The organism is Pseudomonas sp. SP16.1 (assembly GCF_052682975.1).
The window spans coordinates 1,616,074-1,838,979 of record NZ_JBQYFZ010000001.1; the positions used below are offsets into that span (position 1 = coordinate 1,616,074).

The 222,906-nt window shown below is 64.9% G+C and carries 208 protein-coding genes, 10 tRNA genes and 5 pseudogenes (1 of these 223 only partly in view); 132 read left to right on the forward strand and 91 right to left on the reverse strand.

The annotated features are described in order from the left end of the window. The first annotated feature begins 126 nt into the window (after positions 1 to 126). The 8 genes from ppsA to ACUTAF_RS07850 all read left to right on the forward strand — a co-directional run bounded on the left by ppsA (position 127) and on the right by ACUTAF_RS07850 (position 8,298). Positions 127 to 2,499 carry a phosphoenolpyruvate synthase gene (gene ppsA / locus ACUTAF_RS07815; RefSeq protein WP_445579441.1) on the forward strand — a complete coding sequence of 791 codons (2,373 nt, stop codon included), beginning with the start codon at positions 127 to 129 and terminating at the stop codon, positions 2,497 to 2,499. Between the two features lie 206 nt (positions 2,500 to 2,705). Next, the gene (locus ACUTAF_RS07820) at positions 2,706 to 3,695 is read left to right on the forward strand and encodes an alpha/beta fold hydrolase (RefSeq protein ID WP_445579442.1); all 990 of its coding nucleotides are present in this window, start codon (positions 2,706 to 2,708) and stop codon (positions 3,693 to 3,695) included. Between the two features lie 233 nt (positions 3,696 to 3,928). Next, the gene (rraA, locus tag ACUTAF_RS07825) at positions 3,929 to 4,417 is read left to right on the forward strand and encodes a ribonuclease E activity regulator RraA (protein WP_445579443.1); all 489 of its coding nucleotides are present in this window, start codon (positions 3,929 to 3,931) and stop codon (positions 4,415 to 4,417) included. A gap of 5 nt (positions 4,418 to 4,422) precedes the next feature. Continuing rightward, positions 4,423 to 5,409, forward strand: coding sequence for a zinc transporter ZntB (locus ACUTAF_RS07830; protein ID WP_445579444.1), 987 nt, complete (start codon positions 4,423 to 4,425; stop codon positions 5,407 to 5,409). Between the two features lie 55 nt (positions 5,410 to 5,464). Then, complete coding sequence (locus ACUTAF_RS07835; RefSeq protein WP_445579445.1) at positions 5,465 to 5,710, forward strand: CrfX protein; 246 nt, start codon at positions 5,465 to 5,467, stop codon at positions 5,708 to 5,710. 1 nt (position 5,711) lies between these two features. Then, positions 5,712 to 6,536 carry a mechanosensitive ion channel family protein gene (locus ACUTAF_RS07840; RefSeq protein ID WP_445579446.1) on the forward strand — a complete coding sequence of 275 codons (825 nt, stop codon included), beginning with the start codon at positions 5,712 to 5,714 and terminating at the stop codon, positions 6,534 to 6,536. 82 nt (positions 6,537 to 6,618) lie between these two features. Continuing rightward, positions 6,619 to 7,209 (forward strand): RNA polymerase sigma factor SigX, encoded by a 591-nt coding sequence (sigX, locus tag ACUTAF_RS07845; RefSeq protein ID WP_445579447.1) that lies wholly within the window; start codon positions 6,619 to 6,621, stop codon positions 7,207 to 7,209. Positions 7,210 to 7,317: 108 nt separating this feature from the next. Beyond that, positions 7,318 to 8,298, forward strand: coding sequence for an OmpA family protein (locus tag ACUTAF_RS07850; protein WP_445579448.1), 981 nt, complete (start codon positions 7,318 to 7,320; stop codon positions 8,296 to 8,298). A 116-nt stretch (positions 8,299 to 8,414) separates the two neighbouring features. On the opposite strand, the gene cobA is transcribed toward ACUTAF_RS07850, so the two are convergent. The 7 genes from cobA to ACUTAF_RS07885 all read right to left on the reverse strand — a co-directional run bounded on the left by cobA (position 8,415) and on the right by ACUTAF_RS07885 (position 18,800). Next, positions 8,415 to 9,158, reverse strand: coding sequence for a uroporphyrinogen-III C-methyltransferase (gene cobA / locus ACUTAF_RS07855; protein ID WP_445579449.1), 744 nt, complete (start codon positions 9,156 to 9,158; stop codon positions 8,415 to 8,417). Positions 9,159 to 9,169: 11 nt separating this feature from the next. After that, positions 9,170 to 11,887, reverse strand: coding sequence for a nitrate reductase (locus ACUTAF_RS07860; protein ID WP_445579450.1), 2,718 nt, complete (start codon positions 11,885 to 11,887; stop codon positions 9,170 to 9,172). A gap of 98 nt (positions 11,888 to 11,985) precedes the next feature. Then, entirely contained in the window at positions 11,986 to 12,312 is a 327-nt protein-coding gene (nirD, locus tag ACUTAF_RS07865; protein ID WP_445579451.1) for a nitrite reductase small subunit NirD, read from the reverse strand. Then, positions 12,309 to 14,765, reverse strand: coding sequence for a nitrite reductase large subunit NirB (nirB, locus tag ACUTAF_RS07870; protein ID WP_445579452.1), 2,457 nt, complete (start codon positions 14,763 to 14,765; stop codon positions 12,309 to 12,311). Before nirB ends, nirD begins: the two co-directional genes overlap by 4 nt. Positions 14,766 to 15,044: 279 nt before the next feature. Then, positions 15,045 to 16,712 carry a protein kinase domain-containing protein gene (locus ACUTAF_RS07875; protein WP_445579453.1) on the reverse strand — a complete coding sequence of 556 codons (1,668 nt, stop codon included), beginning with the start codon at positions 16,710 to 16,712 and terminating at the stop codon, positions 15,045 to 15,047. 289 nt (positions 16,713 to 17,001) lie between these two features. Further along, positions 17,002 to 18,213 carry a nitrate/nitrite transporter gene (locus ACUTAF_RS07880; RefSeq protein ID WP_445579454.1) on the reverse strand — a complete coding sequence of 404 codons (1,212 nt, stop codon included), beginning with the start codon at positions 18,211 to 18,213 and terminating at the stop codon, positions 17,002 to 17,004. 431 nt (positions 18,214 to 18,644) lie between these two features. After that, positions 18,645 to 18,800: a hypothetical protein gene (locus ACUTAF_RS07885; protein ID WP_445579455.1), complete on the reverse strand. Its 156-nt coding sequence runs from the start codon at positions 18,798 to 18,800 to the stop codon at positions 18,645 to 18,647. A gap of 206 nt (positions 18,801 to 19,006) precedes the next feature. Between ACUTAF_RS07885 and ACUTAF_RS07890 the strand changes: the two genes are divergently transcribed. Then, the gene (locus tag ACUTAF_RS07890; RefSeq protein WP_445579456.1) at positions 19,007 to 19,561 is read left to right on the forward strand and encodes a magnesium transporter; all 555 of its coding nucleotides are present in this window, start codon (positions 19,007 to 19,009) and stop codon (positions 19,559 to 19,561) included. Positions 19,562 to 19,574: 13 nt separating this feature from the next. Here the strand turns inward: ACUTAF_RS07890 and ACUTAF_RS07895 are convergent, their stop codons facing one another. The 7 genes from ACUTAF_RS07895 to ACUTAF_RS07925 form a co-directional block, all read right to left on the reverse strand. Next, positions 19,575 to 20,018 carry a thioesterase family protein gene (locus ACUTAF_RS07895; protein ID WP_445579457.1) on the reverse strand — a complete coding sequence of 148 codons (444 nt, stop codon included), beginning with the start codon at positions 20,016 to 20,018 and terminating at the stop codon, positions 19,575 to 19,577. Between the two features lie 97 nt (positions 20,019 to 20,115). Next, a complete protein-coding gene (locus ACUTAF_RS07900; protein WP_445579458.1) occupies positions 20,116 to 21,960 on the reverse strand; it encodes a sulfatase-like hydrolase/transferase in 1,845 nt (614 codons plus the stop codon). A gap of 75 nt (positions 21,961 to 22,035) precedes the next feature. Further along, positions 22,036 to 22,725: a polysaccharide lyase family 7 protein gene (locus tag ACUTAF_RS07905; protein WP_445579459.1), complete on the reverse strand. Its 690-nt coding sequence runs from the start codon at positions 22,723 to 22,725 to the stop codon at positions 22,036 to 22,038. A gap of 105 nt (positions 22,726 to 22,830) precedes the next feature. Then, positions 22,831 to 23,625 (reverse strand): ABC transporter ATP-binding protein, encoded by a 795-nt coding sequence (locus tag ACUTAF_RS07910; protein WP_445579460.1) that lies wholly within the window; start codon positions 23,623 to 23,625, stop codon positions 22,831 to 22,833. Positions 23,626 to 23,639: 14 nt separating this feature from the next. Then, complete coding sequence (locus ACUTAF_RS07915) at positions 23,640 to 24,632, reverse strand: ABC transporter permease (RefSeq protein WP_445579461.1); 993 nt, start codon at positions 24,630 to 24,632, stop codon at positions 23,640 to 23,642. Between the two features lie 56 nt (positions 24,633 to 24,688). Then, on the reverse strand, positions 24,689 to 25,996 hold the full coding sequence (locus ACUTAF_RS07920) for a CmpA/NrtA family ABC transporter substrate-binding protein (RefSeq protein ID WP_445582419.1): 1,308 nt from the start codon (positions 25,994 to 25,996) through the stop codon (positions 24,689 to 24,691). 425 nt (positions 25,997 to 26,421) lie between these two features. Next, positions 26,422 to 26,739, reverse strand: coding sequence for a transcriptional regulator (locus ACUTAF_RS07925; RefSeq protein WP_445579462.1), 318 nt, complete (start codon positions 26,737 to 26,739; stop codon positions 26,422 to 26,424). Positions 26,740 to 26,887: 148 nt separating this feature from the next. Between ACUTAF_RS07925 and ACUTAF_RS07930 the strand changes: the two genes are divergently transcribed. Next, complete coding sequence (locus ACUTAF_RS07930) at positions 26,888 to 27,280, forward strand: hypothetical protein (protein ID WP_445579463.1); 393 nt, start codon at positions 26,888 to 26,890, stop codon at positions 27,278 to 27,280. 34 nt (positions 27,281 to 27,314) lie between these two features. On the opposite strand, the gene alaC is transcribed toward ACUTAF_RS07930, so the two are convergent. The 8 genes from alaC to ACUTAF_RS07970 all read right to left on the reverse strand — a co-directional run bounded on the left by alaC (position 27,315) and on the right by ACUTAF_RS07970 (position 35,947). Beyond that, on the reverse strand, positions 27,315 to 28,544 hold the full coding sequence (gene alaC / locus ACUTAF_RS07935; RefSeq protein WP_445579464.1) for an alanine transaminase: 1,230 nt from the start codon (positions 28,542 to 28,544) through the stop codon (positions 27,315 to 27,317). Between the two features lie 151 nt (positions 28,545 to 28,695). Further along, the gene (locus tag ACUTAF_RS07940) at positions 28,696 to 29,787 is read right to left on the reverse strand and encodes a polysaccharide lyase family 7 protein (RefSeq protein WP_445579465.1); all 1,092 of its coding nucleotides are present in this window, start codon (positions 29,785 to 29,787) and stop codon (positions 28,696 to 28,698) included. Between the two features lie 176 nt (positions 29,788 to 29,963). After that, positions 29,964 to 31,325, reverse strand: coding sequence for a pyridoxal phosphate-dependent decarboxylase family protein (locus ACUTAF_RS07945; protein ID WP_445579466.1), 1,362 nt, complete (start codon positions 31,323 to 31,325; stop codon positions 29,964 to 29,966). A gap of 302 nt (positions 31,326 to 31,627) precedes the next feature. Next, on the reverse strand, positions 31,628 to 32,785 hold the full coding sequence (locus ACUTAF_RS07950; protein ID WP_445579467.1) for a tyrosine-type recombinase/integrase: 1,158 nt from the start codon (positions 32,783 to 32,785) through the stop codon (positions 31,628 to 31,630). Positions 32,786 to 33,121: 336 nt separating this feature from the next. Continuing rightward, positions 33,122 to 34,096: a hypothetical protein gene (locus ACUTAF_RS07955; RefSeq protein WP_445579468.1), complete on the reverse strand. Its 975-nt coding sequence runs from the start codon at positions 34,094 to 34,096 to the stop codon at positions 33,122 to 33,124. A 215-nt stretch (positions 34,097 to 34,311) separates the two neighbouring features. Then, entirely contained in the window at positions 34,312 to 35,238 is a 927-nt protein-coding gene (locus tag ACUTAF_RS07960) for a hypothetical protein (protein ID WP_445579469.1), read from the reverse strand. Positions 35,239 to 35,359: 121 nt separating this feature from the next. Then, on the reverse strand, positions 35,360 to 35,743 hold the full coding sequence (locus ACUTAF_RS07965) for a DUF7768 domain-containing protein (RefSeq protein WP_445579470.1): 384 nt from the start codon (positions 35,741 to 35,743) through the stop codon (positions 35,360 to 35,362). A 3-nt stretch (positions 35,744 to 35,746) separates the two neighbouring features. Continuing rightward, complete coding sequence (locus ACUTAF_RS07970) at positions 35,747 to 35,947, reverse strand: hypothetical protein (protein ID WP_445579471.1); 201 nt, start codon at positions 35,945 to 35,947, stop codon at positions 35,747 to 35,749. 170 nt (positions 35,948 to 36,117) lie between these two features. On the opposite strand from ACUTAF_RS07970, the gene ACUTAF_RS07975 reads away from it, so the two are divergent. Next, positions 36,118 to 36,330: a hypothetical protein gene (locus ACUTAF_RS07975; protein WP_445579472.1), complete on the forward strand. Its 213-nt coding sequence runs from the start codon at positions 36,118 to 36,120 to the stop codon at positions 36,328 to 36,330. 92 nt (positions 36,331 to 36,422) lie between these two features. After that, positions 36,423 to 36,674 (forward strand): hypothetical protein, encoded by a 252-nt coding sequence (locus ACUTAF_RS07980; protein WP_445579473.1) that lies wholly within the window; start codon positions 36,423 to 36,425, stop codon positions 36,672 to 36,674. A gap of 2 nt (positions 36,675 to 36,676) precedes the next feature. Here ACUTAF_RS07980 and ACUTAF_RS07985 read toward each other — a convergent pair whose 3' ends face one another. From ACUTAF_RS07985 to ACUTAF_RS08030, 10 genes are all read right to left on the reverse strand, one after another. After that, positions 36,677 to 38,359 (reverse strand): DNA cytosine methyltransferase, encoded by a 1,683-nt coding sequence (locus tag ACUTAF_RS07985; protein WP_445582420.1) that lies wholly within the window; start codon positions 38,357 to 38,359, stop codon positions 36,677 to 36,679. Further along, positions 38,359 to 39,618: a DNA-methyltransferase gene (locus tag ACUTAF_RS07990; RefSeq protein WP_445579474.1), complete on the reverse strand. Its 1,260-nt coding sequence runs from the start codon at positions 39,616 to 39,618 to the stop codon at positions 38,359 to 38,361. Before ACUTAF_RS07990 ends, ACUTAF_RS07985 begins: the two co-directional genes overlap by 1 nt. A gap of 61 nt (positions 39,619 to 39,679) precedes the next feature. Beyond that, positions 39,680 to 39,994: a hypothetical protein gene (locus ACUTAF_RS07995; protein ID WP_445579475.1), complete on the reverse strand. Its 315-nt coding sequence runs from the start codon at positions 39,992 to 39,994 to the stop codon at positions 39,680 to 39,682. Further along, complete coding sequence (locus ACUTAF_RS08000) at positions 39,975 to 40,433, reverse strand: hypothetical protein (RefSeq protein WP_445579476.1); 459 nt, start codon at positions 40,431 to 40,433, stop codon at positions 39,975 to 39,977. Before ACUTAF_RS08000 ends, ACUTAF_RS07995 begins: the two co-directional genes overlap by 20 nt. A 10-nt stretch (positions 40,434 to 40,443) precedes the next feature. Further along, a complete protein-coding gene (locus ACUTAF_RS08005) occupies positions 40,444 to 40,707 on the reverse strand; it encodes a hypothetical protein (protein WP_445579477.1) in 264 nt (87 codons plus the stop codon). Positions 40,708 to 40,982: 275 nt separating this feature from the next. Next, entirely contained in the window at positions 40,983 to 41,342 is a 360-nt protein-coding gene (locus ACUTAF_RS08010; RefSeq protein WP_445579478.1) for a hypothetical protein, read from the reverse strand. 26 nt (positions 41,343 to 41,368) lie between these two features. Then, positions 41,369 to 41,533, reverse strand: coding sequence for a hypothetical protein (locus tag ACUTAF_RS08015; RefSeq protein ID WP_445579479.1), 165 nt, complete (start codon positions 41,531 to 41,533; stop codon positions 41,369 to 41,371). A 1-nt stretch (position 41,534) separates the two neighbouring features. Then, on the reverse strand, positions 41,535 to 42,419 hold the full coding sequence (locus ACUTAF_RS08020; RefSeq protein WP_445579480.1) for a TAXI family TRAP transporter solute-binding subunit: 885 nt from the start codon (positions 42,417 to 42,419) through the stop codon (positions 41,535 to 41,537). A 29-nt stretch (positions 42,420 to 42,448) separates the two neighbouring features. Further along, complete coding sequence (locus ACUTAF_RS08025) at positions 42,449 to 42,802, reverse strand: Acb2/Tad1 domain-containing protein (protein WP_445579481.1); 354 nt, start codon at positions 42,800 to 42,802, stop codon at positions 42,449 to 42,451. A gap of 63 nt (positions 42,803 to 42,865) precedes the next feature. Beyond that, a complete protein-coding gene (locus tag ACUTAF_RS08030) occupies positions 42,866 to 43,099 on the reverse strand; it encodes a hypothetical protein (protein ID WP_445579482.1) in 234 nt (77 codons plus the stop codon). 685 nt (positions 43,100 to 43,784) lie between these two features. On the opposite strand from ACUTAF_RS08030, the gene ACUTAF_RS08035 reads away from it, so the two are divergent. Then, positions 43,785 to 44,099, forward strand: coding sequence for a DUF1654 domain-containing protein (locus ACUTAF_RS08035; protein WP_445579483.1), 315 nt, complete (start codon positions 43,785 to 43,787; stop codon positions 44,097 to 44,099). Positions 44,100 to 44,143: 44 nt separating this feature from the next. Then, positions 44,144 to 44,386 carry a hypothetical protein gene (locus ACUTAF_RS08040; protein WP_445579484.1) on the forward strand — a complete coding sequence of 81 codons (243 nt, stop codon included), beginning with the start codon at positions 44,144 to 44,146 and terminating at the stop codon, positions 44,384 to 44,386. 48 nt (positions 44,387 to 44,434) lie between these two features. On the opposite strand, the gene ACUTAF_RS08045 is transcribed toward ACUTAF_RS08040, so the two are convergent. From ACUTAF_RS08045 to ACUTAF_RS08065, 5 genes and pseudogenes are all read right to left on the reverse strand, one after another. Beyond that, the gene (locus ACUTAF_RS08045; protein WP_445579485.1) at positions 44,435 to 44,860 is read right to left on the reverse strand and encodes a DUF6941 family protein; all 426 of its coding nucleotides are present in this window, start codon (positions 44,858 to 44,860) and stop codon (positions 44,435 to 44,437) included. Beyond that, the gene (locus ACUTAF_RS08050) at positions 44,857 to 45,294 is read right to left on the reverse strand and encodes a helix-turn-helix domain-containing protein (RefSeq protein WP_445579486.1); all 438 of its coding nucleotides are present in this window, start codon (positions 45,292 to 45,294) and stop codon (positions 44,857 to 44,859) included. The genes ACUTAF_RS08045 and ACUTAF_RS08050 overlap by 4 nt, the downstream gene beginning before the upstream one ends. Beyond that, entirely contained in the window at positions 45,275 to 45,697 is a 423-nt protein-coding gene (locus tag ACUTAF_RS08055) for a type II toxin-antitoxin system RelE family toxin (protein WP_445579487.1), read from the reverse strand. Before ACUTAF_RS08055 ends, ACUTAF_RS08050 begins: the two co-directional genes overlap by 20 nt. Positions 45,698 to 45,882: 185 nt before the next feature. Then, positions 45,883 to 46,443, reverse strand: coding sequence for a S24 family peptidase (locus tag ACUTAF_RS08060; protein ID WP_445582421.1), 561 nt, complete (start codon positions 46,441 to 46,443; stop codon positions 45,883 to 45,885). Between the two features lie 153 nt (positions 46,444 to 46,596). Then, positions 46,597 to 46,806, reverse strand: a pseudogene (locus ACUTAF_RS08065) (helix-turn-helix domain-containing protein); the annotation flags it as partial. 108 nt (positions 46,807 to 46,914) lie between these two features. On the opposite strand from ACUTAF_RS08065, the gene ACUTAF_RS08070 reads away from it, so the two are divergent. The 39 genes and pseudogenes from ACUTAF_RS08070 to ACUTAF_RS08260 all read left to right on the forward strand — a co-directional run. Continuing rightward, positions 46,915 to 47,121, forward strand: a complete 207-nt coding sequence (locus ACUTAF_RS08070; protein WP_445579488.1) for a Cro/CI family transcriptional regulator — start codon at positions 46,915 to 46,917, stop codon at positions 47,119 to 47,121. 395 nt (positions 47,122 to 47,516) lie between these two features. Next, the gene (locus ACUTAF_RS08075) at positions 47,517 to 48,134 is read left to right on the forward strand and encodes a hypothetical protein (RefSeq protein ID WP_445579489.1); all 618 of its coding nucleotides are present in this window, start codon (positions 47,517 to 47,519) and stop codon (positions 48,132 to 48,134) included. 73 nt (positions 48,135 to 48,207) lie between these two features. Next, positions 48,208 to 48,957: a phage antirepressor KilAC domain-containing protein gene (locus tag ACUTAF_RS08080; protein ID WP_445579490.1), complete on the forward strand. Its 750-nt coding sequence runs from the start codon at positions 48,208 to 48,210 to the stop codon at positions 48,955 to 48,957. Further along, a complete protein-coding gene (locus tag ACUTAF_RS08085; RefSeq protein WP_445579491.1) occupies positions 48,947 to 49,711 on the forward strand; it encodes a DnaT-like ssDNA-binding domain-containing protein in 765 nt (254 codons plus the stop codon). Before ACUTAF_RS08080 ends, ACUTAF_RS08085 begins: the two co-directional genes overlap by 11 nt. Continuing rightward, a complete protein-coding gene (locus ACUTAF_RS08090; protein WP_445579492.1) occupies positions 49,708 to 50,379 on the forward strand; it encodes a replication protein P in 672 nt (223 codons plus the stop codon). The genes ACUTAF_RS08085 and ACUTAF_RS08090 overlap by 4 nt, the downstream gene beginning before the upstream one ends. After that, positions 50,372 to 50,605 carry a hypothetical protein gene (locus tag ACUTAF_RS08095; protein ID WP_445579493.1) on the forward strand — a complete coding sequence of 78 codons (234 nt, stop codon included), beginning with the start codon at positions 50,372 to 50,374 and terminating at the stop codon, positions 50,603 to 50,605. Before ACUTAF_RS08090 ends, ACUTAF_RS08095 begins: the two co-directional genes overlap by 8 nt. Beyond that, entirely contained in the window at positions 50,598 to 51,041 is a 444-nt protein-coding gene (locus tag ACUTAF_RS08100) for a dATP/dGTP diphosphohydrolase domain-containing protein (protein WP_445579494.1), read from the forward strand. Before ACUTAF_RS08095 ends, ACUTAF_RS08100 begins: the two co-directional genes overlap by 8 nt. Further along, entirely contained in the window at positions 51,038 to 51,283 is a 246-nt protein-coding gene (locus ACUTAF_RS08105) for a hypothetical protein (RefSeq protein ID WP_445579495.1), read from the forward strand. The genes ACUTAF_RS08100 and ACUTAF_RS08105 overlap by 4 nt, the downstream gene beginning before the upstream one ends. Further along, positions 51,283 to 52,317 carry a tyrosine-type recombinase/integrase gene (locus ACUTAF_RS08110; protein WP_445579496.1) on the forward strand — a complete coding sequence of 345 codons (1,035 nt, stop codon included), beginning with the start codon at positions 51,283 to 51,285 and terminating at the stop codon, positions 52,315 to 52,317. The genes ACUTAF_RS08105 and ACUTAF_RS08110 overlap by 1 nt, the downstream gene beginning before the upstream one ends. A 3-nt stretch (positions 52,318 to 52,320) precedes the next feature. Further along, the gene (locus ACUTAF_RS08115) at positions 52,321 to 52,668 is read left to right on the forward strand and encodes a DUF1064 domain-containing protein (protein WP_445579497.1); all 348 of its coding nucleotides are present in this window, start codon (positions 52,321 to 52,323) and stop codon (positions 52,666 to 52,668) included. After that, complete coding sequence (locus ACUTAF_RS08120) at positions 52,668 to 52,976, forward strand: hypothetical protein (RefSeq protein ID WP_445579498.1); 309 nt, start codon at positions 52,668 to 52,670, stop codon at positions 52,974 to 52,976. Before ACUTAF_RS08115 ends, ACUTAF_RS08120 begins: the two co-directional genes overlap by 1 nt. A gap of 13 nt (positions 52,977 to 52,989) precedes the next feature. Next, positions 52,990 to 53,544: a hypothetical protein gene (locus tag ACUTAF_RS08125; protein ID WP_445579499.1), complete on the forward strand. Its 555-nt coding sequence runs from the start codon at positions 52,990 to 52,992 to the stop codon at positions 53,542 to 53,544. A gap of 113 nt (positions 53,545 to 53,657) precedes the next feature. Beyond that, complete coding sequence (locus ACUTAF_RS08130; RefSeq protein WP_445579500.1) at positions 53,658 to 53,828, forward strand: hypothetical protein; 171 nt, start codon at positions 53,658 to 53,660, stop codon at positions 53,826 to 53,828. A gap of 85 nt (positions 53,829 to 53,913) precedes the next feature. Then, positions 53,914 to 54,219: a peptidase M48, Ste24p gene (locus ACUTAF_RS08135; protein ID WP_445579501.1), complete on the forward strand. Its 306-nt coding sequence runs from the start codon at positions 53,914 to 53,916 to the stop codon at positions 54,217 to 54,219. Position 54,220: 1 nt separating this feature from the next. Then, positions 54,221 to 54,517, forward strand: a complete 297-nt coding sequence (locus ACUTAF_RS08140; protein WP_445579502.1) for a hypothetical protein — start codon at positions 54,221 to 54,223, stop codon at positions 54,515 to 54,517. After that, positions 54,514 to 55,305: a hypothetical protein gene (locus tag ACUTAF_RS08145; protein ID WP_445579503.1), complete on the forward strand. Its 792-nt coding sequence runs from the start codon at positions 54,514 to 54,516 to the stop codon at positions 55,303 to 55,305. Before ACUTAF_RS08140 ends, ACUTAF_RS08145 begins: the two co-directional genes overlap by 4 nt. A gap of 115 nt (positions 55,306 to 55,420) precedes the next feature. Continuing rightward, the gene (locus tag ACUTAF_RS08150; RefSeq protein WP_445579504.1) at positions 55,421 to 55,966 is read left to right on the forward strand and encodes a terminase small subunit; all 546 of its coding nucleotides are present in this window, start codon (positions 55,421 to 55,423) and stop codon (positions 55,964 to 55,966) included. Then, positions 55,938 to 57,884, forward strand: coding sequence for a phage terminase large subunit family protein (locus ACUTAF_RS08155; protein ID WP_445579505.1), 1,947 nt, complete (start codon positions 55,938 to 55,940; stop codon positions 57,882 to 57,884). The genes ACUTAF_RS08150 and ACUTAF_RS08155 overlap by 29 nt, the downstream gene beginning before the upstream one ends. Positions 57,885 to 57,886: 2 nt before the next feature. Beyond that, the gene (locus ACUTAF_RS08160) at positions 57,887 to 58,090 is read left to right on the forward strand and encodes a phage head-tail joining protein (protein WP_445579506.1); all 204 of its coding nucleotides are present in this window, start codon (positions 57,887 to 57,889) and stop codon (positions 58,088 to 58,090) included. 1 nt (position 58,091) lies between these two features. Continuing rightward, positions 58,092 to 59,636 carry a phage portal protein gene (locus tag ACUTAF_RS08165; protein ID WP_445579507.1) on the forward strand — a complete coding sequence of 515 codons (1,545 nt, stop codon included), beginning with the start codon at positions 58,092 to 58,094 and terminating at the stop codon, positions 59,634 to 59,636. Next, positions 59,611 to 61,602: a prohead protease/major capsid protein fusion protein gene (locus ACUTAF_RS08170; RefSeq protein ID WP_445579508.1), complete on the forward strand. Its 1,992-nt coding sequence runs from the start codon at positions 59,611 to 59,613 to the stop codon at positions 61,600 to 61,602. Before ACUTAF_RS08165 ends, ACUTAF_RS08170 begins: the two co-directional genes overlap by 26 nt. A gap of 74 nt (positions 61,603 to 61,676) precedes the next feature. Further along, the gene (locus tag ACUTAF_RS08175) at positions 61,677 to 62,030 is read left to right on the forward strand and encodes a DUF2190 family protein (protein ID WP_445579509.1); all 354 of its coding nucleotides are present in this window, start codon (positions 61,677 to 61,679) and stop codon (positions 62,028 to 62,030) included. Positions 62,031 to 62,033: 3 nt separating this feature from the next. Continuing rightward, positions 62,034 to 62,351: a head-tail joining protein gene (locus tag ACUTAF_RS08180; RefSeq protein WP_445579510.1), complete on the forward strand. Its 318-nt coding sequence runs from the start codon at positions 62,034 to 62,036 to the stop codon at positions 62,349 to 62,351. Next, positions 62,348 to 62,812: a hypothetical protein gene (locus ACUTAF_RS08185; RefSeq protein WP_445579511.1), complete on the forward strand. Its 465-nt coding sequence runs from the start codon at positions 62,348 to 62,350 to the stop codon at positions 62,810 to 62,812. The genes ACUTAF_RS08180 and ACUTAF_RS08185 overlap by 4 nt, the downstream gene beginning before the upstream one ends. A 15-nt stretch (positions 62,813 to 62,827) precedes the next feature. Then, positions 62,828 to 63,013, forward strand: coding sequence for a DUF7210 family protein (locus tag ACUTAF_RS08190; RefSeq protein ID WP_445579512.1), 186 nt, complete (start codon positions 62,828 to 62,830; stop codon positions 63,011 to 63,013). Further along, the gene (locus ACUTAF_RS08195) at positions 63,006 to 63,746 is read left to right on the forward strand and encodes a phage tail tube protein (protein WP_445579513.1); all 741 of its coding nucleotides are present in this window, start codon (positions 63,006 to 63,008) and stop codon (positions 63,744 to 63,746) included. Before ACUTAF_RS08190 ends, ACUTAF_RS08195 begins: the two co-directional genes overlap by 8 nt. 78 nt (positions 63,747 to 63,824) lie before the next feature. Then, entirely contained in the window at positions 63,825 to 63,962 is a 138-nt protein-coding gene (locus ACUTAF_RS08200) for a hypothetical protein (RefSeq protein WP_445579514.1), read from the forward strand. A 252-nt stretch (positions 63,963 to 64,214) separates the two neighbouring features. Continuing rightward, complete coding sequence (locus tag ACUTAF_RS08205; RefSeq protein ID WP_445579515.1) at positions 64,215 to 65,096, forward strand: BRO-N domain-containing protein; 882 nt, start codon at positions 64,215 to 64,217, stop codon at positions 65,094 to 65,096. Positions 65,097 to 65,225: 129 nt separating this feature from the next. After that, complete coding sequence (locus ACUTAF_RS08210; protein ID WP_445579516.1) at positions 65,226 to 65,519, forward strand: hypothetical protein; 294 nt, start codon at positions 65,226 to 65,228, stop codon at positions 65,517 to 65,519. A 60-nt stretch (positions 65,520 to 65,579) separates the two neighbouring features. Next, positions 65,580 to 65,891, forward strand: a complete 312-nt coding sequence (locus ACUTAF_RS08215; protein WP_445579517.1) for a hypothetical protein — start codon at positions 65,580 to 65,582, stop codon at positions 65,889 to 65,891. Between the two features lie 101 nt (positions 65,892 to 65,992). Then, positions 65,993 to 68,482 carry a tape measure protein gene (locus tag ACUTAF_RS08220; RefSeq protein ID WP_445579518.1) on the forward strand — a complete coding sequence of 830 codons (2,490 nt, stop codon included), beginning with the start codon at positions 65,993 to 65,995 and terminating at the stop codon, positions 68,480 to 68,482. Between the two features lie 38 nt (positions 68,483 to 68,520). Next, positions 68,521 to 69,030 carry a hypothetical protein gene (locus tag ACUTAF_RS08225; protein WP_445579519.1) on the forward strand — a complete coding sequence of 170 codons (510 nt, stop codon included), beginning with the start codon at positions 68,521 to 68,523 and terminating at the stop codon, positions 69,028 to 69,030. Between the two features lie 3 nt (positions 69,031 to 69,033). Continuing rightward, the gene (locus ACUTAF_RS08230; protein ID WP_445579520.1) at positions 69,034 to 70,770 is read left to right on the forward strand and encodes a hypothetical protein; all 1,737 of its coding nucleotides are present in this window, start codon (positions 69,034 to 69,036) and stop codon (positions 70,768 to 70,770) included. 1 nt (position 70,771) lies between these two features. Beyond that, the gene (locus ACUTAF_RS08235) at positions 70,772 to 71,209 is read left to right on the forward strand and encodes a hypothetical protein (RefSeq protein WP_445579521.1); all 438 of its coding nucleotides are present in this window, start codon (positions 70,772 to 70,774) and stop codon (positions 71,207 to 71,209) included. Beyond that, positions 71,206 to 72,735, forward strand: a complete 1,530-nt coding sequence (locus ACUTAF_RS08240; protein WP_445579522.1) for a hypothetical protein — start codon at positions 71,206 to 71,208, stop codon at positions 72,733 to 72,735. The genes ACUTAF_RS08235 and ACUTAF_RS08240 overlap by 4 nt, the downstream gene beginning before the upstream one ends. An 8-nt stretch (positions 72,736 to 72,743) precedes the next feature. Then, positions 72,744 to 75,626, forward strand: a complete 2,883-nt coding sequence (locus ACUTAF_RS08245) for a hypothetical protein (protein ID WP_445579523.1) — start codon at positions 72,744 to 72,746, stop codon at positions 75,624 to 75,626. Between the two features lie 60 nt (positions 75,627 to 75,686). After that, the gene (locus ACUTAF_RS08250) at positions 75,687 to 76,226 is read left to right on the forward strand and encodes a hypothetical protein (RefSeq protein WP_445579524.1); all 540 of its coding nucleotides are present in this window, start codon (positions 75,687 to 75,689) and stop codon (positions 76,224 to 76,226) included. Continuing rightward, entirely contained in the window at positions 76,223 to 76,693 is a 471-nt protein-coding gene (locus ACUTAF_RS08255; RefSeq protein ID WP_445579525.1) for a hypothetical protein, read from the forward strand. Before ACUTAF_RS08250 ends, ACUTAF_RS08255 begins: the two co-directional genes overlap by 4 nt. Continuing rightward, positions 76,617 to 76,805: pseudogene (locus ACUTAF_RS08260) on the forward strand (hypothetical protein); the annotation flags it as partial. The gene ACUTAF_RS08255 and the pseudogene ACUTAF_RS08260, both read left to right, overlap by 77 nt. On the opposite strand, the gene ACUTAF_RS08265 reads toward ACUTAF_RS08260, so the two are convergent. From ACUTAF_RS08265 to acnB, 5 genes are all read right to left on the reverse strand, one after another. Further along, positions 76,802 to 77,488 carry an SOS response-associated peptidase gene (locus tag ACUTAF_RS08265; RefSeq protein WP_445579526.1) on the reverse strand — a complete coding sequence of 229 codons (687 nt, stop codon included), beginning with the start codon at positions 77,486 to 77,488 and terminating at the stop codon, positions 76,802 to 76,804. The pseudogene ACUTAF_RS08260 and the gene ACUTAF_RS08265 overlap by 4 nt on opposite strands. 190 nt (positions 77,489 to 77,678) lie before the next feature. Next, entirely contained in the window at positions 77,679 to 78,257 is a 579-nt protein-coding gene (locus ACUTAF_RS08270; protein ID WP_445579527.1) for an ANTAR domain-containing response regulator, read from the reverse strand. Between the two features lie 19 nt (positions 78,258 to 78,276). Next, a complete protein-coding gene (locus ACUTAF_RS08275) occupies positions 78,277 to 79,485 on the reverse strand; it encodes a CmpA/NrtA family ABC transporter substrate-binding protein (protein WP_445579528.1) in 1,209 nt (402 codons plus the stop codon). A 215-nt stretch (positions 79,486 to 79,700) separates the two neighbouring features. Beyond that, positions 79,701 to 79,910, reverse strand: coding sequence for a YgdI/YgdR family lipoprotein (locus ACUTAF_RS08280; protein WP_277221059.1), 210 nt, complete (start codon positions 79,908 to 79,910; stop codon positions 79,701 to 79,703). Positions 79,911 to 80,058: 148 nt separating this feature from the next. Further along, positions 80,059 to 82,668 (reverse strand): bifunctional aconitate hydratase 2/2-methylisocitrate dehydratase, encoded by a 2,610-nt coding sequence (acnB, locus tag ACUTAF_RS08285; RefSeq protein ID WP_445579529.1) that lies wholly within the window; start codon positions 82,666 to 82,668, stop codon positions 80,059 to 80,061. Between the two features lie 404 nt (positions 82,669 to 83,072). Between acnB and ACUTAF_RS08290 the strand changes: the two genes are divergently transcribed. Next, positions 83,073 to 83,549, forward strand: coding sequence for a DUF1289 domain-containing protein (locus ACUTAF_RS08290; RefSeq protein ID WP_445579530.1), 477 nt, complete (start codon positions 83,073 to 83,075; stop codon positions 83,547 to 83,549). Between the two features lie 128 nt (positions 83,550 to 83,677). Here the strand turns inward: ACUTAF_RS08290 and ACUTAF_RS08295 are convergent, their stop codons facing one another. Continuing rightward, on the reverse strand, positions 83,678 to 84,541 hold the full coding sequence (locus tag ACUTAF_RS08295) for a universal stress protein (RefSeq protein ID WP_445579531.1): 864 nt from the start codon (positions 84,539 to 84,541) through the stop codon (positions 83,678 to 83,680). 157 nt (positions 84,542 to 84,698) lie between these two features. On the opposite strand from ACUTAF_RS08295, the gene ACUTAF_RS08300 reads away from it, so the two are divergent. Next, positions 84,699 to 85,352, forward strand: a complete 654-nt coding sequence (locus ACUTAF_RS08300) for a MiaE family protein (protein WP_445579532.1) — start codon at positions 84,699 to 84,701, stop codon at positions 85,350 to 85,352. A 30-nt stretch (positions 85,353 to 85,382) separates the two neighbouring features. Here ACUTAF_RS08300 and ACUTAF_RS08305 read toward each other — a convergent pair whose 3' ends face one another. Further along, the gene (locus tag ACUTAF_RS08305; protein ID WP_445579533.1) at positions 85,383 to 86,576 is read right to left on the reverse strand and encodes an MFS transporter; all 1,194 of its coding nucleotides are present in this window, start codon (positions 86,574 to 86,576) and stop codon (positions 85,383 to 85,385) included. Positions 86,577 to 86,715: 139 nt separating this feature from the next. On the opposite strand from ACUTAF_RS08305, the gene ACUTAF_RS08310 reads away from it, so the two are divergent. Beyond that, positions 86,716 to 87,573: a LysR family transcriptional regulator gene (locus ACUTAF_RS08310; protein ID WP_445579534.1), complete on the forward strand. Its 858-nt coding sequence runs from the start codon at positions 86,716 to 86,718 to the stop codon at positions 87,571 to 87,573. Positions 87,574 to 87,613: 40 nt separating this feature from the next. Here the strand turns inward: ACUTAF_RS08310 and lpxH are convergent, their stop codons facing one another. Together lpxH and ACUTAF_RS08320 are read right to left on the reverse strand one after the other, a co-directional pair. Next, positions 87,614 to 88,336, reverse strand: a complete 723-nt coding sequence (gene lpxH, locus ACUTAF_RS08315; RefSeq protein WP_445579535.1) for a UDP-2,3-diacylglucosamine diphosphatase — start codon at positions 88,334 to 88,336, stop codon at positions 87,614 to 87,616. 4 nt (positions 88,337 to 88,340) lie between these two features. After that, entirely contained in the window at positions 88,341 to 88,838 is a 498-nt protein-coding gene (locus ACUTAF_RS08320) for a peptidylprolyl isomerase (protein ID WP_445579536.1), read from the reverse strand. A 160-nt stretch (positions 88,839 to 88,998) separates the two neighbouring features. Here ACUTAF_RS08320 and ACUTAF_RS08325 point away from each other — a divergent pair, with 160 nt between their 5' ends. Both ACUTAF_RS08325 and cysS read left to right on the forward strand, forming a co-directional pair. Then, positions 88,999 to 90,666: a glutamine--tRNA ligase/YqeY domain fusion protein gene (locus ACUTAF_RS08325; protein ID WP_445579537.1), complete on the forward strand. Its 1,668-nt coding sequence runs from the start codon at positions 88,999 to 89,001 to the stop codon at positions 90,664 to 90,666. Continuing rightward, positions 90,667 to 92,052: a cysteine--tRNA ligase gene (gene cysS / locus ACUTAF_RS08330; RefSeq protein WP_445579538.1), complete on the forward strand. Its 1,386-nt coding sequence runs from the start codon at positions 90,667 to 90,669 to the stop codon at positions 92,050 to 92,052. 96 nt (positions 92,053 to 92,148) lie between these two features. Here the strand turns inward: cysS and ampC are convergent, their stop codons facing one another. Together ampC and ACUTAF_RS08340 are read right to left on the reverse strand one after the other, a co-directional pair. Then, positions 92,149 to 93,285 (reverse strand): class C beta-lactamase, encoded by a 1,137-nt coding sequence (gene ampC, locus ACUTAF_RS08335; protein ID WP_445579539.1) that lies wholly within the window; start codon positions 93,283 to 93,285, stop codon positions 92,149 to 92,151. Between the two features lie 12 nt (positions 93,286 to 93,297). Next, positions 93,298 to 93,735, reverse strand: a complete 438-nt coding sequence (locus ACUTAF_RS08340) for an Lrp/AsnC family transcriptional regulator (RefSeq protein ID WP_445579540.1) — start codon at positions 93,733 to 93,735, stop codon at positions 93,298 to 93,300. 135 nt (positions 93,736 to 93,870) lie between these two features. Between ACUTAF_RS08340 and ACUTAF_RS08345 the strand changes: the two genes are divergently transcribed. Both ACUTAF_RS08345 and ACUTAF_RS08350 read left to right on the forward strand, forming a co-directional pair. Then, positions 93,871 to 94,761 carry a DMT family transporter gene (locus ACUTAF_RS08345; RefSeq protein WP_445579541.1) on the forward strand — a complete coding sequence of 297 codons (891 nt, stop codon included), beginning with the start codon at positions 93,871 to 93,873 and terminating at the stop codon, positions 94,759 to 94,761. Positions 94,762 to 95,284: 523 nt separating this feature from the next. Beyond that, positions 95,285 to 97,177, forward strand: a complete 1,893-nt coding sequence (locus ACUTAF_RS08350) for a putative bifunctional diguanylate cyclase/phosphodiesterase (RefSeq protein WP_445579542.1) — start codon at positions 95,285 to 95,287, stop codon at positions 97,175 to 97,177. Here the strand turns inward: ACUTAF_RS08350 and ACUTAF_RS08355 are convergent. Further along, positions 97,174 to 99,015, reverse strand: coding sequence for a sigma-54-dependent Fis family transcriptional regulator (locus tag ACUTAF_RS08355; protein ID WP_445579543.1), 1,842 nt, complete (start codon positions 99,013 to 99,015; stop codon positions 97,174 to 97,176). The genes ACUTAF_RS08350 and ACUTAF_RS08355 overlap by 4 nt on opposite strands. 289 nt (positions 99,016 to 99,304) lie before the next feature. On the opposite strand from ACUTAF_RS08355, the gene ACUTAF_RS08360 reads away from it, so the two are divergent. From ACUTAF_RS08360 to ACUTAF_RS08385, 6 genes are read left to right on the forward strand one after another with little or no spacing between them, the layout of a single operon-like run. After that, on the forward strand, positions 99,305 to 100,399 hold the full coding sequence (locus tag ACUTAF_RS08360; RefSeq protein ID WP_445579544.1) for an ABC transporter ATP-binding protein: 1,095 nt from the start codon (positions 99,305 to 99,307) through the stop codon (positions 100,397 to 100,399). Further along, positions 100,399 to 101,496, forward strand: coding sequence for an ABC transporter ATP-binding protein (locus ACUTAF_RS08365; RefSeq protein WP_445579545.1), 1,098 nt, complete (start codon positions 100,399 to 100,401; stop codon positions 101,494 to 101,496). Before ACUTAF_RS08360 ends, ACUTAF_RS08365 begins: the two co-directional genes overlap by 1 nt. Further along, on the forward strand, positions 101,493 to 102,356 hold the full coding sequence (locus tag ACUTAF_RS08370; protein WP_445579546.1) for a carbohydrate ABC transporter permease: 864 nt from the start codon (positions 101,493 to 101,495) through the stop codon (positions 102,354 to 102,356). Before ACUTAF_RS08365 ends, ACUTAF_RS08370 begins: the two co-directional genes overlap by 4 nt. An 8-nt stretch (positions 102,357 to 102,364) precedes the next feature. Then, entirely contained in the window at positions 102,365 to 103,165 is an 801-nt protein-coding gene (locus ACUTAF_RS08375) for a carbohydrate ABC transporter permease (RefSeq protein ID WP_445579547.1), read from the forward strand. A gap of 11 nt (positions 103,166 to 103,176) precedes the next feature. Continuing rightward, on the forward strand, positions 103,177 to 103,449 hold the full coding sequence (locus tag ACUTAF_RS08380) for a DUF2160 domain-containing protein (protein ID WP_445579548.1): 273 nt from the start codon (positions 103,177 to 103,179) through the stop codon (positions 103,447 to 103,449). 51 nt (positions 103,450 to 103,500) lie between these two features. Beyond that, the gene (locus tag ACUTAF_RS08385) at positions 103,501 to 105,243 is read left to right on the forward strand and encodes an ABC transporter substrate-binding protein (RefSeq protein WP_445579549.1); all 1,743 of its coding nucleotides are present in this window, start codon (positions 103,501 to 103,503) and stop codon (positions 105,241 to 105,243) included. Positions 105,244 to 105,303: 60 nt separating this feature from the next. Here the strand turns inward: ACUTAF_RS08385 and folD are convergent, their stop codons facing one another. Further along, positions 105,304 to 106,158 carry a bifunctional methylenetetrahydrofolate dehydrogenase/methenyltetrahydrofolate cyclohydrolase FolD gene (folD, locus tag ACUTAF_RS08390; protein ID WP_445579550.1) on the reverse strand — a complete coding sequence of 285 codons (855 nt, stop codon included), beginning with the start codon at positions 106,156 to 106,158 and terminating at the stop codon, positions 105,304 to 105,306. A 268-nt stretch (positions 106,159 to 106,426) separates the two neighbouring features. On the opposite strand from folD, the gene ACUTAF_RS08395 reads away from it, so the two are divergent. The 9 genes from ACUTAF_RS08395 (at position 106,427) to ACUTAF_RS08435 (ending at position 115,309) form a co-directional block, all read left to right on the forward strand. Beyond that, a tRNA-Arg gene (locus tag ACUTAF_RS08395) sits at positions 106,427 to 106,503 on the forward strand. Positions 106,504 to 106,537: 34 nt separating this feature from the next. Continuing rightward, a tRNA-His gene (locus tag ACUTAF_RS08400) sits at positions 106,538 to 106,613 on the forward strand. A 56-nt stretch (positions 106,614 to 106,669) separates the two neighbouring features. Continuing rightward, positions 106,670 to 106,754 (forward strand) — tRNA-Leu (locus ACUTAF_RS08405). 128 nt (positions 106,755 to 106,882) lie between these two features. Then, positions 106,883 to 108,193 (forward strand): trigger factor, encoded by a 1,311-nt coding sequence (gene tig, locus ACUTAF_RS08410; protein WP_445579551.1) that lies wholly within the window; start codon positions 106,883 to 106,885, stop codon positions 108,191 to 108,193. 94 nt (positions 108,194 to 108,287) lie between these two features. Next, a complete protein-coding gene (clpP, locus tag ACUTAF_RS08415; protein WP_445579552.1) occupies positions 108,288 to 108,929 on the forward strand; it encodes an ATP-dependent Clp endopeptidase proteolytic subunit ClpP in 642 nt (213 codons plus the stop codon). Positions 108,930 to 109,036: 107 nt separating this feature from the next. Further along, positions 109,037 to 110,317: an ATP-dependent Clp protease ATP-binding subunit ClpX gene (clpX, locus tag ACUTAF_RS08420; protein WP_445579553.1), complete on the forward strand. Its 1,281-nt coding sequence runs from the start codon at positions 109,037 to 109,039 to the stop codon at positions 110,315 to 110,317. A 150-nt stretch (positions 110,318 to 110,467) separates the two neighbouring features. Then, positions 110,468 to 112,864, forward strand: coding sequence for an endopeptidase La (gene lon / locus ACUTAF_RS08425; RefSeq protein WP_445579554.1), 2,397 nt, complete (start codon positions 110,468 to 110,470; stop codon positions 112,862 to 112,864). A 134-nt stretch (positions 112,865 to 112,998) separates the two neighbouring features. Continuing rightward, positions 112,999 to 113,271 (forward strand): nucleoid-associated protein HU-beta, encoded by a 273-nt coding sequence (gene hupB / locus ACUTAF_RS08430; RefSeq protein ID WP_003239952.1) that lies wholly within the window; start codon positions 112,999 to 113,001, stop codon positions 113,269 to 113,271. 190 nt (positions 113,272 to 113,461) lie between these two features. Continuing rightward, complete coding sequence (locus ACUTAF_RS08435) at positions 113,462 to 115,309, forward strand: SurA N-terminal domain-containing protein (protein ID WP_445579555.1); 1,848 nt, start codon at positions 113,462 to 113,464, stop codon at positions 115,307 to 115,309. A gap of 104 nt (positions 115,310 to 115,413) precedes the next feature. Here the strand turns inward: ACUTAF_RS08435 and fabI are convergent, their stop codons facing one another. The 6 genes from fabI to ACUTAF_RS08465 are packed head-to-tail and all read right to left on the reverse strand — an operon-like array spanning position 115,414 to position 123,634. Continuing rightward, entirely contained in the window at positions 115,414 to 116,208 is a 795-nt protein-coding gene (gene fabI, locus ACUTAF_RS08440) for an enoyl-ACP reductase FabI (protein ID WP_024308006.1), read from the reverse strand. A gap of 28 nt (positions 116,209 to 116,236) precedes the next feature. Continuing rightward, positions 116,237 to 117,850: an ABC transporter ATP-binding protein gene (locus ACUTAF_RS08445; protein ID WP_445579556.1), complete on the reverse strand. Its 1,614-nt coding sequence runs from the start codon at positions 117,848 to 117,850 to the stop codon at positions 116,237 to 116,239. Position 117,851: 1 nt separating this feature from the next. Continuing rightward, complete coding sequence (locus tag ACUTAF_RS08450) at positions 117,852 to 118,871, reverse strand: ABC transporter permease (RefSeq protein WP_445579557.1); 1,020 nt, start codon at positions 118,869 to 118,871, stop codon at positions 117,852 to 117,854. Positions 118,872 to 118,873: 2 nt separating this feature from the next. Beyond that, positions 118,874 to 119,959, reverse strand: coding sequence for a microcin C ABC transporter permease YejB (locus ACUTAF_RS08455; RefSeq protein WP_445579558.1), 1,086 nt, complete (start codon positions 119,957 to 119,959; stop codon positions 118,874 to 118,876). 1 nt (position 119,960) lies between these two features. After that, the gene (locus ACUTAF_RS08460; protein WP_445579559.1) at positions 119,961 to 121,808 is read right to left on the reverse strand and encodes an extracellular solute-binding protein; all 1,848 of its coding nucleotides are present in this window, start codon (positions 121,806 to 121,808) and stop codon (positions 119,961 to 119,963) included. Next, the gene (locus ACUTAF_RS08465; protein ID WP_445579560.1) at positions 121,805 to 123,634 is read right to left on the reverse strand and encodes an extracellular solute-binding protein; all 1,830 of its coding nucleotides are present in this window, start codon (positions 123,632 to 123,634) and stop codon (positions 121,805 to 121,807) included. Before ACUTAF_RS08465 ends, ACUTAF_RS08460 begins: the two co-directional genes overlap by 4 nt. Positions 123,635 to 123,802: 168 nt before the next feature. Here ACUTAF_RS08465 and ACUTAF_RS08470 point away from each other — a divergent pair, with 168 nt between their 5' ends. After that, the gene (locus ACUTAF_RS08470) at positions 123,803 to 125,224 is read left to right on the forward strand and encodes an HDOD domain-containing protein (protein WP_445579561.1); all 1,422 of its coding nucleotides are present in this window, start codon (positions 123,803 to 123,805) and stop codon (positions 125,222 to 125,224) included. On the opposite strand, the gene ACUTAF_RS08475 is transcribed toward ACUTAF_RS08470, so the two are convergent. Continuing rightward, positions 125,225 to 126,793, reverse strand: a complete 1,569-nt coding sequence (locus tag ACUTAF_RS08475) for a lytic transglycosylase domain-containing protein (protein WP_445579562.1) — start codon at positions 126,791 to 126,793, stop codon at positions 125,225 to 125,227. A 173-nt stretch (positions 126,794 to 126,966) separates the two neighbouring features. Then, positions 126,967 to 127,740: a hydroxyacylglutathione hydrolase gene (gene gloB / locus ACUTAF_RS08480; RefSeq protein WP_445579563.1), complete on the reverse strand. Its 774-nt coding sequence runs from the start codon at positions 127,738 to 127,740 to the stop codon at positions 126,967 to 126,969. Between the two features lie 111 nt (positions 127,741 to 127,851). Between gloB and ACUTAF_RS08485 the strand changes: the two genes are divergently transcribed. The 7 genes from ACUTAF_RS08485 to nudC all read left to right on the forward strand — a co-directional run bounded on the left by ACUTAF_RS08485 (position 127,852) and on the right by nudC (position 135,826). After that, the gene (locus ACUTAF_RS08485; RefSeq protein ID WP_445579564.1) at positions 127,852 to 128,610 is read left to right on the forward strand and encodes a class I SAM-dependent methyltransferase; all 759 of its coding nucleotides are present in this window, start codon (positions 127,852 to 127,854) and stop codon (positions 128,608 to 128,610) included. A gap of 5 nt (positions 128,611 to 128,615) precedes the next feature. Further along, positions 128,616 to 129,068: a ribonuclease HI gene (rnhA, locus tag ACUTAF_RS08490; RefSeq protein WP_445579565.1), complete on the forward strand. Its 453-nt coding sequence runs from the start codon at positions 128,616 to 128,618 to the stop codon at positions 129,066 to 129,068. A gap of 73 nt (positions 129,069 to 129,141) precedes the next feature. Then, positions 129,142 to 129,900 carry a DNA polymerase III subunit epsilon gene (gene dnaQ, locus ACUTAF_RS08495; RefSeq protein ID WP_445579566.1) on the forward strand — a complete coding sequence of 253 codons (759 nt, stop codon included), beginning with the start codon at positions 129,142 to 129,144 and terminating at the stop codon, positions 129,898 to 129,900. A 122-nt stretch (positions 129,901 to 130,022) separates the two neighbouring features. Beyond that, the gene (locus ACUTAF_RS08500; RefSeq protein ID WP_445579567.1) at positions 130,023 to 132,266 is read left to right on the forward strand and encodes an Orn/Lys/Arg family decarboxylase; all 2,244 of its coding nucleotides are present in this window, start codon (positions 130,023 to 130,025) and stop codon (positions 132,264 to 132,266) included. 197 nt (positions 132,267 to 132,463) lie between these two features. Next, positions 132,464 to 133,276, forward strand: coding sequence for a crotonase/enoyl-CoA hydratase family protein (locus ACUTAF_RS08505; RefSeq protein WP_445579568.1), 813 nt, complete (start codon positions 132,464 to 132,466; stop codon positions 133,274 to 133,276). A gap of 46 nt (positions 133,277 to 133,322) precedes the next feature. Continuing rightward, positions 133,323 to 135,002, forward strand: coding sequence for a ferrous iron transporter B (locus ACUTAF_RS08510; protein ID WP_445579569.1), 1,680 nt, complete (start codon positions 133,323 to 133,325; stop codon positions 135,000 to 135,002). After that, the gene (nudC, locus tag ACUTAF_RS08515; protein ID WP_445579570.1) at positions 135,002 to 135,826 is read left to right on the forward strand and encodes an NAD(+) diphosphatase; all 825 of its coding nucleotides are present in this window, start codon (positions 135,002 to 135,004) and stop codon (positions 135,824 to 135,826) included. The genes ACUTAF_RS08510 and nudC overlap by 1 nt, the downstream gene beginning before the upstream one ends. Before the next feature lie 77 nt (positions 135,827 to 135,903). On the opposite strand, the gene ACUTAF_RS08520 is transcribed toward nudC, so the two are convergent. Then, on the reverse strand, positions 135,904 to 136,689 hold the full coding sequence (locus tag ACUTAF_RS08520) for a TSUP family transporter (protein WP_445579571.1): 786 nt from the start codon (positions 136,687 to 136,689) through the stop codon (positions 135,904 to 135,906). A 103-nt stretch (positions 136,690 to 136,792) separates the two neighbouring features. Here ACUTAF_RS08520 and ACUTAF_RS08525 point away from each other — a divergent pair, with 103 nt between their 5' ends. Further along, entirely contained in the window at positions 136,793 to 137,443 is a 651-nt protein-coding gene (locus ACUTAF_RS08525; RefSeq protein ID WP_445579572.1) for a hypothetical protein, read from the forward strand. A gap of 14 nt (positions 137,444 to 137,457) precedes the next feature. Here ACUTAF_RS08525 and ACUTAF_RS08530 read toward each other — a convergent pair whose 3' ends face one another. The 7 genes from ACUTAF_RS08530 to ACUTAF_RS08560 all read right to left on the reverse strand — a co-directional run bounded on the left by ACUTAF_RS08530 (position 137,458) and on the right by ACUTAF_RS08560 (position 141,715). Further along, on the reverse strand, positions 137,458 to 138,456 hold the full coding sequence (locus tag ACUTAF_RS08530; RefSeq protein ID WP_445579573.1) for a glutathione S-transferase family protein: 999 nt from the start codon (positions 138,454 to 138,456) through the stop codon (positions 137,458 to 137,460). A 73-nt stretch (positions 138,457 to 138,529) separates the two neighbouring features. Further along, positions 138,530 to 139,525, reverse strand: a complete 996-nt coding sequence (locus tag ACUTAF_RS08535) for a glycosyl transferase family protein (RefSeq protein WP_445579574.1) — start codon at positions 139,523 to 139,525, stop codon at positions 138,530 to 138,532. Next, the gene (locus ACUTAF_RS08540) at positions 139,522 to 139,857 is read right to left on the reverse strand and encodes a TusE/DsrC/DsvC family sulfur relay protein (protein WP_445579575.1); all 336 of its coding nucleotides are present in this window, start codon (positions 139,855 to 139,857) and stop codon (positions 139,522 to 139,524) included. Before ACUTAF_RS08540 ends, ACUTAF_RS08535 begins: the two co-directional genes overlap by 4 nt. Further along, the gene (tusB, locus tag ACUTAF_RS08545; RefSeq protein WP_445579576.1) at positions 139,854 to 140,153 is read right to left on the reverse strand and encodes a sulfurtransferase complex subunit TusB; all 300 of its coding nucleotides are present in this window, start codon (positions 140,151 to 140,153) and stop codon (positions 139,854 to 139,856) included. Before tusB ends, ACUTAF_RS08540 begins: the two co-directional genes overlap by 4 nt. After that, complete coding sequence (gene tusC, locus ACUTAF_RS08550; protein WP_445579577.1) at positions 140,153 to 140,512, reverse strand: sulfurtransferase complex subunit TusC; 360 nt, start codon at positions 140,510 to 140,512, stop codon at positions 140,153 to 140,155. Before tusC ends, tusB begins: the two co-directional genes overlap by 1 nt. Further along, positions 140,509 to 140,904, reverse strand: coding sequence for a sulfurtransferase complex subunit TusD (gene tusD, locus ACUTAF_RS08555; protein WP_445579578.1), 396 nt, complete (start codon positions 140,902 to 140,904; stop codon positions 140,509 to 140,511). Before tusD ends, tusC begins: the two co-directional genes overlap by 4 nt. A 142-nt stretch (positions 140,905 to 141,046) precedes the next feature. Beyond that, positions 141,047 to 141,715 carry a Bax inhibitor-1/YccA family protein gene (locus ACUTAF_RS08560; protein ID WP_445579579.1) on the reverse strand — a complete coding sequence of 223 codons (669 nt, stop codon included), beginning with the start codon at positions 141,713 to 141,715 and terminating at the stop codon, positions 141,047 to 141,049. A gap of 130 nt (positions 141,716 to 141,845) precedes the next feature. Between ACUTAF_RS08560 and ACUTAF_RS08565 the strand changes: the two genes are divergently transcribed. From ACUTAF_RS08565 to ACUTAF_RS08605, 9 genes are all read left to right on the forward strand, one after another. Next, positions 141,846 to 141,933, forward strand: a tRNA-Ser gene (locus ACUTAF_RS08565). A gap of 159 nt (positions 141,934 to 142,092) precedes the next feature. Next, positions 142,093 to 142,737 (forward strand): response regulator transcription factor GacA, encoded by a 645-nt coding sequence (gacA, locus tag ACUTAF_RS08570; RefSeq protein WP_445579580.1) that lies wholly within the window; start codon positions 142,093 to 142,095, stop codon positions 142,735 to 142,737. Positions 142,738 to 142,739: 2 nt separating this feature from the next. Beyond that, positions 142,740 to 144,563, forward strand: coding sequence for an excinuclease ABC subunit UvrC (gene uvrC, locus ACUTAF_RS08575; RefSeq protein WP_445579581.1), 1,824 nt, complete (start codon positions 142,740 to 142,742; stop codon positions 144,561 to 144,563). A gap of 33 nt (positions 144,564 to 144,596) precedes the next feature. Beyond that, entirely contained in the window at positions 144,597 to 145,157 is a 561-nt protein-coding gene (pgsA, locus tag ACUTAF_RS08580; RefSeq protein ID WP_445579582.1) for a CDP-diacylglycerol--glycerol-3-phosphate 3-phosphatidyltransferase, read from the forward strand. Between the two features lie 67 nt (positions 145,158 to 145,224). Next, a tRNA-Gly gene (locus ACUTAF_RS08585) sits at positions 145,225 to 145,300 on the forward strand. Between the two features lie 43 nt (positions 145,301 to 145,343). Next, positions 145,344 to 145,419: transfer RNA gene (locus tag ACUTAF_RS08590), tRNA-Glu, on the forward strand. A 26-nt stretch (positions 145,420 to 145,445) separates the two neighbouring features. Continuing rightward, positions 145,446 to 145,521, forward strand: a tRNA-Gly gene (locus ACUTAF_RS08595). A 38-nt stretch (positions 145,522 to 145,559) separates the two neighbouring features. Next, positions 145,560 to 145,633 (forward strand) — tRNA-Cys (locus ACUTAF_RS08600). 121 nt (positions 145,634 to 145,754) lie between these two features. Continuing rightward, positions 145,755 to 145,841 (forward strand) — tRNA-Leu (locus tag ACUTAF_RS08605). A 52-nt stretch (positions 145,842 to 145,893) separates the two neighbouring features. On the opposite strand, the pseudogene ACUTAF_RS08610 reads toward ACUTAF_RS08605, so the two are convergent. The 4 genes and pseudogenes from ACUTAF_RS08610 to ehuR form a co-directional block, all read right to left on the reverse strand. Next, positions 145,894 to 146,079, reverse strand: a pseudogene (locus tag ACUTAF_RS08610) (integrase); the annotation flags it as partial. 12 nt (positions 146,080 to 146,091) lie between these two features. Next, positions 146,092 to 147,369 carry a TRAP transporter large permease gene (locus tag ACUTAF_RS08615; RefSeq protein ID WP_445582422.1) on the reverse strand — a complete coding sequence of 426 codons (1,278 nt, stop codon included), beginning with the start codon at positions 147,367 to 147,369 and terminating at the stop codon, positions 146,092 to 146,094. A gap of 17 nt (positions 147,370 to 147,386) precedes the next feature. Further along, positions 147,387 to 147,923, reverse strand: coding sequence for a TRAP transporter small permease (locus ACUTAF_RS08620; RefSeq protein WP_445579583.1), 537 nt, complete (start codon positions 147,921 to 147,923; stop codon positions 147,387 to 147,389). Between the two features lie 147 nt (positions 147,924 to 148,070). Continuing rightward, positions 148,071 to 149,471, reverse strand: coding sequence for a MocR-like ectoine utilization transcription factor EhuR (gene ehuR / locus ACUTAF_RS08625; protein WP_445579584.1), 1,401 nt, complete (start codon positions 149,469 to 149,471; stop codon positions 148,071 to 148,073). A gap of 177 nt (positions 149,472 to 149,648) precedes the next feature. On the opposite strand from ehuR, the gene doeA reads away from it, so the two are divergent. The 10 genes from doeA to ACUTAF_RS08675 all read left to right on the forward strand — a co-directional run bounded on the left by doeA (position 149,649) and on the right by ACUTAF_RS08675 (position 160,609). Next, positions 149,649 to 150,836, forward strand: a complete 1,188-nt coding sequence (doeA, locus tag ACUTAF_RS08630; protein WP_445579585.1) for an ectoine hydrolase DoeA — start codon at positions 149,649 to 149,651, stop codon at positions 150,834 to 150,836. A 16-nt stretch (positions 150,837 to 150,852) separates the two neighbouring features. Beyond that, positions 150,853 to 151,911: a N(2)-acetyl-L-2,4-diaminobutanoate deacetylase DoeB gene (doeB, locus tag ACUTAF_RS08635; RefSeq protein WP_397484984.1), complete on the forward strand. Its 1,059-nt coding sequence runs from the start codon at positions 150,853 to 150,855 to the stop codon at positions 151,909 to 151,911. Positions 151,912 to 151,967: 56 nt separating this feature from the next. Beyond that, on the forward strand, positions 151,968 to 153,002 hold the full coding sequence (locus ACUTAF_RS08640) for a TRAP transporter substrate-binding protein (RefSeq protein WP_445579586.1): 1,035 nt from the start codon (positions 151,968 to 151,970) through the stop codon (positions 153,000 to 153,002). A 194-nt stretch (positions 153,003 to 153,196) separates the two neighbouring features. Next, positions 153,197 to 153,673: an Lrp/AsnC family transcriptional regulator gene (locus ACUTAF_RS08645; RefSeq protein WP_397484982.1), complete on the forward strand. Its 477-nt coding sequence runs from the start codon at positions 153,197 to 153,199 to the stop codon at positions 153,671 to 153,673. 233 nt (positions 153,674 to 153,906) lie between these two features. After that, positions 153,907 to 155,379, forward strand: a complete 1,473-nt coding sequence (locus ACUTAF_RS08650) for an NAD-dependent succinate-semialdehyde dehydrogenase (protein WP_445579587.1) — start codon at positions 153,907 to 153,909, stop codon at positions 155,377 to 155,379. A gap of 112 nt (positions 155,380 to 155,491) precedes the next feature. Then, positions 155,492 to 156,898, forward strand: a complete 1,407-nt coding sequence (locus ACUTAF_RS08655) for an aspartate aminotransferase family protein (protein ID WP_445579588.1) — start codon at positions 155,492 to 155,494, stop codon at positions 156,896 to 156,898. Between the two features lie 76 nt (positions 156,899 to 156,974). Continuing rightward, complete coding sequence (gene eutB, locus ACUTAF_RS08660) at positions 156,975 to 157,970, forward strand: hydroxyectoine utilization dehydratase EutB (protein ID WP_445579589.1); 996 nt, start codon at positions 156,975 to 156,977, stop codon at positions 157,968 to 157,970. Further along, positions 157,957 to 158,901, forward strand: a complete 945-nt coding sequence (locus ACUTAF_RS08665) for a cyclodeaminase (RefSeq protein ID WP_397498784.1) — start codon at positions 157,957 to 157,959, stop codon at positions 158,899 to 158,901. The genes eutB and ACUTAF_RS08665 overlap by 14 nt, the downstream gene beginning before the upstream one ends. A gap of 1 nt (position 158,902) precedes the next feature. Then, positions 158,903 to 159,691, forward strand: a complete 789-nt coding sequence (locus ACUTAF_RS08670; protein WP_397484978.1) for a maleate cis-trans isomerase family protein — start codon at positions 158,903 to 158,905, stop codon at positions 159,689 to 159,691. Positions 159,692 to 159,739: 48 nt separating this feature from the next. Continuing rightward, positions 159,740 to 160,609, forward strand: coding sequence for a DMT family transporter (locus ACUTAF_RS08675; protein WP_445579590.1), 870 nt, complete (start codon positions 159,740 to 159,742; stop codon positions 160,607 to 160,609). Between the two features lie 44 nt (positions 160,610 to 160,653). Here the strand turns inward: ACUTAF_RS08675 and ACUTAF_RS08680 are convergent. The 4 genes and pseudogenes from ACUTAF_RS08680 to ACUTAF_RS08695 form a co-directional block, all read right to left on the reverse strand. After that, positions 160,654 to 160,944: pseudogene (locus ACUTAF_RS08680) on the reverse strand (DDE-type integrase/transposase/recombinase); the annotation flags it as partial. A gap of 582 nt (positions 160,945 to 161,526) precedes the next feature. Beyond that, entirely contained in the window at positions 161,527 to 162,081 is a 555-nt protein-coding gene (gene nudE, locus ACUTAF_RS08685) for an ADP compounds hydrolase NudE (RefSeq protein ID WP_445579591.1), read from the reverse strand. Between the two features lie 161 nt (positions 162,082 to 162,242). Further along, positions 162,243 to 163,373, reverse strand: a complete 1,131-nt coding sequence (locus ACUTAF_RS08690) for a helix-turn-helix transcriptional regulator (protein WP_445579592.1) — start codon at positions 163,371 to 163,373, stop codon at positions 162,243 to 162,245. Positions 163,374 to 163,469: 96 nt separating this feature from the next. Next, positions 163,470 to 164,519, reverse strand: coding sequence for a Rieske 2Fe-2S domain-containing protein (locus ACUTAF_RS08695; protein WP_445579593.1), 1,050 nt, complete (start codon positions 164,517 to 164,519; stop codon positions 163,470 to 163,472). 141 nt (positions 164,520 to 164,660) lie between these two features. Here ACUTAF_RS08695 and ACUTAF_RS08700 point away from each other — a divergent pair, with 141 nt between their 5' ends. From ACUTAF_RS08700 to ACUTAF_RS08715, 4 genes are read left to right on the forward strand one after another with little or no spacing between them, the layout of a single operon-like run. Beyond that, positions 164,661 to 165,497 (forward strand): SDR family NAD(P)-dependent oxidoreductase, encoded by an 837-nt coding sequence (locus ACUTAF_RS08700; protein WP_445579594.1) that lies wholly within the window; start codon positions 164,661 to 164,663, stop codon positions 165,495 to 165,497. Further along, positions 165,487 to 166,413 carry an alpha/beta hydrolase gene (locus ACUTAF_RS08705; RefSeq protein ID WP_445579595.1) on the forward strand — a complete coding sequence of 309 codons (927 nt, stop codon included), beginning with the start codon at positions 165,487 to 165,489 and terminating at the stop codon, positions 166,411 to 166,413. Before ACUTAF_RS08700 ends, ACUTAF_RS08705 begins: the two co-directional genes overlap by 11 nt. Positions 166,414 to 166,422: 9 nt before the next feature. Beyond that, positions 166,423 to 167,556, forward strand: a complete 1,134-nt coding sequence (ribB, locus tag ACUTAF_RS08710; protein WP_445579596.1) for a 3,4-dihydroxy-2-butanone-4-phosphate synthase — start codon at positions 166,423 to 166,425, stop codon at positions 167,554 to 167,556. After that, positions 167,553 to 168,776, forward strand: coding sequence for an NADH:flavin oxidoreductase (locus ACUTAF_RS08715; protein WP_445579597.1), 1,224 nt, complete (start codon positions 167,553 to 167,555; stop codon positions 168,774 to 168,776). Before ribB ends, ACUTAF_RS08715 begins: the two co-directional genes overlap by 4 nt. A 173-nt stretch (positions 168,777 to 168,949) precedes the next feature. Here the strand turns inward: ACUTAF_RS08715 and surE are convergent, their stop codons facing one another. The 3 genes from surE to ACUTAF_RS08730 form a co-directional block, all read right to left on the reverse strand. Continuing rightward, positions 168,950 to 169,939: a 5'/3'-nucleotidase SurE gene (gene surE / locus ACUTAF_RS08720; RefSeq protein WP_445579598.1), complete on the reverse strand. Its 990-nt coding sequence runs from the start codon at positions 169,937 to 169,939 to the stop codon at positions 168,950 to 168,952. Between the two features lie 183 nt (positions 169,940 to 170,122). Further along, positions 170,123 to 171,505, reverse strand: coding sequence for a DUF1329 domain-containing protein (locus tag ACUTAF_RS08725; RefSeq protein WP_445579599.1), 1,383 nt, complete (start codon positions 171,503 to 171,505; stop codon positions 170,123 to 170,125). 23 nt (positions 171,506 to 171,528) lie between these two features. Then, complete coding sequence (locus ACUTAF_RS08730; protein WP_445579600.1) at positions 171,529 to 173,112, reverse strand: DUF1302 domain-containing protein; 1,584 nt, start codon at positions 173,110 to 173,112, stop codon at positions 171,529 to 171,531. Between the two features lie 261 nt (positions 173,113 to 173,373). On the opposite strand from ACUTAF_RS08730, the gene ACUTAF_RS08735 reads away from it, so the two are divergent. Continuing rightward, positions 173,374 to 175,116: an FAD-dependent oxidoreductase gene (locus ACUTAF_RS08735; protein ID WP_445579601.1), complete on the forward strand. Its 1,743-nt coding sequence runs from the start codon at positions 173,374 to 173,376 to the stop codon at positions 175,114 to 175,116. Positions 175,117 to 175,136: 20 nt separating this feature from the next. Continuing rightward, positions 175,137 to 176,009 carry an SDR family NAD(P)-dependent oxidoreductase gene (locus ACUTAF_RS08740; RefSeq protein ID WP_445579602.1) on the forward strand — a complete coding sequence of 291 codons (873 nt, stop codon included), beginning with the start codon at positions 175,137 to 175,139 and terminating at the stop codon, positions 176,007 to 176,009. A 661-nt stretch (positions 176,010 to 176,670) separates the two neighbouring features. Here the strand turns inward: ACUTAF_RS08740 and ACUTAF_RS08745 are convergent. Next, positions 176,671 to 177,810: an LLM class flavin-dependent oxidoreductase gene (locus tag ACUTAF_RS08745; RefSeq protein ID WP_445579603.1), complete on the reverse strand. Its 1,140-nt coding sequence runs from the start codon at positions 177,808 to 177,810 to the stop codon at positions 176,671 to 176,673. A 289-nt stretch (positions 177,811 to 178,099) separates the two neighbouring features. Next, a complete protein-coding gene (locus ACUTAF_RS08750) occupies positions 178,100 to 179,284 on the reverse strand; it encodes an acyl-CoA dehydrogenase family protein (protein WP_445579604.1) in 1,185 nt (394 codons plus the stop codon). Between the two features lie 215 nt (positions 179,285 to 179,499). Between ACUTAF_RS08750 and ACUTAF_RS08755 the strand changes: the two genes are divergently transcribed. The 4 genes from ACUTAF_RS08755 to ACUTAF_RS08770 are packed head-to-tail and all read left to right on the forward strand — an operon-like array spanning position 179,500 to position 183,521. After that, a complete protein-coding gene (locus ACUTAF_RS08755) occupies positions 179,500 to 180,003 on the forward strand; it encodes a flavin reductase family protein (RefSeq protein WP_445579605.1) in 504 nt (167 codons plus the stop codon). Between the two features lie 9 nt (positions 180,004 to 180,012). Then, a complete protein-coding gene (locus ACUTAF_RS08760; RefSeq protein ID WP_445579606.1) occupies positions 180,013 to 181,686 on the forward strand; it encodes an FAD-binding protein in 1,674 nt (557 codons plus the stop codon). Further along, positions 181,686 to 182,444, forward strand: a complete 759-nt coding sequence (locus ACUTAF_RS08765) for a glucose 1-dehydrogenase (protein ID WP_445579607.1) — start codon at positions 181,686 to 181,688, stop codon at positions 182,442 to 182,444. Before ACUTAF_RS08760 ends, ACUTAF_RS08765 begins: the two co-directional genes overlap by 1 nt. Before the next feature lie 12 nt (positions 182,445 to 182,456). After that, entirely contained in the window at positions 182,457 to 183,521 is a 1,065-nt protein-coding gene (locus tag ACUTAF_RS08770) for a 2Fe-2S iron-sulfur cluster-binding protein (RefSeq protein WP_445579608.1), read from the forward strand. Between the two features lie 417 nt (positions 183,522 to 183,938). Here the strand turns inward: ACUTAF_RS08770 and ACUTAF_RS08775 are convergent, their stop codons facing one another. After that, positions 183,939 to 184,862, reverse strand: coding sequence for a LysR family transcriptional regulator (locus tag ACUTAF_RS08775; protein ID WP_445579609.1), 924 nt, complete (start codon positions 184,860 to 184,862; stop codon positions 183,939 to 183,941). 212 nt (positions 184,863 to 185,074) lie between these two features. Here ACUTAF_RS08775 and ACUTAF_RS08780 point away from each other — a divergent pair, with 212 nt between their 5' ends. From ACUTAF_RS08780 to ACUTAF_RS08805, 6 genes and pseudogenes are all read left to right on the forward strand, one after another. Further along, positions 185,075 to 186,151, forward strand: a complete 1,077-nt coding sequence (locus ACUTAF_RS08780; RefSeq protein ID WP_445579610.1) for a 4-oxalomesaconate tautomerase — start codon at positions 185,075 to 185,077, stop codon at positions 186,149 to 186,151. Between the two features lie 39 nt (positions 186,152 to 186,190). Then, a pseudogene (locus tag ACUTAF_RS08785) lies at positions 186,191 to 187,441 on the forward strand (OprD family porin). Positions 187,442 to 187,482: 41 nt separating this feature from the next. Next, on the forward strand, positions 187,483 to 188,463 hold the full coding sequence (locus ACUTAF_RS08790; protein WP_445579611.1) for a tripartite tricarboxylate transporter substrate binding protein: 981 nt from the start codon (positions 187,483 to 187,485) through the stop codon (positions 188,461 to 188,463). Between the two features lie 52 nt (positions 188,464 to 188,515). Beyond that, positions 188,516 to 188,968, forward strand: coding sequence for a tripartite tricarboxylate transporter TctB family protein (locus ACUTAF_RS08795; RefSeq protein WP_445579612.1), 453 nt, complete (start codon positions 188,516 to 188,518; stop codon positions 188,966 to 188,968). Positions 188,969 to 188,972: 4 nt separating this feature from the next. Further along, positions 188,973 to 190,487 carry a tripartite tricarboxylate transporter permease gene (locus ACUTAF_RS08800; RefSeq protein ID WP_445579613.1) on the forward strand — a complete coding sequence of 505 codons (1,515 nt, stop codon included), beginning with the start codon at positions 188,973 to 188,975 and terminating at the stop codon, positions 190,485 to 190,487. Positions 190,488 to 190,509: 22 nt separating this feature from the next. Beyond that, positions 190,510 to 191,454, forward strand: coding sequence for a D-2-hydroxyacid dehydrogenase family protein (locus tag ACUTAF_RS08805; RefSeq protein WP_445579614.1), 945 nt, complete (start codon positions 190,510 to 190,512; stop codon positions 191,452 to 191,454). Positions 191,455 to 191,590: 136 nt separating this feature from the next. Here the strand turns inward: ACUTAF_RS08805 and ACUTAF_RS08810 are convergent, their stop codons facing one another. Continuing rightward, a complete protein-coding gene (locus ACUTAF_RS08810; protein ID WP_445579615.1) occupies positions 191,591 to 193,024 on the reverse strand; it encodes a M48 family metalloprotease in 1,434 nt (477 codons plus the stop codon). Positions 193,025 to 193,131: 107 nt separating this feature from the next. Between ACUTAF_RS08810 and ACUTAF_RS08815 the strand changes: the two genes are divergently transcribed. Both ACUTAF_RS08815 and ACUTAF_RS08820 read left to right on the forward strand, forming a co-directional pair. Continuing rightward, positions 193,132 to 193,371, forward strand: coding sequence for a sulfurtransferase TusA family protein (locus ACUTAF_RS08815; protein ID WP_445579616.1), 240 nt, complete (start codon positions 193,132 to 193,134; stop codon positions 193,369 to 193,371). Between the two features lie 113 nt (positions 193,372 to 193,484). Then, positions 193,485 to 194,555, forward strand: a complete 1,071-nt coding sequence (locus ACUTAF_RS08820; protein ID WP_445579617.1) for an AI-2E family transporter — start codon at positions 193,485 to 193,487, stop codon at positions 194,553 to 194,555. A 52-nt stretch (positions 194,556 to 194,607) separates the two neighbouring features. Here the strand turns inward: ACUTAF_RS08820 and ACUTAF_RS08825 are convergent, their stop codons facing one another. Together ACUTAF_RS08825 and ACUTAF_RS08830 are read right to left on the reverse strand one after the other, a co-directional pair. After that, positions 194,608 to 195,081 carry a peroxiredoxin gene (locus ACUTAF_RS08825; RefSeq protein ID WP_445579618.1) on the reverse strand — a complete coding sequence of 158 codons (474 nt, stop codon included), beginning with the start codon at positions 195,079 to 195,081 and terminating at the stop codon, positions 194,608 to 194,610. A 22-nt stretch (positions 195,082 to 195,103) separates the two neighbouring features. Further along, entirely contained in the window at positions 195,104 to 195,661 is a 558-nt protein-coding gene (locus ACUTAF_RS08830; RefSeq protein WP_445579619.1) for a glycine cleavage system transcriptional repressor, read from the reverse strand. A gap of 205 nt (positions 195,662 to 195,866) precedes the next feature. On the opposite strand from ACUTAF_RS08830, the gene dapA reads away from it, so the two are divergent. The 4 genes from dapA to ACUTAF_RS08850 all read left to right on the forward strand — a co-directional run bounded on the left by dapA (position 195,867) and on the right by ACUTAF_RS08850 (position 199,055). Then, positions 195,867 to 196,745, forward strand: a complete 879-nt coding sequence (gene dapA / locus ACUTAF_RS08835; RefSeq protein ID WP_445579620.1) for a 4-hydroxy-tetrahydrodipicolinate synthase — start codon at positions 195,867 to 195,869, stop codon at positions 196,743 to 196,745. A gap of 16 nt (positions 196,746 to 196,761) precedes the next feature. Beyond that, positions 196,762 to 197,880 (forward strand): outer membrane protein assembly factor BamC, encoded by a 1,119-nt coding sequence (bamC, locus tag ACUTAF_RS08840; RefSeq protein ID WP_445579621.1) that lies wholly within the window; start codon positions 196,762 to 196,764, stop codon positions 197,878 to 197,880. Between the two features lie 87 nt (positions 197,881 to 197,967). Next, positions 197,968 to 198,837, forward strand: a complete 870-nt coding sequence (locus tag ACUTAF_RS08845) for a phosphoribosylaminoimidazolesuccinocarboxamide synthase (protein ID WP_445579622.1) — start codon at positions 197,968 to 197,970, stop codon at positions 198,835 to 198,837. Positions 198,838 to 198,965: 128 nt separating this feature from the next. Then, positions 198,966 to 199,055: transfer RNA gene (locus ACUTAF_RS08850), tRNA-Ser, on the forward strand. Between the two features lie 661 nt (positions 199,056 to 199,716). Here the strand turns inward: ACUTAF_RS08850 and ACUTAF_RS08855 are convergent. Continuing rightward, positions 199,717 to 201,054 (reverse strand): NCS2 family permease, encoded by a 1,338-nt coding sequence (locus tag ACUTAF_RS08855; RefSeq protein ID WP_445579623.1) that lies wholly within the window; start codon positions 201,052 to 201,054, stop codon positions 199,717 to 199,719. Between the two features lie 595 nt (positions 201,055 to 201,649). Between ACUTAF_RS08855 and ACUTAF_RS08860 the strand changes: the two genes are divergently transcribed. Next, on the forward strand, positions 201,650 to 202,417 hold the full coding sequence (locus ACUTAF_RS08860) for a GntR family transcriptional regulator (protein WP_445579624.1): 768 nt from the start codon (positions 201,650 to 201,652) through the stop codon (positions 202,415 to 202,417). Positions 202,418 to 202,615: 198 nt separating this feature from the next. Here the strand turns inward: ACUTAF_RS08860 and guaD are convergent, their stop codons facing one another. From guaD to ACUTAF_RS08890, 6 genes are all read right to left on the reverse strand, one after another. Then, positions 202,616 to 203,917, reverse strand: a complete 1,302-nt coding sequence (gene guaD / locus ACUTAF_RS08865; RefSeq protein ID WP_445579625.1) for a guanine deaminase — start codon at positions 203,915 to 203,917, stop codon at positions 202,616 to 202,618. Between the two features lie 131 nt (positions 203,918 to 204,048). Next, positions 204,049 to 204,879, reverse strand: coding sequence for a xanthine dehydrogenase accessory protein XdhC (gene xdhC, locus ACUTAF_RS08870; RefSeq protein WP_445579626.1), 831 nt, complete (start codon positions 204,877 to 204,879; stop codon positions 204,049 to 204,051). A gap of 247 nt (positions 204,880 to 205,126) precedes the next feature. After that, positions 205,127 to 207,523 carry a xanthine dehydrogenase molybdopterin binding subunit gene (gene xdhB / locus ACUTAF_RS08875; protein WP_445579627.1) on the reverse strand — a complete coding sequence of 799 codons (2,397 nt, stop codon included), beginning with the start codon at positions 207,521 to 207,523 and terminating at the stop codon, positions 205,127 to 205,129. Between the two features lie 27 nt (positions 207,524 to 207,550). Next, a complete protein-coding gene (gene xdhA, locus ACUTAF_RS08880; protein WP_445579628.1) occupies positions 207,551 to 208,990 on the reverse strand; it encodes a xanthine dehydrogenase small subunit in 1,440 nt (479 codons plus the stop codon). A 295-nt stretch (positions 208,991 to 209,285) separates the two neighbouring features. Continuing rightward, positions 209,286 to 210,425 carry an alkane 1-monooxygenase gene (locus tag ACUTAF_RS08885; protein ID WP_445579629.1) on the reverse strand — a complete coding sequence of 380 codons (1,140 nt, stop codon included), beginning with the start codon at positions 210,423 to 210,425 and terminating at the stop codon, positions 209,286 to 209,288. 215 nt (positions 210,426 to 210,640) lie between these two features. Then, positions 210,641 to 212,581 (reverse strand): S8 family peptidase, encoded by a 1,941-nt coding sequence (locus ACUTAF_RS08890; protein ID WP_445579630.1) that lies wholly within the window; start codon positions 212,579 to 212,581, stop codon positions 210,641 to 210,643. A gap of 519 nt (positions 212,582 to 213,100) precedes the next feature. Here ACUTAF_RS08890 and ACUTAF_RS08895 point away from each other — a divergent pair. From ACUTAF_RS08895 to ligA, 4 genes are all read left to right on the forward strand, one after another. Then, entirely contained in the window at positions 213,101 to 213,760 is a 660-nt protein-coding gene (locus ACUTAF_RS08895; RefSeq protein ID WP_445579631.1) for a GntR family transcriptional regulator, read from the forward strand. Positions 213,761 to 213,766: 6 nt separating this feature from the next. Further along, the gene (gene smc, locus ACUTAF_RS08900; protein WP_445579632.1) at positions 213,767 to 217,255 is read left to right on the forward strand and encodes a chromosome segregation protein SMC; all 3,489 of its coding nucleotides are present in this window, start codon (positions 213,767 to 213,769) and stop codon (positions 217,253 to 217,255) included. Positions 217,256 to 217,453: 198 nt separating this feature from the next. After that, positions 217,454 to 218,275, forward strand: a complete 822-nt coding sequence (gene zipA, locus ACUTAF_RS08905; RefSeq protein WP_445579633.1) for a cell division protein ZipA — start codon at positions 217,454 to 217,456, stop codon at positions 218,273 to 218,275. Positions 218,276 to 218,371: 96 nt separating this feature from the next. Next, the gene (gene ligA / locus ACUTAF_RS08910; RefSeq protein WP_445579634.1) at positions 218,372 to 220,735 is read left to right on the forward strand and encodes an NAD-dependent DNA ligase LigA; all 2,364 of its coding nucleotides are present in this window, start codon (positions 218,372 to 218,374) and stop codon (positions 220,733 to 220,735) included. A gap of 163 nt (positions 220,736 to 220,898) precedes the next feature. Here ligA and ACUTAF_RS08915 read toward each other — a convergent pair whose 3' ends face one another. Then, the gene (locus ACUTAF_RS08915; RefSeq protein ID WP_445579635.1) at positions 220,899 to 221,744 is read right to left on the reverse strand and encodes a response regulator transcription factor; all 846 of its coding nucleotides are present in this window, start codon (positions 221,742 to 221,744) and stop codon (positions 220,899 to 220,901) included. Positions 221,745 to 222,179: 435 nt separating this feature from the next. Between ACUTAF_RS08915 and ACUTAF_RS08920 the strand changes: the two genes are divergently transcribed. Then, on the forward strand, positions 222,180 to 222,398 hold the full coding sequence (locus tag ACUTAF_RS08920) for a Flp family type IVb pilin (RefSeq protein WP_445579636.1): 219 nt from the start codon (positions 222,180 to 222,182) through the stop codon (positions 222,396 to 222,398). 51 nt (positions 222,399 to 222,449) lie between these two features. After that, positions 222,450 to 222,906: the 5' portion of a prepilin peptidase gene (locus tag ACUTAF_RS08925; protein ID WP_445579637.1), read on the forward strand. The gene runs 59 nt beyond the window's last position; the window shows 457 of its 516 coding nt (coding positions 1-457); the start codon lies at positions 222,450 to 222,452; its stop codon lies beyond the right edge, outside the window.

The following is a 222,906-nucleotide window of genomic DNA, read 5'->3' on the forward strand; positions in this document are numbered from 1 at the left end:
TTCGCCGGCCCCATGGGGTTCGGCATTGTTACTTATTCAAGGGCAAGGCCACAATCGCACGACTCGGGTCGTACGACATTGCGCAGCCCACTGAGCTTTTCCAACACCGTTAGTGGAGAGATCACCTTGGTAGAGTACGTAGTTTCCCTCGATAAGCTCGGCGTCCATGATGTAGAGCATGTGGGGGGCAAAAACGCATCCCTCGGCGAGATGATCAGCAACCTGGCTGGTGCCGGCGTCTCGGTTCCCGGCGGTTTCGCCACTACGGCTCAGGCCTACCGCGATTTCCTCGAGCAGAGCGGCCTGAACGCGCAGATCCATGCTGCCCTGGATGCCCTGGACGTCGACGATGTCAACGCCCTGGCCAAGACCGGCGCGCAGATTCGCCAGTGGGTGATGGAGGCCGAGTTCCCGGCCCAGCTGGACCAGCAGATCCGCGACGCCTTCGCCGCCATGAGCGCCGGCAACGACAACATGGCCGTGGCCGTGCGTTCCTCCGCCACCGCCGAAGACCTGCCGGACGCCTCCTTTGCCGGCCAGCAGGAGACCTTCCTCAACATCCGCGGCGTGGACAACGTGATCCGCGCCACCAAGGAGGTGTTCGCCTCCCTGTTCAACGACCGTGCCATCGCCTACCGCGTGCACCAGGGCTTCGACCACAAGCTGGTCGCGCTGTCCGCCGGCGTGCAGCGCATGGTGCGTTCGGAAACCGGCACGGCCGGCGTGATGTTCACCCTGGACACCGAATCCGGCTTCCGCGACGTGGTCTTCATCACCGGTGCCTACGGCCTCGGCGAAACCGTGGTGCAGGGCGCGGTGAACCCCGACGAGTTCTACGTGCACAAGCCGACCCTGGAAGCCGGCCGCCCGGCGATCCTGCGTCGCAACCTGGGCAGCAAGGCGATCAAGATGGTCTACGGTGACGAGGCCAAGGCCGGTCGCTCGGTCAAGACCGTGGAAGTCGAGCGCGCCGAACGCGCGCGTTTCTGCATCAGCGACGCCGAAGTCAGCGAGCTGGCCAAGCAGGCGCTGATCATCGAGAAGCACTACGGCCGGCCGATGGACATCGAGTGGGCGAAGGACGGCGACGACGGCAAGCTGTACATCGTCCAGGCCCGTCCGGAAACCGTGAAGAGCCGTTCCAGCGCCACCGTGATGGAGCGCTACCTGCTGAAAGAGAAGGGCACCGTTCTGGTCGAAGGCCGCGCCATCGGCCAGCGCATCGGCGCCGGCAAGGTCCGCGTGATCCACGACGTATCCGAGATGGACAAGGTGCAGCCGGGCGACGTGCTGGTCTCCGACATGACCGACCCGGACTGGGAGCCGGTGATGAAGCGCGCCAGCGCCATCGTCACCAACCGCGGCGGGCGTACCTGCCATGCGGCGATCATCGCCCGTGAGCTGGGTATTCCGGCAGTGGTCGGCTGCGGCAACGCCACCAGCGTGCTGAAGGACGGCCAGGGCGTTACCGTCTCCTGCGCCGAGGGCGATACCGGTTTCATCTTCGAAGGCGAACTGGGCTTCGATATCCGCAAGAACTCGGTCGACGCCATGCCCGAGCTGCCGTTCAAGATCATGATGAACGTCGGCAACCCGGACCGCGCCTTCGACTTCGCTCAGCTGCCCAACGAGGGCGTGGGCCTGGCCCGCCTGGAATTCATCATCAACCGCATGATCGGCGTACACCCCAAGGCGCTGCTGAACTTCGCCGGCCTGCCGCCGGACATCAAGGACAGCGTCGAGAAGCGCATCGCCGGCTACGGCGATCCGGTCGACTTCTACGTCGAGAAGCTGGTCGAGGGCATCAGCACCCTGGCCGCGGCGTTCTGGCCGAAGAAGGTCATCGTGCGCCTGTCGGACTTCAAGTCCAACGAATACGCCAACCTGATCGGCGGCAAGCTCTACGAGCCGGAAGAAGAGAACCCGATGCTCGGTTTCCGCGGCGCCTCGCGCTACATCAGCGAAAGCTTCCGCGACTGCTTCGAGCTGGAGTGCCGCGCGCTGAAGAAGGTTCGCGGCGAAATGGGCCTGACCAACGTCGAGATCATGGTGCCCTTCGTGCGTACCCTCGGCGAGGCTTCGCAGGTGGTCGAGCTGCTCGCCAGCAACGGCCTGGCCCGCGGTCAGAACGGTCTGAAGGTCATTATGATGTGCGAGCTGCCGTCCAACGCCATCCTGGCCGAGGAATTCCTCGAGTTCTTCGACGGCTTCTCCATCGGCTCCAACGACCTGACCCAGCTGACCCTGGGCCTGGACCGCGACTCCGGCATCGTCGCCCACCTGTTCGATGAGCGTAATCCGGCGGTGAAGAAGCTGCTGGCCAATGCCATTGCCGCCTGCAACAAGGCCGGCAAATACATCGGCATCTGCGGCCAGGGCCCGTCCGATCACCCGGATCTGGCCAAGTGGCTGATGGAGCAGGGCATCGAGAGCGTGTCGCTGAACCCCGACTCGGTACTCGACACCTGGTTCTTCCTCGCCGAGGCCCAGCCCGCCTGAGGTTCTGCCTGACAGCGAAGAAGGGCGGGTCGAACCCGCCCTTTTTTGTGTTCAGTGTATCCACGCGCTTCACCCCTTCGGGGCTTGCGCGCAAAAACGCTCTGGCGTTTTTGTGACGCCGCCATCTCTGGCTGCCGTCGCGCGGGCCGTGGTGGAGCTGTCTTTTCCGGCGCGATTTCGTTTAGACGCTTGCGGTCATCCGATTCATGCAAAGCAGCAGTGAGCTTTTTCCCGTCGCCCTGGTCAGCGCCGAGTTGCGCGGCGATCTCAGCGAGGACGTCTATCTTCTCAAGCCCAACAACAGCCCGGACCCCAGCGTGGAGCTGGCCCTGACCCGTCTGGGTCTGGTCGGCGCCGAGGGAGCGCGCGGCGAGCCGGTGGTGCTGCTGCACGGCAGCTTCTCCAATCGCCGCTTCTGGTACTCGCCTAAGGGCGTCGGCCTGGGCGCCTACCTGGCGCGCGCCGGCTTCGATGTGTGGATCGCCGAAATGCGCGGTCATGGCCTGTCGCCGCGCAATCAGGGCTATCGGCATAACAGCGTGGCACAGTACGTGCGCCACGACTTGCCGGCGATCGCCGCCTTCGTTGCCGAGCAAAATGGCCAGGCTGCGCACTGGATCGGCCATTCGCTGGGCGGTACCACCCTGGCCGCGGCCCTGGGCGGCGGTTACCTGGGCGAGGATCGGGTGCGTTCGGTGGCGCTGTTCGGCAGCCAAGTCAGTCGCATCTACTGGCCGCTCAAGCTGCCGCCGCTGGAGTGGGGCGGGCGCCTGCTGCTCAAGGGGTTGCCGTACATTTCCGGGCGGCGGATGAAGCAGGGGCCGGAAGACGAGCCCATCGGCATCGCCCTGGAAAGCCTGCGCTGGCACGGTCTGTTCGGGCGTTTCGGTGATCACGAACGGGACTGGTGGGCCGGGCTGGCCGATGTCCGTACGCCGCTGCTGGCGGTGGCGGCGGCGGGTGATCGCCAGGATCCGCCCTGGGCCTGCCGCAAGCTGCTGCAGCAGTGCGCGGCGGCTCCCCAGAAATTTCTCCTGTTGAGCTGCGAAGGCGGTTTCTCCAGCGACTATGGACATACCGAGATGCTGGTCAGCAAGGAGGCGCAGCGCGAAGTCTGGCCGTTGGCCGAACATTGGTTGCGGCACCGCGAACTGCCGCAGGGTTTGGCCGGGCAGCCGTCTGCCGCGGGGATTTAAGGCCGACGCAGGCGTTCCTTCGTCGTGCGCATGCCGTTAAGATGTGACGCCATATAGGCTCGCGGTCATTTCCGGAGCCGCCGGCAGGAAGCCGTTCATCGAGTCGTGGCGCTTGCCCGGCTTGGTGACGCGCGGTTGTGCCTGAATGCCTTCTGCGCCGGATTGTCCATGCTGTTGCGGCCAGCGACCAAGGCCACGGCCTCCATCCGTTCATCCTTGTAAGGAGTTTTGCCATGCACTACATCACCCCCGATCTGTGCGACGCCTACCCGGAGCTGGTGCAGGTGGTCGAGCCGATGTTCGCCAACTACGGCGGGCGCGACTCCTTTGGCGGCCAGATCGTCACCGTCAAGTGTTTTGAGGACAACTCGCTGGTGAAGGAGCAGGTCGATCTGCCGGGCCAGGGCAAGGTCCTGGTGGTGGACGGCGGCGGTTCGCTGCGCCGCGCCCTGCTCGGCGACATGCTCGCCGAGAAGGCGGCCAGGAACGGCTGGGAAGGCATAGTGGTGTACGGCTGCATTCGTGACGTCGACGTGATTGCCCAGACCGATCTGGGCGTGCAGGCCTTGGCCAGCCACCCGATGAAGACCGACAAGCGCGGCATCGGCGACCTCAACGTTCCGGTGACCTTCGGCGGCGTGACCTTCAAGCCGGGTGAGTACCTGTATGCCGACAACAACGGCATCGTCGTCTCGCCGCAAGCCCTGAACATGCCGGAATAAGGCTCGTGCAGGATCAGGAAGCGGCCCTGCTGCACGCCTTCGTCCTCGACGGACAGGGCGGAGCGCGCAGCATCGAACGCGACGAGCTGGACGGGCTGCAGCTGGCCGAGCGGGAAAGCCTGTGGCTGCACTGGGATCGCAGCCAGCCGCAGGCGCAGCGCTGGTTGCGCGAGCAGAGCGGATTGGACGAGTTCAGCTGCGACCTGCTGCTCGAGGAAAATACCCGGCCGCGTCTGTTGCCCTTGCCGGACGACGAGCTGCTGCTGTTCCTGCGCGGCATCAACCGCAACCCGGGCGCCGAGCCGGAAGACATGGTCTCGGTGCGCATCTTCGCCGATGCGCGCCGGGTGATCTCGCTGCGCCTGCGTCCGTTGCGCGCCACCGAGGCGCTGATCGACGATCTGCAGGCGGGCAGGGGGCCGAGAACCCCGTCCGAACTGCTGCTGGAACTGGCGCGCTACCTGACCGAGCGCGTCGACGACCTGATCGCCGAGCTGAGCGAAGTGCTCGACGACGAGGAAGAGCGCCTCGATGGCGACGAGCGCTACCGCCCGGATCACGGCCTGATGCTGCAGTTACGCCGGCGCGCGGCCAGCCTGCGCCGCTTCCTGGCACCGCAGCGTGATCTCTACGCCCAATTGGCGCGCAACCGCCAGCCCTGGTTCGTCGAGGACGATGATGACTACTGGAACGAGCTGAACAACCGCCTGACCCGCTACCTGGAAGAACTGGAGCTGATCCGCGAGCGCGTCAGCCTGGTGCTGGAAGCGGAGAGCCGACGCCTGAACGAGCGGATGAACCGCATCATGTACCGTTTCAGCATCATCACCGGGCTGTTCCTCCCGCTGACCTTCGGTACCGGTCTGCTGGGTATCAACGTCGGCGGTATCCCCGGCGCCGAAAGTCCGCTCGGTTTCCTGGTCGCCTGCGGCGTGATGGCGGTTCTGGCTCTGGGCCAGCTATGGCTGTTCCGCCGTTGGCGCTGGCTGTGATGTGTGACTCATCGGCCTGCCATCTCGTCTAGCCGTGACATCCCGTGAGGTGCGCATGCACGATCCATTCGAAGAATCCCTACGCGATCTGCTCAGGTCTTCGCCGTCCAGCCATGACGACGACGCCTGCCTGCATCGGGTTCTCAAGACCGCCAACCGCCAGGTCGGCGCCGGTGACCTGTTCAGCCTGATGGGGCACTGGCTCGAGACCCTGATGATCGCCCTGAACAACGGCTCGGCGCATGTCGCACCGGTGTCGCGTCGTACCCAATCCTCCGCTTCCGCTGATAAGGCCGATTGAAATGGAACTCGACCCCTGGACCCAAAGCCTGATCGCCGCGATGACCGCACTCTGGACCAAGGTCGCCGGCTTCATCCCCAACCTGTTCGTCGCCCTGGTATTGGTGCTGCTCGGCTTCGTCGTTGCCAAGCTGCTCGACACCCTGCTGTCCAAGTTGCTCGGCAAGGTCGGCCTGGACCGCCTGATGATGGGGACCGGGTTGACCAAACTGTTGGCGCGTGCCGGCATCCAGGCCTCGGTCTCGACCCTGATCGGCAAGATCGTCTACTGGTTCGTGCTGCTGATCTTCCTCGTCTCGGCCGCCGAGTCGCTCGGCCTGCAGCGCGTTTCCGCCACCCTCGACGTACTGGCGCTGTACCTGCCCAAGGTGTTCGGCGCGGCGCTGGTGCTGCTCGCCGGGGTGCTGCTGGCGCAACTGGTCAGCAGCCTGGTGCGTGGCGCCGCCGAGGGCGTCGGCCTGGATTATGCTCACGGCCTGGGGCGCGTGGCTCAGGGTCTGGTGATCATCATCAGCATCTCCGTGGCCATCGGCCAGCTGGAGGTGAAGACCGATCTGCTCAATAACGTCATCGCCATCGTGCTGATCTCGGTCGGCCTGGCGGTGGCGCTGGCCCTGGGCCTGGGCAGTCGGGAAATCGCCAGCCAGATCCTGGCCGGTATCTACGTGCGCGAGTTGTACCAGGTCGGGCAGCAGGTGCAAATCGGCGAGGTCGAAGGGCAGATCGAGGAGATTGGTACGGTCAAGACCATCCTGTTGACCGACTCCGGTGAGCTGGTCTCGCTGGCCAATCGGGTGATGCTCGAACAACGCGTGAACAGTCGCTGACGCCAATCTGTTATTTTATGCAGCTGCCCGGCAGGTGTGACCTGCCGGGCACTTTTCGTCCCGACTGTCGGCCCGACTCGTTTTGAACAAAGTCCAGACCCTGCCCACGCGCTACGACCCCCGCGAGCTCACCGATGAAGAGCTGGTGGCGCGTGCGCACGACGAATTGTTCCATATCACTCGTGCATACGAAGAACTGATGCGACGCTACCAGCGCACACTGTTCAATGTCTGCGCGCGTTACTTGGGGAACGAAAGGGACGCCGACGATGTCTGTCAGGAAGTCATGCTCAAGGTCCTGTATGGCCTGAAGAACTTCGAAGGCAAGTCGAAGTTCAAGACCTGGCTCTACAGCATCACTTATAACGAGTGCATTACCCAGTACCGCAAAGAGCGCAGAAAGCGTCGCCTGATCGATGCGCTGAGTCTGGATCCGCTGGAGGAGGCGTCCGAGGAAAAGACGCCGAAAGTTGAAGAACGAGGCGGACTGGATCGCTGGCTGGTGCACGTCAATCCGATCGATCGGGAAATTCTGGTGCTACGTTTTGTCGCAGAGCTGGAGTTCCAGGAGATCGCCGACATCATGCATATGGGCTTGAGCGCCACGAAAATGCGCTACAAGCGGGCATTGGATCGATTGCGCGACAAATTTTCGGAGTCGTCCGAAACTTAGTTCAGCTAATCGACCACTAAGGGGAGGGCGAACCCTGCTAAAATCATCGCCAAGTTGCCGACTGAGAATTCAGGCAACTTACTAACCACCAAGATGGGGATTTAACGGATGAAACTGAAAAACACCTTGGGCGTAGTCATTGGCTCTCTCGTTGCCGCAACTTCCTTCGGCGCGCTGGCACAAGGCCAAGGCGCTGTCGAGGTGGAGGGCTTCGTCAATCGCTACTTCGCCGACACCCAGCGTGACTTCGCTCACGACGAAGGCAACCTGTTCGGCGGCAGCATTGGCTACTACCTGACCGACGACGTCGAACTGGCCCTGTCCTACGGCGAGTACCACGACCTGCGTGGCGAAGGCGCTGTCGGCAGCAAGAACATCAAAGGCAACCTGACCGACCTGAAGGCTCTCTACCACTTCGGGCAGCCGGGTGCGGGCCTGCGTCCCTACGTATCTGCCGGCTTCGGCCATCAGAGCATCGGCGACGCCAACAGCAGCGGCCGTAACCACTCCACCCTGGCCATCGCCGGTGCCGGTGCCAAGTACTACTTCACCGAGATGTTCTACGCCCGTGCCGGTGTCGACGCGCTGTACAACATCGACCAGGGCGACACCGAGTGGCAAGCGGGCGTCGGCGTTGGTCTGAACTTCGGCGGCGGCAGCAAGCCGGCCCCGGCTCCGGCCCCCGTAGCCGCTCCTGAGCCGATGCCCGAGCCCGCTCCGGAGCCGGTAATGGAAGCCGTGCGCGTCGAGCTGGACGTCAAGTTCGACTTCGACAAGGATCGCGTGAAGGAAGAAAGCTACGGCGACATCAAGAACCTGGCCGACTTCATGAACCAGTACCCGCAGACCACCACCACCGTTGAAGGTCACACCGACTCCGTCGGCGCCGACACCTACAACCAGGGTCTGTCCGAGCGTCGTGCCAACGCCGTTCGCGACGTGCTGGTCAACCAGTACGGTGTCGACGGCAGCCGCGTGAACACCGCCGGTTACGGCGAGTCGCGCCCGGTGGCAGACAACGCCACCGACGCTGGCCGCGCCATCAACCGTCGCGTTGAAGCGGAAGTAGAAACCCAGGTCGCCCAGTAATAGCCGACCTGCTGCTGTAGAAAGAACCCGGCCTCGGCCGGGTTCTTCTTTTCTGGAATAAAAAAGCCCGCCGAGGGGGCGGCGGGCAAACAACGACTTCGCAGGAGGCGAAGCAGTCAGGCATGCAGGAGCTGGGGCATGCCGAGCTGGGCGCTGGTGCGGGCGACTTCGCCGATCACCAGGATGGCCGGGCTCTTCAGGGCGAAGGCCGCGGCGTCGTCCTGCATCGCGGCCAGATGGCTGCGGTATTCGCGCTGTTCGGGCAGCGAGGCGTTCTCGATCATCGCCACCGGCATATCGCCGCTCATGCCGCCGGCGAGCAGGCCGTCACGGATATCCGCCAGCTTGGCCACGCCCATATAGACCACCAGGGTGGTGCCGCCCTGGGCCAGGGCGGCCCAGTTCAGGCTGCTGTCGTCCTGGGTATGGGCGGTGACCAGGGTCACGCCGCGCGCCACGCCGCGTAGGGTCAGGGGAATGCCGCAGTTGGTGGCGCCGGCCAGCCCGGCGGTGATGCCGTTGACCAGCTCCACCTCGATGCCGTGCGCGCCAAGCCAGTCGGCCTCCTCGCTGCCGCGGCCGAAGATGCACGGATCGCCACCTTTCAGGCGCACCACGCACTTGCCCTGGCGCGCATAGCGCAGCATCAGGCGATGGATAAAGGCCTGCGGGGTGGAGCGGCAGCCGCCGCGCTTGCCCACCGGCACGATGCGCGCGTCCGGGCAGTGCTCGAGCACGGCCGGGTTGACCAGATCGTCGATCATTACCACGTCGGCCCGATTCAGGGCCTTCACCGCCTTGAGGGTCAGCAGCTCGGGGTCGCCGGGGCCAGCACCTACCAGCCAGACTTTTGCGCTCATATCGGGTACCTCTAGGCGTTGACGGCAACCGGCTGGCTAGCCAGCAGGCGCTTGATTTCGGGGACGCAGGAGCCGCAGCTGGTGCCGCATTTGAGTTCCTGTTTGAGGCCGTCCAGGTCCAGGCCGCGGTTGATTCCGGCGCACACCGCGCTTTCGCTGACGTTCAGGCAGTTGCACAGGGTCTTGCCGCGCACCGAGGCGCTGGCGTTACCCGGCGGCGCGGAGACCGGGGCGAGCAGCCAGCGGCGCAGGTCGGCGTCGGCCTGGCCGTCCAGCCACAGGCTCCTGAGCCATTCGCTGGCGGCGGTTTCGCCGGCCAGGCGGATGCTGACGATGCGGCCGTCCTCGATGCGCACGCGCTTGCCCACCGCGCGGCGCGGGTCGTCGTAGGCCAGCACCGGGCCCTGGTTCAGGCGCAGCAGGCGGTCGATCTGCGCCAGCAGCTCGGGTTGCGGCGCCACCGCGCTGGCGGCGCGGATCAGCAGGGCGGGGCGCTCGCGGCCGGTGGGGGTGAGGCTGGCGTAGGCGAACTCCTCGAACAGCGGGCGCAGGGCCTCGAAGCGGCTCTGCACCTCGCCCTCGACCAGGGCGAACAGCTGCCAGGGCAGCTCGACCTTGTCCACCTCGACGCCGGCATGCTTGAGCTCTGGCTGCTTGGACAGCGGATCGAAGGCCGGCTGGGTCAGCACGTTGGTGCCCAGGCCTTTGAGGAAGCGGTCGCCCCAGTGCATCGGCAGCCAGGCCTGGCCGGGACGCACCGATTCGTCGGCCTGCACCGGCAGGATCAGGCTGCCGCGGCGGCTGCGCAGCTTGACCAGGTCGCCGTCCTGCAGGCGACGGCGACGCAACTCGTCCGGGTGCAGGCCGAGCACGGCGGCCTCGACATGGCCGAACAGGCGCGCGGCGGTGCCGGTGCGGCTCATGCCATGCCACTGGTCGCGCAGGCGGCCGGTGTTGAGGGTCAGGGAGAAACGCGCCTCGCGTTTTTCCTTCGGCGCGCGGTACGGGTCGGCATGGAACTGCGCGCGCCCGCTGGCGGTGGGGAATTGGCCGTCGGCATAGAGCCGTGCGGCGCCCTGGCGTGCGCCGGGGGGGAACGGCCATTGCTGGGGACCTTGGTCATCGAGCAGCGCGTAGCTCAGCCCCGAGAGGTCGAGATCGCGCTGGGCGGTCAGGTGCTTGTATTCCTCGAACAGCGCTTCTGCGCTGGTGAAGTCGAACAGGCTGGGCAGGCCGGGGCGGAGCAGAGTTTCCAGGCGACGGGCGAAGTCGCAGGTGATCGACCAATCGGGCCGCGCCTCTGCGGGCGCTGGCACGGCGCGGCGTACATGGCTGACGCGGCGCTCGGAGTTGGTCACCGTGCCTTCCTTCTCGCCCCAGCTGGCGGCGGGCAGCAGCAGGTCGGCGTAGCGGCAGGTCTCGGTGGTGAAGAAGGCTTCCTGGACCACGACGAAGGGGCAGGCGGCCAGGGCCTCGTGCACCTTGTTCTGGTTCGGCAGCGACTGCGCCGGGTTGGTGCAGGCGATCCACAGCGCCTTGATGCGGCCCTCGTGCACCGCATCGAACAGCTCGATGGCGGACAACCCGGGCGTCTCCGGCAGGGCGTCGACGCCCCAGTAGGCGGCGACTTCGGCGCGGTGCTTGGGGTTGCCGGCGTCGCGGTGGCCCGGCAGCAGGTTGCTCAGGCTGCCAGTCTCGCGGCCGCCCATGGCGTTGGGCTGGCCGGTCAACGAGAAGGGCCCGGCGCCGGGTTTGCCGATCTGCCCGGTGGCCAGGTGCAGGTTGATCAGCGCGCTGTTCTTCGCGCTGCCGGCGCTGGACTGATTGAGCCCCATGCACCACAGCGAGAGGAAGGACGGCGCGCGACCGATCAGCTCAGCGCAGCGCTGCAGGGCGTCCAGGCTGATGCCGCAGATATCGGCGGTGGCGGCCGGGCTGTAGTCGCGCACCAGGTTCTTCAGCGCCTCGAAGCCTTCGGTATGGGCGTCGATATAGCCGCGGTCGACCCAGCCCTCCCACAGCAGGATATGCAGGATGCCGTGGAACAGCGCGACGTCGGTGCCGGGCAGGATCGCCAGGTGCAGGTCGGCCAGCTCGCAGGTGTCGGTGCGCCGCGGATCGACGACGATGATCTGCATCTCGGGCCGGCGGGCCTTGGCTTCCTCCAGACGGCGGAACAGCACCGGGTGGGCGTAGGCCATGTTGGAGCCGGCGATCAGCAGGCAGTCGCTCTGCTCGATGTCCTCGTAGCTGCAGGGCGGGGCGTCGGCGCCGAGGCTGCGCTTGTAGCCGACCACGGCCGAGCTCATGCATAGCCGCGAGTTGGAATCGATATTGTGAGTGCCGACCAGGGCGCGGGCCAGCTTGTTGAAGGCGTAGTAATCCTCGGTCAGCAGCTGGCCAGAGATATAGAAGGCCACGCTGTCCGGGCCGTGTTCGCGGATGGTCTCGGCGAACACCGCCGCGGCGTGGTCCAGGGCGCTGTCCCAGTCCGTACGCGAGCGGGCCAGACCCTTGCCCAGGCGCAGCTCGGGGTAGAGGGCGCGGGCGTCGAGATCGCCGGTCAGGTGCAGGGTCGAACCCTTGCTGCACAGCTTGCCGAAGTTGGCCGGGTGGCTGGGGTCGCCGGCGACGCCGAGGATCTGCTCGCCGTCGTGCTCGATCAGCACGCCGCAGCCCACGCCGCAGTAGCAGCAGGTGGAGGCGGTGACTTGAGTGGGGCTGGCCATGTCGGGCTCCTACAGGCGTAGGGTGGACAACGCGATGCTTGTCCACCAATGCGCGGGTTTACCGGTGGAAAACGCTTCGCGGTTTTCCACCCTACGGCTTACGCACATTTCTCGGCGGTGTTCAGGGCCAGCAGCACGCGGCCGCTTTCCACCTTGGCATGGTGCCGATGGGCGCAGCCCACGTCCGGCGCCACGGCCTCGCCGCTTTCCAGTTCGATCTGCCAGTTGTGCAGCGGGCAGGCCACGCGCTTGCCGTAGATCAGCCCCTGGGACAGCGGGCCGCCCTTGTGCGGGCAGCGGTCGTCGAGGGCGAAGACCTCGTCGGCCGCGGTACGGAAGATGGCGATATCGCCCTTGGGACCGCTGACGATGCGCGAGCCGAGCACGTTGATTTCGTCCAGGGCGCAGATATCCAGCCAGTTCATACGGTGGCCTCCTCGATTTGCACGACCTTGATGGTGTCGAACTCTTTCTTCAGTTGCGGCGTCTCGATGCGCTCCTTCCACGGGTCCTGCTCGAACGACAGGGCGTAGTGCAGGCGCGCGGCCAGGGCCTTGCGATTGGCTTCGTCCTCCAGCACCGCCTTCTTGATGTGCTCCATGCCGACGCGCTGCATGTAGTGCACGGTGCGCTCGAGGTAGAAGGCCTCCTCGCGGTACAGCTGGAGGAAGGCGGCGTTGTACTCGCGCACCTCCTCGGCGGTCTTGACCTTGACGAAGAACTCGGCCACCTCGGTCTTGATCCCGCCGTTGCCGCCGATGTACATCTCGAAGCCCGAATCCACGCCGATGATGCCGACGTCCTTGATGCCGGCTTCGGCGCAGTTGCGCGGGCAGCCGGAGACCGCCAGCTTGACCTTGTGCGGCGACCACATGTTGAACAGGTCGTGCTCCAGGTCGATGCCGAGCTGGGTGGAGTTCTGCGTGCCGAAGCGGCAGAACTCGCTGCCGACGCAGGTCTTCACGGTGCGGATGGACTTGCCGTAGGCGTGGCCGGAGGGCATGTCCAGGTCCTTCCACACGCCCGGCAGGTCGTCCTTCTTGATCCCCAGCAGGTCGATGCGCTGGCCGCCGGTGACCTTGACCATGGGCACGTTGTACTTGTCGGCGACGTCGGCGATGCGGCGCAGCTCGGACGGGTTGGTCACGCCGCCCCACATACGCGGCACCACCGAGTAGGTGCCGTCCTTCTGGATATTGGCGTGGGCGCGTTCGTTGATCAGGCGCGACTGTGGGTCGTCCTTGGCTTCGCCCGGCCAGGTGGAGATCAGGTAGTAGTTCAGCGCCGGGCGGCAGGTGGCGCAGCCGTTGGGCGTGCTCCAGTTGAGAAACTCCATGGTCCGCGCCATGGACGTCAGGTGCTGCTCGCGGATCGCCTTGCGGATCTGCCCGTGGTTGAGCTCGGAGCAGCCGCAGATGGCCTTCTCGCTCTTGGGCTTGACGTCGGCGGCGCCGCCGACGGTGCTGATCAGGATCTGCTCGACCAGGCCGGCGCAGGAGCCGCAGGAGCTGGCGGCCTTGGTGTGCTTCTTGACCTCGTCGACCGAGAACAGGCCGTTCTCCTGGATCGCCTTGACGATGGTGCCCTTGCACACGCCATTGCAGCCGCAGATTTCCATGCTGTCGGGCATGTTGGCAGTCTTGTCGGCGCCCTGGTGACCGACATCGCCGATGGCGCCTTCGCCGAACATCAGGTGGTCGCGGATCTCGCTGACGTTGTGGCTCTCGCGGATCTGGCGGAAGTACCAGCCGCCGTCGGCGGTGTCGCCGTAGAGGCAGGCGCCGACCAGCACGTCGTCCTTGATCACCAGCTTCTTGTACACGCCGCCGATGGGGTCGGAGAGGGTGATGGTCTCGGTACCCTCGGCGCCCATGAATTCGCCGGCGGAGAACAGGTCGATACCGGTGACCTTGAGCTTGGTCGAGGTCACCGAGCCCTGGTAGCGGGAGAAACCGAGCTGGGCCAGGTGATTGGCGCAGACCTTGGCCTGCTCGAACAGCGGCGCCACCAGGCCGTAGGCGATGCCGCGGTGGTTGGCGCATTCGCCGATGGCGTAGACGCGCGGATCGAAGGTCTGCATGGTGTCGTTGACCAGGATGCCGCGGTTGCAGGCGATGCCGGACTGCTCGGCCAGGTCGCTATTGGGGCGGATACCGGCGGCCATCACCACCAGGTCGGCGGGGATCACCTCGCCGTCCTTGAACTTCACCGCACAGACGCGGCCTTCGCCGTTGTCGAGCAATTCGGCGGTGTGCTTGGGCAGGAGGAACTTCAGGCCGCGGTCTTCCAGGGATTTCTGCAGCAGCTCGCCGGCGGTGCGATCGAGCTGGCGCTCCAGCAGCCAGTCGCCGATATGCACCACGGTGACGTCCATGCCGCGCAGCTTGAGGCCGTTGGCCGCCTCCAGGCCGAGCAGGCCGCCGCCGATGACCACTGCGTGCTTATGGGTCTTGGCGGTGTCCATCATCATCTGGGTGTCGGCGATATCGCGGTAGCCGATCACGCCCTGCAGGTCCTTGCCCGGAATCGGCAGGATGAAGGGGTTGGAGCCGGTGGCGATCAGCAGGCGGTCGTACTCGGCCTCGCTGCCGTCGTCGGCGATGACCAGGCGCTTCTTGCGGTCGATCTTGACCACCTTGCGCCCGAGCAGCAGCTTGATGTCGTTCTCCGCGTACCAGTTCAGATCGTTGAGCACGATCTCCTCGAAGGTCTGCTCGCCGGCCAGCACCGGCGAGAGCAGGATGCGGTTGTAGTTGGGGTGCGGCTCGGCGCCGAACACGGTGATGTCGTAGAGGTCGGGGGCGAGCTTGAGCAGCTCCTCAAGGGTGCGCACACCCGCCATGCCGTTGCCGATCATCACCAGCTTGAGTTTTTGCATGCCGGCCATCTCCTGAAAAAATCGCGGTAGATAAAAAACAAAAAAGGCGTCCCGCTAGTCACCTAGCGAGGACGCCTTTGTCCAGGTCCCGTTCTATCGGGAAGTGCAGCCTTCTTCGTTGAAGGTCGCGCTTTATTTAACTTGTGCCAGGACTAATGCAGCGCCTGTGCCAACTTTCCAAAATCACGGTTTTTCAGGCTTTTCAGGCACTTGTCGGCCTCTCTCGGGTGGGGCTGTGCACCTTTGCGAGGCGTTTTGCGCCGCATTGGTGCGCGCGGGCTACTTGAGCAGCAGCAATGCCAGCAGCAGGTTGAGCAGCAGCGATACCAGCGCCACGGTGCGCCAGACCACCAGCGGCTCGCGCTCCAGCAGCGGCCGTGGGCGGCTGCCGATGGACTGGCGCTCGCCGGTCTCCAGGGCCAGCAGCCATTCTTCGGCGGTCTCGAAGCGCTGCGCCGGGGCAGCGGCCACGGCGCGGTTCAGTACCTCGTCGAGCCAGGCCGGCAGGTCCGGGCGATAGCGGCTGGCCGGCACCGGTTGGCCGAAGCGCGGGTGCTGGAAGGCTTCCACTTCGCCGTGGGGGTAGTGGCCGGTGAGCAGGTGGTAGAGGGTTACGCCGGCGGCGTAGAGGTCCTGCTGCGCGCTGGGCGGGCTGCCGGCGAAGGCTTCCGGGGCGATGTAGCTGGGCGTGCCGGGCAGGCTGTGGGCCTCGTCGCGGGTCAGGCCCGGGCAGTAGGCCAGGCCGAAGTCGAGCACGCGCAACTCGCCATCGTCGCCGAGCAAGAGGTTCTCCGGCTTGATGTCGCGGTGGATGATGTTGCGCCGGTGCAGCAGGCCGAGGGCCTTGATCAGGCGCGGCGCCAGGTCCTGCCAGTCCGCCAGGCGCAGCGGGCCGTGCTGTTGCAGGCGCGCGGCCAGGGTCTGGCCGGCGTACTCGCGCTGCACGTAATACAGGTGCTGGCGCTGCGGCAGGGCATGCAGCTCTGGGAAGTGGCGGCCGGCGACGCGGCGCAGGAACCATTCCTCCTGCAGCAGCGCGGGGCCTGCCTGCTCCTCGCCGGCCCGGCTGGCCGGCAGGGTCTTGAGCAGCCAGGGCTGGCAGTCAGCGTCGCGTACCCGGTAGATCAGCGACTGGCGCGATTCGCCGAGCAGCCGCTCGACCTGCCAGCCCTCGAATTCCTGGCCGTCGCGCAGCCGCGGCGGCAGTGGCCAGTGGTCGAGCTGGGCGAGGGTGTCGGCCAGCGCTGCCTCGGGCAGCTGGTCGATGCGCACCAGCAGGGCGCTGGCGTTGTCCTGGCTGCCGGCGCGGTGGGCCTCGCCGACCAGCGCCTGGCAGATCGCCCCGGCGTCGCCGCCTTGTTGCAGTAGCTCGTCGATGCGCTTGTCGCTGAGGCTGGCCCAGACTCCATCGCTGATCAGCAGGAAGACGTCACCCGCCTGCAGTTCGCCGTCGCGGTAGTCCACCACCAGGTGTTGGTCCAGGCCCATGGCGCGCTTGAGCACGTGCTGCATCCCGGGCTGTTCCCAGACGTGGTCCTCGGTCAGGCGCGCGAGTTGGCCACCGCGCCACAGGTAGGCGCGGCTGTCGCCGATATGCGCCAGGGTATAGCGACGGCCACGCAGGACCAGGGCGGTGAGGGTGGTGAGCAGCGGCTGGCCGCCACCGTTGGCCTGCAGCCAGCGGTTGTGGGCGATCAGCAGGCGGTCCAGGCTGTGCTGCACTGGCCAGGTCTCGGGCGTGGAGTAGTAGTCCAGGGCCAGTGCCTGCAGGGTCGCGCGCGCCGCCAGGCCGCCGTCGGCGCACTGGCTGACGCCATCGGCCAGACCCAGCAGGTAACCCTTGCTGGCGGCCAGTGCCGGCGCCGGGGTGACCACGCGCAGGGCGTCCTGGTTCTCGCTGCGCGGGCCAGTGGCGCTGGTTTCGCCGATGCTCAGTTGCAGGGGCATGATGCGGTTTCCGCAGATCGTTGATTGGACAAGCGCTGAGGCAAAGACGGGGCCGGAGCCTCGTGGTACGAGTTCGTCGCTGCCGACTTCACCCGCTTTTCCTGACCAGTGCAACGCCGCGTGGCCGGTCGGTCCCGCCTTTGCCTCAGCGCTTCGGGTTGGATCGCACTACACCGATCCACCGTGGCTTTCATGGTGGATGAAATAAGCGTCATCCACCCTACGACGCTGGTGTGCGTGGCGCACCCTACGATGGGCGGATCGCCGGGGGGGCGATCCGCCCATTCGCTCACACCCGAGCGGCGGTGACCGCGGCGCTGCCCCAGGTGGTGCGCCAGCGCTGCTTGACCCCGTGCAGGCCGACCCAGGCCAGCAGGCCGAGGCTGGCGAACAGCCACAGACCGAGCTGATAGTCGCCGGTGTGCTGCTTGATCGCGCCGAGGCCGGCGGCGAGGAAGAAGCCGCCGACGCCGCCGGCCATGCCGATCAGTCCGGTCATCACGCCGATTTCCTTGCGAAAGCGCTGCGGTACCAGCTGGAACACCGCGCCATTGCCGGCGCCGAGGCCGAGCATGGCGGCGACGAACAGGGCCAGTGCGGCGGTCGAGCTGGGCAGGTTGAAGCCCACCGCGGCGATGCACAGCGAGGCGATGGTGTACATCATCAGCAGCGAGCGAATGCCGCCGATGCGGTCGGCCAGGGCGCCGCCGAGCGGGCGCAGCAGGCTGCCGGCGAAGACGCAGGCTGCGGTGTAGTAGCCGGCGGTGACCGGGTTCAGCCCGTACTGGTCGCTGAAGTAGCCGGGCAGGGCGCTGGCCAGGCCGATGAAGCCGCCGAAGGTGACGCTGTAGAAGAACATGAACCACCAGCTGTCGCGGTCGCCGAGGGCCTTGAGGTAGTCGCCGAGCGCCTTGGCCTTGGGCCGTTCCGGGGCGTTCTTGGCCACCAGGGCGAAGATCACCAGGGTCGCCAGCAGCGGGATCAGCGCCCAGCCGAACACGTTCTGCCAGCCGGACAGCGCGGCCAGGCCGGGGGCGAACAGTGCAGCCAGCACGGTGCCGGAGTTACCGGCGCCGGCGATGCCCATGGCCTTGCCCTGGTGCTGCGGCGGGTACCACTGCGAGGCCAGCGGCAGGGCCACGGCGAAGGCGGCGCCGGCGAAGCCGAGGAACAGGCCGAGCAGCAGCGCCTGCTCGTAGCTGCCGATGCCGATCTGCCAGGCGCAGAACAGCGCGACTATCACCACCACCTGGCCGAGCAGGCCGGCGGTCTTCGGCGACAGGCGGTCGGCGAGAAAACCCATCAGCAGGCGCAGCACGGCGCCAGCGAGAATCGGCGTGGCGACCATCAGGCCGCGTTGCTGGGCGTTGAGCTCGAGGTCGGTGGCGATCTGCACCGCCAGCGGGCCGAGCAGGTACCAGACCATGAAGCTCAGGTCGAAATAGAGGAAGGCGGCGAACAGGGTGGGCGCGTGGCCGGCTTTCCAGAAACTTGTATTCATCGATCACCTCATCAGCGAGAAGGGGCCCGGCCCGACGCGGCAGACCGTGGTCGTGGACACGGCGGCCGCGCCTGCCGGGGAGGCCGCGCACTTGTGGCGCGCGGCCCTGCGGCCGAGGCCACAGCAGGGTTGAACGATTGCAGTGCAGGTTCGGATCGCGACGCCTGCGCCGGCCCCGGACACTGGGGCGAACACGAAAAAAAACGCCGCTTCACCACGGACCGTTAAGGCCAGGTGAGGCGACGTCTTTGTCGTGCAGGAGGTGACCACCGTTGGCTACCTTGTGCAGGGTCTAAGCAAAAGCCGCGCCAATTGCCTAAGGGCCTGGCGATGCGGGTTCTCGGGCGTTTGGCTGGCGGCTGGTTGCCGCAAAAGGAGGCGCAGGTGCATCGGCATGCACCTGGACGGGGCGTTGCTGGTTGCCGAGCGGCTCAGTTGCGGGTGGCGGCGACCAGACTGCGCGGTTCGTCTGCAGCAAGCGCGGCGCCGCTGGCGGCGTGCGTCGGCAGCGGCAGGGTCAGCAGGGCCAGCGCCAGGAGGTTGCTCAGCAGGCCGGCCTGGCGCGCGCGGCGATAGCTCGTAGACATGGCGAATCCCCCTTCTTGCTGTTCTGCCCTAGGCGTAGCAGACGAATGACCAGGTGTCACGACGCCGGCTGCAAGAATCACGCAATCGCCCGCTTTTCGCTGCTCCTGGCCACGGAAGGGGTGGGGCTATACTGCAGGTGTGGTCAAAAAATAGACAGCCTGGCCGGGGGAGCGGCAATGTGGCGAAGCGAGATGGGAGGTGGGTCATGAATCGGCACTACTACATCAGCGACAACCTGGACGAGCTCGAGCGTGTCGAGCAGGAACTGGAAGCCCAGGGCATCAGCACCGAACAGATACACGTGCTCAGCGAACGGGACGCCGAGGTGGAGCAGCACCAGCTGCACGACGTGCCTTCGTTCATGAAGCAGGACGTGGTGCATTCCGGCGGGATCGGCGCACTGGTCGGGCTGGCGCTGGCCGCGGTATTGCTGCTCGGCGCCTACTGGCTGGGCTGGACGGCGAGCGTGGTGGGCTGGATGCCGTTCATCTTCCTCGCCGTGGTGCTGTTCGGCTTTTGTGTCTGGGAGGGCGGGTTCTTCGGCATTCAGACGCCCAATGCGCATTTCCGCCGCTTTCGGCAGAGCCTGCAGGACGGCAAGCACGTGTTCTTCGTCGACGTCGCCGCCGAGCAGGAGCCGCTGCTGGCCGGCGTGCTGCGCCAGCATCCCGGCCTCAGCGCTGCCGGTACCGGCGAGGCTACGCCTTACTGGCTGATGCTCTGCCAGCAGAAATGGCGGCAGTTCAGGCGCGCCCTCTGAGACCGGCCCAGGGTCAGTCGAGGCGATTGACCCTGGGAAACTTGGCGGTGAAAGCCGCCGGCATCGGCACGACCTTCGAGTGCCGGTAGTCGAAGAACACGAAGCCCGACTTGGCCATGGCCACCAGCGTGCCGTCGGCCGGCCGGGTGATGCGGAAGGTGATGTCGCCGCCGTACCTGTTGAAGTCCATCACTCCCACTTCGAACAGCAGCTGGTCGCGGGCATGGGCTTCGGCGCGGTAGGTGGTGGCCAGGTCGGTGACGATGATGCCGGTGCCGCTGCCGTCGGTCTCGCGGATGCCGAACTCGAAGAGAAAGCGCGCCCGCGTCTCGGAGATCATCGAGATCATCGAGTCGTTGCCCAGGTGGTTGGCGCCGTTGATGTCGGTGACCCGCACGGTGAGCTGGGTGCTGTAGCAGTACTGGTCTTCGGGGAATTCTAGGTTCAGGCGGGCCATGGCGCGTCTCGTCGCAGGTGGGGCGGCGATTGTACGCCGCCAACCGTCGACAGGCAGAACCAACGTATGAACAGGTGCCCGCGTCGCCGATCACCGATCAATGGCCGAGAAAGCGGCGAATGCCCTGCAGTTCGCTGCGGATCTGCGGCAAGGCGCGCTGCAGCACGGCACCGGCGTCGGGCAGACGGCGATCATCGGCGCGGCTGGCCTGCAGGGCGGTGAAGCTGCCGCTGGTGAACGGCAGCACCACCTTGTGCTTCTCGCCGAGGAAGGCCAGGCGGTCCCAGTCGCCGGCCACCAGCAGGCGCGGCGCACTGGGGCTGAACAGGCTCTGGCCGATGCTGTAGTCGTGCGCGGGGTTGCGCACGCCGAGCAGCGGCAGCAGGGTTGGCAGCAGATCGACATGGCTGGTGCGCAGGCTGGTCTGCCGCGCGTCGCGTCCCGGCACCCAGAGCACCAGGGGCACGCGCAGCTGGGCGTCGACGAAGGTGGAGTTGTGGCCCCAGCGGCCATTGTCCATGAACTCCTCGCCATGGTCGCCAGTGAGCACGATCAGCGTGTCGTCCAGCATTCCACGCCGTTCCAGGTGCTCGATGACCCTGGCGATCTGTCCGTCGAGATGGTGCACGGCGTTCAGGTAGCGCTTGTAGATGCCGTCGATATCGCGCTCTAGGTTCATGCTGGCGTAGCTGAAGTCCGCCAGGTAGTCGGGTTCTATCACCGATTCGGCCGGGAAGTCGTAGTTGGCGTGGGGCGACTCGAAGAACATGAAGGTCATGAACGGCCGGGCCGGGTTGCGTTGGTCGATGAACTGCAGCAGGTCGTCGACGTTCTTGCGGTCGCGCTGCCAGGTGGGGCCCTGGTCGTAGGCCTGCATCTGCGCCGGCGGGACCTTGACGAACAGGGTCTTGTCGAACTCCGGGTAGCTGAACTTGGCACTGGTGAACAGGCGCATCTGGTAGTCCTGCCGCTGCAGCACGTCGATCAGCGGGCTGCCGATGCGCGCATCCAGCACCGGGAACCAGAGGTTGGCCGGCAGGCCGTAGAACTGGCTGAACATGCCAATGCGGGTGCCGTTGCCGCCGGAGAAATGGCTGTCGAAGCGTTGCGCGCGCCCGGCGAAGGCGCTGGTCTGTGGCATCACCCGCGGGTTGAGGCTGTCGGCGCGCCAGGATTCGGCCACCAGCCACACTAGGTTCAACGGCTTGTCCGGCTTCTCCAGGCGCAGCGGCGCCTTAGGGTAGTTGAGCTGCCCCTGGAGGGCGACGTTTTCCAGTTCCAGGCGCTGCGGACGCTGCAGGCCGAGCCGCTGCTCGAGGAAGCGGCGCATGGTCAGCGGCTGGTAGAACGGCACGCGCTGGGCGATTTCCAGTACCGGGCTGTAGCCATAGAAGTGGCTGACGCCATAACTGACGCGTTCGCCCAGGGTCGCCAGCAGAAACAGCGGCAGTACCCACAGCCAGCGGGGAGTGGGGAGTCGCCCTGGCCACCTGCTCAGCACGCCGGCCAGCAGGCGCAGCAGCGCCTGGCCGAGGACTATCGCGGCGGCGACGAGGGCGAAGCCGTTCTGGCTGGACTCGGACGAACCCAGCGCGGCGATGCCGCCAGGCGTGGTAAGGATATTCCAGACGAAGCCGTTGAGATGAAAGCCGTACAGCTCCCACAACAGCCCGTCGGCGTAGATCAGCAGCTGCAGCAGACCGGCCAGCAGCACCGACAGCGTCAGGCCGACGCCGCGCGGCAGACGGCTGGCCAGCCGGCACAGCAACCACAGCGGGGCGATGAACAGCAGGGCGTAGCTGCCCAGCAACACGCCCTGATACAGGGCCAGGGCGACGCTGGTCGGCGGCTCGAACGAGCGGGCCAGATGCCAGGCGACGGCGCCCCAGGTGAGCAGCCAGTACAGCGAGTCGGCGCGGCGGATCGATGAAGTGCTGGGCACGCGCGGCTTCCTTCTGTGGTCGGAGGGCCGTACAGGCTAGCGGCGCGGCCTTAAGCGAGCCTTAAACGGGTATCGTCAGCGATGGGCGCTGTTCAGATGGAAGAAGGTCACCCGGCCGCCTTCGTCGCTGGGGCCCTCGTTGTCCTGGATATAGGCGCCGGCCTTGAAGTACAGCTTCTGAGCGGCCCAGGCGGAGTCGAGTTGGCGATACAGCGAACCCTTGTCGCCATCCTTGCTGATCACCACGACGCCCAGCTTGCCCGTCGGGGTGAGACGCAGGTCGTAGCCGAAACGCTCGCCCAACTGCACGTTCTCCGCCAGCAGGATGTTCTGCACCTGATCGTCGCCGGGTTTCTCGCGTAGCAGCAGCTCCAGGCGGCCGATGCCGTTGCGGTAGTGGTACTGCAGCTTGAGCAGCGGGTCGTTCTGGCTGCCCGGCGCGTCGGTGCTGTGGATCTGGCCGATCACCACCTTGTTCCTGCTCGGCACGCGCTCGACTTGCAGTACCGCGCTGAGGTAGCTGTCGCTGCTGGCGTGCAGCCAGTTGCTAAGGCTGCCGTCGTTCTGCGTCTCGCGCAGTTCGCTGCGCGGATAACTGGCGTCTTCGGTGGGTGAGCCGGTGACCGGGACCCAGAAGGTCACGCTGCCGTCGCCGTTGCGGCGGAAGTAACCGCTCTGGTAACCGTTGTTGAGCCGGGCGGTGCTGATGGTGGTGGGGCTTGGGTCGGTGGGGATGGACAGGTTCCAGGTGGTGAGATCGAGCACGAAAGGTCCTTGCGTTGGGTGGAGGCCCCTGTTCGTGTATACGAAGCGGCGTTTGGTTCCCCACCGCGGCGGCAAGGCGAACCCTTGCCGCCACGGCGGGGCAGGTCAGGCCGCCGGGCGCTGCTGGCGCTGGTAGAGGAACTCCAGCACCGCGGCGCGATACTCGTGGTAGCGGCTGTCGTGAGCCAGGGCCATGCGCTCGCGCGGACGCGCCAGCTTGACCTCGAGGATATCGCCGACGGTGGCCGCCGGGCCGTTGCTCATCATCACGATGCGGTCGGACAGCAGCACCGCCTCATCGACGTCGTGGGTGATCATGATCACCGTGTTGCCCAGTTCGGCGTGGATCTCCATCAGCGAGTCCTGCAGGTGGGCGCGGGTCAGGGCGTCGAGGGCGCCGAATGGCTCGTCCATCAGCAGTACCTTGGGCTGCATGGCCAGGGCGCGGGCGATGCCGATGCGCTGTTTCATGCCGCCGGAAATCTCGCTGGGACGCTTGTCGCGGGCATGGGTCATGTGCACCAGGGCCAGGTTGTGCTCGATCCACTCGCGCATCTCGGCCCGCGATTTCTGCCCCTTGAATACCTGGCGCACGGCCAGTTCGACGTTCTCGTAGCAACTCAGCCAGGGCAGCAGGCTGTGGTTCTGGAATACCACGGCGCGCTCGGGACCGGGCTCGTCCACTTCGCGGCCGTCGAGGATGACGCCGCCATTGGTGGCCTGGTACAGCCCGGCGACTATATTGAGCACGGTGGACTTGCCGCAGCCGGAGTGGCCGATCAGGGAGACGAACTCGCCCTTGGCAATCTTCAGGTTGACGTTCTGCAGGGCGCAGAACAGCCCCTTGTCGGTGGGGAAGTCGATGCCCACGCCGGTCAGTTCGAGGTGTGTATGGCTCATGGCGGTTCTCCGGATTAGCGCAGTACGGCGTTCTTGTCCCAGCTGAACAGGCGCTGGAGCAGGAGCATCAGACGGTCGAGGGCGAAGCCGATCAGGCCGATGACGATCACCGCCACCATGATCCGGCCGAGGGAGTTGGAGCTGCCGTTCTGGAACTCGTCCCAGATGAATTTGCCCAGGCCCGGGTTCTGCGCCAGCATCTCGGCGGCGATCAGCACCATCCAGCCGGTGCCCAGTGACAGACGCAGGCCGGTGAAGATCATCGGCAGGGCGGCCGGCAGGACGATGCGCCGCACATGGGTCAAAGGCGACAGGCGCAGCACCTTGCTGACGTTGTTCAGGTCCTGGTCGATGCCGGCGACGCCGACCGTGGTGTTGATCACCGTCGGCCACAGGCAGCACAGCGCCACGGTAAAGGCCGAGGTGAGGAAGGACTTGGCGAACAGCGGGTCTTCGCTGACGTACAGGGCGCTGACCAGCATGGTCACCAGAGGCAGCCAGGCCAGCGGTGAGACCGGCTTGAATACCTGGATCAGCGGGTTGATCGCGGTGTAGATGGTCTTGCTCAGGCCGCAGACGATACCCAGCGGGATGGCGATCAACGAGGCGATGGCGAAGCCGGCCATCACCGTGTACAGGCTGGTGAAGATCTGCTGCACGAAGGTCGGCTTGCCGGTGTAGGGGCGGGTTTTGACTTCGGCATCCGGGTTTTTCGCCAGCAGCTCGGCGTTGCGCTTTTCCTGGCGCTCATAGAAGGCGTTGGCCTTGTCCCGTTCGCGCAGGTGGGCGCCGACCAGGCCCTGGAACTGTTCGGAAACCTGCAGCGGGCCGGGGAACTGGCCGAGGCTGGTCTGGATATTGTTGGCCAGGCCCTGCCAGCACAGGAGAAACAGCAGGATGCCCAGCAACGGCAGAATAATGGGCGGTGCCCAGCGCTTGATCAGCGCCGCGGCGCGGGCCGCCTTGAGGGTTTCTTGGATCGGGGTGGCGACGTTCGGGTTGCTCATCGTCCTGTCCTCTTGCAATCGGGGGAGGGAGCCGGCCAGCCGGCTCCCGGGATGGATCAGAGCGTGGTGTCGCCTTTCAGGCCGATCTGGAACTGCTGCAGATAGGCGTTGGGCTGACGGCCGTCATAGACCACCCCGTCGATGGTGTCGGCCAGCGGTGCGCGGAAGCCGTCGGTGTCGGCAGGCGGGAAATCACCGGCCTCGGCCTTGCCTTCGGCCACCAGCTCGGCGGCGGCTTCGCGGTAGATTTCCGGCAGGTACACGCGCTTCGCCATGTCGAAGTACCAGCTGTCCGGCTTGGCCTCGGCGATCTGGCCCCAGCGGCGCATCTGGGTCAGGTACCAGACCGCGTCGGAGTAGTAGGGGTAGGTGGCGTGGTAGCGGAAGAACACGTTGAAGTCCGGCACCTCGCGCTTGTCACCCTTCTCGAACTCGAAGGTGCCGGTCATGGAGTTGGCGATCACCTTGGCATCGGCGCCGACATATTCCGGGCGGGAAAGGATTTCCACCGCTTCCGCGCGGTTGGCGTTGTCGCCTTCATCCAGCCACTTGCCGGCACGGATCAGCGCCTTGACCACGCGCTTGTGGGTCTCCGGGTTGGCTTCGGCCCAGCTCTTGGACACACCGAAGACCTTCTCCGACATGTTCTTGCGGATGGCATAGTCAGCCACCACCGGCACACCGATGCCCTTGAATACCGCCGCCTGGTTCCACGGCTCGCCAACGCTGTAGCCATGGATGGTGCCGGCTTCCATGGTGGCCGGCATCTGCGGCGGCGGGGTCACCGAGAGCAGCGCCTGGGCATCGATCTGGCCGCTGATATCGCCCTTGTGCGGGGCGTAGTAGCCGGGGTGGATGCCGCCGGCCGCCAGCCAGTAGCGCAGCTCGTAGTTGTGGGTGGACACCGGGAACACCATGCCCAGGTTGAAGGCCTTGCCGCCGGCGGCGAACTGGTCGATCACCGGTTTGAGGGCGTCGGCCTTGATCGGGTGCACCGGCTTGCCGTCTGCCATGGGCACATGCTTCTTCATCTCCTCCCACACCGCGTTGGACATGGTGATGGCATTGCCATTGAGGTCCATGGTGAAGGCGGTGACCACCTCCGCCTTGGTGCCGAAGCCGATGGTGGCGCCGATCGGCTGGCCGGAGAGCATATGGGCGCCGTCCAGTTCGCCGTCGATCACCCGATCCAGCAGCACCTTCCAGTTGGCCTGTGCCTCCAGGGTGACATACAGGCCTTCGTCCTCGAAGAAACCCTTCTCATAGGCGATGGCCAGGGGCGCCATGTCGGTGAGCTTGATAAAGCCGAACTTCAGCTCCTCCTTCTCCGGCTCTGCCGCCAGCAGCAGTGGCGAAGCCAGCATGGCGAGCGTACAGCCCAGGCGTGACAGGGTCTTTTGCAACGATGTGCGACGGTGCATGGCAATTCCTCAGCTATCAGAAACGAAAAAAGACGTCGCAGACAGCCCGCTGCCGGAGCAGAAGGTGCCTTTGACGTCTTTGTCTATTCGTCCCGATCACCGCCGTTGGCGATCCTAAGACGTGGGTTAGTCCTGATCTAGCAAAGCCTTTGCCAAGTGCGCCGGCAATGTCGGAGAAGTCTGCTCCAGACACGCGGGAGGGGATTTCGCGAGAAATTAAATTCTTTATATATCAATCAGATAGTTATATTTCCTTGGGGCGTTGCTACTGCCGTAACTGCCCCCTCCGGCTCCAGCGGCTGAACGCTTCGCCCTATGGCCGTGCAACCGAGCGGGCGATGGGCCTGCTTTTGGTTCGTCTCGGCGCGCTATCGGAGTGCGGGGCTGGTTCTGGCCTCCTCGACGAAATCGCGCAGCCAGCGCAGCACTTGCACCGCCTCCCAACGTGCCGGGTCGAACAGCGCGTAGGCCAGGCCCTGATAGCCGACCACATCCAGCTGGCGGTGGTAGCCGGCACGCTGCAGCAGCGCTTCGATCTCGGCGAAGCAGGTATTGAAGTGCTGGCGGTTAAAGGGCGTGCGGTTCTCGGTGACGATGCCCTCGAGCTGCAGTTCCTCGACCATTTCGCGCACCCGCTCCAGCGGCATGCGGTTCACCCGATGTTTCAGCTGCAGTACGTCCAGCATGGTGCGGCTCCTGTGCATTGGTTCGTGACGCCAAGGGTAAACGAAAAATACTGTACAAATAAACAGTGCTCGGTAATAGTAAGCCCACTGCAGCAACATCGACCCGTACAGCCCGCAGGGTGGACGCCTTGCGAGAGGAGAATTGGCAATGCAACAGATGCTGATGACGATTGTGCTACTGGCCCTGCTGGGCGGTTGCGCCCAGCCGCAGATCGAGCAGCCGCGGGCCTACGGTGCCTACCTGGTGATCGAGGGCGAACAGGCCTGGGCCGTGCTGGTGTCCGATGGTCGGCGCATCGAGGAGGCGGGCAGGGTGCTTGACGTGATCCGCCTGCCCGGGCATCACTCGAGCATCGCGGCCAGCTATGTGATCGACACGCCCAACTGCGGCAAGCTGCAGTGGCTGACCGAGCGCCACGGCGCGGCAGAAGGGGAGACCACGTTGTTGCCAGCGGCGTTCAACGAGGAATTGGCCAGCCCGGGCTGCGTGCTGGCCCAGGGTTTGAGTCGTGCCTGGACAGCGCTGGATTATTCCGGCTGATATGACCAGGGCGCCTCGCGGCGCCCTGGTCGGCTCATTCGCTATCGGCCTTGGCCTTCTTCGCCGGTAGCAGGCCGTCGGCACGGAACATCGCCTTGATCCCGCGTAGCGCCTGGCGGGTGCGGTCCTGGTTTTCGATCAGGGCGAAGCGCACGTGATCGTCGCCGTAGTCGCCGAAGCCGAGGCCCGGGGAGACGCAGACCTTGGCCTCGGCCAGCAGTTTCTTGGCGAACTCCAGCGAGCCGAGCTGGGCGTAGGCCTCGGGAATCTTGGCCCAGACGTACATCGAGGCCTTGGGCTTCTCCACCATCCAGCCGATCTCGTGCAGCCCCTTGACCAGCAGGTTGCGGCGCTGGCGGTACTGCTCGGCGATGTCGCGCACGCACTGCTGGTCGCCTTCCAGGGCAGCGATGGCCGCGACCTGCAGCGGGGTGAAGGTGCCGTAGTCGTGGTAGCTCTTGATCCGCGCCAGGGCGGAGACGAGTTCTCTATTGCCGACCATAAAGCCGATGCGCCAGCCGGCCATGTTGTAGCTCTTGGACAGGGTGAAGAACTCCACCGCGATGTCCTTGGCGCCCGGCACCTGCATGATCGACGGCGCCTTCCAGCCGTCGTAGACGATGTCGGCGTAGGCCAGGTCGTGCACCACCAGCACGTCGTACTGCTTGGCCAAGGCCACCACGCGCTCGAAGAAGTCCAGCTCCACGCACTGCGCGGTGGGGTTGGAGGGAAAGCCCAGAATCATCATCTTCGGCTTGGGGATCGACTCGCGAATCGCCCGCTCCAGTTCGGCGAAGAAGTCCACGCCCGGTACCAGCGGTACCGAACGCACCTGGGCGCCGGCGATCACCGCGCCGTAGATGTGGATGGGGTAGCTGGGGTTGGGCACCAGCACGGTGTCGCCATGGTCCAGCGTGGCCAGCATCAGGTGCGCCAGGCCTTCCTTGGAGCCGATGGTGACGATGGCTTCGCTCTCCGGGTCGATCTCCACTTCGTAGCGCTCCTGATACCAGCGCGAGATGGCGCGGCGCAGGCGCGGGATGCCGCGGGAGGTGGAATAGCCGTGGGTGTCTTCGCGCTGGGCGACCTGCACCAATTTCTCGACTATGTGCGGCGGGGTGGCGCCGTCGGGGTTGCCCATGCTGAAGTCGATGATGTCCTCGCCACGGCGGCGGGCGGCCATCTTCAGCTCGGCGGTGATGTTGAAAACGTAGGGGGGGAGACGATCGATGCGCGCAAAGCGGCGCTTGGCAGTGTCAGCCATGGCTTCCTCGAAGTACGTAAGCGCCCGGAACCGTCCGAGCGACGCTGGCCACATGCGTGTGGCCTGGCGGCGAAGATAAGCGCAGCGGCCGGCGCTTGTCGAGGAAAGTTTCCTGGCTCCGGGCCGGCCCGCAGCCCGGAGCGGGCGATGGTCAGCCGCCGACCAGGATGGAGAACTTCTTGTGTTGGGTATTGCCACTCACGTCGCGCACCTGGGCGACGAACCAGCGCGCGGTGGCGGACACCGCCGAGGATCGGGGCGTGCCGCTGACGACACCGTCGCGGGACAGGCGTAGGCCGGCCGGCGGATGGCCGCTCACCAGGCGCCAGGTGGCGCCGCCGCGCCCGCCGCTGCTTTGCAGCCGGGCCAGGTAAGGCTGGCCGGCACGGGCGTTGGGCAGGGCAGCGGCGCTGGTGACCGCCAGGGCCTCGTTGGGGTGGCTGGCGGCCAGGCGATAGAACTTCACCCGCGCGCCTTCGCTGGCGCTGTCGCCGTGCATGTGCAGGTAGGCGCCGGCCTTGAAGTAGAAGGTATGGCTGTTCCAGGCGGGGTCCAGCGCCATGCGGGCGGGCTGCCCGCCATTGGCCGAGGCCGTCGCCAGGTTCTTGCTGACTCTCATCTGGTAGCTGAAGGTTTCGCCCAGGTCGACGTCGCTGGCCAGTGTATGGGTGGTGAAGGGCGGGCCCTGTTCCGGCAGTCCCTGCAGCTTGGCGACGACCCGGCCGGTCTGCCGGGCGGCATCGTAGCGGTAATAGACCATGATCAGGGGCGCGCTGCCGTAGCCATGGACCTGGCCGACTATGACGATGCCGTCGGGCGGGACCTGCGTCACCTTGAGCAAGGCGTCCTGCACCGACTCCCCCGCGCCGCTCCAGGTCATGGACAGGTTGCTGGGGTCGAGCATCTCGCGTAGTTCTGCGCGCGGGCTGCTGGAGCCACCCGCGGTGGCGCCGTTGATCGGGGTCCAGAAGGTCATGGCACCGTCCAGCGCGTCGGTGCGGAACCAGCGCGATTTGTAGCCATAGGGACCGGACAGCTGATCGGGGCGTACGGTCAGCGCCGTGCCTTCGGTACCGCCGTCGGCATCCTGGGGAACGGTGAGATTCCAATTCTCCAGGGCGAAGTTGCCGCCCGGAGCGACGCTCTTGTACAGGTCGGCGTAAGCGTTTCCGGCCAGCAGGCAGCCACACAGGGCCGAGCCGAGCCACTGAACGCTGACGGCGCGTGACGGGAATGCTTGCATGCTTTCGTCCTCGTTGGCGGGCTGCACGTTCTAGCCTGTGACGAGTCGCAGACGCGCGCTCCCTGAATGAACAAGGCCTGCGTGGGCAGGCCTATCAGAGAGTGGCGAGACGCGTGCAAGGTTCGATCGTTTTTGCCCAGCCGCGGGCGATGGGCCTGGCGAGCGCCTGGCCGGCCTCAGTTCGCTGCGGGGGACGTCTCATCCTTGAGGCGCAGCAGCAACTCGGCCAGGGCCCGCACGTTCTCGTCCCGGGTGCGCCAGGACGACAGGCTCAGGCGAAAGGCCGGCCGCTCCTGCCAGACGGTCGCGCCGAACCAGACTTCGCCGGAGGCCTGGGCCGCCTCACGGATGGCATTGGTCTGCGCGTCCGTTTCGCCGCGCACCAGCACCTGGTTGAGGACTACCCGATTGAGCACCTGATAGCCGCCGGCGCGCAGCGTCTCGGCCAGCTCAAAGGCCTGGCGGATATGCCGGTCGATCAGCTCGCGCAGGCCGTCGCGGCCGAGGCTGGCGAGCGCCGCCCAGACCGCCACGCCGCGGGCGCGGCGGGAGAACTCCAGGGTCAGGTTCTTCTGCGCATCCTTGCTCGCCGTGGCGTAAGCCGCGTCGCTGTTCATCGCCGCGGCCAGGGCATCGGCGTCGCGGCAGATGGCCATGGCGCTGTCATAGGGGGTGTTCAGCCACTTATGGCCGTCGGTGGTCCAGCTGTCGGCCAGCTCCACGCCATCGGCCAGGTGCGCCGAGGAGGAGGCCCTGGCCCACAGGCCGAAGGCGCCGTCGACGTGGACCCAGGCACCGGCGGCGCGGGCAGTGGGGATCAGCTCGGCGAAGCGGTCGAACTCGCCGGTGTTGACCTCGCCGGCCTGGAGGATCAACAGGGTGCGCTCGTCCAGCGCCGGTAGGCGCGCCGGGTCGATGCGTCCGTGCTGGTCGACCGGCGCGTAGTGCAGGCGGCTCATGCCGAAGCCGAGCACGCGCAGGGCCTTCTTCACCGTGATATGGGCGGCCTCGGAGAGCACCACGCGGATTTCCGGGGCGCCCACCAGGCCATTTGCATCGAAGTCCCAGCCCTGACGAGCCAGCAAGGTACGCCTGGCGGTCGACAGGCAGGCTAGGGTACAGGCGGTGGCGCTGGTGCCGAAGCCGACGGCGCTGTCGACCGGCAGGCCCAGTGCCTGGCAGACCCAGCGTCCGGCGACTTTCTCCAGGCGGTCGGCGGTGGGCGAGCCGTCGAAGGAGGAGGCGCACTGGTCCCAGGCCAGTACCAGGCGTTCGGCGGCCGCCGCAGCGGGCAGGGTGGCGCCGATGACGAAGCCAAAGTAGCGTGGGCCGTTGCTCGCTACGGTGGCCGGCGAGCCTATCTCGTCGAGCTGGTGCAGCACCTGCTCGGCGGCATAGCCGTGTTCTGGAAGCGGTTGGTCGAAGGCGGCGAGGGCGGCGATGGCGGCGTCGTCCGGGTAGACCCGGCGCACGGCAGTGCCATCGAAATAGGCGAGGGCGCGGCGGTCGGCCTCGACCAGCAGGTTGCGTTCGTTCATGGCCAGTACTCGTCAGGAAGAGGGGTTTCTACCCTAGCCGAGGGACCTGCGGCGTCGGCAGATACAGGCGCCGACGGAGTGAGGCGTAACAGTGCGAGTGTAGCGCTCGATGTGACCAGTACAGTTGTCACCACAGGCGGTACAGCCGTACCGCCCGCAACGACTCAGTTGCCGAGCATGTCGTGCATGGTTACTGTCGAGCGGCTGAATGCCTGGAGCCCTTGTTCTGCGTCCGCTTGAGTGGCTCTGGCGTTGCGAGCGCCAAAACTCTCGCGTGACTTTTGCGTGACTTCGCGATTCTTCTACCCGTTTGCCCTCCTGAGAATGGTCAGCACCGGGCCGCGCGAATCGGTTGCCGATACCTTGTTGGCCGCTTCGATCAACTGCCCCAGCTCGGCGCCGGAATAGTGGCTGGTCACGCTGCCGTTCTTGTGTCCCAATAGCGCCTTGCGATCCTCTAGGGATACGCCTGCCGCCCTCAGCCGTCTGCCAAACGTGTGCTTGAGGTCGTGCACGCGAACCGAGGCGAAACCAGGGTGCGCAGCGGTCTTGTGGGTTGCCTCCCACTTGGCCGCTGCGCGCTTCCTGGCCTCGTTCCATGCCGGCGTGTACATCCTGAGCATCGTCCCGCCATTGCGCCCATACGGGAACACATGCACCGGGTCGATACCGCGCTGGCCTTCGATCACTCGACTGGCCACGTCGTTCAGGATCACCAGCCGCTCGTCCCTGTTCTTGACGCCGGACTTTGCCCCGCGCCCACCGAACTCGGCCGGAATCAGGAACACGCTGGCGCCGATCTCCGGCACCTTGATCTCCCAATCCCACCGCAACTTGCAGACCTCTTGCTCCCTGCAGCCGACATTGACCTTGTACAGCGCCATCCTGCGAAGGTGATCGGGTAGCTCGGCAAACAGCAGGCTCTGCTCCTCCCATGACAGCGGGTAGGGCTTTCGGCCTTTCGTCCGCTCGTCCAGTTTGGCAATCAGCGGCACGGTATCCAGCCAAGGCCGCTTGTCCTCGTCCCGCCACTTCCTCGCGCACAGATTCAGCGCGCGGATCACTCGCTCCAGGGCGATGTTCACCGTCCTGTGCGACACCTGGTCGACATCGAGGCGATGCCGAATGAACGGCTCCAGCGTTTCGTCGTCGATGTGGGTCAGCGGAACTTCCCCGATCCAGTCATCCAGCTGCCTGAACACCCTGGCCGTCAGTTCGATCGACGGCTGGTCTTTGTTCTCCAGCAGGTAGCGGGTGGCTGCTTCCCGCCAGATGCGCACCCGCCTGATGCCGTAGACCTTCTCCTGCCTGAGCCTTTCCAGGCGGTGGATCAGGTACTTTTCTGCTTCCGCCCGGTCACCAGTTCCAGTGCTCTCGTAAATTCGTTCGCCGTTGACCCTCTTGTCGATATGCCAGACCCCGTTCCTCTGGGAGAGGCCCGTGATGGTTTTTCGCGCCATTGATTCTTCTCCTTGGCGCTCGCTGCGCCCTGATTGTTCGCCGGGGCCGACTGTTTGGCAATCGCCGCTTGCTCGATGTACTGGTCAGCCCAGTCGTCAAGCTCCTGCCGGTCGAAGCCGACGCCGCGGGTGCCGATGGGGAACTCGCGGACGTGGGGCCTGACGGTGCGGTTGAACTCGTCCCGGCACATGCCGAGGTATGCCGGCGCGTCCTTGGCTCGGATGAATCTCGGGGCAATAGAAGGCTGTCGCGGCCGGTCTAGCGGCTGCGCCTGGATTGCAGACATAGCTATTCCTCGCCGCCGACACCGCCGGCAGCTTCAAATGTGAGATGGGTTACGGCCTGGCTTTAGCGCAGATTTCCGCGCAGGTGCCGGGGCAGGTGGGGCAGCGTTTGACGGTGGCGTGGTTGCGGTAGGTGGCGAGGGCTTGCTCCGCGTGCCGGCATGCATGCACGCGGTAGTCGACGTGCGTGATGTCCGGGTTCGGGTACTGCTTGACGACCTCCTCCAACGCCTCCACCAGCGCCGAAACGTCCGTGGCGGGTTGTGGGGTGGTGTAGAGCATAGTCCCGGCTGGCGGCTCTCTTCCGCCATCAGTGTTCCAAACCGGGAACCTGACTGTGCCCCCATGGCTCTGGCCTATTCGGCCGATAGGCTCCTGCCGCTCTCCCTGCTCGGGCATGTCATTCCCGTGCGCATTGCAGATTTCAGCCATGTTACGCAGCGAATCAAGTAGATCGTCCTTCGAGGGGTTGCACGCGATGTCGTGACCGATGGCCTCCCATGCCTCCAGAACCGTTATCGGCTCAGAGCGAAATCCGTTGTGCCAAAGCTGTACCGCTTGTTCTTTCGAAAGAGGGTATCCGAGGACGGAAGATTCAAGATCGCTCTCGCTGGGATGCCTCTGCCTATTCTCTTGCTGCCGCCCTTCCGGGGCCGGGGTGGCGGTGAGGAAGGCGTCAACTCTCAGATCAACGCAGTATCCGCACCGGCACGGGTTAACCACGCCGTACTGACAGGAGGGGTTAATGCGCGCGGCATGGCGCATATCGCGCAGCAACCCCCGCGCCGCCTCAAGCTCGGCGCGCAGGCGCGTGACCTCGCCGGTCATGGTCAGGAAAATTTCGGCGCTGCAATCCTTTGTCAGTCGCTCATTATCAGCCAGCAGCCCCTCGACCTGCTGGTGCAGGGCGTCGATCTGGTCTGCTGCCTTGTTCAGCGCGATGCTATCCAGGGTGTCGAAAGTATGCTGATCGCGCAGGTAGTTGACCGCCATAGCGCGAAGGGTGTGTGTCACTTGTTCGTTCATCGCCTACCCCTCCTTCTGCTGTGCGGTGTTGGTGCTGGTCATTGCATCGACTAGCGCGCCCATAAATCCGCCAGATTCGGCCCGTGCTTTTGAGCACCCGGCACAATGGCACCCCAGGAACCAGCTGCCTTTTCCGCGGTATTCGTGCTCTGGATCACCTGGCTGCCACCCCTTGCAGTTGCGGCTGTTGCACGCTGGGCATCGTGGCTTCTTGCTCATACCTCGCCACCCCGCTCGCTGCTGGAGAGGAGGGCGCGGAGTTCTGCTACAGCCTCGCTATGCGTGTGCCGATCAGAGCCACTAACTACCGGCCAGCAGATGCGCTGCAACAACTCCACCGGCACGCTCACCGCTCCAGCCTGCTGCGCGGAAAGGGCGGCGCGTAGATACGGGTCAAGGTCGATTTCGTGGCCGCACGACCAGCAGCACCCGCTTAGATCTCGCCGTTCGTCCAGGGTCGATGACTCATTGCACACCTTGCACACGACGCTGAACGCCGGCACAGCCGATCCAGCAGCCGGCAGGGAGGGGCCTTCCAGCATCGAAATCAGTTCGTGAGCCATGTCGATTGCATGGGTAAGGCCTTCCTCAAGCCCTGGGAGGTCTGAGCTATCGCAGCCGCCCTGCCGCAGGTTGCGCGAAAGTGCGCCGATCTCGTCCAGTCCTGAAATCAGCTTGGCGCGCAGGTCTTGAGTGACTGGCGCCTGCTCAGCCTTGACGGCAGGGGCGGCAGGGGCGGCGATATCTTCGCTTGCCACCAGAACGTATCGGCTGCCGCATTTCGGGCAGGCAGCCGCCATGCAGTTCTCACTCTGACAACCAGGGCACTTGTCCTCTACCGGGTCCGTACCTGTCCAGTCACAGTCGTGGCACGCCGCCAAGCCTGCAGCTGCGTCATTGATGCCGCCGTGTTGACATACGTCGCATTGACGGCACTCAACATAGATCGAGCCATCCGGCACACCCACCGGCAGGCTGGCGCTGATCTTCTCCACCGCCCGGTCGATTGGCGCCTGGATGAAGTCAGGAATTGCGCCTGGCCCCGTGGGCGGCGCCAGGCCGGTGACGCCCGTAACCATGCTGACCAGCGCCTCGGTAATCACCTGGCGCAGCTCCGCATCCATCGTCTTATGTTCGCTCACTTCGCATCCCTCCACGGGCAGTTCGCCGATGTGTGGCCGTCCCGGCCGCAGTAGCAGCAGCCGTTGACCAGGCGCCAGATGCGGCGCATGACGGCGCTGGCGCAGAGGCCGCCTTGGCCGTTCATGCCCGCCTGGCCTCGACGGCGTGCAACCAGGCGATGAACTCGCTGGCGCTGGGGAGGAGGTCGAGGCTGCGGAAGATGGGCAGGCGCAGGGTATCGGCGCGCGCGATCTCGCCGAGGGTGCCTTCGCTGCGGTCCCAGCCCGGGCACAGCACCAGGGCGTCGCAGCGCTCCATCAGCTCGAGCGTGCCGCGCAGCCAGAACTCGTCGCCCAGGTGCGGCAGCGACAGTTCCATGTGCGCGGTGTTGGCGTGGGGGATTACCGGGTACCAGCCGATCGCCGCGGCCGCGGTGCCGACATGGCGCGCGGTGTCGATGTTCTGGGCAATAGCGTCCCGTGTGGCCGCCCGATATGGGCCGGCCACGTAGATGAGTGGCTGCATGGGTTATTCCTCGGTGGTGTAGGTAACCGGCCCGCGCTCGCCCTGGTCGGCGTCGTTGGCGATGGTGATGAGCTGGCGAGCGAGGGTGCGTAGCTGGGCGGCGGTGAAGTAGCCGCTGATGGTGGTAATGACGCCGACGCCGGTGACGGAGATGATCGGCGCCATCTTCTCGCGCTCGAGGTGGCAGGCTCTGATGGTCATCATGGCGCTGGCTCCTTGGTCGTGTTGCAGCGCAGGCACCGGCAATCGGTGATGGGGAGGTGGGTGGCGCGGCAGTACGTTTGCGCGGGCATGGCTTCTCCCTCGCCATTGGCGTGAAGGGTGGTTGTGGGGTAGGTTCAGGGGCCGGCATGGGGCCGGAACAGGGAGGCGATATGGCCTGGCCAAAGTACGCAGCAAGCTACGAGGATAAGAAGCACCTTCTGGTGCAGTACCTCTGCAAGAGGAAGTGCAATGCGCAGCGCTACGGATTGGTTTCAAAGCAGCCTTGGGTGCCCGCCGGCGCCGATGAGGACAGGTCACTCTTCGTGACCTGCCTGAAATGCGGCGGCCAGCAATTCGATTCATACAACTGGGTGCGTCTGTAGTTCTGGAAAAGGCCGGCGTCCGCGCATCGGCCAGCAGTGACCGGCGCGCGGCGATTTGCCAGAATGCTGTAAATCCATACAGTATTCGCGCGATGAAAGACTACCGACTCCCCGAATTCCGCCCTGTCACCCAGGACGAGCTGCGCCAGATCTGGGCCGAGCACCCGGAGATGCGCCGGCTGGTGCTCGAGGTGGAGCGCTACCGCCGTGTGATGGCGGAGATCGACGGGCTGTGCAAGTCCACGCACGAGGCGTGGCGCCACAGCGTTGGAGGGAACCTGATGGCGTTGCATCGGCTGCAGGCGCTTATGACCGACGAGCGGTATCGGGGCGCAGGCGAGTAGGCTCATGCCTGCGGCACCTCGGCGACGCTCAGGCCAACGGCTACCGGGCGAACCCACACCGGCATATTGCTGAGCATGAAGGTCTCGCCTTGGGCTGCAAGCAGCAGGGTGGTACCCATGACGTGGGCGATGGCCTCGGCGGCGTGCGGTGGCACGGCGTTGCCGATTTGTTCGCTCCATTCCTTGTCGCTCAGGCCGTCGAGAATCAACTGCTCTTCCGGCTCCACCAGGCTCTGTAGCGCTGCTTTCTCCAGGGTGGTGAAGGGGCGGTGCCAGGTGCCGTCGAGACTGCGGATGATGCAGGTCAGGCGCTCGTTGGCGGCAGGGATGCGCGGGTCCGCCACGCTGAAGCGCCCGCTGTCGTAGCGCGAGCTGGCGGCAATGGCCCCGCAGTTCTGGTCGAACGGGATCACGCCGTAGTGGCCGCCGGTGAGGTAGTTGTCGCCCTTGCCGCGGTGCAGGATGCGAGGATCCGCTACCGACTGCTGACCACCTTGCACGCCCTTGCCGCCGGCGATGATGGTGCCGGCCGGTTGGTCGAAGGGAACCACCCGGTAGTTGCCGCTGTGGCGATTCCAGTTAGGCCGTGGGTCGGCCACGCTGAAGGTGCCTTGGCCCGGCATGGTCTGCCCGGGGATGGTCGGCGACGACTCGTCCCAGCGAATGACGCCGAACTGCTGGCCGTGGTTCCAGGTGGCTGCCTGCCGGTACCGTGGATCGGCAACCGAGAACGCGCCATTGGTGGGGCTGCTGCGGCCGGCGATGGTGCCGCTGGTATCGTCCCAACCATGCACGCCCAAGTAGCCGGAGCGGTACTCCGGCACGATGATCAGGTCACGAAGGCGGCCATCCTCGATCGCCAGTTCGTTGAGGCTGCGCCAGTCGCTGCCGGCTCGCACCAGGGCGAGGCGCACCCAAGTCTGCCAGTGCAGCGAGGGAACGCGATGCATCGGGCCAGCGGCCTCGATATCGCCGGGCAGAGGCATGCGGCCAAGGATATCGCCGACGGCGCGCAGGCTCTTTTTCTCCGGCTCGTACAGGAAGGGGGGCACCTTCTCGACGTGGCGCGCCACCAGCAGGAAGCGCTTGCGGCTCTGCGCCAGGCCGCCGAGTTCGCCGCAGTCGTGGGTGGTTTCGGCCACGGCGTAACCGTAGTGGCTGAGCAGGCTGTTGATCTGGTCCAGCAGATGCCGGCCGCGAGTCGCCAGGCGCGGGACGTTCTCGAAGGTGATCAGGGGCACCGGGTCGTCTGCCCAGGCTTCGCCCATCAACCATACGCAGCGCAGGGTCAGTTCGTTGAGGGCCTGGTACTTCGGCGTTTTGCTGGTGGCCTCGGAGAGCAGCCCGCTGGCGCCCTTGCAGGGGCTGCTGATAAACACGCAGTCCGGTCGCTTGCCGCCGGCGGCGCGTCGGATATCTTCCGGGGTCGCCTCGCGCCAGTTCGCCGGCGGCTCCTTGCCGTGAAAGCGGATGTACTGGTCGCGGGTGAACAGATCGATCTGTGAACCTGGTACGCCGGCCAGCTTGGCAAAGTTACGCAGGGCGGAAGGGGATACGTCGATTCCGCCTATGCATTCCCAGCGGGCCTCGAAGTTGCCGACGCGCGGGCGGGCGCGGTTGAAGCCCTTGGCGCCGCCGCCCAGGCCGCAGCAGAAGTGGAAGTGATGCAGGGTTTGCTGGAGCATCATGCGGATTCCTTGGAGTCGTTGAATATGTCGAGCTGCGCTGAGGCCGCGGCTTCTTCCTCGATTGCTGCATTTACTCGATCGAGTTCGAACTGGATGCGCGCCTTGGCAATCGCGGAGTACTCCGGCGAGAGTTCGCAGCCGATGAACCGGAACCCCTCACGCATAGCTGCTTTGCCGGTGCTGCCGCTGCCCATGAACGGGTCCAGCACCAATCCGGCTGGCGGCGTGACTAGACGGCATAGGTAGGCCATCAGGTCTGTGGGCTTTACAGTGGGGTGGTTGTTCTGGCTACTCTTGTCGGTGCCTTCCGATTGAAAGCTGCCGGGGTTCTGGTCGCCGCTGGACCAGTGCAGTGGCTTGCGATCCATGTGCTCGCAACCTTCGTTGCGCTCATACCGGCTCACCTTGGGGCAATAGAAGAACCTCGCCGCGCTACCGCTGTCGCCGATGAACGTGCTGCCGGCTTCGTCAACATTCCCGGTAAAGGCGCCATAGGTGTTCCTGAATTTGTCACCGTTGCGCTTGTGCACCGGCGCCGCGGCGCCCGCTCCGCTCGGGAACGCTGCCACCACTTCTTCACTGCCGTCGTGGATGAGGTTGGCAGGCCAGCGCCCGCCGGTGTGCGGTTGGGCGAGGACACCCTCCCCTCTGTTTTCGTCAGGGTTCCTGCGCGGCAGCCCGCCCGCGCCGGTGTTCGGTCGCATGGTTTCAGCAGCAATCCGGCAGCCGTCGATGTTCAGCGCTCCGGTTCCGTGGGCGAGTATGTTCGCTGCCACGGTACCGGCCAGCGGCTTGCGGGCCAGGGTGATCGGTTCCAGGGCGGGCTTCAGCGCGGTACCCCAGCCTTGCCAGTCGCCATCCAGATTGCGGGACTTCGGGAAGCCGGAGCCATAAACCCAAGCGATCATGTCGCGGATTTCGAAGCCTGCTTCTTCGATGCGCGCCGCCATTCGGTGGTGGGTTCGGGTGCCGGCAAAGGCCAGCAAATGGCCTCCGGGTTTCAGTACGCGCAAGCACTCCGCCCAAACCTCAACAGGGGGCACGTCGCTGTCCCAGGCCATGCCCATGAAGCCGGCTCGAGTTCCGCCGGCTTTTGCTCGTCCTGCTGGGGTGTCTTGCCCCCTTGCGCTCGGGCCGCCGCTGTTCGACGTCAGCCCGTAGGGCGGGTCGGTGACGATGCTATCCACGCTGTTGTCGTCCATGGTGCGCATCACCTCCAGGCAGTCGCCGAGGTGCAGCGTGTAGGGGGTGCTCATGGCTTTCTCCAGTCCAAGCGATGCCGGCCGCGGCTGCGGCTGGCTGGGCAGGGTGGTGGGGTCAGTGGTCTTGCTGATCCAGCCGCCCGGCTTCGCGTTCGCCTTGGGCGTAGAGCTGGCGCGCCACGTTTTCGGATGGCGTGAATTCGTGGCGCGGGATGGCGAGCATCGGCGCGGAGCCGATCGGGCCGGCGGCGTGGGCGTTGATGATGAGCAGCTGGATGGCCTCGGCCTGCTCCTCGATGCCGTGCCAGGCCATCAAGTCGGCCAGCCGGGCCTTGATGCCCGGGCGCACGCGGTGGCGTAGCTCTGTCTCGGCTGCCTTCTGCCTGCGTTCGGCCAGTGCCAGGTCGCGCTCACGCTGGTTCTTGGCCATTGGCGCCTCCCAGTTCGATGCCGTACTCCTTCGCCAGCCGGAGCGTGTGCGCGTAGGAGATGCCGGCCGCCGCTGCTAGCTGCTTGAAGGTCGCGCAGGTAGGGGCTAGGGCGATGACCCTGTCCGCCGAGGTGGCGCGCGGCGCCTGGGCGAACTCCAGGCCGTAGTCGTTGCGCAGGCGGGTGAGCACGCTGCGGCCGATGCCGAGGGCGCGCGCGGCGGCGTTGATGTGCAGGTGGGCGAGGCCGCGGGCCTGCTCCACCAGCGCCTGCGTGCGCTCGTGGTCGCTGGGCTGGTTGCAGCGCTTGGGCGGGGTGAACTTCTCGCGCGCCTGCTGCTTGGCGAAGCGGCGCGGGTGTTTGTCGGGATCGAGCTTGGCGGCGCAGCCCAGGGCGGCGCGCTGCTCGGCGTGGGAGCGGTAGCGCGGGGAGGGCGTCATGCTGGCGCCCTCACTGCTGCAGGTGCAGGCCGCGCTGCAGGTGTTCGGCCAGCCAGCGCGCCTCGCGGATGGTGCGGCGGAAGCCGAGCACCTTGCCGGTGTCGACGTCGACGACGCGGATCATGGCGTTGCCGCTGCACACCAGGTGGGTGGCGCGGGGTACCGGTGCGGGCTGGCGCCGGCGGGCGTCGGCGGCCATGCGCGCCTGGCTGGTCTGGCGCATGGCGTCGAGCAGTTCGGCGATGGCCTCGCGGGCCTTGTTGAATGCGTTCATGGTCGGCACCTATGTAGGTGAGGGGGAATAGGGGGCGGCCTCTTTGTCGCCAGCGGCGAGGCCCACCGCCGCAATGGACTCCCGGCATTCACCGGGCACCCTGGCTACCGCTTTATTCACAGCCGCGCGCTTTGATCCAGGCGATGGGGGCGCCCGATCTGCTGGTATAAGGACCCAGCGCTAACGCAGCTGCATGCCGAAGCGGCACGGGCACCACCCGCCCGCCGGGGCTACCCAACGCTTTGCGGGTGGTGCTGGTGGCTATTGCTGAAGCTTCACGCGTAGTGAAATTTCAGGTACTTGCCTTGCGGCAAAGGAATCCAGATCCAGCCGTAGTAGTCGTCGCCGGCTGGACAGCCACCGCTGTGCTGGTCGATGAAGATGTAACGGAACGCAGTGCCTGGCTCGTCCTGGCGCTCACCGCCATGCGTTTCGGTCAGTTCGAAATCGCACACGAAGCTGTCATCGCAGTAGTCAATTAACTTCTCGATGCTGGCCAGCTTTCGCCGACTGACCAGCAGAGCGACCTGGGCCATCACTTCACGCCGGTTCTTCTCCAGGTCGGCGTAGTGCTTGGCCATTGCGGCCGCGTAGTCGGCTTCGATATCAGCCCCGCTTTTCGGCGTCTCACACATGGCGCGCTTCCTTCTGGTGATGGCTGCTACCGCTTCCGGCACCGCCTCACCCGCAGCCCTACGACCAGGAGCAGGCCCAGCAACAGGCCCGCGCCCAAGGCGAACAGGAGGGTGGTGGTGAGCAGGTAGAGCAGGGTGGCGCCGGCGAGCAGGGCGCCCGCCAGCACGATGGCCAGGGCCAGGCGCAGCATGTCAGCGCACCGCCTTGACGATGGAGTTGATGCCCTTGTCGACGGCGCGGCGCACGGCGCGCTGCTCCTTGGCGGGCAGGTCCTTGTGGTAGTCGTTGTTGTAGACGACCTGGGCGCGCAGGCAGTAGGTGTCCGGCGCGAGGGTGGTGCTGGTCTTGAGGCCGCTGGCGCCCTGGTTGTCGACGCTGCAGGCGGTGTACAGCGGGTTGCTGTTGACGTCCTTGGCGTTGGCGAAGGAGCTGTCGTTGACCTCGCCGATCAGGATCTGGTTGCCGAAGTCCTCGGTGATGTCGGTGGTGATCTTGCCGGCGCGGCCGATGTAGAGCATGCCGGCGATCTCGATGCGCACGCCGGCCTTGGAGACGTAGCCCTGGGCGACGGCCTCGGCGGCGCTGTACCAGTCCTCGAACTCGACGATGCGCGCGCCTTCGTAGTCCTTGTCGGTCTTGATCCAGTTGCGCACGGTGACCAGCGCGCCGGAGCCGGACACCGCGGCGAAGGCGTACTTCTCGGCGATGCTGTCCTTCTCCATCTTGCCGAAGTCGTCCACGCCGTTGCGGCCGTGGAGCCAGTAGACGATCTCGGTGTGGGCGTCGCTGACCTTGATGTCGGCCGGCAGCGGCATGCTGGTGACGACGTCGGCCTGCATGATGGCGATGCTGCAGTCGTCGTCCTTCATCAGCTGGGCGTTCTCGACGGAGCCGCCGGTGTTGAGCACCTCCAGCTGCGCGCCGGTGTTGCGGGAGATGGCCTTGCCGATCGCCTGGCCGAGGCTTTCGTAGAAGCCGCCTTCGCCGCCGGTGCAGAAGGTGAGCGCCGCTGGCGCTGCCTGGGCGCCGCCGGCGAGGGCGAGCATCAGGCCAAGCATGAGTGCGATGTGTTTCATGGGGTGTGGCTCCTGGTGGGTGGGGTGAGTCAAACGCCGGCCGGCTGGGCGACTGCGCGCACCAGGGCCATGAGCCCGGTCTGGATGTCGGTCTTGCCGATGGCGGCCCAGCGCAGCGGCTCGGCAGCATGGAAGCGGCGGAACTCGATGCACTCGTCAGAGGCGCCGGTGTGCTCGTTGTACTGCACGCCGTTGTATTCCTTGCCGGCCATCGATCGCCGAGCGTCTGCCTGCTTGACCTCGAGGTCGGTACTCAGGCGCCCGGCCAATTCAGCCTGCAGCTGCAGCAGCTCGGCGCCCTTTGCCTTGATCCGGTTCATCAGGTCGATTTCTTCCTGGCTCAGTTCGCGGTAGCCAGCGATCTTGCGGTGTTGGTTTTCCATCGGTGTGCTCCTGGTTGGTTTCCCGTCTGGCCCTCGGTGGAAGGCCAACCAGTGAAACCGGAGTCACGAGTAGTTGTTGACCTCTTCGCCGATGCGGGCTTTGTGGCGCCCGAGCGCGTCGCTGTAGTAGTGGCTGGCGCTGCATTCGCGCACCGCTGCCCACGGCCCGATGCTGCTGAGCACGCAGCTGCGCTCAGCGCTTGCGTGGAAGCTCACCGAGCCAGTCACGTCATCGGCTTGGTAGCTGGCGCCGGTTTGGCCGTCGCTGCTGTAGCTGTGGCGGATGCCTTCGAACATGGTTGCGCTCTCCTTGGTTGGTTTCCCGTCTGGCCCTCGTGGGAAGGCCAGCCAGTGAAACCGGGTGCCGTTGCCGCTTGCCGATGGCAGCGCTGGCGTCATGTGTTTGGCCTTGGGCTTCCCTCGCAGCGCCTTCAATCGGCATACAGCGCTGGTCGTGGGGTATCTGTGTTGCTCCGCGCTTGAGTGCAGCCCGGCGGCCCGGTGGGTAGTGGGCACGTATGCGCGGATTGCCGACCCGTTACGTCGGCTGGGCTTAGTGCTGCATGGGCAGGGTTCTCCTGGACAGGTAATGGATCTGCTCGCTACGCCGTCCGGGTCATTCGCGCGGTTCGGTCTGCACCTCGTCAGGCTCGGCCCCTCTGTGGCCTACCCCTGAACGCCGGTCGCCGTTCGGCGTAGCGGTTGGTTCACCTGACTTTCTGTCGCCCCACAGGTGATGGCCGGGGCTGCCTCGCCGGTTGCCCGGCTAGCTGTTCATGGCGCTGGTTGTTAAAGAGCGTTGGCCTTTCGGCCTGGCCGTCGTTTCCGGCGGCGTTGAAATTAAATTAACCATTGGTTTTTAAATGGTCAATACCAATGGTTAATTTAATTTGCGGCGAAGTGCCGCCCTGGGCCAGGCTTGCGTGATGGCGATTTGCTCGTTTACTGTATGGGCATACAGTACAGGGAGAGGCGTGTGGGGATGCCGAAGAACGACCAGAAGACACCGATGGATGCCATCGACCGCGTGGGCCTGCGGGTTTCCGCGATGATCCAGAGCCCGCTTGCCCAGCTAAACCGGCGGGTGAAGATCTTCCAGCTCGACACCGACCCTGATCACGCCTGGCAGGCGATACTGGAACTGCTGCGGGAGACGGATGGGTTGAGCCTGGAGCGCCACGAGGACGGCACGGTGACGCTCAGCTGGGACGCGCCGACGGAGGCCGACGAGCGCATCGAGGATGAGGAGGGGGATCTGATGCGGGTGGAGGTAGCGGAGACGGTGGCGCCGTTCTGAGGCTGGTAGAATGCGGGCCGTGTTCAATTTCCCGAGCTGCTGTTATGTCCTACAACCTCGCTAGCCTGCCATTCGACGAGCGCAATGCGCTGGAAGACCAGAAAGCCACCATGTTCGAGTTCTGGCAGCAGAACCTGGAGAAGGCGAAGGCCGAAGCCGGGCGTCTATGGGCCGAGAAGGGCAAGCGGAAGGGGCAGTGGCAGGCCTGGGCGGCTGAGCAGATCGCCGCCCTGGAGCAGGGCCAGTATCAGAGCATGGTTATGCGGGAGCTGGAGCGGTTGGGGTAGGGCGGAAATGAAAAGCCCCGCGTTCGCGGGGCGGCGTGGACAAAGTATCTACTCTGATTGAAGATTTGGATCAGCTTCAATAATGAGGCCGCCGCAAGGAATTTTCTTTCCGTCAGCTACGATTTTAACTTTTATCATTCCAGGCTTTTCAAGGTGGAGAGGCGAGAAAGAAACTTGTCCTTGGAAAGTTGATTCGTTAGACGCGTCCGAGGCGTGTGAGGCTAGTCTTCTCACAATGCCTTCTGTGTCTGGAAGTCTAAACATCTCCTGCCCATTGTATTCGATGGTTACCTCAAGGCTTTTAAAAGGCCTGGTTTGAGGTGTGACAATATGGATGACTGCGAAAAGTTTATGTATTACGGCAGGGAATTCTGTGACGATCAGCTTTCCTTGGTATACACCCATGAATGAGTGCTTTCCGGCGAGCTCATGTCTTATATCGTCACAGAACACACAATACGCGTACCTGCTCATTTAACTTCCTCAGCGTTCATCAATTCTTTGTTCTCAATTAGTTGAGACAACTCGTCAAGTGTAAGGCCGAGGGCCTGGCTGAGCTTTTTCAAGGTGGAAAGTCGCACGTCCTCACGGCCTGCTTCAATTCTTGCGATATGGGACTGACTAGTGCCTGTCAAGTCACCAAGCGCTTTTTGAGAAAGACCTTTGCTCATTCTTATCAGCTTCAGCGTTTTCTTGCTTCCAGCATACTGGGTTTCGGCGACCCATTTTCTTGCTTTAGCAATGCCATCTTTATGCTCTTTCTCTTTCTCAATATCCAAAATGAAAGCGGAGATTGACGAGAATTTTGATTGCCGCTTTGGCGGAGTAATGGCTGCCTCGAAACTAAATACTTCGGCGGTGGCCTTACTGCTAGCGGCAGGCTGAGTGTTACCAGAGCTCCACTTCAAGAGCTCTATAGTCTCTATAGATTCTTTGCGTGAACATGTGACTCTGATCATAATTAAACTCTCTTTTTGCAATTCCTAGCACGAAGTACGCGCTTTCATTCGGAAAGAACGCATATATTATCCGGTACTCGAGACCCTGATTAGACAGGTCGAAGTCACGGAGCCGCCAAAGATTGAGTCCGCCATTTCTTGCTTCAACCCAGTATTTGACATTGAACGTGGCTCCTTTGACGGGCTTGGATGGCGAACCGCCGTAGCCTTGCTGGGTGAGGCGATCGAGCTTGTCCTGATCCCCCTCCAGTTCCTCGAGTAGCGCCAGTATGCGGTAGGCAGCAACTGGCTCGGATTCTAGAAGGCCTAGAATGTCTTGCTTTGCATGCTCGTGAATTTCGAGGCGGTACACTATATCTACCTAGGTATAATGGCACAAGATTGAGGATGTGCCATTCGGCGGACAAGCGGGCCGCTGGGGCGTCTGCTTCGCGCTACCGCCATGAGCTGGCTCGCCGAGGTCGTACCCGGTAAGAGCTAAATCAACGATGGGCATTGTCATGGAGCGCATGGCGACCTCCTTGTCGTTGTGATTGGTTAAACCTTCATCCCTCGCCACACGTACAGCACGCGCGCATGAATGGTCACTTCCTCGACCCCGACCACGCGGTCTTTGTGCTTCTGGTTGTCGGAGATCATGTCGTAGTGGTCGGCGTCTGCCTTCTGCAGGCGCTTGATGTAGAGCATGCCGTCCCAGGTGAGAACGTAGACGCCGTCGCCGTTGAACTCGGTGACGCCGCGGTCGACGATCACCGGATCTTTGTCGTTGATGGTGCCGGCCATGGATTGGCCCCAGCCGGTGATGATGCTCAGGTTGGCGGGGGAGGTGTACTCCAGGCCGAGCTTCTCCAGCTGCACGCCGTTGACCACCACGTTGCGCATGAACTCGACGTAGTCGGCCGGCACCTGGCCATGGCCCATGGCGGCGCGCACGTCGTACTGCGGGATGAGGATGTCGCCATCCATCACCCTGGCGCTGCGCGAGAAGTTGCCGGGGATGACGTTGCCGCTCTTCGCCTCGGTCAGGGTTTCGCTCACCGCCTGTAGCAGGCGACTCTGCGCGTCGGCAGATAGGGCCTTGCCATGCTTGTTCAGCATCTCCAGCACCTTATCGGCCGCCCCCGACCCGTAACCCGCTGGTGTTTCGGTGACGGCTGTCCCGGATCTAGGTTGTTTTCTCTCAGCGGCAAGCGGGGCGGCCATCGTCGCGATCTCCTTCGCCAGTCTCGGGCTGAAGCTTTCGACGGGCACTTCGATGATCCGCGCCAACGCCGCGGCGAACTTAGCGTTAAGTGGGTTCTCGCCGTTGAAGTACATGGCAACAGCTGCAGGTGACATGCCAAGCCTGTCGGCAACCATGCGCTGATTGAGTCCCAGCTCGTTCTTCTTCGAGAGGAAAAGCTCTTTCGCGGCCTGGCATTCGTCCAGGCGGTCTTTAGGGAGTAATCGCTTCTTCTTCATCGGCTGATCGTAAACCACAGGTTTATTTGGGTGGGTAACCAGTGGTGTTGTTAATCCATCAACCAATGGTTAATATCTGGTCGTAGCACTACTCGTGAGGCAGAGAAGATGAAGAAGACCCCGCTGTCGGTTCTTGTCGCAGAACGCGGCCAGGCCGCGGTCGCGAAAGCGCTTGGCGTGAGCGCCCCTGCCATTGCTAAAGCCCTGCTGGCAGATCGCTCGATCGTTGTAACGGAGCACGCAGACGGCACTTTCTCCGCCGAGGAATTGCGGCCGTTCCCTGCGCAGCCATCCGCAAAAAAAGCCGTGGCCTAGCCGGGGAGACTGGGCCTGCAGCGCCGTGCGCGGGCGAGAGCCCGCTGGAGCGACTGGAGGTCATGAAGCACCACATGGAGTTGCTGGAGGAAGACCTGGAGCGACTCCGGGAAGACCTGGAGCGGCAGAAGCCGCCAGAGCGATAGCCACCTGCTCGAAGCCGGCGTCGCCGGCGGCACACAGCTGGCCCCGCACGAGTTCGGCGCGGTAGCCGAAGGCGGAGGGCACGCGGTGTTGGCAAGGCTCAGGCAGCACCTGGATCAGGGCTGCCACGTAGCAGCGCAGGGCGAGCAGCTCTCCCTGCAGGTGTTGGACGGTTGGCTGGCGCATGGGCGACCTCGCTGGCTGAGAACAGAGCCTCGACATGGGGCCAACGATAGAAGCAGGAGCAGAGCATGCATACGTCGATTGCGCGACACACCCCGATGACCCGCGACCAGGTGCTGGTGGCGCATGCCGCCGAGATGATCGCGCGCACCAGCCTGAGCCAGGAGGGCTTCGCCGAGGCGCTGAACCGCAGCGTGCAGGCGCTGGCGCCGGCGAAGGCCGCCGAGAAGCAGCTGCCGGACCTGGCCGCCATGGCCCGCACCAACGACACCGCCGCCTACCTGCGCGCCGCCAGCGCCTGGATGAAGCGCGTGGAGCGCTGGTTGAGCGGCGACGTGGAGCTGCCGGCCTGGCTCGAGGAGCCCTGGGTGATGGCGCTGGATGGCGACTACCGCGACCGCTGCGTGAACGAACTGGCCGGCCGCCACGGGTTGATCGGCGCCCGCGCGCTGGATGCGCTGGCGGACTGCCCGGTGACGGCCTTCGCCCAGCTGGTGACGCGCCTGGGCCAGGCCGTGGAGTCGGGTAGCGAGGTGCTGGCCGATGGGCAGATCGACCTGGCCGACCTGCCGCACCTGCCGAATTTCATCGACCGCCTGTTGGCCGTGGAGAGCAGGGCGCACGAGCTGCGCCGCCTGGCCGAGAACGTGCGCGACCAGGGCCCGCTGATGCGGGTGGTGGGCTGAATGACAGGCACAAAAAAGCCCGGCTGCAACCGGGCTTTCTCTTGAAGCGTTACCTATGCGAGGTGAACGAAGTATGAACCAACTGCCTACCAGCGACAACCCGGTGACGATGTCGACGCGCGAGATCGCGGCGCTCACCGGCAAGCAGCACAAGGACGTGATCCGCGATGTGCGGGTGATGCGCGAGGCCCTGGCGAAGGATGGCGCAGATCTGCGCCATCTGCTGGAGCACAAGGACGCCCGCGGCTATACCGCGGAGTTTCTGCTCGACCGCCCCCTGACCGAGACCCTGCTCACCGGCTACAGCATTCCGCTGCGCCACCGCGTGATTCTGCGCCTGGCCGAGCTGGAGCAACGCACCGCGCCGCCGTCCATCCCCCGCACCCTGCCCGAGGCCCTGCGCCTGGCCGCCGATCTGGCGGAGCAGAACAACCGCCTGCAGGTGGCGGTGAGCGAGCAGGCGCCGAAGGTGGAAGCGCTGGCGCGGATCGCCGAGGCCGGCGGCTCGATGTGCCTGACCGATGCCGCCAAGCACCTGGGTGTGCAGCGCTGTCGGCTGATCGAGTGGATGCGCGCCAACCGCTGGATCTACCGCCGCGAGGGGAGCATGCGCCTGCTGGCGTATCAGCCGCGCCTTGCGGCCGGCCTGCTCGATCACAAGGTGTCGATCATCGGCCGGGAGGACGACGGCGCCGAGCGCCTGGCCAGCCAGGTGCGGGTGACGGCCAAGGGGCTGGCGCTGCTGGCGCAGAAGATGGGCGCGCCACGTTCTGCGGCGCATGAAAACGTGGCGCGTAACGAGGGCAGCCAGCATGGCCGGTGAGTGGATCAAGATGCGCACCAACCTGTGGGACGACCCGCGCGTGTCGCACCTGTGCGACCTGGTGGACCAGCCCGAGGCGATGGTGGTGGGCGGCCTGTACTGGCTGTGGTCGATGGCCGATGAGCACTCCGAGGACGGCGTGCTGCCGGGCATGGCCCTGCGCGCCATCGACCGGAAGACGGGCGTGGCTGGCCTGGGCGATGCCCTGGTGCAGATCGGCTGGCTGGCGGAAGTGGAGGGCGGTATCGAGGTGGTGAAGTTCAGCGAGCACAACGGCACGTCCGCAAAGCGGCGCTGCCAGGAGGCGCAGCGTAAGGCCAATGCGCGCAATGTGTCCGCATCCGATGCGGACAAAACGCCGCCACCCAGCGGAGCTAGAGAAGAGAAGATAAGAGAAGATCTAAAACCCTCTCACGCTGCGCGCGACGACGCTCAGCCCGAGGGTGACCCGAAGCTCGCCGACCATGATGCCCCCTTCGCGATGACCCTGGAGTGGGAGCCGGACCCTGGCCGCCTCAAGGCTCTGGCCTTTCGCGCTGGGTTGCCGCCGAAGACCGTTGCTGATGCGCTGGCCAAGTTCGTGATTCACCACGAGGCCAAGGGGCTGGCGCTGACCTCGGCCGAGTGGCACGCCAAGTTGATCACCTGGGCGAAGGACGACCAGGTGCGGGCGGCGGCGCAGGGGGGCAAGGTGACGCCGTTGCGCGGTGAGCGCCAAGCAGGGCAGCGCGGCCCGCGTGTGGTGACCGTATGAGCGCTCCCCGCAACGCCGGCGAGGTGGCCGCCAACCTCAAGCCCCAGCCCCTGGCGCAGGTGCCAGTCCCGCAGCAGGTGGTGGTGGACGACGCCACCCAGGACGCGCTGGCCGACCTGATGCTCCGCCTCAAGGGCGTGTACACCGGCTGGCGCCAGGTGTGGCCTACCGAGCAGGAAGAGTTCGCCTGGCAGGACGAGTTCCTGGCCGAGGGCATCCGCTCCGGGGTGCTGCGCGCCGGCCTGGTCGACCACGGCATGCGCATCGCCGGCCGCGACCAGCGGCCGTGGCCGCCGACCCCGGGCCAGTTCGTGAGCTGGTGCCTGGCGCCCGAGGCGTTCGGCCTGCCGGGCGAGGACAAGGCCTACAAGATCGCCATGCGCAACACCCACCCGGCCCAGGCCGGCATGGCCCGCTGGCCGCACCCGGCGCTGTACCACGCAGCGGTGGCCTGCGGTTACCTGGCGCTGCAGAACCTGGAGCGCAAGCTGGGCCAGCAGCTGTTCGCCGAGAAGTACCTGGAGCAGCGCCGGCGCATGGCGCGCGGCGAGGAGCTGGCGCCGGCGCCGGTTGCCGCGCTGCCGGCGCCGCTGCGCAAGGGCTCGCCGGAGGTGGCCAACGAGCATCTGGCGAAGATGCGGGCGAGGTTGGGAGGTGGTCGTGGCTGATTGGGTGTGGCAGGCCCCTGAGGTCGCGCCGAAGGACCGGCTGATCCTGGCGGACATTGGCCTGCCCTGGCCGGTGGTGGCGCTCTGGAGCGAGTACGCCGAGAAGTGGGCGCTGGCTGACCTGGAGTGGAGCCAATGCGAGGGCAGGGCCGATCCTGGCTTTGTGACCGAGTACGAAGTGACCCTGCGGGGTTGGATGGAGTTGCCGGAGGTGATGCGTGAGTGACCTGAAAGACACCAACCCGAAGGACATCGTCGGGAGCCAGAAGCTACCGCTGCACCTGTGGCCGACCACGGCGACGGCCATGGGCTGCCTGGGCCTGATGGATGGTGCGCTGAAGTACGGCAGGGCCAACTGGCGCGCCGCCGGGGTGCGCGCCTCGATCTACTTCGACGCGGCGAACCGCCACCTGGCGGCGTGGTTCGAGGGCGAGGCCGCCGACCCGGACAGCGGCCTGCCGCACCTGGCGCATGCGCTGGCGTGCCTGGCGATCATCGTTGATGCCGAGGCCGCCGGGCTGCTGGTGGACGATCGCCAGGTGCCTGGCGGGCATCGCCGCCTGGTGGATGCCCTCACGAAGCACGTAGCGCGCTTGCAGGTCGTGCATGCGGAGCGTGCGCCGAAGCACTTCACCATCGCCGACGCGCCGAAGCTGCCATGAACGCGATCGGCTGGGCGCCCAAGAAGAACCGCGAAGGCGATGTGGTGCCGGGCTGCTGGATCACCGCCGCCGGCTACTTGGTGGCGGAGTTCCTGGTTGATGAGGTGAAGGTCTACACCGTGACGGCGCCGGGGCAATCGGTGGCGCTTGCGTATCGCCGTGGGCGTGACGGGGTGGTGGCGGCGATCCAGGCGCACATGGCAGGCGAGCCGGTGGGCAAGTTCGAGGGGGAGGCGGGGTAGTGGCGAGCAAGAAGGCGGGCATGCGCTCGGTGGGTGAGGTGGTGGAGTGGTGGCTGTCGCGCATCGAGGGCGACCGGACGCGCAGCGAGAAGTACCGCGGCAGCATGGGCTCGCTGATGCGCCGGCACGTGATCCCGCGCGTGGGCCGGGTGGCGCTGCGCAAGCTGGACCGGGTGCTGCTGGACGACAAGCTGGTGTTCCCCATGCACCAGGAGCTGGCGCCGCGCACCGTGCAGAAGGCCCTGCAGGGGATGCGCCAGGCCTTCCGCATGGCGGAGACGCAGGGGCGCATCGAGGCCAACCCGCTGGCGGGCACAACCTTCCGCGACTTCTACAAGGGCAAGCTGCGGCCGAAGCCGGCGGCGCTGTCGCGGGTCGATCTGCAGGCGCTGGTGCAGCACTTGGTGGCGGTGTTCGAGCGCGACCCGGCGAAGGGGATGCTGCCGCTGATGATGCTGGCGCACGGCACGCGCATCGCGGAGACGCTGGCGGCGCGCTGGTCGCACATCTCGCTCGATGAGCGGGTGTGGGTGATCCCTGAGGCGAACACCAAGAGCCGCCGCGAGCACGTGCTGCCGCTGACCGCCCAGGTGCTCGGCCTGCTGGCGCGCTACCGCGAGGCGCTGCCGGATGCGCGGATGAAGGCGGCCTGGCTGTTCCCGGTGCGCGGCGGTGCCGGCATGGCGCTCACCAGCGGCCATGCGCTGATGCGTGAGGTGAGCGGCCGGCAGTGGACGAGCCACGACCTGCGCAAGCTGATGCGCTCCAGCCTGGCCGACATCGGCGTGGACCACATGGTGGGCGAGCTGCTGATCAACCATGCCTTGGGCGTGACCACCGAGACCTACCTGACCCGCGATGCGATGGAGCGTCGGCGCGAGGCGCTGGAGCGCTGGCATGCGCGGTTGGATGAGTGCGGCTTCGCCGGTGCGCACGGCGTAAAAGTGGCCGTTCCTGCACTTCTGCAAATTGGCGCGGCGCCAGTAATGGCGGGAGTTCCCGCCGATTCCAGTATTTCTACGTGGGGAGGGTGAAGAATGCGCCAAGGCACCAAGAATTGGCAGGCGCTGGGGCGTCTCCCCAGGGGGCGAATGAACAAGACCGAGGCGTCCTATGCCGTGCATCTGGAGCGCCGCAAGGCTGCCGGCGAGGTGGCTTGGTGGGTGTTCGAGGGAGTGAAGCTGCGCCTGGCGGATGCCACGTTCTACGACACGGACTTCACGGTGATGCTCTCGACGGGCGAGCTCGAGGTGCACGAGGTGAAGGGGCACTGGACCGACGATGCCAGGGTGAAGATCAAGGTCGCCGCGGCGCAGTACCCGTTCCGCTTCATCGCCCTGAAGAAGAGCCGCGATGCGTCTGGCTGGAAGGTCGAGGAGTTCTGATGCGCGGGCTGATCTATCTGGAGCGCTGCGAGGTCTGCCGGGGCGCTGGGCGCATCCAGGGAATCTTCCATCGCATGGAGTGTGCCGGCTGCAACGGTGGCGGGTTCGTGAGGCCGGACGGATCGGCACTGGACTACCCGGCGCTGGTCGAGCAGTTGCGGCTGCGCCTGGCCATGTCGGGCGATGAGCGTAAGCGGATGCAGCGCGTGCTGGAGCAGGCAGGACTGCTGCCTGACCAGGGCGCAGCGGCCGCGTATCAGGGCAACAACAAGAAGGGCGCCGGCGGGGCGCACTTCACTGGGGATTGAGGGGGAGGGGACCATGATCTATTCGAGCGTGCTGAGTGCGGTGGTGTCGGCCCTGGCGGCTGAGTGCATCGACTCGACGGCCAAGCAGGCCTGGCAGAAGCTGATCGACCTGGATACGGCGCGGGTCGGCGCCGGAAGCAACGCGCACCAGCGCATGCAGGTGGATTGCTGGGTGTTCGCCAGGCTGCACCGCGAGTTGATCCCGCGGCACTGGAATGCCCTGGTGGCCCGGTACAGCACCCACAATGGGCGGAAGGTCGAGGCGATCGGGCGCCTGGCGCCGATCATCGCTTCGCCGGCATCGCGGTTGTTCGTCTACAAGGCGGTGACGGCCTGGGCGATCCCACCGTTGAAGGGGGCGGAGGGTAAGCGCTCGTCGAAGATGATCGTTCTGCCGGCGGAGTTCTACGACATGAACACGTGGGATCTGGAGGCGAACCACGAGCGTACTCGGCGCCGCTGGCGGCAGGCGGTTGGGGTGGTGCTGGACGAGATGGTGAGCGAGGCGCTGCGGGCTGCCGAAGTGATCCTGGCAGGCGAGGGCGTGTTGCTCTCGCATGCGGCTTGACTTGATTGTCCGAGTGGCCGAGTATTTCCCCATCCTGTCGATCTTGCGCGTTCAGGATTGATAATCCCGAAAGCCCGGCCAATGCGCCGGGCTTTTTCGTTTCCGGAGGTCTTATGTTCGGCTCTATTGGTGAACTGCTCGGCGACGCTCTGAAAATTGCAGCAGCGCCAATCCAAGTCGCGGCTGATGTAACTCGGGCGGTGACCAAGCCATTGGCAGAGGCTGCACAACAGGTCGCCAAGGACGTGAAGGACGAGCTGCACGACAAGCACTCGCCGCGCTGAACTGGACTGCTTTCTGCTATGCGGCGGATTTCCCTAGCCCGCCGCCCTTGCCCGCCTCGTGCGGGCTTTTTATTTGGAGACGCTTATGGACCCGACCACCGCAGGCAGCGCCGTGCTGGCGAAGTACGGCGCGGTGATTGCCGGCTTCATCGGCGCCATTCTGTCGCTCAGCTTCCTCAAGGGTCTGACCCGCAAGGAGGCCGTGGCCGCGGTGCTGACCGGCTTCGCGTCCTCTGTGTTCACCACGCCGTTCGTGGTCGCCTACTTCGGCCTGCCGTCCGACCTGGAGTCGCGCTATGGCGTGGCCTTTCTGATCGGCCTGCTGGCCATGAACCTGATTCCGGCCGTAAAGGCGATGCTCGAACGGATCGTCGCCCTGCGAGGTGCGTGATATGGCAACCATCCTGATCGGCTTGGATGCCGTGCTGTGCATCGTCATCATGCTCGCCGCTCTGGACTATCTGCGCGCGGTCTACTTCATGGATCAACCGGCTGTGTGCGCTGCCTTCTACCTCGTTGTGGTCGGCGCGTTCGGCATCTTGGTCACGCTGTACGCCGGAAAGCAGCCTTCGCCGTGGGAGGTGCTGCTGCACCTCGGTGTGACGCTGTACGCGGCGGCGCACTACCCGCAGATCTTCCTGCATGAGTGGCGCTGGGATGGCAAGGAGCGCCGCCATTCTCGGCTATGACGTTCAAGGTCACCTTCAGCGGCCTGCGCGAACGGCTGCAGACGCTTGACCGCCTCGAGCGGGAGCAACTGCCGTTCGCCGCGGCGCTTGCGCTGACCCGCACTGCCCAGGAAGTGCAGAAGGGCATTCGCTCCGAGATGGAGACGGTGTTCGATCGGCCAACTCGGGCCACGCTCAACAGCCTGTTCATTCAGCCGGCCACCAAGGAGAAGATGGAGGCGAGGGTCTGGATCAAGGACGGCCGCCAGGTGAATGCCAAGGGCAATCTGGTCGGCCAGGAAGGGCAGTGGGGCAAGGGCCGGGCTGCTTCAACGTGGCTGACCCCGCAGGTATACGGGGGCGGGCGTAACGACAAGGGCTTCGAGAAGATGCTGCGCCGCAAGGGCGTGCTCGGACCCGGCCAGTACGTCGTGCCAGGGGACAAGCTGCCGCTGGACCAGCACGGCAACATCGGCCGTGGCCAGCTGAACAAGATCCTGTCCGGCGCCCAGCTCTTCACCGAGGAGGGCTACAAGGCCAACGTGACAGACAGCCGCCGCTCTACTCGCAAGGGCAATCGCCGCTACTTCCTGATCAAGAAGGGAAGCAGGCCAATCGGCATTGCTGAGCGCTTGGGCTACGGCAAGGGCAGCAGGAACAACATCCGCATTGTGCTGGCCTTCGTAGGTGGCCCAGCGTACAGGCAGCGCCTGGACTTCTTCGGTGTGGCCGAGAAGGTCGCAGAGGATCAGCTTCCCATCCAGTTCGAGCTAGCTCTGGCCCGCGCCCTCGGGACGCGCCGGCGGTGATGCACCATCGTGGTGCGCTTTGGGTCCTCCCCGGGCGGGGGTGCCCCGAGGGTAATTCGGGCCCCGCCCTTCCACTATGTATGGGCATTTTTCGGAGGTTGGTTGTTGTTTAGTCATGGCCAAGAACGAAACAACCAAGCAGCCGGGATGGTTGAACAAGTCCGAGATGGCGAAGTCGCTCGGCATATCCCCGCAAGCCTTTGATAAATGGGGCGTTGAGCCGGTCGCGCGGGTAGGGCGCGAGGCGTTCTACCGGGTGCAGGATGTGGTGCAGAACCGCGTCGACCACGCTTCGAAGAAACACCAACTTGTCGGGGGTGACGGCGACACTCCCGATCCGATGATCGAGTACAAGCTGCTCCAGGAGCGCCTTCGCCTCACCACTGCCCAGGCATACGCCCAGGAGCAGAAGAACCAGGTCAACGACAAGATCCTGGTGCCGGTGCCATTCGCGACCTTCGCGTTGGCCAAGATCGCCGCTCAGATCGGCTCGAAGCTGGAGACCGTAGGCAAGACGGTAAGCCGCCGCCACCCGGAGATCGACCCACGAATCCTGGAAACCCTGGAGCGGGAGATAGCCATGGCCCGCAACATCACCGCGCAGTTCGGTGACGACCTACCAGGAATCCTCGATGAGTACCTTGCAACCATGGATCAATGATCTCGGCAAGGCGGTCAGGCTCGGCCTGCAGGGGATGTACAAGGAGCCGCCGCTGACGGCGGTGGAGTGGGCCGACAAGCATTTCTACATGTCGTCCGAGTCCTCCTACAACGAGGGCAAGTGGACAACCGACCCGTTTCAAGTAGCCATCCTCAACGCGATGGGCAACGACCTGATCGCGGTCGTCAACTTCGTGAAGTCGGCGCGTATCGGCTACACCAAGCTGCTGCTGGCGAACATCGGCTACAAGGTCCAGCACAAGCGCCGCAACGTCATGATGTGGTCGCCGACCGACCCGGACGCCGAGGATATCAGCAAGAGCCACGTCAACGGCCTGATCCGCGACGTGCCGGTGGTGCGCGAGCTGGCCCCCTGGTTCGGCCGCAAGCACAGCGACAACACCCTCGACCAGAAGGTCTTCGCCAACCGCAAGACGCTATGGGTCCGCGGCGGCAAGGCCTCGCGCAACTACCGCGAGAAGTCGGCCGACGAGGTCATCTACGACGAGCTGTCGAACTTCGATGCCGACGTCGAAGGCGAGGGCGACCCCGTCACCCTAGGCGACAAGCGCCTCGATGGCGCCGTCTACCCGAAGTCGATTCGTGGCTCTACGCCGAAAAAGGCCGGCAGCTGCCAGGTCAGCAAGGCGGCCAGCGAGTCGCCGATCCGGCTGCGTTTCCATATCGAGTGCCCGCACTGCCGCGGTGAGCAGACGCTCAAGTTTGGCGGCAAGGACTGCGACCACGGCCTCAAGTGGGAGAAGGACGCGCTCGGGGAGCCGGTGAAGGCTTGGTACCTGTGCGAGCACTGCAAGGCGATGTTCTTCCACCCCGACATGGTCGAGGCGTCGAAGACCGGGCGCTGGATCTGCGAGGTCACGGGCATCTGGACGCGCGACGCCATGGACTGGTTCGGCCCGGATGGTGAGCCGATCCGCACGCCGCGCTCGATCGCCTTCTACTGCTGGGCGATCTACAGCACCTGGTCGACGTGGCTCAAGATCGCCACCGAGTTCCTCAAGATCAAGGGCGACCGCGAGAAGCTGGTCACCTTCACCAACACCACGCTGGGCGAGGTGTGGGAGGAGACCCAGGACAAGGTCGCATGGGATGCCCTGTATGGCCGCCGCGAGGTATGGGCCGGCCAGGTTCCGCAGCGCGCCGTGGTGCTAACCGGCGGTATCGACACCCAGGACGACCGCTACGAGGGGCGTGTCTGGGCTTGGGCGCCTGGTGAGGAAGCGTGGCTCGTCCACCGCTTCATCCTGCAGGGCGACCCGGCCAGTGAAGAACTGCGCCGCAAGGTCGGCGTCGAGCTGCAGCGGCAGTTCACCCGCGCCGACGGCCTGGTGATGCGCGTTGACCGTTGGGGCTGGGACTCCGGCGGCCACTACACCGACGAGGTGTACGGCGAAAGCCTCAAGCACGGTGTGTTCTGGGTGATCCCCACCAAGGGCGCCAGCGTGTACGGCAAGCCAATCGCCAACATGCCGCGCAGCCGGAACAAGTCGAAGGTGTACCTCACCGAGATCGGAACCGACAACGCGAAGGAGCTGATCTACAGCCGCCTGAAGCTGGACCTTGACACCGCCAAGTCGCAAGCCGGCGAGGCGCAGCCCGGCGTCATCCATCTGCCGGCCAATGACGATGTGTGCGACGAGAGCGAAGTCCGCCAACTCACCAGCGAGGTGAAGGTGCCCAAGGTCACCGGCGGCAAGCGCGTGCTGCGCTGGGACAACCAGGGCCGCCGCAACGAGGCGCTCGACTGCTTCGTCGGCGCGCTGGCCGCGCTGCGCATCAGCCAGCAGCGCTTCGGCCTAGATCTCGACGTGCTGGCAGAAGACCCGCACCCCGGCGGCGACGCTGCAGCAGATAACCAAGAACGCCCTCGGGCGAAATCCAAATACTGGAATCGATAGCGATGGCCTACACCCTCGAGCAGTACCAGGCCCTGCAGGCCGCCATCGCCGGCGGCGAGCTGTCCGTGCGCTACGCCGATCGCAGCGTCACCTACCGCTCCGTCTCCGAGATGCTGCAGATCCTGCGGCTGATGGAGAACGAACTGGGCCTGAACACCGATACCACTGGTGGCCGCCGGCTGACCTCCTTCTCGAAAGGCTACTGACATGCGCGTGATCGACACCCTGTTTCCCGGCTACGCCGCGAAGCGCGCGATGGCTCGCCTGGAGAAAAAGCGGGCTGACCTGATCCTCGCCACTATGGAGCGCCGTTTCGAAGGTGCCGCCGGCGGCCGGCGCAATGAAGGCTGGCGCGCGGCAGGTGCCGACGCCAACGCGGAGAACGGCCCGGCGCTGAGTGTGCTGCGCAACCGCGCACGCGACCTGCGCCGTAACAACCCCTACGCCGAGCGCGCCGTCACCGGCATCGCCGACAACGTGGTGGGCGCCGGCATCGTGCCGCGGCCGATGGCTGATCGGGACCGTAGCAACAAGCGCCTGGGCGCTCTCTGGATGGCGTGGGGCGAAACCCTGCTGTGCGATGCCGATGGCCTGGAGAACTTCTACGGCCTGCAGCACAAGATCATCGAATGCGTGGTTGAGAGTGGCGAGTGCCTGGTGCGCCGCCGCCGGCGATACGCCTCCGATGGCCTGCCGGTACCCCTGCAGCTGCAGGTGCTGGAGCCGGACTTTCTCGACGATGCCAAGACCGGCGCCAACGGCAGCAACCTGATCATCCAGGGCATTGAGTTCGATTCCCTCGGCAAGCGGGTTGCTTACTGGCTGTTCGACCAGCACCCAGGCTCCAACTCGTCCATGCGCTCCATCGAGTCGCGGCGCATCCCGGCCGAGGACGTGACCCACGTCTTCCTGCCCAGGCGCGCCGGCCAGGCCCGCGGCTACACCTGGTTCGCCCCGGTGATGCAGCGCCTGAAGAACTTCGACGAGATGGAAGACGCGGTGATGGAGCAGGCCAAGATCGCCGCCTGCTTCGCCGCGTTCATCACCAACGATGGCGCCGGCGGCCAGGCTGCCAAGAAAAAGCCCCTGATTGAGCGCATGGAGCCCGGCATCATCCAAGAGCTGGCCATGGGCGAGAGCGTGAACTTCTCCGCGCCGCCCACCTTCAACGGTTATCAGCCATACAGCTGGCAGTCGCTGCATGCCATCTCGGTCGGCATGGGCGTGCCCTACGAGCTGCTCACCGGCGACCTGAAAGGCGTGAACTTCTCCAGCGGCCGCATGGGCTGGCTGCACTTCGCCCGCCGGGTGGATGTGTGGCAGTGGCGCATGCTCATCCCGCAGCTCTGCGAGGTGGTCTGGCAGTGGTTCATGGAGGCCCAGGCCCTGCTGCCTGGCGCCATACTGACTGACGTGATCGCCGAGTGGGTGCCGCCCCGGCGCGAAATGGTCGACCCCAAGACCGAAACCGAGACGGTCAAGGAGCGCCTGCGCTCCGGCCTGATCACCTGGCCGAACGCCCTGCGCGAACTCGGCATCACCGACCCGAACGCCCACGCCGACGAGATCGCCAAGGCCAACGAGCTGTTCGACAAGCTCGGCCTGGTGCTGGACTGCGACCCGCGCAAAGTCTCCAACGCCGGCCTCACCCAGGCCCGCCCGCAAGGCACCGTCATCCCCTCGACGGACGTCGACCCGGAGCCACCAACCGAAGAGAGCCAGACCCATGACAACGGCGACCCAGACGCTTGAAACCCCGCTGCTGAGCATTCGCGCGGCTGTCCGCCCGGGCACCGTTGATATAGAGCAGCGCACTGTAGAAATCACCTGGACCACCGGCGCGCGCGGCAAGCGCTGGAGCTGGTCCATCGGCGAATACCAGGAAGAGCTGGACGTCAGCGACGGCGCCATCCGCATGGAGCGCCTGAACAACGGTGCACCGTTCCTCAATACCCATGGCCAGTGGGACCTCGACGATGTCATCGGCGTGGTCGAACGGGCCTGGCTGGAGGGCGGCGAGGGTCGGGCGGTGATCCGCTTCAGCGCCCGCGAGGACGTCGACCCGATCTTCCGCGACGTCAAGGACGGCATCCTGCGCAACATCAGCGTCGGCTACATGGTGCACCGCTATGTCCTCGTCGAGGACGGCGAAGACGCCATTCCGCTGTACCGCGCCACCGACTGGGAGCCGACCGAGCTCTCCCTGGTGCCGATCGGCTTCGACGACGGCGCCAAGGTTCGCAGCGCCAAGACCCCGGGGGAGTACCAGGGCCAACGCTTCACCACTGTTTTCGAGACTCGGGAGGCCGAACAGCCTGCCGAACAACCGGCCGCCGTGGCCACCATCCAAGAGGAAAACGTCATGACCGAAGAAGAGAAGCGCGCGGCCGAGGAGCAAATCCGCCGTGAGGCCCAGGAGGCCGAGCGCAAGCGCGGCCTCACCATCCGCCAGATGGCCAAGAAGGTCGGCCTGCCGGAAGATTTCGCCGAAGACCTGGTGGAGCGCGGCGTGTCCGTGTCCGATGCCAGCGCTGCGATGATCGACAAACTGGCCGCCGACCACCAGTCGGAGCAGCCGGCCACCCGCAACAGCCAGTCCACCCGCGTCAACAGCGAGATCGACCAGTCGGTGATCGTCGCCAAGCGCGGCGCCATGCTCAACGCCCTGCTGCACCGCTGCGACCCGACCGTGAAGCTCGAGGAAACCGCCCGCGAGTTCCGCGGCATGCGCCTGATCGACATGGCCCGCGAGAGCGTGGAGCTGGTCGGCGGCAGCGTGCGCGGCATGACCCCGCAGGAAGTGGCCCGCGCCGCCCTCGGTTGCGACCGCCAGGCCTTCCGCGCCGCCGGCATGCACACCACCAGCGACTTCCCGCTGCTGCTGGGCAGCACCGTCAACCGCACCCTGCGCGCCGGTTATGAGCTGGCCCCGCAGACCTGGCGCCCGCTGGGCAGCCAGACCACCGTGCCGGACTTCCGCGAAGTGACCCGCGTGGCCCTGGGCGACATCACCGCGCTGGAGAAGGTGAACGAGCACGGCGAGTACAAATACGGCAGCCTGGGCGAGGAGGGTGCCCCGATCAAGGTGGCCAAGTTTGGCAAGATCATCGCCATCACCTGGGAGTCGATCGTCAACGACGACCTGGCCGCGCTCACTCGCGTGCCGCGCGCGCTGGGCGCCGCCGCCGCGCAAACCGAATCCGACCTGGTGTGGGACCTGCTGCTGAGCAACCCCAACTTCGTCGACGGTGTGGCGGTGTTCCATGCCGACCACGGCAACCTCGCCGGCAGCGCCGGTGCCATCAACACCACCACCCTGGCCGCTGCCCGCGCCGCCATGCGCAAGCAGAAGTCCAAGGCCGGGCACTTCCTCAACCTCGGCCCGCAGTACCTGGTGGTTGGCCCGGACAAGGAGCTGGAGGCCTTCCAGTTCACCAGCTCCAACTACGTGCCGGCCAAGAACGCCGACATCAACGACAGCCGCAACACCTCGCTGACCGTGATCGTCGACGCGCGCATCACCGGCAACCAGTGGTACCTCTACGCCGCGCCGGGCATGGTCGATACCTTCGAGTACGCCTACCTGGAAGGCGAGCAGGGCGTGTTCACCGAAACCCGCGAGGGCTTCGAAGTGGACGGCATGGAGATCAAGGCCCGCCTGGTGTTCGGCGCCGCCTGGATCGACTACCGCGGCGCCTACAAGAACGCCGGCGCGTAATCGCCAACCCCATCGACTAAGGGCGCCGGCTGGCGCCCTTGTCGTTTCTGCTCTCCCGAATCGAGGAACCCAACATGAAGAACTTCGTTCAGCACGGCGACATGATCACCGTACCGGCGCCCACTGGCGGCACCGTCTCCGGCCAGCTCTACCGCGTCAACGGCCTGATCGGCGTGGCCGCCACCACCGAAGCCGAAGGCGATCCGGTGGAACTGAAGACCACCGGCTGTTTCGACCTCGGCAAGACCAGCGCCCAGGCTTGGGCCGTTGGTGAGCCGATCTACGCCATTGCCGCCACCAACGTGCTCACCAACGTGGCCGGCACCGGCAACTACCTGGTCGGCGTGGCCACTGCCGTGGCTTCCAACCCGTCCGCCACCGGTCGCGTGCGCCTCAACGGCTCGCTGGGCCATCCGGTAACCGCCTAAGCCATGGCCTGGGCGGACATGCGCGACCGCATGCACCAGCGCGTGGTCGCGCACCTCAAGGACGGCTGCGCCCAGTACTCCGGCCCCACCGGGGCGCCGGTAGTGGCCGGCGTCGAGGTCATCGTCGATCACAACCTGATGCAGAACGGCCCGGATGGCCTGTTCCGCAGCAATGCCGTGGGTATTACCTGGCGCAAGGAGCAGCTGGCCCAGGCTGAGCGAGGCGGGGTGTTTGTGTTCGGCGGCGTCAGCTACCTGGTCGAGGAAACGATCAGCGACGACGGCCACATGCTCACCGCGGCCTGCATGGTGCAACCATGAACATCCTCACCGAAGCGCGCCTGGCGCTGATCGCTCGTCTCGGCGCCATCTCCACCGGCAACGGCTACCTCACCAATGTGGGGGGTAATGTCGTCTCGGGGTGGTTCAACGAGGTGATCGATAAGCAGCCCATTGGCGCCGGTCTGGTGGTTGTGCAGCGCGCACCAGATGGCGAGCCGGTGCGTGGGCCGGAGGCCGTCAAGCTGCGCCGCGGCTTCCGCGTTATCGCAGCGGTCGAGGCCGGCGTCGTCGGCTACGAGTCCGCTCTGGAGGATCTGGAGCTGGACCTCGTGCGGTGCCTGATGCCATCCATGGGCCAGCACGTGCCCTGGTTGCCCAAGGGGTGCGCTGGTTTCGCGGTCGGGCGCGCCGAATCTTTCCCGCCAGGGGATGGCCAGCCGGCCGCCACCCTGCTTATTCCCGTCACCTTCGACATCATCGTCAACGACTCCGGCCTGTAGGCCGCAGGAGCCCCCATGTCCACCAAGAACTCTGCTGCCCCGCAGCCGGAGCTGATCGAGGTCGTCCTCGCAAAAGCTCACACCCACAAGGGCCAGCCGCTCAAGGCCGGCGACAAGATCAAAGTAACCGCTGACCAGAAGGCCTGGCTCGAGAAGCACGGCGTCATCAGCACTCAGCAGGAGGACGTGAGCAATGGCTGATATCCGCGGCGCCTTTCTCGGTGTGGGCAAGCAATACATCGAAGACCTGGACAACCCCAAGGGGCTGATCTTCATCGGCAACTGCAACAGCCTGAGCTACCAGGCCGAGGTGCAGGACATCGAGGAGCAGGACTACACCACCCCCGGCGGCGGCCTGGATACCTCTGTGCAGCGCATCAGCGCGCTGAACATCACCTACAACGCCCGCCACTTCAAGGCTGAGAACATGGCGCGTGCGCTGTACGGCAGCGCCACCGACGTGGCCTCTGGCACTGTTACCGCCGAGGAGCACGTGGCCCATCCGGGCGCGCTGATCCTGCTGGCGCGCCCCGGCGCCACCTCGGTTGTGGTCAAGGATGAGGCCGGTACCACCACCTACGTGCTGGACACCGACTACACGCTGGATCCGGCTGGCTTCCCGATCATCATGGAGGGCGGCAGCATCATCGATGGTTCTACCATCCAGGTGGACTACAGCTACGCCAAGCACGCCACCATCCAGGCGCTGGTCGCATCGGGCAAGCGCTTCCGCCATGTGTTCGTCGGCCTCAACGAGGCGCGCAGCGGCAAGCCGGTGGTGATCGAGTGCTACCGCGTGAACCACTCGCCCGCCAGCCTGAGCTTCATCGGCGACGAGTTCCAGGGCATGGAGTTCACCGCCAAGGTGGAGAAGGACGCCACCAAGGTCGGCACCGGCCTGTCGCAGTACATGGTGATCAAGGACGTCGAGTAAGCGGGTGTGGCCAGGGATGGCCGGGTTTCTGTGCTGGCGCTGAGAGGCTACAGTCTCCCTGCTACCGGGGAGGAACACATGGGCATCAAGGGATGGATCGGCTGGATTGAGCGCCTGGCCAGGGGCGAGCGGCGGGCAAAGCTGCAGGCTACTGCATATTGCGCATTGCTGGGTATGTTGGCTGTTGGGCTGATCCTGATGGAGAGGGCTGGTTGACGTGGCGATCTTGTCGCGTGCATGATGGCGCTGCCGCTGCAAATTCAGCGGCCGGGCTTGGTAACCCGAAGATGGCAAAGGCGCACGACGCCTACATGGCGTTTTTTTGTGCCCGCTTTATGGTGGGCCGTGCGTGGGAGGGCTTCGGCCCTGCCGGGTTCCTTTGTCCCCGGTTTACCAACCCGCGCACGGTTCGCCTCCCTCTCGCTTGGTAACGAAGGTGGCGAACCCTAACTGACAAAGGGTGATGCCATGAATACTGCTCAAGTAATTCCGTTCCAGTTCGATGCTCGTGAAGTCCGCACCATGCTGGTCGATGACCAGCCGTGGTTCGTCGCTAGCGATGTTGCTTTGGCTCTGATGTACGCCGAAGCCAAGGACATGACCCGCAACCTCGATGAAGACGAGAAGGGTCGGCAGATTGTGCCGACCCTTGGCGGCGAACAGGAAATGCTGGTGATCAACGAGTCCGGGCTTTACTCGGCGATCCTTCGCAGCCGCAAAGCTGAGGCCAAGCGCTTCAAGAAGTGGATCACCGCCGAGGTGCTGCCGGCGATCCGCCGCACCGGCCATTACCACGACAGCAGCAACAAGATGGCCACCCTGGTCGATGCCCTGATCGGCATGACCGAAGTGAACGTGCTCAAGGGGCTGATTCGCGACAAGGCCAAGGTGGTGCCGCTGGAGAAGCGCCGCAGCTTCCAGCAGAACATGCACAACCGGCTGCACACCCGCTTCAACGTGCCTCGCATCGAGCTCATACAGGCCGGCGAGTTCGAAGCGGCCTGCAACTTCGTCGCGGCCTATGCCCTTGAGGGGGAATGGCTGCCGAGGCAGGAGAGGGTGCTGGGCACCCTGGCGCTTGATCGGTACCAGGCGCAGGACCTGGCCAACGTGCTGCACTACGCCGATTGGGTTTGCCATCGCTGGCACCAGGGCATCGGTGATGCCGTGAAGGCATTGAACCCGCGTTTCCACTCGCAGACCTGGGAGTTTTTCCGGGAGCTGCAGAACAACGCCGACAGACTGGAACGCTCCAGTCCGGAAATGGCTGCGGTGCTGCAAATGGGTGGCGGAAAGCGCCCGCATGAGCTGCGGGCGCGCGGGGTTTCTACCGCCACGCCGGCGGACTGAATTGAAGGCCAGTAACTGAGCCCGGCCCCGCGCCGGGTTTCGGTGCTGGCGCTGATCGGCTACATTCCCTGCCATATCCATAGGGAGGGAAACCCGATGCAGTGCAATTTCTGCCGCTACGAGTTCACCATGCGTGAGATCCAGGACAAGGCTGAGTGCCCAAGGTGCGCAGAAAGCCGCGCGCTCCCCGGAACGGCCAAAGTTTCACCGCCTGTTGCTGCCCATGTGAAGAAGGTTATGGGCGAATACCAGGGGGCTCAGCCGGTCGTGATCCTTGACCTCAACATGAGCTTTAACTCGATGGTCTGGTTCATGGTCAAGTGGGTGTTGGCGTCCATTCCGGCATTTATCATTCTGTTCGTGATTTTTGCGATTCTGTTCTTCATGTTCCCGGTTCTTGCTCCGCAATTCCTCGGCGACTGAAGGATTGGTTCTACCCATACCAACCCGCTTCGGCGGGTTTTTTATTGCCCGGAGAATCACATGAACAACAGCGCCGGCAAGGCCATTACCGAGATCGACGGCAAGGACTTCATCGTCAAGGAGCTGACGGTTGCGCAGCTGCGCAGCTTGATTGGCTCGCGAACGGAATACGAGGTGCTGCGCTGTGAGCTGTACGAGGACGTGTATCTGCACGAGTTGCCGGCGTTTGTCGATGCGGAGTTGGAGGACCTTGAGCAGTTGCGCCCGAGCCAGCTTGACGTCCTGATCGCCAAGGTGAAGGAGATGAACCCGCGTTTTTTTCAAATGCTGGCGCGGCTCAAGGCGCCGTCGCCGGCCCCGATTGCTCAATAGCCCAGCTCGACAGCGCCATCTGCGCGCTGGTGCGCCTTGGGCATCACGGCGTGCTCGATTACCCCTGGTCCCTCTTCCTGCGAGCCATCAAAGGTTAAGCCATGACCGATATTGAACTGCGGCTGACGGCCGATCTGGACCAGGCGACCAAGGAGGTGGCGGGCTTCACCAAGGCCTATGCAGACTTGGTCAAGCAGGTAGAGAAGCCCCTACGGCAGGTGAATGCGACGCGCGAGCTGGAGGCAAACCTTGAGGCCACCGGCGCGCAGATGCGGACAGTCAAGCAGCGCCTGCAGGACTTGCAGCGTGACCTGGTTGCCACCGACCGCCCAACCGAGCAGCTGAAGCAGAGCTTTCGCGACGCGACCAAGGAGCTGCAGCGGCTGGAGCGCGTGGAGGCCCAACAGACCAGCCAGCTAGGCCGCCTGCGCACGGAATTGAAAGGCGCGGGTGTAGATACGACTCGCCTAGCCGCCGAGCAACGCCGGCTCAACGCCGAGCTGAACAGCGCCATGAGCGCCGGGCGCGCGGACGCCGCCGCCCGCGGCATCCGCAACCGGGCGGCCGCCCTCAAGGAGCAGGCACTGGCTCAGCGCCAGGCCAACCTGGAGGCGGCGCGTAACAACCTCGGCGTCACCCAGTCTCGGGCTGCACGGCTGGAGATTCAGTCGCTGCGTCAGCAGTACAACCTGCTGCGCACCTCCGGCGCGCTGACCACGAAGGAGTTGGCGCTCGCTCAACGCGAGCTGAAACGCCGCATCAAGGAGACCAAAGACGAGCTCAGTGGGCTTGAGGGCGGATTCGGTGGCGGTGGCCTTCTCGGTAGTTTTCGTGGTGGCGGCGGTGCGGCCGCTGTCGCCGCCGGCGTGGCAGCAGTAGGTGCTGGCGCCGTCAAGGTGGCGCAAGGGGCCGACGAAGTTAGCCGCCTTGACGCACGCCTGCGCCTTGCGACCAAGTCGCAAAGTGAGTTCAACACCGCCCAGGCGGAGCTTGATCGCATTGCCGACGCAACCCAGGGCGACATTGCCGGTTTGGTCGACCTCTATAGCCGGCTGCAGCGTCCGCTGAGCGAGGTCGGGCTTGGTCAGAAGGAGACTTTGCAGACTGTCGAGGCAGTATCGCTGGCGCTGAAGATCGGCGGAGCCTCAGCTACCGAGGCGGACGGCGCCGTGCGCCAGCTGTCGCAGGCCCTGGCTTCCGGCGTATTGCGCGGCGACGAGTTCAACTCTGTGCTCGAGCAGTCTGACCGCGTAGCGGGGGCCCTGGCAGACGAGCTCGGCGTTACCGTTGGGCAACTGCGTGAGATGGCGAAGGAGGGCAAGCTCACCACTGAAACCATCGTCCAGGCATTCGGCAATCAGCTGCCGACGCTTCGAGAAGAATATTCAAAGTTCGCTCCGGAGTTGGGCGCCGCGTTCGATCGTCTGCTGACCGAAACCCGGCGCTACTGGGGAAGGCAGGCCAAGGAGTCTGGCATCACCGACTACCTGGCTAAGACCGTCAACGACATGGCGAAGAACGCCAATCGTGCGACGGAGGTTGAGGCCGCTGCGCATGAGGAGCTCGACGCTCTTCGCCAGGAAGAGCTGAGAAAATACAGCGCCTATGTCGCGGATCTTGAAACCCAGCGGCAGAAGTTGGTCAAGGATGCCGAGGCTGCGGCCAAGAAACTGGTCAGTGCCGAAAAGAAGGCGACCAGCGATCTGGAGAAGGTGCGCGGCGAGCGCTTGAAGATCGAGAAGCGCTATCAGGAGGCGCTGGCTGGGCTAGGCGGTAGCGGCGATGCCAGCTACAGCGCCGCGCAAGACCTGAAGCTCGGTGCCCGTGACGCGCTGGCCAACGGCGACGTGGAAGGCGCGCAGCGTCTGGCGCAGGAAGCGCTGAAAATGCTGCAGGATCTGGCGTCGGCCGGCGAGAACACCTACGGCTTCCGCGGCTTCGTCCAGGAGCTGCAGGCCATCGAGCTTGCCGCCAACGACCTGGAGCAGAGCAACGCCGAGGACAAGCTGGCCGACATCCAGTACCAGATGAAGGCGCTGAAGGACCAGGCAGACCAACTGAAGGACATGTCCGTTTCGGTGAAAACCGACGAGGCGAGCGTCGAGCAGGTGCGTAGCCAGATCGAGTCATTGGTGGCCCAGCTCGGGCAAACCGAGATCGTGCTGCCGGTGCGAGTGCAGATGCCAGATGGCGCTCCAGTGCCGACCACCACTGCCAGCGTCCCCGGCTTCGCCTCCGGCGGCTACACCGGCCCCGGCGGCCGGTACGAGCCGGCCGGGGTGGTGCACCGCGGCGAGGTGGTGTGGTCGCAGCTGGATATCGCCCGCGCCGGTGGGGTGGCGGTGGTGGAGGCCATGCGTCGCGGCCTGCGTGGGTACGACATGGGCGGCATCGTGGCGCCTCGTGCACTGCCTGCCATCCCCTCGCTGGCGCCGGCCTTGCAGCAGCAACTGGCCGGCCCGAACTTCCCCGACCTCGGCAGCCTGCAGCTCGACCTCGGCGGCCAGACCACCACGGTCTACGTCGACCAGGCTGGGGCGCTGAACCTGCAGCGCCTGGCAATGAAGAAGGGCGGCACCCGCCGCAAATAGCCCGCCCCGCGCGGGCTTCGTTTTTCTGGAGCCCCTGAATGTCTCAACCACGGATCACGCTCGGCGGTGTCGAGATCGTGCTGCATGCTGGCGCCCCGGTGGAAACCCTGGAGCCCATCGGCGGCAGCACCGTGCTGCGCATGAGCGACGGCGCGGGCATCAAGCAGCAGCACTGGGAGCGCATGGCCGGGAGCATCAGCGGTGATGGCTGGATGCCGCCGGGCCTCGATGGCCTGGACTACAGCGGCCCGCTGGAGCTGCGCAGCACCAAGGTGCAGAGCATCGGTGGCAGCGGCTTGGTCTACACGCTCACCAGCACACCGCGCCCGGACGTGGCGCCCTGGGGGCTGGCGCTGGTCGGCCGAGACTGGGTTAAGACCGCCTGCGCGGTGGTCGACGGCGTGGCCACGCTAACCGCCGTAGCCGGCGCTACCGCTTACCGCGCCTGCTGGCTGCCGGTGTTCTCGGTGTTCGCCAACCGCCCGAGTGAGTCGCAGAGCGGCGCCACTGGTGGCCACACCTGGTCCCTCACCTGGGAAGAGGCCTGACCCATGCTGATCAACGGCGCGCCGATCAATGGCGCCACCCTGAACGGCGCCCAGGCCTCGGGCGTGCCGGTGGAGCCGGTGTATGTGGTCCGCGGGCAGGCCTTCACCTGGCGCCTGCGCCTGATGGTGGGCGGCGTGGAGCGCACCGGCCAGCTCACCGGCGTGGTGGACGTGGACCGGGAGGAGAACGCCGCTGGCGTGGCGGGGTTCGTGCTGTACCTGCCGCCCGGCCCTGTGGTGCCGCCCGATTGGGTCGGCCAGGCGGTGACGCTGGACTACATCAGCCGCGACCGCGACGGTGTGGTGACCGAGGCGCGCGTGTTCACCGGGCGCATCGAGCAGCCGGCCTGGGACGCCACCAGCCGCCTGCTCAGCTGCGAGTGCAGCGACCAGCGCCAGACCCGCGTCGAGGGCATGAGCATCGCGGCCATCGACGCCCTGGTGCAGGGCTACTGGTCGGCCGACCTGTACGAGCCGGTCGAGGGCCGCTCGCGCTGGGACTACGCCGAGGAGCGCCTGGCCAGCCGCGCGGCCAGCTTGGACTGCTCGCCCACCGGCGAGCTGCGCGTCACCAGCTGGTTCGCCAGCCCCGTGCCGCACTTCGTGTTCGGCCCTGGCACGACCCTGCACGAGAGCGTGCAGATCGAACTGCAGCCCAGCGGCGCCACCACAAACCGGGTGGAGATCGAGGCCGGGTATCGTTACCCGCGGCTGTGGCAGCACAGCGAGCAGTTCGCCTGGAGCCACCCCGAGTACGGCAGCAGCGGCATCCCCGGCTTCTGCCAGTGGCGGGTATGGACCAGCGACCTGCCGACCACGGACGAGATCGAGAGCGCCATCACTGGCGGCGGCCTGCAGCTGCTCGGCCAGGTGGGCGGCTTCAAGCTGCCGGCCTCGCTGGCCGACCCCTGCGGCGATGGCGTGCCCTGGCAGAACGTATTCGACAATCTCTGGCTGGGCGTGAACGTGACTGGTGCCCGGCGCTGGGTGCAGACCGTCACCGAGCACTACCGCATCAACCTGGAGGCCCCCGGCGGTGATGACGAGGCCACCTGGGTGGTGCAGCGCGACTCGGCCAATGCCGAGGTGGAGAGCGACCGCGCCGAGGAGTGGGACGGCAGCGTGCCCAGCGTTACCACCGAGGGCGCCGAGGATCTGGACGACGAGGCCCGCCGGCAACAGGTGCTGCACTGCCTGATCCAGGGCGGCCGCGCGCAGCTGCTGGACGCACACCGCGGCACCACGCTGAGCTGGGAGGTGCCCACCGACCTCGCCCTGGGCGTGGACCTGGTGCACACCCTGAAGTTGGACGACAAGGCCAAGGCGCAGGGCAAATGCCGGCGGCTGCAGCACAGCTTCGACCTGGGCAGCGGCACGGCCATCACCACGCTCAGCGTGGCGGTGATGCGCGGCGGCGGCGTGAGCGACCCGCTCACCGTACCGGCGCGGCCCGACACCAGCCTGGCGCCGCTGCCCAATGGCGACGGCATCGGCCTGCCCACCCAGCTGGGCGGCCGGCTCAACCACCCGATCACCGGGTTGCCGATCCCGCCGTACGACGACACCCGCCTGGGCTTCAGCGGCAACTGGGACGCCGCCGACGATCTCACCGCCGAGCAGTTCCCACATCGCTTCGAGGTGGAGGCGATGGAGATACCCGAGGCCTACCGCGACGAGGCCACCGGCGAGGTGGTGGTGACCTACCGCATCGGCATACCGAACGATCTATTGGAGCTGTGACATGGCCACAGACAATGCGAAAGCTCGCCGCGCCAGTGGTGATGCTATGGCCAAGGCGCGCCGGGCCTCCGGCGAAGCCATGGCCGCCAGCCGCCGCGCTGGCGGCGAGGCGATGGTGCAGCGCCGCACCGGCGCCGCCGAGGTGGCGGACATCAACGCCGTGGTCAGCCAGCCGCGGCAGCGCGCCACCCTGCGCACCGTCGAGCCGCGCGGCGCGCTACCGGCCCAGCGCGGGCGGGGCACCTACGAGGCCCCGGCCGCGAGCACCGGCGGCGGCATCGCCAGCCCGTTGACGGAGCAGAGCGTGGAGTACTGGTCGGCCGGCATCCCCAGCACGGATGGGTTGTTCGTGCTGCCCGCGCGCAAAACCTGGACCTTCAACGACGCCAATGGCGCCGAGGTGGTGTTCGACTTCCCTGAACCAGGAGCAACGCCGTGACGCTGCCTGTGTGGGGGGTGCCCTGGCATGGGCTTGTGAGGGGTGGCCAGCTGCAGCTACCGAACGGCACAACGCGCAGTTACCGTCAGCCGTCGCCGGTGCAGTTCAGTGTTGGCAGCACCCTGATTACCCCGCAGGACACCCACGGCATTACCCATCGACACGCGGCCGGAATGCCGCCCGTTGTGCGCAGCGAGGATGAGGCGGCAGCAGACCTGGCCGCAGGCCGGCAGTGGCGCAACGAGGCCACGCTCTCGGGGGGCATAATTCAGTTGCACACCAAGCAGATCGCCGGTTGGATCTACGTCGACCCGAATGGGGAGCGGTGGCTGGTACGCTGCACCAACCTGGATGAGGGGCCGTTCAGAAATTTCACCGCACCGCTGGCCATTACCGTCTCGCTGCGCCGCTTCGGTCGCTGGCAGCAGCCAGGCGCCCTTTACAGCTACAGCCTGAGCCTCACGTTCGGCGATGTCGGACCCCTGACCTCCGGCAACGTGATGATCGATGCGATCGCGCCAGATGGCAGCAAGGCCATCATCCTGGCCTTCGGAAGGTCGACAGGGCGCCGGATGGGGCGTCAGGCTCGTTCCTTCATTGAGTTGCGCATCGCGGGGCCTGGCGCGGCGGCTACGATCACCTCCGCAGTGGTGCGCGAGTTCGACGACATCAATAAAGCGTCGCCGCCGCTGCCTTCGCACCTCTGGTACCTGGGCACGGACGGCATCTATTACCCGGCGCTGCCGCCGGGCGGCTTCTACGAAGTGGCCGCGCTGGAATGCGTAGCAGCTGGTACGCGCACATTCGAGCGTCTCTGCGCACTGTGGTACGACGCTGCCGGCGTACTGCAGGAAGTGAGCATGCGCCAGGTGCTCGCTTTCGAGTACAACGCGCCGCGGCCGCCCACCTACGAGCCGCCGGACACGCCGTCACCCTACAGCCTCACTTCCACCTGCTCGGGCGAGCTGCAGATCGTGGTCGCCGGGGTGGTGCGCCATGCGGTGAGCATCAGCGCGAGCATGGTGGCCAGCCAGGTCCCCGGGTCAACCTACCGTTCTGGCACGTTCAACTACGAGCACAGCGTGACCATCGACGGCGTGACCCTCACCGGCGCCGCCAGCGAGTTCAAGGGCGACACCGACGGCGCGGCTTTTCCTGAACTGGGGCGCCTAGGCCTCTCGGGCACTTCGGATGTCGCCCTCGTCGGGGCAGAGTGGGGCGCCTTCCCCGGCCTCGAGCCGGCCCTGAACCCAGTCGGCGGTACGGCCACTTTGTACCGTGCGCGCGCCGACCTCTACTGGTACTCCCGCCAGGTGGTGGGGTTTGAGATCTCCACCGAAAACGGCGACGGCGACAACCCCGCAAGCCGCCGCTGGCGCAACCACCCGCCGGTGACGCCATCCGGCCCCGCCGCCGGCAGCGTGCAGGTGCTGGCTGCGGCCACGCCGCCCCCCTACTACGGCTCGCACGACCCCTACACAGGGGCCGTGAGCTGGTACCAGCTGAACCCCGTCTGCTACGTCTAGGAGCACTCATGCAACTCTGGCTCAACAACTGGTCGGCGGCCCTCACCGCCGAGGCCTCGGCCGTGGCCGGGCAACTGACCATTGACCCGGCCGCCGCCGCGCTGCTGGTCGGGCTCGGCACTGGCGACCACTACCTGCTCACCCTGGTCGATATCGACGAGAGCGGGCAGGAGGTGGCCTGGGAGATCGTCACCGTCACCGCGCAGAGCGCGGGCGTGCTCGACGTGTTGCGCGGGCAGGAAGGCACCAGCGCACGCCTCTGGGCCATCGGCACGCCGATCAGCGTGCGGGTCACCCGCGGCACGCTCGAGCAGCTGCGCGACAACGCCGGCGCCGCGCTCAGCGATGCCGCGCCGCAGGCCCTGGGCGCTGCCGCCCCCGGCACCGCGGAGGAGAGCAGCCGTGCAGACCACGTGCACCCGCTGCCGACGCCCGCCGCCATCGGCGCCGCCACCGCAGCCCAAGGCGCGACCGCCGACAGCGCCGTGCAGCCGGGCGACCTGGCCGCCGTAGCCACCAGCGGCAACTACAGCGACCTGATCGGCACGCCGACTATCCCCGCGCTCAGCGACGCACTGCCGCAGGCGCCAGGTGCAGCCGCCGCCGGCACCTCGCCAGCCGCCAGCCGCGCCGACCACGTGCACCCGCTGCCCACGCCTGCCGCCATCGGCGCCGCCACGGCGGCGCAGGGCGTAACCGCCGACAGCGCCGTGCAGCCGGCAGACCTGGCCGCCGTGGCCACCAGCGGCAATTACAGCGACCTGACCGGCACGCCGGCCGCAGCAGTGCCGCTGACAGAGAAGGGCGCCGCCAACGGCGTGGCCACCCTGGACGCCAACGCGAAAGTGCCGCTGGCGCAGCTGCCGGCGTCGGCGATCACCAACACCTACGTGGTGGCGAGCGAGGCCGCCATGCTGGCGCTGACCGCCGAAACGGGCGATGTCGCCATCCGCACGGATATCAGCACCTCGTTCATCCTCGCCGCCGAACCGGCCAGCACCCTGGCCAACTGGCAGGAGATCCTGGCGCCGGCCTCCGGTGGCGGCGCCCCGGTCGGCAGCGCCGTGCCGCAGCCGCTGGGCACGGCCACGCCTGGCGTCAGCACCTCGGCCAGTCGGCAGGACCACGTGCACGAGATGCCGAGCGCCGCCGATGTGGGCGCCGATCCGGCCGGCGCCGCTGCGACTGCCCAGGCCGCTGCCGTGCAGCGCAGCAACCACACCGGCACGCAGCTGGCGGCAACCATCAGCGACCTCGCCGAGGCTGTCCTGGACGTTGCCCTAACCGGCCTCAGCCTGGCCGACTCTGCCCTTGTCGCCGCAACCGACACCGTGCGACAGGCTATCGGCAAGCTGGCTGCGCGCCTGGCGCTGGCGTTCGACCGGGCGAACCACACTGGCAGCCAGGCGATCAGCACCGTTACCGGGCTGCAGACGGCGCTGGACGGCAAAGAAGCGGTGTTGACCGCCGGGACGAACGTCACGATTGACCGTACTAATCCGGCTGCGCCGGTGATCAGCGCAGCCGGTGGCGGAGAGTTCACCGGCGGCACGCTGAGCACTGCGCTCAATGAGGCCCCACTGACCACCTTGGCGTCTGCGTCGACTACCAATATCGGTGCCGAGGCTGCGAATACCATTAATATCAGCGGTACGACCACTATCACTTCGTTTGGCACCATTGCCTCGGGTGCGGTTCGTAGGCTGGTGTTCCAGGGCGCTCTGACTTTGACCCACAACGCAACGTCGCTGATCCTGCCGACTGGAGCAAACATAACGACGGCCGCAGGGGATAGCGCAGAGTTCGTTTCGCTTGGCTCTGGTAACTGGCGCTGCACGGACTACCTGCGTGCCAGCGGTGAGCCCCTGGCGGGGGGCGGTGGTGGTAGTGGGCTGACGCATTTGACCGAGGCGAAAAATACCTCGGCGCCCAACGCAACGGTGCCGGTGGTATCGCTGTCGGTGACGATCACTGAAACCAACGGTGACGTAGCCTTCGTGCCGAAAGGCACCGGGGCGCTGATGGCGGCCATGCCAACAGGTACGGCGTCCGGGGGGAATAAGCGCGGCACGCACGCTACCGACTGGCAAACTAATCGATCGAGCGCCACGCAGGTGGCTAGCGGCAACTACGCGTGCATAACTGGGGGGCAGCAATGCACCGCGAGCGGTTCACACGCCGTTGCCGGCGGCTATTTCGCTGAGGCATCCGGGGCGCAGAGCATTGCTATCGGCGGCCAGAGCGCCTCGGCGACCGCGCAATATGCGACCGCCATCGGGGGAAATGGGCCGTTAGCTAACCAGCAATATGCGACCGCCATCGGGGGTAACGGGGTCACGGTGACCGGCTCTAGTGCAACGGGTGTCGGCGGCGAGAGCAACATTATCGACGGCCCACTATCGTCAGTCTGCGGCGGTGCGCGGGCCACCACCCGAGGCGTTTACGGCGTGGAAGCCCGGGCCGCTGGACGATTCAGCGCGAACGGCGACGCGCAGCGCGAACGTTTTGTGCTTCGGCGCGCCACAACCGACGCCACTCCAGCCGTGCTATCTGCGGACGGGGGTTCCCCAGCAGCGGCTACCCAGGTCACGTTGCCCAACAACGCAGCGTACGGGTTCACGGGTCGATTGGTCGCGCGCGCTTCAGCGTCCGGAGACTGTGCGTCGTGGGAGTTCAAGGGGACTATCCGTCGCGGCGCCAACGCCGCGGCTACGGCGCTGGTTTCCGCCGTTTCGCCGACCCTGGTCGCTGGTGATTCCGGCGCTGCTGCTTGGACAGTCAGTGTGACGGCAGACACCACGCTAGGCTGCTTGAGCATTACCGCCACAGGTGCGGCGGCCACCAACATAAAGTGGGTGGCGGACGTCGAGACGGTGGAAGTCGTCGGTTAATCCCGCGTCAGCCTATGCCATGCCCGCCGCTGTGCGGGCATTTTCGTTTCTGGAGACCCTATGACCCTCTCTGAAATCCGGGAGCAGGCCATCACGCCCGCGCTCGCGCTGCTGCCTGCGCGCATGTCTGAGCATCGCGCCCAGGTCGACCAGCTCATGCTTACCGCCCACCTGCAGGAGGCGCCCAACCGCGAGCAATGCCAGCTGCCCATCCGCCCGGGCAAATGCGGCCCGGCCCGCGGCATCTGGCAGTTCGAGCGCGGCGGCGGAGTGGCCGGCGTGTTGCGCCACCATTCCAGTCGAGCGGCCGCCATTGCTGCCTGCCGGGCGCTGGGCATCGAGCCGAGCATCGAGGGCGTATGGGCAGCGCTGCCTGGCCAGGTGGACGTGATCGACGCCGTATTCGCGCGGCTGCTGTTCTGGACTGACCCGCCGCCCCTGCCGGTGCTGGGGGATGTCGAGGCCGCCTGGCAGTGCTACCTGCGCACCTGGCGCCCCGGCGCATACGAGCGCGGCGATGCAGTTGCCCGCCGCAAGCTGCGGCAGAAGTGGGGCGAGAACTACGCGCGCGTGCTGGAAGCGCTGCAGGTGGCGGCATGATCCCCGCCCAGTACCAGCTGGCCGCCAAGGCCAGCGCCGTGCTGCTGCTCATGGCGTTGGCCGCCGGCGTGGTGTGGTGGGGGCTGGCGCCGCGCATCGCCCTCGAGGCCCAACGCGCCGACACCGCCGAAGGCGCCCAGGCCGAAGCCGAGGCGATGGTGCAGCTGCAGGCCGGCGTACTCGCCGCTCAGCAGCAGACCCTCGGCGAGCTGGCCGACATCGAGCGGCGCATGCAACAGCTCGGCCAGGCCATCACCCGCAACCAAGCCGCCAGCGCGGCCGCCCTCGAGGAGCTCAAACGCAATGACCAGGCTGTTGCCGACTATCTCGCTGCTGCTGTGCCTGCTGTTCTCGGCCGGCTGTACCAACGCCCAGAAACCACCAACCCCGCCGCCTACACAGCCCCGGCTGGAGTGCAGCCTGGTGCCGTGCCGCTTACCGGCCCGTCCGCCGCTGCTGATCAATGACGACTGGCGCCGCGCACTGGACGCCACCGAGGCCGAGCTGCTGAACTGCGCCGGCCAGGTGCTGGCGTGCATCGAAAGGCAAGCGGCGCAGCGGGAGAGGGCGGGCAACTAGATCCGCTCGAGCAGTTCCGGGTAATCGTTGCGATTGTTGCCGACGTCCGTGGTCACGGGGTAGGCGTCGAAGTCCTCGCGGCTGATGGCGATGGCGTTGTGCACCTGCTCGATGCTGGTGGACGGCGACAGCCAGAGGTCGAACTGCTCGGGCGCCAGGATGACGGGCATTCGGTGGTGGATGGCGGCAACCGGCCCAGCGGCGTCTCGCGTCAGTAGCGCGCAGGACAGCACTTCCTGCTCATCCGGCCCAGCCCAGGCCGACCACAGCCCGGCGATGGCTAGCATGCTGTCGTCGGGCGCGTGGTGGTAGTAGGGCTGGTTCACCAGCCGGCCGGCACGGTTGCGCACCTGCTCTTTCTCGTTCCACTCGTACCAGCCCAGGGCCGGCATGATGCAGCGCTGCGCGCGGATCGCCTGGCGCCACATCGGCTTGCTGGCGGCCTCTTCGCTGCGGGCGTTGAAACTGAAGGTCGGCGGAACGGGCTTCTTCCACCAGGTCGGAATCAGCCCCCAACGCGCGCCGTCCAGCTCAAGCACGCCATGCTCGTCGAGGCGCAGCATGGGCACCTGCGTGGTCGGCGCCACGTTGTAACGCCGGATCCACTGCCCAGAGTTACGCGCGCCGATGTGCCAGAACTGCTCAATGGCTCGATCATCGGGGGAGACGTAGCGGCCGCACATGGTTGGCTCCGAGGTCGGGGAAGCCTGAAGGATAGGTGTGATGTGGGGGTGTTTAAAGGTGCCCGGGACGGGCGGGGCGGGAAGATAGGTGCGTGACTTTTGCGTGACTTTCTCACGCACCTATCGGCATTTCTGGGCTTTCGAGTGCAGCGAGCGCCCATTCTAGACCGCATGAATCCAGCGTTTCAGCCTAGTTCCCCAGCATGTCGTGCATGGCGATGATCTGCTCGGCGACCTGGATCAGTTTCTGCTGGCGGCTCATGGCCTGGCGGCGCATCAGGGTGTAGGCCTCTTCCTCGTTGCAGCTCTTCATTTTCATCAGCAGGCCCTTGGCCAGCTCGATGCGCTTGCGCTCGGCCAACTGCGCATCGCGCGCCTGCAGCTGGGCGCGCAGGGCCTGGTCGCTCTCGAAGCGGGCCATGGCCACGTCGAGAATCGGCTGCAGGCGCTGGGCATGGATACCCTCGACGATATAGGCGCTGACGCCGCTCTGGATCGCCTGGCGCATGACGCTGGGGTCGTGCTCGTCGGTGAACATGACGATCGGCCGCGGCTGGTCGCGGCTGACCAGTACCACTTGTTCCATCACATCGCGGCCGGGCGATTCGGTGTCGATCAGGATGACGTCGGGGCGCACGGCTTCGACCCGTTCCGGCAGGTCGATGGTCAACCCGGATTCGTCGATGACCTCGAAACCGGCCTCGGTCAGCGCCGTCTTCAGACGGCCAACTTTCTTCGGGGTGTCGTTGATCAGCAGGATACGCAACATCTGGTGGTTCTCCGGGCGATTACAGGGCGACAGCCGGGCTGTCGGCCAGGGCATGGAGACTGAAGCTGCGGGCGTAGCCGGTCGGGTCGCTGCCGTCCCAGCAGGTGCCGTCGAGCAGCGTGGCGCTGCGCATGTCCGCGGGTATGGGGATATTCAGCGCCTGCGCGGCCGCGCGGTAAAGCCCCAGTTGCTGCACCTGGCGAGCGACACCGAGGTAATCCGGGTCGTCGCGCAGCAGGCCCCAGCGGCGGAACTGGGTCATGAACCACATCGCGTCGGAGAGGTAGGGCATGTTCACCGCGCCGTCGGCATGAAAGCGCAGCGGATGGGCGTCCAGCCAGGCATGGCCGAGGCCGTCCTGATACTGGCCGAGAAAGCGCGGCTGGATGGCCGACAGCGGCGCATCGACGTAGTCGTGGCCACTGAGCAATTGCGCCGTGCTGCGCTTGTTCTCCTCGCTCTCGTCGATGAAGCGGCTGGCCTCGAGCACCGCCATGATCAGGGCGCGGGCGCTGTTGGGATGGCGCTCGACGAAGGCGCGGGTGCAGCCGAGCACCTTCTCCGGGTGATCGGCCCAGATCGACTGGCTGGTGGCGATGGTGCAGCCGAGGCCCTCGTCCACCGCCTGTGCGCTCCAGGGCTCGCCGACGCAGAGTCCGTCGATGCGGCGCGCCTTGAGGTGGGCGATCATCTGCGGCGGCGGCACCACCACGCTGTCGACGTCGCGCAGCGGGTGGATGCCCTGGCTGGCCAGCCAGTAATAGAGCCACATGGCGTGGGTGCCGGTAGGGAAGGTCTGGGCGAAGGTCAGGCGTGCACCCTGTTGGTGCGCATGCTGCCGCAGTGCTTCGCCACTGCTCACGCCAGCGTCCAGCAGCGGCTGCGACAGGTTGATGCTCTGGCCGTTCTGATTCAGGCCCATCAATACTGCCATGTCGGTAGCCGGCGCGCCGAGCCCGAGCTGGACGCCGTAGATCAGGCCGTAGAGGCTGTGTGCGGCGTCCAGTTCGCCGCTCAGCAGCTTGTCGCGCAGCCCGGCCCAGGAGGTCTGGCGCTGCAGATTGAGGGTCAGCCCGTGTTTCTCGGCAAAGCCCTGGGTGGCGGCCACTATCACCGAGGCCGCGTCGGTCAGAGCCATGAAACCGATGTTCAGCGTGCGCTTCTCCGGTGCATCGCCGCTGCCAGTTCCGCCCGGCGCGTCGCCGGGGACTGCTTGTTGTTCGCTCATGTTGCTTGTCCCTTCTCCACGCAAAAAGGCGCCGTGCCCATGCCTGCCGCTGGGGCGGCATGGGAACGACGCCGTTGTCGTTGAGCGGCTTCCGCCGTTGAAAGCGCTCTGCTAGCGGGACTGAAGCAATGCATATGCCATTGTCGGCGGCGTGCAGGTGTTCGCCGCCGCGGCTGACCGATCCGGGCGTAAGCGAGGCCGCCGAGGTGCAGTCGCTAGCGCTCCAGCATCTGCTTGACGCTGCTTTGCGGGATCTGCTGCTTGCGGCCTTCGCTGTCGGTGAACTCGATCATGCCGGTGTCCTTGTCCAGCTCAGGTTTGCCATCGCTGGTGAGCATCTGGCCGTCGGTGGTGGTGATGATGTATTCGCTGCTGCAACCGGCCAGGCCGAACAGGCACAGGGCGGCGATGATCCATGGTTTCATGATGTGCTCCGAGTGGTCGTTTGGGGTATCCCCAACTCAGAAGGTAGACGCTGCCATTGCGGCCGCAAGGCGGGTGCGGCAAAAGGTCCTTTGCCTAGGCGCATAAAAAAGCCCCGCACGGGGCGGGGCTTCTTCTACAGCGCTGGGATCAGGCTTGGACGACCGGGATCTTGGCGTTGGCCGCCGCTTCGCGGAACTCGGCGATCTGGTCGAAGGAGAGGTAGCGGTAGACGTCGGCAGCCATGCTGTCGATGTCCTTGGCGTACTGCATGTACTCCTCGACGGTCGGCAGCTTGCCGATGATCGAGGCGACCGCTGCCAGTTCGGCGGAGGCCAGGTACACGTTGGTCGCGTCGCCCAGACGGTTCGGGAAGTTACGGGTCGAAGTGGAGACCACGGTCGAACCGGTCTGCACGCGGGCCTGGTTGCCCATGCACAGCGAGCAACCCGGCATTTCCATGCGCGCGCCAGCCTTGCCGTAGATGCCGTAGTAGCCTTCCTCGGTCAACTGGTGGGCGTCCATCTTGGTCGGCGGAGCCAGCCACAGGCGGGTCGGAATGCCGCCCTTGACCTTGTCCAGCAACTTGCCGGCAGCACGGAAGTGACCGATGTTGGTCATGCACGAACCGATAAACACTTCGTCGATCTTCTCACCGGCGACGGTGGAGAGCAGGCGGGCGTCGTCCGGATCGTTCGGCGCGCAGAGTACCGGCTCCTTGACCTCGGCCAGGTCGATCTCGATGACTTCGGCGTATTCGGCATCGCTATCGGCAGCCAGCAGCTGCGGGTTGGCCAGCCAGGCTTCCATCGCCTGGGCGCGACGCTCCAGGGTGCGGGCATCGCCGTAGCCTTCACTGATCATCCAGCGCAGCATGGTGATGTTGGACTGCAGGTACTCGGCGATGGCCTTTTCCGGCAGCTTGATGGTGCAGCCGGCGGCGGAACGCTCGGCCGAGGCGTCGGACAGCTCGAATGCCTGCTCCACGGTCAGCTCGTCGAGGCCTTCGATCTCGAGGATGCGGCCGGAGAAGATGTTCTTCTTGCCCTTCTTCTCGACGGTCAGCAGACCCTTCTGGATGGCGTAGTAGGGGATGGCATGCACCAGGTCACGCAGGGTGATGCCCGGCTGCAGCTTGCCCTTGAAACGCACCAGCACGGATTCCGGCATGTCCAGCGGCATGACGCCGGTGGCCGCGGCGAAAGCGACCAGGCCGGAACCGGCCGGGAAGGAAATGCCGATCGGGAAGCGGGTGTGCGAGTCGCCGCCGGTGCCGACGGTATCCGGCAGCAGCATGCGGTTCAGCCAGCTGTGGATGATGCCGTCGCCCGGACGCAGGGACACGCCGCCGCGGGTCTTGATGAAGTCCGGCAGGGTGTGGTGGGTGGTGACGTCGATCGGCTTCGGATAGGCCGCGGTGTGGCAGAAGGACTGCATCACCAGGTCGGCGGAGAAGCCCAGGCAGGCCAGGTCCTTGAGCTCGTCGCGAGTCATCGGGCCGGTGGTGTCCTGCGAACCCACGGTGGTCATCTTCGGCTCGCAGTAGGTGCCCGGACGCACGCCCTGGCCTTCGGCCAGGCCGCAGGCACGGCCGACCATCTTCTGCGCCAGGGTGAAACCCTTGCCGCTGTCGGCCGGAGCTTCCGGCTTCTTGAACAGGGTGGACGGCGCCAGGCCCAGCTCGGCGCGGGCCTTCTCGGTCAGGCCGCGGCCGACGATTAGCGGGATGCGGCCACCGGCGCGCACTTCGTCGAGCAGCACGTCGGTCTTGAGCTGGAAGCTGGTGACCAGTTCGTCGCTGCCGTGGCGGCGCACTTCGCCCTTGATCGGGTAGACGTCGATCACGTCGCCCATGGCCAGGTTGGTGCAGTCGAACTCGATCGGCAGGGCGCCGGCGTCTTCCATGGTGTTGTAGAAGATCGGGGCGATCTTGGTGCCGAAGCAGAAGCCGCCGGCACGCTTGTTCGGCACGTTCGGGATGTCGTCGCCGAAGAACCACAGCACCGAGTTGGTGGCGGACTTGCGCGAGGAGCCGGTACCGACCACGTCACCGACGTAGGCGACCGGGTAGCCCTTGGCTTTCAGGGCTTCCATCTGCTTGATCGGGCCGACCGAACCCGGCTGGTCCGGCTCGATGCCGTCGCGGGCCATCTTCAGCATGGCCAGGGCGTGCAGCGGGATGTCGGGGCGCGACCAGGCGTCCGGGGCGGGGGAGAGATCGTCGGTGTTGGTTTCGCCGGTGACCTTGAACACGGTCAGGGTGACCTTCTCCGGCACGGCGGCGCGGTTGGTGAACCACTCGCCGTCGGCCCAGGACTGCATCACGGCCTTGGCGTTGGCATTGCCGGCCTTGGCTTTTTCGGCGACGTCGTGGAAGGCGTCGAACATCAGCAGGGTGTGCTTGAGTTGCGCGGCGGCAACTTCGGCCAGCTCGGCGCTATCGAGCAGTTCGACCAGGGTGGCGATGTTGTAGCCGCCCTGCATGGTGCCCAGCAGTTCAACGGCGCGCTGCTTGCTGATCAGCGGCGAGGCGGCTTCGCCCTTGGCCACGGCAGAGAGGAAACCGGCCTTGACGTAGGCGGCTTCGTCCACGCCCGGCGGTACGCGGTTGGTGATCAGGTCTACGAGGAATTCTTCTTCGCCAGCCGGCGGGTTTTTCAGCAGCTCGACCAGGCCTGCGGTTTGTTCGGCGTTCAGCGGCTGGGGCACGATACCCTGAGCGGCACGCTCTGCTACGTGTTTGCGATAGGCTTCAAGCACAGTTATTACCCTCATCATTGGTCCCAAAGGGTTGTCCGGGACGCGATCCAGATACTCACGAACCAGGCGCTTTTCGACTTTATGAGCCGATCAGCCGAGGTTTCATGAGTCTCTTGTAGAAGCTGCTTTCAAAGTTTTACGCCGGCAGGACGGGGTCTGATGAGGGCGGGCGCAGATACTCGGGGGGACTCCGAGTGGCTGCGCCGCCATCGTACCTGCAGGATCGACTGTGCTCGTGACGCTTTGAAAACAGCTTCCAACGGACATTGGCGCCGTAAAAGGCGGGCCGATTCTACTGGAAAGCGCGGGCAAAGTTAAGCCGATGTGCCAGCCTTGGCGGGGGTGATCTGAATTAGACAAAGGGCTAAGATAGCTGGCCGTTCTCCGCCTCCTTAGCCTTTTCCATGTCCGATCAGCGTATCAAGACGCCCTGCGTGGGCTTGTGCTCGACCGTCTACGGTGACGTGGTCTGTCGGGGCTGCAAGCGCTTCCACCACGAGGTGATCAACTGGAACGGCTACAGCGAGGAGGAGAAGCGCGCGGTCTGGTCGCGCCTGGAGGTGCTGCTGGTGCAGGTTATGACCGCCAAGCTCGAAGTGTTCGACGAGCACCGCCTGCGCGCCCAGTTGGAACAGAGGCAGATTCGCTTCGTACCGCAACAATCGCCTTATTGCTGGGCCTACCAGCTGATCGCGCGCGGGGCGCGGGTGATCAATCAGCTCGACGCCTACGGCATGGCGCTTTTGCCGGAGTTTCGCGACTGGCCGCTGCCCGACCTGCGGGACGCCATCGACCGTGAGTTCTTCCTGCTCTCCGAGGCGCATTACGAGCGCTATATCGCGCCGAAATTCCTGCGCGAAGGCATGGAGCTGCGGGTGTGAGGGCGGGGCGGTAGCCCCGAGGCAGTCCGGGAGCTTTCGCTTGGCGATTCGCTTGCTGGTCCTGGTTCGCGGCATAAAAAATGCCGCACGGTATCCCGGGCGGCATTTCTGGTCTGAGCGGTGCCGTCTCAGCGTTGCGCCACCAACTCCTCGAGATGGGCGATGATTTCGTCAGGCTTGAGCACCAGCACGTCGCTTTCCAGCGAATCCAGAATCACCTCGGCGGTATTACCGATCAGGGCGCCGGACAGTCCGGTGCGCGCCACGGTGCCGATCACCGTGACCGCCGCGCTCAACTGGTGGGCCAGCTGCGGGATCAGCACATCGGCGGGGCCTTCGACGACGTGCAGGCGATCGTCGCGGATGTCGTACTCGGCCTGGAAACTGCGGCATTGCTCGCGATAGCGCGCCTCGATGGTTTCCTTGAGCTGGAAGGTGGGATCCGCCGCCGACAGCATCGGCGTCGGGTGCGCGCTGATCACATGCAGTTCGCCCTTGGCTAGCGCGGCGATGTCGTAGCCATGGCTGATGATGCCGGCATGCAGGGTGCGGTGCTCGCTGTCGGCATTGCCGACATCGACCGCCGCCAGGATGGTTCCGCCGGTCCAGGGTTTGTCGGTCTTGACCAGCAGTACCGGCCCTGGGCAATAGCGCAGCAGCTTCCAGTCCTCGGGCGTGAGGATGGCCTTCTTCAGCGGGTTGTCCGGCAGGTGCTGCTTGACCACCAGGCCGCAGCCTTCGGCCTGTTGCACGGCGATGATGGTCTGATAGACGTTCTCGTGCCAGGCCTGCTGGGTGGAGACGTCGAAACCCTCCTCGGCGAGGGTGCTGCTGAGGTCGGCGAGCATGGTCGTGTGATCGCCCTGCTTGCTGCAGACCAGCAGGTGCAGATGGGACTGGGTTACCCCGGCGATCAGTTTGGCGCGTTTGAGGGCGAGCCCTTCCGGGTGTTCCGGTTCCAACACCACGAGGATGCTGCGAATCGCTTGCATGGTCGTCTCCCTGATAATCAGTAGCGGTTAACCAACTATAGGCGGCAGGCCCCGGGGGCCTCGTTGACCTGTATCAACGGCGCGCTGGCCGTCTCGGCGCTCACTCGTATAATGGCCCGCCATTTGTCACCCTGCCAGCCGCCGAGGGCGCTTTCCGATGATGTCCATTGCCCAGCATGTTCCGAGTAAAGGCGGGGAATCCGTGTCGATCCTGCAGGAAATCCTCGAGTTCCTCGGTGGCGTCGCCACCCCCGAACGCTGGCTGGCCGAGGCCTTGCGTCAGCAGGAGATCCTCCTGCTCGACCATCGCAACCTGGAGTACAAGGCGGCGCAAACGGCGCTCAGCCTGATGGGACGCTACCTGACCAAGACCGAATTGACCGCGAGAATGTCGCGTTTGGCCCGCGAGGAGCTGGTGCATTTCGAGCAGGTGAGCAAGATCATCCGCGCCCGCGGCATCGAGATCCGCCATGTTTCGGCCTCGCGCTACGCCGCCGGCCTGCGCGCGCTGCTGCGCGGTGGGGAAGTGGAGCGGTTGGTGGACGTGCTGGTGGTGGGGGCCTTTATCGAGGCGCGTTCGTGCGAGCGTTTCGCTGCGCTGGTGCCGCATCTGGATGCCGAGCTGGGCCGCTTCTACGCCGGCTTGCTGGAGAGCGAGGGGCGTCATTATCGCGGCTACCTCAAGCTCGCCTACCTGTACGGCGATGCCGCCGATGTCGATGCGCGCATCGAGACGGTGAGGGCGGTGGAGCGGGAACTGATCCTCTCGCCGGACGAGCAGTTCCGTTTTCACAGTGGCGTGCCTCTCTAGGGCGGCCGGCTGGGGCGCCATTCTTCGGTTTCAGCAGGTCTTCGCCGCCGGGCTCGCCAGCGGCGCCTTGCCGCTGCGCAGGATCACGACCGCCAGCGCCACCAGCAGTAAGGACTCGCCCGCCAGCACATGGAACGCGCTTTGCAGCGAGCCCGTTTCTTCGCGCAAATAGCCGGTCAGCAGGTTGCCCAGGGTGCCGCCCAGGCCGAAAGCGATCATGCAAACGCCACTGATCTGCATGGTGGCGATCGACGAATAGTGCTGGTTGACCCAGCCGGCGACTATGCCCCACATCGGGAAGTACATCAGGCCGTAGCCGAAGCCGACGACCAGCGCCCACCTGCCCGGGTCGTAGACGAACGCCAGCAGGCCCAGGGCGAAGACGCTGAAAATCAGCAGCAAGGCAGTGGCGTGGCCCTTGCGATCGGCCAGCCTGCCGATGATCACGCCCGCGACCATGCCCGTGCCGCCGACCATCGTCCAGGTGTATCCACCGAGGGTGGCGGGCAGCTGGAGCTCATCGAGGTAGGTATTGAGCCAGTAGGAAAACGGCATGGTGGTCAGGCCCACCAACAGACAGATCAGACAGGCGAACAGGGCGGTACGCTCGCCGAGAATGGTGGCGAGCAGACGGCGGGCCGCGATGCCCGTTTCGAGGTCGCTCGGCACAACCTTGGGCAAACTCTCCAGGCTGTTCAGCAGATGCCAGGTCAAGCCCACCACCAGGAGGCCGAACAACGAGGCGACCTGCCAACTGGCCTGCCAGCCGAATGCGGGGGCCACCAGCAGGATCAGCAAGCCGTTGATGGCGTAGCCCCAGGCCGTGCCGCTGGAGGCGCCGGACAGATAGGTCGAGCGGTCTTCGGCGCGGGCGCAGCGGCTCAGGATCTCGACGATGCAGCCCCAGCAGATCGCTGCGCTGGCGGCCAGGCAGGTCAGCACCAGGGTGATCAGCATGGCATCGTTCAGCTGGGACATGCTGAACAGCAGGCTGCTGCTGGTGATGCCGCTCAGCAGGATCAGTCGCCGGGTGCCCAGGCGATGGCCGAGCAGCCCGAGCAGTGTGGCCCCGCCCAGATAGGCCAACTGGCTCAGTGCACCGATGGTCGCCAGTTGCCAGGGGCTGATGTCGATGGACTGGCGCATGAACGGCAACAGGGCAGCGAACAGAAACATGCCGAATCCATGGCTGACGATCTGATTCATGCCGAACGTGATGGGCATCCGCATTGCTTCGGGCTCCGTGAAGGCTCGAGGGAGATCCGCGGGAGGCGGATCGTCGGTCCGCTAAACATAGAGACTTGTCAGGTTTCACGGAAACGATAAATATTGATCGCCATATTCAATGAAGTTGAATTCTGCCATGCGCGATCTCCCCATCGTTCTGCTGCGCACCTTTGTCGTCGTCGCCGAGACCCTTAACCTGACCTCCGCGGCAGCTCGCCTGCATCGGGCGCCTTCGACCATCAGCATGCAACTCAATCGGCTGGAGACCCTGGTTTCGGCCGAGTTGCTGCAACGCGGCCAGTACGGCGTCAGGCTGACCCAGGCCGGCGAGCAGCTGAGGTCTTGTGCGCTGCAGTTGCTCAACCTGCATGACCGCATTCTGGGTACCTTCCAGCATGCCGAAGTCACCGGGCAGGTGCGCTTCGGTACCCATGACCAGTACGCAACGCGTAGCCTTACGCCGCTGCTCGAGGCCTTCGTCTTGAGTTACCCCGAGGCGTGCCTGGAAGTGCTCTGCGACCATCGTCCCGAGCATCTGGCAGCACTGGTGGCAGATGGCAGGCTGGACCTGGCTTTGGTGGAAATGCCGGGTTCGTCCATTGGCGGTCGCCGACTGTTTCGCGACCAACTGGTCTGGGTGTGCGCCGAGACCCATTCGACCCATGAGCGCACTCCCTTGCCGCTGGCGGTGTTCGTCGAGGGGTGCCTGCACCGTGATTCGGCGTGCGCTGCGCTCGCCGACGCGCAGATCCCGTATCGGATCGCTTTTACCAGCCAGAGCCGGGCCGGTGTGCTGGCCGCCGTGCGGGCAGGTATCGGCGTGGGCATCATTCCCCGCTCGACTCTGGAGCCGGGCCTGCTGGTGATCCAGGACGCATTGCCTCCCTTGCCTGGCACGGATATCACCTTGTTCGTCGGCGACCGGGTCAACGAGGCGACCCGGCGTCTGGCGCAGACCATCCAGGCCAGCCCGCAGTACATGCGCCATGAGTGATCTTCGTTGCCACGCGGGCGCGCACCGTTGCTGGCGGTGATCAGTTAAGAGGGAACGGCGCCAGCTGCCACTGCGGGCCATCCACCTGCAAGGCCCAGCCCTGGCGATCCCAGTCGCCGAGTACGATGCGCCGTGCCGGTTGCCCGTTCACCTCCAGTTCATGCAGCGCCGGCCGGTGGGTGTGGCCATGGATCAGCGTGCGCACGCCGTGCGCGGCCATCACCTCGATCACCTCCGCAGGCGTGACGTCGACTATCTCGCTGGCCTTCATCCGTGTCTGCGCCCGGCTTTCGTTGCGCAGCCTGCGCGCCAGTTTCTGTCGGGTGGCGAGCGGCAGGTTGCGCAGGATCAGCAGGATCAGCGGGTTGCGTAGCCAGCGGCGCAACTTCATGTAGCCGGTATCCAGGGTGCACAGGCTGTCGCCGTGCATCAGCAGCACGCGCTCGCCAGCCATTTCGACCAGGCTCGGGTCCTTCAGCAGGGTGCAGCCCGCCGCACGGCAGAATCCTTTGCCAATCAGAAAATCACGATTGCCGTGCATCAGATGGATGCGCGTGCCGGCGTTGCTCAGTTCGCGCAGCGCGCGGGCGATTTCATGCTGGAAGGGCGTCATGCCGTCGTCGCCGATCCAGACTTCGAAGAAGTCGCCGAGGATATACAGCGCCTCGGCCTGGCGCGCGCGAGTGGCGAGAAAATGCAGAAACGCCCGGGTGATGTCCGGGCGTTGCTCTTCGAGGTGCAGATCGGAGATCAGCAGGATCATCAGCTTACTCGGCGACGATTTCGGCCTTCTCGATGATCACGTCGTCCACCGGCACGTCCTGGTGGCCGGCCTTCATGGTGGTGGCCACGGCCTTGATCTTCTCGACCACGTCCATGCCTTCGACCACTTCACCGAACACCGCGTAGCCCCAACCCTGCACGGTCGGTGCGCTGTGGTTGAGGAAGCTGTTGTCGGCGACGTTGATGAAGAACTGCGCGCTGGCCGAATGCGGCTCCATGGTGCGGGCCATGGCGATGGTGCCGACCTTGTTGGCGACGCCGTTGTTGGCTTCGTTCTTGATCGGCGCGCGGGTCGGCTTCTGCTTCATGCCCGGCTCGAAACCGCCGCCCTGGATCATGAAGTTGCCGATCACGCGGTGGAAGATGGTGCCGTCGTAGTGGCCTTCCTTCACGTACTGTTCGAAGTTGGCCACGGTTTCCGGCGCCTTGTCGGCGAACAGCTTCAGGGTGATGACGCCGTGGTTGGTGTGCAGTTTGATCATGGGGGGACTCACTCTCGAATGGGGCAGGGCACCGAGCTCGGGCGGGCGCCGGAGCGGCCACTGCATTGCAGCTGTCAGGGGGTTGACGGGTTGGGTATGATACGGGCTTTGTTCCAGCCGGCCTACCCTCGCGCCGCGCCAGCATGATCTTAAGGACCCCATGAGCAAGCCCACCGTCGAAAAAGCCGCCAACTTCCTGCGCCCCATCGTCCAGGCCGATCTGGACAGCGGCAAGCACGCCAAGATCGTCACCCGCTTCCCGCCGGAGCCCAACGGCTACCTGCATATCGGCCACGCCAAGAGCATCTGCCTGAACTTCGGCCTGGCCCAGGAGTTCGGCGGCGAGTGCAACCTGCGCTTCGACGACACCAACCCGGCCAAGGAAGACCAGGAATACATCGATGCGATCAAGGCCGACGTCGAGTGGCTGGGCTTTTCGTGGGCCGGTAGCGAGCGCTACGCCTCCGACTACTTCGACCAGCTGCATGCCTGGGCCATCGAGCTGATCAAGGCCGGCAAGGCCTTCGTCTGCGACCTCAACGCCGACGAGATGCGCGCCTACCGCGGCAGCCTGACCGAACCGGGCAAGAACAGCCCGTTCCGCGACCGCAGCGTTGAGGAAAACCTTGACCTGTTCGCCCGCATGAAGGCCGGCGAGTTCGCCGACGGCGCCCGCTCGCTGCGCGCCAAGATCGACATGGCCTCGCCGAACATCAACCTGCGCGACCCGATCCTCTACCGCATCCGCCACGCCCATCACCACCAGACCGGCGACAAGTGGTGCATCTACCCCAGCTACGACTTCACCCACGGTCAGTCGGACGCCATCGAGGGCATCACCCACTCCATCTGCACCCTGGAGTTCGAGGATCACCGTCCTCTGTACGAGTGGTTCCTCGCCAACCTGTCGGTACCGGCCCAGCCGCGCCAGTACGAATTCGCCCGCCTCAACCTGAACTACACCATCACCAGCAAGCGCAAGCTCAAGCAGCTGGTCGATGAAGGCCATGTGCAGGGCTGGGACGATCCGCGCATGTCCACCCTGTCCGGCTACCGCCGCCGCGGCTACACCCCGGCCTCGATCCGCGCCTTCTGCGACATGATCGGCGTCAACCGCGCCGGCGGCGTGGTCGATATTGGCATGCTGGAGTTCGCCATCCGCGAGGACCTGGACGCCAACGCCGCGCGTGCCATGTGCGTGCTCAAGCCGCTCAAGGTGGTGATCACCAACTACCCAGAGGGCAAGGTCGAGAACCTCGAGCTGCCGCGTCACCCCAAGCAGGACATGGGCGTGCGTGTGCTGCCGTTCAGCCGCGAGCTCTACATCGACGCCAGCGACTTCGAGGAAACCCCGCCGGACGGCTTCAAGCGCCTGATCCCGGGCGGCGAAGTGCGCCTGCGCGGCAGCTACGTGATCCGCGCCGATGAGGCGATCAAGGATGCCGCCGGCAATATCGTCGAGCTGCGCTGCAGCTACGACGAGAACACCTTGGGCAAGAATCCGGAAGGGCGCAAGGTCAAGGGCGTGATCCACTGGGTGCCGGCCGCCGAAAGCGTCGAGTGCGAAGTGCGCCTGTACGACCGGCTGTTCCGCTCGGCCAACCCGGATAAGGCCGAGGAGGGCCAGACCTTCCTCGACAACATCAACCCGGATTCGTTGGTGGTGCTCACCGGCTGCCGCGCCGAGCCGTCGCTGGCCCAGGCCGCGCCGGAAGAGCGTTTCCAGTTCGAGCGCGAAGGCTACTTCGTCGCCGACCTGAAAGACTCCAAGCCGGGTGCGCCGGTGTTCAACCGCACCGTTACCCTGCGCGATTCCTGGGGGCAGTAAATGGCGCTGAGCATTTACAACACCCTGAGCAAGACCAAGGACGTCTTCCAGCCGCTGGAAGGCAAAAGCGTGCGCATGTACGTGTGCGGCATGACCGTGTACGACTTCTGCCATATTGGCCACGCCCGCGTGATGGTGGCCTTCGACGTGGTCACCCGCTGGCTGCGCCAGCGCGGCTATGACGTGACCTACGTGCGCAACATCACCGACATCGACGACAAGATCATCAAGCGCGCGCAGGAGAACGGCGAGCCGTTCGAGGCGCTGGTCGAGCGCATGATCAAAGCCATGCACGAGGACGAGGCGCGCCTGTCCGTGCTGCGCCCGGATCTCGAGCCGCGCGCCACCGGCCATATCGCGGGCATGCACCAGATGATCCAGACCCTGATCGACAAGGGCTACGCCTACGCCCCGGGCAATGGCGACGTGTACTACCGCGTCACCAAGTTCGAGACCTACGGCAAGCTGTCGCGGCGCAAGATCGACGAGCTGAAGATCGGCGCGCGTATCGAAGTCGACGAGATCAAGGAAGACCCGCTGGACTTCGTCCTGTGGAAGGGCGCCAAGCCGGGTGAGCCGAGCTGGGATTCGCCCTGGGGCAAGGGACGTCCGGGCTGGCACATCGAGTGCTCGGTGATGTCCACCTGCTGCCTGGGCGAGACCTTCGACATCCACGGCGGCGGCCCGGACCTGGTGTTCCCGCACCACGAGAACGAGATCGCGCAGAGCGAGGCGGCCACCGGCAAGCTCTACGCAAAGGCCTGGATGCACGCCGGCGCGGTGCGCGTGGACGGCGAGAAGATGTCCAAGAGCCTGGGCAACTTCTTCACCATCCGCGAGGTGCTGGAGAAGTACCACCCGGAAGTGGTGCGCTACCTGCTGGTCTCGAGCCACTACCGCAGCCCGATCAACTACTCCGAAGACAGCCTCAAGGAAGCCAAGGGCGCCCTGGAGCGCTTCTACAACGGCCTCAAGGGGCTGCCGGAAGTGGCACCTGTCGGCGGCGAAGCCTTCGCCGAGCGCTTCGGTGCAGCGATGGACGACGACTTCAACTCGCCGGAAGCCTGCGCCGTGCTGTTCGAGATGATCCGCGAGGTCAACCGCCTGCGTGAATCGGACGTGCAGGCCGCGGCTGGCCTGGCTGCCCAGCTCAAGCAGCTGGCCGGCGTGCTCGGCGTGCTGCAGCTGGAGCCGGAGGCCTTCCTCCAGGCCGGCGCCGCGGGCAAGGTCGACGCTGCCGAAGTCGAGGCACTGATCGCCGCGCGCCTGCAGGCCCGCGCCGAGAAGAACTGGGCGGAATCCGATCGTATCCGCGACCAGCTCACCGCCATGGGCGTGGTGCTGGAGGACGGCAAGGGCGGCACCACCTGGCGTCTGGCCGAGTAAGCCTTGCGCTCGACGACAAAGGCCGCTGAAAGCGGCCTTTGTCGTTTCTATGGGGTACTTCCGGGCTGCCGGCGCACCCTACATTTCCGTAGTCGCTTACGGTTCGATGGCGTCAAGCAGTTGCAGCGCCAGGCGCACACGCTCGGCATTGCGATAGTTGCGGTTGGCGAGTATCACCAAGCCGGTCTCGCGCGCCGGCAACAACAGGATGTAGGCGCCGAAGCCATTGGTCGAGCCGGTCTTGTTCAGCAGCAGGTCGCCCTCGGCTGGTTCGGGCGCGGCGAAACGCTCGACGGGGTGCGGTTGCAGCGCCATCTCGGCGGAATTGCCGGCCTGCAGCTTGTCCAGGCTAATGGGGTAGGCGTAGCGCTCCCAGCCCAGCGCCTGGGTCATGTCGCCGACCCGGTAATGGCCGCGGTGGGTGGCGCTGATGGCCTGGCGCAGCGGTGCGGCCAGCTTGTCCGGGTGCAGGTTGGCTTCGACAAAGCGCAGCATGTCGGCGGTGCTCGACTTCATCCCGTAGGCCTCGGCATCCAGCGCGCCGGGGCTGACCCGCACGGCCTTGTCATCACGGTAGCCCCAGGCATAACGCTCCATCTGCTCGGCGGGTACCTGCACGTAGCTTTCCCGCATGCCCAGCTGCGGCAGCAGATCCCGTTCCAGCAGTTGCCGGAACGGCTTGGCCAGGCTGGCTGCTGCCAGGTGGCCGAACAGGCCGATGCTGGGATTGGAATACAGCCGCTGCGTGCCAGGTGGATAGACCGCCTGCCAGTTGCGGTAGTAATCGAGCATCTGCGTTTCGTCCCCGACCGCGTCCGGGAACTGCAGCGGCAGCCCGCCAGGGGTGTAGGTGGCCAGGTCCAGCAGGCTGATGTGATCGAAGGCGCTGCCCTGGAGCGCGGGCAGGTACTGGCTGGCGTTGTCGCTGAGGTTCAGCGTGCCGCGGGCTTCGGCGTAGGCGCCGAGGGTGGCGGTGAACAGCTTGCTGATCGAGCCCAGCTCGAACAGGGTGTGGCGATCAACGGCCTGGCCGGTCTCGCGGGAGGCGACGCCGTACTCGAAGAAATGCTGCCGGCCCCGGTGGCTGATGGCGATGGCCATGCCGGGGATGGCGTAGGTCTGCATCAGCGGTTCTACCGCGGTATCCACTGCCTGATGCAGTTCGGCGAGGGCTGATTGGCTGCCCAGGCACAGGCCGAGCGCGAGGAGCAGGGGGCGGAGAGATGAGCGCATGGTCGTTCCTTGTCAATTCATCGGCGGCAGCCGGCGCGGCACCGAGGTCTTCTTGACGATGGCGGTGTTGGTCTCGGCATGGGCGTTGAGGCGGTCCAGCAGCTCGTCGAGCTGTTCCATGGAGCGTACGTGCAGGCGGGCGACGAAGCAGTCCTCGCCGGTGATCTTGTCGCACTCGGTGAACTCGGGGATGGACTGGATCAGCCGCTCCACCTCGTGCAGCCTGCCGGGCAGCGGGCGCACCCTGACGATGGCCTGCAGCTGGTAACCGAAGTGGCGCGGGTCCACGTCCACCCGGTAGCCCCTGATCACGCCGCGTTCCTCCAGACGGCGCAAGCGCTCGGCCACGCTGGGCGAGGACAGGCCGCTGATCTGCGCCAGAGCCTTGAGCGAGCGGCGCGAGTCCTCCATCAGGGCATTGAGCAGAAGCTGGTCGATTTCATCGGTCATGGCGTGCTCGTTAGGTAATTTCTTTTAAATGCCTTCGTAATAAAGGTGATGCGGTTTTTTAGCCTTAGATTAGCTCTTCAGCGGCCCGGGTGGGTAGTCGAATAATAAACGCACCCCAACTCGGAGACTCCGACCATGGACACGACCCTCAAGCGCGGCTCACTGGAAATGATCGCGGCGATGCTGATCTCCGGCACCATCGGCTGGTTCGTGCTGGTGTCCGGCCAGTCCGTGGTCGACGTGGTGTTCTGGCGTTGCGTGATCGGCGGCGCGATGTTGCTGCTGGTGTGCGCCGCGCTCGGCCTGCTGCGCCGTGAGCTGCTGGGGCGCCGCGTATTGCTGCTAGCGCTGGTCAGCGGCGTGGCCATAGTCGGCAACTGGTTGCTGCTGTTCGCCTCTTACTCCAAGGCGTCCATCGCCATCAGCACCGCGGTGTACAACGTGCAGCCGTTCATGCTGGTGGGCCTGGCCGCGCTGTTTCTCGGCGAGCGCATCACCCTGGTCAAGCTGGCTTGGCTGGGCCTGGCCTTCCTCGGCATGCTGGCCATCGTCGGCGCCCATGGCGACACGGGCGCGACGAGCGAGAACTACCTGCTGGGCATCGCCCTGGCCCTGGGCGCGGCGCTGCTCTATGCGCTGGCCGCGCTGATCGTCAAGCGCCTCTCCGGCACGCCGCCGCACCTGATCGCATTGGTCCAGCTGCTCACCGGCATTCTCATGCTGGCTCCGCTGGCCAGCCACCAGCTGCCTGTGCAGCCAGAGGCCTGGGCCAGCCTGGCGGCCCTGGGCATCGTCCACACCGGGGTGATGTACCTGCTGCTGTATAGCGCCATCCAGAAGCTGCCGACGGCGCTGACCGGCGCGCTGTCATTCGTCTACCCGATCGCGGCGATCTTCGTCGACTGGCTGGCCTTCGGTCATCGCCTCAGCCCGCTGCAGTGGCTGGGCGTGGCGGCCATCCTGCTGGCGGCTGCCGGCATGCAGCAGGGCTGGAGCCTGCGGCGGCGGCAACTGGCGAGCGCTTGACGGCTCGCCGCCGGGCCGGGCATTGCCGACGCCGCAGGGACGGTTGTCCATGGCTGCCGGGCCGGGTGAGGCCGGCGCGGCGACTGGGTCCATTGGCCAGCGCGACGCGGCGAAGTCGAGGAAGGCGTGCTGCGCCGCCGGCGTGTGGCGGCGACCAAGGCAGGAAAGGTGCCGGCCGGTCGGCACCATGCGCAGGTCCGCGCGCGTCGTCAACCACACCGAGCCGGCGAAGCCGGTCGCGGTCATGCTGGGCTGGCCGATGCCGGATAGCCGCCATGGCGCCTGACGCTGGGCAGTGATGCGCTGGTGCGTATCGAGCACAAGCGCGCCCAGGTCGAGGCTGAGCTGCAGGCCTGGCGTTCGCCGACGCTATCCCTCGATTCCCCGTCTGAACCGCCTGGGCAGCCGCGTGTGCGCTGCCTGGTTCTAGCGGCTGCGTCCTTGGCGCACTTGTACGATCATCCGGTTATTGGCTAGGGTGCAGTCTTTAACGCAGCAGTCGCCTCATGGAAGTCGGGTCGTTATGACGCGTGCGCAAGTCTCTTTGAAAACGGATGTCGATAGCGACTCGCTGGAGCGCCGCCTGCAGGCGCGGCGCTTGGTGCAGATCGTCCATGTGCAGTGCGTCGTGCTGCTGTGCATCGGCCTGGAACGGGTGGTGGCCGGGCTCTGGCTGGACGTTGGCCTGATCGCGCTGGCGCTGTTGGTCGTGCTCGTCGGGCGAATGCTGATCGGACGCGGACAGGTGATTATCGCCATGGCGGTAATCCTGTTCAGCTTCACGGCGCTGGTCTCGGTGTCGCTGTGGTTCAGCCAGGGACTCTACAGCGGGGCGGTGCTGTGTTTTCCGGGCATCCTGATCGTGGCCGGCATGGTAGCGCCGCTGCGTCTGTTCGTCGGCCTGCTGCTGAGTATCCTGGCGGTGGTGGCCTTCCTCACATACGCCGCGCTCAGCGGGCTGCAGAGCTTCACGCCGGTGCCCCTGGGGATCGGCCGCATGGTCAACGTCAGCGCGGTCCTGGTGCTTTGCGCCGTGGCGGTGTGGCTGCTGGCCAACGACCTGCGCCGCACCCAGCTGCGTCTGCAGCAGGAGATCCTGCGGGTAAAGGCTTCGGAGGCCAGCTTCACCCACCTGGCCCGGCACGATGCCCTGACCAACCTGCCCAACCGCCTGCTGGTGCGCGATCGCATGGAGCAGGCCATCGGCCATGCACGCCGCGACGGTCGCCAGGTGGCGCTGCTGTTTCTCGATCTGGACAACTTCAAGAACATCAACGATTCCCTCGGCCATGCCGCTGGCGACGAGCTGTTGCAGGAGGTGGCGCGGCGCCTGTGCGGGATACTGCGCGACGTCGACACGGTCAGCCGCCAGGGTGGCGACGAGTTCCTCATGGTGCTCTCCGACGTGGACAACCTGGCCGCCGTGTCGTCGTTGGCCGCCCGGGTGCAACGACGCCTGGCCCAGCCGTTTACCCTCAAGGGCATGCAGATCGTCACCTCGATCTCCATCGGCATCTCGCTGTTTCCCGGTGACGGCGAGGACTTCGACACCCTGCTCAAGCATGCCGACATGGCCATGTACCAGGCCAAATCGGCGGGGCGCAACGCCTACTGCTTCTTCGACGAGCGCATGAACGCCGACAACCAGGAGCGCCTGGCACTCGAGTTGGACCTGCGTCAGGCCTTGGGCCACGACGAATTCGTGCTGCATTACCAACCGATCGTCGATCTGCGCGGCGGGTGCCTGCTGGGAGTCGAGGCGCTGCTGCGCTGGCAGCATCCCCAGCGCGGGATGCTCGGTCCGGATCTTTTCATCCCGGTGGCCGAGCAGTCCGGGTTGATGGTCGAGATCGGCGAGTGGGTGCTGCATGAGGCTTGTCGCCAGGCCGTGCTCTGGCAGGCGGCGGGCCTGCCGCGCTTTACCGTGTCGCTCAATCTGTCGGCGGTGCAGTTCCGCCGTGGCGACCTGGTGAAGGGGGTGGAGGGCGCACTGGCCCGATTCGGCCTGAGCTCGTCCTGCCTGGATCTGGAGCTGACCGAGTCGATCCTGCTGCAGGACCCCGCGCAGCTGGCGCGGCTCAAGGCGCTGGGGGTGAAGCTGTCGATCGACGACTTCGGCACCGGCTATTCCAGCCTGGCCTACCTGCAGCGTTTCCAGGTGGACAAGCTGAAGATCGACCAGTCGTTCGTCCACGGCCTGACGAGCGACCCGCAGAACCAGGCGATAGTCACCGCCATCGTGCAGATGGCGCGCAGCCTGGGGCTGCAGACCACGGCCGAGGGCATCGAGGACGAGGCGACCCGGGATCTGCTGGCCGAGCTGGGCTGTGATCAGGGCCAGGGCTTCCTGTTCGCCCGGCCCATGTCGGCGGAGGAGCTGGCCGCTTTCGCCCTGGAGCAGCGAATCCCGGTCTAGATCTTCAGGCCCTGCTCGCGCAGGCGCTTGTACAGGGTGTTGCGGCTCAGTCCCAGGCTGCGCGCCAGGTGGGAGACATTGCCGCCGCAGGCCTGGTACTGACTGGCCAGGTCGCCGGCCTCGGTCGATGGTTCGCAGGCGGGCGGGGCGTCGGCCTCGCTCGCCAGATCGACGAAGAAGTCGTCCGGCAGGTGTTCGCGGCGAACCGGTTGTTCCTCGGCCATGGCCAGGGCGACGCGCAGCACGCTGCTGAGTTGGCGCAGGTTGCCTGGCCAGGGGTGGCGCTCGAACAGCTCCAGCACCTCGCGGCTGAGGCCGGCCCATTGCCGCGGCTCGCGGTGCTGTTCCCACAGTCGCTGGAACAGCGCGGCCTTGTCGCTGCGCTCGCGCAACGGCGGCAGCTGCAGGTTGAGGCCGCTGATGCGGTAATACAGATCGGCGCGGAACCGGCCGCTGTCGACCTCCTGGCGCAGCGGGCGATTGGTGGCCGAGACCAGGCGGATATCCACCGGATGCAGCTCGCTGCTGCCCAGCGGCTGCACGCAACGCTCCTGTAGCACGCGTAGCAGGCGGGCCTGTACCCGCAGCGGCATGTCGCCGATCTCGTCGAGAAACAACGTGCCCTTGTGCGCCTTGCGGATCAGGCCGACGCTGCCCTTCTGGTTGGCGCCGGTAAAGGCGCCTTTTTCGTAACCGAACAGTTCCGACTCCACCAGCTCGGCGGGAATCGCCGCGCAGTTGACGGCGATAAACGCCTGATCCGCGCGGGAACTGGCGCGGTGCAGCGCCTTGACGAACACCTCCTTGCCGACCCCGGTCTCGCCCTGCACCAGGATCGGGATGTCCTTTTCCAGCAGGCGTTCGGCCTGGCGCACGGCCTTGTCCATCCGCGTATCGCCCAGGCTCAGCGCATGCAGTTCGGGTTCACCGCTCGGCGGCTGCGGGGGCTGCGGGCGGAAATCGCGCGCGTGGACCGGTGCGGGCCGGACGGGGCGGCGAATCCGCGCATGGAAGCGAAAGCGGCCGCCGGCGCGCAGGCTGAAGGGCAGGGCGTCCGGCTGATCGAGCAGCTGGCGCAACGGCACGTCGAACAGCTGCTCGATGCCGCCGCGCGCCAGGGTCAGGCCGAGCAGGCTGTCGGCGCGGCGGTTGGCCGAGACCACCAGGCCCTGCTCGTCGAAGATCACCAGCCCGGCCCAGGGGCTGTCGAGGTTGTCCAGGCTGGTGTTGAAGCTGAGCTGGTAGTGCCGGTCGGCGAACAGCTTGAGGATCAGTCGGTTCTCCACCGACTGGCTCATCATCTTGACCATGCCCAGGGTGTGCGCCGGCGGCAGGTAGCTGTCGCTGGAGACGTCGAGCACGGCGATCATGCGCCGCTGCTCGTCGAAGATCGGCGAGGCCGAGCCGGTCATGAAACGGTTGGCCCTGAGGAAGTGCTCGTCGTGCTGGATATGCACGGCCTGGCCGCAGCTCAGCGCGGTGCCGATGGCGTTGGTGCCGGTGTAGCGCTCCAGCCAGCTGGCGCCGGCGACGAAGCCGGCGGCCTGGCGTGGCTCGATGAAGCGTTGGTCGCCCCAGGACTGCAGCAGCCGGCCCTGCTCGTCGGCCAGCATGATCAGGCAGTTGGAGTTGGCCAGGATGGTGCCGTAGTAGGGCAGCACCTCCTGGTGGGTGGTCTGCACCAGCGCCTGGCGGCTTTCCAGTAGGGCGGACAGCTCGCCGGGAGCGGGCCCGTCGAAGCAGGGGGCGCTGTGGTGGGTCAGGCCGTAGTCGCGGCAGCGCGACCAGGATTGCTGGATGATGGTTTCGTGCGCCAGGGCGCCAGCAGCTTCGACCATAAAACGAGTTCCGTCCGTTCTTGTGTGCTCGCGGTCTGCGCCGCGATGGAACCGCGACCTGCGTCGCGATCCGTCCAGTCTTGTGCATGGGCGTTCAAAGTCAACGACCAAATTGTTCAGTTGTTCACATCCAACTGTTCAAAAGCGTTCAGTCAGGTTTTCTCCGGTTTGCTTGCATTGCCCGATAAATTTCGATTTTTCAGCTGGTTATGTCTGGATTTGGCGAGTTGGCACGCTTGTCGCTCTAGCTGTTCGCAATCGAATGGCAGCACAAGAAAAAGGACAGGCCATGTCGCTCAAGCTCGAACACGTCACCCGCATCGTCGATGGCCAGGTGCATATCGACGATGCCTGCCTGAGTTTCGAACCCGGTTCGTTCAACGTTCTGCTCGGCCGCACGCTGGCCGGCAAGACCAGTCTGATGCGCCTGATGGCCGGGCTGGATCGGCCCAGCAGCGGGCGCGTGTTGATGAACGGCGCGGATGTCACCGGCGTGCCGGTGCGCCGGCGCAACGTCTCGATGGTCTATCAGCAGTTCATCAACTACCCGACCCTGACGGTATTCGAGAACATCGCCTCGCCGCTGCGCCAGGCCGGTGTGGCCGAGGCGCAGATCGTCGAGAAGGTCGAGGCCACCGCGCGTATGCTGCGCATCGAGAACCTGCTGGGGCGACATCCGCTGGAGCTGTCCGGTGGTCAGCAGCAGCGCACCGCCATGGCCCGAGCGCTGGTCAAGGACGCCTCCTTGATCCTGTTCGACGAGCCGCTGGTCAACCTCGACTACAAGCTGCGCGAGGAGCTGCGCCAGGAGATGCGCGAGCTGTTCCAGGCGCGCCACACCATCGCCATCTACGCCACCACCGAGCCCAACGAGGCGCTGGCCTTGGGCGGCACCACCACCATCCTGCACGAGGGCAGGGTGGTGCAGAGCGGCAGGACCGCCGAGGTCTACCACCGGCCGCAGCAGGTGCTGGCCGCCGAGCTGTTCTCCGAACCTGCGATCAATCTGATGCCGGGGCGCATCAGCGCCGCCGAGGTGAGCTTCGCCGACAGCGTGCACTTTCCGCTCAATCCCGATTTGCGCGGAATCGCCGAGGGCGAATACCGCTTCGGCGTGCGCCCCAGTCATATCGGCCTGGTGCCGTCCAACGACGACGACCTGGAACTGGCGGTGACCGTCGAGCTGGCCGAGATCAGCGGCTCGGAAACCTTCCTCCACGTGCGCAACGAGCAGTTCGTGCTGGTGCTGCATCTGCCGGGGGTGCACGAGTACGACGTGGACACGCCGATCCTCATCTATATCCCCACCCACAAGCTGTTCGTCTTCGCCGCCGACGGGAAATTGGTACAGGCGCCCAGTCGCCGTCAGGGGAGGGCCGCCTGATGGCCGAGATCCGTCTGCACAACCTCGCCCATAGCTACAGCCGCGCGCCCGGTGGCCCGGAAGACTATGCGATCCGCGAGATGAACCACGTCTGGCAGCAGGGTGGCGCCTATGCGCTGCTGGGGCCATCGGGCTGCGGCAAGTCGACCCTGCTCAACATCATCTCCGGCCTGCTCAGCCCGTCGCAGGGCGAGGTGCAGTTCGACGGCAAGGCGGTCAACACGCTGTCGCCGCAGCAGCGCAACATCGCCCAGGTTTTTCAGTTTCCGGTGGTCTACGACACCATGACGGTGTTCGACAACCTGGCGTTCCCGCTGCGCAACCAGGGCCTGGACGAGGCCCGGGTGATGAGCAAGGTGCACGAGATCGCCGAGGTGCTGGAGCTGCACCCGCTGCTGCAGAAAAAGGCGCGCAACCTCACCGCCGACGAGAAGCAGAAGGTCTCCATGGGCCGCGGCCTGGTGCGCGACGACGTCTCGGCGATCCTCTTCGACGAGCCGCTGACGGTGATCGACCCGCACCTGAAGTGGAAGCTGCGGCGCAAGCTCAAGCAGATCCACGAGCAGTTCAACATCACCATGGTCTACGTCACCCACGATCAGCTGGAGGCCTCCACCTTCGCCGACAAGATCGCGGTGATGTACGGCGGGCAGATCGTCCAGTTCGGCACGCCGCGCGAGCTGTTCGAGCGCCCCGGCCACACCTTCGTCGGCTACTTCATCGGCAGTCCCGGGATGAACCTGATCGAGGTACAGCGCTGCGACGGCGGCGTGCGTTTCGCGAATACCCTGCTGCCGCTGGCCGAGCCCCTCAATCGGCGCCTGGCCGAACTGGAGGGCAAGCGCCTGCAGGTGGGCATCCGCCCCGAGTTCGTCCACGTCTGGGACGGCCCCTACGAGGACGCGCTGTGCGGCCGGGTGCTGCACGTCGAGGACCTCGGCACCTACAAGATCCTCACCCTGGACCTCGACGGCCAGGCGCTCAAGGTGCGCCTGCAGGAAGACCAGCCGGTACCGCAGGAGCGGGTCTACCTCAGCTTTCCGGCGCAGTGGCTGATGCTCTACGCCGACGACTACCTGGTGGAGGTGGCGCCATGAGGGTGCAGAACAACAAGGCCTGGTGGCTGGTGCTGCCGGTGTTTTTGCTGGTGGCCTTCAGCGCCATCGTGCCGATGATGACGGTGGTCAACTATTCGGTGCAGGACATCTTCGATTCCTCCACCCGCTACTTCGTCGGCGTCGACTGGTACAGGCAGGTGCTGCAGGACCCGCGCCTGCACGACTCGCTGCTGCGCCAGTTCATCTTCTCCGCCTGCGTGCTGCTGATCGAGATTCCCTTAGGGATAGCCATCGCCCTGTGCATGCCTGTGCGCGGGCGCTGGGCCTCGGCCTGCCTGATCCTGATGGCCATTCCGCTGCTGATTCCATGGAACGTGGTCGGCACCATCTGGCAGATCTTCGGCCGCGCCGACATCGGCCTGATGGGTTGGGCGCTGCACCAGTTGGGCATCGCCTACAACTACGCCTCCAACACCACGGATGCCTGGATCACGGTGCTGATCATGGATGTCTGGCACTGGACCTCGCTGGTGGCGCTGCTGTGTTATTCCGGGCTGCGCGCCATTCCCGACGTCTATTACCAGGCGGCGCGCATCGATCGGGCGTCGAGCTGGGCGGTGTTCCGCCATATCCAGCTGCCGAAGCTCAAAAGCGTGCTGCTGATCGCGGTGATGCTGCGCTTCATGGACAGCTTCATGATCTACACCGAGCCGTTCGTGCTGACCGGCGGCGGGCCGGGCAACGCCACCACCTTCCTCAGCCAGACCCTGACCAAGATGGCGGTCGGCCAGTTCGACCTGGGTCCGGCGGCGGCGTTCTCGCTGGTGTACTTCCTGATCATCCTGCTGGTGTCCTGGCTGTTCTACACCGCCATGACCCACGACGACAAAACCCGCTGAGGCCGACCATGACGCTGCGCAAACGCCTGGTACTGCTGCTGTATTTCCTGTTCCTGCTGGTGCCGATCTACTGGCTACTGAACATGTCGTTCAAGAGCAACACCGAGATTCTCGGCGGCCTGAGCCTGTGGCCGCGGGGCTTCACCCTGGACAACTACCGGGTGATCTTCACCGACCCGAGCTGGTACGAGGGTTACCTCAACTCGCTCTACTACGTCAGCCTCAATACCCTGATCTCGCTGAGCGTGGCGCTACCGGCGGCCTACGCCTTCTCGCGCTACCGCTTCCTCGGCGACAAGCACCTGTTCTTCTGGCTGCTGACCAACCGCATGGCGCCGCCGGCGGTGTTCCTGCTGCCGTTCTTCCAGCTGTATTCGTCCATCGGCTTGTTCGACACCCATATCGCCGTGGCACTGGCGCACTGCCTGTTCAACGTGCCGCTGGCGGTATGGATTCTCGAGGGCTTCATGTCCGGCGTGCCCAAGGAGATCGACGAGACCGCCTATATCGACGGCTACAGCTTCCCGAAATTCTTCGTGAAGATCTTCATTCCGCTGATTGGCTCCGGCATCGGCGTCACCGCCTTCTTCTGCTTCATGTTCTCCTGGGTCGAGCTGCTGCTGGCGCGCACCCTGACCTCGGTGGACGCCAAGCCCATCGCCGCGGTGATGACCCGTACCGTGTCGGCCTCGGGCATCGACTGGGGCGTGCTGGCCGCCGCCGGCGTGCTGACCATCCTGCCCGGGATGCTGGTGATCTGGTTCGTACGCAACCACGTGGCCAAGGGCTTCGCCCTCGGCCGGGTATAGAGGAGAGCCTTATGAGCTGGATGGCCTGGACCCTGCCTACCGCGCTGTTCTTCGGCTTCATCGCCGTCGTCCTGACGGGGATGACGATCTGCGAGCTGCGCTGGCCCTGCGTCGAGCGCAAGGGGTTTCTGCCGATCGCCACCACCCGTGGCGACCGGTTGTTCATCGGCCTGCTCGGCAGCGCCTACCTGCATCTGCTGGTGGTGGGCGTGACCGACTGGGCCGTCTGGATAGCGACGGTGCTATCGCTGTTGTGGCTGTGCGCGGTCATGCGCTGGGGCTGAGCCGGGTTGCCGCCGGCAGGTCCCTTCCCAAACCCTGAGATGGAGGTCTCTATGTTCGACAATAACAACAACACCCGACATAGCATGGCGTTGGCCGCCTTGCTGGCATTGTCCGGTCTGAGCGGCGCGGCCTGGGCGGATGCCTATGAAGAGGCCGCGAAGAAATGGATCGCCGATGAGTTCAATCCCTCGACCCTGACTCCGGAGCAGCAGCTGGAGGAGCTGAAGTGGTTCATCAAGGCCGCCGAGCCGTTTCGCGGCATGAACATCAGTGTCGCCTCGGAGACCATCACCACCCACGAGTACGAGTCCAAGGTGCTGGCCCGCGCCTTCAGTGAAATCACCGGGATCAAGCTCAAGCACGACCTGATGCAGGAAGGCGACGTGGTCGAGAAGCTGCAGACCCAGATGCAGTCGGACAAGAACATCTACGACGGCTACATCAACGACTCCGACCTGATCGGCACCCATTCGCGCTATGGCAAGGCGGTGGCGATCAGCGACATGATCGAGGGCGAGGCCAAGGACTTCACCTCGCCGACCCTGGATCTGCAGGATTTCATCGGCATTTCCTTCACCACCGGGCCGGACGGCAAGCTCTATCAACTGCCGGATCAGCAGTTCGCCAACCTCTACTGGTTCCGCGCCGACTGGTTCGAGCGCCCGGAACTCAAGGCCAGGTTCAAGGAGATCTACGGCTACGAGCTGGGTGTACCGGTCAACTGGTCGGCCTACGAGGACATCGCCCAGTTCTTCACCGAGCACGTCAAGGAAATCGACGGCAAACGCGTCTACGGCCATATGGACTACGGCAAGAAGGATCCATCGCTGGGCTGGCGCTTCACCGATGCCTGGTTCTCCATGGCCGGCGGCGGCGACAAGGGCCTGCCCAACGGCCTGCCGGTGGACGAGTGGGGCATTCGCGTCGACGGCTGCCGGCCGGTGGGCTCCAGCGTCGCCCGTGGCGGCGACACCAACGGCCCGGCGGCGGTCTACGCCACCACCAAGTACGTCGACTGGATGCGTCAGTACGCGCCGCCGGAGGCACAGGGCATGACCTTCTCCGAGGCCGGCCCGGTGCCGGCGCAGGGCGCCATCGCCCAGCAGATCTTCTGGTACACCGCCTTCACCGCGGACATGACCAAGGCCGGGCTGCCGGTGGTCAACGAGGACGGCACGCCGAAGTGGCGCATGGCGCCGTCGCCCAAGGGCCCGTACTGGGAGGAGGGCATGAAGCTCGGCTATCAGGACGCCGGCTCCTGGACCTTCCTCAAGTCCACCCCGGAGAAGCAGCGCCTGGCCGCCTGGCTCTATGCCCAGTTCGTCACCTCCAAGACCGTCTCGCTGAAGAAGACCCTGGTCGGTCTGACGCCGATTCGCGAATCGGATATCAACTCCCAGGCCATGACCGAGGCGGCGCCGAAACTGGGCGGGCTGGTGGAGTTCTATCGCAGCCCGGCGCGTGTGCAGTGGACGCCGACCGGCACCAACGTGCCGGACTACCCGCGTCTGGCGCAGCTGTGGTGGCAGTTCATCGCCGAGGCCGCCAGCGGCGATAAGAACCCGCAGGAGGCGCTGGACGGCCTGGCGGCCGCGCAGGACACCATGCTCGGACGTCTGGAGCGCTCCGGTGTGCTCGGCGAATGCGGACCGAAGCTGAACGAGCCGCGTGATCCGCAGTACTGGCTGGATCAGCCCGGTGCGCCGAAGCCCAAGCTGGCCAACGAGAAGCCCAAGGGCGAGACCATCGCCTACGACGAGCTGCTCAAGTCCTGGGAGCAGGCGCGCAACTGATCGCTACGGCAGAAACGACAACGGCACCCTCGGGTGCCGTTGTTCGTTGTGTCGTGCCGCTTATTTATGCAGATGCTCGGCGGCGTGCAGGGTGTTTTCCAGGAGGCCTGCGCGGGTCATCGGGCCGACGCCACCTGGCACCGGGGTAATCCAGCCGGCGCGGGGCAGGGCGGTCTCGTAGACCACGTCGCCGACCAGCTTGCCGTCTTCCTGGCGGTTGATGCCGACATCGATGACGATGGCGCCCGGCTTGATCCACTCGCCCTTGACCAGGCCCGGCTTGCCGGCGGCGACCACAACGATGTCTGCCTGGCCGACGTGGCTGGCCAGATCCTTGGTGAAACGGTGGGTAACGGTCACGGTGCAGCCGGCCAGCAGCAGCTCCATGGCCATGGGGCGACCGACGATGTTCGACGCGCCGACCACCACCGCGTGCAAGCCATAGAGATCGACGCCGGTGCTTTCCAGCAGGGTCATGATGCCTTTCGGTGTGCAGGGGCGCAGCAGCGGCATGCGCTGCGCCAGGCGGCCGATGTTGTAGGGGTGGAAACCATCCACATCCTTGTCCGGGCGGATGCGCTCGAGCAGCAGCGAGGAATCCAGGTGCTCGGGCAGCGGCAACTGCACCAGGATGCCGTCGATGGTCGGGTCGTCGTTGAGTTCGTCGATCAGGGCGAGCAGATCGGCCTGGCTGGTCTCGGCCGGCAGGTCGTAGGCGCGGGAGAGGAAACCGACCTCTTCGCAGTCCTTGCGTTTGTGGGACACATAGACCTGGGAGGCAGGATCGGTTCCGACCAGGATCACGGCCAGACCCGGAGCGCGTAGGCCTTGCTGGCGGCGCTCGGCGACACGTTGGGCAATCTGCTGGCGGAGGCTGGCGGCGATCGCCTTGCCGTCGATCAGTTGTGCGGTCATTGCGCTGATTAACCATTTATAAGGATGGAAAAAGGACGCGCATTCTCGCATGGGCGCTCCCCTGGGCAAAGGCGCCCGCCGTCGTTTTCGCGTAACTCCTTTATATCGCTGAATTTTTTTGATTTTTTCTGTTGACGGGGGGTGGGCGCCTCTATAACATTCGCCCCGCTTGTCGAGCACAGCCAGTCGCTGGGTAAGACGGCAGCGGCAAAAACCTTGTGGTAGAGCCTAAGCCGAAAGCTTTAAGTCTGCGCTTGCAGATGGATAGGCGCCCGTAGCTCAGCTGGATAGAGCATCCGCCTTCTAAGCGGATGGTCGCAGGTTCGAGTCCTGCCGGGCGTGCCATTTGGCAGCTAGGCATGCAAGCAAAAGCAATATGGTGGGCGTAGCTCAGTTGGTAGAGCACAGGATTGTGGCTCCTGGTGTCGTGGGTTCGATTCCCATCGTCCACCCCATATTCCAGAACGCCAGGCCCCAAAGCCTGGCGTTTTTGTTTTAAGGTTCCGGCCACGCGGACGTGGTGAAATTGGTAGACACACCAGATTTAGGTTCTGGCGCCGCAAGGTGTGAGAGTTCGAGTCTCTCCGTCCGCACCATCTTTATATAAAGCCGCCCGACTGCCGCCTGCTTCTAGGGTGACTTCTGCACATCGACCCTCTAGAATGCATGCCCTTGATTCGGGGCCGGTTCGAGCCGGCTTATGTCTGTGCAACGAGGAATATCCATGCAAGTTTCTGTTGAAAGCACTTCTGCTCTTGAGCGCCGCATGACCGTCGGCGTCCCCGTCGAGCGCATCGAGACCGAAGTCAACAAGCGTCTGCAGCAGACTGCCCGTCGCGCCAAGGTACCCGGCTTCCGTCCTGGCAAGGTGCCGATGAGCGTCATCCGTCAGCGTTATGAAGATGCCGCTCGTCAGGAAGCTCTGGGTGACCTGATCCAATCCACTTTCTATGAAGCCGTGGTCGAGCAGAAACTGAACCCGGCTGGTGCGCCGTCCGTCGAGCCGAAGTCCTTCGAGAAGGGCAAGGATCTGGAGTACGTCGCCACCTTCGAAGTGTTCCCCGAGTTCCAGGTTTCCGGCTTCGATACCATCGCCATCGAGCGCCTGCAGGCCGAGGTCGCTGACAGCGACGTCGACAACATGCTGGACATCCTGCGCAAGCAGAACACCCGTTTCGAAACTGTCGAGCGCGCTGCCGAGAATGGCGACCAGTTGAACATCGACTTCGTCGGCAAGATCGACGGCGAGGCGTTCGCCGGCGGCAGTGCCAAGGGCACCCAGCTGGTGCTGGGCTCCGGCCGCATGATTCCAGGCTTCGAAGACGCCCTGGTCGGTGCCAAGGCCGGTGAAGAGCGTGTGATCAACCCGACCTTCCCGGACGACTACCAGAATCTCGATCTGGCCGGCAAGACCGCCGAGTTCACCGTCACCGTGAACGGCGTTTCCGCCCCGCAACTGCCTGAGCTGAACGACGAGTTCTTCGCCCTGTTCGGTATCAAGGAAGGCGGTCTGGAAGGCTTCCGCGCCGAAGTTCGCAAGAACATGGAGCGCGAGCTGCGTCAGGCGATCAAATCCAAGGTCAAGAACCAGGTAATGGACGGCCTGCTGGCTGCCAACCCGGTCGAAGTGCCGAAGGCTCTGATCGGCAACGAAGTGAACCGTCTGCGCGTGCAGGCCGTTCAGCAGTTCGGTGGCAACATCAAGCCGGATCAACTGCCGGCCGAGCTGTTCGAGGAGCAGGCCAAGCGCCGTGTCGTGCTGGGCCTGATCGTCGCCGAGGTGGTCAAGCAGTTCGAGCTCAAGCCCGACGAAGCTCGCGTACGCGAGCTGATCCAGGAAATGGCCTCGGCCTATCAGGAGCCCGAGCAGGTTGTGGCCTGGTACTACAAGAACGACCAGCAGATGAACGAAGTCCGTTCGGTTGTACTGGAAGAACAAGTTGTAGATACTGTTCTGCAGAAGGCCAACGTGACCGATAAAGCGGTTTCCTACGAAGATGCGGTCAAGCCGGCGGAAGCTCCGAAAGCCGACTGACCTCGTCTCCTCGTTCGAGCACACCACCATAAGCCAGCCTCAGTGCTGGCTTATGCGTATTTGAGACATGACTATTAGGGAGTGAGCGCAAGACATGTCCCGCAATCCTTTTCTGCAAAACATGCCGGAAATCCAGGCTGCCGGCGGCCTGGTGCCGATGGTCATCGAGCAATCGGCTCGTGGCGAGCGTGCCTATGACATCTATTCGCGTCTGCTCAAGGAGCGCGTGATCTTTCTGGTGGGCCCGGTCGAGGACTACATGGCCAACCTGATCTGCGCCCAGCTGCTGTTCCTGGAGGCGGAGAATCCGGACAAGGACATCCATCTCTACATCAATTCGCCAGGTGGTTCGGTGACTGCCGGCATGGCCATCTACGACACCATGCAGTTCATCAAGGCGGACGTTTCCACCACCTGCATCGGTCAGGCGTGCAGTATGGGTGCCTTCCTGCTGGCCGGTGGCGCCAAGGGCAAGCGCTTCTGTCTGCCGAATTCGCGCGTGATGATTCACCAGCCGCTTGGCGGTTTCCAGGGGCAGGCGTCGGACATCGAGATCCACGCCAAGGAAATCCTCTTTATCCGTGAGCGCTTGAACGAGCTGCTGGCTCACCACACCGGTCAGAGCCTGGAAACCATCGAGCGTGATACCAATCGCGACAATTTCATGAGTGCCGCGCGCGCCGTGGAATACGGTCTCGTCGATGCCGTCCATGAAAAGCGTCAAATGCCGGTCTAGATGAGGCGCCGGCTGCGGGCATCCTTCACTGGCGCGACCTGCGCCCTTGAAAATGCCCGCATTTGCCTTCATCTTGTGTTTCAGGCCTACCGTATTGGATTGATCGAATGACTGATACCCGTAACGGCGAGGACAGTGGCAAACTGCTTTATTGCTCCTTCTGCGGCAAAAGCCAGCATGAAGTGCGCAAATTGATTGCCGGTCCTTCCGTCTTCATCTGCGACGAATGCGTCGACCTGTGCAATGACATCATCCGCGAGGAGGTGCAAGAGGCCCAGGCGGAGAGCAGCGCGCACAAATTGCCGGCTCCCAAGGAGATCAGCGGCATCCTCGATCAGTATGTGATCGGTCAGGAGCGCGCGAAGAAGGTGCTTTCCGTAGCGGTGTACAACCACTACAAGCGCCTGAATCAGCGTGACAAGAAGGATGACGTCGAGCTGGGCAAGAGCAACATCCTGTTAATCGGCCCCACCGGTTCGGGCAAGACTCTGCTGGCTGAAACACTCGCGCGCCTGCTCAATGTGCCGTTCACCATTGCCGACGCCACCACCCTGACCGAGGCCGGTTACGTGGGGGAGGACGTCGAGAACATCATCCAGAAGCTGCTGCAGAAGTGCGACTACGATGTCGAGAAGGCCCAGATGGGCATCGTCTACATCGACGAGATCGACAAGATCTCCCGTAAGTCCGACAACCCCTCCATCACCCGTGACGTCTCGGGCGAGGGGGTGCAGCAGGCGCTGCTCAAGCTGATCGAGGGTACCGTTGCTTCCGTGCCGCCCCAGGGTGGACGCAAGCATCCCCAGCAGGAGTTCCTGCAGGTCGATACGCGCAACATCCTGTTCATCTGCGGCGGCGCCTTCGCGGGTCTGGAGAAGGTCATTCAGGCCCGTTCCACCAAGGGCGGCATCGGCTTCGGCGCCGAGGTTCGCAGCAAGCAGGAAGGCAAGAAGATCGGCGAATCGCTGCGCGAGGTCGAGCCGGACGATCTGGTCAAGTTCGGCCTGATTCCTGAGTTCGTCGGCCGTCTGCCAGTGATCGCGACCCTCGAAGAGCTGGATGAGGCGGCGCTGGTGCAGATTCTGACCGAGCCGAAGAACGCGCTGACCAAGCAGTACGCCAAGCTGTTCGAAATGGAGGGCGTGGATCTGGAGTTCCGCCCGGATGCGCTGAAATCCGTCGCGCACAAGGCGCTCGAGCGCAAGACCGGTGCCCGTGGCCTGCGTTCGATCCTCGAAGGCATCCTGCTCGACACCATGTACGAGATCCCGTCCCAGCAGGACGTGAGCAAGGTGGTGATCGACGAGAGCGTCATCGAGGGTTCGTCCAAGCCGCTGTTGATCTACGAGAACAGTGAGCCGCAGGCCAAGGCTGCGCCAGACGCCTAGATCGGCTGTTACACCGTGCAAAGAAGGGGCCTTACGGCCCCTTCGCTTTTCTAGCCCTGGCGCTTGTTTTTTGTCGGAGCTGCCCCCATCTTAAAAGCCAAGGGTAATCCCGCCTGTTTACGGCCCTATGGCCGCCGCTGAGCCGAAATCATGAAGACAACCATCGAATTGCCTCTCCTGCCATTGCGCGATGTTGTGGTCTATCCGCATATGGTCATCCCGCTTTTCGTCGGCCGGGAGAAATCCATCGAGGCCCTCGAGGCAGCGATGACGGGTGACAAGCAGATCCTTCTGGTCGCCCAGAAGAATCCTGCCGTCGATGATCCGGATGATCAGGATCTGTATCGCGTCGGTACCGTGGCCACCGTCCTGCAGCTGCTCAAGCTGCCCGATGGCACCGTCAAGGTGTTGGTCGAGGGCGAGCAGCGTGGCGCCATCGAACGCTTCATCGAGCTTCAGGATCACTGCCGCGCAGAAGTCCAGTTGTTGGAAGAGGGTGATACCGCCGAGCGCGAGTCGGAGGTCTTCACCCGTAGTCTCTTGAGTCAGTTCGAACAATATGTGCAGCTGGGCAAGAAAGTGCCGGCCGAGGTGCTGTCGTCGCTCAACGGCATCGATGAACCGAGCCGCCTGGTGGACACCATGGCTGCGCACATGGCGCTGAAGATCGAGCAGAAGCAGGAAATTCTCGAAATCACTTCGCTGTCCGCCCGTGTCGAGCACGTGCTGGCCCTACTGGATGCTGAGATCGACCTGCTGCAGGTGGAAAAGCGCATCCGTGGTCGGGTCAAGAAGCAGATGGAGCGCAGCCAGCGCGAGTACTACCTGAACGAGCAGATGAAGGCCATCCAGAAGGAGCTCGGCGACATCGATGAGGGCCACAGTGAGCTGGACGAGTTGCGCAAGCGCATCGATAACGCCGGCCTGTCCAAGGAGGCGTTGACGAAGGCCAATGCCGAGCTGAACAAGCTCAAGCAGATGTCGCCGATGTCGGCCGAGGCTACCGTGGTGCGCTCCTATATCGATTGGCTTGTCAACGTGCCGTGGAAGGCCGAGAGCAAGGTGCGCATGGATCTGGCGCGTGCCGAGGCGATCCTGGACGCCGACCATTACGGTTTGGAAGAGGTCAAGGAGCGCATCCTCGAATACCTCGCCGTGCAGAAGCGGGTGAAGAAGATCAAGGGGCCGGTGTTGTGTCTGGTTGGCCCGCCCGGCGTGGGCAAGACCTCGCTTGCGGAATCCATCGCCAGTGCCACCAATCGCAAGTTCGTGCGCATGGCCCTGGGCGGCGTGCGTGACGAGGCTGAGATTCGCGGGCACCGCCGCACCTATATCGGCTCCATGCCGGGGCGCCTGATCCAGAAGATGACCAAGGTCGGTGTGCGTAACCCGCTGTTTTTGCTCGACGAGATCGACAAGATGGGGCAGGACATGCGCGGCGATCCTTCGTCGGCGCTGCTTGAGGTGCTCGATCCGGAGCAGAACCACAACTTCAATGATCATTATCTGGAGGTCGACTACGACCTGTCGGACGTGATGTTCCTCTGCACTGCCAACTCGATGAACATCCCGGGGCCGTTGCTCGATCGTATGGAGGTGATCCGCCTGCCGGGCTATACCGAGGACGAAAAGGTCAATATCGCGATCAAGTACCTGGCGCCCAAGCAGATTCAGGCCAACGGCCTGAAGAAGGGGGAGCTGACGTTCACCGAGAGCGCGATTCGCGATGTGATCCGTTACTACACCCGCGAGGCCGGGGTGCGCAGCCTGGAGCGGCAAATCGCCAAGGTCTGCCGCAAGGTGGTCAAGGAGCATTCGGGTAGCAAGCGCTTCCAGGTGCAGATCACGGCGGAGTCGCTGGAGCATTTCCTCGGGGTGCGCAAGCATCGCTATGGTCTGGCCGAACAGCAGGATCAGGTCGGCCAGGTGACCGGGCTGGCCTGGACCCAGGTCGGTGGTGAACTGTTGACCATCGAGACGGCCGTGGTGCCGGGCAAGGGCGTATTGATCAAGACCGGCTCGCTCGGCGACGTCATGGCCGAGTCCATGACGGCGGCCATGACGGTGGTACGCAGTCGCGCCAAGAGCCTGGGGATCCCTGCAGATTTCAATGAGAAGCGCGACGTTCACATTCATATGCCGGAGGGCGCGACGCCTAAGGATGGCCCGAGTGCGGGCATTGGCCTGTGCACTGCCCTGGTTTCGGCCCTGACGCAGATTCCGGTGCGTGCCGATGTCGCCATGACCGGCGAGATCACTTTGCGGGGCCAGGTCTTGGCCATCGGTGGATTGAAGGAGAAACTTTTGGCGGCTCACCGAGGTGGGATCAAAACGGTGATCATTCCAGAAGAGAACGTACGTGATCTGAAAGAAATTCCGGAAAATATTAAGCAAGACCTGCAGATTAAACCGGTTAAATGGATTGACGAGGTCCTGCAAATTGCGCTGCAATACGCGCCGGAGCCCTTGCCCGATGCGGCTCCGGAGATGGTTGCAACGGATGACAAGCGCGAGTCTGATTCCAAGGAGCGAATCAGCACGCATTAGCCGGGGGGCTTCCTTGACACAATTTTTGAGCCCTTGATATAAAGCGGCTTTTATTGTGTCGGCAGGCCATCCAGCACCCGCTTTGCTTACACTAAAATCAAGAAACAAACTCAACAGAAATAAGGGGACTTAGAGTGAACAAGTCGGAACTGATCGATGCCATCGCCGCATCTGCTGATATCCCGAAAGCTGTTGCTGGCCGCGCGCTGGATGCAGTGATTGAATCCGTCACTGGCGCTCTGAAGGCTGGTGATTCCGTTGTACTGGTTGGTTTCGGTACCTTCGCTGTCAAAGAGCGCGCTGCTCGCACTGGCCGCAACCCGCAGACCGGCAAGCCGATCAGCATCGCTGCTGCCAAGATCCCGGGCTTCAAGGCCGGTAAAGCGCTGAAAGACGCCGTCAACTAAGCGTCTTCGGGGCTTTGCCCTGTCGCCGTGGAAACATTCTGCGGTGGCCGTGAAGTGGCGAGATGGGCAATCGCCGGCATCAGCCGCTTCGCACGTTACGAGAAGGCGCATCCCAGGATGCGCCTTTCTTCTATCCGGACATCACCCATACTGCGCGGTCGCCCGTAATTGCGGTCGTTCTGGGGGAAGCATGCTGCAAAACATCAGGGACAATTCACGCGGGTGGATTGCCAAAACCATCATCGGCCTCATCGTTCTGCTGCTGGCCTTTACCGGCTTCGAGGCCATCCTCACCGGTACCAGCAATAGCCAGAACGCGGCCGACGTCAATGGCGAAAAGGTCACGCTCAACGAACTGAGTCAGGCCGTGGAAATGCAGCGCCGGCAGCTGTTGCAGCAACTGGGTCGCGACTTTGATGCCTCGCTGCTCGACGAGCGCCTGCTGCGCGAGTCTGCTCTGAAGGGGCTCATCGATCGCAAGCTGCTGCTGCAGGGTGCCGGCGAGGCCGATTTCGCCTTCTCGCAGGCGGCGCTCGATCAGGTCATTCTGCAAACCCCTGAGTTCCAGGCCGATGGCCGTTTCGACGCCGCGCGTTTCGATCAGGTGATTCGTCAGATGGGCTATGGCCGTCTGCAGTTCCGCCAGATGCTGGAAGAGGAAATGCTGATCGGACAGCTGCGTGCCGGTCTCGGCGCCAGCAGCTTCGTCACCGAGCAGGAGGCGCGCGCGTTCGCAGGCCTGGAGCGGCAGACCCGCGATTTCGCCAGCCTGACGATCAAGGCCGATACTGCCTCCATCGAGTTGAGCGACGCCGACGTGCAGGCGTATTACGACGAACATAACAGCGAGTTCATGAGCCCCGAGCAAGTGGTGCTCGAATATGTCGAAGTGAACAAGGACGATTTCTTCGATCAGGTCGAAGTCAGCGACGATGATCTGCAGCCGCTGTATCAGAACGAAATCGCCAACCTCGCCGAACAGCGTCAGGCCGCTCATATCCTGATCGAAGGCGATGATCAGGCGGCGCGGACCAAGCTCGAGGAGATCAAGACGCGTGTGGAGGCAGGCGAGGACTTTGCCGCGTTGGCCAAGGAGTTCTCCCAGGATCCGGGCTCCGCTACCGATGGCGGCGATCTGGGTTATGCCGGTCGTGGTGTGTATGATCCCGCCTTCGAAGAAGCGCTTTACGCGCTGCAGCAGGGCCAGGTTTCCGAGCCGGTACAGAGCGAGTTCGGCTGGCACCTGATCAAATTGCTCGGCGTGCAGGCGCCCGAGGTGCCGAGTTTCGACAGTCTGAAGGAAAAGCTGGCGCGAGAGTACAAGGCGCAGCAGGTCGAGCAGCGTTTCGTCGAGGCCACCAAGCAGCTGGAGGATGCGGCGTTCGAGGCGTCCGATCTGGTGCAGCCGGCGCAGGAGCTGGGTCTGGAGGTCAAGGTCAGCGAGGCGGTCGGCCGCGAAGGCGGCGCCACTGGCGTGACTGCCAACCGGCAGGTGCTGCAGGCGGCGTTCAGTCCGGAAGTGCTGGAGGACGGCAACAACAGCTCCACCATCGAGCTGGACCCGAGCACGACGGTCGTGGTGCGGGTGAAAGAGCACAAGAAGCCCGAGCAACTGCCGTTGGAGCAGGTCGCCGACAGTATCCGCAGCCACTTGCTGCAGGAGCGCGCAAGCGCAGCGGCCAAGGCCGAGGGCGAGAAGCTGCTGGCGGCGGCGCAAGCCGGCGAGAACGACAGCGAGAGTTGGCAGGTTCAGGAAGCGGCAACCCGCAGCCAAGAGGGTGTCGAGCCCAAGGTGCTACAAGCGCTGTTCCGTATGCCCAAGCCGGCTGCTGGCGGAACGCCGACTTTTGCCGGCGTGACGCTGAACAATGGTGATTACGTGCTGCTGCGTCTGGACGGTGTGAATGTACCGGAGCAGGCGTTGAGCGAGGAGGAGCTGGGCATGTACCGTAACTTCCTGGCCTCGCGTGCCGGTCAGCAGGACTTCGCCGCCTATCGCAAGCAGCTCGAAGCCAGGGCCGATATCGAGCGTTTCTAAGTCGGTTCTCTCGCAATAAAAAACCCGCATCTGGTGCGGGTTTTTTATTGCCTGCCATTCCTGACTGCTGCTGCCGGCAATCTTCCATGCCGGCAGTTGTTCGATCAGTCTTCCATGGCGCCCATGGCAGTGGTGTTGAAACCGCCGTCGACGTACATGATCTCGCCGCTGATGCCCGAGGCCAGGTCGGAGCAGAGGAAGGCGCCGGCGTTGCCGACTTCCTCGATGGTGACGTTGCGGCGCAGCGGGGTCTGCTTCTCGTTGGCGGCCAGCATCTTGCGGAAGCTGGCGATGCCGCTGGCGGCCAGGGTACGGATCGGGCCGGCGGAGATGGCGTTGACGCGGGTGCCCTCCGGGCCGAGGCTGCCGGCCAGGTAGCGGACACCGGCTTCCAGGCTGGCCTTGGCCATGCCCATCACGTTGTAGTTGGGCATGGTGCGCTCGGCGCCCAGGTAGGAGAGGGTCAGCAGGCTGCCGTTGCGGCCTTTCATCATCTCGCGGCCGGCCTTGGCCAGGGCGACGAAGCTGTAGGCACTGATGTCGTGGGCGATCTTGAAGCCTTCACGGGTGGTCACTTCGGTGAAGTCGCCGTTGAGCTGATCGCCGGGGGCGAAGCCGACCGAGTGGACGATGCAGTCCAGGCCGTCCCACTTCTTGCTCAGCGCCTCGAATACGGCGGCGATTTCCTCGTCGCTGGCAACGTCGCAGGGGAAGCACAGGTCGGCGCTGGAGCCCCAGCCGGCGGCGAATTCTTCGACACGGCCCTTGAGCTTCTCGTTCTGGTAGGTGAAAGCCAGCTCGGCACCTTCGCGGTGCATGGCGGCGGCGATACCCGAGGCGATGGACAGTTTGCTGGCGACGCCAACGATGAGTACGCGCTTACCGGTTAGAAAACCCATTGTGCTATTCCTCTTCCTGTTTCAAGGATCAGTGCGCAGCCGTGGGAGCCATGAAGGCGGCTTCCAGCAGCTGCTGCGTATAAGGGTGCTGCGGTGCGCCGAAGATCGTCTCGGCAGACCCCTGTTCGACCACCTGGCCCTGCTTGACCACCATCAGTTGGTGGCTCAGCGCTCTGACTACCGCCAGGTCATGGCTGATAAACAGATAGGTCAGGTTGTACTTGGCCTGCAAGCCGCGCAACAGCTCCACCACCTGACGCTGTACCGTGCGGTCGAGCGCCGAGGTGGGCTCGTCCAGCAGGATCAGCGCCGGTTTCAACACCAGTGCCCGGGCAATGGCAATCCGCTGCCGTTGCCCGCCGGAAAACTCGTGGGGGTAGCGGTGCCGCGTCTGCGGATCCAGCCCTACCTCCAAAAGCGCGTCGATGATCGCTTGTTCCTGCTCCGCCTCGTTGCCCATGCGGTGAATGCGCAGGCCCTCGCCGACGATCTGGCCCACCGACATGCGCGGGCTGAGGCTGCCGAAGGGGTCCTGGAACACCACCTGCATCTGCCGCCTTAGCGGGCGTACTGCATGCTGGCTCAGGCCCTGCAGCTGCTGGCCCTGGAAGCGGATATCACCGCGGCTGGCGAGCAGTCGCAGGATGGCCATGCCGAGGGTGGATTTGCCGGAACCGCTTTCGCCCACGATCCCCAGGGTCTGGCCCTGGGGCAGGCTGAAGTTGATGCCGTCCACCGCCTTGACATGATCCACCGTCCGGCGCAGCAGGCCCTTCTTGATCGGGAACCATACGCGCAGGTCGTCCACTTCCAGCAGCGGCTCGCCCACGGGGTTGGCCGCCGGCTCGCCGCTGGGTTCGGCGCCGAGCAGTTCCTGGGTATAAGGATGCTGCGGCGCCTGGAACAATTGTTCACACGACGCCTGTTCGACGATGCGACCGCGCTGCATGACACATACGCGATGGGCAATTCTGCGCACCAGGTTGAGATCGTGGCTGATCAGCAGCAGCGACATGCCCAGGCGCGCCTGCAGATCCTTGAGCAATTCCAGGATTTTCAGCTGCACGGTGACGTCCAGCGCGGTGGTCGGCTCGTCGGCGATCAGCAGTTCGGGCTCGTTGGCCAGCGCCATGGCGATCATCACCCGCTGGCGTTGGCCGCCGGACAGTTCGTGCGGATAGGCCTTCAGGCGCTTCTTCGGCTCGGGGATGCCGACCAGCTCCAGCAGCTCGAGGGTGCGGGCGCTGGCGGCCTTGCCGCGCAGGCCCTTGTGCAGGGCGAGCACCTCGTTGATCTGCTTCTCGATGCTGTGCAGCGGGTTGAGCGAGGTCATCGGCTCCTGAAAGACCATGGCGATGCGGTTGCCGCGGATGCCGCGCAGGCGGCCTTCGCCGAGCTTGAGCAGGTCTTCGCCGGCGTACTCGATGCTACCGGCCGGATGGCGTGCCAGCGGGTAGGGCAGCAGGCGCAGGATCGAGTGCGCGGTGACCGACTTGCCCGAGCCGCTCTCGCCGACCAGGGCCAGGGTCTCGCCCTTGCGGATGTCGAAGCTGACCCCTTCGACCACACGTTGGCACTGCTCGCCCATGACGAATTCGACGGCCAGGTCGCGTACTTGCAGCAGGGTTTCGTGCTGGCTCATGTCATTTCCTCGGGTCGAAGGCGTCGCGGGCGGCTTCGCCGATGAACACCAGCAGGCTCAGCATGATCGCCAGTACGGCGAAGGCGCTGATGCCCAGCCAGGGCGCCTGTAGGTTGCTCTTGCCCTGGGCGACCAGTTCGCCCAGCGACGGTGCGCCGGGTGGCAGGCCGAAGCCGAGGAAATCCAGAGCCGTTAGGGTACCGATGGCGCCGGTGAGGATGAAGGGCATGAAGGTCATGGTCGAGACCATGGCGTTGGGCAGGATGTGGCGGAACATGATGGCGCCGTTCTCCATGCCCAGGGCGCGCGCGGCGCGCACGTACTCGAGGTTGCGCCCGCGCAGGAACTCGGCGCGCACCACGTCTACCAGGCTCATCCAGGAGAACAGCAGCATGATGCCCAGCAGCCACCAGAAGTTCGGCTGGACGAAACTGGCGAGGATGATCAGCAGGTAGAGCACCGGCAGGCCCGACCAGATCTCCAGGAAGCGCTGGCCGAGCAGATCGACCCAGCCGCCGTAGAAGCCCTGCAGGGCACCGGCGATCACACCGATCAGCGAGCTGGCCAGGGTCAGGATCAGGGCGAATAGCACCGAGATGCGGAAACCGTAGATCACCCGCGCCAGCACGTCGCGGCCCTGATCGTCGGTGCCCAGCCAGTTCTGCGCCGAGGGCGGGGCGGGGGCGGGTACCTCCAGGTCGTAGTTGATGCTCGAATAGCTGAAGGGAATCGGCGGCCAGAGCATCCAGCCGTCCTTCTCGGCGATCAACTCCTGGATATAGGGGCTCTTGTAGTTGGCCTGCAGCGGGAATTCGCCGCCGAACACCGTCTCCGGATAACGCTTGAGTACCGGGAAGTACCACTGGCCGTCGTAGCGCACCGCCAGCGGCTTGTCGTTGGCGATCAGCTCGGCGCCCAGGCTCAGGCCGAACAGCACGAGGAACAGCCACAGCGACCACCAGCCGCGCCTGTGCGCCTTGAAGCGCTCGAAACGGCGCTGATTGAGCGGGGAAAGCTTCATGTTCAGCCCTCCCGGCTTTCGAAGTCGATGCGCGGATCGACCAGGGTGTAGGTGATGTCACCGATCAGTTTCACGATCAGTCCCAGCAAGGTGAAGATGAACAGGGTGCCGAATACCACCGGGTAGTCGCGGTTGATCGCCGCCTCGAAGCTCATCAGGCCGAGGCCGTCGAGGGAGAAGATCACCTCGATCAGCAGGGAGCCGGTGAAGAAGATGCCGATGAAGGCGGCGGGAAAGCCGGCGATGATCAGCAGCATGGCGTTGCGAAATACGTGGCCGTAGAGCACGCGATTGTTGGTCAGGCCCTTGGCGCGAGCGGTGACCACGTACTGCTTGTTGATCTCGTCGAGGAAGCTGTTCTTGGTCAGCAGGGTCAGGGTGGCGAAGTTGCCGATGACCAGGGCGGTCACCGGCAGCACCAGATGCCAGAAATAGTCGAGAATCTTGCCGCCGAGGCTGAGTTCGTCGAAGTCGTTCGAAGTCAGGCCGCGCAGCGGGAACCAGTCGAAGTAGCTGCCGCCGGCGAACAGTACGATCAGCAGGATGGCGAAGAGGAAGGCCGGGATGGCATAGCCGACAATGATCGCCGAGCTGGTCCAGACGTCGAAGGCGCTGCCGTGGCGGGTGGCCTTGGCGATCCCCAGGGGGATGGACACCAGGTACATGATCAGGGTGCTCCACAGGCCGAGGGAGATCGACACCGGCATCTTCTCGATGATCAGGTCGATGACCTTGGCGTCGCGAAAGAAGCTCTCGCCGAAGTCCAGGCGCAAATAGTTGTTGAGCATGATCCAGAAGCGTTCCGGGGCCGACTTGTCGAAGCCGTACATCTTCTCGATCTCGGCGATCAGCTGCGGGTCCAGGCCCTGGGCGCCCCGGTAGTTGGAGCCGGCCACGGAGACCTCGGCGCCGCCGCCGGAAATTCGACCGGTCGCGCCACCGGTGGCCGCGTCGAAGCCTTCCAGCTTGGCGATCATCTGCTCGACCGGGCCGCCCGGCGCAGCCTGGATGATGAGAAAGTTGATGACCAGGATGCCGAACAGGGTGGGAATGATCAGCAACAGGCGGCGAAGGATATAGGCCAGCATCTTATTGCTCCGCCTGGTCGGCGGATTGCTGCTGCGCCTCGCTCGGTTGCTCCAGGCCTGGTCGCACCCACCAGGTGTGCAGGCCGATGTCATACAGCGGTGTCACCTCGGGATGCTCGAAGCGGTTCCAGTAGGCCACGCGCCAGGTCTTGATATGCCAGTTGGGGATCACGTAGTGACCCCACAGCAGCACGCGGTCGAGGGCGCGAGTATGGGCGACCAGGCTCTGGCGCGAGTCGGCGTTGATCAGGCCCTCGACGATCTGGTCGATGGCCGGGTCCTTGAGACCGATGAAGTTGCGGCTGCCGGGGTTGTCGGCACTGGAGGAGTGCCAGTACTCGCGCTGCTCATTGCCCGGCGAGTTGGATTGGCCGAAGCCGCCGACGATCATGTCGAAGTCGCGTGAGCGCAGGCGGTTGATGTACTGCGAGACGTCCACCCGGCGGATCTCCAGGGCGATGCCCAGATCGGCCAGGTTACGCTTGAACGGCAACAGGACACGCTCGAACTCGGTCTGCGCGAGGAGGAACTCGAAGCTGACCGGCTGACCGTCGGCATCGAGCATGCGGTCGCCGTCGATGCGCCAGCCGGCCTGTTGCAGCAACTGATAGGCGCGGCGCTGCTGCTCGCGGATGATGCCGCTGCCGTCGGTCACCGGGACGCGGTATTCCTCGCTGAAAACCTCGGTGGGGATCTGGCCGCGTAGCGGTTCGAGAATGGCCATCTCTTCCTCGCTCGGCAGACCGCTGGAACCCAGTTCGGAGTTGTCGAAGTAGCTGCGGGTGCGGGTGTAGGCGCCGTTGAACAGGCGCTTGTTGGCCCATTCGAAGTCGAACAGCTGGCCAAGGGCCTCGCGCACGCGACGATCCTGGAACAGCGGGCGGCGGGTATTGAAGATGAAGCCCTGCATGCCGGTGGGGTTGCGGTTCTGGATCTCCTCCTTGACCAGCTGGCCGTTGGTCACGGCAGGCACGTCGTAGGCGGTGGCCCAGTTTTTCGCGCTGGTCTCCAGCCAGTAGTCGAACTGTCCGGCCTTGAGCGCCTCCAGCGCCACGGTATTGTCGCGGTAGTAGTCGATCTGCATCTGGTCGAAGTTGTAGAGGCCGCGGCTCACCGGCAGGTCTTTGGCCCACCAGTCTTCGACCCGGTCGTAGCGGATGCTGCGCCCGGCCTGCACTCGACCGATCTTGTAGGGGCCGCTACCGAGGGGAATCTCCAGGTTGCCCTTGCTGAAGTCGCGCTCGGCCCACCAGTGCTTGGGCAGCACCGGCAGCTGGCCGACGATCAGCGGCAACTCGCGGTTGCCGGCGTGCCTGAACACGAAGCGCGTCTGGTGGGGCGTTTCCACCTCGACCCGCTCGACGTCGGCATAGTAGCCGCGGTACATGGGCGCGCCTTTTTCCATCAGGGTGTCGAAGGTGAACTTGACGTCCTCGGCGGTGATCGGCGTGCCGTCGTGAAAGCGCGCCTCCTTGCGCAGGTAGAAGCGCACCCAGGCGTTGTCCGGGGCTTTTTCGATCCTCTCGGCAACCAGGCCGTAGGCGCTGAACGGCTCGTCCAGGCTCTGCACGGTGAGGGTGTCATAGATCAGGCTCAGGTCGTCGGCGGCGACGCCCTTGTTGATGAAAGGGTTGAGACTGTCGAAGCCGCCGAAGCCGGCCTGGCGAAACAGGCCGCCCTTGGGAGCGTCGGGGTTGGCGTAATCGAAGTGCTGGAAGCCTTGCGGGTACTTGGGGGCTTCGTCGTAGAGGGTGGCCGCATGCTTGGGGGTGGCGAGGGCGAGGCCGGCGAGGCCGAGCAGGATGAGGCTGCTACCGTGAAGCAGGAAACTGCGCAGCGGGTGGGTCATCGAGCGTTCTCCGTGGGCTTCAGCCACCAGGTGCGCAGGCCCAGGGTATAGGGCGGCGTGGTGACGAAGGCGAACCGGTTGCGGTAAGCCAGGCGGTGATAATTGATGTACCAGTTGGGGATGCTGTAGTGCTGCCAAAGCAAGACCCGATCCAGTGCGCGGGTGGCGGCCACCTGCTCGTCGCGGGTCTGTGCCGACAGCAGCTTGTCGATCATCTCGTCGACCACCGGGTGGGCGACCCCGGCGTAGTTCTTGCCGCCCCTGAGGCCGACCTGGCTGGAATGGAAGTACAGCGACTGCTCCAGGCCGGGGCTCAAGGTTTGCGGCAGAGTGAGAAGAATCATGTCGTAGTCGAACTGGTCGAGGCGTTGCTTGTACTGGGCGCGATCGACGGTACGCAGGTTGGCACGGATGCCGATACTGGCCAGGTTGGCGGTGTAGGGCTGGAGGATGCGCTCGAGGCTGGGGTTGACCAGCATGATCTCGAACTCGAAAGGTTCGCCGCGGCTGTTGCGCAGTTCCTGGCCGACAGGCTTCCAGCCAGCATCGGCCAATAGACCCAGTGCGCGGCGCAAGGTTTCCCTGGGGATGCCGCGACCGTCGGTTACCGGTTGGGTGGGCGGCTCGGTGAACAGCCGCGCGGGCAGTTTGTCGCGGTGCGGCGACAGCAGCAGCCACTCGGCGCCTTCCGGCTTGCCGGTGGCGGAGAACTCGCTGTTGGGGTAATAGCTGGCGGCGCGCACGTAGGAATTGTTGAACAGGGTGCGGTTGGTCCACTCGAAGTCGAACATCAGCCCCAGCGCTTCGCGCACCTTGCGCTCGCCGAACAACCCGCGGCGCGTGTTCATGAACAGCGCCTGGGTCTGGGTCGGGATCTGGTGCGCGATCTCGGCGCGGACCACTTCTCCGCGCTCGACGGCCGGGAAACGATAGCCGTTGGCCCAGTTCTTCGCCTGGTTCTCGATATAGAAATCGAATTCTCCGGCCTTGAAGGCTTCGAAGGCCACATGGTTGTCGCGGTAGAACTCCACCTCGACGCGGTCGAAGTTGTACTTGCCGCGATTGACCGGCAGATCCTTGCCCCACCAGTTCTTGACGCGCTGGAACACCAGGCGCCGGCCCGGCACCACCTGGGCTATGCGATAGGGTCCGCTGCCCAGCGGTGGTTCGAAGGTGGTGGTCTTGAAGTCGCGGTCCTTCCAGTAATGCTGCGGCAGCACAGGCAGCTCGCCCAGGCGCAGGATCAGCAAGGGATTGCCGGCGCGCTTGAAGACGAAGCGGATGCGGTGGCGGCCGAGAATGTCGACGCGTTGCACCTCCTGCAGGTTGGTGCGGTACTGGGGGTGTCCCTCGTTCAACAGTACACGGTAGGAAAAGGCCACGTCATAGGCGGTTATCGGCTGGTCGTCGTGAAAGCGTGCCTCGGGGCGGAGGTTGAATACCACCCAGCTGCGGTCCTCGCTGTATTCCACGCTGGAGGCGATCAGCCCGTAGCTGGAAGCCGGCTCGTCGCCGGATGGATCGTACGCGCCGGTGCCGACCATCAGCGGCTCGTTCAGTTCGCTCACTCCGTACTGCAAGAAATGCGCGGTGGAGATCGGGCTGCTGCCTTTGAGGGTGTAAGGGTTGAGGGTGTCGAAGCTGCCCGTTGCCATGACGCGCAGGGTGCCGCGCTTGGGCGCGTCGGGGTTGACCCAGTCGAAGTGCGTGAAGCTGGCGGGGTACTTGAGCGTCCCGAACTGGGCGTAACCATGACTTTCGCTGATGGTCGCAGAGGCGGGAAAGCTCGAGACCAGGCTGAGGAACAGCGGGAGGAGGGGGCGCATCGGGCGAAAGATCCGATCCATGGCGGCTTTTGGGCTTCTGGGGCGGTACAGTAACAGCTTGTCTGGACAGGAAAAAGAGTGCCGTGCCTGGCAAGCAATGGCGGCACTTTGGCATACACTTGGAAAAAACACCGAGAGGGTATCAGTTTGCTGGAACGCAGCCATGGTTTGCAGTCGTGGATCGATCGCCTGAACCAAGCCGAACTACCCGCACTGGCCGCCGTGGTGCAGGATCTACAGCGCCTTGCGCAGCAGGATTCAGCCTCGGTGCAGCAGTTGGCCGACGTACTGCTGCGTGATGCGGCGCTGACCTCCAAGGTGCTGCGGGTCGGCAATAGCTTCTACTACAACCCCTCGCAGGAAACCATCAAGACCATCTCGCGGGCCATCGTGCTGATCGGCTTCGACAGCGTGCGTCTGATCGGCCTGTCGGTCAGCCTGATCGACGGCCTGCTTACCCGCGCGCCCCGCGAACAGCTGCAGGAGTTGCTCGCGCGCTCCTTCCATGCCGCCGTGCAGGCGCGCAACATCGCCGGCTACGTGCTCTCCAAGCATGCCGAGGAAGTCTTTATTGCCGCGTTGCTGCATCACCTGGGCGAGCTGGCATTCTGGGGCTGCGGTGGCGAACAGGCCGACGAATTGGCCGTTGCCCTGGCCCAGCCCGGGGCTGAGGTGGATGAGACGGTGCGCGAGGTGCTCGGCACCAGTTTCCGCCAGTTGACCCAGGGCCTGGTGAAAAGCTGGAATCTGGGCGAGACCGTGAGCCTGGCACACGCCGGCAACAATCAGCACGACCCGGCAGCCTACGCGGTGCAACTGGGCGTGCGCATCAGCGAGGCGGCGCTGCAGGGCTGGGAGTCACCGGAAATGGAGGCGGTGCTGACGAAAATGGCCGCCTTCATCGATCTGAGTCCCGAGGAGGCATTGCAACAGGTGCTGGCCAGCGCCGACGAGGCGGTCAAGGTCGCGTCGACGTTCGGCGCCAGCAAGTTGTGCCGATTGATCCCCAACACCGACCCCGAGCAGATTCGTCTGCAGCAGGAGGAGCGCAAGGCGCGCCTGTTGCAGCCTGACCTGCTGGTGATGCAGCAGGCGCTGCAGGACCTCGGCCTCATGGTCAGCAAGCGCGGCGACCTGGGGCTGATCCTCGACACCCTGCTCAAGGGCCTGCACCACGGAGCCGGGCTGGAGCGGGTGATGCTGACGGTGCTGGCAGACGGACAGAGTTGTTTCCGGGCCAAGCGGGTGATCGGTGACAAGACCGAGCAGTGGCTCAAGGAATTCGTCCTGCCGACCGAGTCGGTGGAGCAACCCCATGTTTTCAGTTACGCCCTGCGTCATCGCGAGGCGATCTGGATGGGGGTGCCGGCCAGCTACAACCTGGCCGAACTGGTCACCCAGCCGATCCGGCGCAGCCTGGGGGCGGGCATGTTCTTCATTGCGCCGATTCTCGCCGGGACCCGGCAGATCGGTGTGCTGTATGCCGATAGCCGACTATCGGGGCGGGCGTTGCGCCATGAGCAGTTTGTCGCCTTCCAGCGCTTTACCCAGCTGACCGGGCGTTGCCTGGAGGCCTTGAGCCGGCGCTGATCAGGGCAGGTAGAGGGTCAGCATCTGTCCCGGACGCAGGCTGCTGCTGCGCGGGTTCCAGGCCTGCAGGCGCTTGAGGTCGATCTTGAAACGCTTGGCGATGACGTACAGCGAGTCGCCTTTCTGTACCCGGTAGTAGGTCGCCTTGTCGCGCGAGGTGCTGCTGCGCGTGTTGCTGGCGACCTGGTTGCCCGTGTCGGCAGGCGCCAGGCTGAGGCGCTGGCCGACCTTCAACTGGTTGCCCCGTAGCTTGTTCCAGCGCTGCAGGTCGTGCACCGAGACCTGGTGGGCGCGGGCGATCTGCCACAGGTTGTCGCCGTCTTTCACCTGATAGCTGCGCGCCGCCGGCGCCTGTGCCGTGCTGCGCTGGTACAGCGGTTCGCTCGGCTGCGCGCCGGGCTTGCCGGGAATCGTCAGCACCTGGCCGATACGCAGGTTGTTGCCACTGAGGCGGTTGACGTCCTTGAGCGTGTTCACCGTCAGGTGATGGCGGTTGGCGATGGCATGCAGGCTGTCGCCGGCGCGCACGGTGTAGCTCTGCCAGGCGACCAGCTCCTGCGGTTTCATCAGGGCCAGGTTGGCGCTGAGCATCTCCGCCTTGTCCGTCGGCACCAGCAGGTGCTGCGGGCCGTCGAGGGTGACCCCGCGCTTGTAGGCGGGGTTGAGCAGTAGCAGTTCCTCTTCGTCCAGTTCGGCCAGCTTGGCTACCCGCGCCAGATCCATGTGCTGCTTGATCGCCACCTGCTCGAAATAGGGTTCGTTGGCCACCGGCGACAGCGTCACGCCGTAGGCCTCCGGGGTGAGGATCACCTGCGAAAGCGCCAGCAGCTTGGGTACGTAGTCTTCGGTCTCCTTGGGCAGCGACAGGTTCCAGTAGTCGCTGGGCAGGCCGAGTCGCTCGTTGCGCTCGATGGCGCGGCTGATACGGCCTTCGCCGGCGTTGTAGGCGGCCAGGGCGAGCAGCCAGTCGCCGTTGAACATCTCGTGCAGGCGGCTCAGATAGTTGAGCGCGGCCTGGGTCGAGGCGGTGACGTCGCGGCGGCCGTCGTACCAGCTGGTCTGGCGCAGGTTATAGTGGCGACCAGTGGAGGGGATGAACTGCCACAGGCCCACGGCATGGGCGGGGGAATAGGCCTGCGGATCGTAGGCGCTCTCGATCACCGGTAGTAGGGCCAATTCCATCGGCATGTCGCGTTCGGCCAGGCGTTCGACTATGTAATGGATGTAGGGTGCACTGCGTTCGCTGACGGTGGCCACGTGGCGAGGGTTGCTGGCGTACCACAGGCGCAGGCGCTCGATGCGCGGGTTGATGCCGATTTCATCCTGTAGCTTGAAACCATCGCGCACGCGTTCCCAGATATCGCGATACTCGCGGCTCTTGACCTGGGTGTTGAGCCATTCCGGCTCGCGCTCCAGCCCGACGGCGCGCGAGGTGTCGGCGCTGTCCTCGGAAGGGGGCTGGGTCAGGCTCTGGCAGCCGGCCAGGGCCATGCAGCACATCACCACGAGCGCCTGGGCGCTTTGTGCCAATGCCTTTAAATTCAAGGGCTTGCGTGGTGATGAAGGCATTGGTTGAGGTGGCATTCCCGGCGAAAAGGTCGGGCGATTCTAGGAATCGAGCCTGGACTGGTCAAGTTTTCGCCAGTCTTTTGTGACCGGCATCCCTGTCGATCACTCTGTCTGGCCGTCGCAAGCGACGTCAAAAATTGCTCCCGGCAATCTTTTGCGAAGCCGTTGCACGTTTAGAATTGATCCTTCCAGGCGCGCAGGCTGGCGAATACCTCGCTCGGCTCGCTGTGTTGCCGGCCGTCGCGTCGTTCGGCGCTGCGTATCACCTCTGGCTCGGAGGTACGCAGGAAGGGGTTGCTGGCCAGTTCCAGGTCGATGCTGGTGGGCAGGCTGATGCGGCCGGCGTCGCGCCAGCGGCTCACTTCGGCCAGGCGCGCGGCGATCCGCGGATTGTTCGGCTCCACCGCCAGGGCGAAGCGCAGGTTGCTCAGGGTGTATTCATGGGTGCAGTAGACCAGGGTGTCTCCGGGCAGCGCCGCCAAGCGACCGAGCGAGCGATGCATCTGCTGCGGCGTGCCTTCGAATAGCCGCCCGCAACCGCCGGCGAACAGGGTGTCGCCGCAGAACAGCAGGTGTTGTTCTGCCTGATGGTAGGCGACATGGCCGAGGGTATGGCCGGGCACGGCAATCACCCGGAACTTCAGGCCGAGCACTTCGATTCCGTCGCCGTCGCCCAGTCCCAGGTCCCGCCCCGGGATGTTCTCGTCTGCCGGGCCGAGCACGCGCGCGCCGGTGGCTGTCTTGAGCGCCTCGATGCCGCCGACGTGGTCGAAGTGATGATGGGTAACCAGGATGTCGCTGAGCTGCCAGCCCGGATGTGAGGCCAGCCAGGCCTGTACCGGTGCCGCATCGCCCGGGTCGACCACGGCGCAGCGCTGGCTGGCCGCATCCTGCAGCAGCCAGAGGTAGTTGTCGTTGAAGGCGGGCAGGGCGTCGATGCGAATCATTACGGGTCGCTAAGCTGTCGATAAAGGTGCATCTTATACGAGCAGCCTCGAGCAACAAGCTGCAAGTGGAAGCAGGCGGCGCTTGGCCGCTTCGAGCGTGAGAGATATCCGATGAGCGAGCAGGCATTCGCCCAGGCCGACCCCGACTGGATGAAACTTATCGGCGAGGCGCGCGCCTGGCTGGCCGGTCCGCTCGGTCAGTTGCTGCTGAGCGAGGAGCGACGCGTGCTGGAAGCGGAGCTGGCGAAGTTCTTCGGCGGCTACCTGGTCAGCTACGGCCCCGGCGCCGAAGCGCCGCCGGATGCCGGGCAGATCCAGTGCAATGTGCGCCTGGGGGCGCCGTTGCCCGGCGTGCAGATCGTCTGCGAGGAACAGGCCTGGCCGCTCAGCGAGCATGCCGCCGACGTGGTGGTGCTACAGCATGGGCTGGACTTCAGTCTGTCGCCGCACGGCCTGTTGCGCGAGGCGGCGCGCAGCGTGAGGCCGGGCGGGCATCTGCTGATCATCGGCATCAACCCCTGGAGCAGCTGGGGCGCGCGTAGTCTGTTCGCCGCGGATGGCTTCAGGCGGGCCCGCTGCATCGCGGCCAATCGGGTCGGCGACTGGCTGACCCTGCTTGGTTTCGCGCTGGAGAAACGCCGCTTCGGGTGCTATCGTCCGCCGCTCGCTTCGCTGGCCTGGCAATCGCGCCTGGGCAGGCTGGAGCGTTGGGGCGATGCCTGGCAAATGCCGGGCGCCGGCTTCTATCTATTGGTGGCGCGCAAGCTGGTGGTCGGCTTGCGCCCGCTGCGTCCGGCACGTCGCGAACCCATGGGCAAGCTGCTGCCGATGCCGGTGGCCAAGGTCAGCCGGCGCAATGCCGAGCGTTAGGAACGATGTCTGAAACCGATCAAGTAGTGATCTATACCGATGGCGCCTGCAAGGGCAATCCCGGCCCTGGCGGCTGGGGCGCCTTGCTGGTGTTCAAGGGCGTGGAAAAGGAGTTGTGGGGTGGCGATCCCTGCACCACCAACAACCGCATGGAGCTGATGGCGGCGATCGCCGGGCTGATCGCCCTGACGCGGCCCTGTTCGGTCAAGCTGGTGACCGACTCGCAGTACGTGATGAAGGGCATCCAGGAGTGGCTGCCAAACTGGAAGAAGCGCGGCTGGAAAACCGCGGCGAAGGAACCGGTGAAGAACGCCGACCTCTGGCAGAAGCTGGACGAGGAAGTGAACCGCCATCAGGTCAGCTGGCAATGGGTGCGCGGGCACACCGGCCATCCAGGCAACGAGCGCGCCGACCAGTTGGCCAACCGCGGCGTCGACGAAGTGCGCGCCGCGTGCTGAGCCCGGCGCCGTGAGCTGGGGTAACATGCCGCGCTGGCTGCGTGGGGCAAACGATTGAACAGAGGGGCAAGGCGTGACAAGCGATAACACCGTCAACCGGTACGTGGTGCTGGATACCGAAACCACCGGTATGCCGGTCGCCGAAGGACACCGCATCATCGAGATCGGCTGCGTCGAGCTGCTCGGTCGGCGGCTGACCGGGCGGCATTTCCACGTCTACCTCAATCCCGATCGCGAGATCGACGAAGGCGCCATCGCGGTTCACGGCATCACCAACGAATACGTCGCCGACAAGCCGCGGTTCAAGGATGTGGCCGATGAGTTCTACGAGTTCATCAAGGGCGCGCAGCTGATCATCCACAACGCGGCGTTCGACGTCGGCTTCATCAACAACGAGTTCGCCCTGCTGGGGCAGAGCGAACGCGCCGACGTCAGTGACTACTGCTCGGTGCTCGACACCCTGATGATGGCGCGCGAGCGTCATCCGGGGCAGCGCAACAGCCTCGATGCGCTGTGCAAGCGCTACGGCGTCGACAATTCCAATCGCGAGCTGCACGGCGCCTTGCTCGACTCGGAGATCCTCGCCGATGTCTACCTGGCGATGACCGGTGGCCAGACCAACCTGTCGTTGGCCGGCGAAGGCGCCGACGGCGATGGCGGCGGTCGTCAGCAAGCCACCCCGATCCGGCGTCTGGATGTCGCCCGGCCACGTACGCGGGTGATTCGTGCCACTCAGGACGAGCTGGCGGCGCACCTGGCGCGTCTGGCCGCCATCGAGAAGTCCGCTGGCGGTCCGTCGTTGTGGGCGCAGCTGGAGCAGTCGGCGGAATAAGCCAACAACGCAATTGCGACCTTTTCGTATAGCGTGACGCACTGGGGGTTCCGCCCGTTCGGGCGAGTCTCTAACCTGAGGCGATGGGCAGGCGAGGGCCTGCCAGCCTTCAGGACATCACAATGTATAAAGACCTCAAGTTCCCCGTCCTCATCGTGCATCGCGACATCAAGGCCGACACCGTCGCCGGCGATCGCGTGCGCGCCATCGCTCGTGAGCTGGAGCAGGATGGTTTCAGCATCCTGCCGACCGCCAGCGCCGCCGAAGGGCGCATCGTCGCCTCCACTCACCATGGCCTGGCCTGCATCCTGGTGGCGGCCGAGGGAGCGGGGGAGAACCAGCGCCTGCTGCAGGACATGGTCGAGCTGATCCGCATCGCCCGGGTCCGCGCGCCGCAGTTGCCGATCTTCGCGCTCGGCGAGCAGGTCACCATCGAGAACGCGCCGGCCGAGGCCATGGCCGACCTCAACCACCTGCGCGGCATTCTCTATCTGTACGAGGACACCGTGTCCTTCCTCGCCCGCCAGGTGGCGCGCGCCGCGCACAACTACCTCGACGGCCTGCTGCCGCCCTTCTTCAAGGCGCTGGTGCAGCACACTGCGCAGTCCAACTACTCCTGGCACACCCCCGGCCACGGCGGTGGCGTGGCCTACCGCAAGAGCCCGGTGGGCCAGGCCTTCCACCAGTTCTTCGGCGAGAACACGCTGCGCTCGGACTTGTCCGTGTCGGTGCCGGAACTGGGTTCGCTGCTCGATCACACCGGCCCCCTGGCCGAGGCCGAGGCGCGCGCCGCGCGCAACTTCGGCGCCGACCACACCTTCTTCGTGATCAACGGCACCTCGACGGCGAACAAGATCGTCTGGCATTCGATGGTGGGGCGTGACGACCTGGTGCTGGTGGATCGCAACTGCCACAAGTCGATCCTCCACTCGATCATCATGACCGGCGCCATCCCCCTGTACCTGTGCCCGGAGCGCAACGAGCTGGGCATCATCGGGCCCATCCCCATTTCCGAGTTCAGCAAGGAATCGATCCAGGCCAAGATCGACGCCAGCCCGCTGGCCCGTGGTCGCGCGCCCAAGGTCAAGCTAGCGGTGGTAACCAACTCCACCTACGACGGTCTTTGCTACAACGCCGAGATGGTCAAGCAAGCCCTGGGCGACTCGGTGGAGGTGCTGCACTTCGACGAAGCCTGGTACGCCTACGCCGCCTTCCACGAGTTCTACGCCGGCCGCTACGGCATGGGCACCCAGTGCGACGACCACTCGCCGCTGGTGTTCACCACCCATTCCACGCACAAGCTGCTGGCGGCCTTCAGCCAGGCCTCGATGATCCACGTGCAGGACGGCGGCGTGCGCCAGCTGGACCGCGACCGCTTCAACGAAGCCTTCATGATGCACATCTCTACCTCGCCGCAGTACGGCATCATCGCCTCGCTGGACGTGGCCTCGGCGATGATGGAGGGCCCGGCCGGCCGCTCGCTGATCCAGGAAACCTTCGACGAGGCGCTGAGCTTCCGTCGCGCCCTGGCCAACGTGCGGCGCAACCTGGCGGCAGAGGATTGGTGGTTCAGCATCTGGCAACCGACGGCGGCCGAAGGCGCCGACAGCCTGGCCACCGCCGACTGGCTGCTGCAGCGGGGCGACGACTGGCACGGCTTCGGTGAAGTGGCGGACGACTACGTGCTGCTCGACCCGATCAAGGTGACGCTGGTGATGCCTGGGCTCAGTGCCGCCGGCAAGCTGGAAGAGCAGGGAATCCCCGCCGCGGTGGTCAGCAAGTTCCTCTGGGAGCGCGGGCTGGTGGTGGAGAAGACCGGGCTGTATTCCTTCCTGGTGCTGTTCTCCATGGGCATCACCAAGGGCAAGTGGAGCACCTTGCTGACCGAGCTGCTGGAATTCAAGCGCAGCTACGACGCCAACCTGCCGCTAGCGCAGGTGCTGCCCTCCATCGCTCAGCTCGGGGCGGGCGTCTATCAGGGCATGGGTCTGCGCGATCTGTGCCAGGCGCTGCACGGCTGCTATCGCGACAACGCCACGGCGAAGGCGCTCAAGGCCATGTACACGGCGTTGCCGGAGGTGGCGATCAAGCCGGCCGAGGCCTACGACCGTCTGGTGCGCGGTGAGGTCGAGGCGGTGCCCATCGATCGACTGGAGGGGCGCATCGCCGCGGTGATGCTGGTGCCCTATCCGCCGGGTATCCCCCTGATCATGCCGGGTGAGCGGTTCACCGCGCAGACCCGCTCGATCCTCGACTACCTGGCGTTCGCCCGCACCTTCGACCAGGCCTTCCCGGGCTTCGACATCGACGTGCACGGCCTGCAGAACGAGCAGGATCAGTACTGCGTCGACTGCCTGGTGGAGTGAGGCCACCTATCTGCCGAGGGTAAGACCCTCGGTAGATCAACCTTTTATTCGCGATAGTCAAAGAAGTTTTTAACTTCCGGGGCGTGTTCTGCGTCACAGGCGCGAGCATCGACTTTTATGTCCTGCTTGTTATAGTTGCTCGGTTTTAATCACAAATAATGCGTGCGTTGCCGAGCCAACGACTGAGGATGACTGCCGTGTCCGACTACCAAGCCTTTCGCGTCGCACTGGCGGACAAGATCGCCCATGTGCAGATCAACCGTCCGGACAAGATCAATGCGATGAACGCCGATTTCTGGCGCGAGATCATCGAGATCTTCCGCTGGGTCGACGCCACCGATGCGGTGCGCGTGGTGGTTCTCTCCGGTGCCGGCAAGCATTTTTCCTCCGGTATCGATCTGATGCTGCTGGCTTCGGTCGGTGCCCAGCTGGGCAAGGATGTCGGCCGCAACGCGGACGCGCTGCGGCGCAAGATTCTCGAGTTGCAGGCCTCCTTCAATGCCGTCGACAATTGCCGCAAGCCGGTGCTGGCGGCCATCCAGGGCTACTGCCTGGGCGGCGCCATCGATCTGGTCAGCGCCTGCGACATGCGCTATGCGACGCTGGATGCGCAGTTCTCGATCAAGGAGATCGACATGGGCATGGCCGCCGACGTCGGCACCCTGCAGCGCCTGCCGCGCATCATCGGCGACGGCATGATGCGCGAGCTGGCCTACACCGGGCGCAGTATCGACGGCGCCGAGGCCCAGCGTATCGGCCTGGTCAATCGCACCTTCGAGGACCAGGAGACGCTGCTCGCCGGGGTGATGCAGATCGCCGCCGAGATCGCGGCGAAATCGCCGGTGGCCGTGCGCGGCACCAAGGAAATGATCCGCTACATGCGCGACCACCGGGTCGACGACGGGCTGGAGTACATCGCCACCTGGAACGCGGCGATGCTGCAGTCTGAAGATCTGCGCCTGGCGATGGCCGCGCACATGACCAAGCAGAAGCCGGAGTTCGCCGACTGATGCCTTGCCGATCGTTGTTCGTCGTGACCTGCGAGGTGCCCTGCGTATGGTGAGTGGAGCCACGTCCCTGAACCTGGTGCGCGATGAGCTGTTCGTCACCATGGAGGAGGCCGAGCAGAGCCTCGAGCACTTCATCGCCGAGCGCCACAACGGCAGCCTGCTGCAGCAGGCGGTGGAAAGTCTGCAGCAGGTGCGCGGCACGCTCAATCTGGTCGAGCTGGCCGGTGCCGAACTGCTGGCCCAGGAAGTGCTGGACCAGGCTACCGACATTCCGGCCGGTGCCGGCGAAGAGCGTGACGTGCAACTGGCGGCGCTGAGCAACGCCCTGCATGTGCTGCGCCGCTACTTGGAGAGCGTCGACGCCCACCGCCAGGAAATGCCCGAGCTACTGCTGCCGGCGATCAACGTTCTGCGCCAGGCCGGCGGCCAGCAGCCGTTGCCGGAGAGCTTCTTCTTCAGCGTGCGTCTGGACCATGCGCGTCCACGCAGCGCCAGCCAGCCACTCGACGGGGCGGCCAAGCTCGCCGAGGCCAGGCGCTTGCGTCATATGTACGAGGTCGGGCTGCTTGGCTTCATTCGCGAGCACAATCCGCAGGCCAGTCTCAAGCTGATGGTGCGCGCCATGGGCCGCCTAGACAGCCTGTTCGCCAACGAGCCGCGCGGGCGCATGTGCTGGATCGGTGCTGCCGCGCTCGAGGCGCAGAGCGACGGTCAGTTGCTGCCGCGCAAGTCGCGCAAGCAGTTGTTCTCGCGGCTGGATCGCGAGCTCAAGCTGATGCTCGGCAGCCCCCAGTACGAGACGCCACGCAGCCTGCTCAAGGAACTGCTGTATCTGGTGGCGCTGGCCGACAGCCGTGGGCCGCACGCCAGTGCGGTGCGCGAGGTGTTCGGTCTGGCCCCGCTGCCGTTCACCGATCATCTGCTGGAGGCCGAATACCAGCGTCTGGCCGGTCCGGGGCAGGCGGTGATGCGCTCGCTGTCCACTGCCATCCGCGAGGAGCTGGCCAGTGTCAAGGACATGCTCGATCTGCTCGAGCGCGGCACGCTGCAGGCCGAGACCCTGGCTACCTTGCACGCCGTGTTGGGCCGGTTGGCCAAGACGCTGGGCATGGTGGGCCTGAGCTCCGCCGGCAACTCGCTGAGTGCGCAGTTGCCGATCGTCGCCGCCTGGAGCGATGCCGCCTCGCCGCAGCCGGAGCAGTTGCACAAGCTGGCCGACGCCGTGCTGTATGTCGAAGGCATGGTCGCCAGCCTGGAGCGCGGTGCGAGCCGTGACGCGCGGCCAGCCCCGGTCCAGTCGGGCGGCGAGGCCGATTCCTTTGCCAGCCACCAGCTCAACGAGGCGCGCATCGTGGTGGTTGACGAGGCTCGCGCCGGCCTGGCGCTGGCCAAGCGGGCGATCACCGCCTACCTGGAGGCGGGTGGCGACAGAATGCACCTGTCCAACGTGCCGTTCAGTCTGCAGGCGGTGCGCGGCGGGCTGTGGTTTCTCGAGCAGCGTCGCGCGGCGATGCTGGTGGGAGGCTGCGCCGGCTATATCCAGACGCGCATGCTCGAGGCTGCGCAGATGCCCTCCGAGCAGATGCTGGAGACCCTGGCCGACGCCCTGAGCAGCCTGGAGTACTACCTGGAAGCCGGCGCCGTGCTGCGTCCGGAGACCCAGCCCAGTGTGCTCGACCTGGCCGAGGAAAGCGTCAAGGCGCTGGGCATGCCGGTGGCCGCCTGATGAGCTGGCGCAACGCGTTTCTCGATCCCGCCCACTCAGGTGGCTGGGCCTTGCTCTATTGTCAGCAGCATTTTCTCGTCGATGCCAACGGCGTGCTGTTCCCCCGCGACTGGATCAAGCGCCAGGAGCTGGAGATCCTCGCGGAGCAGGGCATCGGGTACTTCGCCGACGATCCCGTCTATCTGCTGCAGGTGCCGCAGTCGACCCATCTGGACGGCGCCAGCTGGCAGAGCCTGCGCCAGTTCATGCTGCAGGGCGAGGCGGAAACCTTCCGCATGCTGACCTACGCCGCACAGATCGGCACCTGGTACGGCCAGCACCGCTTCTGCGGCAGCTGCGGCGCGCCGACCCGTCAGCTACCGGGAGAGCGGGCGATGCGTTGCGATGCCTGCGAGTCGCAGCACTATCCGCGGCTTTCACCGAGCATGATCGTGCTGGTCACGCGTGGCGACGAGATCCTCCTGGCGCGCTCGCCGCGCTTCGTGGCCGGCGTCTACAGTACGCTGGCCGGCTTCGTCGAACCGGGCGAGTCGGTCGAGCACTGCGTGGCGCGCGAGGTGCGCGAGGAGGTGGGACTGGAAGTGCGCAACCTGCAATATCTCGGCAGCCAGGGTTGGCCGTTTCCGCATTCGCTGATGCTCGGCTTTCATGCCGAGTACGCCGGCGGCGAGATCGTCATGCAGGCGGACGAGATCGAGGATGCCCGCTGGTTCCGCGTCGATGACCTGCCGCCATTACCGGCGCCTCGCTCGATCGCCCGTTATCTGATCGACCTGTACGTCGCGCGCCGGCTGGGGCTGCCCGAGCCGATGCTGCCGGCGTAAGGCGGCTCATTTCGGGTGCTGACGCTTACCCATCCACCCTTGCCTGGCCCTCAGTTAATCCCCGGCACCGCACTGGCTCAGGCCTGGCCGAACCAGTGCTGCCAGGCCAGGCGCGCAGTCAGCGCCAGCACCACCAGGATGAACACCGGGCGGATGAATTTCGAGCCGCCCTTGATCGCCGTGCGCGCGCCGAGGAAGGCGCCGACCATCAGCGCCGCGCCCATGCTCAGGCCCAGCACCCAGGCTACCTGGCCGAAGGCGATGAACACCACCAGCGCCGCCGCATTGCTGACGAAGTTCATGGTTCGCGCCACGCCGCTGGCGCGAACCAGATCGAGCGGGTAGAGCAGCAGGCTGCTGACCGTCCAGAAGGCGCCGGTGCCGGGGCCGGCGACGCCGTCGTAGAAACCCAGTCCGAGGCCCTGCGGCCACTGACGGCCGCGAGTGATGGGCAGGTTCTGTTCGCTCGGCGCCGTCGGCGTGCGGCCGAACAGCAGGTACAGACCGCAGGCGAATACCACGGCCGGCAGCATCTGGTTGAGCCATTCGGCCGGCAGCCAGTGAGCGATCAGCGCGCCGAGCAGGGCGCCTATCGCCGTGGCCAACAGCGCGCCGCGCCAGTCTGCGGGAGCGAACAGCTTGCGCCGGTAGAAGGTCAGCGCCGCGGTGCCCGAGCCGAAGGTGGCGCACAGCTTGTTGGTGCCCAACACCAGGTGCGGCGGCAGGCCGGCGGTGAGCAGGGCGGGAATGGTCAGCAGACCGCCGCCTCCGGCGATGGCGTCGATGAAACCGGCGGTGAAGGCGACCAGAGCCAGAATGGCCAGGGTGCTGGGGTCGATGGCGAGCTCTAGGGCGAAGGGCATGGATAAAGTGTCGACTTGTGGGCGAGTGCGCAGCCTGCCGTCTGTTCGGCATCCGGCGAGCTGCGCATAATGCCGGGATTTTCCGGCGGAAGGAACGCAATCGATGCAATACGACGGGTTGGCCTGGGCGGTAGCGCTGTTGGCCGTGCTGGTGCTGTTGGTGGCACTGCGCATTCTGCTCAATACCGGCTGGTTCCTCGGCTGGCTCCGTGGCACCTGCGGTCTGGCATTTCTCGCCCTGGCCGGGCTGATCGGTCTGGGCGCCTACGACCTCTACAGCTACTCGCCGTTGCCGCAGGGCAAGCCGCTGGCTACCTTGAGCTTCAAGGCCGAGGGCGCGCAGCGCTATCGTGTCAGCCTGCTGGAGGGCGATCGCGAGCGGACGCTGACCCTGGAAGGCGACCTCTGGCAGCTCGATGGCCGGTTGATCCGCTGGAAAGGGCTGGCCGAGCTGATTGGTCTGGAGCCGGGCTATCGCCTGGAGCGCTTGTCCGGCCGCTTTCTCGCCATCGAACAGCAGGCGTTGGTCCAGCACGGTCGCGTGCAGCTGGCCGAGAGCCCGTACGGCGTCGATCTGTGGCGCTGGCTGCGCCTGAGTCAGCGTGACCTGCTGCTGTTCGACCCGCAGGCGTTGCGGGTGACCTATCTGCCGCTCGCCGCCGACGCGGTGTACAGCATCAGTCTGACCCCGACTGGCCTGCTGGCCGAACCGATGAATCCGGCGGCAGAGGCGGCGCTCAAGGACTGGCGCTGAGCCGCGCGTCGGGCCTAACGCTGGAAAACACCTCTGCCCGGCAGGCGCTGGCGATCATGGGCGCGGTTGAAGTCCTGCGCGGGGCCCTTGGCGATCACCCCGGTCGGGTTGATGGTCGCGTGGCTGGCATAGTAGTGCCCCTTGATATGGGTGAAGTCGACGGTCTCGGCGATGCCCGGCCACTGGTACAGCTCGCGTAGCCAGTTGGACAGATTGGCGTAGTCCTCGAGGCGCCGCAGGTTGCACTTGAAGTGCCCGTGGTAGACGGCGTCGAAGCGAATCAGCGTGGTGAACAGGCGGATATCGGCCTCGGTCAGGTACTCGCCCGCCAGGTAGCGTTGCTCGCCCAGCAGCGCCTCCAGCGCGTCGAGGGTGGCGAACAGCTCGTCGAAGGCTTCCTCGTAGGCGGCCTGGGTGGTGGCGAAGCCGGCACGGTAGACGCCGTTGTTCACCGCCGGGTAGATTCGCTCGTTGAGCTGGTCGATGCGCTCGCGCAGCGGCTGGGGGTAGAAGTCCAGGCGATTGCCGGTCAGTTCGTCGAAGGCCGAATTGAACATGCGGATGATTTCCGCCGACTCGTTGCTGACGACGCCGCCGCTCTGCGTGTCCCATAGCGCCGGCACCGTGACCCGGCCACTGTAGTGCGGATCGTCGGCCGTATAGCGCTGGTGCAGGTAGCGCAGGTCGTCGAGGCGGTCGCCGCTGGAGCCGAAGTGGCGGTCGAAGGTCCAGCCCTGTTCACGCATCAGCCAGCCGACCACCGATACCTCGATCAGCGGCTCCAGGCCCTTGAGCTTGCGCAGGATCAGTGTGCGATGGGCCCAGGGGCAGGCCAGCGATACGTAGAGATGGTAGCGTCCGGCCTCGGCTTGGAAGCCGCCATCGCCGCTCGGCCCGGCGCTGCCGTCGGCGGTGATCCAGTGGCGCCGTTGGGCGCTCTCGCGCTGGAAGCGACCGCTATCGCCGGTGTCGTACCACTGGTCGTGCCAGTGTCCATCGATCAGCAAACCCATCACGCCTTCCTCCGTTTTGACTGAATCCGGAGTCTAACGGGCTGCTGTCGATTGAAAGGTGGAAAAAGCTGGCTTAACCCATCGATCGGGTCGATTCGAGTCGCGCCTGCCAGCGCCGCTCGGCCTCGACGAACGCCTGTTCACGCGGCAACCCCAGGCCGCGCAGGGCCAGGGCCATGGTGGCGATCACCGCCAGACGGCCGTAGGCGTCTTCACGCTTGCCGCGCCAGAAGGCGAGTAGCTGTTCGGGCTGCAAGCTTTCCGGCTTGACGTGACGTTGCGCCGAAAGTGCCGGCCATTCCTCATCCCAGACCTGACCATCCTGCGTGCCATGCAGATGGCAGGCGGCATCGGGATTGACCTCGATCTCGCCACCTTCGCCCTTGATCACTATGGCGTGATCGCCCAGCATCCTGCTGGCGTCGCGATGTACCGCCTGGTAGCCGGGATGGAAGATGCTCTGCAGGCCGCAGCGCGCGCCGAGCGGGTTGAGCACGCGCGCCAGCGAATGAATCGGCGAGCGCAGGCCGAGGGTGTTGCGCAGGTCGATCATGCGCTGCAGCGCCGGCATCCAGTCGCCCAGGTAGCTGTAGGCGAGGTGCTGGCGCTGCAGGGTAGCGCCCACTTCCGCCCAGTCGCGGCACAGGGGAATCTCCAATTGCTGCAGCAGCTGTTCCGTGTACAGGCGCCCGGCGGTATGCGCGCCGCCGCCGTGCAGGAAGATGCGCACGCCGCTGGCGGCCAGCGCCTTGGCGGCCAGCAGATACCAGGGCAGGTGGCGCTTCTTGCCGGCGTAGCTCGGCCAGTCCAGATCGACGGCCGTGGCCGGCGCGCTCAGGCGCTCGCGCACCGCTTCGGTGAAGCCGGCCAGTTCCTCGGCGCTTTCCTCCTTGTGTCGCAGCAGCATCAGGAAGGCGCCGAGCTGGGTATCCTCGGTCTTGCCATCGAGCAGCAGGCCCATGGCCTCGCGTGCTTCCTCGCGGGTCAGGCTGCGCGCGCCGCGCTTGCCCTTACCGAGGATGCGCACGAACTGGGCGAAGGGGTGTTCGGCAGGAGTGATCAGGTTCATAGGCAATTGGTCGGTTTCGGCAGGCCGGCGAGCTTGGCCGCCAGTTTGGCTGGAGTGCCCTTGAACAGGCGGTTGAGATGCAGGCTGTTGCCTTTGTCCGGGCCGAGCTTGAGCGCCACGTACTTGATCAGCGGGCGATTGGCTGGCGACAGCTGGAATTCGGCGTAGAAGGCGCGCAGCAACTGGAGAATTTCCCAATGCTCGGCGCTCAGCTGCAGGTCTTCCGCCGCGGCCAGCGCTTCGGCGACCGGCTCGGACCAGTCCTGCAGGTCGAGCAGGTAGCCGTCCTTATCCAGGCCGATCTCGCGGCCGTCGAGTTTCAGGGCGTTCATAGCCAGCTGTTGACCCTGGTGTAACGGGTGCACAGCTCGACGAAGCCGGGGTAATCCACCGCCTGCACCCGTTCGGGCGCTTGCAGGCCGCGGGCGGCGAGGTCTTCGCCCAGGGCATAGAGCGCGATGCCGGCTGGCAGCAATTGCAGCGCCTGCAGGTTGGCGGTGTTTGGCTGCAGCGCATAGGTCGCATCGCCAGTCAGCAGCAGGGCATCGTTCGCACCGAGCAGGCGCAGGCAACTGAGCAGACGGCTGTCGGCGAAGGGCGAATGGGAGAGGATATGCAGGGTGGCCATCAGAGGGTGATCACCTGGTCGTAACGATCGAGTAGTCTGGTTAGCGCGTCGTCGTCCAGTCGCTGCACGGCAAGAATCAGCTCGGCGTCACCGAGCCCGCGTTCGCCCAGGCTGCGGGCGCTGGCATAGAGCGCCTCCACGCCGAACAGCGGCAGGGCCTGCAGATTGGCGCCGAGGTCCTTCTGTTGCAGCGAGGCAGGCTGTTGAGCGTTGGCCAGCTGGAACACGCCATCGTCGAGAAACAGCAGGCCGATGGGCAGGTCGAAGGCGCCGCCGGCCAGGGCGATGTCCAGCGCCTCGCGGGCACCGGGGCCGCTCCAGGGCGCCTGGCGACTGATGATCAGCAGCGACTTGCTCATTGCTGGCCTCCGAAGCAGACCAGGCGGTCGGCCTGCTGCGCGGCTTCATGCAGCTGGCCGAGGCCGGACAGCTCCCAGGGCGCCTGTAGATTGGCTGCCGGTCGTCCATAGCGCTGCGCTTCCTCGACGTTGAGCACGCCGCGGCGCAGGGCGGCAGCGATGCAAACCACGGCGTCCAATTGCTGCGCCTCGACGAACTCGCGCCACTCCCGGGGCAGGTCGAGTTCGTCTTGCGGGCTGACCACGTTGCTCGCCGCGCTGTGCACGCCGTCCTGGTAGAAGAACAGCCGCACGATCTCATGGCCGCCGGCCAGTGCCGCCTGGGCGAAACGCAAGGCCCGGCGCGAGGCGGGCATATGGGGGGCGGCGAACAGGGCGATGGCGAATTTCATGGAGCGTCCGGCGAGCTGAAACTGCGCCAATGATAAGGCCAGGGACCTGTGGCAGACAAAGAGTCGTTGACCGAGGCGGCTGCGGTGCAACGCATGGACAAAGAAAAGCCCGCCGAAGCGGGCTCGAAGGGGACGAAAGGAATCAGTCGTCGCCGCCCATGATGCCGAAGATCTGCAGCAGGCTGACGAACAGGTTGTAGATCGAAACGTACAGGCTGATGGTAGCCATGATGTAGTTGCGCTCGCCGCCATGGATGATGGCGCTGGTCTGGAACAGGATGCAGACCGAGGAGAACAGCACGAAGCCGGCGCTGATCGCCAGTTGCAGGCCGCTGATCTGGAAGAAGAAGCTGGCCAGCACGGCGGCGAGCAGGACGAAGAAGCCCGCGGTGATGAAGCCGCTGAGGAAGCTCATGTCCTTGCGGGTGGTCAGCACGTAGGCCGACAGGCCGAAGAACACCAGTGCGGTCATGGAGAAGGCCGAGCTGATCACTTCCGCGCCGTTGGCCATGCCCAGGTAGCGGTTGAGGATCGGGCCGAGGGTGTAGCCCATGAAGCCGGTCAGGGCCAGGGTGGAGACCAGGCCCCAGGCCGAGTCACGCAACTTGTAGGTGAGGAAGAACAGGCCATAGAAGCCGATCAGCACCACGAAGAAGTTCGGGTAGGGCAGGTTGGCGCGTTGACTGAGGAAGGCGACCAGGCCGCTGAAGGCCAGAGTGATGGCCAGCAAGCCATAGGTATTGCGTAGAACGCGGCTGACTTCCAGCTGCTCGGCCTGCGAGTGATTGAGTAGGTAGTCTTGCTCTTGCATGGCAACGCTCCTGTGGCACGAAGGGTACGTTATTCGAATGACCCGGATCATAGCAGAGCCGAACAAGCTGCCAAGGCGCAGAGTTTGACAGTGTGTTGCGTTCCGGTAAGATTGCCGCCCGCACTGCAGCGGAGGTGTGGCCGAGTGGTTTAAGGCAACGGTCTTGAAAACCGTCGATGGGCAACTATCCGTGAGTTCGAATCTCACCGCCTCCGCCAATTCCTTTACGCATTCCGCAGTTTCTTGATCGTTATCTGGCGCTTGCTTTTTGACTTTTGTGCGCCAAGATAGGTCGGTCGCTGGCATTTTGCTAAGCTGGCTGGCAAGTTCAACTTCACCGACGAGCGGTGGCTGACAAGGTGCAACGAGGTGGCCGATTGATTAGGGTGCTGGTGGTTGACGACCACGATCTGGTTCGCACAGGCATCACACGCATGCTCGCCGACATCGATGGCTTGCAGGTGGTCGGCGAGGCTTGCACCGGCGAGGAATCCCTGCTCAAGGTGCGCGAGCTCAAGCCGGACGTGGTGCTGATGGACGTCAAGATGCCCGGCATCGGCGGCCTGGAAGCCACGCGCAAGTTGATGCGCAGCCATCCCGATATCAAGGTCGTCGCGGTAACGGTCTGCGAGGAAGATCCGTTCCCTACGCGGTTGCTGCAAGCCGGTGCCGCCGGTTATCTGACCAAGGGCGCCGCGCTCGACGAGATGGTGCAGGCGATCCGCCTGGTATTCGCAGGCCAGCGCTATATCGATCCGCAGATTGCCCAGCAACTGGCACTGAAGTCCTTCCAGCCGCAGACCAATGGCTCGCCGTTCGATCTGTTGTCCGAGCGCGAGATTCAGATCGCGCTGATGATCGCCAATTGCCACAAGGTGCAGAACATCTCGGACAAACTTTGCCTGTCGCCGAAGACGGTCAACACCTACCGTTACCGCATCTTCGAGAAGCTCTCCATTACCAGCGACGTCGAGCTGGCTCTGCTTGCGGTGCGCCACGGCATGGTCGACGCCGTCAGCTGAAGATGTCCGCCCCCTTCGACTCGAGTGCCTTCCTGGCGACCTGCAGCGGTCGCCCGGGCGTCTATCGCATGTTCGATGGCGAGACCAAGCTGCTCTATGTCGGCAAGGCGAAGAATCTGAAGAAGCGCCTGGCCAGCTATTTCCGCAAGACCGGCCAGGCGCCGAAGACCGCTGCCCTGGTGGCGCGCATCGCGCAGATCGAGACCACCATCACCGCCAACGAGACTGAGGCGCTGCTGCTCGAGCAGACGCTGATCAAGGAATGGCGGCCGCCCTACAACATCCTGCTGCGCGACGACAAATCCTACCCCTACGTGTTCCTCTCCGATGGCAAGTTCCCGCGCCTGGGTATCCATCGCGGGGCGAAGAAGGCCAAGGGGCGCTACTTCGGGCCTTATCCCAGCGCGCTGGCGATTCGCGAGAGCCTCAGCCTGCTGCAGAAGACCTTCTTCGTTCGTCAGTGCGAGGACAGCTATTACCGCAACCGCACGCGGCCCTGCCTGCAGTATCAGATCAAGCGCTGCAAGGGGCCCTGTGTCGGCTTGGTCAGCCCCGAGGAGTACGCGGAAGACGTGCGCCATTCGGTGATGTTTCTCGAGGGGCGCAGCAATGCGCTGAGCGCCGAGCTTTCCGCCAGCATGGAAAAAGCCGCCATGGCCCTGGAGTTCGAGCAGGCGGCAGAGCTACGCGACCAGATCGCCCTGCTGCGCCGTGTGCAGGACCAGCAGAGCATGGAGGGTGGTACCGGTGACGTCGACGTGGTGGCGGTGATGCTCAATCCCGGCGGCGCCTGCGTGCACCTGATCAGCGTGCGCGGCGGCCGGGTGCTGGGCAGCAAGAACTTCTTCCCGCAGGTGGCGATCGAGGAGGAGGGCGGCGACGTGCTCATGGCCTTCCTCGCCCAGTACTACCTGGGCAACGTCGAGCGCGATCTGCCGGGCGAGTTAATCGTCAACGTGCAGCATGAGGACTTCGCCACCCTGATCGAGGCCGTCGCCTCGCTGCGCGGCCGCAGTCTGAGCATAAGTTACCGCGTGCGCGGCACGCGGGCGCGCTGGCAGCAGCTGGCGGTGACCAATGCCGAGCAGGCGCTGGCCGCGCGCCTGGCCAACCGTCAGCACCTAGCCGAGCGTTTCGAGGCGCTGGCCGCGGTGCTGCAGATGGACGAGTCGCCGCAGCGCATGGAGTGCTTCGATATCAGCCATTCCAGCGGCGAGGCGACGGTGGCGTCCTGTGTGGTGTTCGGCCCGGAAGGCCCGCTCAAGTCCGACTACCGCCGCTTCAACATCGAGGGCGTCACTGCCGGCGACGACTATGCCGCGATGCACCAGGCGCTGACGCGACGTTTCAGCAAGGTCAAAGATGGCGAAGGCAAGCTGCCGGACGTATTGCTGGTGGACGGTGGCAAGGGCCAACTGGCCATGGCCCGTGAAGTACTGCAGGAGCTGGCGGTGCCCGATCTGGTCCTGCTCGGCGTGGCCAAGGGCACCACGCGCAAGCCGGGGCTGGAAGTGCTCTATCTCAACGACGCCGAACACGAATTCACCCTGCCGGGCAACTCGCCGGCGCTGCACCTGATCCAGCAGATTCGTGACGAGTCGCACCGCTTCGCCATCACCGGTCACCGTGCCCGGCGTGGCAAGGCGCGACGCACCTCGACCCTGGAGGAGGTGGCGGGGGTCGGCCCAAAGCGTCGGCGCGAATTGCTCAACCACTTCGGCGGATTGCAGGAGTTGTCCCGCGCCAGCGTCGAGGAAATCGCCAAGGCACCGGGAATCAGCAAAAAGCTCGCCGAGTTGATTTATGCCTCCCTGCACAGCGAGTAGAATGCCCGTTCACCTCGCAGCCTAGTTGTGCCGATGAATATCCCCAACTTGCTTACCGTGCTCCGGGTTCTGCTGATCCCGGTCTTCATTTTGCTGTTCTACCTGCCGTTCTCTTGGAGCTACTGGGCTGCCAGCGCAGTGTTCGCCGTTGCCGCCGTGACCGACTGGCTCGATGGCTACCTGGCTCGCCGCTGGGAGCAGGGTACGCCTTTCGGCGCCTTCCTCGATCCGGTTGCCGACAAATTGATGGTGGCGGTGGCTCTGGTGCTGCTCGCCGCCGAACATTCCAACCTGTGGCTGACCCTGGCGGCGGCGATCATCATCGGTCGCGAGATCGTGGTATCCGCCTTGCGCGAATGGATGGCCGAGTTGGGGGCGCGCGCGCATGTAGCGGTATCCAATCTGGGCAAATGGAAAACCGCGGCGCAGATGGTGGCGTTGGTGATCTTGCTGGCCAACCCGCCGCATTTCACCTTCTGGGTGGTGCTCGGTTATGTCCTGCTGATCATCGCCGCGGTGCTGACATTGTGGTCGATGCTGCAGTACCTGCTGGCCGCCTGGCCGCACCTCAGCACCACCTCTGAAAAGAAATAAGTATTTTTGAATCAAAGGGTTGACGCGGCGATTCGATTCTATAGAATGGCGCCCGTCACCAAGACAAGCGGGAATAGCTCAGTTGGTAGAGCACGACCTTGCCAAGGTCGGGGTCGCGAGTTCGAGTCTCGTTTCCCGCTCCAGTTTTACAGCGCTTGCTTCAGCAGGTGCGTAGTAAGTTCCAAGGTCCCCTTCGTCTAGTGGCCTAGGACACCGCCCTTTCACGGCGGTAACAGGGGTTCGAGTCCCCTAGGGGACGCCAAATTTGTTGTACAAAGCAGTAGTTACGCGGGAATAGCTCAGTTGGTAGAGCACGACCTTGCCAAGGTCGGGGTCGCGAGTTCGAGTCTCGTTTCCCGCTCCAGGTTTACGCGAGTCGCCATGGCGGTTCGTTTGATTTAAGGCTGAGTTGCAGAGTGGTTATGCACCGGATTGCAAATCCGTGAACGCCGGTTCGATTCCGACCTCAGCCTCCAATCCAGAAAAGCCTCGTAGATCCATGATTTACGAGGCTTTTTTATTACTCCAAGGCTATCCCCATGCCTTGCGGGTGCTGTAGGCGCTGTATATAGTCCAGCCCTTCAGCGCAGCGCTACCGCCCGAATGGCGAAATCGGTAGACGCAGGAGACTTAAAATCTCTCGCCAGCAATGGCGTGCCGGTTCGAGTCCGGCTTCGGGCACCATTTAAAATCAAGCGATTACGATTTTTTGCAACGGTATGGCTTGGTCCGCAATTCATCGTGTGGGCGTGATTTTCTTCCCTCGACGATCTCTGATGTAGTGCTTGGTCATGACCACTGTCGTATGGCCTAGCTGGTCCCTTGCTCTCAGAATGTCGCCGCTTGATTCCGCTTTGTCGGTTCCAGCCTTAGTGCGCAGGTCGCGCAATTGGAACTCCACTTTTTCAACTCCTGCCGCCTCTCAGAGCAGGCTCTAACGAAAGGCCAGATCGCGCAGGAACAAGGTGATTGGAGGGAACATGATGAGTAGTACCGACATCAGCAGCAAGATGAGGAAGAACGGCAAGCTGCCACGGATTACGTCGAAGTAGGGCCGTCGAAATATCGCTATAGCGGTGAAGATGTCGCAGCCGAAAGGCGGCGTGGCCGAGCCGATGGCCGCCTGCAAGGTGATGATGGTGCCAACCAGCACCGGATCAAGGCCAGACAGGCGTACCGCCGGGGCAAAGATCGGCACGAGGATCAGCATTACCACAATCGGGTCGACGAACATGCAACCGATAAAGAAGGCGATCGAAATGATGATCAGCAGTTCGGTCGGCGAAGCCTGCATCAGACCAATACCGCTGAGGATCTGCTGGGGGATCTGAGCGAAGGATATCACCCAGGAGAAAGCCGAGCCGGCGGCCACTAGGATAAACACCACGGCGGTAATCAGCCCGGTGGACATTGCAACGCTCGACAGATCACTGAGCTTGACCCGGCGAAAAATCAACACCTCCAGAATCAGCGCATAGAGCACTGACACCGCAGCTGCCTCGGTAGGGCTGAAGACCCCGGTGTAGATGCCACCGATGGTCATCACTGGCAGCAGCAGCGGCAGGAAGGCACGACGGCATGTGCGCAGTCGCTCATGCCAGCTAAATTTCTCGCTGCGGGGAATGCCTGCCAGCCGCGCGTAGAAGTAGCAGTAGCCGGCCAGCAGCACCATCAGCAGTAAGCCAGGGCCAATGCCGGCGATAAACAGTTCGGCCACCGATGTGCCCGAGACCACGCCGTAGATGATCATGCCGATGCTCGGCGGAATCAGCAGGGCGATATCCGAGGCGTTGATGATCAGTGCCATGGCGAAGCTGTCCTTGTACCCCTGTTGCAGCATCTTCGGCCGCATGATGCTGCCCACCCCGACCACGGTCGCCTGGGTCGAGCCGGACAAGGCACCGAACATCGCGCAGCTCAGAGCGGTGGTGACTGCCATGCCGCCCCGCACATGGCCGACGAAAGCCATGGCGACATCCAGCAGTCTATTGGCCGTGGCCCCGCGAGTAATGATGTCGGCGGCAAGGATGAACATCGGTACTGCCACCAGGGCTGACGGACGGATGCCGGCGATCATCTGCTGGATTAGGAACTCCGGCCCCATGTTGAAGAAAAACAGGAAGCCGGCCGCTGCGGCCGCCAACAGGGTTGTCATCATGGGGAAGCCCGCCAGCAGCAGGACCAGCATGATCAGCAGAAGAGCAGTAGTCATATCCATGCTGTGCGTACTCAGGCTTGCGGGGGGAGGGAGGCGTCGACATGCCGCGGCGGTGCTTCGCGGCAGCCGAGCAGTACCAGCAACTGAATGAAGGCGTGGCGCAGGAACTGCAGGCCACTCATACCCAAGCCCAGTGGAATGACCAGGTAGATGTAATGCAGCGGCAACTGTAACGCCGATGAGGCGCGGCCAACGCGCGCGGCCGATTGCACGTAACCAATGGATGCCCAGGTCAGCCACATCAGCAGGGCGGCGGTAAGCAGATTGATCAGCAGGAGACTGGCGGCGGCTGGCTTGCCAGTCAGTTGCTCGACGAAGGCGCTCATGCTGATGTGGCGGTTGTGCCGCGCGGCATAGCTGCAACCGATGAAGGTGACGAAGATGATCAGGAACTGATTGAGTTCCTCGGAGAAGTACAGGCTCTGGCTGAACAAGTAACGGCCAAATACATTGCCGACCGAGTTCAGCGCCATCAGCAGGATCGCGCTGGTGAGGATAAACGCCTCGAGCTTTTCCAGCAGCCAGTCCAGTTTATGTAGCCAAGCCATTGCCACCTCCAGCCTGCTGTCATGTCGACAGGCATTTTTTTGTTGTGGAGGCCAGACAGTACATCCGTGAAAAAACCATGTCAATTCAATATTTGAATCAGTACATATGTGCTATTTCATGGTGCATGAACTGCTTTATGCGTCATTTCAGAACACGAAGTGCATGGGAGGGGGTATCTCCTCCATCAGCCCATTCAGCGTGGCCAGTCCAGCCTGAACGCGCGAGCGGCTCTGTTCGGCGCCCAGGCTGATGCGCACGAACGGGTTGTTGCGATCGGCGGTGGCCAGGAACGGCTCCGCCGGAAAGATCATCACGCCTTCCTGGCGTGCCCGGCGGACGAACTTTTCCGGTTGCCAGTGCGCCGGCAGTTCGGCCCATATATGCATGCCGTTGGGATGGGCCTTGTAGCGACAGGCGGTGAGCAGTTCGCAGGCCATCTGCTGGCGTGCCGCAAACTCTTGCTGCTGAAAGGTGATCATGCGGTCGAGGGTGCCGTCCTGCATCCACCAGCTGGCGATCTCGAAGGGCATCAGGGTGGCCATCCAAGTAGTACTGCGAAGTCGGCCTATGGCTTGCTGCACTAAGTGTGGCGGGGTGATCAGATAGCCGGCGCGCATGCCAGGCAAGGTCACCTTGGTCAGGCTGGTGGCGTAGAAGCTGCGCTCCGGAATAAGCGCCGACAGTGGCGGGCTGCGGTCCGGTTGCAGTGCGCCATAAACGTCGTCCTCCACCACCGTCAAGTCGTAGCGCCGGGCCAGCTCGGCGATCGCCTGACGTCGTTCCAGGCTCATGGTGTTGTTGTTGGGGTTGTTCATGGTCGGGGTGCAGAACAGCACCCGCGCGCTCCCCTGTCGGCAGGCGGTTTCCAGCGCTTCGGGCAGAATGCCCTGGTCGTCTGTGGCCAGGCCTTTGAGATTGAAGTGCAGGGTTTGCGCCAAGGCCAGTAGCAGCATGCCCGTCTCGTGTTCGCAGAGTACCGTGTCACCTGGCTTGAGTATCGTCGCCATGGCAATAGTCAGGGCGTGCGCGGTGCCATTGCAGAACAACATGTGATCGGGGTTGGCCGGCATTCTCTGCTGGGCCAGCCAGGTGCAGACCACGTCACGGTGCAGGGTCAGGCCTTGGGTCGGGTGGAAGGACGTTATGAAATCATCGCGGCCCTCGCGGGACAGGCGTTCGAGGCCCTCGCGGTAGAGCTTGACATGGCGGGCCGTGCACACCGGATGGGCGGTGGACAGGTCGATGCCCCGGCTGGGGTCATCGTGTTCGTCGGTGGACAGGTAGTCCGATTCGTGGCTGACGTGGCGGCTGCGCACGAAGGTGCCGCTGCCCACCTGGGCGTAGACGACGCCCTGCTTTTCGGCATGTGCGTAGGCATTGCTTACCGTCTGCACGCTAACCCCCAGGACCTCGGCCAGCTCTCGGTGGGTCGGCAGCTTGCTGCCGGGCTGCAATGCGCCGGCATTGATCGCTTCACTGAGGGCATTGCCGATGGCCAGGTATTTGGGCTGGCCAGAGCGGATGAAGGGCTTCAGGTCTATTGTCATAGTTCAATAAAGTCCTTGACGAAAAGTGTACTGATTATAAATATGTAATCCATGCGGATTGACCTGCATTTGATGTGGTCACTCTAGCAGGTTTCAGTACATTGCATAACCGCCCGGCTGGTGCGGGCGGTTGGATAGAGACCTGAACGCCGTCGCGTTCATTTTCGAGATGCTGTCATGAGTGAAATCGCTTTGAATTTCAGCCGTGAAGAGTATGCCCAGCGTTTGACCAAGGTGCGTGCCGCCATGGCTGAGCGGGGGGTCACGACGCTGATCGTGCATGATCCATCCAACATGGCCTGGCTTACCGGTTATGACGGCTGGTCTTTCTACACTCCGCAATGCGTGGTGATTGGCCAGCACGGCAACCCGTTATGGTACGGCCGTGGCATCGATGCCAATGGCGCGCGTCGCACCGTCTACATGCCGGAGGAGGATATCGCCTCCTACAGCGACCGCTACGTGATGAACCCACCGCATCACGCCCTCGACTACCTATGCCAGGAAATACTGTCGGCACGAGGCTGGACCAGCGGCACGATCGGCGTGGAGATGGACAACTACTACTACAGCGCCACTTCGCACCAGGCGCTGCAGCATGGTCTGCCGCAGGCACAGTTGGTCGATGCCACTGGCTTGGTCAACTGGTGTCGAGCGGTCAAGTCGCCGCTGGAAATCGAGTACATGCGTGTGGCCGCGCGCATCGTCGAGAACATGCATCGGGCGATCATCGAAATGGTCGAACCGGGTCTGCCGAAAAACGTGCTGGTAGGTGAAATCTATCGGGTTGCCTGTGTCGGTCACGAGGGTAAGTTCGGCGACTACCCAGCTATCGTGCCCATGTTGCCCTCGGGCAAGGACGCTTCGGCGCCGCACCTGACCTGGGACGATCGCCCGTTCAAGAAGGGGGAAGGTACCTTCTTCGAGATTGCCGGCTGCCACAAACGCTACCACTGCCCGCTGTCGCGCACTCTTTACTTGGGCGAACCGTCAGCCGCTTTTCGCAAGGCGGAGGAGGCGATCAACGCTGGCCTGGAGGCGGGCCTGGCGGTCGCCAAACCTGGCAATACCTGCGGTGACATCGCCAGGGAGCTGAACAGCACCCTGCGTCGTTACGGTTACGATCGCGGAGATAACCGTTGCGGATATCCAATCGGTCTGAGTTATCCGCCGGATTGGGGCGAGCGCACCATGAGCCTGCGTGAGAGCGACACCACGGTGCTGCAACCTGGCATGACCTTCCACTTTATGCCGGGCCTTTGGCTGGATGATTGGGGTCTGGAGACCACCGAGAGCATCCTGATTACCGAGAGCGGGGTGGAAACCCTTTGCGACTTCCCGCGACAGTTATTCGTGAAGGCCTGAGATGAGTAGCGCAACCATGAATATTTCATCCGAAGCGGAACTGCAGGCAAACACGCGGTCGAGCGTTGCCGAGGTTCGTGCCACCACCCTCAGTGCCACGGTCGATTTCGAGCGAGACGGTGTGCAGCACGGCTTCCTCAAGCTGCCGTACTCCCATGACCAGTCGGCCTGGGGCTGCATCATGATCCCCATCAGCGTGGTGAAGAACGGCGTGGGTCCTACCGCGCTGCTCACCGGCGGCAACCACGGCGACGAATACGAGGGCATCACCGCGTTGCTCAAGCTGGCTGGAGAGTTGCGGGCAGAGGACGTCCAGGGGCGGGTGATCATCGTCCCGGCGATGAACTACCCGGCCGTGCAGAACGGCAGCCGTACTTCGCCGATCGACAAAGGCAACATGAACCGCTCTTTCCCCGGCAACCCTACAGGGAGCATGACCGAGCGTATCGCCGATTACTTTCAGCGGCACCTGATTCCGTTGTGTGACTATGCCTTGGATATACATTCCGGTGGCAAGACCCTGGACATCCTGCCGTTCGCCGCAGCCCACCGACTACCGGACGCACAGCAGGAGGCCAAGTGCATCGAGGGTGCACGCCTGTTCGGTACCGCCGCCAGCATGATCCTCTTCGAGCTGGATGCAGCTTCGTTGTACGACACGGCGGTGGAGTCCCAGGGCAAGGTGTTCGTCACCACCGAACTGCGTGGCGGCGGCACCAGTACCCCCGAAACCATGGCCCTGGCCGATCGTGGTGTGCGCAACTTCCTAAAATTTGCCGGAATTCTCGCCGGCGAGTTGGAGCTTGCCGACGAGCCGCGGCTGCAACTGGATATGCCCGATGCCAGTTGCTACGTGCAGAGCACCCATCGCGGCATTCTCGAACTCACTCGTAGCCTGGGCGATCGCCTCAAGCGAGGCGACCTCGTTGCGCGGGTACATGCGTTCGAGCGCACCGGCACGCCGGCCGTGGAATATCGTGCAGAACGGGATGGGCTCCTGGTTGCCCGACGTTTTCCCGCACTGGTGGACATCGGCGACACCCTGGCAGTAATCGCCGACATCGTCGAAAGCTAGAGGCCGGCAGGTTCGGTCGCAACCAAATGACAATAACAGCAAGCGGAGACCTCACCATGAGCACCCTAAGCACACTGAAGAAAATGGTCCTGACTGCAGCGATGGGGCTGACCCTGATTGGCCAGGCGAGCCTGGCGGCTGCGGAGGAATGGAAATTTGCCCTTGAGGAAATCAGCGGCAGCGTGCAGGACGCCTACGCCCAGAAGTTCAAGCAACTGATCGAGGAAAAGAGCGGTGGCAAGATCAGCGTTACTGTCTACCCATACGGTGCGCTGGGCGAGTCGGAAGATCTCACCGAACTTGTGGCTAACGGTGTCCTGCAGTTCACCCATGGCTCGACCGGCATTCTTGGCTCCACCGCTCCAGGCATGCAGGTGTTCTCGGTGCCCTACCTGTTATCCCAGGACAATGCGGTGAACCTCAAGCTGCTGACCGAGAGCCCAACAATCTACGGGCCGGTTGCCGACAAGCTGAAGACCCGCAATCTACGCTTGCTGAGCATGTACCCGGAAGGCGATATGGTCTGGACCACCAACAAGGTGGTGCGCAAGCCGGCCGATTTCGCCAACGTGAAGATGCGGGTTATGGCCTCACCGATGCTGGTGGAGACCTATAAGTCGTTCGGTGCTGTCCCTACTCCGCTGCCTTATTCCGAGGTTTATGGGGCTCTGCAGCTGAAGATGATCGATGGCCAGGAGAACCCGGTTTTCGCCATCGAGGAAATGAAGTTCTATGAGGTCAACGATGTCATGACCTGGTCGGGACACCAACAGTTCACGGTTGCCGTCCTGTCCAGCGAGTCCTGGTACCAGGAGCTGCCTGCCGAGCAGCGTGCACTTATCGACGAGACTGTGGAGGAGTTGGCGCCTTACATCTTCGAGACCCAGGCCAAGTACAACGATGAGCGCCTGGAAAAGATCAAACAGGCCAAACCGGGTATCCAGCTGGTGCGTCTGACCGAAGACGAGCAGGCGGCTTTCCGCGCAGCCAGTCAACCTATGCGCGAGAAGCTGGTGCAACTGGCCGGCCCCGAAGCAGGCTCTGTGCTCAAGGCCCTGGAGCAGGAAATCACGGAGCTGGAAAAGCAGTAACCCCTGTTGCCGGCGGGCACTCCGCCGGTTTTTTTGCAGTGTTGCTCTGTTCGGGGCGGGCCAACGTTCTGGGCAGGCATGCAGGATGGGTTAGGCGCAACGAGAGCCATGCTGCAGATCGATCCCTGCAACACTTATGCCGAGCAACCTCGCCCCTGTGGCGGGGTGCGGCCTTTTTCGCCGTGGAGCCGTTTATGCGTCTGGACAGCTATGACCTGAAGATTCTGCGCATCCTGCAGTGCAATGGGCGGATCACCAAGTCCAGCTTGGCCGAAGCCATCAACCTGTCTATCAGCCCCTGCTGGGAGCGGGTCAAACGTCTGGAGGAGGCCGGAATCATTCGTGGCTACGGTGCCCAGCTGAATACCGAGATTCTGCTCAAGCGTGCTTCGGTGATGGTCGAGATCAGCCTTAAACAGCACAACCGTGAAGCCTTCCAGCGTTTTGAAAATGCCATGCAGGAATGTCCTGAAGTCACCGAGTGCTACGCCACTGGTGGTGGCATCGACTATATCGTCAAGGTCATGGCGCGCGACATCGACCAGTACCAGCGCCTGATCGACCGCTGGCTGATGACCGACTTGGGCATCGAGCGTTACTTCACTTACATCGTGACCAAGACCATCAAACACAGTGAACCTCCGCTGATGCTAGACGGTGAAGAAGCCTAGCCGGCATTTCCGTAAGCCATCCTGTCCCCCCCTTGATGCTGCCGTTTCGTCCCTAGCCGGTGGTGCAGAAAAAAACATCAGCACGCCACCGGCAAAGAAAAAAAACAGCCCGCCCGCCCCCCTTTGAAGAGAAAAAATCGCTGACTGGCAAACCCTAAAGTGGAAGCCGTAAACACGCACCACGCCTTGCGCCGCGAACCCGCTGCGCAAGGCAAGTAGAGGGGATACCGTCCATGCACATGCTTAAAGATCCACGCCTGGTTCGCCAGTTGGCCTACGTCAACGGTAAATGGGTTGCCGGTCACGAGGGGCGCGATGAAGCGGTCATCGATCCAGCCAGCGAAGAAACAATCGGGCGCTGCACCCAGCTGGACGCGAGCCAGATAGAGCACGCCATCGATTCGGCGCAAGCCGCCTTGCCGGCCTGGCGCGCGCTGTCGGTGGACGCACGTGGCGTGATACTCGGTAAATGGCACGATCTGCTGTTGGAGAACAAAGAAGACCTGGCCAGGCTGATGACCCTCGAGCAGGGCAAGCCGCTGGATGAGGCCCGTGGCGAGATCGACTACGCCGCGTCCTTCATTCGCTGGTTCGCCGAGGAGGCGCGGCGCGCTTACGGCGAGACCATCCCCAGCCACATTCGCGACGCCCAACTGGGCAGCGTACGCGAGCCGATCGGCGTTGCCGCGCTGATCACGCCGTGGAACTTTCCCTGCGCGATGATTACCCGCAAGGCCGCCGCGGCCCTTGCTGTGGGCTGCACTGTGCTGGTCAAGCCGGCTGGCGAGACGCCGTTCTCCGCTTTGGCCCTGGCCGAGCTCGCGGAACGTGCCGGCTTCCCCGCCGGAGTTTTCAACGTCATTACTGGCGAGCCGGAGATGGTTTCCCAGGTGCTCTGTGCCAGCGACAAGGTCAAGGCACTGTCCTTTACCGGCTCGACCCGGGTCGGCCGCCTGTTGCTGCAGCAGGCTGCAGCCACGGTGAAGAAGTGCTCGATGGAGCTGGGCGGCAACGCGCCCTTCATCGTCCTTCCAGACATGGACGTGGAGCAGGCTGCTCAGGCGGCGATCGACGCCAAGTTCCAGACCACTGGCCAGGACTGCCTGGCGGCCAATCGCATCTTCGTTCATCGCTCACTGTATGAACCGTTTCTGGCAGCCTTTGCCCGGCGCATGGGCGAGCTGACAGTGGGCAACGGTCTGGTCCGCGGGGTCAATCAGGGGCCGCTGATCAACGCCAAGGCGGTGGCCAAGGCCCAGGAACTGGTAGACGACGCAGTGACCAAGGGCGCGCGCCTGCTAGTCGGCGACCAGGGCCAGGCGCCGGGCCGCAACTTTTTCATGCCGACCCTGCTGGCCGATGTGACCGCGGATATGCGTGTGTATCGGGAAGAAAACTTCGCCCCTGTGGCCGGCGTGCTGGCCTGGGACGACCTGGAGCAACTGATCGCCCAGGCCAACGATACCGAATACGGTCTGGCTGCCTACGTCTACGGTCACGACATGCGACCGGTCTGGCGGCTTTTGCGCGGCCTCGAGTTCGGCATGGTCAGCGTCAACTCGGTGAAGATGACCGGCCCGCCCGTGCCATTCGGTGGCGTCAAGCAGTCCGGCCTCGGCCGCGAGGGCTCACGCCACGGCCTCGATGAATACAGCCATATCAAGTACTACTGCCTGGGCGGCCTGCCCAGCGCCAGCGGTAGCTGAAAACTACTGCGGGCTTCGCGCGCTATGCGCTGCCTAGCCTGCGCTCGCTACGTTTTCAGTGGGTTCGATTCCACTGAAGCAAATCACGAATGAGTTCCAAGAGGGCACTGCCATGACCATCGACACCCAGAAGATCATCGAGATCGACCGCCAGAACGTGTTTCACGCTTCCACCCATCTCAAGCAACATGCCCATGGCGAGAGCCCGGCGCGGATCATCACCGGCGCCCAGGGCATCCGTATCCAGGATTCGTTGGGCAACCAGTTCATCGACGGCTTCGCTGGCCTGTACTGCGTGAACATCGGCTATGGCCGCAACGAGATGGCCGAGGCGATCTATGAGCAGGCCAAGCAACTGGCCTACTACCACACCTACGTCGGCCACACTACCGAGGGCATGGCCACCCTGTCCGAGCGCATCGTCACGCTCGCCGGCCAGGGCATGAGCAAGGTCTACTACGGCATGTCCGGTTCGGACGCCAACGAAACCCAGCTCAAGCTGGTCTGGTACTACAACAACATCCTCGGCCGTAAGGAGAAGAAGAAGGTCATCTCCCGCGACCGTGGCTATCACGGTTCGAGTATCGCCTCCGGTTCCATGACCGGCCTGCCGGTGTTCCACGCTCACTTCGACCTGCCGCTCGAGCGCATCAAGCACACCGTGGCGCCGGTCTACTATCGTCGTCCCGACGACGCCATGAGCGAACTGGAATTCTCCCGCTACTGTGCGCAGAAACTCGAGGAGATGATCCTCGCCGAAGGTCCGGATACGGTCGCGGCGATGATCGGCGAACCGGTCCTCGGTACCGGCGGCATCGTGCCGCCTCCGCAGGGTTACTGGACGGAGATCCGCAAGGTGCTGGACAAGTACGACATCCTGCTGATCGCCGACGAGGTAGTCTGTGGCTTTGGCCGCCTGGGTGTCGACTTCGGTTCGCAGTACTACGAGATGAAGCCGGACCTGATCACCGTGGCCAAGGGGCTGACCTCGGCCTACCAGCCGCTGTCCGGGGTGATAGTCGGTGAGCGAGTCTGGCAAGTACTGGAGCAGGGCACCGATACCTACGGTGCCATTGGCCACGGTTACACCTATTCCGGGCACCCCATGGGCATCGCGGCGGCCATCGCCAACCTGGATATCATCGAGCGCGAGAACCTCACTGGCAATGCCCGGGATACCGGTGCCTACCTGCAGCAGCGCATGCAGCAGACCTTCGCCGAGCACCCGCTGGTCGGCGAGGTTCGTGGCATCGGCTTGCTCGCCGCTCTGGAGTTCTCCAGCGATCGTAGCAAGCGCCAGCACTTCGACCCCAACCTCAAGGTCGGTCCGATGGTTTCCGCAGCCTGCCTGGAAGAGGGACTGATCGCTCGTGCCATGCCGCACGGTGACATCCTCGGCTTCGCTCCGCCGCTGGTGGTCACCCGTGGCGAGGTGGACGACATCGTTGCCCGTGCCGAGCGTGCGGTGAACAAGGTCACCGACAAGCTGATCAGTAGCGGCGCCTGGCAGGCCAAATAAGGCAACCAGGTAACGTGGCGGGGATTCACGGGAGTCTCCCGCCGCTTTGGTTTAAAGCGCTTCTCTGGGGGTTGGCATGCAACAACAACTGAGCCTGCAGGATATCTACCGGGCCCGCCGGCGCATCGCCGGGCTGGCCCTGCGTACACCCTTGGTGCGCTCCGAAGCCTTGTCGCGGCGTTGGGACTGCGAAGTCTGGCTAAAGTTGGACAACCTGCAGCCTACCGGCTCTTTCAAGCTGCGTGGCGCGCTCAATGCACTGCTCGGTCTTGATCCCATGCAGCGGGAACGTGGCGTGGTGACCATGTCCACCGGCAATTTTGGCCGCGCCCTGGCCTATGCTGGGCAGCACCTGGGCATTCCAGTCACGGTATGCATTTCGCGCCTGGTGCCAAACAACAAGGTCGAGGCGCTGCGACAGAGCGGCGCCGAACTGGTAATCCATGGTGATTGCCAGGATGACGCCGACAGCGAGGCACGCCGCCTGCGTGATGAACAGGGGCTGGCCTATGTTCCGCCTTTCGACGATCCGCTGGTGATCGCAGGTCAGGGCACCTGTGGCCTGGAAATCATGGAAGAGCAGCCGGACATCGACCTGGTGTTCGCTGGTCTCTCAGGTGGCGGCCTGATCGCCGGCCTCGGCCTGGCGGTCAAGAGCGTCAATCCTGCCGCCGAGGTGGTTGGCGTGAGCATGCGCGAGGGGGCGGCGATGCTCGCCAGTCTCGCCGCCGGCCATCCGCTGCAAGTGCCGGAGGTGCAATCGCTGGCCGATAGCCTGGGAGGCGGTATCGGATTGGACAACGCCTGGACCTTCGCCATGACCCAGCGCTACATGGATCGCGGTTACAAGGTCGACGAGGCACAGATTGCCCGCGCCATGCTGCATTTCCTACATGAAGAAAAGATGCTGGTGGAGGGCGCCGCTGCCGTAGGTGTCGCCGCCGTCGAACAGCATCGCCTGGAGCTGTCGGGGCGGCGTGTGGCCTTTGTGGTCAGCGGCCAGAACCTGTCGAATGAAACCTTTGCCGAGGCCTACCGCCTGGCTGGAGAGCGTCCCTATGCATATCTATAAGCGCAAGCAGATCGCAGAGCGGGTCAAGCTCGATGCGACTGCCCTGGAGGCGGTCGAGGCCGGCTTCGCTGCCCTTGGTCGTGGCGAGGTGGAGATGCCGCCGATCCTCAGCATGAACATCGCCGAGAGCAACGGTGAGGTCGATGTGAAGACCGCACATATCCGTGGCTGGCCGCGTTTCGCCATCAAGATCAGCCCTGGATTCTTCGACAACCCCAAACTGGGCTTGCCCAGCCTCAATGGCCTGATGCTGCTGTTCTCGGCCAAGACCGGGCTGGTCGAGGCGGTGTTGTTCGACGAGGGCTACCTGACCGACATCCGTACCGCCTTGGCCGGCGCCATCGCCGCCAAGCACCTGGCCCGCGCCGATGCGCACAGCGTCGCGGTGATTGGCGCCGGCCTGCAGGCCGAACTGCAGGTCGCGGCCCTGCGCTTGGTTCGGGATATCCATGAGGTACATGTATACGCCCGCGACCACACCAAGGCCGAGGCCTATGCCACTCATATGCGTGCCCATCACGGCCTGCCGGTGACCGTGCACACCAGTGCCGCCAGCGCCTGCGCCGAGGCCGACATCGTGGTCACCACTACCCCGGCACGCGAACCGGTGCTGCGCTGGAGCGACCTGCCAAGGGGTATCCACGTCACCGCCATGGGTTCGGACAACCCGCACAAGAACGAGCTGGAGCCCACCATCCTGGCCAGTGCCGACCTAGTGGTGGTCGACCGCCTCAGCCAGTCGCAGGCTCTTGGCGAGCTGCATCATGCCCCGGCGCTGCAGCGTGAGGTATTCGAACTGGGCAGCCTGATTGCCGCGGGCCGCTCCCTGCGCAGCAGTGCCGAACAGATCAGTGTGTGCGACCTTACAGGCACGGGTGTGCAGGATACCGCCATCGCCAACTATGCTGCGCGTCTACTCGAGGGAGTCTGAAATGAGCCTCTCTTTCGCTGACTTCCAGAGTCTGCAACGGATCTTCCCCTTCCAGCGCACAACGGATGACGGACATGTGCGCATCGGCCTAGTGCAGCTGGCCAGCGACTTCACCCTGGAGAACGAGTGGCGTCAACTGCTCGGCGAGCGGGTCGAGTTGTACAGTACGCGCACACCCTGCAGCCCTACCGTGACCACTGAAGGTCTGCGCGGTTTGGCGCAGAATCTTGCCCAGTCCAGCTCCCTGTTGGTTCCAGGGCTGGCGCTGGATGTGCTGGCGTTCGGCTGTACCTCCGGCAGTATGCTGATCGGTGAGCAGCAGGTGACTCGCCTGCTCAGTCAGGCTCATCCCGGGGTACCAGTAAGCAATCCCTGGAGCGCGGTCAAAGCCGCCTTACGCGGCCTCGATGCACGGCGCATTGCCGTGCTGACACCCTATATTGGTGAAGTGAACTACCCACTTCACCAGGGCTTGCAGCAGGCTGGTCACGAGGTGGTGGCCTTCGGCACCTTCGCCGTGCTGGATGACGCCGAGATTCCGCGAATCCCGGCTGCTGCAATCGAGGCGGCGGCACTGGAGCTGCTCGCCGGTCAACGAGTCGATGCGCTGTTTCTCGCCTGTACCAACCTACGTACCTTGGGCCTGCTTGATGCACTGGAAAAGCGTCTCGGTTTGCCGGTGATCTCAAGTAACCAGGCGCTGTTCTGGCACACCCTGCAACTGGCAGGCTGCGTACACCGACCGCAGGGCTTTGGCAGCTTGCTGGTAGACAGCTGGGGGCCGCGCTGAGAGGGGAGTGTGCAGCCGCTCATTCGATGGCCTTGAAGGAATACCGGGATGCGTGACAGACAGAAGGGTTTGCTGCTCACTACCCTGGGCATGTTGGTGATCTCTCCAGATGCCCTGGTGCTGCGCTGGTTGGCCGGTGATGCCATGCAGATCCTGGCCTGGCGCGGCCTGCTGATGGCGCTCGGGCTCGGCTTGCTGTTGACCTGGCGCTATCGTACTGAGCTGCCCAGGGCATTTCACCGGTGTGGCTGGACCGGCCTTGGCTGTGCGCTTTGTTACTGCTTCAGTACCCTGTGTTTTGTGCATGCTATGGGATTGGCCGGGGCGGCCAGTACGTTGCTGATCTTCAGTCTGTCGCCTCTGATTGCTGCCGCCTTGGCCTGGGTTTGGCTGGGCGAGCGCCTGGCCTTGCACACCCTGATGGCCATTATGGTGTGCCTGGGTGGCGTGCTGTTGATCGTCGTGGATGAGTCACCGGGCAGCAGCCTGAGCGGAAATCTTCTGGCCCTGGTGGCAGCCACTTTGCTGGCTGGCAATTTCACTCTGGCACGCAGCCAGCCGGCGGTGGACATGAGCCCTGCATTGATCCCCGGAGCGCTGCTGGTGTCGCTACTAGGTTTCGTCTTTGGTGGTACTCCGGACTTTGCCGTGCAGCAGTGGTTGGTGCTGGCAGTGATGGCCGGCGTGCTGCTGCCGCTGGCGTTTATGCTGATACAGCTGGGGCCGCGTTGGATCAGTGCCACTGAAGTGGGCCTGTTACTGCTTCTGGAAGTAGTACTGGGACCCTTGTGGGTCTGGTGGCTGCTCGACGAGGCCCCAAGCGGTCAGGTTCTGCTGGGCGGCACCATCATTCTTCTGGCGTTGTGTGGCCATAGTCTGCTGGGCTGGCGGAGTGGCTCTCGGCCTTTGGCCGCCTGAATATCCAGACCAGGAGTGAGGATGTCGCCCGGGACATCCGTTCCATCGATGGCCAGGTCGCTGCACATCCGTGGCTTCATCGACCAGCCAATCACCTGGCACGAAAACAGATCCAGCGCCACCGCCAAGTACAGCCAGCCCTCATAGGTGCGGGTGTAAGTGATGTCGGTGACCCGGACCTTGTTCGGTTCACTGACGGTGAACTGCCGCTCCAGGCGGTTGGGCGAGGCCACCGTCTGCTTGCCCCCGTAATACCCGGGGCGCCGACGATAGCTGGTCTGCGAGCGCAGCCCCTCCACTCGCATCAGACGAGCCCCGCGATGCCGGCCACAGGACCGAGCTGAGCGCGCCAGGTGCCAGTGAGCGGGCAGATCGCTCCGGGGCAGCCAAAACCGCTGAATCCATCATTAGCTCGATACATCAGGCCAAGTTGGCCGTGATCGAACATAAGTTATTGGGCTGGTTGGACGGTCCACTAGCTAGCTCCGGATCGGTGATATAGCGCAACACATCCTGCAGGGGCGGCTGGCCGCTATCGACGTGCTCTCCAATCGCCGGGAGGCGGGACGCGGACGTACATCGAGATGCCAAGCATAACTCCTCCAGATCAATGATATTGCGAATGAAGCTTATGGCCACAAGCGCACGGGGGGTGGATAGCAAGCGTAGGCGTGCTGCAGGCAATAGCTGACTTTGGGCAGCGGGAGCGCCGCCAGCTTGAACAGCATTGTCATGTAACCGGATCCGGTGAGGACCAGCAATACTGCGATCAGAAGCTTTTTTCTTATTGTCATGTCGGTCTCTCGCCAAAGGCCAAACCGTCGCGCGTTTCGACGCAGCCTAGGTAAGGCGCATGCGCTTGGCCTCGTCCGAATGGACTAGCTGCTACACGAGGTCATACGGTTGGCGATGACCGGTCAGTTGCTGTCGAAGGTGCTGAGGTGGTTCATGGCCATGAACAGGGCGGCTATGGCGCGCGCCTCATGCATCTCGCCGCAGGCGACTAGCCGCGCTACCTGAGAGATGGGCACCTTAATTATCTCCAGTGGTTCCGGCTCATCGCCAAGCGCCGGGCAGGGTTGCAGATCCTCGGCCAGCACGACCTGATAGCTGTGGCAGAGGTGACCGGGGGCAAGGGTCAGTTGGCCCAGTTCCGTTAGGCGTCCGGCGCGCAGGCCGATTTCTTCCTGAAGTTCGCGGTTGGCGGCGGCCAGGTAACTTTCACCGAGGTCGACGCCGCCCTTGGGCAGGCCTAGGACGCGCTGTTCGACCCCCACGGCGTATTCGCGCACCAGCAGTACGTGGGCGGGATCCGGGCGGGCGACCACCATCACCGACTGGTAGCCGGTGCCGCGCAGGCGTTCGTAGACGCGTTGCTGCCCATTGCTGAATTCCAAGTGCAGCGCTTCGATCTGGAAGTAGCCGCTTTCGGCCAGTAACTCGGTTTTGACAATGGTGGGTAGGCTGCGCATGGGTTTCTCCCCCGTGGTGGAGAACGGCTGGGACAGTGCACAGAGTGCCGCCGGGTCGGTGGTGCAACATCGTCTGCTCGGACTAATGAGGGGGGGCACTTAAGCGCTCGTGCGGCGGCCACCTCCCGCGCTCAGGGCGAGAGGCGGTGCGGCAGTGGGTATCAGCCGAGGGTGGCGACGCTGCGCAGGATCAGGCGTACCAGCATGGTCTGGCGGGTGACTCCGGTCTTGGAGAAGGTGGCGCGTAGATGGGCGCGGGCGGTGTTGCGGCTGATGCCGAGCTCGTCTGAGGCTTCGTCCAGGGTCAGGCCGTTGGCCAGCAGCAGGGCCAGCTGGGTTTCGGCGGGGGTCAGGTCGAACAGGGCGCGGACGATCTCGTGTGGCGCGCTGGATTCCTGCTCCGGGTCGCTGATAAAGATGGCTACAGTCGGGCAATGTTTGCCTTCACTCCACTCGCTAGGCGGGATGGAACGCACCACGATGCCCAGGTCGGCGCGCCCGGAGGGGCGCTGCACGCGCATGGCCTCGACCACCGAGGGGTTGCTGCTTTTCTGCGCCAGCAGGGCCTGCTTGATCAGCTGGCGGAACTGCTGGCTGTCGCGGGGGGTGCCGATCTGCAGGCTGTCGTTGACCAGCTTGAGGCCATCCTTTTCCTCCAGCAGGCGTTCGGCTAGGCGGTTCTTCTGCAGCACCTTGCCGTCCTGGTCGAGGATGATGGTGCCCACCGCCAGCTGATCGACGGCGCCGGCATAGAGATTGCGCTCGCTTTCCATGCGGTTGAGGTGCATGTGCAGCACCACCGCGCGCTCCAGATGGGGCAGAAACAGGGTCAGCAGGTCCTTTTCGTCCTGGTTGAAGGGGGGATCGCTGCGGCTGCGGCTGATGCGGATGCGGCAGTGGGCGCCATCGGGGGTGTTGATATCGGCGCCGAGCACATGGAACACGTCGGTCGGTTCCATGAAGTTCTTGTAGAACTCGGAGTTCAGCCAGTCATCTACCGAGACGAACTCGATCAGACTGACCACCTGGCGTTCCGGCAGGCCGACGAAGGGGTCCAGGGCATAGAAGTGCTGATGGTAGGCCGAGGTGACGGCCTCCGAGCTGCCCGATGTGGAGATGCTCAGGCCGTCCACCTGCTGGCTGGGGGCACGCAGGATAAAGGTGGCGTACTTGGAGTTCAGGGCATTCTTCAACTGATCGAGGAAGCTGGTCCAGGGGACGTTTTCCAGCGGACCCTGGTAGAGGGTACCGAGCATGTCGCTGAACTGGTCGAGGGACAGGGGTAAGGCCATATGCAACTCGTTTTATTGTTATAGGAACTGCTGACAGCGTAGGGGCAAACGGCCATAAAGTTAAGCGCCGGCGCGGCCAGCCGTCTCGCCAGTGGCTCAGGCGTTTTCGGCGGTGCGCTCGAGCACGACGAAGCGCTTGCTCTGGCGCACATCCTCGCCCAGTTCGGCGACATCGGTATAGAACTGCTCGTACCACCTGCGCAGCTGGTAGACCGGGCCGTCGCCGTCGCACAGCAGCGGGTTGTCCACCCGTGTCTTGCTGTGCCAGATCCGCACATCCTCATAGAAGGCGGCGCGGGCCTGCTCCACGTAGGCCTGGGCCATGGCGCGGTTCTGCTGCTCGTCGAGCCCGGCGATCTTCTTCACCAGCACGCCGTAGCGCAAGGTGAAGCTGTGCTGGTCGATGGGCACGTGGCAGTTGAGCAGGATCGAGTGGATCGGCATGCCATCCATGGCGCCGGTCATCTCGGTGATCTGATAGGCCGGGCCGTAGTAGGTGGCCACGGTGTTCAGTTCGCTGTCGCCGGACAGGCGGGCGCTTCTGCCGCGCATGTACTGGCTGGCGACGTGCCTGTCGAAGACGTTGCTGAAATGCTCCAGCACTGTGCCATGCACCTTGTCGAAGTGCGCCATGTCGGCAACGTTGTCCACCAGTTCGCGGCAGTTGGTCTCGATGACCATCTCCTCGATCTCCCACTCGGCCCACTCGGCGCTGAAGCAGGCGTCGATCCGCGGTATGCGCTGCTCCTCCATTGGCGGATTGCCCTCTGGATCGTTCCAGACGAACAGCAGGTGATTTTCCACCAGGGTCGGCCAGCTCTTGATCCTGGCCCGTGGCGGGACGCGCTTGGCGTAGGGGATATCGGCGCAGTGGCCATCGGCGTGCCAGCCCCAGTCGTGGAAGGGGCAGCGCAGGGTATCGCCTTCCACGCAGCCTTCGCTGAGGTCCGCGCCCATATGCGGGCAGTAGCCGTCCAGCACATGCAGCTGGCCGTCCTCGCCGGCGAAGGCGACCAGGCGGGTGCCGAACACGTTCAGGCGGTGCGCCTTGCCGTCGCGGTACTGGCTGGCCAGGCCGAGGCAGTGCCAGCCCCGGGCGTAGCGATCCGGCAGGGCTTTGCGTTCGATGCGGTGCGGGGTGCTCATGGACATTCTCCACTCGGGGCTGAAGGGCGCTCGGGGTGATTCTGCGGCTCAGGCAATTGCCGGCATCGTCTGATCGGACGATGGCTGTCGCCGGGCATAGCGGCTCTACTGCCGACAACACTGGGCAGACTGGAGTCGCAGATGCAGATTCAACGAAATCAGGTGGCGCTGATCACCGGCGCGGCCGGGGGTATCGGCAGCGGGCTGGCGCGTCTGGCCGGCGAGCGGGGGATGCGTCTGCTGCTCAGCGACGTCGACGAGGCGGGCTTGCTGGCGCTGCAGCAGCGCTTGCGCGAGCAGGCGGTCGAGGTGCTGGTGCAGCCGGCCGATGTCAGCGATCCGGAGCAGGTCGAGGGCCTGCGCGCACTGGCCGAGCGCGAATTCGGCGGCGTCGATCTGCTGTTCAACAACGCCGGGGTGATGCAGACCGGTTTCTCTTGGGAAATCACTCATGAGCAGTGGCAGCGGGTGCTGCGCATCAACCTGCAGGGGGTGATCAACGGGGTGCGCAGCTTCGTGCCGGCCATGCTGGCCCGTGGCCGCCCGGCCCATGTGGTCAATACCGCCTCCCTGGCGGGGCTGATCAGCAGCCCGATGATGGCGCCCTACAACGTCAGCAAGCAGGCCGTGGTGGCGCTGTCGGAGACCCTGCACTACGAGCTGGCCATGCTCCAGGCCCAGCTCGGCGTTTCGGTGCTCTGCCCGGGACCTGTGGCCAGCGCCATCATGGCTTCCAACCAGAGTGCCGGCGCCGCCAGCGGCCAGCTGAACCAGCTGCTCGACAGTAGCATCCGCCAGGGCATGGACCCTTACGAGCTGGCCGGGCAGGTGTTCACCGGCATCGAGGCGCAGCGCTTCTGGCTGCTGCCGCACAAGAGCTTCAAACCGGCCCTGCAGCAGCGCCTCGCCAGCATCCTGGAGGAGCGCAATCCGCAGTTTCAGATGATCGATATGGAGGCGCCCGAACATGTCGCTTGATCCGCAGATCGCCGCCGTGCTGCAGCAGTTCGGCGCCTTGCCGCAGCCGGATTTCGCCCAGCTCGACGCCGCCGCCTATCGTGAGGTGGCCGACCGCATGCTGCCGCCGCTGCCCGGCGAAATCATGGCCGAAGTGCGCGAGCTGACGCTGGTCGGCGCCGCGGGCCCGCTGGATGCACGGCTGTACCGCCCGGTCGAGGGCGAGCAGTTGCCCGTCCTGCTGTTTCTCCATGGCGGCGGCTTCGTCATCGGCACCCTGGATACCCACGACAACCTGTGCCGCAGCCTGGCCATGCAGAGCGGGGCGGTGGTGGTGTCGCTGGCCTACCGCCTGGCCCCGGAGGCGCCTTACCCGGCCGCGCCCATGGATTGCTACAGCGCCCTGTGCGACCTGCTGGCGCGCGCGGAGGAGCTCGGTGTCGACGCGCAGCGCCTGGCCCTGGTCGGCGACAGCGCCGGCGCCAACCTGGCGATTGCCGTCAGTCGCCTGGCGCAGGCAGAGCGGGGGCCGCGCATCCGCCATCAGTGCCTGTTCTATCCGGTCACCGATCTGCGCTGCGCCAGCCCATCCTACGACAAGTTCGCCGAGGGCTACTTTCTTACCGCGGCGATGATGCGCTGGTTCGCCCGTCAGTACCTGAGTCAGCCGCAGCAGGCCGAGGATGCGCTGGCCTCGCCGCTGCTGGCCGAGGACCTGGCCGGCCTGCCGCCGACCAGCCTGATCAGCGCCGAGTACGACCCCCTGCGCGACGAGGGCGAGGCCTTCGCCGAGCGCCTGCGGCAGGCCGGTGTGCCGGTGCGCCTGCGCCGATGCGCGGGCATGATCCATGGCTTCGTCAGTATGGCGGCCTTCGTTGAACCCGCCGCCCGGGCCCTGGCCGAGGCGGCCGCCGACCTGCGCGCCGCGCTGGAGTAGAGGTACAGCATGCAGATGAATTGCATTCAGGAGCTGGTGGAGGCGCTGCGCCACGGCGAGATGGTGGTGCTCAGCGACGATGACGGCGACAGCGAGGGCGTGCTGATCATGGCCGCCGAGCAGGTCGATGCCGAGTCGATCAACTTTATGGCCCTGCATGCCCGCGGGCTGATCTGCCTGGCCCTGACCGAGGCGCGCTGCCAGGCGCTGGGCCTGTCGCTGATGGTGCCGCACTCGCGTTCGGTCAATGGCGCGGGTTTCACCGTGTCCATCGAGGCCACCCTGGGAGTGACCACCGGCATTTCGGCCGAGGACCGGGCCCGCTCCGTGCAGGTGGCGGTGGATCCGGCCAGCCGGCCCAGCGATCTGGTGCAGCCTGGGCATATCTTCCCGGTCCAGGCCCTGCCGGGCGGGGTGATGAACCGCGCCGGCCATGCCGAGGCCGCCAGCGACCTGGCCCGCCTGGCCGGCCTGCTGCCGGCCGCGGTGATGGTCGGCATTCTCAACGACGAGGGCGAGGTGGCGCGCGGCGAGGAGCTGCACCACTTCGCCCGGCAACATGGGTTGAAGATCGGCAGCATCGCCGAGCTGATCCATTACCGCATCCTGCACGAGAGCACCATCCGCCGCAGTGCCGAGCGGGTGCTCAACACGCGTCACGGCGCCTTCCGGGTGCTGGCCTACCGCGACGACTATCGCGGCCAGTTGCACCTGGCGCTGGTCATGGGCCAGGTCAGCCGCGAGCGGCCGACCCTGGTACGGGTACAGGCCGTGGAGACCCTGCGCGACCTGCTCAACGTCGAGGCGCCTGCGGGCGCCTCGCACTGGAATCTCGACCGGGCCCTGGCCCGGGTCGCGGCCGAGGGTTGTGGCGTGGTGGTGCTGCTGGCGCAGCAGGAGAGTGCGGACACGCTGCTCGAGCAATTGCAGGAGGGCTACCTGCCCAGGGCGCCCAGTTTCCCGCAGCGCACCCTGGGCATAGGCGCGCAGATCCTGCGTGACCTGGACGTGCGGCAGATGCGCCTGCTCAGTGCACCCGGGCCCTATAAGGCCGTCTCCGGCTTCGAGCTGGAGGTGGTTGAATTCGTGTCCTGCCCGCTTAATCTGAATGAACTATCGCCAGCCCTGGAGAGCGCCGAATGAACGCGGCTTTGGACAAACTGCTCGGCCCTTGCCACCTGGCCGGTCTGAGTCTGCGCAACCGGGTGATCAAGACCGCCACCTTCGAGGGCATGTGCCCGGGCGGCATGCCCAACGATGACCTGATTCGCCACCACGCCGGCATAGCCCGCGGAGGTGCGGGGCTCACCACCGTGGCCTACTGTGGCGTCTCGCCCGACGGCCTGACCTTTCCCGACCAGATGTGGCTGCACGAAGGTGTGCGCAGCCAGCTCGAACGCCTGAGCGCTGCGGTACATGCCGAAGGTGGCGCGCTCAGTGCTCAACTGGCCCACTGCGGTGGCTTCAGCCGCAACCGCCCGCGCAATATCCCGCGGCCGCGGGGGCCAAGTGTCGCCGTCAACCAGTATGGCCTGCTCAGCGGCGTGCCCCTGACCGGCGCCATGGGCCCGGACGATTTGCACAAAACGGTGGCCGAATATGCCGCCGCCGCGGCCTTCGCCAGGGAGGTCGGCTTCGATGCCCTGGAAATCCATATGGGCCACGGCTACCTGCTCAGCCAGTTCATTTCGCCGCTGATCAACCGGCGCCGCGACGACTACGGCGGCTCGCTGGACAACCGCATGCGCCTGCCGCTGGAGGTGCTCGCGGCTGTGCGCCGGGCGGTCGGAAAGGACATGCCGATCCTGGCCAAGCTCAACCTCAGCGACGGCTGCGCCGGCGGCCTGGAAATCGGCGAGGCCTGTCAGGCCGCGCAACTGCTGGAGCAGGGCGGCCTGGATGCCATCGTCATGAGCGGCGGGCTGGTCAGTCGCAGCACCATGTTCCTGTTCCGTGGCGACAGCCCGCTGCCCTATATGATCCCGCTGGAGAAGAACCCGCTGCAGCGCCACGCCATGAAGCTGTTCGGCCCGGCGACCATGCCCTCGCTGCCCTTCAGCGAGCTGTACTTCCTCGAACTGGCACGGCAGATGCGCCAGGCGGTCAAGCTGCCACTGGTCTACCTGGGCGGCGTCAGCAGCGCCAGCGGCATGGCCCGGGCCATGGCCGAAGGCTTCGACTTCGTCGCCATGGGCCGGGCCCTGCTCAACGACAATGCCTTGCTGCAGCGCGTGCGCGAGCAGGGCGAGACCTGGGTCAGTCCCTGCACTCACTGCAACCAGTGCGTGGCCAGCATGAATCTGCCCGGCGGCACCCGTTGCACCCTCGATCAACCGGACGCCTTCGCCCGCGCTGCGCACTAGACCCCGCTCGACGATACGATGGACAAGCCTTCGGCAGGTCCGTCCCACGCGGAAACCAGCCCTTAGCCCGGATTGCATCCGGCCATAGCGAAGTGACTGGGGTTCACCGTACGACTGCCTCACAAAAAAGAGCCCCGGAGCGTTAACTCCGGGGCTCGGTTATTGCGACTGAATCAGGGCGCCAGGCCCTCGAGCATCTTCTCGGTCTGTTTCTGCAGGGCAGGGGAAGCGCTCAGGTTGCCGTCGATGACGCTGACCACCGCATTGCCGATGAACAGTTGGTAGGCGTCCGCGCGCTGCTGCTCGGCGGTCGGTGTCGCGGGCGGCACCAGGTTGACCCGCACCACGCCCTGGTCATCACGCTGGGCCTGGAAGCCGACCATGCCCCAGTCGCCGATCGGCGCATGACTGACGCCTGCGACCTCGCCGGCTTCGCGGGCCGGGTAGTTGATGTTCAGCCCGGTGCTGCCGGGCAGGCCGAGCACGTTCAGCTCGCAGAACGGTCGGGCCTTGCCGCCACTTTCGCTGCAGCGGCGCTTGGCTTCGGCACCCGCGACGCTGGCCGTCTCGATCAGCTTGACGGTGAAGTTGGCGGTATCGTCCATGGCGTTGAGGGTCTGCAGATAGCCGGCTTGCTGATCGCGCATGATCAGCTCGAGGTCGATCGCGGTGGACACCGCGACTGCCGGCACGCCCTTGAACATGGCGCGCACCGCGGCATTCACCGTGCCGGACATCTGTGTCAGCGGGCCGACGTTGTCGCCGAAGTTGCTGCCGGAGACCACCAGATCCGGTGGATTGTCCTTGAGCAGCAGGTCGAGACCGACGTTGACCGCATCCACCGGCGTGCCGATAGCCATATTCTTGCCCGCCGGCATGCTGAAACCGGCGGGGGCGCCAACACAGTATTTGCCAGGGGCCAGCTCGGTCACGGCCAGGGGTTGGCCGGGGCTGACCACGCTGGCAGCGCCGATGCCGCTGTTGTCCTTGTCCGGTGCGATCAGGGTGACCTGGTGGCCGGCAGCGACCAATGCCCGATGCAGCGCATCGATGCCCGGGGCGCGGCAGCCGTCGTCGTTGGTCAGCAGGATGTTCAGGGCATGGGCCGGTTGCGCCAGGGACACGGCGGCCAGGGTCAGTGAAGTGGCGAGCAGGTTTCTCATTGTTGTTTTCTCCTCGGGGATGAGCGGGCCCGGACCCGGGCCCGGGTTGAAGCGGCAGCGCCCATGCACAATCAGGCGCTGACCGATCAATTGGATCGCACGTAAAAGCAGGAACGCTTGCCGCTGGAAGCAGGTTCCGGGGCGATGCCCGGCTGGCGCCGCAGCGCTCAGCCGGGCCGGGAGTCAGCGGGTGCCCAGCTTGCGCAGGTTGCCCGGGGTGAAGTCGTCGTGGGTGAACTGGCTGACGTTGAGCCGCGCTGGTTTCTGCTCGTCGAGCAGGCGGTCGACCATGTAGGACCCGGAGAGCAGGTCGTGGTAGATGCCCAGGCGCGCATGGTAGCGCTGCATGTCGTAGGCGTAGATCGAGGTCTGCATGTTGGTGCGCCAGAACTGCCCGCGGCTATCGTAGTTGTCGGCCAGTACGGCAGCCCAGGTGTCCTCGTCGAGGTAGAGCACGCGGCGCGCGTAGATATGTCGGGCATTCTTCTTCAGCGTCGCCTCCAGCACCCAGACGCGGTGCTTCTCATAGCGCATGTACTCGGGGTTGAGGTGGCCCGAGGTGGACAGCAGCTGCTCGTGGCTCACGCCGGGGTCGTCGACGCGGTAGTTGTGGTAGGGGATGTACAGTTCCCTCTTGCCGGCGATCTTCCACTCGTAGCGATCCGCCGCGCCGTTGAACAGGCGGTCCTCGTCGTACACGCGAAAGCCCCCGGCGCCGGTCGGCGAGTCGTAGCCGACGGTCGGCGCGCGGCGCACACGGCGCTGGCCGGGAGCGTACTGCCAGGCCTGGCGTGGCTGGCTGACCGGGTTGATGAACTCACGACCGACCACGATCTCGCCTTTCTTGCGCACCGGTGCCAGGTTGGTCAGCATGAAGTGCGACATGATGCTGTTGGCGGTGTCCAGGTTGTACGCAGGCGTCGACCAGATGGAGAAGATCTTGTAGTCGATCTTCTCGAACACCTTGTTGCCGTCGGCATAGTTGACCACCTGCAGGTAGTTGGCCTCTTCCGTGGAGGCGCGCCCCTGCAGGGTGTGGTTGAACATCAGCTCGTTGCCGTCCTTGGGGATCGGGAAGGGCGAGGCGCCCCAGGCGTTCTGGGTGCCCATGCCGTCCTCGATCAGCTCGGCGTTGAGCGCGTTGTGCTTGATGTAATCCTCGGTCTGCTGGTCCATGCGGAAGTCGCGATGGCTCGGGTAGACCGGAATCCTGAAGCTGTCCGGGTAGCGCTGCAGCAGGGCCTTCTGCCCGTCGGTGAGGTTGTCTTGGTACTGCGCCATGTTCTGCGCGGTAATCACGAACAGCGGTTGCTCGTCGGCATAGGGGTCCTGATACGCCGAGCCGGGGCCGTCAAATTTGACGTGCGGCGGTGCGCCGCGCCATTTGCCGCTCCAGGCCGGAATGCTGCCGTCGGCGTTGCCAGCTTTTTCGGCGCCCATGGGCGTCAGGTCCTGGCCCAGGCGGGCGGCCTCCTCGCTGCTGACCTTGGCCTCGGCGGCCAGGCTGGCGCCGAGCAGGGTGGCTAGCAGGGCACCGCGAAACAAACGGGTGGTCTTGGTGTTCATGCGATATTCCTCCGGCTCAGGGCTCAGAAGCGGTACTTGAAGGTCAGGGCGATATTGTCGCGATCGGCCAGCGGCGCATTGCCGGCATTGCCGAGAAACGCGCTGTACAGGGCCTCGACTGAGAAGTTGCCGAGGTAGCGCCAGTTCGTGCCGATGCTCAGGCGGTCATCGCCTTCGCCGTTGTTGATCGAGCCGAGCAGGGCGCTGTCGCGTTGCGCGGCGGTGCTGTAGGTGATCGGTACGCTCATGTCCCAGCCGCTGAATACGTTGTTGTAATCGAGCGAGGCCTGCACGGTGTAGCCCCAGGCATCGCGATCCTGCAGCAGGCTGTCGCTGCCCGGCAGGCTGAAGCCGGGGAACAGCTGCACCGGCGCCGAGGCATCGTTGTCGAGCACGGTGTTGTAGACCAGCTCGCCGACCAGTGTGGTGTTGTCGGCGAAGGACGTCGGGCCGAGCACATGGATCAGCGCCACCTGAGCCTGCAAGGTCTCGGCACGCACCGCGCTGGCGAAGGCGTCATCGACCAGCACCGGCTGGCCGTCCCTGTAGCTGATTTCGCCGCCGATGCTGGTGTCGCCGATCACCGTGGCGAAGCTGGCGCCATACTGGTCGATGTCCTCGAAGTAGCGCGCCCGGTAGCGGCCCAGCGTCGAATGGAAGTCGAGCATCGGCGTCTTGGCGTGGAAGCGCGAGTAGTACAGGCCGAACTCGGTACTGCCCAGGGATTCGGCGGCGTAGGTCATGGCCAGGCCATACTGGCCGCTGTCCGATGGCTTGTCGTCGCTTAGGCGGCGGACGAAGCCGCTGGCGTCGTTGAAGCCGCCCTCGTCGATGAAGTCGGTAGTGGAGAAATAGCTGCCCACGCCGAACAGCTCGGTCTGCTTCCACTCGTACTGGTAGTAGGCCTGCAGGTTGACTGCGTCGCTCAGGCTGTACTGGGCGTAGAGCTGGCCGACCGGCAGGAGGATCTCCTTGACCTCCACGCCGGGGCTGGTGGCCTTCGTCGCGTCCACCGGGCTCTGTGCCGAGGAAATGCCCTGGTAGAACAGGCTCTCGCCCCAGCTCACCACCTGATCCCCCAGGCGCAGGTTGAGATCCTGGCCGGCTACCTCCCAGGTGCCGTACAGGTAATGGTCGAGCAGGCGCAGATCGTCGCGGTGCTGCTCGACGGTCTCGTCGGAGAAGCGGTCGGGGCGCGCGCAATGGCCGCCGGCGAAACAGTTCGAGGTGCCGGTATCGTTGTCGTTACCGCGGTCGTAGACATTGTCGTAGAAGCCGACGGCGCGCACGAACAGGCCGTAGCTACCTCGCCAGTTGAGGTTGGCCTCGGTGAGGAAGCTGGCGCGGTTGTTGATCAGGCTGCCACGATCGAAGGCGTTGTTGCCGTCGTTGCCGTCGGCATTGGCACTGCCGCTAAGCGCCTTGTCGCGCGAGGCCAGGCGCCAGGCCATGCCGTAGCTGAGGGTGGTATCGAGGTCGAGGCTGAGTTCATCGCTGGGGTTGAAGGACAGCGCGCTGGCCTGGCTGGCCAGGCCCAGGGTGCACAGGGCGAGGCCAGCGCGAATGGCGCTACGCAAGGTGTTGGGGGCGAGTCTTGTTGTTGTCATGTCGTCCTCATACCTGACCGGGAGGATCCCGGCCGCAAGGGGGTGAGTAGGAATTACGGTCGAGACTATGGAGGCGTGCCCCGCGGGGCAACATCGTCCAAGCGGACTAAGCGAGAACCTTTGGATGGGCACGCGTGCGGCGCTAGTCCCAACGGACGATGCCGTGCCACAGCCTGCCGCCAACAATCGATCACATAGCTCGGACCGAGCCCTGCTCGCCCGGCTCCCTGCGGTTGCGCGGCGTCCACGAGGAGGTGGCCCTTGAACGAATCCCCGAAACTCTACGAGGCAAGCTGTGACGTGCTGGTGGTGGGCTCCGGCGCTGGTGCGCTGTGCGCCGCGCTGCGGGTCCGCGACCACGGCCTGGACGTGCTGGTGATCGAGAAGAGCGATCAGTACGGCGGCACCTCGGCGGTCTCCGGTGGCGGTATCTGGATTCCCAACAACCACCGCATCAAAGCCCTCGGCGGCGAGGATTCGGTGGAGGACGCCCTGCGCTACCTGCGCAACGTGGTCGGTGAGGATTACGACGAACTGCGCCTGCGCGCCTATGTGGAGAACGGCCGGCATATGGTCGAGTACCTGGCGCAGCACACTCGCGTGCAGTTCGAGGCCCAGCCCCAGTACGCCGACTACTACCCGGAAACCGACGGAGGCAAGCCCGGCTACCGCTCCATGGACCCGCTGCCGTTCGATGCCCGCGAATTGGGCGAGGAGTTCTTGCGCATGCGCGCGCCGACCCCGGCCACGCTGATGATGGGGCGCATGTCCATGACCATGAAGGAGGCGCGGGTCATGCTCTGCCGCGGCCCCGGCTGGATCAGCATGACCGCCAGGGTGCTGTGGCGCTACTGGAGCGACTGGCGGGGCCGCCGGCTGTCGCGGCGCGACCGCTTTCTCACCCTGGGCAATGCGCTGGTCGGCGCCCTGCGCCGCTCGCTGATGGATCGCGACGTGCCGCTGGTGCTCAACTGCGCGCTGGACGAACTGCTGGTGGAGGACGGCCGGGTGGTCGGCGTGCTGGCCGTGCGCGAGGGCCGCAGTCTGCGCATCCGCGCCCGTCAGGGGGTGATCCTGGCGGCCGGTGGCTTCGAACGCGACCCGCAGATGCGCGCGCAGTACCTGCCCAAGCCGAGCAGCTGCGACTGGAGCGCCACCCCGCCCGATAACAATACCGGCGATGCCATTCGTGCCGGCCAGGGCGTCGGTGCGGCCACCGCACTGATGGCACATGGCTGGTGGGCGCCGACCACCCGCGTGGAAGGCGAGGACCGCCAGCGGCCGATCTTCGTCGAGCGCGCCCTGCCGGGCTGCATCCTGGTGGATGGCGCCGGCCGGCGTTTCGTCAACGAGGCGGCGCCCTACACCGATATCGTCTACGCCATGTACGGCAACGACAGCCCGAGCACCCGCAGCGTGCCCTGCTGGATGCTGTTCGACGCCGATTTCCGCCACAAGTACCCCTGCGGCGGCCTGCTGCCGGGCTATGCCATGCCCGACCGCAGCCTGCCGGAAAACCTGCGCCGTTCCATGTACAGGGCCGACAGCCTGGCCGAACTGGCCCTGCTGATCGGCGTCGACGGCAACGGCCTGCAGGCCTCGGTGGCGCGCTTCAACCCCATGGCCGAGGCCGGCGACGACCGCGACTTCGGCAAGGGCAAGTCGCTGTTCGACCGCTACTACGGCGACCCCGGCGTGCAGCCCAACCCCTGCCTGGCACCGCTGCGCAAGGCGCCTTTCTATGCCATCCGCATCGACGCCGGCGATATCGGCACCAAGGGCGGGCTGCTCACCGATGGCGACGCCCGCGTACTGCGCGAGGACGGCAGCGCCATCTCCGGGCTCTACGCCATCGGCAACTGCGCCGCCTCGCCCATGGGCAAGACCTACCCCGGCGCCGGTTCGACCCTGGGTCCGGCCATGGTGTTCGGCTACCAGGCCGCCAACCACCTGTATCAGCTCAGCCAGGCGAGCAAGCGTGCGCCGGTCCTCAGCGCAGACTGAACAGCCAGGAGGCTAATGTGATGCACAACGCTCAGATCGCCCTGGTCACCGGCGCCAGCCGTGGCGTCGGCAAGGGTATCGCCATTGCCCTCGGTGCCGCCGGCATGACGGTTTACCTCAGCGGCCGTTCGGCCGCGTCCAGCAGCAGCCGGCTGCGCGGGCAGACCCTGCCGGGAAGCCTGGCGGAGACCGCCGTGGCGGTGACCCGCGCCGGGGGGCAGGGCATCGCGGTGCCCTGCGACCATGCCGAAGACGAGCAGGTGCGCGCGCTGTTCGCCCGCATCGAGGCTGAGCAGGGGCGCCTCGACCTGCTGGTGAACAACGCCACCTTTCTCCACGAAAACCTGATCGACCCCGGCCCGTTCTGGGAAAAACCCCTGCAGATGGTCGACATCCTCGACGTCGGCCTGCGTTCGGCCTATGTCGCCAGCTGCCACGCCGCGCCGCTGATGCTGCGCGGCGGGCGCGGGCTGATCGCCTTCGTCTCGTCCTACGGCGCCGGCTGCTATATGCACGGCCCGGCCTATGGCGCGCAGAAGGCCGGGGTCGACAAGTTCGCCGCCGATATGGCGGTGGACCTGGAAGGCAGCGGCGTGAGCACCGCCTCGCTGTGGCTCGGCCCGCAGCGCACCGAACGCACCGCCATTGCCGGCTCTGCGCGCGCCGATCAGTACCAGGCCTTTCTGGCCAATGCCGAGACGCCGGAGTTCAACGGCCGGGTGATCCATGCCCTGCTCAACGACCCCAAGCGCGAAAGCCTCTCCGGGCAGACCCTGATCAGCGCCGAGCTGGCGCTGCGTTACGGCATCAGCGAAGCCGAGGGGCGCCAACCGCCGTCCTACCGCGAGATGCTCGGCGCGCCGCGCCAGCAGCATCCGGCGCGGGTTATCTAGGGAAACTCTGAAATAGCCGGGCGCAGGCGGGACAGCGGCTTTATCGCTGAACAGCGCTTGCGCCGGCCTCCGTAGTCCCTGGGCTCCGGCCTTCGCGGGAGTGGCGGTAAATGGCTTTTTCAGAATTTCCCTAGACGACGGTTGCAGAGAATGCGCCAGCCACCTGTTGCGGCGCGATACAGCAAACCCTCGGCAGGTGCCTGCCGAGGGTTTGCTGTTTCTGCCTTGGGCTTGCAGGCCCTGCAGCCTGATCCAGCTCACGCCGCCTGCGGCGGGCACAGGGGCAACGGTTGCCGCTGTCCACTATCAGGGCGGTGCGCCCGCACAGGCGCGATGGGCTGGGCAGGGAAACGACATTGGCAGGGCTCCGGGGCGTGGCCTACCCGGGGGCGCTCGGTAACGCCTTCACTGTCGCACGCACTGTGCCCTGGCGAAGCGTCCGCTGGGCATGCCGGACATGTCTGGTCAAGACGGCAACGGGTAGGGTGCGCCGGGTGCACCAGCTCTGGCAGCGGACAAGCGGTGCGCGCGGCGCACCCTACCGCTTCCGGCCGCAGTGGGCCGAGCGAACGCAACCCGCTATTGGCTAGCTCCAAAAACAAAGGCCCCGGCACCCGCTGAAAGCGGGGCAGGGGCCTGGCGTCAGGCTGTGGCGGGAAACTCAGCCCTGCTGTAGCTGTTGCTGCTTGCGGAAGTAGGGGATCACGTGTTCGCCGATATTGCGCAGGGTTTCCAGCTGCGCCCACTGCGGCACCGTGCCCATCTGGCAGATGAACAGGATTTCGTCGGCGCCGGCGTCGATCAGGCGCTGCACGTAGCCGATGCAGTCCTGCACGGTGCCGTAGGCGTGGTTGGGGTTCATCATCGCCATGGTCGGGTCGGAGAAGTCCACGCTGACTTCCTCGGAGGCGAAGCGCGACTTGATCACCGCCTGGCCGTTGCCATCGACGAAGGTGTCGTCCTTCCACTGCTCCGGGTCCGGGCGCTCGCCGCCGGCGTACCAGTAGGCCAGGGACTCCATGAAGTAGCGCTGGCCGCGGATGCCGATATGGCGGGCCTTTTCGTTGTCATCGAGGACAATGGCCGGGCACAGCGCGGCGATATGGCGGTTGGGGCGGAAACCGACCTGGTTCTTCTCCTCGCGGTTGTCCCAGGCCTCGTGGTACACCGCCACCTTCTTGGCGATCTCCTCGGGGCCGCCGAAGCCCAGTACCAGGGCGCCCATGCCGCGGCCGCCGGCGTTCTTCAGCGACTCGGTGTTGGTGCAGGCCAGGTACATCGGCGGGTGCGGGTCCTGGTAGGGCTTGGGATGGATCGGGCGCTTGGGGATCTTGACGAAGTCGCCGTTATGTTCGATCTCGTCCTGCACGAACATCTTCGGGATCAGGTACATGGCCTCGTCGATCTGCGGCTGCAGGGTGGCGAGGTCATAGCCGAAGGTGCCGGCTTCCTGCTGGGTGCCGCCCTTGCCCACGCCGAAATGCACGCGGCCCTTGGACAGCAGGTCGAGGGTGGCGATGCGCTCGGCGACCTTGACCGGATGGTTCATCGCCGGCGGCAGGCAGACTACGCCATGGCCGATGCCGATGCGCTCGGTCTTGCCGGCGACGAAGGCCAGCATGGTTTCCGGGGCGGACATGTGCGAGTAGTTGGTCAGGGCGGTGTGCTCCACACACCAGAAGGTGTCGAAGCCGAGCTTGTCCGCCAGCACGGCCTGCTCGACGGTTTCGTCGAACACGCGGCGATCGCCCACGCGGCTGGCGTCGAGTGTCTGTGCTTCGTAGATCAGGGAGAATTTCATGGGATTGGCCCTTGTTGTTCTGGCTAATGAGTCCAGGCCGGCGATGCCGCAGCCTTGAAGCCATGGTCGGAGATGGCGGGCGTGGCGGAATCCCCCAAACAGACTACTCAAATCGGTGCCGTACACAGCACGACGCCCGCGATTGCGGGCGTCGTGCGGGTGGGTGGCGATGGCTGTCAGCGCGTAGGGTGGACATCGCTCTTTATGTCCACCATCGGGGGTGATCCCGCCTCCGATGGTGGATTGGTGAAGCGTGATCCACTCCAGGTCACCGCGGAGGGCAAGGTGCTTAGAGGAAAAAGTCCTTGCTGTCCTGGCCCATGCTTACCGCGCCCAGGTTGAGCGCGTACTTGCCCGGACAGTTGGCCACATGGGCGCGGCCGCTATGGATGTCGCGGAAGGCGCGGTTCAGGCCGTGTTCGCGGAAGATGCTCGAGGCGCCGCTGTTGTACATCAGCGCGGCGACCGCCTGGGCGCACTTTTCGGGCACTATTGCCGAGTCGTAGCGCATCTTCACCCGCTCGGCCATGGTCAGCGGCTGGCCGTCGCGGGCACGCTGCATCATCAGGGCGAAGTTGCGCAGCAGCACGGTCTTGCATTCGTCCACTGTGACCATGGCATTGGCCAGGGCGGTCTGCGCGCTCGGATCCTGGACGATCTTGCGCCCGTCGTTGACCCCCACGCGCTGGCGGTTGACCTCGCCGAACAGGTCGATGGCGCCTTGCAGCGCGCCGATGGTGGAGGACGACACGGCGCGTACGAAGATCTGCCCGAACGGGATGCGGAACAGCGGCGCGGTGTTGACCGCATTGCCTGGGCTGTTCTGCATGAAACCGTCGATCGAGCGGTGCGTGCGGTACTCCGGGACGAAGGCGTCCTCCACCAGCACGTCGTGCGAGCCGGTGGCTTCCAGGCCCATCACATCCCAGTTGGCGAGCACGCTGTAGTCGCTGCACGGCACCAGGAAAGTACGGTAGTCCGGCGCGCCGCCCGGCTCGCTCGGCGGCACCATGGCGCCGAGAAACGCCCATTGGCAGTGCTGGCTGCCGGAGGAGAAGCCCCAGCGCCCGGACAGGCGAAAGCCGCCTTCGACCGGGGTGACCTTGCCCACCGGCATATAGGAAGAAGAAATCAGCACGCTGGAGTCCTCGCCCCACACGTCCTGGGCGGCACGATCGTCGAACAGCGCCAGCTGCCAGTTGTGGATGGCGATCACGCCCAGCACCCAGGCCGAGGACATGCAGCCCTCGGCGAGGCACATCTGTACTTCGAAGAAGTCCTGGGGCTCCAGTTCATAGCCGTCCCAGCGGGCCGGCTGGAGAATGCGGAAGAAACCGGCGACGTGGAAGTCGTGCAGGGTCTCCTCCGGCATGCGGCCCTCGCGGGCGGCCTGCGGCGCGCGTTCGCGCAGCACCGGTACCAGTTCCCGGGCGCGTTGCAGCAGGCGCTGGCGGATCAGCTCTTGGTCAAGCATTTGTGGTTCTCCTCTGGGTGCCCCGGTGCGGGGCTTTGCGGGCCATCGCTGGTGATTGCAGCAGTCGCCAGCGGCCACGGCATCCCTCAAACGGACCATATACCGCTGTGTCTGCGCAGCCCGGAGGAGCGTGCGCGGCGCATAGTCCCCTCGGACGATGTTGGCGCTGGGCCAGGGGGCAAGAATCGGCTCCAGCTCAACAAGAGGGCCATGCCATGAGCCAGACCGATCTGAAATCCATGATGCTTCAGGCGATGCGTCGCCTGGCCAAGTCGGTGACCATCATCACCACCAGCAATGGCAGCGAGCGCTTCGCCATGTCGGCCACCGCGGTCGACTCGCTGTCCACCGAGCCGCCATCGCTGCTGATCTGCGTCAACCAGACCGCTTCACTGCATGCCGTACTGGATGCCGGCGCGGACTTCTGCGTGAACATCCTCGGCCTGGAGCAGGAGCACCTGTCGCACCTGTGCAGCGGCCCGATCAAGGGTGAGGCGCGCTTCCAGCAGGGCAATTGGCTGACCAGCGAAGGTGGCATTCCCTACCTGGGCGATGCCCAGTCGGCGATCCTCTGTCGTCAGGACGGCAAGTTCAGCTACGGCACCCACACCATCTTCATCGGCCGCATCGAGCAGATCCACAACCATGGTCAGATCAGCCCGCTGGTCTATCTGGATGGCGTCTACACCACCACCGCCCAGCTGGCGGCGGCGAGCTGAGGGCCGGCCATGACCGCGATGCAACTCGATCCCCTGGCGCCCTTGCGGGTAGCCGACGGCGATGACCTGCATTGGCACGATGAGACCGACCTGCTGGTCGTTGGCTTCGGTGGGGCGGGTGCCTGCGCCGCCATCGAGGCGCGCGGTCGTGGCCTCGACGTGCTGGCCCTGGATCGCTTCGCCGGCGGCGGCGCCACTGCCCGTAGCGGTGGCGTGGTGTATGCCGGTGGCGGCACCGCGCAGCAGCAGGCGGCCGGTTATCAGGACACGCCCGAGGCAATGTTCGACTACCTGCGCCACGAAGTGGGCGATGCGGTGTCGGAGGCGACCCTACGCGATTTCTGCCAGCGCAGCCGCGAGCAGATCCAGTGGCTGGAGCGCCAGGGCGCAGGCTTCGAGGGCAGTGTGCCGCCGGTCAAGACCTCCTACCCGAGCGACCAGTACTACCTCTATTACTCTGGCAACGAGGCGGTGGCATCCTATGCCGGCCCTGCCGCACCGGCACCGCGCGGGCATCGCACGGTCTGCTCCGGGCAGGCCGGGCGGGCGCTGTTCGCCGCGCTTAGGAACAGTGCGCAACGGCTGGGTGTGCGTCTGCACACGCAGTGCGAGGTACGCCGTCTGGTGCAGGACGCCAGTGGCCGGGTGCTGGGGGTCGAGGCTTGGCGCCTGCCGGAAGGTAGTCGCGTGGCCCGGCGTCACGCCCGTCTGGCGCGCTGGGCCGACGACCTGCAGCCCTATCTGCCGGCCCTGGCCGATGCCCTGCGTCGCCGCCTGCGAGCGCTGGAACTGAACCACGCCGAACGCCGTCTGTTGCGTGCCCGCCACGGGGTGCTGCTGAGCAGCGGTGGCTTTGTCTTCAATCGCGCCATGCTGGCCGAGCACGCGCCCCATTACCTGGCAGGCATGCCCCTGGGTACCGGCGGTTGCGATGGCAGCGGTATCCGTCTGGGGCGCAGCGTCGGCGCGCTGGCCGAACGCATGAACAAGGTCAGTGCCTGGCGCTTCATCAATCCGCCGCTGGCCTGGGCTCGCGGCGTGGTGGTCAATGCCGCTGGCCGGCGTTATTGCAACGAGGAGGTGTACGGCGCCACCCTCGGCCATGCCATGGTCGAGGACAACGGCGGCCGCGCCATCCTGATTCTCAACCGCCAGCTGATGCGCCAGGCCTTTGCTCAGATCGGTCCGGGCAAGGTGTGGAACTTCCAGCGCATGCCGGCGCTGATCAGCATGCTGTTCAACTGCAAGCGCGGTAACACCACGGCCGTGCTGGCCGAACGCTGCGGCCTGCCGGCCGCGGCGCTGGAGCAGACCCTGGCCGAGTACAGCGCCGCCGCCCGTGGCGAGTGCGCGGATCGCCTGGGCAAGTCGCCGGCCTTTCTCGCCTCGCTGGAGCAGGGGCCCTGGTACGCCATGGACCTGTCGTTCGACAGCCCGCTGTTCCCCTGCGCCACCATCACCCTCGGCGGATTGCGCCTGTGCGAAAGCAGTGGCCAGGTGCTGGACGGCGCCGGCTCGCCCATCCCCGGCCTGTATGGCGCCGGGCGCACCGCCGTGGGCGTGGCCTCCAATCTCTATGTATCCGGCCTGTCCATCGCCGACTGCGTCTATTCCGGGCGCCGTGTCGGCGCCCATGTGGCAGGTCTCGTCAGTGCCGTACAGGCCATCCCAGGAGAAGCATGATGAAAAGAGTCGAAGGCAAGGTCTGCATCGTCACCGGCGCGGCCAGCGGCGTGGGCCGCGAGGATGCCCTGCTGCTGGCCCGCGAGGGCGCACGGGTGGTACTCACCGACCTCAACGAGGAACTGGGTCGCCAGGTCGCCGCCGAGATTGGCGAGCAGGCGCTGTTCGTGCGTCAGGACATCGCCAGCGAGGCGGACTGGCAGCTTGTGATCAAGCTGACCCTGGAGCGCTTCGGCCGCCTCGACGTGTTGGTCAACAACGCCGCCATTCTCGCCGTCGGCAGTATCGAGGACACCAGCCTGGAGTTGTGGCAGAAGGTGCAGCGGGTCAACAGCGACGGCTACTTCCTCGGCTGCAAGTACGCCGTGGCAGCGATGAAGGACAGTGGCGGCGGCAGCATCATCAACATGTCGTCGATTTCCTCCCTGGGCGGCATGCCGGCGTTCTGCGCCTATTCCTCGTCCAAGGGCGCGGTGACCGCCATGACCCGCTCGATCGCCGTGCACTGCCGCGAACAGGGCTACCGCATCCGCTGCAACTCGATCCATCCCGACGGCATCAATACGCCCATGATCCAGGCCCTGGCCGGTGGCGCGCCCACCTCCCAGGAAGAGCTGGAGCGCAACCCGAAGAACCGCATGTGCGACCCGCGCGATATCGCCAACCTGGTGCTGTTCCTGGCCAGCGACGAGTCGCGCTTTATCAACGGCGCCGAACTGCGGGTGGACAACGCCCAGCTGATCAGCGGCCTGCTTTGAGGTGTAGCGATCATGGGTAGCGCAGAACAGCTGACAATGGCCGCCGCACCGACCCAGGGCGGCGCCTGCCGCCTGCAGGTGGCGGCAGTGATCGAGGAAACCAGCGACAGCCGCTCCGTGGTACTCGAGGTGCCGGCCGAACTCGAGGCGCGTTTTGCCTACCTGCCGGGGCAGTTCCTCGGTTTTCGCGTGAACCTGGACGGGCAGCGCCTGACCCGCTGCTACTCCATGTCCAGCTCCCCGGACTGCGATGCGATGCCGCGGGTTACGGTCAAACGGGTGGTCGGTGGGCGGGTGTCCAACTGGTTCAACGAGCAGGTGCGCGTCGGCGACTGGCTGGAGTTGCTGCCGCCGGCCGGGCAGTTCCATCTGCGTCCCGGCGAGCACGAGCTGATGCTGTTCGGTGGCGGCTCGGGGATCACCCCGGTGTTTTCCATCCTCAAGTCGGCGCTGCTGACCACCTCGCGGCGTATCACCCTGGTGTATGCCAACCGCGACGAGGCCTCGGTGATTTTCCGTGACGAGCTGCGTGAACTGGCCAAGGCCTACAGTGAGCGGCTGCAAGTGATTCATGTGCTCGACTCGGTGCAGGGTTATCTGAGCGAAGGCGAGGTACGCCAACTGGTGCGTGGGCATGCCGGTGCCGAGTTCTATATCTGCGGTCCCGGCCCCTTTATGGATACGGTGGAGAAGGCCCTGCTGGACGCCGGCGAGGAGCCACGGCGCATCCATCTGGAGCGTTTCGTTTCCCCGGCCGATGCGCCGGCCGAGCCGGAGGCGGAAGCTGCCGGCACACCGCAACAGGTCGAGCTGCTGGTGGAACTGGACGGCCAGCAGCACAGCCTGGCCTACCGTCCCGGCGACACCCTGCTGCAGACCTGCCTGAGCGCAGGCCTGGATGCGCCCTTCTCCTGCGAGGAGGGCTTCTGCGGCGCCTGCATGTGCCAGGTGGAGGAGGGCGAGGTGCGGCTGTCGCGCAACGATGTGCTCAGCCCCGCAGAACTGGCCGAGGGCTGGACCCTGGCCTGCCAGGGACGGCCGCAGAGTGCGCGCCTGCGCCTGAAGTTTCCCGATTGAATCTCTGCTCGCTGCGTCGTGATACTCCTGTCGATTGTGGCGCATGTGCGCCGTCCACTGAGCTCGATCTGATCGGCAACGATTCGAGCAGCTGGTTCACGGGGGGCGGGCAGCTGGTCTTCGGACTTCGCCTAAGCCTCGGCGGCGTCCGTGGTTGCGCCTTCTGTCTAGTGTGCGGCACGGCTCGTTACCAAGCTGCCGGCCTGCACGCCGGCCTCGAACAGCAGCCACATCGACACCGCCAGCAGCAGTTCGGCAAAGCTAATATCGAACGGGCGCCAAGCCTTTAGTATTGGGCCGCTCTCGGGCGCAGCAAGAAGGGGCCGAGGCCCCCGCGGTTACCAACCTCACGCAACCAGGGCCTCTGTCTGCCGATCGCGTCCGTAGCTGCTTGGCGTATTCCAGAGCAGTGCCTGTTCAGTTCGATTCGCTATCGATACCCAGCGAGGTGTAGCCGGGCCATTGCCGCAGCAGGGTTTCGACGAACTGCTCGGCCGCCGGTGACAGCGACGAGCCGCGGCGGCGCACCAGGCCCAGGGTGCGGCTGATCACCGGGTCGACCAGCGGGCGCCTGACCAGTATCGGGTGGTCTTCGGCCGGCATGGCCAGGCTGGGGAGGGCGGCGATGCCCAGGCCGGCCTCGACCATGCCCAGCGAGGTCGACAGGTGCTGCACCTCGTAGAACCAGCTGGGGCGCCAGTCGAGGTGGGCCAGGCCATGGTCGAGCAGCACGCGGTTGCCGCTCAGGCGGCCGACGCCGATCAGGCGGTAGTCGCTCAGCTCGCGCCAGGCCACCTCCGGCTGCTTGGCCAGGGGATGGTCGCGCCGGCAGGCCAGCACGAAGGGTTCGTTGACCAGCGGGGTGAAGTCGATCTCCGCGCTCTGTCCGCTTTGCATGTTGATGCCGAAATCCGCCTCGCCACGGATCACCGCTTCCAGCCCCTCGTGGGCGCTGAGGTCGAGGATACGGATGCGGATCTTCGGGTACTGCTGGTTGAAGGCGCGAATCACCGTGGGCAGGAAGTAGAAGGCCGCCGTGGGGATGCAGGCCAGGGTGACCTGGCCGGACTGGCGCTCGGCCAGTTCGCGGATGCCGAGGATCGAGCGCTCGAAATCGTCCAGCAGGCGCTGCGCCTTGGGCAGGAAATCCCGGCCCACGGCAGTCAGGCTGACGCGGCGCGTGGTGCGGTCCAGCAACTGGATGCCGAGGCTCTCCTCGAGTTTCTGCATGCGTCGGGTCAGGGCCGGCTGGGACAGGTGGATGGCGTTGGCGGCCTCGTGGAAGTTGCCGAATTCGGCGATCTTCACGAAAGCGCGGATGTCTTGCAGTTCGTAATTCATGCGCTTGGGTTATCAGTCTTGCGTATTTTTGTTTGAAATTTACCAATGAACCCTAGTCTTTCGGCTCAGTACTGGCAAGCGAGGAAATATGTGCATGCATTAATGCGTTAAATGGAATAAATATCAAAATATATGCATTTTACAGAATAAATATCTGCTCCTCATAATCGACGCAAAGCAACAATCACTGGTTTTATTGCGTTGGAGGCATCATGCGGACGGTACCTTGCGTACTCATGCGAGGCGGTACTTCGAAAGGGCCGGTATTTCTGGCCAACCACCTGCCCACCGACCCGCAGCAGCGCGACGAGCTGCTGCTCAGCCTGATGGGCTCTGGCCACGAACTGGAAATCGACGGCATAGGCGGTGGCAGCCCGCAGACCAGCAAGGTGGCGATCGTCAGCCGTTCGCCGCACCCGGATGCCGATGTCGACTACCTGTTCGTGCAGGTCATGGTCACCCAGCGCCGGGTCGACACCGCGCCCAACTGCGGCAACATGCTCTGCGCCATCGGGCCTTTCGCCATCGAGCACGGCCTGGTGAATGCCGGCTCGCCGATGACCCGGGTGCGCATCCGCAACCTCAACACCAACACCTTCGTCGACTCCGACGTGATGACGCCCAACGGCCGCGTGCGTTACGACGGCGATACCACCATCGACGGCGTGCCCGGCACCGCCGCGCCGATCAAGTTGACCTTCCTCAATGCCGCCGGCGCCAAGACCGGCAGCCTGCTGCCCACCGGTCGGGTGCGCGACCTGTTCGACGGTGTCGAAGTCACCTGTATCGACATGGCCATGCCCATGGTGCTGATGCATGCCGAGGCGCTGGGCAAGACCGGTTACGAGTCGCCGGCCGAATTGGATGCAGACACGGCATTCCTCCAGCGCCTGGAGCGTATCCGCCTGCAGGCCGGGCTGGCCATGGGGCTCGGTGATGTTGCGCAGATGGTCATTCCCAAGCCGGTGCTGCTGGCCCCGGCGCGCAACGGCGGCACGCTGAGCGTGCGCTATTTCATGCCGTATAACTGTCACCGCTCGGTCGCCGCCACCGGTGCCATCGGCCTGGCCACGGCCTGCGCCATGTCCGGCAGCGTCGCCCAGGATGTCGCGCCGATCCAGGGCGAAGCACTGGTACGGCTGGAGCACCCGGGCGGACAGATCGAGGTTTCCCTGCAGCCGGCCGCCGACGGCAAGCCCGAGAACCTGCGCGCCTCGCTGGTGCGTACCGCGCGCCGCCTGTTCTCCGGCGAGGTGTACGTGCCCAGCCTGCGGCGCACCGGCAGCTGATTTCGCTTCACCACAACCACACCCCTAGGGCCAACCACAATGACAAGAAGAACATCCCTAAGCTGCTCCGCCATCGCTATAACGGTTCTGGCGCTGCCTGGCGCCAGCGTTCACGCCGCAGGCTTCATCGAGGACAGCAAGGCCAGCCTGGAGCTGCGCAACTTCTACCTCAACCGTGACTTTCGCGAGGATGCCGGGCAGAACAAGCGGGAGGAATGGGCGCAGGGTTTCATTCTCAACCTCGAGTCCGGCTACACCCAGGGTACGCTCGGTTTCGGTGTCGATGCCCTCGGCATGCTCGGCGTCAAGCTCGACTCCTCGCCGGACCGTAGCGGTACCGACCTGCTGCCCCGCGACAGCCGCAACCGCGCCGAGGACGATTACAGCAAGCTCGGCGTGACCGGCAAGGTGCGCTTCGCCAGTAGCCAGCTGCGCGTGGGCACCTTGCTGCCGAAGATGCCTTACCTGCAGTACAGCAACTCGCGTCTGCTGCCGCAGGTATTCGAGGGCTAGCAGCTGCAGAGCAAGGATCTCGAGCGCGCGACGTTCACCCTCGGCGAGATCGATCGCGTGGTGCAGCGCAGCGTCTCCGGCTCCGAGAAGCTGGCGTTGAACAACAAGAACCGCCGCTTCGGCGCCAGTCCTGAAAGCGACGAGCTGCGCTTCGGCGGTGTGGACTACGCGATCGATCCGCAACTCCTCGCCAGCTACCACTACGCCGAGCTGAGCGATATCTATCGCCAGCATTTCCTCGGGCTGCAGCACAGCCTGGCGCTGGGCGCCGGCAAGCTGAAAAGCGACCTGCGCTACTTCAACAACAGCGAAGCCGGGCGGAAACTGGTGGGCGACATCGACAACCAGGCCATCAACGCCATGTTCACCTACAGCTTCTCCGGCCATGCGCTGGGGCTGGCCTACCAGAAGATGCTCGGCGACGACGCCTTCACCTACGTCGATGGCGCTACGCCGTACCTGACCAATTTTCTGCAGATCAACGATTTCGCCGGCCCCGACCAGCGTTCCTGGCAGCTGCGCTACGACTTCGACTTCGCCAGCGTCGGGGTACCCGGCCTGACCTTCATGACCCGCTACGTGCGCGGTGATCAGGTCGACCTGGCCGTCGGCGAAGGGCGCGAATGGGAGCGTGACACCGATATCGCCTACGCCTTCAGCGATGGCCCGCTGAAGAATCTCAAGGTTACCTGGAGAAACGCCACCTACCGTTCGAGCTTCGTCCGCGACCTGGACGAGAATCGTCTGATCCTGAGTTATATCGTGCCGCTCTGGTAAAGCGCCGGTTGTGCATACAAGTCTAATAAGAGGAACCCATCATGATTACCTGCTCCATTCGCCGCATTCTGCCGTTGTCCCTTGCCCTGTTGCTTGCCAGTGGTTCGGTGCTCGCCGGCGAGCCTTCCCGTCCGGAGTGCATCGCTCCGAGCAAGCCGGGCGGCGGCTTCGACCTGACCTGCAAGCTGGCCCAGGCCGGTTTCAAGGACGAGGGCCTGCTCAAGGCGCCCATGCGCGTGACCTACATGCCGGGCGGTATCGGCGCCGTGGCCTACAACTCCATCGCCGCCAACCGCCGTGCCGAGCCCGGCACCCTGGTGGCGTTCTCCGGCGCCTCGCTGCTCAACCTGGCCCTGGGCAAATACGGTCGTTTCGACGAAACCGCGGTGAAATGGCTGGCCACCGTCGGCAACGACTACGGCACCCTGGCGGTGCGTGAGGATTCGCCTTACAAGAACCTCGACGATGTGGTGCAGGCGCTGAAGAAGGACCCGAAAAGCATCGTGGTCGGCGGTGGCGGCAGTGTCGGCGGCCAGGGCTGGGTGAAGATCGCCTTGCTGGCCCGTGCCGCCGGTGTCGACCCGCGCGAGTTGCGCTATGCCGCCTTCGAAGGCGGGGCCGAGCATTACATGGCGCTGATGGGCGGGCACGTGGATCTGGTCACCGGCAGCGCCAGCGAAATCCGCGCGCAGCAGGGCAACAAGATCCGCACCCTGGCGATCTTCAGCGAGGAGCGTCTGGGCGGCGATCTTGCTTCGATTCCGACTGCCCGCGAGCAGGGCTACGAGATCCAGTGGCCGCTGATTCGTGGTTACTACCTCGGCCCGGATGTGAAAGACGAAGACGTAGCCTGGTGGAGCGAGCGCTTCGCCAAGCTCAACGCCTCCAGCGACTTCCAGGCCTATCTGGCCGACCGCGACGTACTGCCTTACTACGTGACCGGTCCTGAGCTCGATGCCCTGGTCAAGAGGCAGGTTGCGGAGTACCGCAAGCTGGGTCGCGAGTTCGGCCTGGTCGAGTAGTCGAGTCCTCACGCGCCGTCACCGGCGGCGCAGCGTTCTGGAGCGCATCCACATGCATGATCGTCTCTTTGCGGGGATCACCCTGCTGCTGTGCTGCGCCCTGGCAATCCTTGCCTGGGGCTACAGCGCACCCTTTTCCTACGAACCGGTGGGGCCCAAGGCCTTTCCGCTGCTGCTGTTGCTGCTGATCGCCTTGGGCAGCGTGCAACTGCTGCTCAAGCCAGCCAGCGATGTCCAGGGCGAGGAACCGCCGCTGAACCGGGAGGTGATGTTCAAGGCGCTCGCCTTCCTCGGTCTGATGATCGGCTATGCGGTGCTGTTCGAAACGCTCGGCTTCATCCCCGCCAGCGTGCTGTTCGGTATCGGCATGGCGCGTCTATATGGTGGTAGCTGGCTGCAAAGCCTGGTCAGCGGCGTCGTTCTCGCCATCGGTCTTTACCTGCTGTTCGACAGAGCCCTCGCGGTACCGCTGCCGCTTGGCATCCTTGCAACCCTGGAGAGCTGAACCCATGGATACTTTCGGTTATCTCAGCCATGGCTTCGGCGTGGCGCTTAGCCCCTACAACCTGGTCACGGCCCTGTGCGGCACTCTTATCGGCACCGTCGTCGGCCTGCTGCCGGGGCTCGGCCCCATCAACGGCGTGGCGCTGCTGATTCCGGTGGCCTTCGCCCTCGGTCTGCCGCCGGAAACCGCGCTGATCCTGCTCGCGGCCGTATACCTGGGCTGCGAATACGGCGGGCGCATCTCCTCGATCCTGCTCAATATCCCGGGTGAGGCGTCCGCGGTGATGACCACCCTCGACGGCTACCCGCTGGCGCGTCAGGGCCAGGCCGGTGTCGCGCTGTCCCTGTCGGCCTGGAGCTCCTTCATCGGCGGCCTGATTGCCACCGCCGGCGTGGTGCTGTTCGCGCCTTTGCTGGCCCGATGGGCGGTCGCCTTCGGCCCCGCCGAGTACTTCGTGCTGATGGTCTTCGCCATCACCTGTCTGGCCGGCATGGCCGGCAACAAGCCGCTGAAAACAGCGGTCGCGGCGCTGGTCGGTCTGTTGCTGTCGTGCGTGGGCATCGACGCCAACAGCGGTGTCTATCGCTTCACCTTCGGCAGCCTGGGGCTGGCCGATGGCATCCAGTTCGTGGTGCTGGTGCTGGGGCTGTTCTCGGTCAGCGAGTTGCTGGTACTGCTCGAGCGTACCCATCATGGCCAGAAGGCGATCAAGACTGGTGGACGCATGCTGTTCAGCCTGAAGGAGGGCGGTTTCGTCCTGGCCACCAATCTGCGCAGCGGCGTAGTCGGCTTCGTCCTTGGCGTTCTGCCCGGCGCCGGGGCGACCTTGGCCAGCGCGGTGTCGTACATGAGCGAGAAGCGCCTGGCGGTCAAGGACAACAAGTTCGGCAACGGCGATCTGCGTGGCCTGGCCGCTCCGGAAACCGCCAACAGCGCCGCAGCCTGTGGCTCCATGGTGCCGATGCTGACCCTCGGCGTGCCGGGCTCGGGCACCACCGCGGTGATGCTCGGCGCCCTGACGCTGTACAACATCACGCCGGGCCCGCTGCTGTTCCAGAACCAGCCGGATATCGTCTGGGGCCTGATCGCTTCGCTGTTCGTCGCCAACCTCATGCTGATCGTCATGAACGTGCCGATGATCAAGGTCTTCACCAAGGTGCTGGCCGTGCCTTACTGGGCGCTGGTGCCGGCAGTGGCGATCATCACCGCCATCGGGGTGTATGCCGTTCATGCCACGACCTTCGACCTGTACCTGATGATCGCCATCGGCATCTTCGGCTACGTCATGCGCAAGCTGGACTTCCCGCTGTCGGCGATCCTGCTCGGCTTCATCCTCGGCGGGATGATGGAGCAGAACCTGCGCCGCGCGCTGTCCCTGTCCAGCGGCGACCTCGGTATCCTGTTCGCCAGCCCGATCACCTGGGTGGTCTGGGGCCTGGTGGCGGTGATGCTCGTGCTGCCGTTCTGGCGTGCCTGGCGCGCACGTCGTCGGCAAGCCGGTGCCGCCAGCCTGGCCTGATTCGCTTCGAAGGAGGATGTGCATGCGTGTGGTGATACCGGAAGACTATCAGCGGGTCGTGCAGTCTCTGGATTGCTTCCGCCTGCTGGAGGGCTTCGATGTCCGGGTGTATCACGACCATGTCAGCGACCCGGACCTGCTGGCCAAGCGCTTCGCCGATGCCGAAGCCCTGGTGCTGACCCGGGAACGAACCCGTATCGATGCCGCGCTGCTGGCACGGCTGCCGAACCTGAAGTTGATCAGTCAGACCGGGCGGGCAGGGCCGCATCTCGATCTGGACGCCTGCCGCGAGCATGGTGTTGCCGTGGCCGAAGGCACCGGTTCGCCCATCGCCGCGGCCGAACTGACCTGGGCGCTGATCCTCAATGCCCGGCGTCAGTTGCGTGAAGCCATGCACGGCCTCTACGCCGGGCAGTGGCAGGTCAACCTGGGCCAGCGCCTGTATGGCCAGACCCTGGGCATCTGGGGCTACGGCAAGATCGGCCGGCGCCTGGCGCGCTATGGCCGCGCCTTCGACATGCGCGTGCTGGTGTGGGGCAGCGAGAACTCGCGCCAGGCCGCTGCGGTCGATGGGTTCGAGCCAGCGCCGACGCGCGAAGCCTTCTTCGCGCAGGCCGATGTGCTCAGCCTGCATCTGCGCCTGCTGCCGGCCACCCGGCACTGCGTTGGCGCAGATGATCTGGCACGAATGAAAGTCGACGCCTTGCTGGTCAACACCAGCCGCGCCGAACTGATTGCCCCGGGGGCGCTACTCGAAGCGCTGGATAGCGGCCGGCCGGGCCAGGCGGCGCTGGATGTATTCGAGCAGGAGCCCATCCTGCAGGCTGACCATCCACTGCTGAGGCACCCGCGCGTGCTCTGCACCCCACACCTCGGTTACGTGGAGCGCAATAGCTACGAGGCCTGCTTCGGCGAAGCCTTTGCCAATGTTCGCGCGTTCTTGCAGGCGCGGCCCGTCACACCTTGACCATCGCTGCCGGCTCAGTCCTCGGGGTTTGGTTCGGGGCCGGGCCTAGGGTTAGCGAACAGATCGCAGTCTCTCCCCCCCCGATGGTATGAGCGAGCCGTCCATTGCCTGGCAAGCGAGGCCGCGCCCATGCCGCTCAGCGCAGCATCTGCTCGACCAGTCGCTTTTCCTCGGTCAACTCGCGCTGGCGCGCGTCGATGCGCGAGGCCAGCTGGAAGTTGTTGCTGGCGCGGCGCTTGGCGAAATCGAGCTGTTCGATTGCCTGGTTGTAGTCGCCGACCAGGGCGAAGAACTCGGCGCGGGCCTGGTGCAGGCCGATGGTGTTGCCGCTCAGGCCGCGGACCTCGGCGACCTGATACCAGACGTCCGGGTCCTTGGGCCGGCTCTCGAGCAGCTCATCCAGGGCATCTTCGGCGTCGCGGGTGCGCTGCCGCTTGAGCAGCAGGTCGATGCGCATCTGCTGCAGCGGATAGCTGCTGGGGTAGAGCGCGAGCATGCGTTCCTGTCTTTGCTGGGCGGCATCCAGACGCCCGGCGGCCATGTCGAGTTCAATCTGGGCCAGGTTGTAGACGCTGTCGTCCGCTGCCTTGTTCAGCAGCGGGGCGAGAGTCTTTGCGGCTTCGGCGAGCTGGCCGCTTTTCATCTGCGCCAGGGCCAGGCCGTAGCGGGCGGCATCCAGCCCCGGGTTCTCGTCGAGCATGGCGCGAAAACGCTTGGCTGCGACCCCTGGGGTCTCCTCGTAGGTCAGTTGCACGCGGGCGCGCATCAGCTGATAGCGCAGGCTGTCTTCGCGGCCCTTGGCCGGGTACTGCTCGGCACGGTTGCGGGTGTCGGCGATACGCGACTCGGAGACCGGGTGGGTCAGCAGGAACTCCGGCGGCTTGGCGTCGTAGCGGTACTGGCGCATCAGGCGCTCGAACATCAGCGGCATGGCGCGCGGGTCGTAGCCGGCCTTTTCCAGGTTGACCAGGCCGATACGGTCGGCTTCCTGTTCGTTCTGCCGGGAAAAACGCCGTTGTTCCTGAATCGCCGCCGCCTGGGTCGACATGATGGCGGCCATGCCGGCATCGCCGGCACCCGCGGCCGCCGCGACTATGCCGGCGAGCATGGCGGCCATCACCGGCAACTGCATGCGCTGCTGGGCCTCGACGCCCCGGGCGAAGTGGCGTTGCGACAGGTGCGCCAGTTCGTGCGCCATCACCGAGGCGTACTCGGCTTCGGTCTGCGCATAGAGGAACAGGCCGCCGTTGACCCCGATGATGCCGCCCGGCGCGGCGAAGGCATTGAGCTGCGGGCTGTTGAGCAGGACGAATTCGAGGCGCCGATCCTGCAGCTGGCTGGTTTCCGACAGGCTATAGACGCTGTTCTCGACGAAGTCCTTGAGCTGCGGGTCGTCCAGTTGCGCCACCTGGCCGCGTAGCAGGGCGAGCCAGGCGCGGCCGAGCTGGTGCTCCTGCTGCGGCGAGACGATGGAGGAGCTGGCATCGCCCAGCGAGGGCAGGTCGCTGGCCCCGGTGTGGGCGGCGAACAGGCAGGCGAGCGTCAACAGGGTGGGGCGCAGAAAAGTCATGCACTGGGGCTCATGAGCGGCGAAGTGGTTACTGTAGCCGGCCAGCCGTAACGCTGGCCAGGGCTCCGAGGGCTTGGGTATCCTAGCGGCCTTTGAAGGAGTAGACGATGACCGATGTACCGGCTTTCGATGCCGAACTGGATGCCTGCGGCCTGAACTGTCCGCTGCCGCTGCTAAAGGCCAAGCTCGAACTCAATCGCCTGGCCAGCGGTGAGGTGCTCAAGGTATGCGCCACCGATGCCGGTTCGCAGCGGGATTTCCGCGCCTTCGCCAGTCTGGCCGGGCACGCCTTGCTGCACGAAGAGGTCGAGGACGGCGTTTACCGCTACTGGCTGCGCAAGGCCTGAAATCGCCGTTGCAGTTTGAAACACACCCCTGCCACCGTTCGCGAGTGCGTGCGACATCTTTCCTGCGCCCGGCCTATGAGTGGTTTGGCATATTTCCGCTTTAAGGAATTCTGATGGTCAAGGTTTTGCGTGACTGGCTGCACCGCTATTTCTCCGACGAGCAGGCGGTGGTGCTGGCGGTGCTGTTGGTGCTCGGCTTCGCCGTGGTGCTGATCCTGGGAGGCATGCTCGCGCCGGTGCTGACCGGCCTGGTGTTGGCCTTCCTGATGCAGGGCCTGGTCAACGGTCTGGAGCGTATGAAAGTGCCGCAGATTCTGGCGGTGTGGCTGGTCTTCGCCCTGTTTCTGGGCGGCCTGACGGTGTTCCTTCTGGTGCTGATGCCGTTGCTCTGGCAGCAGCTGAGCACTTTGTTCAACGAATTGCCGCGCATGGCGGCCGAATGGCAGTCGGTGTTCCTGCTGCTGCCCGAGCGCTACCCGAATCTGATCACCGACGAGCAGATCGTGCAGCTGATCGACAGCATGCGTGGCGAGGCCGGCAAGTTCGGCCAGTGGGCGTTGTCCTTTTCGCTGTCGAGCCTGCCGGTCCTGGTCAGCATCATGATCTACCTGGTGTTGGTGCCGATTCTGGTGTTCTTCTTCCTCAAGGACCGGGAAATGATCGGCCAGTGGTTTCGCGGCTACCTGCCGCGTGAGCGAGCGTTGATCAGCCAGGTGGCGCAGGAGATGAATCAGCAGATCGCCAACTACATCCGCGGCAAGTTCATCGAAATCATCATCTGTGGCGTGGTGACCTATATCGCCTTCGCCTACCTGGGGCTGAACTACGCGGCGCTGTTGGCGCTGCTGGTGGGCTTGTCGGTGGTGGTGCCCTATATCGGCGCGGTGGTGGTCACCGTGCCGGTGGCGCTGATCGGCCTGTTCCAGTGGGGCTGGAGCGACCAGTTTCTCTACCTGATGGTGGTCTACGGCATCATCCAGGCGCTGGACGGCAACGTACTGGTGCCGCTGCTGTTCTCCGAGGCGGTCAACCTGCACCCGGTCGCGATCATCTGTGCGGTGCTGCTGTTCGGCGGTCTGTGGGGCTTCTGGGGGGTATTCTTCGCCATCCCGCTGGCCACCCTGTTCAAGGCGGTGCTCAACGCCTGGCCGCGGACCGATCCGACGCTTGGCGAACAGGCATAAGAAAAAAGGCCGCTGATGCGGCCTTTTTCATGGGCGGAGCGCGCCTGTCTGCTCAGCCTTGGTGCAGCGCCTGCGCCGCCGCCAGCACCGCGTCGACATGGCCGGCAACCTTCACGTTGCGCCATTCCTTGCGCAGTACGCCGTCCTTGTCGATCAGAAAGGTGCTGCGCACGATGCCCATGTATTCCTTGCCGTAGTTCTTCTTCAACTGATAGACGCCGAACTGCTCGCACAGCAGGTGATCGGGGTCGCTGATCAGCTCGAAGGGGAATTCCTGCTTGCACTTGAAGCTTTCGTGCTTTTTCAGGCTGTCCATCGACACGCCGAAGATCTGCGTGTTGATCGCCTGGAACTGGGCGAAGCGGGCGCGGAAGTCGAGGCCTTCGGTGGTGCAGCCCGGGGTCGCGTCCTTGGGGTAGAAATACAGCACGACCTGCTGGCCCTTGAGGTCGGACAATTTCACCTGCTGGCCACTGGTGGCCTCGGCCTGGAAGTCGGCGACGGCTTGGTCGATGGCGACGGTCATGGGAGTTCCTCGAGGTTGCCTTTCAGGGATTTTGCGGGCGCCAGGGTTCGATCAGCGCGTCCAGATTCAGGGCGTCGGCGAAGTCCAGGAACTGATCGCGCAGCCAGCTGATCTGGGTGCCGGCCGGCAGCGTGACGGTCAGCGTGGCGTTGAGCATGGTGCCGCCGGTTTGCGGCGCCTGGTAGGTGTCGCAGGTCAGGCTTTCCAGCTCGACACGATGGTCGATGAAAAACTGGCACAACTCGTTGAGGATGTCCGGGCGGTACACCGAGCTGACGTAAGCCACGTAGGGGAGCGCCTGGGGGCGTACCTCGGCGGCCGCGCTACGAATGAGATTGACCGAGAAATCATGTTTTTTTGCCAGCAGCGGCAGGCCGGACTCGAGACGCGCCAGGGCGTCCCAGCTACCCGAGACCTGCAGCACCAGGGCGCTGAACTCGCCGTGACGGCTCAGGCGCGTGCTGATCACGGCACAGCGGTTCTCATGGCTGGTGCGGCACAGCAGGTTGGTCAGCGCCATGGCGTCGCGGCCTAGGGCGCTGATAAGGAGGAATTGTTCGCGAACGGGGGGGGGGGACATGCAGCCTTCCTAAAGCGATGAACGGTCGGCAGCCGGAGGGCCGTCGAGCAAAGGCAGCAGGGTAGCGAAAAGCACCGCCCAGGGGAATGCTGGCGACAGCTTCCCGTAAGCAGCAAGACCGCCATTTTCCGCCGTGTCCGTTGCTTGTGCCGGACTGGTGGCACCAGTACCATTACGGCTCAATTTTTCCGGCAGGAGCGGTTGCATGATTGCGGGCAGTATGGTGGCACTGGTCACGCCCATGGATGCGCAGGGTGGTCTGGACTGGGAGGCCCTGAGCAAATTGGTGGATTTCCACCTGCAGGAGGGTACCAATGCCATCGTCGCGGTCGGCACCACGGGTGAGTCCGCCACGTTGGAAGTGCCCGAGCACATCGAGGTGATCAAGCGCGTGGTCGATCAGGTCGCCGGGCGCATCCCGGTGATCGCCGGTACCGGCGGCAATTCCACGCGCGAATCGGTCGAGCTGACCCGCGCGGCCAAGGACGTCGGCGCCGACGCCTGTCTGTTGGTCACGCCCTATTACAACAAGCCGACCCAGGAAGGCCTGTACCTGCATTTCCGCCACATCGCCGAAGCCGTGGCCATCCCGCAGATCCTCTACAACGTACCGGGTCGCACCGTCTGCGACATGCTGCCGGAAACCGTCGAGCGCCTGTCGAAGATCGACAACATCATCGGCATCAAGGAAGCCACCGGCGACCTGCAGCGTGGCCAGGAAGTGCTGGACCGCGTCGGCAAGGACTTCCTCGTCTATTCCGGCGACGACGCCACCGCGGTGGAGCTGATGCTGCTGGGCGGCAAGGGCAACATCTCGGTCACCGCCAACGTCGCTCCGCGCGCCATGAGCGAGATGTGCGCCGCCGCCATGCGTGGCGAGGCTGCAATTGCCCGTGCCATCAATGACCGTCTGATGCCGCTGCACAAGGCGTTGTTCATCGAGTCCAACCCGATTCCGGTGAAGTGGGCACTGCACGAAATGGGCCTGATGGGCGACGGCATCCGCCTGCCGCTGACCTGGCTCAGCCCGCGTTGTCACGAACCGCTGCGCCAGGCCATGCGCCAGTGCGGCGTACTGGCTTAATTTAAGGATTTTACGCATGAAGCGACTGGCCGGATTTTCCGCCCTTGCTCTGATCGTCTCCAGCACCAGCGGTTGTGGCTGGCTCTGGGGTGAAGAAGGCTACTTCCGCGACCGCGGCAGCGATTACCTGGAAGCGCGGCAGACCGCACCGATGCAGCTTCCGGCCAATGTCCAGGCCAAACGCCTCGACCCGTTGCTGCCGGTGCCGGCACAGGTGGCCACTTCCGAGGCCAGCGGTAAGTTCGAAGTGCCGCGCCCGCAGGGCCTGCAGGTGCGCGCCGACGAGCGCGAGTTCAGCCTGCAGCGCAGCGGCGAGTCGCGCTGGGTGGTCGCCCAGCGGGTGCCGGCCGAAGTCTGGCCGCTGGCGCGCCAGTTCTTCGAGGACAACGGCTTCCGTATCGCCGAGGAACGCCCGCAGACTGGAGAATTCACCACCTCCTGGCAGCGTTTCGACGAGCTTTCCGCGAGCATGGCCCGTCGCCTGAGCAGCCGCGTTTCCGGCGTCGCCCCGGATGCCGAGACCCGCGTGCGGGTACGCATCGAGCCGGGCGTGCAGCGCAACACCAGCGAAGTCTTCGTCACCAGCGCCGAGCGTCCCGCCGGTAGTGACGCTGACGTCGCCTTCGCCGCGCGTAGCGGCAATGCCAGCCTGGAAGCCGCGCTGCTCGACGAAATGCTGGTGAGCATGGCGCGTAGCGTTGAGCAGGGCGGTTCGGTATCCCTGCTCGCGGCCCGCGACTTCGATGCCCCCAGCCGCGTCAGCCTGAGCGAGGACGGCAACGGCAATCCGGTGCTCAATCTCGGCGCAGATTTCGATCGCGCCTGGTCCGGCGTCGGTCGCTCGCTGGAGCTGGCCGATGTGCGCGTCGACGACCTCAACCGCAGCCTCGGCCTGTACTACATCAACCTGGCCGAAGGTGCTCGGGTCAATGAGCAGAAGCCCGGCTTCTTCGGCCGCATGTTCGGGGGCGAGCCGAGCAAGGAAGAGATCGAAGCGCGTGCCGAGCGTTATCAGGTGCGTCTGACCCCCGTCGGCGATGGCGTCCAGGTCACCGTGGAAAAAGACCTCAACACCGTTGCCCCGGCCGATGTCTCGCGCCGCGTGCTGAGCCTGATCCAGGACAACCTCGGCTGATCGGCGCGCCGCGCTCCAGCCGTTAATCGATGGGCGAAACCCGCAAAGGTTTCGCCTGTTTTGTTTGCTAGAAACGGAAATGCCGACATGAGCACACCCACCACCCTGAGCCTGAAGAAGATCTACTCGGGCAAGGTTCGCGACCTCTACGAAATCGACGACAAGCGCATGCTGATGGTGGCCACCGATCGCCTGTCGGCCTTCGACGTGATCCTCGCCGAACCTATCCCGGAGAAGGGCAAGATCCTCACCGCCATCTCCAACTTCTGGTTCGACAAGCTGGCCGGCCTGGTGCCCAACCACTTCACCGGCGACAGGGTCGAAGACGTGGTGCCGGCTGACGAGTTGCCGCTGGTGGAAGGCCGCGCGGTGGTCGCCAAACGCCTCAAACCGGTGGCCGTGGAAGCCATCGTGCGCGGCTATATCGTCGGCTCCGGCTGGAAGGAATACCAGAAGAGCGGCACCGTCTGCGGCATCGCCCTGCCGGCCGGCCTCAAGGAAGCGGCCAAGCTGCCGCAACCGATCTTCACCCCCTCGACCAAGGCTGCCGTCGGCGACCATGACGAGAACATCAGCTTCGCCCAGTGCGAGGCCATCATCGGTGCCGAACTGGCCGCCCAGGTGCGCGACACCGCCATCGCCCTGTACAGCGCCGCCGTCGAGTACGCCGCCACCCGCGGCATCATCATCGCCGACACCAAGTTCGAGTTCGGCCTCGACGAAGACGGCACCCTGACTCTGATGGACGAGGTGCTGACCCCCGACTCCAGTCGCTTCTGGCCGGCCGACAGCTACGAAGAAGGCAAGAACCCGCCGAGCTTCGACAAACAGTTCGTTCGCGACTGGCTGGAGTCCACCGGCTGGAACAAGCAGCCGCCGGCTCCCGCCGTACCGGCCGAGGTCGCGCAGAAGACCGCCGACAAGTACCGCGAAGCCCTGACCCGCCTCACTGCCTGAGATCGGGGCAGAGACGCCAATGAAGGCCGAGCAATGCTCGGCCTTTTCACAAGCGCCTGATAGCACAAGAAAATTTTTAAAAATAAGCTTCGCCAAAGCGCTTCGAGCTGTTATGATTCGCGCCGCTTGGGAAGATGCCGGAGTGGTCGAACGGGACGGATTCGAAATCCGTTGTGTCAGCAATGGCACCTAGGGTTCAAATCCCTATCTTCCCGCCATATAAAAAAGCCCCGTAATTCAATGAGTTACGGGGCTTTTCTTGTCTTTGAGAAAGTGAAGAGTCGTTTGGGGCAAAATTGGGGGCATTTTGGGACAAAAACAGTGCTCCCAGGCCGCTATACACCGCTCCAATCCTCCCCAAATCCCATCTGCTCAGACACGTGGTGGCCCATGCGCTTCGTGTCAGCCACGCTAAACAATGCTCACGACGCTGAAGAGCACTCGTCATCGGATAAGGCCAAGGGGTGATGATGCCGAGAAAGCGTTGATGGTCTAACCCCTTCACAGGGGGCAAAACCCAGTCCTGACATCCAGGGGATGCTGGAAGGGTTGCTTGAGTCGTTGTCATGATCCGACCAGAGCGCTGCTAACCTGTCCTAGGCAATATCACGGCAGCTTCTGCGAGACGATTCGCCGATTTGTGCGGCAGCGCGCACAATCGACGCTTGGCACAGTGCCACTACTTGCACTACTCTCCGGTCACCGGGCTAACGAAGTGACCAACAGGCAGGACGCCGACCCCATCCACTTCGTTAGCTCGGTTCAAGCTTCCTGACGCGTTCGCGGCGGTGCGAGCGATATAAAACAAAGCCCTCCTTCGGAGGGCTTTGTCGTTTTTCTGCAGCCGTTGGGCCCCGACGCCGAGGCCCAGGCCTGTCGTTAAAGGAAGGCGAACTTGGCGATGAAGATCACGCACAGCACGTAGAGGCTCAGCGAGACCTTGTCGCGCTGGCCGGTCAGCAGCTTCAGCGTGGCGTAGGTGAGGAAGCCCAGGGCGATGCCGTTGGCGATGGAGAAGGTCAGCGGCATCATCACCACGGTGACGATGGCCGGAATGGTGTCGGTGTGGTCCTTCCAGTCGATATGGGCCATGCCGCTCATCATCAGCATGGCGACGTAGATCAGTGCACCGGCGGTGGCGTAGGCGGGGATCATGCCGGCAAGCGGGGCGAAGAACATCGCGGCGAGAAACAGCACGCCAACGGTCACGGCGGTCAGACCGGTGCGGCCGCCGGCGGCAACGCCCGAGGCGCTTTCCACGTAGCTGGTCACCGGCGGGCAGCCGACCAGCGCACCCACCACGCTGGAAGTGGAGTCGGCCTTCAGCGCCTTGGACAGGTTCTGGATCTTGCCGTCCTCATCCACCAGGTGGGCGCGATGGGCCACGCCCATCAGCGTGCCGGCGGTGTCGAACATGTTCACGAAGAGGAAGGCGAGGATCACGCTGACCATGGCGACGTTGAACGCACCGGCGATATCCATGGCCATGAAGGTCGGCGCCAGGCTCGGCGGCATCGATACCAGGCCGCTGTACTCGACCAGGCCCAGGGCCCAGCCGAGGGCAGTAACGCCGAGCATGCTGAAGAGGATCGCGCCGAACACGTTGCGGTGACTGAGCACGGCGATCAGCAGGAAGCACACGGCGGCGAGCAGGGCGCTGGGTTCGCCGAACGAGCCCATGGTCAGCAAGGTGGCCGGGCTGTCGACAACGATGCCGGCGGTTTTCAGGCCGATCAGACCGAGGAACAGGCCGACCCCGGCGCCCATGGCGAAGCGCAGGCTCATGGGGATGCTGTTGAGCAGCCATTCGCGGATCTTCGACAGGCTCATGATCATGAACAGCACGCCGGAGATGAACACCGCGCCTAGGGCGATCTGCCAGCTGTAGCCCATCTCGCCGACCACGGTGTAGGTGAAGAAGGCGTTCAGACCCATGCCTGGCGCCAGGCCAACCGGCCAGTTGGCGTAGAGGCCCATGAGGAAGCAGCCGAGCGCCGCGCCGATGCAGGTGGCGACGAAGGCCGCGCCATGATCGACGCCGGCGCCGGCCATGATGTTGGGGTTGACGAAGATGATGTAGGCCATGGTAACGAAGGTCGTCAGGCCGGCCAGCAACTCGGTTTTGATGGTGGTGCGGTGCTCGGTCAGCTTGAAGAAACGGTCGAGCAGACCGGTTCTCGCCAGTTGAGACGCGTGTTGTTGTTTGACGCTTTCCACAGCGGGTACTCCTCATCTCTCTTGTTGTGTACCGCCCAGAGCCTCGCGCAAGGACAACGGCTCTCTGAGGCAGGCGGTGCGTTCGCGGTGCTTCCTGGCTAAGTTGTTGACCGAGCGGTCAAGAAGTCACTCAGGCGCGATTATGCTGTTGTATACAAAAAATGCAATTAATGTTTTTAATGTTGCAAAAAACGCACCCTGATGCGGGTTCGGGCGGGTTAGCGTGCGTATCGGGCGACAATGCGGGCTGCGCTTTTGGAGAAAATCCTTTTGAAACAGTGAGGTAGGGTTTCTGGATGATGCCTGGGGCGGCGGCGGGGCGAGCGGGCGAGGAGAGGTGGTTCGATGGTTTAGCTGGTAATGGCCTGATAACAGCAAGCTTTATAAAGAAAGAGTTTTAGAGGGGCCGCCGTTCGTCTGGAGAGTTCGATCCGCTTCGGGCGAGCAGGGCGAAGATCGAGAGGTGTGTCGATTGATCGAATTGTGTACAATTGCCTCAATTTATTTCCGATGATTTTTAGCCCGCCGCTTGTCAGCTACCGGGTAGAACACAGTAGAGTCGCAGTGTCGCCGACTCTCATTGACGCGAGCCAGAATGAACGATCAATTGCAGCCCCTCAAGAAGCAGCCGCGCACCGGCAAAAGCAGCCGCAGCGGGACTCAGGACGATGTCGTATACGCCCATATCTTCGATGCCATTCTCGAACAGCGCCTGGCGCCCGGCACCAAGCTGAGCGAAGAGGCCCTGGGCGAGATCTTCGGCGTCAGCCGTACCATCATTCGTCGCGCCCTGTCGCGCCTGGCACATGAGGGCGTGGTGCTGCTGCGGCCGAATCGCGGTGCGGTGGTGGCCAGCCCCAGCGTCGAGGAGGCGCGGCAGATTTTCTACGCACGGCGCCTGGTCGAGCGCGCCATCACCGAGTTGGCTGTCGAGCACGCCACCGCCGAGCAACTGGCGGAGTTGCGGCAGATGGTCAAGGACGAGCAGGACAGTTTCTCCCGCGGTGATCGCGGCGCCGGTATCCGCCTGTCCGGCGAGTTCCACCTCAAGCTGGCCGAGGCCGCGCGTAACGCGCCGCTGGTGAGCTTCCAACGCAGCCTGGTATCGCAGACCTCGCTGATCATCGCCCAGTATGAGAGCGGCGGCCGTTCGCATTGCTCCTACGACGAGCACAATCAGCTGATCGACGCCATCGAGGCGCGCGACGCCGCCCGCGCCGTGCACCTGATGATGCACCACATGGATCACATCGACAGCAAGCTGAACCTGGACGAGGAAAGCGCCTCGGACGACCTGCACGCGGTGTTCTCGCACCTGCTGCAGACCAAGAAGAAGCCGGGACGCAGCGCCGCCAATCGCTGACTCCTTGCGTGTAATTGACAAAGCCCCGCTGCGCGAGCATCGGGGCTTTTTCATTGGTGGTGTCGGCGCTCTGCAGCTATTTCGACGCTTGTGTAGGAGCCGCGTCTCGCGGCGAATTGGGTTGGTAGCAACTTCGCCCCGGGGCGGGGCTCCCACAAGTTGGCGTCCGTCTATCCAGCTGTAAGGTGCTCCCCGCGCTTAACGCTGGTGCACCGATACGCCTGCGGCGAAGGTCTCCTTCACCGCGCGGTCGTCGCCGAGCATGGTCAGGGCGAACAGGCGTTCTTCCAGGCTCCGAGCCTGCTGCATGCGGTAGCTCAGCAGCGGCGTGGCGTTGTAGTCCAGCACCAGGAAATCGGCGTCCTTGCCGGGCAGGAAGTTGCCCAGCTGGTCATCCAGGTACAGCGCGTTGGCGCCGCCCAGGGTAGCCAGGTACAGCGACTTGAACGGGTCGAGTTTCTTGCCCTGCAGCTGCATGATCTTGTACGCCTCGTTCAGCGATTGCAGCTGACTGAAGCTGGTGCCGGCGCCGACGTCGGTGCCCAGGCCGACGCGTACGCCGTGCGCTTCCAGCTTGTTCAGGTCGAACAGGCCGCTACCCAGGAACAGGTTGGACGTCGGGCAGAAGGCGACCGCCGAACCGGTCTCGGCCAGGCGCTTGCACTCGTCGTCGCAAAGGTGCACGCCATGGGCGAACACCGCGCGCGGGCCGATCAGCTTGTGATGGTCATAGACGTCCAGGTAGCCCTTGCGCTCGGGGAACAGCTCCTTGACCCATTCGATCTCCTTGCGGTTCTCGGACAGGTGGGTGTGCATATACAGGTCCGGGTACTCGCCCAGCAGCTTGCCGGCCAGCTCCAGCTGCTGCGGCGTGCTGGTCGGCGCGAAGCGCGGGGTGACCGCGTAGTGCAGTCGACCCTTACCGTGCCAGCGCTCGATCAGTGCCTTGCTTTCGGCGTAGCCGCTTTCCGCGGTGTCGGTCAGGTAGTCCGGGGCGTTGCGATCCATCAGCACCTTGCCGGCGATCATGCGCAGGTTGAGCTTGTCGGCCTGCTCGAAGAAGGCGTCCACCGATTGCGGGTGCACGCTGCCGAACACCAGGGCGGTGGTGGTGCCGTTGCGCAGCAGTTCCTTGAGGAAGATCGCCGCCACGTCGCTGGCGTGAGCCTTGTCTTCGAACTGCCGCTCGGTGGGGAAGGTGTAGGTGTTGAGCCAGTCCAGCAGTTGTTCGCCATACGAGGCGATCATGCCGGTCTGCGGGTAGTGGATATGGGTGTCGATAAAGCCGGGGGTGATCAGCGCATCGCGGAAGTGCTGGACGTCGACGCCGGCCAGTTTCGGCAACAGCTCGGCAGCGGCGCCGACCTGGACGACCTTGCCGTTTTCGATCAGCAGAATGCCGTCCTCGAAATACTCATAGGACTGCTCGACGCCGACCACGGCCGGGTCGGCGAGGCTGTGCAGGATGGCGGCGCGGTAGGCTTTGATGTTGGTGGTCATCTATTACGTCTCAATTGGGGGCGGCACTGCGTAGGGCGCGCGGGGCCGCCTAGGCTGTGCGCACCACTGGCAATGCGGTGTTATTGGTGCGCGCGGCGCACCCTACTGGGCGCGCTGCGAATTAGGCAGAGTCAGGACCGGCGCGAGGCCGGCAACAGCTTGGCGACGCTGGACTCACCTTTTTTCACGTCCTGGCCGAAGCTGGCGTTGTAGGTGGCGATCACCTCACCGGCGATGGACACGGCGATCTCCACCGGCAGCTTGCCTTTGACCTCGGGCAGACCCATGGGGCAGCGCATGCGCGCCATCAGCGTTTCCTCGAAGCCGCGCTCGCGTAGACGGTGTTCGAACTTGACGCGCTTGGTCTTCGAGCCGATCAGGCCGTAGTAGGCGAAGTCGCCGCGCTTGAGGATCGCCGCGGTCAGCTCCAGGTCGAGCTGGTGGTTGTGGGTCATGACGATGTAGTAGCTGCCGGGCGGCATGTTCGCCACCTCATCGACCACTTCGTCGTTGACGATCTTCTCCACGCGGGCGGGGATGTGCTCGGGGAATTCGTTCTCCCGCGAGTCGATCCAGCGCACCTTGCACGGCAGACTGGCGAGCAGCGGCACCAGCGCGCGGCCGACATGGCCGGCGCCGAACACGGCGATCTGCGCCTGTGGCTGGCCCATGGGCTCGAACAACAGCACGGTGGCGCCGCCGCAGCACTGGCCGAGGCTGGCACCGAGGGAGAAGCGCTCCAGGCGGGTGTCCTGGCAGCGGCTTTCAAGCATCTCGCGCGCCATCTCCATGGCCTTGTATTCCAGGTGGCCGCCGCCGATGGTCTCGAAGATGCGATCGGCGGTGACCACCATCTTCGAGCCGGCATTGCGCGGCGTCGAGCCGCGCTCTTCGATGATGGTCACCAGAACGCAGGCTTCACCTTTGTGCTGCAGCTCGGCGAGGGCGCTGATCCAGCTCATTTGCTCAGCCTCCAGGAAGGCGTGGTCTGTCCCGGGCGCGGCAGGCGCCAGTTGCTCGGCGACGGGTCGAGAATCGGCTCCGGTGCCGGGCGAGCAGGGCGGTTATTCGGTTCGGTGTGTTTTGTCATTGTTGTACACCTGCTTTGTTCTTCATTCACGCCTCTGGTGGACAACGCTTCGCGGTTGTCCACCCTACGAACCGCCGTAGGGTGGATGTCGCGCAGCACATCCACCAAGGTGTTTAACGTTACGCCGGTTCGACCTCGGCAGCGCTGGCAGTCTTGGCCGAAGCCTTCAGCTTGCGCATCTGCTCCACGCCCCAGAGCACGCGCTCAGGCGTGGCCGGGGCGTCGATCTGCGGCTGCACCTTGTAGTCGGCCAGGCTGGCTACGGCGTCCTTCAGGGCGCACCAGGCGGCGATGCCGAGCATGAACGGCGGCTCGCCCACGGCCTTGGAGTGGAACACGGTGTCTTCCGGGTTCTTGCGGTTTTCCACCAGCTTCACGCGCAGGTCGATGGGCATGTCGGCGATGGCCGGGATCTTGTAGCTGGCCGGGCCGTTGGTCATCAGCTTGCCCTTGGCGTTCCACACCAGCTCTTCCATGGTCAGCCAGCCCATGCCCTGGACGAAGGCGCCCTCGACCTGGCCGATGTCGATGGCCGGGTTCAGCGAGTCGCCGACGTCATGCAGGATGTCGCCACGCAGCATGCGGTATTCGCCGGTCAGGGTGTCCACCAGCACTTCCACGCAGGCCACGCCGTAGGCGTAGTAGTAGAAGGGACGGCCAGCCGCCTTGTCGCGGTCGTAGTAAATCTTCGGCGTACGGTAGAAGCCGGTCGACGACAGCGAGACCTGGCCGAAGTAGGCCTTCTGGATCATCTCCTTGAAGGATAGGAAGTGGTCGCGCACGCGCACCTGCCCGTTGCGGAGTTCCACGTCTTCCGGGGTGACCTTGTACTCGCGCACCAAGAAGTCCACCAGGCGCTGCTTGATGGTTTCGGCTGCGTTCTTCGCCGCCATACCATTGAGGTCGGCGCCGCTGGAGGCAGCGGTGGGCGAGGTGTTGGGAACCTTGTCGGTGTTGGTGGCGGTGATCTGGATGCGCTCGATATCGACCTGGAACACCTCGGCGACGACCTGCGCCACCTTGGTGTTGAGGCCCTGGCCCATCTCGGTGCCGCCGTGGTTGAGGTGGATCGAACCGTCGGTGTAGATGTGGATCAGCGCGCCGGCCTGATTGAGGAAGGTGGCGGTGAAGCTGATGCCGAATTTCACCGGCGTCATGGCCAGGCCTTTCTTCAGCACCGGGCTCTTGGCGTTGAAGGCGCGAATTTCTTCGCGGCGCTTGGCGTACTCGCAGCTCTGCTCCAGCTCGGCGGTCATCTCGTGGATGACGTTGTGCTCGACGGTCTGGTGGTAGTGGGTGACGTTGCGCTCGGTCTTGCCGTAGTAGTTGAGCTTGCGCACTTCCAGCGGGTCCTTGCCCAGGCTGCGCGCGACGGCGTCCATCACTTCCTCGATGGCGACCATGCCCTGCGGGCCGCCGAAACCGCGGTAGGCGGTGTTCGAGGCGGTGTTGGTCTTGCAACGATGACCGTTGATGGTGGCGTTGCCGAGAAAGTAGGCGTTGTCCGAGTGGAACATGGCGCGGTCGACGATGGAGCCGGACAGGTCCGGCGAGTAGCCGCAGTTGCCGGCCAGGTCCATCTCGATGCCGTGCAGCAGGCCGTCGTCATCGAAGCCGACGTCGTACTCGACGTAGAAGGGGTGACGCTTGCCGGTCATGCTCATGTCTTCCATGCGCGGCAGACGCATCTTGGTCGGGCGGCCGGTGAGGTGGGCGATGACCGCGCACAGGCACGCCGGGCCGGCGGCCTGGGTTTCCTTGCCGCCGAAACCGCCGCCCATGCGGCGCATGTCGATGACGACCTTGTTCATCGGCACGCCGAGCACTTCGGCCACCAGCTTCTGCACCTCGGTGGGGTTCTGCGTCGAGGTGTAGACCAGCATGCCGCCGTCTTCGGTGGGCATCACCGAGGAAATCTGGGTTTCCAGATAGAAGTGCTCCTGGCCGCCGATATGCAGGGTGCCCTGCAGGCGACGCGGGGCGTTTGCGAGTTTGCTGGCCGAGTCGCCGATGCGGTGGGTGTGGCTGGCGAGCACGAAATGTTTCTTGCGGTAGGCCTCGACCACGTCGAGCACCGGCTCCAGGTCCTCGTACTCGACGATCGCGGCCATGGCCGCCTTGCGCGCGGTTTCCAGGCTGTCGGCGGCGACCGCCAGCACCACCTGGCCAACGTATTCGACCTTGCCGTCGGCCAGCAGCGGATCGCCGGCGACCACCGGGCCGATGTCCAGCTGACCCGGTACGTCGTCCTTGGTGATGGCGATGGCCACGCCCGGGAATTCGTAGCAGGGGCTGGTGTCGATGCGCACGATACGCGCATGGGCGCGGTCCGACTGACGCGCGTAGACGTGCAACTGGTTGGGGAATTCCAGGCGATCGTCGACGTAGACCGCTTCGCCGGACACGTGCTTGTCCGCGCTCTCGTGCTTGACGCTACGGCCGACGCCGCTGGTCATGCCGGCGCGGAACAGTTCGGCCAGCTCTTCCTGGGATTTGTGTTCGATATGACTGGACATCTTCGTCTCCAAAAAATCTCTGCGCGCTTATGCGTAGGCCGTGACCCGGGTTTCGATCTCGGGTGACTGCTGTTCCAGGAAGAACTTGCGCAGCAGGTTCTGGGCGGTGAGCAGGCGGTATTCCTTGCTGGCGCGGAAATCCGACAGCGGGGTGAAGTCCTCACCCAGCGCGTCGCAGGCGCGTTCGATCACGCCCGGATACCAGGCCGAGCCGACCAGGGCCGCTTCGCAGGCGCTGGCGCGTTTGGGGATGGCGGCCATGCCGCCGAAGGCGATGCGCGCCTCGGTGACCACACCGTCGACGATGCTCAGGTTGAAGGCCGCGCAGACGGCTGAGATATCGTCGTCCAGGCGCTTGGACACCTTATAGGCGCGGAACGCCTGGTTCGCCTGCTTGCGCGGCACGATGATCTTCTCGATGAATTCGGCTTCCTGACGCGCGGTCACCTTGTAGTCGAGGAAGTAGTCCTGCAGCGGCAGGATGCGCCGGGTGTTGCCCTGGCGCAGAGCGATCTGGGCGCCGAGGGCGATCAGCAGCGGCGGCGCGTCACCGATGGGCGAGGCGTTGCCGATATTGCCGCCCAGGGTGCCCTGGTTGCGAATCTGCAGCGAGGCGAAGCGGTGCAGCAGTTCGCCGAAGTCCGGGTACTCGCGCGACAGGGCTTCGTAGCAGTCGGACAGGGCGGCGGCGGCGCCGATCTCGATGGCGTCCTTGGTCACCTCGATGCGCTTCATGTCGTCGATGTGGCCGACGTAGATCATCACCGGCAGCTCGCGGTGGAACTGGGTGACTTCCAAGGCCAGGTCGGTGCCGCCGGCGAGCAGGCGCGCCTCAGGGTTGGCGGCGTAGAGGTCGGCCAGGTCGGCTACGGTCAGCGGCACCAGGCAGCGCTTGTCGCCGCTGTTGAGCTCGGCGGTCTCGCGCGGGGCGATGGCCTTGAGCCGGGCCACGGTGTCGGCTTCGAAGGCGTCGAACTGATCCGGCTGCTTCTGGCAGCAAGCCTGCTCGGCGGCGTCTATGATCGGGCGGTAGCCGGTGCAGCGGCACAGGTTGCCGGCCAGCGCTTCGAGGGTCTGGCCCTTGTCGTAGCCACTGGAATTCTTCTGCAGGGCGAACAGCGACATGATGAAGCCGGGGGTGCAGAAACCGCACTGCGAGCCGTGGCAGTCGACCATCGCCTGCTGCACGCTGTGCAGCTTGCCCTGGTGCTTGAGGTCTTCGACGGTGATCAGCTGCTTGCCGTGCAGGCTGGAGACGAAGGTCAGGCAGGAATTGAGGGTGCGATAGCGCACGCGCTCGCCATCCAGCTCGCCCACCACCACGGTGCAGGCACCGCAGTCGCCGGAGGCGCAGCCTTCCTTGGTTCCGGTTTTGCCGACGTGTTCACGCAGGTAGTTGAGCACGGTGACGTTGGGGTCCAGGGCATGCTCGGTACGCAGCTCCCGGTTGAGTAAAAACTGGATCAAGGACGACCTCCAGACACTTTATTGTTATGACTCGGTTGGCGGGCCAGGTGATGCATGCACTGCAAGGCACTGGCGCGGGCTGCCATGGGGCCAATCTAGAGTTTTCTGACTTTTGGGTCAACAAATATTTGACCCCGTAGTCAGCATACTGTCATACGAATCGGTTATGAGCCTGGCGGCCGGGAGTCATGAGCTCAGCGTAGCGACTTTCATGCCAGCGCAGGCGCTGCCAGGGCACCCTACAAAACACAACCCCGGCAGCCTGCGCTGCCGGGGTTGAGGTGAGGAGGGCGGATCAGGACTTGGCCAGCTGCGATTCGCTCAGCTGATGCTCCTCGCCGGCATAGTAGGCGCGCACCTTGGGGTCCATCACCGCGCGCCATAGCGGCGGGAAGAGGGCGAGTACGATCATCCCGGCATAGCCGTTGGGCAGTTGCGGGCTGTCGTCGAAGTGGCGCAGCACCTGGTAGCGGCGCTTGGCGTAGGTGTGATGGTCGGAATGGCGCTGCAGGTGGAAAAGGAACAGGTTGGTCAGCAGGAAGTTGCTGTTCCATGAGTGGCGCGGGTTGGTGCGCTCGTAACGACCGTTGTCCAGCTTGCGACGGTGCAGGCCGTAATGCTCGACGTAGTTGACGATCTCCAGCAGGGTGAAGGCCATCGCCGCCTGGCCGAGGAAGAACAGTGCACCGAACCAGCCGAGGACGAGGGCGAAGCCTAGGAGAAACAGCCCGCTGATGGGGTACCACCAGATCAGTTCGTTGCGCCAGTGTAGCGCCGGCAAGCCGCGACGTTTCAGGCGCTCGGCCTCCAGTGCCCAGGCGTTGAGGAAGTTGTGCTTGTAGGCGTGCGGCAGGAAGGCGTAGAGGCTCTGGCCGAAGCGCGAGGAGGAGGCATCTTCCGGCGTCGAGACGTGCACGTGATGGCCGCGCACGTGCTCGACCTTGAAGCCGGCATAACACACCGCCGCCAGCAGCAGGCCGCCGGCGTTCTGCTCCAGCAGCGGGTCCTTGTGGATCAGTTCGTGCGACACGGTGATGCCGATGGCGCCCATCACCGTTCCTACCGAGAGCAGCCAGCCGAGCTGGCCGATCCAGCTCCAGGCCTCGTAGCTGACGAAGATCCATCCGCTCCAGGCCAGCATCGCCAGCAGTAGCGGCACCGTGGCCAGGCTCAGCAGGCGGTAGTAGCCCTGTGCTTCGAGATTCGCTACTTCGTCGCCCTCATCCGGGTTGGCAGGGTCGCGGCCGACGACGAAATCCAGCAGCGGGATCACGCCGAACACCACGCCGATCACCAGCCAGGCCCAGGCGTCGGCATGGGCACTACCCAGCGACCAGTGGTAGCTGAGTGGAATGCCGAGTACCGGAACCAGCCAGATCCAGTAGCCGAACTTTTTCAGGGTGATCATCCAGTGCGAGGGTAGGCGTTCGAACATGAAGGGCTCCGCTTTATTGTTACTGGCTTTGCGTTGGTCGGATTGTAGGACGATCTTCCTCGTCGACCGCCCCTGGCGGAGCCCACCTTTTGCTCGGTAAATGCAGATTCTCCGGTCGTGGTCCGGTAACGTGGATTCAACGGCGCCCCGGCATTGTTCAGTCTTCAGCCGCTCTCGCCGTGCGCGAGGCCGCTGGCCGGCGCGGCAACGGGTTTCTACCTGCGGGGCTTGCCGCCTCCTTTACCGCCGCCGCCACCACCATCGCTCACCACCAGGGCGGTGGACATGTCGCTCCAGGCCGATGTCTGCTCGCCATCGCGCGCCCGTACCCGATAGGAGTAGCGGCCACTCCCTACGTCATCGGTATAGCTGCGCAGGTGCACATCGGTTATCGCTATCAGCGACGTCGAGGTGATGCGGCCACTCTTGTGCAGGGTGTTGCGCTCTATATCGAAGCCGGTGACGCTGACGCCGTCGTGGCTCCAGTCCAGCCGTGCCGCCTGGTTGCCTTGCGCCAGGGTCACGACCTGCGCGCCGGTCAGTATCGGCGTCGTCACGGGCTGCGGCGGCGGTTGCACGTCGCCGGTGGTCAGCGCGCCCAGCAGGTTCAGCCGGCCATGCCGGGTCCATTCCTGCATGTTCTGGCCCTGGGCGCCGGTCTTGTCGGCGCCATTCTCCAGGCGCCAGCGCACCACCTGGTTGCAGGGCAGCCCCCCCCAGAGACAGCTGGCGGGTTTCAGGTCCTGCGCGGAGGAAAGGTTGCCGGCCTGCAGCGCCGCGTAGAGATCCGCCCACACCAGCGCCGCGCCGCCGGCGACCAGGGGCGCCGCCATCGAGGTGCCATCCCACCAGTCGACGCAGCTGTCCACTCCGGGCGCCAGGCCGCAGTGGGCGTCAGGCAGGACGCCGATGATGGCCTGGCCGGGCGCGGCGAGCGACACCCAGGGGTCGTTGATCTGGCTGTAGGTGGAGAAACTGGCGCGGTAGTCGTTGTGGTCCGAGGCGGCCACGGCGATCACCGTCGACTCACCGTTCGCATCGGTACAGGCGGCCGGGTACAGGCGCTGGGTGTCGCCATTGTTGCCGGCGCCGGCCACCACGACCACGCCCTGGCGATTGGCGAACAGCACGGCATCACATTCGGCACTGGAGGGCGTGGTGGGGCTGATCCCGCCATCCGCATCGATCCAGTCGCTGCCGTAGCTCATGGTGATGACGTGGTACTGGCTCCTGACCAACGTGTCGCCCACCATCTGATCGCTGGCCGCGGCCACTATGGCCTGCGCCGAAGCGGAGACCGGGCAGAGACCGACGAAGAACAGGTTCGCCCCGTCGCTGACCAGCTCCATGTAACAGACCTTGAAGATGCCTGCGCCGGTGTGCCAGCCACTGCCGGCAATGCCTTCGCCATTGTTGGTGTTGGCCACCACCTCCGAGGCGGTGAAGGTGCCGTGGCCCAGGTTGTCACAGGCGGGGTTCGTCTCGGTACAGCTGTCCCAGGCCTGGTTGCCGACGAAGTCGACCTTTTCCAGGCATTTGCCGCCTAGTTCCAGGGTGGCGCAGTCGGCGCCGCTGTCCAGCACCGCCACCTTGGACGTGTCATAGGCGGTAGGGTCGGTGGTCGCGACGCCCCGGCTGATGTCCCAGGCTTCGGGCGCGTCGATATCTGCATCCGGGGTGCCGGCGGTGCTCCTGAGGCTGGCGCCGAGCGGCGTGTGCTGCACATAAGTGTGGGATTGGCCGCTATTGTGCAGGTACCACTGTTCCTCGAAATAGTTGCCTCCACCGGCCGGGGCGGGGCCGGGTTCCTCGCTGGGCACCACCAGCAGGCGGTGATAATCGGGCTCGGCATAGAGCACGTTCGGGTTGGCCCGGTAGGCGGCCACCTTGGCCATCACCGAGCCGGCGGCAACCCCGACGACCTGCACGTCGATGGCGGCAATGCTGCCGATGGCGGTGGCCGCGGCGTGGCGATGGGCTTCGGCGATATGCGCGGCGGCGGTGCCGGGCCTGAACTTGACCAGCACGCGGTCGGGTGCGAAGCGTTCGGCGGCTGAGACGGCGAGCAAGCCTTGCGGGGCGGGTTCGGGCTGGGCCTGGGCGGTGGCCGTGATACTCAGCCCGAGCAAAGCAAACGCGAAATAGATGGGGCGCATGGGAATGGCCTCCCTGATGCACTTTGGCAACTGGCCATGGCGCGTCGTCAAGCAGAGCCGATGGCGCGTCAAACAGCAGGCGTTTTTACTGCGGACGACAGATGATGACGGTCTCTTGACATGAGCGTAGATGCTTTTGGCCGGCGACGCTAAGTGATTGAAAAGATATCTTTATCGACTGTTTCATGAGTGTTACAGCCATGCTTGGGGTGGGCGTCCTGGCAGCGTTGCTCTGTCGAACAAGGGGCTCTACGGGGCGCCAGCGGATCAGCGGGAGGTCGGCAGGTCGTGCCGGGAGCCGGGTGCTGGAGGCTCCCGGCAGTGGGAATGGTGACTGGCGGCTTCCGCCGACTGCCGGTCAGGCCCGCTCTCTGGCCGCGTGCGGCAGATGCACCGCCCTTGGCCCGGTCCCCCCCTGTGGTACACTCGCGGCTCTTTTTTCTGCCCCGCGCCAGACCTTGTGGGGCCCACAGACTCGCCCGCTTCGCCCGACAGGCCAGATAGAGCCTAAGGAAGATCATGACGTTCAAGGCACCGGACAGCCTCGCCGAGCAAATTGCCCATTACCTGGCCGAACGCATCGTTCGCGGCGAGCTCAAGGAGCGCGAGCGCATCCAGGAGCAGAAGATCACCCAGGCGCTCAACGTCAGCCGTGGTTCGGTGCGCGAGGCGCTGCTGATTCTCGAACGCCGCCACCTGATCGTGATCCTGCCGCGCCGCGGCGCGCAGGTCGCCGAGCTGACTCCGCACAAGGTGCAGAGCCTGTACGGCCTGGTGATCGAGCTGTACATCCTGCTGGCGCGCGCAGTGGCCGACGGCTGGCGGGAAGAGACCGACCTGGTGCCGTTCCTCGATATCCAGCGGCGCCTGCAGGACAGCCTGCAACGCGGCGATATCGATGCCTTCGTCGAGCACAGCTTCGACGTGATGCGCGCCGCCTTTCCCTTCGCCGACAACCCCTACCTGCAGGAAACCCTGGAGAACCTGCTGCCGGCGATCAGCCGCACCTACCACCTGGCGCTGGAACGGCGCAAAGGCGAGATGGGCCAGTTCATGAACACCTTCGCCAGCCTGCTGCAGGCGATCATCGCCCGCGACCACGACCGCGCCCGCGAGGTGCTGCTGGCATACGGCGAGCACAACTGCCAGCTGGTGCTGGCGACCCTGGCCGAGCGCTAAGCCCCGATGCGCCTGAAAAGCATCAAGCTGGCCGGTTTCAAGTCCTTCGTCGACCCGACCACGGTGAGCTTCCCGAGCAACATGGCGGCGGTGGTCGGGCCCAACGGCTGCGGCAAGTCCAACATCATCGACGCCGTACGCTGGGTGATGGGCGAGAGTTCGGCGAAGAACCTGCGCGGCGAGTCGATGACCGACGTCATCTTCAACGGTTCCAACACCCGCAAGCCGGTGACCCAGGCCTCCATCGAGCTGATCTTCGACAACAGCGACAACTCGCTGGTGGGCGAGTACGCCGCCTTCGCCGAGATATCCATCCGCCGCCGGGTCACCCGCGACGGGCAGAACACCTACTTCCTCAACGGCACCAAGTGCCGTCGCCGCGACATCACCGACATCTTCCTCGGCACCGGCCTGGGCCCGCGCAGCTACTCGATCATCGAGCAGGGCATGATCAGCAAGCTGATCGAGGCCAAGCCGGAGGAGCTGCGCAATTTCATCGAGGAAGCCGCCGGCATCTCCAAGTACAAGGAGCGCCGCCGCGAGACCGAGAACCGCATCCGCCGCACTCAGGAAAACCTGGCGCGCCTGACCGACCTGCGCGAGGAACTGGAGCGCCAGCTCGAACGCCTGCACCGTCAGGCCCAGGCGGCGGAGAAGTACCAGGAATACAAGGCCGAGGAACGCCAGCTCAAGGCGCAACTGCTGGCCCTGCGCTGGCAGACGCTGAATCAGCAGGTCGGCAGCCGCGAACAGGTGATCGGCGACCAGGAAGTGGCCTTCGAGGCGCTGGTGGCCGAGCAGCGCAGCGCCGATGCCGCCATCGAGCGGCTGCGCGACGGCCACCACGAGCTGTCCGAACGCTTCAACCTGGTGCAGGGCCGCTTCTATTCGGTGGGCGGCGACATCGCCCGCGTCGAGCAGAGCATCCAGCACGGCCAGCAGCGTCTGCGCCAGCTGCAGGACGACCTGCGCGAGGCGGAGAAGGCGCGCCTGGAGACCGAATCCCACCTCGGCCACGACCGCACCCTGCTGGCTACCCTGGGCGAAGAGCTGGAGATGCTGCTGCCCGAGCAGGAGCTGACCGCCGCTGCTGCCGAGGAATCCGCCGCGGGTCTGGAAGAGGCCGAGGCCGCCATGCACGGCTGGCAGGAGCAGTGGGACGGCTTCAACCAGCGCAGCGCCGAGCCGCGTCGCCAGGCCGAGGTGCAGCAGTCGCGCATCGCCCAGCTGGAGCAGAGCCTGGAACGTCTGGCCGAACGTCAGCGCCGCCTGAACGAAGAATTGCAGCAACTGGCGGCCGACCCCGAAGACGCCGCCATTCTCGAACTGAACGAACAGCTTGCTGCTGGCGAGTTGGAGCACGAAGCGCTGCAACTGGCCGAAGAGCAGCAGGCCGAGCGCCTGCAGCAACTGCGCGAGGAACTGCAGCAGGCCGGCCAGGCCCAGCAGCAGGCGCAGGGCGAGCTGCAACGCCTCAACGGCCGCCTGGCGTCACTGGAAGCGCTGCAACAGGCTGCGCTCGATCCGGGGCAGGGCGCTGGCGAGTGGTTGCGCGAACAGAACCTGCTGCAGCGCCCGCGCCTGGCCGAAGGGCTGCGCGTGGAGGCTGGCTGGGAACTGGCGGTGGAAACCGTGCTCGGCGCCGACCTGCAGGCGGTGCTGCTGGACGATTTCGCCGGGCTGGATTTCACCGCCCTTCAGCAGGGCGAGCTGCGCCTGGCCAGTCCCGCCAGGGGTGGCGCGCGTCGCGCCGGCAGCCTGCTGGACAAGATCGAGGCGAACCACGACCTGTCGCCCTGGCTGGCCAATGTGCGCCCGGTGGATTCGCTGGAGCAGGCTCTGGCGGCTCGTGGGCAACTGGCCGAGGGCGAGAGCCTGATCAGCCGCGACGGCTATTGGGTCGGCCGGCATTTCCTGCGTGTGCGCCGCGCCGCCGAGGCGGACAGTGGCGTGCTGGCGCGCGGCCAGGAACTGGAACGCCTGCAACTGGAGCGCGAGGAACACGAGGCGGCCCTGGCGCAACTGGACGAGCGCCTGCTGGCGCTGCGCGACGAGCAGCGCCGCCAGGAAGAGCTGCGCGAGCAGCAGCGCCGTCAGGGTCAGGAACTGGCGCGCCAGTTGAGCGAGCTGAAGGCGCGCCTGTCCGCCAGCCAGGCCAAGGCCGAGCAGCTGGGCCTGCGTCGTCGCCGCCTGCAGGACGAATTGCAGGAAGCGGCCGAGCAGCGCGAGATCGAACAGGAACAACTGGGCGAGTCGCGCCTGCAATTGCAGGACGCGCTGGACACCATGGCCCTGGACGTTGATCAGCGCGAAAGCCTGCTGGCCAGCCGCGACAGCCTGCGCGAACGCCTCGATCGGGTGCGTCAGGAGGCCCGCCAGCACAAGGATCACGCCCATCAACTGGCGGTGCGGGTCGGCTCGCTCAAGGCCCAGCACGATTCCACCCGCCAGGCGCTGGAGCGTTTGCAGATGCAGGCCGAGCGCCTGCACGAACGACGCGAGCAGCTGTCGCTGAACCTGGAGGAGGGTGAGGCGCCGCTGGAGGAACTGCGCATCAAGCTCGAGGAACTGCTCGAGCGGCGCATGGCGGTCGACGACGAGCTGCGCCAGGCGCGCCTGGCCCTGGAAGACGCCGACCGCGAACTGCGCGATGCCGAGAAGCGCCGCAGCCAGGCCGAGCAGCAGGCGCAACTGCTGCGCGGCCAGCTGGAGCAGCAGCGCATGGACTGGCAGTCGCTCAACGTGCGGCGCAAGGCGCTGGCCGATCAGCTCGCCGAGGACAACTACGACCTGCACGGGGTGATCGCCACGCTGCCGGCCGAGGCCTCGGAAGGCGCCTGGGAAGAAGAGCTGGAGCGCCTGGCGGCGCGCATCGCCCGGCTCGGGCCGATCAACCTGGCGGCCATCGACGAGTACCAGCAGCAGTCCGAGCGCAAGCGCTATCTGGACGCGCAGGATGCCGACCTGGTCGAGGCGTTGGAAACGCTGGAAAACGTCATCCGCAAGATCGACAAGGAAACGCGCAATCGTTTCAAGGACACCTTCGACCAGATCAACGCTGGTTTGCAGGCGCTGTTTCCAAAAGTTTTCGGTGGCGGCAACGCTTATTTGGAACTCACCGGCGAAGATTTACTCGATACCGGTGTGACCATCATGGCGCGGCCCCCGGGCAAGAAGAACAGCACCATCCATTTGCTCTCCGGTGGAGAGAAGGCGTTGACCGCCCTGGCCCTGGTTTTTGCCATCTTCCAGCTCAATCCGGCGCCGTTCTGCATGCTGGACGAAGTGGACGCGCCGCTGGACGACGCCAACGTCGGCCGCTACGCGCGCCTGGTCAAGGAGATGTCGGAAAAGGTGCAGTTCATCTATATCACTCACAACAAGATCGCCATGGAGATGGCCGATCAGCTGATGGGAGTCACCATGCACGAGCCGGGCTGCTCGCGCCTGGTGGCGGTGGACGTGGAGGAGGCGCTGGCCATGGTGGAGGCATGACGCCGGCACTTGCCGGAATAGGGCCAAACTACAGCGGGTGCCTGTGTAAAGTTGCCTTTCGTCGTGCTAGCTTATTGCCCACTTTTATTACACGCGGAAAACGTCAGACAGAACATGGAGTTGGCGCCGCGCTTATAGTCAAGTCAGGGTCCGTTTGCCGGGATCTTTTTTCACCAGAATTTAGGGGTTAGGTATTTCATGGAATTCGGTCTGCGCGAATGGCTGATTGTTATTGGCATCATCGTTATCGCTGGCATTCTCTTCGACGGCTGGCGCCGTATGCGCGGCGGCAAGGGGCGGCTGAAGTTCAAGCTCGATCGCAGTTTCGCCAATATGCCCGATGACGAGGGCGATCCGGACCTGCTCAGCCCGCCGCGGGTGATCAAGCGCGATCTGGAACCGCAGTTCGACGAAGACGATCTGCCGTCGATGAGCGCCAAGGAACTGCCGCGGCGTAACCGAGAACCGCAACAGGGCGATCTCAACCTGGCGGTCGACGAGCCGGTGCCGACGCTGCTCAACCCGGTCGACGAGGTCGAACCCAAGGAAACCAAGAAGCCCGCCAAGCCGGCCGCCGATGCCGCTCCGGTAGAGGAAGTGCTGGTGATCAACGTCGTCGCCCGCGAAGACATCGGTTTCAAGGGCCCGGCACTGCTGCAGAACATCCTGGAAAGCGGTCTGCGTTTCGGCGAGATGGACATCTTCCATCGCCACGAAAGCATGGCCGGCAACGGCGAGGTGCTGTTTTCCATGGCCAACGCGGTCAAGCCCGGCACTTTCGACCTGGACGACATCGAGGGCTTCAGTACCCGTGCGGTGAGTTTCTTCCTCAGCCTGCCCGGCCCGCGCCATCCCAAGCAGGCCTTCGACGTGATGGTCGCCGCGGCGCGCAAGCTGGCTCATGAGCTGGGTGGCGAGCTGAAGGACGACCAGCGTAGCGTGATGACCTCGCAGACCATCGAGCATTACCGTCAGCGCATCGTCGAGTTCGAGCGCCGCCAGCTGACCCAGAAACGCTAACACGCAGCGGCAAGCTGCCAGCCTCAAGCTACAAGCCGAGCGCTTGGCTTGGGGCTTTTTTGTTCTTGCCACATGACGCTTTGAGGCACATTAGCAATGACCGACGCCGCCCAACGGATCGCCGAACTGCGCAACGAACTGGATGCGCACAACTACCGCTACTACGTGCTGGACGAGCCGAGTGTTCCCGATGCCGAGTACGACCGCCTGTTTCGTGAGCTGCAGGCGCTGGAGGCCGAGCACCCGGAGCTGGTGACGCCCGAATCGCCCACCCAGCGCGTCGGCGGCGAAGCGCTCAGCGCCTTCGGCGAGGTGCGCCACGAGATTCCCATGCTCAGCCTGGGCAATGCCTTCGAGGAGGACGACCTGCGCGCCTTCGACCGCAACGTGCAGAGCGGCCTGGGCCTGGCCGGCGGCGACCTGTTCGGCGGCGGCGCCGAAGTCGAGTACAGTTGCGAGCCCAAGCTCGACGGCCTGGCGGTCAGCCTGCGTTACGAGCAGGGTCAACTGGTGCGTGGCGCCACCCGCGGCGACGGCAGCACCGGCGAGGACATCAGCGCCCAGGTGCGCACCATCCGCAACGTGCCGCTAAAGTTGCATGGCGAGGGCTGGCCGCAGGTGCTGGAGGTGCGCGGCGAGGTGTACATGCCCAAGGCCGGCTTCGAGGAGCTCAATGCGCGCCAGGCCGAAGCCGGCGGCAAGACCTTTGCCAACCCGCGCAACGCGGCGGCCGGCAGCCTGCGTCAGCTCGACCCGAAGATCACCGCCAGCCGTCCGCTGGAATTCTGCTGCTACGGCGTCGGTCAGGTCAGCGGCGAGCTGCCGGCCACCCAGGTGGCCATGCTGCAGCAGCTGAAAAGCTGGGGCATCCCCATCAGCCGCGAGCTGAAACTGGCCAAAGGTGTCGAAGCCTGCCTGGATTACTACCGCGACATCGGCCAGCGACGCATGAGCCTGGGCTATGACATCGACGGCGTGGTGTTCAAGGTCAACAACATCGAGGACCAGCAGCAGCTGGGCTTTCGCGCGCGCACGCCGCACTGGGCCATCGCCCACAAGTTCCCGGCGCAGGAGGAGCTCACCGAGCTGCTCGACGTGGAGTTCCAGGTCGGCCGTACCGGCGCGGTGACGCCGGTGGCGCGCCTGAAGCCGGTCAAGGTGGCCGGCGTGACCGTGGCCAATGCCACCCTGCACAACATGGACGAAGTGGCGCGCCTGGGGTTGATGATCGGCGATACGGTGATCGTCCGCCGTGCCGGTGACGTGATCCCCCAGGTGATGGCCGTGGTGCCCGAGCGGCGTCCGGCCGATGCGCGGCCCGTGCATATTCCCGAGCAGTGCCCGGTATGCGGCTCGGCGGTGGAGCGCACCCAGCTGATCAAGCGCAGCAAGGGCAGGGCCAGCGTCAGCGAAGGTTCGGTATACCGCTGCGTCGGTCGCCTGAGCTGCCAGGCGCAGCTCAAGCAGGCGATCATCCACTTCGTCTCGCGCCGGGCCATGGATATCGAGGGCCTGGGCGACAAGACCATCGAGCAACTGGTGGACGAGCAGCTGATCGGCTCGCCGGCCGATCTGTACAAGCTCGGCTTCGAACAGATCATCGACCTGGAAGGCTTCGCCGAAGTTTCCAGCAACAAGCTGCTGGCCGCCATAGAGGACAGCAAGCGGCCCGCGTTGGCGCGTTTCATCTATGCCCTCGGCATTCCCGATGTGGGTGAGGAAACCGCCAAGGTACTGGCGCGCTCGCTGGCCTCGCTGGCGCGCGTGCGCCAAGCCTTGCCCGAGGTGCTGACCTACCTGCCGGATATCGGCCTGGAGGTCGCGCACGAGATCCACAGCTTCTTCGAGGACGCGCACAACCAGCAGGTGATCGACGCCCTGCTTGGCGAGTGCGGGCTGCAGTTGCAGGAGGAGGGCGAGCTGGGTGCCGAGTTCAGCGCCGTCGCCACTCTCGGCGGCATGCTCGACAAGCTGAACATTCCCAGCGTCGGACCGGGCGCGGCGCAGAAGCTGGCCGAGCGCTTCGGCAGCCTGGAGGGCGTGCTGAACGGCGACTGGCTGGATATGCGCCAGACGCTGCCGGAGAAGCAGGCCAAGGCCGTGCGCGAGTTCTTCGACAACCTGGACAACGTCCAGCGCGCCCGCGCCATCGAACAGCAGTTGCGCGAGTTCGGCATGCACTGGCAGAGCGAGAAGAAAGTCGCCGAAGGTCTGCCGCTGGCGGGGCAGACCTGGGTGCTGACCGGCACCCTGGAGGTGATGAGCCGCGATGTGGCCAAGGACAAGCTGGAAAGCCTGGGAGCCAAGGTGGCCGGTTCGGTATCGGCCAAGACCCATTGCGTGGTTGCCGGCCCTGGCGCCGGCTCGAAGCTGGCCAAGGCCAGCGAGCTCGGTGTGACGGTGCTGGACGAAGCGCAGTTCCTCGAACGGCTCAAGGCCTACGGCATCCACCCCATGTGACGATTCGCCGTCGGCTCGGTGGGAGCCGCGCTCCGCGGCGAATGCGCTCGGGACGGCGACTCGGGATTAACGGTTTCGCCCCGGCGTGGGGCTCGTAAGGCGGTGTGTCGTCTGCGATTCGCGGACGCTGGCCCCTTGCGCGAGCGTCGTGCTTAGCGGCGGCTCAGAAGCTCAGGCTGTGCTGGGGTGTCAGAGGTTCATCGCCCTGGCCGGGTAGCGGCTCGCTTCTGCGGAAGTCGCTGGGGCAGCAGCCGAACTGTTGCTTGAATGCGCGGGCGAAGTAGGACGGATCCTGGAAGCCTACGGCATAGGCGATGCTGGTGATCGGCATCTGGCTGTTGGCCAGCAGCTCCTCGGCCTTCTCAAGGCGCTTGCGCTGCACGTACTCCGGGAAGCTCATGCCGCAAGCCTGCTTGAACAGGCGGCTGAAGCGGAACGGGGTCATGCCGCAGCGTTCGGCCAGGACCTTCTGTTCCAGATGTTCGCTGTAATGCTGCTCGATATAGCGCATGGCCTGCTGCAGCGGTTGCTGCTGCTGATGCTGCTGGGTCAGGCGGATGCTTTCAGGCAGCAGGTTTTCGCGCGTCAGCAGCTGCTTGCTGCCGTTGCCGGTCGGGTTGCTGCGCATCTGGCACAGCGCCAGCAGCGCCTTGAGGTAGCGGTCGCGCTCGGCGTTCAGCAACGGCAGTACCAGGAACTCCCAAACGCCGGAGCGGAACGCCCAGACGGCCAGCTCCTCCGAGTGATGCACGGTGAGCATGGTGATGGGAATCGAGGGGGCCATGCGCTTGACCTCCATCAGCAAGCCGAGTCCCAGGGTGTCGGGGCGGTCGTAGTGCATGCAGATCATGTCCGGGCGTTGCTCGGCGCCCAGCCCGGACAGGCTCAGATCCTTCGCCTGGGTGATCCGGCACCTGTCGGCGAATACGGCGATACAGTCGGCGGCCGATCGATCATGGGTGAGATCGAACCAGAGCAATCGCGGTGTACATGGGGGGCGAGAATTCATCGGATTTACGTCAACTTTTTGTCTAGTTAATGTTGCGTAGCACTTCCCGACAGTTAACTGACTCCATTGCTTTACAGGAATAGAGTCAGATAGCCATTAGCGCCAAGAATTTTTTCTTATAACCGTGGCGCCCTACAGCTATTAACAGCATTTGAATCCCTCCGCGTTATCGCGTCAGGCCTCGGGATAGAGAGGCGCGAGCCCGCTGATGTCCTCCTGCTTGCTGCTTTGTTCCGGGTCGATGAAGGGCAGATTATTGGCGCTTATTTTTCGACATGCATGCCGCCTGCAAAAAATTACCAGCGATGCGCAAAAACCTCCTAACCCATCGCTTGGCCGCTGACTAGGGTTGAAGCAGGCGAAGCACACAGGGAGTACTGACAGGAGTACAGCGCGACGCCTTCTCCGTACCAACACTCGAGTGAGGTGGACAAAATGACTTTTCAAGCAATCAAGACTTCGGTGATGAAGTTCGTCGAAGACGAGGACGGCCTGACCATCGTGGAGTATGCAATTGCTGGTGGCCTGATAGCGCTAGGTGTTGTAGCTGCATTCATTACTTTGGGACAGAACGTCGACACGCAGATCACAGCACTCTCTGATTGTGTTGGCGCAACTGCAGGAGGAGGTGGTGGTGGTACTTGCCCGCAGTAATTTAGAGGGCATGTTTTCTCCCACCTAATTCCCAGATTAAGGGATGTAGTGATGTCCATAGAGCAGATGTTCCCCGCCATTTTGCTACTAGGGCTGCTGGGTGTTGCGGTGGCGAGCGATCTGCGTCGCCACCGCATTCCCAACTTCCTGGTCGTGCTGGGCCTCGCTTTGGGGTTGGCCGGCCAGGCTTATGCCGGCGAGCTTGCTGGTTTGGGCGATGGTGCGCTGGGGCTGTTGATTGGCTTCGGGGTGTTCCTGCCGCTCTACGCCATGGGCGGCATGGCGGCCGGCGACGTCAAGCTGATGGCCATGGTCGGCAGTTTCATGACGCCGCATTACGCCCTGTGGACGGCGTTGTTCAGCCTGATTGCCGGCGGCCTGTGCGGCTTGCTGCTGGTGCTGGCACGCCGTCAGGTACAGCAGACCCTGGGGCGTTACTGGCTGATGCTGCGGGCGCGGGCCTATGTGGCGCCGGCGGCGGACGAAATAGTCGGTAAGCCCTTTCCTT

Coding starts and splice junctions, on each gene's coding strand:
- ACUTAF_RS08195 (WP_445579513.1), top strand. CDS start 63,006: ATGGCTGATATCCGCGGCGCCTTTCTCGGTGTGGGCAAGCAATACATC.
- ACUTAF_RS08560 (WP_445579579.1), bottom strand. CDS start 141,715: ATGCAAGAGCAAGACTACCTACTCAATCACTCGCAGGCCGAGCAGCTG.
- ACUTAF_RS07920 (WP_445582419.1), bottom strand. CDS start 25,996: ATGCTGGCTTCGCCACTGCTGCTGGCGGCAGAGCCGGAGAAGGAGGAG.
- ACUTAF_RS08800 (WP_445579613.1), top strand. CDS start 188,973: ATGGATACTTTCGGTTATCTCAGCCATGGCTTCGGCGTGGCGCTTAGC.
- ACUTAF_RS08185 (WP_445579511.1), top strand. CDS start 62,348: ATGAACATCCTCACCGAAGCGCGCCTGGCGCTGATCGCTCGTCTCGGC.
- ACUTAF_RS08140 (WP_445579502.1), top strand. CDS start 54,221: ATGGCAACCATCCTGATCGGCTTGGATGCCGTGCTGTGCATCGTCATC.
- uvrC (WP_445579581.1), top strand. CDS start 142,740: ATGTCCGCCCCCTTCGACTCGAGTGCCTTCCTGGCGACCTGCAGCGGT.
- ACUTAF_RS08015 (WP_445579479.1), bottom strand. CDS start 41,533: ATGCTGCGCCTGGCCCTGGCCATCGTGCTGGCGGGCGCCCTGCTCGCC.
- ACUTAF_RS08215 (WP_445579517.1), top strand. CDS start 65,580: ATGAACAACAGCGCCGGCAAGGCCATTACCGAGATCGACGGCAAGGAC.
- ACUTAF_RS08675 (WP_445579590.1), top strand. CDS start 159,740: ATGCGTGACAGACAGAAGGGTTTGCTGCTCACTACCCTGGGCATGTTG.
- clpP (WP_445579552.1), top strand. CDS start 108,288: ATGTCCCGCAATCCTTTTCTGCAAAACATGCCGGAAATCCAGGCTGCC.
- doeB (WP_397484984.1), top strand. CDS start 150,853: ATGAATATTTCATCCGAAGCGGAACTGCAGGCAAACACGCGGTCGAGC.
- ACUTAF_RS08220 (WP_445579518.1), top strand. CDS start 65,993: ATGACCGATATTGAACTGCGGCTGACGGCCGATCTGGACCAGGCGACC.
- lpxH (WP_445579535.1), bottom strand. CDS start 88,336: ATGATCCTGCTGATCTCCGATCTGCACCTCGAAGAGCAACGCCCGGAC.
- ACUTAF_RS07975 (WP_445579472.1), top strand. CDS start 36,118: ATGGCCTGGCCAAAGTACGCAGCAAGCTACGAGGATAAGAAGCACCTT.
- ACUTAF_RS08645 (WP_397484982.1), top strand. CDS start 153,197: ATGCGTCTGGACAGCTATGACCTGAAGATTCTGCGCATCCTGCAGTGC.
- ACUTAF_RS07915 (WP_445579461.1), bottom strand. CDS start 24,632: ATGAGCAACCCGAACGTCGCCACCCCGATCCAAGAAACCCTCAAGGCG.
- ACUTAF_RS07965 (WP_445579470.1), bottom strand. CDS start 35,743: ATGCAGCCACTCATCTACGTGGCCGGCCCATATCGGGCGGCCACACGG.
- ACUTAF_RS07925 (WP_445579462.1), bottom strand. CDS start 26,739: ATGCTGGACGTACTGCAGCTGAAACATCGGGTGAACCGCATGCCGCTG.
- xdhC (WP_445579626.1), bottom strand. CDS start 204,879: ATGAGCTGGATCAGCGCCCTCGCCGAGCTGCAGCACAAAGGTGAAGCC.
- ACUTAF_RS08155 (WP_445579505.1), top strand. CDS start 55,938: ATGAGTACCTTGCAACCATGGATCAATGATCTCGGCAAGGCGGTCAGG.
- ACUTAF_RS08165 (WP_445579507.1), top strand. CDS start 58,092: ATGCGCGTGATCGACACCCTGTTTCCCGGCTACGCCGCGAAGCGCGCG.
- folD (WP_445579550.1), bottom strand. CDS start 106,158: ATGACCGCACAACTGATCGACGGCAAGGCGATCGCCGCCAGCCTCCGC.
- eutB (WP_445579589.1), top strand. CDS start 156,975: ATGCAACAACAACTGAGCCTGCAGGATATCTACCGGGCCCGCCGGCGC.
- ACUTAF_RS07835 (WP_445579445.1), top strand. CDS start 5,465: ATGCACGATCCATTCGAAGAATCCCTACGCGATCTGCTCAGGTCTTCG.
- ACUTAF_RS07955 (WP_445579468.1), bottom strand. CDS start 34,096: ATGAACGAACAAGTGACACACACCCTTCGCGCTATGGCGGTCAACTAC.
- ACUTAF_RS08290 (WP_445579530.1), top strand. CDS start 83,073: ATGTCCGATCAGCGTATCAAGACGCCCTGCGTGGGCTTGTGCTCGACC.
- ACUTAF_RS08820 (WP_445579617.1), top strand. CDS start 193,485: ATGGTCAAGGTTTTGCGTGACTGGCTGCACCGCTATTTCTCCGACGAG.
- ACUTAF_RS08915 (WP_445579635.1), bottom strand. CDS start 221,744: ATGAATTCTCGCCCCCCATGTACACCGCGATTGCTCTGGTTCGATCTC.
- ACUTAF_RS08200 (WP_445579514.1), top strand. CDS start 63,825: ATGGGCATCAAGGGATGGATCGGCTGGATTGAGCGCCTGGCCAGGGGC.
- doeA (WP_445579585.1), top strand. CDS start 149,649: ATGAGTGAAATCGCTTTGAATTTCAGCCGTGAAGAGTATGCCCAGCGT.
- ACUTAF_RS07930 (WP_445579463.1), top strand. CDS start 26,888: ATGCAACAGATGCTGATGACGATTGTGCTACTGGCCCTGCTGGGCGGT.
- zipA (WP_445579633.1), top strand. CDS start 217,454: ATGGAATTCGGTCTGCGCGAATGGCTGATTGTTATTGGCATCATCGTT.
- ACUTAF_RS08180 (WP_445579510.1), top strand. CDS start 62,034: ATGGCCTGGGCGGACATGCGCGACCGCATGCACCAGCGCGTGGTCGCG.
- ACUTAF_RS08700 (WP_445579594.1), top strand. CDS start 164,661: ATGCAGATTCAACGAAATCAGGTGGCGCTGATCACCGGCGCGGCCGGG.
- ACUTAF_RS07880 (WP_445579454.1), bottom strand. CDS start 18,213: ATGAATACAAGTTTCTGGAAAGCCGGCCACGCGCCCACCCTGTTCGCC.
- ACUTAF_RS08655 (WP_445579588.1), top strand. CDS start 155,492: ATGACCATCGACACCCAGAAGATCATCGAGATCGACCGCCAGAACGTG.
- ACUTAF_RS08535 (WP_445579574.1), bottom strand. CDS start 139,525: ATGAACCTGATCACTCCTGCCGAACACCCCTTCGCCCAGTTCGTGCGC.
- ACUTAF_RS08270 (WP_445579527.1), bottom strand. CDS start 78,257: ATGTTGCGTATCCTGCTGATCAACGACACCCCGAAGAAAGTTGGCCGT.
- ACUTAF_RS08105 (WP_445579495.1), top strand. CDS start 51,038: ATGAACGCGATCGGCTGGGCGCCCAAGAAGAACCGCGAAGGCGATGTG.
- ACUTAF_RS08175 (WP_445579509.1), top strand. CDS start 61,677: ATGAAGAACTTCGTTCAGCACGGCGACATGATCACCGTACCGGCGCCC.
- ACUTAF_RS08750 (WP_445579604.1), bottom strand. CDS start 179,284: ATGCTTGACCAAGAGCTGATCCGCCAGCGCCTGCTGCAACGCGCCCGG.
- cobA (WP_445579449.1), bottom strand. CDS start 9,158: ATGAGCGCAAAAGTCTGGCTGGTAGGTGCTGGCCCCGGCGACCCCGAG.
- gloB (WP_445579563.1), bottom strand. CDS start 127,740: ATGATTCGCATCGACGCCCTGCCCGCCTTCAACGACAACTACCTCTGG.
- ACUTAF_RS08705 (WP_445579595.1), top strand. CDS start 165,487: ATGTCGCTTGATCCGCAGATCGCCGCCGTGCTGCAGCAGTTCGGCGCC.
- ACUTAF_RS07885 (WP_445579455.1), bottom strand. CDS start 18,800: ATGTCTACGAGCTATCGCCGCGCGCGCCAGGCCGGCCTGCTGAGCAAC.
- ACUTAF_RS08360 (WP_445579544.1), top strand. CDS start 99,305: ATGTCGCTCAAGCTCGAACACGTCACCCGCATCGTCGATGGCCAGGTG.
- ACUTAF_RS08060 (WP_445582421.1), bottom strand. CDS start 46,443: ATGCTGAACAAGCATGGCAAGGCCCTATCTGCCGACGCGCAGAGTCGC.
- ACUTAF_RS07980 (WP_445579473.1), top strand. CDS start 36,423: ATGAAAGACTACCGACTCCCCGAATTCCGCCCTGTCACCCAGGACGAG.
- tusD (WP_445579578.1), bottom strand. CDS start 140,904: ATGAAATTCGCCATCGCCCTGTTCGCCGCCCCCCATATGCCCGCCTCG.
- tusB (WP_445579576.1), bottom strand. CDS start 140,153: ATGGCCACCCTGCATATCCTCTCCCATTCGCCCTTCGCCGACAGCCGT.
- ACUTAF_RS08010 (WP_445579478.1), bottom strand. CDS start 41,342: ATGTGTGAGACGCCGAAAAGCGGGGCTGATATCGAAGCCGACTACGCG.
- ACUTAF_RS08715 (WP_445579597.1), top strand. CDS start 167,553: ATGAACGCGGCTTTGGACAAACTGCTCGGCCCTTGCCACCTGGCCGGT.
- ACUTAF_RS08755 (WP_445579605.1), top strand. CDS start 179,500: ATGAGCCAGACCGATCTGAAATCCATGATGCTTCAGGCGATGCGTCGC.
- ACUTAF_RS08765 (WP_445579607.1), top strand. CDS start 181,686: ATGAAAAGAGTCGAAGGCAAGGTCTGCATCGTCACCGGCGCGGCCAGC.
- fabI (WP_024308006.1), bottom strand. CDS start 116,208: ATGGGTTTTCTAACCGGTAAGCGCGTACTCATCGTTGGCGTCGCCAGC.
- ACUTAF_RS07995 (WP_445579475.1), bottom strand. CDS start 39,994: ATGGCCAAGAACCAGCGTGAGCGCGACCTGGCACTGGCCGAACGCAGG.
- ACUTAF_RS08830 (WP_445579619.1), bottom strand. CDS start 195,661: ATGTCCCCCCCCCCCGTTCGCGAACAATTCCTCCTTATCAGCGCCCTA.
- ACUTAF_RS08695 (WP_445579593.1), bottom strand. CDS start 164,519: ATGAGCACCCCGCACCGCATCGAACGCAAAGCCCTGCCGGATCGCTAC.
- ACUTAF_RS08525 (WP_445579572.1), top strand. CDS start 136,793: ATGCAATACGACGGGTTGGCCTGGGCGGTAGCGCTGTTGGCCGTGCTG.
- ACUTAF_RS08485 (WP_445579564.1), top strand. CDS start 127,852: ATGAGCGAGCAGGCATTCGCCCAGGCCGACCCCGACTGGATGAAACTT.
- ACUTAF_RS07945 (WP_445579466.1), bottom strand. CDS start 31,325: ATGAACGAACGCAACCTGCTGGTCGAGGCCGACCGCCGCGCCCTCGCC.
- ACUTAF_RS08385 (WP_445579549.1), top strand. CDS start 103,501: ATGTTCGACAATAACAACAACACCCGACATAGCATGGCGTTGGCCGCC.
- ACUTAF_RS08020 (WP_445579480.1), bottom strand. CDS start 42,419: ATGAAACACATCGCACTCATGCTTGGCCTGATGCTCGCCCTCGCCGGC.
- ACUTAF_RS08150 (WP_445579504.1), top strand. CDS start 55,421: ATGGCCAAGAACGAAACAACCAAGCAGCCGGGATGGTTGAACAAGTCC.
- ACUTAF_RS08740 (WP_445579602.1), top strand. CDS start 175,137: ATGCACAACGCTCAGATCGCCCTGGTCACCGGCGCCAGCCGTGGCGTC.
- ACUTAF_RS08920 (WP_445579636.1), top strand. CDS start 222,180: ATGACTTTTCAAGCAATCAAGACTTCGGTGATGAAGTTCGTCGAAGAC.
- ACUTAF_RS08350 (WP_445579542.1), top strand. CDS start 95,285: ATGACGCGTGCGCAAGTCTCTTTGAAAACGGATGTCGATAGCGACTCG.
- ACUTAF_RS08380 (WP_445579548.1), top strand. CDS start 103,177: ATGAGCTGGATGGCCTGGACCCTGCCTACCGCGCTGTTCTTCGGCTTC.
- ACUTAF_RS08040 (WP_445579484.1), top strand. CDS start 44,144: ATGTCCTACAACCTCGCTAGCCTGCCATTCGACGAGCGCAATGCGCTG.
- ACUTAF_RS08375 (WP_445579547.1), top strand. CDS start 102,365: ATGACGCTGCGCAAACGCCTGGTACTGCTGCTGTATTTCCTGTTCCTG.
- ACUTAF_RS08460 (WP_445579559.1), bottom strand. CDS start 121,808: ATGACCCACCCGCTGCGCAGTTTCCTGCTTCACGGTAGCAGCCTCATC.
- ACUTAF_RS08310 (WP_445579534.1), top strand. CDS start 86,716: ATGCGCGATCTCCCCATCGTTCTGCTGCGCACCTTTGTCGTCGTCGCC.
- nudE (WP_445579591.1), bottom strand. CDS start 162,081: ATGCGCAGCCTACCCACCATTGTCAAAACCGAGTTACTGGCCGAAAGC.
- ACUTAF_RS08070 (WP_445579488.1), top strand. CDS start 46,915: ATGAAGAAGACCCCGCTGTCGGTTCTTGTCGCAGAACGCGGCCAGGCC.
- ACUTAF_RS08465 (WP_445579560.1), bottom strand. CDS start 123,634: ATGCGCCCCCTCCTCCCGCTGTTCCTCAGCCTGGTCTCGAGCTTTCCC.
- ACUTAF_RS08115 (WP_445579497.1), top strand. CDS start 52,321: ATGCGCCAAGGCACCAAGAATTGGCAGGCGCTGGGGCGTCTCCCCAGG.
- ACUTAF_RS08670 (WP_397484978.1), top strand. CDS start 158,903: ATGAGCCTCTCTTTCGCTGACTTCCAGAGTCTGCAACGGATCTTCCCC.
- bamC (WP_445579621.1), top strand. CDS start 196,762: ATGAAGCGACTGGCCGGATTTTCCGCCCTTGCTCTGATCGTCTCCAGC.
- nirB (WP_445579452.1), bottom strand. CDS start 14,765: ATGCAAAAACTCAAGCTGGTGATGATCGGCAACGGCATGGCGGGTGTG.
- ACUTAF_RS08250 (WP_445579524.1), top strand. CDS start 75,687: ATGACCCTCTCTGAAATCCGGGAGCAGGCCATCACGCCCGCGCTCGCG.
- ACUTAF_RS08205 (WP_445579515.1), top strand. CDS start 64,215: ATGAATACTGCTCAAGTAATTCCGTTCCAGTTCGATGCTCGTGAAGTC.
- ACUTAF_RS08760 (WP_445579606.1), top strand. CDS start 180,013: ATGACCGCGATGCAACTCGATCCCCTGGCGCCCTTGCGGGTAGCCGAC.
- ACUTAF_RS08045 (WP_445579485.1), bottom strand. CDS start 44,860: ATGAGCAGGTACGCGTATTGTGTGTTCTGTGACGATATAAGACATGAG.
- ACUTAF_RS08860 (WP_445579624.1), top strand. CDS start 201,650: ATGAACGATCAATTGCAGCCCCTCAAGAAGCAGCCGCGCACCGGCAAA.
- ACUTAF_RS08690 (WP_445579592.1), bottom strand. CDS start 163,373: ATGGCCTTACCCCTGTCCCTCGACCAGTTCAGCGACATGCTCGGTACC.
- ACUTAF_RS07990 (WP_445579474.1), bottom strand. CDS start 39,618: ATGAGCACCCCCTACACGCTGCACCTCGGCGACTGCCTGGAGGTGATG.
- ACUTAF_RS08160 (WP_445579506.1), top strand. CDS start 57,887: ATGGCCTACACCCTCGAGCAGTACCAGGCCCTGCAGGCCGCCATCGCC.
- ACUTAF_RS08795 (WP_445579612.1), top strand. CDS start 188,516: ATGCATGATCGTCTCTTTGCGGGGATCACCCTGCTGCTGTGCTGCGCC.
- ACUTAF_RS08780 (WP_445579610.1), top strand. CDS start 185,075: ATGCGGACGGTACCTTGCGTACTCATGCGAGGCGGTACTTCGAAAGGG.
- surE (WP_445579598.1), bottom strand. CDS start 169,939: ATGAGAAACCTGCTCGCCACTTCACTGACCCTGGCCGCCGTGTCCCTG.
- ACUTAF_RS08125 (WP_445579499.1), top strand. CDS start 52,990: ATGATCTATTCGAGCGTGCTGAGTGCGGTGGTGTCGGCCCTGGCGGCT.
- ACUTAF_RS08275 (WP_445579528.1), bottom strand. CDS start 79,485: ATGAGCGAACAACAAGCAGTCCCCGGCGACGCGCCGGGCGGAACTGGC.
- ACUTAF_RS08775 (WP_445579609.1), bottom strand. CDS start 184,862: ATGAATTACGAACTGCAAGACATCCGCGCTTTCGTGAAGATCGCCGAA.
- ACUTAF_RS08035 (WP_445579483.1), top strand. CDS start 43,785: ATGCCGAAGAACGACCAGAAGACACCGATGGATGCCATCGACCGCGTG.
- ACUTAF_RS08210 (WP_445579516.1), top strand. CDS start 65,226: ATGCGTGAGATCCAGGACAAGGCTGAGTGCCCAAGGTGCGCAGAAAGC.
- ACUTAF_RS07910 (WP_445579460.1), bottom strand. CDS start 23,625: ATGAGCCATACACACCTCGAACTGACCGGCGTGGGCATCGACTTCCCC.
- ACUTAF_RS08305 (WP_445579533.1), bottom strand. CDS start 86,576: ATGCCCATCACGTTCGGCATGAATCAGATCGTCAGCCATGGATTCGGC.
- ACUTAF_RS07895 (WP_445579457.1), bottom strand. CDS start 20,018: ATGGCCCGCCTGAACCTAGAATTCCCCGAAGACCAGTACTGCTACAGC.
- ACUTAF_RS08005 (WP_445579477.1), bottom strand. CDS start 40,707: ATGAACGCATTCAACAAGGCCCGCGAGGCCATCGCCGAACTGCTCGAC.
- ACUTAF_RS08790 (WP_445579611.1), top strand. CDS start 187,483: ATGATTACCTGCTCCATTCGCCGCATTCTGCCGTTGTCCCTTGCCCTG.
- ACUTAF_RS08340 (WP_445579540.1), bottom strand. CDS start 93,735: ATGACCGATGAAATCGACCAGCTTCTGCTCAATGCCCTGATGGAGGAC.
- rraA (WP_445579443.1), top strand. CDS start 3,929: ATGCACTACATCACCCCCGATCTGTGCGACGCCTACCCGGAGCTGGTG.
- ACUTAF_RS08450 (WP_445579557.1), bottom strand. CDS start 118,871: ATGAAGCTTTCCCCGCTCAATCAGCGCCGTTTCGAGCGCTTCAAGGCG.
- ACUTAF_RS08370 (WP_445579546.1), top strand. CDS start 101,493: ATGAGGGTGCAGAACAACAAGGCCTGGTGGCTGGTGCTGCCGGTGTTT.
- ACUTAF_RS08640 (WP_445579586.1), top strand. CDS start 151,968: ATGAGCACCCTAAGCACACTGAAGAAAATGGTCCTGACTGCAGCGATG.
- dapA (WP_445579620.1), top strand. CDS start 195,867: ATGATTGCGGGCAGTATGGTGGCACTGGTCACGCCCATGGATGCGCAG.
- guaD (WP_445579625.1), bottom strand. CDS start 203,917: ATGACCACCAACATCAAAGCCTACCGCGCCGCCATCCTGCACAGCCTC.
- ACUTAF_RS08745 (WP_445579603.1), bottom strand. CDS start 177,810: ATGAAATTCTCCCTGATCTACGAAGCACAGACACTCGACGCCAGCCGC.
- smc (WP_445579632.1), top strand. CDS start 213,767: ATGCGCCTGAAAAGCATCAAGCTGGCCGGTTTCAAGTCCTTCGTCGAC.
- ACUTAF_RS08090 (WP_445579492.1), top strand. CDS start 49,708: ATGAGCGCTCCCCGCAACGCCGGCGAGGTGGCCGCCAACCTCAAGCCC.
- ACUTAF_RS08845 (WP_445579622.1), top strand. CDS start 197,968: ATGAGCACACCCACCACCCTGAGCCTGAAGAAGATCTACTCGGGCAAG.
- ACUTAF_RS08245 (WP_445579523.1), top strand. CDS start 72,744: ATGCAACTCTGGCTCAACAACTGGTCGGCGGCCCTCACCGCCGAGGCC.
- ACUTAF_RS08530 (WP_445579573.1), bottom strand. CDS start 138,456: ATGGGTTTGCTGATCGATGGACACTGGCACGACCAGTGGTACGACACC.
- ACUTAF_RS08295 (WP_445579531.1), bottom strand. CDS start 84,541: ATGCAAGCGATTCGCAGCATCCTCGTGGTGTTGGAACCGGAACACCCG.
- ACUTAF_RS08455 (WP_445579558.1), bottom strand. CDS start 119,959: ATGCTGGCCTATATCCTTCGCCGCCTGTTGCTGATCATTCCCACCCTG.
- ACUTAF_RS08025 (WP_445579481.1), bottom strand. CDS start 42,802: ATGGAAAACCAACACCGCAAGATCGCTGGCTACCGCGAACTGAGCCAG.
- ACUTAF_RS08435 (WP_445579555.1), top strand. CDS start 113,462: ATGCTGCAAAACATCAGGGACAATTCACGCGGGTGGATTGCCAAAACC.
- ACUTAF_RS08500 (WP_445579567.1), top strand. CDS start 130,023: ATGTATAAAGACCTCAAGTTCCCCGTCCTCATCGTGCATCGCGACATC.
- ACUTAF_RS08230 (WP_445579520.1), top strand. CDS start 69,034: ATGCTGATCAACGGCGCGCCGATCAATGGCGCCACCCTGAACGGCGCC.
- ACUTAF_RS08810 (WP_445579615.1), bottom strand. CDS start 193,024: ATGACTTTTCTGCGCCCCACCCTGTTGACGCTCGCCTGCCTGTTCGCC.
- ACUTAF_RS07850 (WP_445579448.1), top strand. CDS start 7,318: ATGAAACTGAAAAACACCTTGGGCGTAGTCATTGGCTCTCTCGTTGCC.
- ACUTAF_RS08665 (WP_397498784.1), top strand. CDS start 157,957: ATGCATATCTATAAGCGCAAGCAGATCGCAGAGCGGGTCAAGCTCGAT.
- ampC (WP_445579539.1), bottom strand. CDS start 93,285: ATGCGCTCATCTCTCCGCCCCCTGCTCCTCGCGCTCGGCCTGTGCCTG.
- tusC (WP_445579577.1), bottom strand. CDS start 140,512: ATGAGCAAGTCGCTGCTGATCATCAGTCGCCAGGCGCCCTGGAGCGGC.
- ACUTAF_RS08520 (WP_445579571.1), bottom strand. CDS start 136,689: ATGCCCTTCGCCCTAGAGCTCGCCATCGACCCCAGCACCCTGGCCATT.
- alaC (WP_445579464.1), bottom strand. CDS start 28,544: ATGGCTGACACTGCCAAGCGCCGCTTTGCGCGCATCGATCGTCTCCCC.
- nudC (WP_445579570.1), top strand. CDS start 135,002: ATGAGCTGGCGCAACGCGTTTCTCGATCCCGCCCACTCAGGTGGCTGG.
- pgsA (WP_445579582.1), top strand. CDS start 144,597: ATGAATATCCCCAACTTGCTTACCGTGCTCCGGGTTCTGCTGATCCCG.
- ACUTAF_RS07970 (WP_445579471.1), bottom strand. CDS start 35,947: ATGATGACCATCAGAGCCTGCCACCTCGAGCGCGAGAAGATGGCGCCG.
- ACUTAF_RS08190 (WP_445579512.1), top strand. CDS start 62,828: ATGTCCACCAAGAACTCTGCTGCCCCGCAGCCGGAGCTGATCGAGGTC.
- ACUTAF_RS08895 (WP_445579631.1), top strand. CDS start 213,101: ATGACGTTCAAGGCACCGGACAGCCTCGCCGAGCAAATTGCCCATTAC.
- tig (WP_445579551.1), top strand. CDS start 106,883: ATGCAAGTTTCTGTTGAAAGCACTTCTGCTCTTGAGCGCCGCATGACC.
- ligA (WP_445579634.1), top strand. CDS start 218,372: ATGACCGACGCCGCCCAACGGATCGCCGAACTGCGCAACGAACTGGAT.
- ACUTAF_RS08300 (WP_445579532.1), top strand. CDS start 84,699: ATGATGTCCATTGCCCAGCATGTTCCGAGTAAAGGCGGGGAATCCGTG.
- ACUTAF_RS08085 (WP_445579491.1), top strand. CDS start 48,947: ATGGCCGGTGAGTGGATCAAGATGCGCACCAACCTGTGGGACGACCCG.
- nirD (WP_445579451.1), bottom strand. CDS start 12,312: ATGAACTGGCTGGATATCTGCGCCCTGGACGAAATCAACGTGCTCGGC.
- cysS (WP_445579538.1), top strand. CDS start 90,667: ATGGCGCTGAGCATTTACAACACCCTGAGCAAGACCAAGGACGTCTTC.
- ACUTAF_RS08345 (WP_445579541.1), top strand. CDS start 93,871: ATGGACACGACCCTCAAGCGCGGCTCACTGGAAATGATCGCGGCGATG.
- ACUTAF_RS07950 (WP_445579467.1), bottom strand. CDS start 32,785: ATGGCGCGAAAAACCATCACGGGCCTCTCCCAGAGGAACGGGGTCTGG.
- ACUTAF_RS08620 (WP_445579583.1), bottom strand. CDS start 147,923: ATGGCTTGGCTACATAAACTGGACTGGCTGCTGGAAAAGCTCGAGGCG.
- ACUTAF_RS07890 (WP_445579456.1), top strand. CDS start 19,007: ATGAATCGGCACTACTACATCAGCGACAACCTGGACGAGCTCGAGCGT.
- ACUTAF_RS08890 (WP_445579630.1), bottom strand. CDS start 212,581: ATGCGCCCCATCTATTTCGCGTTTGCTTTGCTCGGGCTGAGTATCACG.
- ACUTAF_RS08825 (WP_445579618.1), bottom strand. CDS start 195,081: ATGACCGTCGCCATCGACCAAGCCGTCGCCGACTTCCAGGCCGAGGCC.
- ACUTAF_RS08770 (WP_445579608.1), top strand. CDS start 182,457: ATGGGTAGCGCAGAACAGCTGACAATGGCCGCCGCACCGACCCAGGGC.
- ACUTAF_RS08615 (WP_445582422.1), bottom strand. CDS start 147,369: ATGACTACTGCTCTTCTGCTGATCATGCTGGTCCTGCTGCTGGCGGGC.
- ACUTAF_RS08355 (WP_445579543.1), bottom strand. CDS start 99,015: ATGGTCGAAGCTGCTGGCGCCCTGGCGCACGAAACCATCATCCAGCAA.
- ACUTAF_RS08325 (WP_445579537.1), top strand. CDS start 88,999: ATGAGCAAGCCCACCGTCGAAAAAGCCGCCAACTTCCTGCGCCCCATC.
- ACUTAF_RS07860 (WP_445579450.1), bottom strand. CDS start 11,887: ATGGCCAGCCCCACTCAAGTCACCGCCTCCACCTGCTGCTACTGCGGC.
- ACUTAF_RS07875 (WP_445579453.1), bottom strand. CDS start 16,712: ATGCCCCTGCAACTGAGCATCGGCGAAACCAGCGCCACTGGCCCGCGC.
- ACUTAF_RS08030 (WP_445579482.1), bottom strand. CDS start 43,099: ATGTTCGAAGGCATCCGCCACAGCTACAGCAGCGACGGCCAAACCGGC.
- ACUTAF_RS08255 (WP_445579525.1), top strand. CDS start 76,223: ATGATCCCCGCCCAGTACCAGCTGGCCGCCAAGGCCAGCGCCGTGCTG.
- ehuR (WP_445579584.1), bottom strand. CDS start 149,471: ATGACAATAGACCTGAAGCCCTTCATCCGCTCTGGCCAGCCCAAATAC.
- ACUTAF_RS08815 (WP_445579616.1), top strand. CDS start 193,132: ATGACCGATGTACCGGCTTTCGATGCCGAACTGGATGCCTGCGGCCTG.
- ACUTAF_RS08730 (WP_445579600.1), bottom strand. CDS start 173,112: ATGACAACAACAAGACTCGCCCCCAACACCTTGCGTAGCGCCATTCGC.
- ACUTAF_RS08145 (WP_445579503.1), top strand. CDS start 54,514: ATGACGTTCAAGGTCACCTTCAGCGGCCTGCGCGAACGGCTGCAGACG.
- ACUTAF_RS07985 (WP_445582420.1), bottom strand. CDS start 38,359: ATGCTCCAGCAAACCCTGCATCACTTCCACTTCTGCTGCGGCCTGGGC.
- ribB (WP_445579596.1), top strand. CDS start 166,423: ATGCAGATGAATTGCATTCAGGAGCTGGTGGAGGCGCTGCGCCACGGC.
- ACUTAF_RS08725 (WP_445579599.1), bottom strand. CDS start 171,505: ATGAACACCAAGACCACCCGTTTGTTTCGCGGTGCCCTGCTAGCCACC.
- ACUTAF_RS08445 (WP_445579556.1), bottom strand. CDS start 117,850: ATGAGCCAGCACGAAACCCTGCTGCAAGTACGCGACCTGGCCGTCGAA.
- ACUTAF_RS07840 (WP_445579446.1), top strand. CDS start 5,712: ATGGAACTCGACCCCTGGACCCAAAGCCTGATCGCCGCGATGACCGCA.
- ACUTAF_RS08320 (WP_445579536.1), bottom strand. CDS start 88,838: ATGATCAAACTGCACACCAACCACGGCGTCATCACCCTGAAGCTGTTC.
- ACUTAF_RS08135 (WP_445579501.1), top strand. CDS start 53,914: ATGGACCCGACCACCGCAGGCAGCGCCGTGCTGGCGAAGTACGGCGCG.
- rnhA (WP_445579565.1), top strand. CDS start 128,616: ATGTCTGAAACCGATCAAGTAGTGATCTATACCGATGGCGCCTGCAAG.
- clpX (WP_445579553.1), top strand. CDS start 109,037: ATGACTGATACCCGTAACGGCGAGGACAGTGGCAAACTGCTTTATTGC.
- ACUTAF_RS07820 (WP_445579442.1), top strand. CDS start 2,706: ATGCAAAGCAGCAGTGAGCTTTTTCCCGTCGCCCTGGTCAGCGCCGAG.
- ACUTAF_RS08280 (WP_277221059.1), bottom strand. CDS start 79,910: ATGAAACCATGGATCATCGCCGCCCTGTGCCTGTTCGGCCTGGCCGGT.
- ACUTAF_RS08225 (WP_445579519.1), top strand. CDS start 68,521: ATGTCTCAACCACGGATCACGCTCGGCGGTGTCGAGATCGTGCTGCAT.
- xdhB (WP_445579627.1), bottom strand. CDS start 207,523: ATGTCCAGTCATATCGAACACAAATCCCAGGAAGAGCTGGCCGAACTG.
- ACUTAF_RS08475 (WP_445579562.1), bottom strand. CDS start 126,793: ATGCCTTCATCACCACGCAAGCCCTTGAATTTAAAGGCATTGGCACAA.
- ACUTAF_RS08650 (WP_445579587.1), top strand. CDS start 153,907: ATGCACATGCTTAAAGATCCACGCCTGGTTCGCCAGTTGGCCTACGTC.
- ACUTAF_RS08080 (WP_445579490.1), top strand. CDS start 48,208: ATGAACCAACTGCCTACCAGCGACAACCCGGTGACGATGTCGACGCGC.
- ACUTAF_RS08540 (WP_445579575.1), bottom strand. CDS start 139,857: ATGAACGCCCTGAAACTCGACGGCCGCGAGATCGGCCTGGATAAGGAC.
- ACUTAF_RS08885 (WP_445579629.1), bottom strand. CDS start 210,425: ATGTTCGAACGCCTACCCTCGCACTGGATGATCACCCTGAAAAAGTTC.
- ACUTAF_RS08120 (WP_445579498.1), top strand. CDS start 52,668: ATGCGCGGGCTGATCTATCTGGAGCGCTGCGAGGTCTGCCGGGGCGCT.
- ACUTAF_RS08365 (WP_445579545.1), top strand. CDS start 100,399: ATGGCCGAGATCCGTCTGCACAACCTCGCCCATAGCTACAGCCGCGCG.
- ACUTAF_RS08265 (WP_445579526.1), bottom strand. CDS start 77,488: ATGTGCGGCCGCTACGTCTCCCCCGATGATCGAGCCATTGAGCAGTTC.
- ACUTAF_RS08235 (WP_445579521.1), top strand. CDS start 70,772: ATGGCCACAGACAATGCGAAAGCTCGCCGCGCCAGTGGTGATGCTATG.
- ACUTAF_RS08805 (WP_445579614.1), top strand. CDS start 190,510: ATGCGTGTGGTGATACCGGAAGACTATCAGCGGGTCGTGCAGTCTCTG.
- ACUTAF_RS08075 (WP_445579489.1), top strand. CDS start 47,517: ATGCATACGTCGATTGCGCGACACACCCCGATGACCCGCGACCAGGTG.
- ACUTAF_RS08000 (WP_445579476.1), bottom strand. CDS start 40,433: ATGACGCCCTCCCCGCGCTACCGCTCCCACGCCGAGCAGCGCGCCGCC.
- ACUTAF_RS08510 (WP_445579569.1), top strand. CDS start 133,323: ATGGTGAGTGGAGCCACGTCCCTGAACCTGGTGCGCGATGAGCTGTTC.
- ACUTAF_RS08170 (WP_445579508.1), top strand. CDS start 59,611: ATGACAACGGCGACCCAGACGCTTGAAACCCCGCTGCTGAGCATTCGC.
- ACUTAF_RS07940 (WP_445579465.1), bottom strand. CDS start 29,787: ATGCAAGCATTCCCGTCACGCGCCGTCAGCGTTCAGTGGCTCGGCTCG.
- ACUTAF_RS08130 (WP_445579500.1), top strand. CDS start 53,658: ATGTTCGGCTCTATTGGTGAACTGCTCGGCGACGCTCTGAAAATTGCA.
- lon (WP_445579554.1), top strand. CDS start 110,468: ATGAAGACAACCATCGAATTGCCTCTCCTGCCATTGCGCGATGTTGTG.